Here is a 195,944-nt window from a genome sequence, read left to right on the forward strand (position 1 = left end):
CTTAATATAAAGCCGCCCTAAAACGGCGGGGTTTTAAACCCAATTTTCCGATAATCTTCTGTTAAACCTTTAAGAAATTACAGCATTTTTTCTTTTGTCTGTATTCTGTCTTTTGTCTGGCTAAAACGCATTTTAAATGCGCTTTAGCTCATTTTTAGGATGCCCCTTGCATTTGTGCCGTTGTCACCGTTATGTCTAACAGGCGATCGCCGCGATATAATTTAACTTTTAAACTAGCATTAATCCCCGAATTTTCCACAATATTTTGTAAATCTGACCCATCTTTGACAGGTTTACCATTAACCGCCACAATCACATCACCGCGACGCAATTTCGCTTTATCGGCGGGACTATTGGGAACCACTTGCACCACTAAAATTCCCTCGACTTCCGCAACAATAATAGGAGAATTAGGATTTTGATTATTTTCCCGTGCTATCTCAGGGGTAATATTCACCATTTGCACCCCAATATAGGGATGAACAACCTTTTGTCCGGCTGCTAAGGTTTTTTCGAGGGATTTTGCCTTATTAATGGGAATGGCAAAGCCAATACCCATAGCATCAGTCCGAATAGCTGTATTAATACCAATTACTTCCCCATTAGCATTTAAAAGGGGGCCGCCCGAATTACCAGGATTAATGGCCGCATCCGTTTGGATAAAATCAAGCCGTTTATCGGGAATTCCCGCCTTAGCCGCAGAGCGTCCAATCGTGCTAATAATGCCTAATGTTACCGTATTATCTAAGCCCACAGGATTACCCACTGCGATCGCCCAGTCTCCCACTTGTAAGGCGTTAGAATCTCCTAAAGGTGCAACAGGTAAGGCGGCCCCATTAGGGTTAATGACAACCACGGCCAAATCCGTTACTTCATCGGTGCCTTTGACTTGCCCGTTAAAAGTTCGTCCATCTTTGAGCGTCACCGTTACTTTATTCGCATTATTCACCACATGAGCATTGGTGAGAATAATGCCACTGTCATCAATAATAAAACCAGAGCCTTGACCCGAAATCCGTTGTTGTTGGGGCGAATTAGAGCGAAACTGTTGCCCAAAAAACTCCCGGAAGAAGGGATCATCGAACATGGGATCAATTTGTCTTGTGACCACCGTTTCCGTGTCAATGCGGACTACAGCCGGCCCGGTGCGGGTTACGGCTGCTGAGACAAAGCTTTGTGTCCCCACTTCGAGGGGTGCTTTAGCCAATTCAATTGGCGCAGTTGTTATTACAGACTGTTCTTCTAAAGGGCCAGCTTGAGAGGGGAGAGAATTAAAGCCACCGAAGCAGAGGACAACACTGAGGAAAAGTGTTAGACAATGACTACCCAGTTGGCGCAACAATTTTGCAGAGTTCATAGTTTTCGTAAACGCTTAAAAGGCTGAAATCAAGGGTTTGTCAATCAAATTTCATTCCTATCCTAGCAGAGTAAGCTCTAAAAAAGTAGTCAAGGAGAATTAGGGATTAAATGAAGCTTATCAAGACTTTCGGTATGTGTTCTGTTAAAGATTTTCAAGTATTAGAAGACTTGAAAAATGATTGATCAATGATATGTTATATTTCATCAGTACCTCTATAAAAGCTATAATAGTAGGATGCCCACAGCAGAACAAGCCATTACTTGTTTGGAAATTTGTCACCGACTCTCAAACTTGTTACAACCCGTTTATGTTTTTCGTTATGATGCTACCTTCAAAACTGTGTACATCTTAGCTGGAGAAGCAGAAACAATAGAAATACTTGTTTACTCAAATGGAAATTGGAGATTTGTCTTATGAAAAATTTTGAACAAATGACCCCCAAAGAATTAAGAGAATATATTCGCAAAAACCCTACAAATGAGGAAGCAATTCGGGTTAGAATGAAACAAATAGAAGTAGACCCAAACGCCATTAATGTAGCTTATGGAACATCTGGAAAAGACATAGAAACCATTCTTTCTCAGACAAATTCTCTAAATAAATAACAACAATACCTTTAAATTCCTATGATTAATCTTAGTCAAGACATTGACTCTTTGTCCAACTTTAAACGTAACACAAACGAACTTATTACCCAATAATTTTATGGCTACTCTCTATTAAAATAGTTGAAAAAACTATAAAAAACTGGGTTTTTCCAACAGATAAACATCTAGAAAAACCCAGTTAATACTGTTTTAAGCGAGGTTTATAGCAGGTAAACCAAGATAAAAAGAATAATCCAAACCACATCAACAAAGTGCCAATAAATTTCTGCCGCTTCCACACCAAAAAAGGATTTGCTGCTATAATGACCTTCCTTACGAGAACGCCATAAAACCGAAAGAATTAACAACAGGCCAAAGGTCACATGAAGACCATGAAATCCTGTTAAAGCGTAGAAACAACTGGCAAATAAATTAGTAGTTAATCCCATCTCTAGATGGAAATATTCATACATTTGGCCCATGAGAAAAATGATACCCATGACAGCCGTAATGCCGAACCAAAGTTTTAAGCCAGACACATCATCTTTTTTAATAGCAGCTTGTCCTTTGTGCATGACAAAACTACTAGAAACAAGAATGATAGTATTAATTCCTGGTAACAATAATTCCAGTTCAGGAGTGCCTTCCGGGGGCCAAACTGGCATGACTGTACGATAAATGATAAAGGCCGTAAATAAGCCCAGAAAAATCGCGCTTTCAGCCACTAAAAATAGGGCAATACCAAATAGTCTGTGATCAGGGTGGCCGCCGTGGTGTCCAGACTCTCCACCATGCTCAGTAACGGTTCCGTGGGGTTGTTGAATTGCTGATCCTTGCATAGCAAAATTAAGCTTTGAAATGATTTGATTACGAATGAGAACAAAAGGAAAAAAAGAGTAAGAGCCGTATTAGGGGCATAATTTCTTATGCCCGCAAACGAAAGCAAAATTATTTGGAGTTAGCACCAACTTCCGCCAACATTTCTTCAATAGATTCTTCAGAATCTACCCCTTCAGAATCGGTACCATAATCATAGGGGCCAGCCCATAAAACAGGTTCTTCATCGAAGTTTTCGATAGCAGGGGGGGAAGAAGTTTGCCATTCCAAAGTAAAAGCCCGCCAGGGGTTACGCCCGGCTTTTTCTCCTTTGGTTAAACTGAGGAAAACGTTAATCACAAAGGGAAGACTAGATAGGGCTAATATATAAGCTCCCAGGGTGCAAATTTGATTTAAAGGTTGGAATTGAATGTCATATAAAGCAATACGACGATTCATTCCTAATAGCCCTAATTCGTGCATGGGCAAAAAGGTAATATTTAGCCCAATAAATATGAGAGCAAAGTGAGCTTTACCTAGGGGTTCATTAATCATTCGTCCCGTCATTTTCGGGAACCAATGATAAAATCCCGCAAACAGTCCCATCGCTGATCCCCCAAAGAGGACATAGTGGAAGTGTCCCACCACAAAATAGGTGTCATGGACATGGATATCAAAGGGAAGTGCGGATAACATAACCCCAGTTAATCCCCCCATGACAAAGGTTGCCACAAACCCCACACCAAACAACATAGCCGTGTTGAGGTTTAATTTGCCGCCCCAGATCGTCGCACACCAACTAAAGACTTTAATCCCTGTGGGAACGGCAATCAACATGGTAGCGGCCATGAAGAAGACTCGCAACCAGCCAGGAGTCCCACTGGTAAACATATGGTGGGCCCAGACAATTAAGCCGAGGAAACTAATGGCTAAACTGGAATAGGCGATCGCACGATAACCAAAGATGGGTTTACGAGCATGAACGGGTAGAACTTCCGAAACTACCCCAAAAAAGGGTAGGATCATGATATAAACGGCAGGATGGGAGTAAAACCAGAACATATGCTGGTAAACCACCGGATCACCGCCTCCTGTGGGGTTAAAGAAGCTTGTTCCTGCAATTAAATCAAAAGATAATAGCACTAAAGCGGCCGCGAGGACGGGTGTTGATAAGAGAATCAAAGCAGAAGTCGCCAGCATTGCCCAACAAAATAGGGGCATACTGTGCAAATCCATATCTTTGATCCGCATTTTCAGAATGGTGGTCAGAAAGTTAATCGACCCCAAAATTGAGGAAGTTCCCACCAATAATACGCTTAAAATCCAAATTTCTTCGCCCCATACCCCACTGACTAAACTAAGGGGGGGATAGGAAGTCCAACCGGATTGGGCCGCTCCTTCAGGGACGAAGAAACTGAGTAGTAGGAGGATACCTCCAGGGGGAGTTAACCAAAAAGCCACCGCATTGAGACGGGGGAAGGCCATATCGTCGGCCCCAACCATCAAGGGAATGAGATAGTTAGCAAAAGCAGCCCCTGCTGGTACGATCCAGAGAAAGATCATGATCGTTCCATGGAGTGTCATGAATTGGTTATACATGACAGGGGTAACGAAATCGGGATCGGGGGTTGCTAATTCGGTACGAATAATCTCAGCAAAGGCCCCACCGATGAAATAGAAAAGGAAGGAAGTGACAAGATATTGAATACCAATCACCTTATGATCCGTACAAAAGGTGAAATAATCCGTCCATTTCCTTTGTTGGTGTTCGATTTGGGTTGATTCGACGGTGATTGTCATAGGAGGTTTAATGAATCGATAGAATTCCTTAGAAATGGTGATGATGGCTGACTAATTGGGCCACGGTTGCGGGTTCCATGCCCATTTCTTGGGCGTAGGGGCTTAAAAATTGCCCATCAGAGAGGGTTTGGGGGTTAACAGGGACGGTTTCATCCACACGGGCCTCTTGAACTGGTTTATTGCTTTCTTCCCATTGGGCGTAAGTCTCTGCATTCTCGACGTAGAGAACAGATTTCATGCCACCATGATAGGCTCCGCATAATTCAGCGCAGATGATGGGATAGTTGCCTTCAAGGTTCGCTGTAAAGCCGATAATTGCTTCCCGTCCAGGGATCGCATCTTGTTTTAAACGCAGTTGAGGAACCCAAAAGGCGTGGAGAACATCTCCCGCGTTGAGGTTGAGTCTTACTGGTCTATCTTTAGGAACATGGAGTTCACCGGAGACAATGCCCGTTTCAGGATAAGTAAAAATCCAAGCGTATTGAATGGCTTTAACCTCCACGACTAGAGGGGGGTTGTCGCCATTTTCATCGAAAGATTTGCCAATTCCCAAGGCGATCTGATGATTGTGTCCCTCCATGGCGATTTGTTGAGGGCCTGCATCACCAGAAGTCATGGGATCAAGTCCCCCCATATTGTTATAAGTCTCGAAACTATAGATTGCAAGGATAAAAACAACAATGGTGGGAATGGCTGTCCAGAGGATTTCTAGAGGGACATTGCCTTCAATGGGAGGGCCATCGGTTTGATCCCCTTTACGGCGACGAAATTTAATGACACTGTAGATGAGAACCCCTTCTACTAAGAGAAAGAGGAAGGTGGCAATGGTCATCATAAAGCTGAATATATTGTCCACCTGTTTTGCATCCTCAGACGCAGCCACTGGCATCAGGCCATGGTTTTGACCATACCAAAGACTGATTAAAGTGATGAGGACACCAACGATTAGGGTGATAATGTTACTTGGAATCTTCACAGTTGTTGATGAGGGGTAGACTATTACCTATTTAATAACGGTAAGGCAAACTTCTGGAAATGATGGGCTTTTTTAGGAGAGATTTAAGGATCTTTTGTTTTTCTTTAGGATCTGATGTGGTCAGGGTTTCGGGGAATTGGGAAGATTAGATTAAGAGAAGATGATCGGGACTTTTTATGATAAGTTATCCTTTGCTAATTTTTAGTTTTTTTTAAGGTTTAAATTTTATAATTGTTTTTGTTCTTTTTTCCTGGCTTCAACTATTTGCTAATTTTTTACATATAATTATTATTCTAAACTAATAATAACATATTGGTAAAATGAAGTTAATTGATGCGACAGATCCAGGGTTTAACAGTGTTAAACCTCTACAAAATAATGTTATTAATTTAACGGAATTTAACCCCAATAATTAAGCCAATGTAGGGGCTTAATAATATTAAACCTCATATCTATTATGACCCAGATGGAGGGTTTAACAGTGTTAAAACCCTACAAAATAATGTTATTGATTTAACCCAATTTAACCCCAATAATTAACCAAATGTAGGGGCTTAATAATATTAAGCCTCATATCTATTATGACCCAGATGGAGGGTTTAACAGTGTTAAAACCCTACAAAATAATGTTATTAATTTAACGGAATTTAACCCCAATAATTAACCCAACGTAGGGGCTTAATAGCATTAAACTCCATATCTATTCTGACCCAGATGGAAGGTTTAACAATGTTAAACCCCTACAAAATCATGTTATTGATTTAATGGAATTTAACCCCAATAATTAACCCAATGTACGGGCTTAATACCATTAAGTCCCATATCTATTATGACCCAGATGGAGGGTTTAACAGTGTTAAACCCCTACAAAATAATGTTATTAATTTAACGGAATTTAACCCCAATAATTAACCCAATGTAGGGGCTTAATACTATTAAGCCCCATACCCATTAAACCCTCCCGAACACGCATTCAACTATCCATTATCCATTATCCATTATCCATTGTTGACCATTCCCTTGCCATCACAACAAATAACTTTTTGCTCTACTCAGCTTCTCCCCCAATTACTACATCATTAATTCTTAAACTTGGGCCCCCACAACCAACAGCTAAACCACTTTGTCCCCCTTTACCACAACCCCCAGATTCATCCCAATAAAAATCATCGCCGATCGCCTCAATATTTGCTAAGGTTTTAAACACATTGCCCGACAAAGTAACATCTCTAACAGGTTCAGCAATTTGCCCATTTCTTATCATCCAAGCTTCCCCTGCACTAAAAGTAAACATCTCTCCATTAGTCATTCCTCCTAACCAATTTTTAGCATAAACCCCTTCTTTAATATCTAAAAATAAATCATTAACTGGGGTATTTCCTCGCTCTATCCAAGTATTAGTCATACGAACTAAAGGAGGATAATGATAATTCAAACAACGAGCATTTCCGGTCGGATGTTCTTGTAATTTTCCTGCTGTTTCACGGGAATGTAAACGCCCCACCATGACACCATTTTCAATTAATTGGGTGGTAGTTGCGGGGACACCTTCATCATCATAAAAATAACTCCCCCGATGTCCTTGGGGAGCAGCACCATCAAAAATTTGTAAGCTTTTTGGACCAAATTCTCGCCCTAAACTCATCACCTCCAAAAGATCAGGATTTTCGTACAACATATCCGCTTCGGAGAGGTGGCCAAATGCCTCATGAACGAACAACCCTGTTAAAACGGGGTCGATCACCACTGTATAGCGATCGCCTTTGACTGGGGGCAAAATTAGGGCATTGACGGCACGTTTACCGGCCCCTTGTACCTGTTCATCCAATCTCATTAAATCTTCATAACCGCGCCGTGATCCGGTGGTTTCCCTTCCTGTTTGCACCTTATCCCCATTTCTCGCAGTGGCCGAAAAACGCATTTCGAGATCGGCCCATGATTGCTCAATTAACGTGCCTTCTGAGGTGGCTAAAATAATGTTTTGGGTACTGTCTCCATAACGGACTGAGGTGGTGGTAATTTGGTCGCTAATACGGCGTAAAATGTCGTTATAGTGGTCACATAATGCCTTTTTCTCTGACAAGGGAACATCACGGGGATCACGTCCCGTTAAGGGTAACTGACAGGTTGCTTGAATGGGGTCAATGGGTGCGAGGATGGTTTCTTCATCTCCTACCATTCTTGCTGCGGCGATCGCTTCTTCTATGCGTTGGGGTAAGGTAGATAATTGGTTAAAGGTGGCAAACCCCCATCCTCCCTTATAACAAGCTCTGACTTGTCCTCCCGTAGAAATGCCTTCGCTGAGGGTGTCTATTTTATCTCCCCGTAACATGATGCTAGTGCCTTGGGAGGCTTCGAGACGAATGGCTAAATAATCGACGCGATCGCGGTTTTTTGTAATTAAGTCAGTGAGTATGTTTTTGTAATTAGCAAGATCAGTCATAGTTGGAGAGTAGAATTTTAGTAACGTTTTAATGTTCAACCATTTTATTCTATTACAAATAGTTACTAATAATGTCCACATTTGTCATATTTTTTGGACGCATCCCATTTCTGTAGGTTAACTGTTTTCTTTGGGCTGAGTCCCTTGTCGGTTCTGACTTTGGTTGCTGCTATTACAAAAATGGGATGCTTCCTATTTTTGGGTTTTTTTTACTTCATGATTCGTTACTAATTGCCTTCAATATTTATGGGGAAAGTAAAATAAATAAAGCTACAATAGTAAATAGAAAACTCTCTCCATGTCAGAGGCTACAAGGAAGAGGGTACGATCACAACGGCTTTTGAAATGAGGTTGCAAAATGACCTGGATCGCTTTCATCTAGTGCAAGACGTGGTGGATCGTCTGCTGCATTTGGGTAGCAAGGGAGCCTATCTCAAGCAGATGATGCAGGACAAATTGATCGAGCAGAAGCATTACATCGACAAGCACGGCGAAGACTTGCCGGAAGTCCGCAACTGGAAGTGAGAGACAGGACGGAATGTCGAGGGTTGGAAAGAAAGGCAGCCAGATCCTAGTAATTCCATCTGAATGTTAAGCCAATCACAATTACAACAAGAGAATATTATGCAAATCCAAATCAATACTGGACATAACATCGAAGGTCACGAAGCACTAGCCAATCAGGTTAGTGGTGTAGTGGAAGATAGCCTAAGCCGATTTAGCGATCAGATCACTCACGTTGATGTTCACCTGAGCGATGAGAATAGCGACAAGAAGGGCGGCGGTAATGATATGCGGTGCATGATAGAAGCCCGTCTCGCAGGACACCAACCCCTCGCCGTAACACATCAAGCAGAGACCTTAGACCAAGCTGTTGACGGGGCTGCGGAGAAAGTGAGCAACTTGATTGAACACACCCTTGGGCGACTTGAGCATCAAGCGAGTCATCGGACTGACCCACCTCTGTCTAGCTGAATTAATAGTCAATAAATTTTCCCAGGAGTCAGAGATGAATGTAGAAGACCTGAAAGGAAATAGATCGAAACCTGAGACAAGCTTGAGCAAAAAATTTACGAAAGAGGTACACCATGAACTTATTAACTATTGATGAATTAAGAACTTTAACCACAGCATCAAACCCAACCTGTATCTCGATCTATGCGCCAATTGTGCGTTTAGGAGTTGAAACCCCGCAAAATCAGATTCGACTCAGCAATTTAGTACGGCAAGTGGAAGAAAAATGGGTGGCACTGGGACTGCGGGGACAAGATATCAGAGATTTGCTTCAACCCATTCATGATCTAGATAATGATGACTTCTGGCGACATCAAAGCGATGGACTAGCAATTTTTCTCTCTCCTAATTTTTTCCGTTATTACTGTTTGCCGATCACTTTTCCTGAATTAACAGTTATTGCCGATCGCTTTCACATCAAACCACTACTGGAACTAATGTCGGGAGATGGGACGTTTTATGTTTTAGCCTTGAGTCAAAATCAAGTTCGGTTATTTCAAGGAACCCGTTATCATATTGACGAAATTGAATTAAAGCCTCAGCTTCGGTCGGCTTTAACCCTGAGCGTAGTCGAAGGGTTAACCGATGTACCGACCAACATGGCGGCAGCCTTGCAGTACGATGAACCCCAAAAAACCCTCCAAGTACATACAAGCTCATCAAAAGGCAATAGTGGGATTCTTCATGGACAAGGATCTGGAAACGAAGAACACAAAAATGATTTATTGAGTTACTTTCGCCAAGTTAACAACGGTCTAGAATCTTTCTTGAAAAACCAGCAAGCACCGCTCATTTTAGCAGGGGTTGATTATCTGTTGCCCATTTATCATGAGGTAAACACTTATTCCCATTTGCTACCCGATGGTATCTCTGGTAATACAGAAAACTTGCCCCTAGAAGAACTGCATACCCAGGCCTGGCAAATTGTACAGCCCTATTTTGATCTTGCAAAAGAATCAACAATCTCTCACTATCAGGAACTACAAAGCAGCGAGCAAACCGCCAACACTATCGAAAAAGTTGTCCCGGCCGCCTATTTCGAGCGTGTTGAAACCTTGTTTATTCCTATTGGTGAAAACGTTTGGGGAATATTCGATCCAGAAAAAAATTCCATTCAAATTCATCCTCAAAGGGAAGTTGGGGACGAAGATTTGATTGATCTAGCTGCACTACATACCCTCACCAATGGGGGAACTGTTTACGCAGTAGAGCAGGAAGATGTTCCTGAACATCAAGCGATCGCTGCTGTTTTGCGTTATTAAAACTCAGATCAAGAAGTGTCTGGGTTGCGCCCATCTTAAGGATAATTATGGCCATCTATTTATCTTTAGGGGAAGGCCTCAAAGGTTCACTAATTAATAATGAGTAATGAATAATTATCAATTATTCATTATTCATTGATAACAAACCATGAACAGAAAAGTACAAGTTATTGCTAATAGCTTCTTAGCATTCATTATTGCTCTACTAATTGTTACCTGTGCATCACATCCGCAGTCGGTTGTATCGAGTCAGACAAATACCTTTCGCTCCAACGGTGAACGCATTTATTTTACGTCTATGAGCGATCGCGGCACCAACATTACTTACACTGGGGGGGTAGATTCTAGTGGGATGATGGGGGGTTCATCAGGTGGGATGATGGGAGGTTCATCAGGCGGGATGATGGGCAGTGGCTACCTAACTTGTGCTTCCTGTCATGGGCCCAATGGTCGTGGAGGTATACACACCATGACGGGAATGCAGACAATGAATGCACCGGACATTCGCTGGTCAGCCTTGAAAGGTGAATTTAATGACGAAAAATTCCGATTAGCAGTTACGCAAGGGCAAGACCCCGACGGCACACAGTTAAACAATTATATGCCGCGTTGGGAAATTAAGAATGATGATCTAGCTGATTTAATGGCTTACCTTAAAACATTACCTTGAGAGGAGAAATTGAAAAATCATCTCACATGATAAAAAGCCGATCATTTTAAAACATCTCTATTCTTGAGAATGATTAAAGGAAAGTTAAAAACATGATCGATACACATAGCCACACTGATTCATCTTTGAAGACAAATATATCTCCCTCTCCCGATCAAGAAACGCTTTCCCAGTTATCCTTAGAAGATCTACAAAAACAATTAGGTACATCTAATCAGGGATTAAGCCAAAAAGAAGCAATCCAACGACAATCTCAAGAAGGCTATAACGAGTTACCCGAAGAAACCGTTAGTCCAGTGATGCAGTTTCTCTCCCACTTTTGGGGGCCGATCGCCTGGATGATTGAAGCGGCGGTTATTCTCTCCGCATTAGTGGCCGACTGGGTAGATTTTGGCATTATTTTAGCCCTGCTCATTGGTAATGGTGTGGTGGGTTTTTGGGAAGAATTTCAGGCAGGAAATGCGATCGCTGCTCTCAGGGAAAAACTCGCACTTCAGGCTAAGGTTAAACGGGATAATACTTGGATGACAATTCCCTCCCGTGAACTGGTTTCTGGCGACTTAATTCGATTGCGTTTAGGGGATATTATTCCGGCGGATGTGCGGTTTTTAGCAGGTGATCCTGTAAAGGTTGACCAGTCGGCCTTAACAGGGGAATCTTTGCCCGTAGAATGCAAGGTAGGAGGGGTTTTGTATTCTGGTTCTATCTTAAAACAAGGAGAACTCGATGGCATTGTCTATGCTACTGGAGTTCATACTTATATCGGCAAAACCGCCCATCTGGTACAATCTGCCCATACCGTTAGCCATTTTCAACGTGCAGTCTTAAAAATCGGTGATTACCTGATTTTAATTGCGATGGTGCTGGTAGTCTTAGTGCTGATGGTGACGCTCTTTCGGGGTGATCCCTGGCTAACTACTCTGCGGTTTTTATTGGTGTTGACGGTGGCTTCTATTCCCGTCGCTATGCCCACAGTTTTATCGGTAACAATGGCTGTCGGGGCCCAAAAATTAGCCAAAAAGGATGCCATTGTTAGTCGTTTAGCAGCGATCGAAGAAATGGCAGGTATTGACATTCTTTGTTCCGATAAAACCGGAACTTTAACTCTGAATCAGTTAACATTAGGAGAGCCTTTTTGTCGGGAAAATACGACCCCAGAAGATGTTATTCTCAATGCCTCCCTTGCTTCCCGTAAAGAAGATGAAGACCCCATTGACCTAGCAATTCTTAAGGAACTCAAACCCGATCAACATTTGGATAATTATCGCATTGTCCATTTTCAGCCCTTTGATCCCGTCAGTAAACGCACAGAAGCAACCGTTGAAAATTCTAATCGTGATCGCTTTAAGGTTAGCAAAGGTGCGCCCCAAGTTATTCTCAAACTTTCAAGTAATGTAAAACAGGTACAGCCCCAAGTTGATCAGGCGATCGATGAATTTGCTCGACGTGGGTTTCGCTCTCTGGGGGTTGCTCGTACTGATACTCAGGGAAATTGGCAATTTTTGGGAATTTTGCCATTGTTTGACCCTCCTCGCAGCGATTCTCAATTGATGATTCAGGAGGTACGCAAACTAGGCATTAGCCTGAAAATGTTGACCGGAGATCAACAGGCGATCGCCACCGAAACAGCCCATCAACTCGGACTCAAAGGAGACATCCTCGATGCCAGTTTACTAGAAAAATCGGCTCCCCACCAAGCCGGACAAGTCGCTGATGCGATCGAAGCTGCCGCAGGTTTTGCTCAGGTCTTCCCTGAACATAAATATCATATTGTAGAAGTCTTACAACAACGGGGGCATCTCGTGGCCATGGCTGGAGATGGGGTTAATGATGCTCCTGCCCTCAAAAAAGCTGATGCTGGTATTGCTGTTTCGGGGGCAACAGATGCCGCCCGTGCTGCGGCTGATATTGTTTTACTCACTCCTGGACTCAGTGTCATTGTAGAGGCAATTGAAGAAAGTCGCCGCATCTTTCAGCGCATGAATAATTATGCTATTTACCGAATCACCGAAACGATTCGGATTTTGTTGTTTATGACCCTTTCTATTCTGGTCTATAACTTCTATCCCGTCACTGCCATCATGATTGTGCTGCTGGCTTTATTGAATGATGGTGCGATTATCTCCATTGCTTACGATAACACCTGTCCCGCCAATCGTCCCGAAACCTGGAATATGCCCATTGTTCTTGGACTAGCAACTATTCTAGGGCTAACTGGGTTAGCCAGTTCCTTTGGGATGTTGTATTTGGGGGAACGCTACTTTAACCTTGATCGCAGCATTCTGCAAACCCTGATTTACCTGAAGCTCTCCATCGCTGGACATCTCACCATCTTCGTAACGCGCACCAAAGGGCCTTTCTGGTCGATTAAACCCGCCCGACTTTTGCTGATTGCGGTTCTAGGAACGCAATTTTTAGCAACCCTGATCGCAGTATATGGCATCTTTATGACTCCTCTCGGATGGGGTTTGGCTGGCTTTGTCTGGATTTATGCGTTGATCTGGTTTTTGATTGCAGATTGGGTGAAACAACGTGCCTACGGGGTGTTTAATCATGCCAAACCTGTGTATGTCACCAAGGGTTTTAGAACCTTGACTCAATGGTTTTCTCATTTTCTTTTTAATTGATCTGATCTCAATGGGAATATCAACTAAAATTTAAAACACATTTTTAGCAGTTTTGGCGACGGAACCAAAATAAACTATTAAATATACGATTAATTTTGCGATAAATCAGGTAGTTCAGAAAGTATTTTCTTTTCAATGATGATAATTCATCGTGTATGGGATCTTTGACCTCTCCTATAGAACTCAAACCCCCACCACTGAAACCAGCAACAGTTAAATCTAAATAGTAAACTTTTGTACTTGCAAAAAATCTCATATTCATCTCCCAGTCAGAACAAACTGGATATTTGAGGTTATACTTTCCTAATTTTTTAAAAAGAGAACGCCTGTAAAAAATAGACTGATGGCAAATGTTTTTTTGTAACAATTTATCTAGATTAAATTCACCGTCATAAATTTGACCAGCTTTACCTAAACCAATAATATCATCCAATATCATAACACTGCCATACAACAAACCAATCTCCTCTGGAATAGATTCTGTAAAAATCTTTTGGAAGGTATTATTCTCATAAATTAGATCATTACTTCCTAAAAAAAGTAGCCATTCTCCACTAGACATATCTATACCCTTATTCATAGCATCATAGGGACCATCATCTTTTTCCGTAAGGAATTTTATAAAGTCAAAACGTCTACAATATTCCTGAATGATGTTAATTGTATTATCATTGGAATTTCCATCAACAATGCAAATTTCATAGTCACTATAGTCTTGATTAATTATTGATTCAAGAGAAGTGGCAATGGTTTCTTGAGAATTATATGTTGGAATAATAACAGAAATTTTTTTCACAATTAGATAGATACAAATACGGATAAAAAATACTGCTCAGATTGAACATTCTATGTATCTCAGCACAGAGAAATATATTGTTCTAAACCCAATCTTTTTAACTCTTGTCGAATATAAGTAAAGTCATCACTTTGATTTCTGGGGAAAAAAGTTCTCCGGTATAGAAACTCTACTAAAAATGTCGGATTAATCTGAAATAAATTCCAAAAATATATAACCTTTTCATAAAATTGAGTGGTTTCTTTAATCCCTGCTCTTAACTGCTGCCTTTTATAAATAAAGAGAAGTTTTTCTAGACGCAATCGTTGATAAAATTCAGGATTATATTTCTTAAGAATCGGTAAAGCTGCTTGCACCATTTCTATAAATCGAATCTTCTGATCTGCAGTTTTATGTGCTTCAATATTAGTTGATTGTTGAGAATGAATACGCCATGCTACTAGAGTCTCTGGAATGTGTAAAGTATTACAGACTAAAGCAGCCCGCATTCCCCATTCAAAATCTCCTTCTGGTCCCCAATCTGAACGAAATAATCCTACTTTATCAAAAACTGAACGGCGAATTAATAACTGTAATGGACCAAAATAAACTGTACCAAGAGCGCAGTAAAGAATCCCATCATAAGGAGCTAAACGAATATGACTTTTATTGATTAAGTCACCGTAAAACTGTGAGGATACCAATTTCTCCCAATATCCTTTTAATACTTTCCCTTTAGTATTAATTATTTCACATTTTACATGGCAGATGTCACATTCGGGATGTGCCTCTAAACCTCTTATCATTTTTTCTAAACAATCGGGCTTCATTGTATCATCATTAGTAGCAATGTAAATATACTCCCCGCGAGCTAAACGGATACAATTATTCCAGTTTATATATATTCCTTCTCTGGGAGCTTGAGAAATCTTAAAACGAGAATCTTTTTGAGCAAATTCTTCGATTAATTGCCAAGCACCATCATCTGAGTAGTTATCAATAATGACTAATTCCCAGTCGGTAAAAGTTTGGTTAAGTATTGTCTGAAATCTTTCTTCTAGGTATTCTCGATTGTTCAGACTCGGTAAGACTATTGAAATTTTAGGCGTTTTAAGATGTTCCATTAGGCTTTTAAATCGGCGTTGCTGAATAAACAGTGACGGAAAAAAACTAAAGTGTTTCTGCCATCTAGATCATGAAATACTGTTTTATTTTACCTCACATCAACCAGGCTCATGAAAGAATTGAGTCTATCATATAAGAAATAATTATCTATTTTAAATAATTATCAAATAAATTCCAATCAATCAGGCTCTTTACATTCTGTAATGTATGAGAATTATTCGCAGTAACTAACGAGTTTACGCCGTTTTATGGTATTATAGCAACATTAAAAATCTACAGCCAGTGTGTGCAAAATTGAGAAAACCCGATTTATTCCCGATTTCTCGTTGCTAATAACTCAACTTATCAATAAATTAGGGACTAATTACCCGATCAGGTAAACTTTTTTGAGCATTTGTACTATGTGACATGAAGTTTTGTTAAGCAAAAATCCTGGTGTGAGATAGTTTTGAAGAATCAACGAATTGATCGCTTTTTTTCGATGAAATGAGAGAGAAAATATACAATATCGATATCATGATTAAACATAACGAGGAAAGAAACCATGAATGCTATTACCCTGAATTTAAACTCTATTATTCAGATGACTGATGAGCAGTTCTATCAACTGTGTGAAAATAACCGAGAGCTTAGATTTGAGCGCAATAAACAAGGAGAATTAATCATTATGTCACCTACTGGGGGAGGAACAGGAAAACGAAATTTTGATATTAACTTCCAATTAGGGAAATGGCATGAACAAAAACAATTAGGGGTGTTTTTTGATTCTTCGACAGGGTTTAAGCTTCCTAATGGTGCAGATCGTTCTCCTGATGTCGCTTGGATACCTACAGAAAAGTGGAATTGTTTAACTCAGCAACAACAAGAAAAATTTATCCCTTTGTGTCCTGATTTTATCATTGAATTGCGTTCTCCTTCCGATCAATTAAAAACCTTACAAGAAAAAATGCAAGAATATATTGATAATGGAACTCGTCTAGGTTGGTTAATTAATCGTCAAGATAAACAGGTAGAAATTTATCGTCAGGGACAAGCTAAAGAAGTTTTAGATAATCCTAACAGTTTATCAGGGGAGAATATTTTACCTGACTTTATTTTGATTCTTGATTCTATTTGGTAATAGGTCAATCATAATTCATTTTCAAACAATTCTAAAACTTTTGGCCAAGCATCTTTAGCAGCTTCTGCATTATAACTAGCACGTTGATCACAGAAAAATCCATGCTCTGCCCCTTTATATTGAAACAATTTATGGGGAATATTATTCTGTTTTAAAGCTGTTTCTATCATGTTAACTTGTTCTGGGGGAATACTCCCATCTTCTGTACCAAAGAAAGCATATAAAGTTCCTTTAATTTCTGAAGTACAATCTACTGTTGCTTGGCCTTCTTCTCCTGGTTTCCAATTAGCAATTCCTGCCCCATAAAATGATGCCGTTGCTTTAATTTCTGGAAGGGTAGAAACAAGATAAACCACATGACCCCCAAAACAAAAACCAATTGTCCCTACACCTGTTTTTTTCACTTGGGGTAAGGTATAAAGATAATCAATGGTAGCCTGAATATCTGATAACAATTCTGCTGCTTTGGTCTGATTTTTATAGACTCGACCAATTTTAATTGATTCTGGGGTGTAACCCATTTCAAAACCAGGAGCTTGACGCTGATAAATAGCAGGAGCAATGGCCACATATCCCTGCTTAGCTAACCGTCTCGTTATGTCTCGAATATGCTCGTTAACGCCAAAAATTTCTTGAATAACAATAACCCCAGGAAATATTCCTTCTGGTTGTGGTATTGCTAAGTAGCTATCAATTTCTAAGTTACCGCTTTGAATAGAAACTTGTTGGGTTTTAATCTCTAATTCTGCCATATTTTCTACAATCATAAATAATGTTTACTAGCAACTGAGTTAAGATAAAACAAACAGATACATCTCTGGAAGATTAACTTGTTGAGCAACTAATTTCAGGACTTTAAATACAGATGATATTTTCATAGGTTTACCTAATTTATCGGGAAAGATAAAATCTGAATTTTTTTGATACAGTCCATTGAGATAGACGGTTAAATAGGGTTTTAAGGTGGAAAGAATGGGAACACATTTCGCTTTCCCAAATTCCGATTGATTAATGATAATTTGATCGGCTTTGATGTCACTCACTTTGAGGGACAAAATATCATTAATTCTTGAAGATGTAAAATAGGCTAAGGCAACAATCGTTCGGTATTTAAGGGGTAGGATGTCCAGAAATTCTTCTAAGAGGGAAATTTGCTCTAAGGATTCGGGATGGCTGTAAGTCAGGTTCTGCATGGTTATGGGTATGGGATGAGGAGCAAGAATCTAAAAAAAAGCTTAATATCTTTCTATCCTAACAAATAATTCCTAAAAAATAACAAAATTGTATAGAAGACAACCAAACTTTGACCTAGACAGGAATCTAGGGAATCTGGTATCGTCGAGAGGAGTCTTTTAGGGAAGGAGGGATTTACATTTATTGCTTAATTCTATCCATTGCTCTAGATCAAGTTCTTCTGCACGGACTTGAGAATTGAGATTTAATTGTGTTAGTAAGTCTATCAAGCGATCGCTATCGATAAGACTTTTTAGATTATTGCGTAACATTTTCCGACGACTCGAAAATCCTAATTTAATTAAAGTTTCTAATTGTTTGGGGTTAAGGGCTGAATTTTCAATAATTCTGGGACGCAAAGCAATGACAGCAGAATCAACTTTTGGTGGGGGAGAAAAAGCTTTACTAGGAACATCACAAACATAGTCACATTGAGCTAAATACTGCATTTTTACCGATAATGCACCATAATCTTTCTTTCCTGATGGTGCAATAATTCTTTGGGCAACTTCTTTTTGAACCAATAAAACAATTAATTCATAAGCAGGAGTTTTGGGGTAAACAATGCTTCCTAATAATTTCTCTAAAATGGGACTCGTAATATTGTAAGGTATATTAGCGACTACTTTATTAAGAGGTAAAAATCCAGGAAAATCTTTGGCTTGAGTTTCGATATCTAGTTTGAGAATATCTCCTTGTAACAATAAAAAGTTGTCAATGTTTCCCAAGGTTTTTACTAACTGTTTACATAAATCTCTATCCAGTTCAACCGCAATTAAAGATTGAACAATAGGTAAGAGACGACGGGTCAAAATTCCTGTGCCTGGGCCAATTTCTAAGACGCGATCGCCCTCTTTTAATTGAGCCGCGGTTATAATATGTTCTAAGGCTTGTTCGCTGCGTAACCAATGTTGAGCAAAACGTTTACGAGGTTGAGGCATAATTGATCACTTAAAACTAATTTAAAATAAAGCTCAAAACCATCTATAATGCTTCTGAGGAATCAGAATATTTTATTCCCCGACTAACTAACTTCTAATTTTATGATAACATCTCCTCAATCTGAAAAACTTAACTTTACCACAAAACTCGCCTATGGTGCCGGAGATTTTGGCCCAGCAATTACGGCGAATATTTTAGTATTTTACTTGCTTTTTTTCTTTACCGATGTAGCAGGTTTACCTGCGGGTTTAGCAGGAAGTGTTCTGATGATTGGGAAAATTTCTGATGCGATAAATGACCCCATTATTGGCATTTTAAGTGATCGTACTCGTTCTCGTTGGGGTCGTCGTCTTCCTTGGATTTTAGGAGGAATATTGCCCTTTGCTTTATTGTATTGTTTACAATGGATTATACCTCATTTTAGTGATGATATTAATACTAACCAATGGAGCTTATTTGCTTATTATGTATTAATTGGTATTTTGTTTAATATTACCTATACTACGGTTAATTTACCTTATACAGCGTTAACTCCTGAACTGACTCAAGATTATAATGAGCGAACAAGTTTAAATAGTTTTCGCTTTTCCTTTTCTATTGGGGGAAGTATTTTATCGTTAATTCTCTATATCTTAGCCTCTATTGCTTATCCTAATGATGCTCAAACCAGATTCTTTGTTCTGGGATTAAGTTGCTCTATTTTGGCAATTATAGCGTTGTTGTGGTGCAGCTTACGAATTCAAGAAAGAGGCGCAAATCCTATCTTGAATTTAGCTAAAAAAAAGAAATTAGGCAACATTTTAACCTTGCTTGGTATATTAGGTTTTATTTACGGAATTTTGAGGATGATTCCTGGCATTTCACCCCTAATTGGGGGTAATAGTCAGTTAGATTATGTCAGCTTTTTTGCCTTGTTAGCAAGTTTATTAATCCTGGGTTTTGGACTAACTTTAGTATTTAGTAAAACAGAAGATCATTTAGTTAATAAAGAAGCGCAAGAAGAAAACGAAATAGAACAAATCATACCGTCTTTATCATTTCCTCAACAGCTAAAAATCGTTTTTAATAATCGTCCTTTTCTCTTTGTAATCGGTATTTATTTATGTTCCTGGTTAGCAGTTCAGTTAACAGCTTCAATTCTCATTTATTTTGTGGTTAGTTATATGAGGTTAGGAGAAGATACATCAGGTTTTGTTGCTTTAGCTGTCCAAGGCACTGCTTTAGTAATGTTATTTTTTTGGCAAGCAGTGAGTAAAAAACTTGATAAAAAAATTGTCTATTTTATGGGGATGGTAGTCTGGATAATTGCCCAAATAGGATTATTTAGTTTACAACCTGGACAAGTTAATTTAATGTTTATTTTCGCAATTATGGCAGGGTTTGGGGTATCGGTTGCTTATCTAATTCCTTGGTCAATGGTTCCTGATGTGATTGAATTAGATGAATTAGAAACAGGGCAAAGAAGAGAAGGGGTTTTCTATGCGTTCATGGTACTCTTACAAAAGTTTGGGTTAGCCTTAGGATTATTCTTAGTGGGTGTGGTTTTAGAAGCAGCAGGATTTATCGCAAGAGTCCCTGGTGAAGCTATTCCTATTCAACCTGATAGTGCCTTATTAGCGATTCGGATTGCAGTGGCTCCCCTTCCTGCTATAATTTTAATTATTGGCTTAGTATTAGCCTATTTTTACCCAATTACCCGCGAAGTTCATGCAGAAATTCGCTTAAAATTGAGAGAAAGACAGGAACAGAATAGTTAAAATTGGTTTTAATCAACAGTCTCTTATCTGAACACTTTAAGGCCCTGTCTTCGGACGGGGGTTTTTTTTTCAGGTAGTAGAGAGGTGTGACAATTATAAAAGTGTCCTCTTTCCCTTGCATTAAAATATTGTCGGTGTATACTCGTAGGTAAGTTGATACAAATTAAGTATCGAAATGGTGTGAGTGAGTAAGTAGAAAAGCACTTGGGGTCGAAACACGGCAAGACTCCCAGGTGCTTTTCTCATTGAATAATGTTTGTAGTAAGCACTAAAGATATCAACAAAATACTGATAAAAATTAACCCAAATAAAATAAAGCTGGTTTTCTGCGATCGCTGCCATATTTGAGCATAACTTAATTGATCATTGATATCATAGTTTAACTAGCTAAAAATTGAGCAATTTTTTTGATAATAAATAAACTAGAGATTGAGTTCCCTTCTGCATCTAGAGGAGGACTATAACAAGCGATCGCCCCTTGTTCTGGTACTAAGGATAATATAGCACCACTGACCCCAGATTTGGTAGGAAATCCTACTTTTTTGGCAAAGTTTTCTGATGCTTCATAAAGTCCACAGGTAGTCATAATTTCCCTCACAATTAAACAATTTTCTTGAGAGAGAGAAGGGGAGCAATTTACTAATAATAAACCCAAACGAGCTAAATCAATAATGGTTCCCGAAAGACAACAAATTTGATTATAAGCATCTAAGGTAATTTCAGGCTCATTTATTTGGTTTTGTTTTACTAATTCTTGCAGAATTGCTTGATTACGAATATTGGGTAAAGATTGAACAGACTTTAACATTAATTTATCTAAAAATAGGTGACAATTAGCCTGTTTATTTAACCATTCTTGTAAATTTTTAGAGCGAGTTTTACCATCTTTTCCAGGCAATAAAGAAGCTAAGGTGATGGCCCCACTATTAATCATCGGATTTCGAGGAAAACCTTGATCTATCTGTAATTGTTCAAGAGAATTAAAGGGATAATTAGAAGGATCACGGCCAACCTTATTAAAAATAAATTCTTTTCCCAATTGTGAAAGTAAATAGAATAATAAAAAAGGTTTAATAATACTCATCAAAGGGAAAGTTTTATCAATGTCTCCCTGTGCATTAATTTGATGATTGATAGGGAGAATACAAACTGCTAATAAATTGGGAGCCGTTTGCTGCAATAAGGGGATATAATTAGGGAGTTTACCTTTATTTGCTGCTTGAGATGCTTCAGTTAACCACTGTGATAATTGTTGAGAAGTCAAGTTAGTTAGTAGTTGGCCCATTCTCTTTTTTAAATAGTAATTTTTTTCGTGTTTTTGATAAAATAAAACTAGATCACTTATCTTTATAAACTATTGTGACTCAAGACTTTTCAAACCTCTGGCCCGAGCTACTACAACAACTGCTTAACCAACAGTCCTTATCCCAACCTCAAGCCTCTCAACTGATGCAAGGATGGTTAGAGGAAGACATTCCCCCTGTGCTATCTGGGGCTATTTTAGCAGCAATTCAAGCCAAAGGGGTATCTGCTGACGAATTAGCCGGAATGGCTCAAGTCTTGCAAAAACAGTCCCTACCAGAAACTCCTATTAATCATACTCAACCAGTCATTGACACCTGTGGAACCGGAGGGGACGGAGCATCTACCTTTAATATATCAACTGCCGTCGCCTTTGTCGCTGCTGCTGCCGGGTTAAAAGTCGCCAAACATGGCAACCGTTCCGCATCTAGTAAAGTTGGCTCAGCCGATGTGTTAGAATATTTAGGAGTCAAACTATCAGCAACCCCCGAAAAGGTAGCAGATGCTTTAAAAGAAGTTGGTATTACTTTTTTATTTGCTCCTGGTTGGCATCCGGCCATGAAGCACGTGGCTCCTTTAAGAAAAACGTTAAAAATTCGCACTATTTTTAATTTATTAGGCCCTTTAGTTAACCCATTACGTCCCACTGGTCAAATTATTGGGGTTTATTCTCCTCAGTTTTTAAGTCCTATGGCCCAAGCTTTAAATCAATTAGGAATTACCCAAGCAATGGTATTATATGGACGGGAAAAATTAGATGAAGCAGGGTTAGGGGATATCACAGATTTAGCCTTATTAAAAGATGGCAAAGTGAGATTAGGTGAAATTAACCCTTCAGTATTAGGATTAACTGCCGCACCGCTAACCGCTTTAAAAGGAGGAAATGTCGAAGAAAATGCCACAATTCTTACTAATGTTTTACAGGGAAAAGGCACTCAAGCACAAGAAGATGCAGTGGCTTTAAATGCTTCTTTAGCCCTTCAAGTGGGAAATTATATCTCTTGGGAAGACCATAAAAAAGGTGTTAAAACTGCTAAGGAAATTCTCAAAAGTGGGGCAGCTTGGGAAAAATTAACCAGCTTAGTTACATTTTTGAATAATTAATTTATCAAAAGATTGTAGGGGTATTTTGTGGGGATTTAACACTGTTAAATCCTTTTATTTACATCTCATGCAAGTCTATCATATCAAATATAAGAAGATCAGGACATAACAGTGTTATGTCCCTACGCAATGGGTAGATTCAGAATAATTCTAACAATTAAGGTTTAGTTTGTACCAATAAAGACCGTTTTTCACCCCGATAAACTGGAACAATATTGGCGGTTAACCCTTGTTTTTGTAAAGCTTGAACCCGTTGTTGAGCTTGCTGAGAATTTTGGAACATTCCCGCATGAATAACCCCTTCACTTTGGCGAATAAATGCCATTGGTTCTATCATTTTAACTTGAGACAATAATAAGTCTTGATTACCGACAACTTCAACCCGATAAAAACTAGGATTTTCATTAGATTGAGAAGTTTGGGGAACAGGTTGAATATTAGTTGAAACAGGTTCCACATTTAAAACAGTAGGAATGGTTTCAGTTTCAGTTTCAGAAATATTCTCAGCAGGAAGGGTTTGGGGTGCTTGAAAAGTATATTCTCGTATTGGTTGGGACGCTTTTGGTGCAACTGGACTTACTTCAATAGGCGTAATTACCTCATTTTTCGGCGCAACTGGAGGCCTTTCAACGGGCGCAGGTGTCACACTTTTGGGCAATGGAGGGGGTGGTAACTGACGGCCAGAGCTACTTTGCGCCGAACTAACAGAAGCAGAACCCACGATTAAAACCACACTAGACGCACAACCTAACCAAGTGGAAAATTTTCTTAAGCTTCCTGGGAACAAGGCTTGGCTACCAGGAGTCAAGTTAATTAAGGCACGGATTTGAGTAAGAATCATCAGATTTAGACCTTTGTTAAACATCCTCACACCTTTGACACCAGGAATTTTCCCTGAGTCATCAGGTCGATCACACACTTACGCACTATTGTAATATTGAAAATGTTAGCCTAGGTAGAGTAAACGGTTAATTTTTTGCTTTTTAAGAAACCTTTAACAATGAACAAGGTCGTCGTTGGTTTGTCCGGTGGGGTTGATAGTTCCGTCGCTGCTGCGAGTTTACACCATCAAGGTTGTGAAGTAATTGGGTTAACCCTTTGGTTAATGAAAGGGAAGGGACAATGCTGCTCCGAGGGAATGGTAGATGCGGCGTTTATTTGCGAACAATTGGGCATTCCTCATCATATCGTGGATACTAGAGACTTATTTCAAGCCAATATTATCGATTATTTGGTGTCAGGGTATGAGTCGGGTATTACCCCCCTGCCTTGTTCTCAGTGTAATAGTGCGGTCAAATTTGGCCCCATGTTAGCTTATGCTAAACAAGAGTTAAACTGCGATCGCATTGCTACGGGTCATTATGCCCGTATTCGCTATGATGATCAGACACAACTTTATCAATTATTAAGGGCTGTCGATCGCAATAAAGATCAATCCTATTTTTTATACGATCTTTCTCAAGATATTTTAGCGGGAACGCTCTTTCCTTTGGGGGAACAAACCAAGGAAGAAACCCGACGCATTGCCGCAGAATTTGCTCTTAAAACTGCCAGTAAACCGGAAAGCCAAGATTTATGTCTAATTGAAGCTCACGGCTCTATGGCGGCGTTTCTTGACCAATATATTAACCAAAAAGAGGGGGATATTGTTGACCTCGATGGTAAAGTATTAGGGAAACACCAAGGCATTCATCATTACACTATTGGTCAACGGAAAGGGTTAGGAGTTGCTGCCCCAGAGCCTTTGTATGTGGTAAAACTAGATGCGGTGATGAATCGGGTTATTGTGGGAAACCGTGCTAATGCTGGTCGTTCTGATTGTACTGTAGGGCGAATGAATTGGGTTTCTATGGTTGAACCTGTTTCTCCTATTCAAGTACAGGTACAAGTGCGTTATCGTTCCCCTGCTGTTTCAGTGACAGTAATTCCTATTGAAGATCATCGCCTAAAATTAGTGTTTGATGAGCCTCAATTTGGTATTACTCCAGGCCAAGCAGCCGTTTTATATGATGGGGAAATTGTACTCGGTGGCGGCATTATTGAACAATTTAAAAATTAAAAATTGTCAGGGCAACATTAAGTAGGCACAGGAAATTAATTACCCAAAATTTCGTAGGGGCGGGTTTTTACCAAAGATTGATGATTCTGACCAGAATGTTGGATAAACCCGCCCTGCTGCCTTGTCAGTCAAGCCTATGTGTAATTAATTTTGTTTAAGCACTTAAACATTTTTAGGGCAACATTAAACATTTTGAGGGCGCAAGCATTGCGCCCCTACTGCTTGACAGAAGGGGCAATAATCATCATTTGATCGCCGCTTCCGCTTTCATAAATGACTAAAATAGGGGGACGAAGGTTGCGATCTTGGGCAATTTTTTCTTGTGATAAAGCAGGGAAAATGTACACCGATCCTTTACCATCTAATAATAGTCTCCATACCCTTTGTTTGCTGGAGTCGCTATAATCTTGAGGGAGCAAATTTTTATAGCCTTCGAGATCGCCAATAATGCGAAAATTATTGGGGTTGCTAAAGAGATCATCTAATTTTCTTCCCAAGGGAGCATTATTTTCGGGACTGATAAAGGTAATAGTAGGAAGGGTTGAGGTTTCATTAATTGCATCAATTTTAGCATCATCATCTCCTTGCCATTGAGCTAAAATGAATAAAACGGCTAAAACCCACAAAATGATCACAATTTCATCAACGAGGGAACGAAGAAAGCGAATAGAATTAAATTGTCTCCCATTGAAACTGATCGGTATTCTACGAATAAGTTCTAAAATCAATTTATGAATAACTTGGAGGGTTGACAGAACGAAAATTATGATTAAAATAAAAGCAATAAATGTCCTAAATATTGCCCAAAAGTTGCCAAAAAAGACTTGGAATGCTGCTATATAAAATGATTCAATGGGTAATTCTAGACTGGCAACATCTAGGCGAAAAAAGCTAAAATATGCCCAACGATATGTCCATCCTGTAAAATACAGTAGGGGTTTGGATTCCTGCTAGTGATACAGTTGTTTGTCAAGAAAGTTATCGAAATTGTCGCAAGTTTCGGGGAACAGATCGGACAACAAAAGGACAACAAACCTGGCCAAATATTCCTTTAAATGCCTTTGATTTAGCCCAAGGGGCAAAAACGGCTTTCTTGAAACTTCAAGGCATTTTAAACAATGAAGATTGGCAAGATTTAATCGATCAATCTAATGATATTGTTTATATTCTTGACAAAATTGATATGCAAGAATCAGGCAAAAAAATGACCATAAAAGCCACACCTGTTGATCGGAAAAAGTAAGCTGTAAGGTGGGCATTGCCCACCCTAGGTTTAACAACTGATATTTAAACAAAAATGGTGGAATCAGATAATTTTTGCTGTAATTGTTGAGCCAATTCTACAGAAAGCTGTTGAGTTAAATAAGGATTAGCTAATTCATAAATAATATTTATTAAAAAATCCTCATCATTTTCTTCGTAACCAATGTCTTCCCTCGATTCAATTCCATTGGCCCAATTTTCTATGTCATTTACGGAGAGTTCATCAGCAAGATATCGATTAAGAATCTGAATAATATGCTGTCTTTTTAAAATAATTAATTCTTGCTCAAAATCCCACTTAAATGTGTTTAGAGAGGGAAGAATTTTAGATAAGGGTTGATTAAAATTGATTAAGGCATTGAGTAATTCTAGTCTAGTCATCATGGATATTTTTGCTTGATATGAACGATACTACCATCAGGAGCATAAGTGGTTTTTGTATAAAAAAGAGTTATTCCCTCTGAATCAATTTGTTTTTCATAAGTTGCATAGGAATTAGGAATATTTCGGGCAGGGACATCAGCTTGAAAAGCTTTGCCACCATTAGGAAGATTATAAATCCTTACAGCAGTTGCATTTTTCGGTAGGCGTTTTTGAAAGCGGGAAAGATTAGCAATTTGTTCAGCATTTAAGGAGATTGACATATAATATCTTTAAAATTAACACAAACCTCTCTCCTCATCAATTGTAGGGGCATGGCATCAAGAAATATTGCTACTCATCCAAAATCATTATATTCCCGCCATGCCCAACCTATTATGGCATCAAGAAATATTGCTACTTATCCAAAATAATTATATTCTCGCCATGCCCAACTTTTAAATATCCCATTCTGAAAAATGAAAATTTCCCTATTCTCTGTTAATGCTGAGGCTAAAGCTTGGTATGCTAAAGTTTGGGCAAGGCAATATAAAGATTTCGTTAGTAGGCCTAATATTCTGATGCCTTGCCCCTACAATCATCAAAAAAATGCGACTTCCTACATTCTCTACTCTCCTAACCCTAACTCTCTCCTTAACTCCCCTAACTATTCCTTTGATGGTACAAAGCAGTTGGGGACAGGAAACTGTTGAGACGGATATTGAAACACTGCCACAACAAGCGATACAACAAGCAACACAAGGCAAACCCTTGGAGTCGATAGAAACCTTTAAACAGTTGCTAACCATTGCGCGACAAGAGAAAAACAGGGAGTTAGAAGCGTTTTCGCTGTTGGGGTTAGGGTTTAATTACAATAATATTGGCAAGCCACAGCCAGCTTTAGAACAGTATAATCAGGCATTAGTTATTTTTCGGGATATTAAAGATCGCTCTGGGGAAGCTACTACTCTCAATAATATTGGGGCAGTTTACGACAACATTGGTAAGCCCACAGAAGCCATTAACGCATTAGAAGCAGCAGTTACCATCACACTTGATATCCGACGGGGGTTAAAGGATAATGATCGAGAGGCTTACCTAGCAGCAGAAGGAGGGACAGCAGTTGCCCTCGTTAACTTACTTATTGACCAAAACCAAGCCCAAACAGCCTATCAATGGGCAAACTTAGCCACTACCTTTGAACTTGCTGACTATACCCGTCTCATTAATGCTGCGGATAAAGTCAACAACCCTGACGCAAAAAAAGCAGTCCAAGACTGGAATAAACAAAAGCAAACCGTAGAAACCCTGCGACAACGACTACAACAAAATTTTTCTGAAACTCTAGCGCAACAGTTGCAACAGGAGGTAGCTAAGGTTAACCGACTCGCTGAAACCCTATCGGAAAAATACCCAGAAGTCGCTGAGTTGTTTGAAACCACCCCAGAAGACATCACCCGCTTACAGAAGACTATTCCTGCTGGTACAGTAGTTATTCAACCAGTTTTACTGAACAATAATATTGCTTTATTTGTCCTCACTGCTAACACCTTAACCGTTAAGAAAGTCCCCATTAACCCCCAAGACTTTGAGCAACTGATTGAAGACTATCGCGCCATTTTAAGTAACCGTTTTGCTACTGGTTGGCGCAGTAAAGGAGGAGAATTATATGATTTATTGATTCGTCCCATTGAAGCAGAAATCAAGCAACTTTCTCCTGAAAAAATTGCGATCATCGCCACCGAAAAACTCCGTTATATTCCCTTTGAAACCCTATATGATGTCACTAACCAACAATATTTACTCGAACAATATCCCATTCATTATTACACCCGTTTAAGTGTTAATTCTATCGCCTTACAAGAAAATAAACCCCCAAGCAACCCCAAAGTTTTAGCATTAGGAAACCCCAAACCAAGGGAACCCTATAACTTACCAGAGTCCGAAAATGAAGTTAATGGCATCCTTAATATTTTCCCTAATAGTGAAGTTTATACCCAAAAAGATGCCACCTTAAGCAACTTTAAATTAAACGCCTCTCGCTTCTCCTTTATCCATTTAGCAACTCATGGCTGTTTTGATCAAGAAGTTTGTTGTCTTCCTAACTGCGAGGAACCAAATCATGTTACATTAGAAACCAATACCCTACTATTTGCTGATCAAAACTTCAATCTTGCTGATGCTAATGAACTCGGTTTATCCAATACTGAATTAATCATTATTAGTGCTTGTAAAACTGCCTTAAGACAAAACTCCACCGGACAAGAAATCAGTGGTATGGCCTATATATTAGAAAGAGTTGGTGCAAAAGCAGTCATGGCCAGTTTATGGGTTGTTGACGATAATTATACCAAAGAAATTATGCTAGAATTTTATAGAAATCTGAATCAAGGGATGAATAAAACTGAGGCATTACGACAAGCAAAACTAAGTTACAAAGATAATCATCCCGTTTTTTGGTCGCCTTTTATCTTAATCGGAAGTGGAAAATGAACGTAAATACTAATGAACCATTATTATTGGCACACAGTGAACATTTTCATCAGGAAAACAAGTCAAACCATACAGAGATCCAAGAGTCTCACTATGAAAAAATAGATACAATAACCCCTGGCCAAAATTTAACAAAACAGGCCCCATCTCCTCCCATTGTTATTAAAATGGACGCTCAAAGTCAAGCCCAAACTAATAATGTTTGGGGACTTGGGGAAGGTATTTTTGTCCTATTAGTGATCTTCCCCTTACTGTTATCTTCCCTGAAAAAAATCATTCATCGCTGAACAATTTTAGTCCGTTGCCCACTCTTGGGTCGGAATTAAATCACCAATACAATCTCTAAGTAAGAAATCATGTCTTTCTAACTCCATTTCAATGCAAGACCATTCCCCGGAAGGTAGGTATTGACAAAGGGTATAAATTCGCTGTTTGCGATCAACTTTCCCTTGCTGCACTAGCTGACGAGCTTCTTCTTGAATGTCTTCGATAGAATAGCGTGTCATTTGAAGCATGATTCAGTCTCTCCTTAAGTCTCAACTCAATAACTCTAAATGTTTTGGTTAAAATTTCGATTAAATTCGCTTTTTGGGCTAGGTAAGTCAATAAATACGGAAAGCCAGTCGGTTTCTTTCACCAACTTTACTTAGGATTAAGTCTAGATCCCCCTATTTATATTGTAGTCATTGTAACATTTTTTTATTTCCAGAAAGATTAAGAATTAATAAAGAGAATGTTAAATTTTAGTTTAAGATTGCGTTTGTCAAAAAAATATTAAATCTTGTTTCCTAAATTCCTCAATAATTGAGCTAATTAGTTATAATCGTAGTCTTCTTTGGAGAAAATAACATGGCTTCTCTGCCTGAAGACGCGCTTGAGTATCATCGTTCTGGTCGCCCTGGTAAAATAGAAGTTAACGCGACTAAAGCCTTCATTACCCAGAGGGATCTTTCCTTAGCTTATACTCCTGGAGTAGCGGAACCCTGTCGTCAAATCTATCAAGATCCAGAACGTGCTTATGATTATACCATAAAAGGAAACTTAGTGGCAGTTGCGACGAATGGAACGGCTGTTTTAGGGTTAGGAAATATTGGCCCCTTAGCTGGAAAACCCGTAATGGAGGGGAAAGCTGTCCTTTTTAAACGCTTTGCTGATATTGATGTTTTTGACTTAGAAATTAACGCAACTGATCCCGATCAATTTATTTCTACAATTAAAAGTTTAGAGCCAACTTTTGGTGGTATTAATTTAGAAGATATTAAAGCACCGGATAGCTTTTATATTGAAGAAACGTTAAAAAAACAGATGAAAATTCCGGTATTTCATGACGATCAACATGGAACCGCAATTATTACGGGTGCTGCTTTATTAAATGCCTTAAAAGTTGCTGAAAAACCGATTGAAACTGTTAAAATTGTCTACTGTGGGGCCGGGGCCGCTGCGATCGCCTGTGCCAAACTTCATGTCACATTAGGAATTAACCCCAACAATTTAATTATGTGTGACAGAAAAGGGGTAATTTATGAGGGGAGAAAAGAAGATATGAACCCCTATAAAGCATTATTTGCTTCCCCAACAAAAGCCAGAACTCTTGAAGAAGCCCTAGAGGGAGCAGATGTGTTTATTGGACTCTCAGTAAAAGGTGCTTTATCAGTTTCCATGTTGCAGTCAATGGCTAAAAATCCCATTGTTTTCGCCTTAGCAAATCCCGATCCTGAAATTGAATATAATACAGCAATTAATACTCGTTCTGATGTAATTTTAGCGACAGGAAGATCAGATTATCCTAACCAAGTTAATAACGTTTTAGGATTTCCCTTTATCTTTCGAGGTGCTTTAGATGTACGGGCCACAGATATTAATGAAGCCATGAAAATTGCGGCTGTTAATGCTTTGGTTAAGCTATCTCAAGAAGATGTTCCCCATACTGTTTTACGCGCTTATGGACTAGAAACCCTTTCTTTTGGACGAACTTACTTAATTCCTAAACCATTTGATCATCGGGTATTATTTTGGGTTGCTCCTGCGGTTGCACAAGCAGCAATAGAGACAGGAGTTGCCAGAAAAATGCTTGACTTAGATACTTATAAAGAGTCCCTAGAGCAGCGAATGGGGATGTCGAGGGAAATTATTCGCCATAGCATTCAAAAGGCAAAAACAAACCCCAAACGTATTGTTTTTCCTGAAGGCGATCATCCTAAAATTTTGAGTGCTTGTCAAATTTTAATTGAAGAAGGTATTGCCCATCCTATTTTAATTGGTTCTCAAACAAAAATCCAGCAAAAAATTGCAGAATTAGGCTTAAATTTACCAGATATCCTAATTATTGATCCAGCCACATCTCCCAACCTAGAAGCTTATACTCAAGAGTTATTTAAACTGCGTCAACGCAAAGGAATAACCCTAAATCAAGCGAAACAAAGCATTTTAAATCACAATATTTTTAGTTTATTAATGCTACATTTAGGGGACGCAGATGGGTTTGTTGCGGGGGTGAGTCAAGCTTATCCTGACACAATTCGTTCTGCATTACAAATTATTGGGACAAAACCGGATGTAAATCATGCTTCTGGGGTGTATTTGATGTTATTTAAACATCATGTTTATTTCTTTGCTGATACCACCGTAAATATTGAACCTTCAGCAGAAACTTTAGCAGATATTGCCATTGAAAGTGCAACCTTAGCAAAAAGATTAGATATTATTCCTCGCATTGCGATGCTTTCTTTTTCTAATTTTGGCAGTGTTAAACACCCTATTTGCGATCGCGTGAGACAAGCAGTTAAATTAGTAAAAACGAGACAACCTGATTTAATAATTGATGGAGAAATGCAAGCAGATACAGCAGTTAATCCTATTTTAGTCAAAGAACATTATCCTTTTAGTGAAATTAAAGGAAATGCTAATATTCTCATCTTTCCTGATTTACAATCGGGAAATATTGCCTATAAATTACTTCATGAATTAGGAGGTGCAGAAGCCATTGGCCCTATTTTACTAGGAATGAGGAAATCTGTCCATATTCTGCAAAGAGGGTGTCAAATTAATACTATTGTTAATATGGCAGCAATTGCTGTTTTAGATGCTCAAGAATTAAATACTTATTAACCGATAAATTAACATGAAAATTAACAATCTGTAGGGGTAATTCATGAATTAACCCTAGACAAAAAACGATTCATAAATAGATTGCATAACTCCCAATTAATTGACAATTTTAGCTAATTTAAACAATGTTTCTGGACTATCATTATGAGACACTCCAATACGAGGAATTCTCATTTTATTAGGCATAAAAAGGAAGTTTCTTAGTCTACTATTATAACCATATCCTGATAAATAATATTTTGCTGTTTCGGTTTCCACTTGTTGATCTAACTGATTATAAGGGTAAGCAAAATGAATGGCAATTGTATCATTTTGGAGTAAATCTGCTGTACAGGTTTTAAGGATTTTTTGTGACTCTATTAATTCTGTTGTTAATACTTTCTTCTCTAACCCTTTTAATGTTTGATGGGTTAAACCATGAGATTGAATATCATAAAATCCTTGGTTTATTCCTTCTCTAAGATCATCACAATTCAGATATTTAACTTTACCTCTTGATTCTGATTCTTCCATAAATTTAGGATTAATAAATAAAACCACTTTTAGGGGAATATTATATTTTTTTTCTAGCTTTTTTAATAAAGGAATAAGATAAACATTCAAACTTTTATAACCATCATCAAAAGTCAATAAAATTGGCTTACTATTTTGTTTATCAGAGGGAATAGGTTGAGATTTTATGATAAAATAATCATAGAGTTCTTGAGAAGATAAAAACCAGTAATTATCTTGAATTAACTGGTCTAATAAAATTTCAAGATCTTGTATAGTATAATCTAAATAGTTAGCTCGTGAAGGCCATTTTTTGGGTTCTTCTCTATCAATTATTCCATGAAAAGCAAAAACAGGAACTCGAAACGTTATTTGTTGAATAATAACAAAAACAATGAGAATAATAATTACTACTATTAAGACACTTTGAATCAGATATTTTCGACCTTTAAGTAACTTCATTGTATTTGCAATCAATTTCAGTATGTGGTAGTCATGAAATGTATAAGAAGTTCGTAGTAAAGGCTTTAGCCTTTTATTTAAGCCAACGATTAACAATAGGTTGTAGTTTGATTTCTACTAGATAAGAAAGACCAAAAATCAAGATAAACTTTAAAAGATAATCTAGCCATATATTCGGAATATAGTGAGATAATTTTAACTGAGTTAAGATAGGATAATGGAAGATATACAGTCCATAAGAAATTGGTGCCACCTTAATGAATAATCCGAAAGTAGTATCAAAATAACGGAGTTTATATTGATACCAAATCAACCCAATTACTATTGCAATAAAAGCAATAGAAAAATGTCTAAAATTAAGAAAAGGATAATAACCAAGCTTAATTTGACTCACAAACATCACTGGAATAAAACTAATAAGAGACATCAAAAATAAACAAATTAAAATAGGTTTAACTGTACGAAAAGTAAAGCGTTTAGTTCTCAAATAAACTTCCGCTGCCTCTAAACCACACCACCAAATAATAAAATAAGCTAAATATAAAGAAATGGGATTTGGATATATAATATAGATAAAATAGGAGAGAAAGGAAACACTAAAAACCCAATAAATGCGATGAGGTAGTTTAAACAAAGCCGTTTTAAACAAGATAAAAAATAGCATATAAAACCACCATTCATAGGATAAACTCCAGAGGGGATAGTTAGCTAAAAATGGTTTAACAATAATTCCAGGTTTCCCTGAAAAATCCTGTAACATGAATAAATTTCCTAGGAGTTGATTTCCTGAAAACTCACGCCAAAACTCTTGATTTAAAATGGCCAAGATACAGGAGAGAATAATGGCAATTAAAAACGGAAAATAAATGCGTCGAAACCTTCTAATAAAATAGTAACCAAAACTCATGTCTGGTTTACGATAAACCGAGGTATAAATGACAAAACCACTGAGGAGAAAAAATAAAATAACTGCTTCTTGTCCAAAGGAGAAAAAGAGAGTTTTAATCTTTTCTGGAATAAAGTTACTCGTATGAGAAACATGATATATAATGACATATATAGCAGCAAAACCACGAATATCGTCTAGTTTTTTAAGATGGGTTTTTGGGGTTGATATCGGTTGATTCACTTTTGTCTATGCTAAAAATAAATAATTTATGAAATAATTATAAACGATCTGAGGTAATAATTACTTGACTTAGGGTAAATAATCTTCATTCAGTAAATCTTCTAATTAATTGGTGAAATTCATATCATAATGAATCAGGTGGGCAATGCCCACCCTACGGAGAATTATTGGTTAAGTGTGATCGGTGGTATTTCCGCTTGAGAAATACGAGTATTGATGATTGATGATTGTAAAATCGGGGTACTTGTTACCGAATCATTAGCTAAAGTAAACAGAGGATTCGATAAAATTCCCGCTAAAGATGTAGCAATAACTGATAAAACTAATCCCACTTGTAAAGGACGCATTCCCGGCAAATCCCAGCGAATTTCGGGATAGTTTTTGACAGCATCAGACATCTCATGAGGTTCTTTAACCACCATCATTTTTACCACCCGAATATAGTAGTAAATCGACACCACACTGGTGACTAAAGCTAATAAAACCAGCCCATAAAGTTCTGCTTGCCAACCGGCCCAAAACAGATAAATTTTGCCGAAAAATCCAGCCAGGGGAGGAATACCACCCAAAGAAAGTAAACAGAGACTTAAACCCAAAGTTAACAGAGGATCTTTTTGATAAAGTCCTGCATACTCACTAATTTGATCCGTTCCTGTTCGTAAAGAAAAGAGAATTACGCCACTAAAAGCACCCAAGTTCATGAACAGGTAAATTAACAAATAGAAGATCATGCTAGAGTATCCTGCATCCGTTCCAGCCGTTAACCCAATCATCACAAACCCTGCTTGGCCAATGGAAGAATAGGCCAACATCCGCTTCATACTGGTTTGGGCCAAAGCCACCACATTACCCAGTACCATACTCAGGATAGCCAAAGCAGTGAAGATCAAATGCCATTCATCCACAATAGACGCAAAGGCAGTCACTAACAAACGAATGGCCAGGGCAAACCCTGCGGCTTTTGAACCGACTGAAAGAAAGGCCACTACAGGGGTCGGGGAACCTTCATAAACATCCGGTGTCCATTGGTGGAAAGGAACCGCCGAAATTTTGAAAGCGATACCCGCAATGACAAATACTAAGGAGATCGCCAGTCCTAAAGATTTTACCCCGTCAGCAGTGACCAGGTTAGTAGAAATCTCACTTAAGATAGTTTCTCCTCCAGATAACCCATAAAGCAAAGAGGTTCCATAGAGGAAAATAGCGGAACTAGAAGCCCCAATTAAGAGATATTTTAAAGCCGCTTCATTGGAACGGGGGTCACGCTTCATATATCCCGTCATTAAGTATGAGGAGATACTTAACATTTCCAAGGAGATGAAGATCATCACTAATTCATTGGCCCCACAGAGGAACATGGCCCCCAAGGTGGCCGTTAACAGAATAGCGATGAATTCTGCTAGAGATGTCCCCGTTTGTTCGACGTAACGGACAGACATCAAGATAGTGACAAGGGTAGATAAGGCTACAATGGCCCGAAAAATGATACTGAGGTTATCCCCATTAAAAGACCCTAGGAAACCGATGGTAGAAGGGGTGTCCCAAGCGGTATAAAGGGCGAAAAGTGCAGCGAGTAAACCAGCGATCGCGGCGTAGGGTAGCCAAGTTCTGGTATTTCGTCCCCCAATGAGATCGGCAATGAGAATGAACATTAGGGTGATGATAACAATTCCTTCGGGCAGAATTGTCCCTGCATTCAATTGACTGGCAATGTTACTAGAAAAATCCATAGAGTTTTAGAAACAGAGTTTTCGCAAAAAAGACACCATTACGTTAAGCATAAGAGACGGCATCTAGGTTTGATGCGATCAGCGTCCTCTTGAATGATAATAGACAGATGCAAATTCTCGCTAGTTTTTAAGATGGCGATCGCAGTTTAGCGGAGGCCAACGGTCAAACGGTTATTCGTCATAGAAAGCTTATAAACCCTTTAGAGCTTACTACAAACCTTCGTTTATTTATGACTTCCTACTTAATTATTTTTGACAAGAATAAATCTGAGTTTTTTCAGGGCATTTCTATTCTCTTTCTTCAAAGGTAAATTAAATCTTGAGCATAAGTCAGGAATTTTTGAGAAGTGAAGTTTAATTTATGAAAAGGTTAAGAAAAGAATAAACAAAAATAAACATTAAGAATTCTATGTTTTAGATGTTTTAGCCTTACAAAAGAAAGGTAGAAAATTATCAAATCAAACCTAATATGCGATTGTCTTTAGTTCCCAACCCTGTTAAACAGTTTACCTTAAGTCTTATTCCAGCTACTTTGCTTTTAGGTGCATTTGGAACCTCAGTTAATGCTTTAGATCTTACCCGTTTAGGTAGTTTTGAAACAGGACAACAACAAGGATCTGAAATTGCAGCTTATGATCCAACAAGTCAAAGACTATTTGTTACTAATGGAGCGAATAATCGCTTAGATATTATTAGTATTAGTGATCCAAGAAATCCTACAAAATTCGGTGAAATTAATCTCGCCTCTTTTGGAGGGGGTGTCAATAGTGTTGCTGTAAAAAATGGTGTTGTGGCCGCAGCAGTTCAAGCAAATATAATCACCGATCCTGGTACAGTTGCCTTTTTTAATGTTAATGGAAATCCCCTTAATAGTGTTACAGTAGGCGCATTGCCAGATATGTTAACTTTTACCCTAGATGGGCTGAAAGTTTTGGTTGCTAATGAAGGAGAACCCAATGAAGATTATACCATTGATCCAGAAGGATCAGTTAGTATTATTGATTTATCCAATGGAGTGCTTAATGCAACGGTAAATACTGCAGGTTTTAGTGCTTTCAACAGTGGAAATCTTGATCCTAATGTGCGTATTTTCGGGCCAGGTGCAAGTATAGAACAAGATTTAGAACCAGAGTATATAGCACTTTCTCCTGATGGGAAAAAAGCTTTTATCACTCTCCAAGAAAATAATGCTGTTGCAACTCTTGATATTGCTAGTGGGATTATTACTGATATTGTAGCACTTGGGTTTAAAGATCACAGTTTACCAGGCAATGGTTTAGACGCTAGTGATAGAGATGGCCCTGGTAATAATGGTCGTATTAATATCCAAAATTGGCCGGTTTTTGGGATGTATCAACCGGATAGCATTAGTGCTTTTCAAGTTGGGAATCAAACCTATTATATCACCGCCAATGAAGGAGATGCCCGTGTTCGTCCCACAGGTGATAATATTTTACCTCCTCCGAATGATGGAGAAGGTGACATTTTTAACGAAGAATCAAGAGTTAACAGTATTACCCTTGATCCCACTGCTTTTCCTAATGCTGCCATATTACAAGATAACGATAATTTGGGTCGTCTTACTATTACCAATACTCTCGGAGATACTGATAAAGATGGAGATTTTGATCAGCTTTATGCCTTTGGTGGTCGTTCATTTTCAATTTGGGATGATCAAGGTAATTTAGTCTTTGATAGTGGGGATGATTTTGAACAAATTACCGCATCTTTGTTTCCCTCAATTTTCAATGCTAACCGAGATGCAACCCCCAGTAGTTTTGATAGTCGCAGTGATAATAAAGGGCCTGAACCCGAAGGAGTTGCAATAGGACAAATTGGAAATCGTCTCTATGGTTTTATCGGTTTAGAACGCATTGGAGGCTTTATGGTTTATGATATTACTGACCCGACTAATCCTCTATTTGTTAACTACCAAAATGACACCGCATTAGGGGATCTTAGTCCTGAAGGATTATTATTTATCTCCTCCAAAGATAGTCCCACAGGTCAAGCTTTGTTAGTGTTAACTAATGAAGAAAGTGGTAATACGTCTATTTATTCCGTAACAACACCTGAACCTGCTTCTATTTTAGGGTTAATGATCGTTGGTTTAATAGGGGGTTTAAGTCGTAAATTTTCCCGTAAGTCTTGATAAAAAAAGGACTTAGGCAACGCCTCTAGATATTGAGTGTTTTGGTAGGGTCAATTAATGAATTGACCCTTTTTATATGTATCATAAAACCTCCTCAAAAGTTGCCCCTGATGCAGCCAAAACGAACACCGTTGTCGGTAAATCTTTTGTCCATTCTTGCAACTTTTCATAGGTTTGCATAAAAAGAGGGCCCGGAGCAGGAATTCCCAAAAAAATGAAATCCGCACCCGCAGAAGATTGTTTAAGGATGGTAGCAAAAGTGCGTCCATCGGCCAAGATTACCTCAGATAACGCCCCAATGCGTAACTCTTGGGCTAATTTATCCAAATTATTTTTGGCTTCAATCACCGCACTTTGATCCATTACTACCAATTTTAGATAAATATCCCCCCGTTGCCACTGAGGATTAGAACGCAATAAATAGGCGAGAAGTAACATTAAACTGCCATTGCCTTGCATTCCTCCTCCCCACCAAACATCAATGCGACAACTGCGGTTTTTGGAGTCATCCCAAGGATTAGAAGATAAATCAGGATTTTCTCGCAAAATAATCACATTGCGTTGGGCGTGATGAAGATTAGCGATCATTTGACAATAGCGATCGCGGTGGCTTAGTTGTTGAGAATCCCCCAATAAAATTGTATTAGGAACAATCGACCCTAAACCATAGGTTTCCACCAATCTTTCCGCCCCATCAAAGGGATCAGGTGCAGTAACTAACCTGACTAACGCTTGTACGCCACGACGTTGTAGATAACTGTGAATTCTTCGTTCTAAAACCGCTTGTTTCGCTACATCCCGTGATCCTGTCGGTAAAACACTTGATACCGTGATTAAGCCGCGATTATGGGTTAAAGCTTGGGCTAATTGTATCAGCGGCCAACGTTTAGTTGGGGCCCCAGAAAGTACCAAAATTTGAGGCCGCCAGTTTTTTGTATCTTGAGTATGATCGATCTGCACAATTGCCATGCGTAACAAGGCCATCCAGATGCCACGCCGTACATCGCCCCAGGTGACGAATAATTCCCTCTGACGCACCCAAAAATAGATCCCAAAGACCACGATACCTGCAACCAGAGTCGCAACCGCATCAATGAGAAACATCACCCCTAAACAGCCGATCGCCCCTAATAAGGAAAAGCCCCAATGAACTTTAAAGGAAGGGCGAAAGGAAGGACTTTTTAAGAAACCTTCCACCGCAGCCGAAATATTCAGCACTAAATAAGTGGTGAGGAAAAACATGGTCAAGACTGGGGCAATTAAATTTAAGTCCCCAATACAAACAGCAGCGATCGCCACCACTAAGGTAACTAAAGTGCCAATTCTGGGTTCATCATCGGGGCCACTACCTTGCCCTAAAAACCTCATCCACTGGGGTAAAATGCCATCTCTCGCTAAGGCTTGCAAAATGCGCGGGGCCCCTAACATACTGCCAATGGCACTACTCAGGGTTGCTCCCCAAACCCCTAATAAAATAGAAGGGCCCCAAAGGGCCATCTTTTCCATAATCAAGGGTTCTGCAATTAGGGTACTACTATCGGCCCGCATGGCCAGGAAAACAGGTAAGGTGATATAAATTAGAAAACCCGTTCCCACTGCTGCTAAGGTGCCAATGGGTAGGGAACGAATGGGATCTCGTAAATCTCCTGACATATTGACCCCGGCCATAATTCCGGTTACTGCCGGGAAAAAGACCGCAAATACTGCCCAAAATGGCTCCTTATTCGTCACCCATAGTTCTATCTTGGTGGGTTCAACAGGATGACCAAAATAAAAGGACAATAGGGAGAGGATGATCGCTGCCATGATTACATATTGGGTTTTAATGGCAATACTCGCAGAAGTCAAGGCCAAAATTCCTACGGCCACGGTGACAATTAATCCCACATATAGTTGACTTAGGTAGGGAAAGGCAGTGACCACACTTTCGGCAAAACCGATGGTGTAGAGGGCGACGGACAGGGCTTGGGCAAAATAGAGGGGAATGCCTACTGCGCCTCCTGTTTCGATGCCTAGGGAGCGGCTAATCATATAATACGCCCCCCCTACCCTGATCACGCGATCGGTGGCAATGGCACAAATGGAAAGGGCGGTAAAAAAGGTAATGGAGTTGGCTAAGACAACAATTAACAGTGTCCCAATTAACCCCGCATTGCCTACTACCCAACCAAAACGCAAATACATGATTACGCCAAGGATGGTTAAGATGGAAGGGGTGTAAACTCCACCAAAGGTTCCTAACCCCGATTTATTTTCTTCTGTAGAGGTATTCGGCGGTTGGGAAGGTGGCATAAATGGCAATTTCACAGGTTAAAATCATCTAATCAACTCAGTCACCGTCATTATGCCAGATTTTTTCAGAATTCCCTACTCATAATACTCAGATCTTGCACCAGAACCAAAAATTCGATTTTTTGCCTAAATTTCCACTAAATAATCAGGGTTTTACGGTTTGAAAATCAGATTTTTTTAGCTTTTCGGTGTTGCTGCAAGATCTATCTAAATAACACCAATAAAATGCTAACAATCCTGATAACTTGATAGTGATTTCTATAACCAAAACCAAGCTGCCAGGATCGTTATATTAGTTCAAAAATAAGGCTAATTTGAGTTAACCTGTTACCTTATTCAGCCGTTACCAATTCTGTGCTACCATTAGCGCGACGACGGGTTAAGGTATTAAAGAGCATGATACCAATGGCTTTGACTAAGTTACCTTCTAATTCCATAAACATTTTCATGTTCATGCCAAAGGCAGCATTTGCTTCTTCAACAATTTTATCAGCCGTTTCTTGATCAATTGGTAATTCGTTTAAGGCTTGACGGTATTCGTTTTTAAAGGCTTTTTCATCAGAAATAGTTTCAAATTCATAAAAAGCTGTTCCGCCATTTTCTCCAAGATTCATCGCCCGTTGAGCAATTTTCTTCAGAATTTGTCCCCCTGATAAATCCCCTAAATAACGGGTGTAAGAATGGGCCGCTAATAATTCGGGTTGGGTGTTAGCAATTTCTCGAATGCGGGCAACATAAGCCTGTGCTGCTGAGGAAGGGGCGACTTCATTGCGCCAGTTTGCCCCATAGTAGAAGTATAAATCTTGCTCTAGAGACTGTTTACGATTTAATTGGGGAAAGTAAATTTTAGAAACCATGTCATGGTGGCGCAGTTTTTCCATTTCCTCTTCCATCGCTGTATAAACGAAGTAGAGGTTAGCCACCAATGTGCGATAAGAATTTTTTTCAACAACCCCTTTTAAAAAACACTTGACAAAACCGACATTTTCTGCCATTGTATGGGACTTTTTCGTCCCTTCTCGTAACATGGTTGCTAAATTAACGCTCATGCTATAACTTCCTGTTTCTTGAGTGAACATTCGATCGGTGACTTGTTACAAACGCTTAAAAAACCGCCTAATTGAGTACAATAAACTGATTCGGTACAAATTTTCATTAAGAATTCTTACAAAGACATCTCTAACTATCTAGACTTTATAAATATTTAATCTGTTTACAACCCTTTGATGATCAAGGTTATAGAGTTTTCGCGTCCAAGTTTATCCTCTCTCTGGACTGAAATATTATGTTAAGTTTTGTAACAGGGTTGGTTCGGCAAAGCTCACCAACCAACCAAATTAAACAATAATTAATTATCAATTATTAATTATTCATTGATAATTGATGATTAACGATTTCCTTTTAAAATTTGCTTAAATCGGTTTAATAGTGGAAATTGTGTCTCTTTTTTGGGGGGAGATAATTCTGAGTCGGGGGGAGGGTTTTCCCCTAAATAACGGTAATATTTCCAAATATCCCAATAGGGACATCCTGGTTCAATTTTAATCCCGGCCCAATGTAAATAATGTAAGGGTTGATTCGTTTTCGGATCAATTAATATGTTATCTTCTTGTTGAAAATGACTGCTTCCGGCCCAGTTTCCTGGATAGATTTGAGGTTGATGAGCTAAGTTAAAGCGACGCTCAATATTTTTGAGAATCATATAGTTAATAATGGGTTGATCTGAAGTTTTATAGGTAAAATCAAAATAGTCAATATTGGCAGCACATTCGGCAAAGGTTTCATAGATTTTATCTTCAGAAATTAAGGCTTTTTTCGATGCCCAAAATCCTCCGTTAAACATATCTTTGATTTCATTTTCACTAAATACTTTTTCCTCTATTACCTTGGAAGAAAAAACATTTCTAATCCCTGCTTTATGTTGATAATCATAACAAATAAAATCATAATCTGTAAAATAATCTAAATCATCAACTATCTTTTTGAAAACGACAATATCTGTATCAATATAAAGAAATTCATCGAATTCCCCAAACCAACAAGCTTGTTTACGAAATTGGTTGGGACGAGCAAAAAAATCTTGACCAAAAATATTATGCAGTTTTTGGGATAATCTTTCAATAAATTCTAAATCAGGATACAAAGTTACTGCAAATTCTTGCTTTAATTTTTCAGCGATGATTTGATAATTATCATCATAAGGAATTAACACCACCGGAGTATCTTGATCATACAATCTAATGCTTTTTAAAAGAGCTATCGCCTGTTCAATTACTTTATCATTGGCGGTAATATAAATGCCACGAGTCATGATTTTTTCCTCTATTTATTTAAGCCTAATTTTTTGACAATTCGCTGAGTTAAGTTTGGTTTTGGATTATAAGATTGAGGTTTCGTTGTGAATTTAGGTAACTTTTCAGTTTCATAATAATAACGATAATACAGGAAAATGTCTCGATAGGGAAATGTAATATTTTTTCCTTCGCATAATTCTTTGAAAATTTGCGAAGACATCCCAATATAATGAATGTAAGTTAAACGATTACCCTTATCATACAGCAGATTATCTCGACTTTCAAAATGGGGAGAGGTGACACAACATCCTGTCTTTTGATCTGGGGATAAATTCAGGGCTAAATTATAAATTGAGTATCCTGATCGCATCATCATATAATTAATAAGAGTTTGATCGGGGGCCATAGGATAAAGAATTTCTGCTTCACCCATTTTGAGATACTCAATTAATTCCTGACGTTTCCTTTCATCAAATAAGTCTTTCTTTGAAGCATAAAAACCGGAACAGAAAATTTCTGTTTTTATTCTTTCTTCTGAAAAGACTTGAGTTAACTGCTCTGATGCTTCATTATAAACATGGGTAATATCTTTATGTTGAAAATCATAAACAATACAATCATTGTCATTTAATTTCGTAAAAATATCAGCTACTGGCCCCATTAATAAGGTATCCGCGTCCATATAAATAAAGCGATCAAAAGGGCCATCAAAAGCACAATAACGACGATGGGTTCCAAAACGATGATATCCTGGACTACCTGCTTTTTGCCATTGTTCCCTAGCTGTAGGATGAGTATCCCAAGCAGCTTTAGCAAAGCTATCCCATCGCTCCATTGAGATAGTATCATTATACAATTGTACCTGGGGACGATGAGCAATTTCGGCTGCTATTTTTTCAGTATTATTATCATAGGGATAGATACAAACGGGGGTTTCTTTGCCTAAAATAATTTCAATACTATTGAGTAAGGCAATTACTTGATCGTAAACACGATCATTGGCTAAGGTACAAATTCCATCCATAATTTTAGCAATAAAATGAATTACAAAGATTGTCCCACAAAATCGGAAAGCCATGCCATCAAATTTAATTTATGCAAGATAATTTGTCTTGCTTCTGCGATCGCCTCTTTTGCTTCATGCCACGCATCCAAATTTGCGGTAACTTCTTTAATATAGGCCATTCCTTTCTCATCAAGACTAGGCAACCTTAAAAAACTGCCAGGGGGTAATAAGCGATCGGCTGCACTTCCACCATAATAAATAGGTAAACACCAACATAATAAAGCATCCCATAATTTTTCGCTAACATACCATTCGTTATCGGCATAGTTTTCAATGGATAAATTATAATAATAAGGGGCCATGCCATGCCATTTGTTATCTAAACTTCCTTTACTTTCTGTCCATGATGGTAATCTTTTCCCATAGAGATCAAACTCACATTCATTATCCCGTAATAACTTTAAAAAAGCTAGACGACGACGATGATTTTCTGTACGATCAATACCTGATGTTATCCAACAACACTGTTTAACTTTTTTAGGAATCTTACCCTGATTTAACTCCTCAAATTCATTACTAACATACCATATTGCAGGCATATAATCAGGATGAGGGGCAAATTTATCAGGGCCTGATACATAACCACAATAACGACTAGCATCATTATAATTGGCACAATTTCTTTTAACAACTTCTTCTAAGGGGGGTTCTCTCAATAAATAAATAATTCTTTCTTGGGGAACATTTCGTAATAAAGATGGAATATCAAGGGATGAAGAATTATATTTTTTTCGCCAAGATTTCCACCAAGGTTTAGGGGGAGAAGCCATAGGAAAATCAAACTGATATAATAATAAATAATCTGGGTTAGGATCATTAGCTAACATTTGTATGTTATTCCAAACACCAAAATGATGAGGGGTTTGCTTCCACAACCAATCTTGTCTATCTTGTAATCCTGGATAACTACTTAACATCCCGACAATTTTGGGATTCATATCCATACTCCTTACCCTAAAGTTGATTATGCACTAATTATATAACTAAAATTGAATGTAAGAGACTATTGAGCAAATAGATATAAAAATAATATTGAGTTCGTAGTCAAGGCTTTAGACTTGTATAATAATCCCTAATAGAGAGAAAAATGAAAATACATCTTGCTGCTAAACAAGGTAATATTCGAGGGGTTGCTGAAGCACTAGCAATGGGAATTGACGTAGATATAACCGATCAATTATCTTATTACAAGTATACCCCTTTAATGTACGCCATTATTAGCCCCAAGCTAAACCTTGATCTGGTGAAATTTTTAGTTAATAATGGAGCTAATGTTAATGCAGTTGAAAGCGAAGTAGATAGTACCGTTTTGGGGTTAGCTGTGCAAACAGGAAATCTCGAACTCGTCAAATTTTTAATTGAGAGAGGGGCTAATTTTAACTATCAAAGACCTGAAGGTTATAATATTGTCCTTGATGCTATGTTTTGTGAAAATATTATAACTAATCCTAATTTAATGACCATGTTAAATTTTCTCATTAAAAAAGGAGCATCAGTCAACAATATTACCAGCTATGGAGAGTCAGCATTAAGAGTTGCGTCAAGAGTAGGAAGATTTGATCTTGTGGATTTATTATTAACTAATGGGGCAGATTCTCAACAATTGCAATGGACAAAAATAATGTATTCTATTGTCTTTGGAACAGTCAAAGATGTTAAAAAATTAATTGATGAAGGAGAAAATATCGAAGCACGAGATTATTGGAATCGAACCCCATTTTTACTCAGTTTACAAGCAGGAAAATTAGAAATTGCTAAATTATTATTAGCATCAAGTGCAGATTCGACTGTTCAGGGACGTTGTGGAAAACCGCCTTTATTTTATCCTATTGAAAGTAATCATTTTAACGTTTTTCAATGGTTAATTGAAGAAGGATTTAATCTTGAAAAAACTGATGATTTTGAAACAACTCCATTAATGATAGCAGCGCAATATGGAGTAACTGACTATATTAAAATTCTCCTAAAATCAGGTGCAAATATCCACAAACTTGATCATTGTAATTCTAAAGCAATTAATCACGCTGCTAATCTTGAAACGATTCAATTATTAATACAATCAGGTAATGAACTTAATGAAATTAATCAAGAAATGCGACCTTTATTAACCAAAGTTGAACAGGAAGATTTACAGATAGATAGGGAACATTATTTAATAGGAAAAACTAGACGCTTTGGAATAGCAAACCCAGAAATTATGGATATAGAGTTTTGGAAAGCTATGATCCGTAGTCGAGTTTCTGCATATTGTCCTAAAGCCATGTTTGATGATACAGATAATTGGGATAAACCTGTTTGGTGTTATCAAAGATTTGGTCAAAGTATCACTCAATTAACTGATGGAAGAATCATCGAAATTGCTGGTGAACATGAAGATTATTATGACCCAGATTTTTGTATTTATAATGATGTAGTTGTCTATGATGGAAAAGGTAATTTTACCATTTATGGATATCCTAAAGAGATTTTTCCCCCCACAGATTTTCATTCTGCTACCTTAGTCGGAGACTATATATACATCATTGGGAGTTTAGGTTATATGGGAGAAAGAATAGTAAATGAAACTCCGGTTTATCGTCTAAATTGTGACAGTTTTAAAATCGAAAAAATAGAAACATTAGGTGATAAACCAGGATGGATACATAGACATCAAGCTTATTATCAATATCCTGACCAAATTAAGATTAAAGGTGGTGAAATTTGGACAATGATAAACGATAAAGCAGAATATTTTGATAACACAACCGATTATGTTTTAGACCTAAAAACCCTAAGATGGAATCAGCAAAATTAGACATTACCTTAATCTAAAATTAAGATGATTATCATTAAAAGTAATAATGCGTTTACCGATAATAATTTGAGAATTTAAACCATGACCCATTATTTTTAGATCCGGAATATTTTCTTTTTGAACTGTCATTACAACCCAAAAATAACCCTTTCCTGTCGCTATAATTTTTTGGTCTTCTGGTTGATAAGTTAAGTTTACCTGTTGAGGTGTAATAAATGTTCCTTTCATTGTTGTTCCCTTGTCACTTTTAATCATAAATATATTGTTTTTAATAGTTACATATCCTTCTGTATTCATAACCCAAGTTCTATTATTTTCTTCATCATTAAATTTATCAACAATGACAAATAAACCTGGAACTCCTGACACTTTACTATAATCTACTGCAAACGATCTTAACCAAGTTTCACCTTGTAAACTAACAATTCCTGATCCATCTTTGTCTGATTTAAAATAAACAGGTTGCATTGTTATTTTATTAGAATTTTCTAGAATAATAATATTTTCATTCTCTGGTTTTTCTTCTCCTTTTCCTGGGTTGGCCCAATGTCCTCCTAACCCCCAAATGCGAAAACTTCCCCCATCAGGAAACGACCAAGATTGAGGTAAAAGCTCTCGTTTTGCATAAATACTAGCCACAAAATCATCCTTTCCTTTCCACTGATTTCTAAATACATAAAATCCCTTTTTCTCATCTACAAGAACCCGATCAAAAATCTCAGCAGGATTTTGTAAATTCAGATTTTCTAAATAATTGACAAAGACAAAAATTCCCGCTAAAGTATTATTAATTCCCAAACTTTGATCTCCATCCATACCCCAATATTGATTAAATCCCCACATTATTGCTGGTAAAAACTTAATGGGAACTAATCCTAATCCCATCGCAAATAATGGCCCTCCTGCATAATAACGATGTCTTCCATAAGTCGGAATAGGATAAGTATTATCTGTGGGAATAATTCGCATTAAATATTGAGGTAATAACCAAGCAGCATGAGAATTTTCAGTTATAAAGTTTTTCCCTTCAACTTGACGAGCAGCTTCAAAAAAAGGTAATAATGTTAAAACCCAGGGTTCAGTTGTATAGTGATCTCCTTCACTTCCAAACCCATGATCACCGATCGCAGTTTCTAAATAACGAATAATATTTCGTTCAGCAATTGTTAATAATCTTCTAACATTTATCTCTTGAGAAAAATAGTTTTCCGGTTCATTTAAAATCGCTAAACTTGCTAATCCTGCGGCCCCCCTTACCCTTGCATTCCAGTTACTCCAAGCTGTCGGGTTCCACCCTTTATCGGGGGTTCCTTCAATAAATATGGTTGCTTTTTGTCCCAACCAATTTGTAACAATTTGGCGATTCTGTTCTGGCCAATAAGGATAACAAAAATCGTAAGCGATGGCAATACCAGCAACCAATGGAGACTCTTCAAATAGACGAGGATAAGATTGATTTATAGCAGTTTTTACGAATTGCCAAGCATCCTTAGCTTGTTGAGGATTTTGGTTAATTAAAGAGAGAAAACATTGTCCAGCAGCATGATATCCCGCATTAGGAACATATCCGTCATAGGTAACAGGTTGATCAAGAGTTTTTTTAAGTTTATCAAGAATTATTTTACCTGTTTTAGTTTGAGATTTTTTCCGTAATTCAGGTAATAAATTAGGGCGAAAAATAAGGCGAGGATGTTCTTGAGATTGGATAGGTTTATGATAAGTAAGAGGTTGGGGATAAAGGGGACTAATTTTGGCGATCGCTTGTCCTTTAAGTAATCTATCTTTAAACTTTCCTTGATAGTAACCAATTAACTGATTTTGCTGAGTTTTTTGTAATTCAATTTGATAAGTTGCTTCTCCCGTCAAAGATAACCAAGGATCTCGATTAATGGTTAAATTAACTTGTAAATTCCAAGTATTATTAGACCGATTAATTATTACTTTTCCTGAATGTTCTCCTTGATTAAATTCAGGTGCAAATCCCCAAATTTCAGAGTCACAATCATTATTATGACAGAGGATATCTAGGTTTAGATCTTGATAGGAAATTTCTTGATTTGATGATTTCCATAAACCGTCTTTTAAAGTAATATTTATTTGGCCGGATAGATAACTGTCAGGAATAGATTGTGCAGATAGACTAAAAATTAAGCCAAACAAAACAATCAGTAAAATACTAAGACAACGAGATTTTATCATGAGATAAAATTAAAATTACTATGATGATTTTCAACCGTTAAACCATCAACATTTTCAACAATACCAATGAGTTCATTTCCCTGATCTGTTTTTAAGAAAATAGCTGTTCCCTTGGGTAAACTACCAGAAGAAGAAGATAATAAATAATCACTCTCTTGACCATGTAAATTAATGGTATCCTGAGTAACATTAAACCCTTTAATAAGGGCATAATCATCACTTCCGTTCTGATTATATAATGGAGAGGTACTGGTTCCCAAACTAAAGATATCTGCTTGCTCAGTAGCAGTTAAAGTATCAATTTCTTGGGCATTTAATCCTACCTGATGTGTTCCTGTTCCTAATAAGGACTTTTCTGTTAATTGTGCCGTACCAACAGTTTTTTCATAAAGTTTAATGTTATTAAAACGACTAACAGCATTAGGATTATTAACATCATGATCATTAGCAAAGGTTAGATATTTAAAACTTCCCGTAAAAAACTCTCCCGCGTTAATTGTATAATGTTTGATTCCTCCCGTATAATTATTTGTATTAATCCCCCAAGATTGAGTCCCATAAACCTGAAAAAGATGCTGAGGAGCAACTGTGTCAATATTATTATCATTGTCAAATCCAATACCTTGTATTTCACCTTGTTTTGTACTCTCAAAGTCAAATTCTAAAACAGTATTAACAGTAATATTGTAATTGATGAGATCAATTTTTTTCCAACCATTTCCGACAACTTGTAACTGATTTCCATCATCACTAAGAGTAACCGTGGGGTTTAAATCTTGCTTATCTCCTCCATAGGATTCAATCTGTAATGATTCCGTTGTATTTCCTTTCTTAATATTCAGTTTGGAAGCGGGTAAAGATGGAGAAGTCGGAGGCAATTCATAGAGTTTAATATTATTAAAAATACTCTCAGCATTAGGATTCTTAACATCATGATCATTAGCAAAGGTTAGATATTGATAATTACCTGTCAAATAGTTTCCTAAGTTAATTTGATAATGTTTGATTCCCCCTGTATAATTGTTTGTATTAATCCCCCAAGATTGAGTACCATAAACCTGAAAAAGATGCTGAGTATCAACTGGGTCAATATTATTATTATTGTCAAATCCAATACCCTGTATTTCACCTTGTTTTGTACTCTCAAAGTCAAATTCTAAAACGGTATTTTGGGTTATATTATAATTGCCGATATTAATTTTTTTCCAACTATTACCAACAATTTTAACCCGATTGCCATCTTCAGTAAAGTCAACTTGTGAACTAACATCTTGTGTACTACCACCATAGGATTCAAGATCGAATTGTTGAGTGGTTCCTCCTATTCTTACTTTGAGTTTAGATGGATCTGCAACGGGTTCTAGAGTAGGATCAAATTCATAGAGTTTAAGGTCACTAAAACGACTGAGAACATTAGGTATATTGGCATCATTATCATTGACAAAAGTTAGATAATCATATTGTCCCGTAAAATATTTTCCTACTTCAATTTTATAAGTCTTAAGCCCTCCGGTGTAAGTGTTGAAATTTTCAATATCTCCTTGCCAATTTTCCGTGCCAAAAAGTTTAAAATGAGTATTAGAATTAGTAATATTATCTTTGTCAAAACCAATGGCGTGAATTTCTCCTTGTTTGGTACTTTCAAACTTAAACTCTAAGATAGTATTGGGCGTAATATTATAATCAATTGATACTTTTTTCCAAGTGTTACCCGTAAGGGTTAAAACATTACTATTGTCGCTAATTGTAAAGTTAGAATCTTTATCTTGTGTACTACCACCATAGGAAAGAAGGCGAGAAGGCTGAGGGGAATTATCAACCATTACGGATAGATGAGTGGTAGGATCGTAGGGAGCCATTTCTAAAATTGCCTCCCCTAGTTTTGTGATATTTAATAACTTTCCTTCATAGTCAGGTTGATTGGTAACATCATCCCCTTGTGTCAATAAATATCTAATTTCAGCTAAGGTTAACCTGCGTCCTAATTCTTGTTCTGCTAACTGTTGTGCTACAGCGATCGCCCCGGTAACAACAGGGGCAGCCATACTCGTTCCTGATAAGGTAGTTGTTCCCCCATTCTTATTAGCCGCAGTGATACTCACACCACGGGCAAATACATCGGTTAAAGTGGTAGAATATTGAGAAGTTGAGGCAATGTTACCGTTCTGATCAACAGAAGAAACTGCCAAAGAATTTGGATCAGCCGCAGGATAAGAAACCCCGTTTTGTCCATTATTTCCGGCTGCAGAAACAACAATTACATTTTTATTAGCTAAGGCTTGTAATTCATCACTGATCTTAAAGAATCCTTTATTAATATCATACAAAGATGGGGTGACTGCTGTTGTAAAGTTAGAGCCATCAGCCAAAGACATATTAACACTAGCAATGTTATAGGTTTCTGCATTAGCAACTACCCATTGCAGTGCTTCTTGAATATCGTAATAACCTCCACCACCACTATCAGGAAAAACTTTCAGCGCAATAATATTCGCACCTGAGGCAACCCCTGGATATGTGGCATTGCTTGATGCAGCAATACTCGCTACATGACTCCCATGATTATTCTTATCACTCGCATCACTATCATTGGGACCTCCTAATGTATTTCCGGCAAAATCATATTGATAAACAATGCGATCCGCTATCCCATCTGGTGAACCATTTTTTGTAGTATTATTATATAAATCTGGTCCGAAAAAGGAATGATTTAGATCAATCCCTGTATCTATAATTACAACAGAAAAACCAGCACCATCTATGGGTTTTCCCTGACTATCCAAGAAAACATTGCTTAAAGTCATGACCATTTACCCCGATTACACTTATCCTAAAGAGTTCTTTAAAGATTTATAAAAAATATTATATAGTTTTTATAAATCGTATTTTATGCTCCCACTCCTCTATTATATTGTCAAGCTCAGTTTTTTTAAAAAAAAGTTGAAACAAAACTAATTATTGTGTTTTTTGTAGGGGTAATTCATGAATTACCTCTACAGATAGGATCTGTGGGTAAGCCCTGAGCAGTTTAAATGCACAATAGAACCCTCTATTGTGATATAACAATTGAATCAAGATGGTGGAAAACAAACCATTATGCAAATAAGTGAAATTACTCATCCTAACCAGTTACATGGTTTATCCCTCAGACAACTGGAAGATGTTGCCCGTCAAATTCGAGAAAAGCATTTACAAACCATTGCAGCCAGTGGAGGCCATCTCGGCCCAGGGTTAGGGGTTGTAGAATTAACCATCGCCCTCTATCAAACCCTAGACCTAGATCGTGATAAAGTGATCTGGGATGTGGGTCATCAAGCCTATCCCCACAAAATATTAACCGGACGCTACCACCGTTTTCATACCCTACGGCAAAAAAACGGCATTGCTGGCTATCTCAAACGCTGTGAAAGTAAATTTGACCACTTTGGGGCCGGACACGCTTCTACTAGTATTTCTGCGGGGTTAGGAATGGCTTTGGCCAGAGATGCTAAAGGGGAAGATTTCAAAGTTGTATCCATCATTGGAGATGGGGCCTTAACCGGAGGCATGGCCTTAGAAGCTATTAACCATGCGGGCCATCTCCCCCACACTAATTTAATGGTGGTTCTCAACGATAACGAAATGTCCATTTCTCCCAACGTTGGGGCCATTTCTCGCTATCTCAACAAAGTTCGTCTTAGTGATCCTGTTCAGTTTCTCTCTGATAACCTGGAAGAACAATTTAAACACTTACCTTTCTTTGGGGACTCTTTTACCCCGGAAATGGAACGGGTTAAAGAAGGAATGAAACGGTTAGCCGTCCCTAAAGTGGGGGCAGTCATCGAAGAATTAGGCTTTAAATATTTTGGCCCCATTGATGGTCATAATTTACAAGAACTAATCGCCACTTTCAAACAGGCCCATAAAACCCCCGGCCCTGTTTTTGTTCATGTGGCCACCGTTAAAGGGAAAGGATACGAACTCGCCGAAAAAGATCAAGTCGGCTACCATGCTCAAAGTCCTTTCAATTTAGCTACAGGGAAAGCCATTCCCTCCAACACCCCCAAACCTCCTAGTTATTCCAAAGTCTTTGCCCATACCCTCACCACCTTGGCGGAAAATAACCCGAAAATTATTGGGATCACCGCAGCCATGGCCACAGGGACAGGGTTAGATAAACTACAGGCCAAATTGCCCAAACAGTATATTGATGTGGGTATTGCGGAACAACACGCCGTCACCTTATCCGCAGGGTTAGCCTGTGAAGGAATGCGGCCAGTGGTAGCCATTTATTCTACCTTCCTGCAACGGGCTTATGATCAAGTGTTGCACGATGTTTGTATCCAAAACTTACCCGTGTTCTTCTGTTTAGATCGGGCGGGCATTGTGGGTGCTGACGGGCCAACTCATCAAGGATTATATGACATTGCCTATCTGCGGTGTATTCCCAATCTAACCATTATGGCCCCGAAAGATGAAGCGGAATTACAGCGGATGATCGTCACAGGGATCAATTATACAGATGGCCCCATTGCCATGCGTTATCCTCGCGGTAACGGTGTTGGGGTTCCCTTGATGGAAGAAGGGTGGGAGGCTTTACCCATTGGCAAAGGAGAAATTCTGCGTAACGGGGATGATGTCTTACTCCTTGGTTACGGCACTATGGTATATCAGTCATTACAAGTGGCAGAAATTCTCCGGGAACATGGCATTGAAGCGACAGTGATTAACGCCCGCTTTGTCAAACCCTTGGATACTGACTTAATTGTGCCTCTTGCTCAACGCATTGGCAAAGTTGTTACCCTAGAGGAAGGCTGTTTAATGGGTGGCTTTGGCTCTGCCGTAGCGGAAGCTTTGTTAGATCATAATGTCACTGTTCCCATCAAGCGATTTGGTATTCCCGATAAGTTAGTGGATCACGCCAAACCCGATGAATCTAAGGCTGATTTAAGTTTAACCAGTCCTCAAATTGCCGAACAAATTCGACAACTTTTCTTTAAAACTCCCCAACCTGCTGCAGTGAGTTAAAGGGATATGCGGGAGTGAGAATTTAGGGGCGGGTTGATAACAATTAATTTTAGTTAAAAGCCCGCCCTTACGATAAAATTTTTCTGATTATGCAGGTAATAAAAGGGTAGATTCAATATGTTTCTTAACCTTGACGCTGATATGACAATCTCCTTGAAGACATTCAACTAAGAAAAGATTAGCATCATAATAGCTATTCCATAATTCTTTTTGTTGTTGATTAAGTTGCCAATCATAACCAATTTGACGATATTGAATTAGGATATCTCGAAACATTTCAACCCATTGTTTACCTTGATTTTTCACCCAATTAACTATGGCTTCTTTTCCTTGATCTGGGTTAGGAAGCTTTAATTTTAGCTGTTTAAATTCAGCCAAAAATTTAGATTCAAGTGAAAACTTTTGCTCTAATTCTAAGGTAAAACATAAATTTAAAAAGTTTTTAGCGGTGGGATTATCTAATAAATTTAAACTATCCATAAATGCCCGTGTTAAAGTTGAATCTAGCTTAATTTCTTGACTCAATTGCTCTTTTTTACCAAACCGAGTATCTAAAGACAACGCTAAGTTTAAATCCCGATGACGAAATAGGGTAAAGTAAAAAGCCCGCACCGCTTCTTCATTATAAGGTAATTTCATTGATTTAACTTTGCGATCCAGATTTTCTAGAAACTCTTGTAAATCTAAATCTTTTTTAGCTAAATTATCAATAAAATCTTTCATTTTTTTGATCATTACATCAGCTTTCGGTAACATACTTATCGTGAGTAAAATTACTTCTTGCCAACGATAATCTAAGATTTTATCTGCTAACTGAGTTAATTCAATTTCTAAATTTTGACGATCATTAGCAAGAATTTTCCTTGCTGTAAAATATTCGTGAAAAGTAAGATGAGAAAAAGAATAGACATCTTTAGCTCTTTCTACTAAAATTCCATGCTGTAATTCAATGGATTTTAAAACAGCTTCACTCGTTAACCAAAGGGTTTCTAAATCTTCCTTAAAGCCAAAATTTTCCGTTAAATAATTTTCAATAATTCCCAGGATGTCACGACTCTCAAAAAAATAACGATTTGCCGCAAAAGTTGTCGCTGCAATTTGAGACAATAATGTCATTTTATGCCGTACAGAAAGAGCTTGATAAAAGCTATCTCGCTCAATACCTCTTGCTTGATCCCAACGCTGTAAAAGAATATCTAACCCTGCTTGATAAAGTTTAGTCCTTTGACGAGGAAAACTCCCACTCTCCTTAAAAACAGAACATAATAAATTCAGGAGAATGGGCGTAATAGCCAACTCTCGAATCGGCTGATTTTCTGGTTTTTCTAACTGATCTAAAAATTGTTGGGCTTTATTTTTCCCTTCAATTTTATTATCAATAACTGCCCCAAACCATTTGTTGACAAATAATTTAAGCTGTTGATGGTTAAAATCAGCCATTTCCACATAAGTAAATCCGCGAAAATGGAATTGTTGCGCCGAACTTCTAGAGGTAATAATTACCGGATTTTTATAAAACTCTTTAGTAAAGGATTCAATATTTTTGCAGAGAGATTCTCTCATTGGTTGCGGAACTTCATCTAAACCATCAAATAGACAGAGAAATTTCCCTTCCTGCAATAAGTTTAAAGTTTGTTGGTTAGAGAGTCCATAACTTTTTCCCTGAGCAACAAAATAATTGAGAAAATTAATAGGTTCCTCATTTCCTTGATCCCAGACACTTCTGAGTTGAATAAAACAGGGAATTAAATCCTGTCGATACCTACCCTGATTACATTGCAGTGCCAGATATTGTAAAAACGTGGTTTTCCCTGCCCCTGGTTTACCCAAAATGACCAACTTATCCCGTTTAGCGACCAACTCCAGTCCTCCTACTGTATCAGACTGAATGGCAGATAAGCGAAATCCCTCACTAGGAACCAAAGATTTGTGTAAATCAGAAACTTCTAACCAACGTTGATAACTCGGCTCAAGCAAAAAATTCGTCGTCGTATAGACCTTTTTCAGTGGGGGTTGGGTTAGCTCAAAAGATGATTGCAGCGCATTACATTGAATCTCAACGGACTCTCGTATTTGAGAGCGCATTACCTCCACTAATTCTTCGATCGCTAAATTTCCTTCAACTACTCTCAACGGAGGAGAAATAGGTAACTCATCAGAAAGATTAGCAATTTCTTCCCAGTTGAGATCGAGTTTAAAACAGAGTTCTTTAAAGACTTGACGCTCAACGGGACGACCTGTTAAAAATTTCCAAATGGATTGGCGACTGGATAAACCTACTTCTCCTGCGAGGTATTCCTGAGTCCAGCCTTTATTGGCTAAGGCCTGCTTCGCTTCCATAATGCCTTCTGCGGAAGATTGTAGAGATCGCCTTGTCATTTTAAAGATAGGGAAAATAACAGATATCCTGCATTTTACCTAATTAAAAGCACGGATTAAGTGATCCGTGTCACATCTAACCTGTGATCTCCCCATCCATAACAGGTGATTAGAATTATAGCGGTTTGCATCGTGATCACAGATGCTAGGGTAAAAGCTATTACTTTCGATATCTTCGGAAAATATTCCTGTCAAAAATTGAACAACCGTAACTCTAAATGGTAAAAAACTTGATAAAATAGAAGTAATATGAATTTTTACAGATAATTATCAACAACTTTCCTGAAACTACCATTTTTATCCCCTTAACTAACCCATTGCTATCTCCCAAGAATCCCTAATCTTTATTAATCAAGTCTATGAAACTGAGTAATCTCAAACGCAATAAAATTACCCTTAGATATTTAGGACTGACCAGTATAGGTTTACTGTTAGCTCAGTTGCTCTTTGGTGTGATCCAAGTGCGTTGGCGATATTATCAGAGAGTAGAAAGTATGAGAGAAAGAGTGGAAGACTTGGGCAAAGAATTACGCGTTATTTCTCAAGAATCAGACCTTAAATTAAATGATTCAACCCTTGAGCGACTAATGAGACAATCAAGTATGGGATCTGATTTAGTGTATAGCAAAATTTTAAATGCTCAAGGCCAAATTATAACCAGCTTTTTTAATCAAGAAAATCCCACCATTGCTCAAACTTTAGCTAATCAAACCAATTTTAAAAATCAGCCCGAAACAAGCATTAAATTAGAGAAACTTATTGAAAAGATTGAACAAAATTCTCAGATTCAAGAAATTCGCCAACCGATTATTGTTGGGGGAACTGCCTTGGGAGAAATTAGGATTGCTTATACCTTACAAAACATTCAACAAGATAATCTCAAATCAGCTAGTAAAATTTTAATTGCTTCTTTGATTGTTAGTGGGATGTTAATCTTGATTATGATCGCTATGTTTAGACGGGAAGTCCAACTTCCTCTAGGAAAGTTGGTGAAAAAAAACCAATTATTACTTTCAGAAGATGAACGCGCTTCCTTAAATCAAGGGGATGAATTACATCAATTAGAAGTCTTAATTACTCGTTTAGGATCAAATCTCCAAACCCTTCAAACTTTACAAACCAAAATTGCGGAACAAAAAGCCACAGAACAAGCAATTGAAGATGTTAATCAAGCAAAAAATGAGTTTCTAGCCATGATTGGTCATGAAATTCGTACCCCCTTAAATGCTGTCACAGGGATGACAGGATTATTGTTAGATACTCCGTTAAATGATCAACAAAAAGAATTTGTCAGTATTATCCGCAATAGTGGAGAAAACTTACTGACCATGATTAATAATATTTTAGATTTTTCCAAAATCGAAGCCCAAAAACTGGAATTAGAAAAACAGCCCTTTGAACTAGGGCCTTGTATTGAAGAAGTTTTACGATTATTTATTTCTCAGGCCTCAGAAAAAAACTTAGAATTAGCCTATCTGATCGAACCTAATACCCCTAGTGCGATTATGGGGGATAGCACAAGATTGCGACAAATTTTGGCTAATCTTGTTGGTAATGCCATCAAATTTACCGAAACAGGGGAAGTGGTGATTTATATTAATGCAACACCATTGCTCCAAGAAGATAGTGAGTCTCCAACTGCCTACGAACTAAGATTTGCTGTCAAAGATACGGGAATTGGTATTCCCGCTGAACGTTGTCATCGTCTTTTTCAACCCTTTAGTCAAGTGGATGCCTCCACGACTCGTAAATATGGGGGTACAGGTTTAGGGTTAGTGATCAGTAAACGCTTAGGTGAACTGATGGGAGGTAAAATGTGGGTTCACAGCACGGAAGGCAAAGGTTCGACCTTTTACTTTACGCTAAAAGCTCAAGCGGCCACCAGTTCCTCTCCTGTGACTTCCCACGAGGGGGAACGGGAATTAATGGGCAAACGAATGCTCATTATTGATGATAATCTTACCAATCAGAAAATTTTGACCCTACAAGCACAGTCTTGGGGAATGTTTACCTGTGCGGTTGATTCTGGGGAAAAAGCTCTGGAATGGTTAAAAAAGGGCATTACCTTTGATGTGGCAATTTTGGATATGAATATGCCTCAGATGGATGGACTAGAATTAGCCCGTGAAATTCGCCAACAACCCCACTGCCGAGCATTACCCCTCGTCATGCTTAGTTCAATTACTCGCCAGGAAATGTCTTCCCAGAGCGATAGTGAAGAATTTGCGGCTGTTCTGATTAAACCGATCAAACAATCTCAACTGTATTATAGTTTGATGCAGATTTTTGCCGGAAAACCCATTAAAGTGACTCCATCTTGCAAAAAAGAGTCAAAAGAAAAATTACTAGCAGAAAGCTTACCCTTACGAATTTTGGTCGCTGAAGATGTGGTAGTTAATCAACAAGTCATCCACTTATTGTTAGAAAAACTCGGTTATTGGGCAGATATGGTCAGTAATGGGGTAGAAGTTTTAGAAGCCTTAGCTCGTCGCTCTTATGATGTTATTTTAATGGATGTCCGAATGCCAGAAATGGATGGATTGACGGCCACACAGAAGATTCGGGAAATTATAGCCCCGGAAAAACAACCCCGTATTATCGCCATGACGGCTGAATCGATGCGCGGCGATCGGGAAAAATGTTTAGCCGCGGGGATGGATGATTATATTGCCAAACCTATCCGTATCGAAGAATTGCAACGAGCTTTATGTCAATGTCAACCCGTCTTAGAAAAACCCGCCCTTGAACTTCAAGTTCTCGATGGATTAAGGAAAATGGCAGGAAAACGGGCTAAAGATGTAATTAATGATGTGATCATGAGCTATCTTGAGGATGGCCCTCTACGCCTCTCAGCCATGACAACCGCGATCGCTCAAGAAGATGTGCAAGCACTCCGTCAGGCGGCCCATGGGTTTCGCTCGGCCAGTGCCAATGTAGGAGCGATTTGCCTATCATGTATGTGTCAAGAAATAGAAACAATCGCACGTCAGGGAACCCTCTTAGGTGTGAAGGAAAAAATACCGATGCTCAAAATAGAGTATGATCGAGTGTGCCATGCTCTACAAAAAGAACTAAGCAACCATACTCAATTATCAGTTATCACCCATCATCAGTTGTGAATAGTCTCTTTCTTGCTCCAGAAGCCCCCTTAATTCTCGTTGTTGATGATGATCGCGCCATGCGGAGTTTATTAAGGGTAGCCATGGAAGAAGAGGGCTATCGGGTAATTGAGGCCAAAAATGGTCAGCAATGTTTAGATGAATATGACCGTTGGCAAGCGGATATGGTGTTATTAGATGCCATTATGCCAGAAATGGACGGATTTACTTGTTGTCAGCGTCTTCGTTCCCTTGATAACAATAATTACTTACCTATCCTGATGATTACGGCCCTTGATGATCAAGAGTCTATTGATCAAGCTTTTGCGGTGGGAGCAACGGATTATGTGACAAAACCGATTTACTGGTCAGTCTTATCTCAACGGGTATCTCGTCTCTTACAAACCAGTCAAACTCTTAAGCAGTTAAATTGTCTCAAATCTCGCTTAGAAAGACAAGAAAAATGGCAAGCTCTTGGGAATTACCTGGTTTCTCAATGGGAACAAACTTTTTCGATGAAACCCTTATTGAAAGATGTCATCAGTCAACTTCAAACCTTGGTTAATGCGGAACGGGTGGGAATTTATCAGAATGATGGCCTACTCTTAGCAGAGGCCATACGTCCTGGTTATCCTTCTGTTAAAACTTTATCATGGGAAAAAATGACTCTGTGGGAAACTCATCAGAATACCTATCAACAGGGAAAAATTGTCAGCTTTAATTTGTCTGAAGATAATGAATTATCTCCTGAAGCGATCGCCCCTTTGAAGCAATTAATGATTAAAACCGTGACTATGATGCCTATTTTGGTGAAAGAAAACCTTTGGGGCCTGCTCTGGATACATCATTGTCAATCTTCTTATCTCTGGGAATCTTGGGAAATGGACTGTCTGGCTTATTTCGGCCAATTATTAGCGATCGCTTATCGTCTCCGCACAGCAACTTAAACTGGGAGCTTGCACCATGATTGAAAAATCACAAAACCCCGATTTTTCAAGACAGCAAACCAAGCATGACTTCGTTACTATTTGCTAAAAAATCGGGGTTTTCAATATCAGGTGCAAGATCTGAGTAAAAGCAATTCTGCTCACAATTTTCTATATTAAGAATAGTAAAGAGCGAAATATTGCCTGTGAGCATTTTGACAACGTTTCAACGTCTCAATCCTGAACAACAGCGTAGTCTATTGTTGTTACTAGGGACAGGTTGTTTTTTTTGGATCAGCCTCACGACTCTGTTACCGACTTTACCTACCTATCTCGCTGATCTCGGTGGCACAAAGGCGCAGATAGGCTTAGTCATGGGAAGTTTTGCCATTGGGTTATTATGCTCCCGGACTTGGTTAGGACACTTAGCAGACACCCACAGTCGTAAAATTGTCCTCTACATTGGGATCTTGGTTGCTGGTATTGCTCCCTTGGGTTATTTGCTGATTCCGTCTATTTTTCCCTTAATTGCGGTTCGTGCTGTTCATGGGATTAGCATTGCTGCTTTTACGACGGGTTATAGTGCATTTGTGGTAGATTTATCTCCCGCCAAATATCGGGGGGAACTCATTGGTTATATGAGTTTAGTTGCACCAATTGGGATGGGTATTGGCCCTGCTTTAGGAGGCTTTTTACAGGAATCTTACGGCTATGGCCCCTTATTCCTTACTTCCGCAAGTTTTGGCTTTTTAGGCTTATTATTAGTGGGTTGGATTCCAGAAACCCCTCGTTATCACAAAGCTCATCAAGAGGCATCTCTATCAGTGCGATCGCAGCGCAGTTTCAGGGAACTTTTATCTACTCGTTCGTTGATGATTCCTGCGTTGATTTTATTACTTATTGGCCTCTTATTTGGTATTTTGGTGACTTTTTTACCTCTGTTCCTACGAGAGACAAATTTAGGGTTAAGTGCTGGTTTATTTTACACTGTGGCAGCGATCGCTAGTTTTTCGGCTCGTATTTTATCTGGACAAGCCTCTGATCGCTATGGTAGGGGTTTATTCATTACAGGTAGTTTATTTTGTTATTTTTTGTCCATGATCTTCTTAACTCAAGCGAAGGGGCCAGAAGGTTTACTCTTAGCGGCCATTTTTGAAGGAATAGGAGGGGGAATTTTAATTCCGATGATTATTGCTTTAATCTCAGATCGATCTTTCTCTCAAGAAAGGGGTCGGGTTTACTCGGTTTGTCTGAGCGGTTTTGATGTGGGAATTGCGATCGCTGGCCCTGTAATTGGGTCTTTAGGTAGTTTTCTCAGTTATCCTACTATCTTTACTTTAAGTAGTAGTTTAGCCGTGATTGCTATTATTTTATTTATGAGTCAATCTAATAAAAGTTGGAAAACTTCTTTGAGTTTTGCCTTGGGAAAAGAAAGAGATTTGTATGCAGTGGATGGATAATGTTAATGATCCCCCACCTTGAGCCTCAAGATGGGGGATTTTTTAAGAAGATGCTTAAGCGGCGATCTGACTAAACTCTAAGGAAGCATCAAGAGGAGCAACTCGCTTTTGAGATGAGTGTGTTTTGGGGATGGAATAATCGATTTGAACGTCATGGGAATGAATACCTTCATAGGTTCCGTGAATCACACCACTCATGGTCATTCCATTGGCCCAGGTTGCTGAAGCTTGTGCTGTGTAGGTTAAATCAAACTTAGTTTGTGTAACTAATACTTGAGCCTCAATTTCACTATGAGGTGGTACAGTCGCCGTTGCTGTATATTCAAAAGAATCTGATGTTTCTAAGGTTCCCCCCCAAGTGTAATTATAGGAAGCTTCAAGAGATACATCAACCTTTCCTTCCGCAATAAAGGGAATCCCTGTTTTAATGCTAGTTGATACCCCAACTTTTGCCCCAACATTATGAGACCAATTATTACTAGCATTCACTGAACGAGTATGAGTAATTGAGCTAGTTTGTGAGATATCAGATTGATTATCAATCCGAATAAAATCTAAGGCTTCTACCTTTAAATTGGTTTCACTGGTGGGGACTAAATTATAGTCAATATGCTCAATATTTAATTGAGTTATATCATTTTTTACAATCAACCCTAGTTGATCAATATCCTTCCCTTTACGACCAAATAAACCCACTAAAACAGTGTTTCTGATTCCATATTCTCCCAAGGATAAAGTCGTTGCACGACCATTAAGATCTCCTGCTTGTAAGGTGGAACCGTCATTTAAGCGTAATATAATTCCCCCTAGTCTTCCTCCTCGGAAATCACTATAATAAAGGGTACAAAAATCAATCGGTTTACCGCCAAGACGGAAGCGTGTTTCTTTACCCGCAGGGGTTCCCAAAGTTAGGGGATCATCAACCCGACTATGATCGCCGCCGTCATACCAAATTTTCAGACCACGGATAATTTTTTTCTCAGCATAAACAGAGATCCATTGAATACTATGTTGTTGTGTTTCATTTGCTTGAGTAACGAAAGCACTCCCACCATTTCCCCCGACTGTTTTGGTTCGATCAATCATATCGTTAACATTGAGGTTAGAGAGTAAATTATTGTTGGTAACTAGCATGATTTTCTCCTAAAGTATTGTATTTAGCAAGTTGTTATTTTATGTTTGCTTGCTATTATTCCCTTCAGCGTCTTCCTCATGAGTTACGGAAAAAATGATCGAAAAAATCAAAGAATTTTTCTGACTTTTAATATGAGAATTCCCTGAGAATTACCTGAGAATTATTTATTTATTTTTTCATTTATCTTTAATTAAAGTATTTAAAGTTATGCTATTTTAAATACTTAATTGGTTTTAAACTCTCCAGCTTTTCCTCCTAATGCTTCTACAATACTATTAGTATTAGCCACTAACATTTTAATGTAACTATCACCCTCAGTTCCTGGCGCACCAATGGAGTCAGAATATAAGGGTTTAGGGGCTAATTTTACCCCTGCTTCTTCAGCAACGGTTTTAATTAAGGTAGGATTAATTGTCGTCTCTGCAAAAATAGCAGGAACTTTAGTTTTTTTGATAACTTCGGCTAAATTTTTAACGGTTTGTGCGCTTGGTTGTTCTTCCGTACTAATGCCAATTAATGTACCTGTCATGGTTAAACCATAGGCTTTTGTGTAATATTGAAAGGCATCATGGGTAGTTACTAAGTTTCTTTTATTGTCAGGAATTGTCGTAATTTCTTGTTTGATCCAACTGTCTAAGCGTTGTAAATTGGCATTTAATATAGCAGCATTTTGTTTAAAAGTAGATTCATCTTCAGGAGAAATTTTAATTAGTTCATCTCGAATTTGATTAACCATTATAATTCCATTTTTGGCATCTCCCCAAACATGAGGATCGGGGGCTTTTTGTCCTTTATAATTAAAATCTAATGGCTTAACTGCTTCCCCTACAGCGATTTTTTTCGCCTTAATTCCCGCAGCATTCATCAGTTTAATTAACCCTGGTTCTAAATTGTAACCGTTATAAAAAATTACATCAGCTTCTTCAAATGCTACACTATCACTAGGAACAGGTTCATAAACATGAGGATCGGCCCCTGGTTTCAAAATTCCTTGATGATCAACCTCTTTTTTGGCAATTTGTTCCACTAAATCAGCAATAATGGTACTGGTAGAAACAACTTTTGGTTTGGCGGTTTCTCCTGTTTCTTGGGATTTTTTTACCTCACATCCTGTTATCCCTATAAATACAAAAATACTACCAAGCAAGATAATGGTAGAAAGGTTAAACGTCTTCTGCTGTAATAGTTTCACCGCGATCTGAGGAAAATTCATAATCATCTCATAATTGTTTTCATAATTATCTCATTTTTGGGGTATGCTAGGGATAGCAAGATTTAATTATCTGGGGTCACACAGATGCAAAATCGGGGAATTACCATCAGTAATTTAGGGGTTTATTACCGTAATTTAGAAGCGTTACGGGATATTAATGTCACTGTACAACCAGGACGGTTAACGGGTATTATTGGCCCCAATGGTGCGGGGAAAAGTACCTTAATGAAAGGGATGTTAGGGTTAATTCCGGTGACTCAGGGAAGGGTGACTTATCAGGAGCAGCCCTTTGCGTCACAATTAGAGAAGGTGGCCTATGTTCCCCAGCGATCGCAAATTGACTGGACCTATCCTGCGACGGTTTGGGATGTAGTAATGATGGGAAGGGTGCGTCAAACGGGTTGGTTTCGACGGTTTTCTGTTTATAGTCGTCGTATGGGGTTAGAAGCGTTGCAACGGGTGGATATGGACGCTTTTATTAAACGTCCCATTGGGGAACTTTCGGGGGGACAACAACAACGGGTATTTTTAGCGAGATCTTTGGCCCAAGATGCAGAAATTTTCTTATTTGATGAACCGTTTGTTGGGGTAGATCAAAAGACGGAAAGCATTTTATTTAGTATTTTTCGGGAGTTAGTTGCTAAGGGAAAAATTGTCTTAGTCGTTAATCATGATTTAGGAGAGTCTATTACTCATTTTGATGATTTAATTTTATTGAATAAGGAAATAATTGCAGCAGGAAAACGGCAATTTGTGTTAAAAGAAAACTATTTAACTCAAGCTTATAGTGGTAAGGTGACATTTTTTAAGCCTAAAGCTGCTTAATATAAACTCAAACCCTTAAGGGTTTAGCTATATAAACAAAACCCGCCTACGCGGGTTAAATTTAGTCTCCGAAGGGAGGCTTTGTTTGTATAGTATCAGACTTCAGTCTGTCTTTTTCTAGGGAGAAACTATAATAACCGGATTTAGTATAATTCATGAATTACCCCTAGAAACAATATGATAATAAGTCATAAAAAACCTCTGATGCTGTCAACAAAATTGTCATTAAAACGACTTTTGAAATTAATCATCAGAGGTGTTTCGGGATTTTTAGTGACAAGAGTGTCCCTACGATGAGCAGGAAACCTCCTGAAAAAGAGAAGTAAAATAGTGGTTAAAAGTTCCCTCACTCATGGGATAATTTACTATGAGAGCCATCACAGAAAGGGTAATTTTGACTATGTTTACACAAACATAAAGCGACTTTTTTGGTTTCTTCTAGGGTAAATTTTATTAAGGAAAACAAAACTATGAAAAAATTAATTGTAGCCACCAGTAACCCTGGAAAATTGCAGGAAATACAAGATTATTTAACGGACTTACCTTGGGAATTACATCTTAAACCCAAAGAACTCGAAATTGAAGAAACCGGGACAACCTTTCTCGAAAATGCTGCCTTAAAAGCGTCTCAAGTGGCCACAGCATTGGGAGAATGGGCGATCGCCGATGATTCAGGATTAGCAGTCGATGCGCTGAATGGCGCACCAGGACTTTATTCTGCCCGTTATGCTAACAGCGATCAAGAGAGAATTGAACGGTTATTAAAGGAATTAGGTAATAATAAAAATCGACAGGCCAGGTTTGTTTGTGCCATTGCGATCGCCAGTCCTGATGGCATAATAGCTCTACAAACCGAAGGAATTTGTGCCGGAGAAATTCTCAAAACCCCCCAAGGAATAGGAGGTTTTGGTTATGATCCAATTTTTTATGTTCCCCAATATCAACAAACTTTCGCCCAAATGACCCCCGAAATGAAACAAAAAGTTAGTCATCGGGGTCAAGCATTTGAGACTTTGTTACCACAGTTGCACCAATTATTCTAATCCCAAACTAAAGTGTTCTTGACAAATTGATCGTTTAAACTTTATTTTGTGGACATACAGTCTCTGTGACTAAAAATTGCGTTAAAACAAACTAAAAATGAAAAAATACATCGCTGAATTTTTCGGGACTTTCTGGTTAGTGCTAGGGGGTTGCGGTAGTGCTGTCCTAGCGGCTAACTTTGGAGGAGAAACGAACCCCCTCGGATTAGGATTTTTAGGGGTTGCCCTTGCCTTTGGATTAACCGTATTAACCATGGCCTATGCGGTTGGGCATATTTCTGGGGGTCATTTTAACCCTGCGGTTTCCTTTGGGTTATTGGCCGGAAAACGCTTTAATGGCTCCGATTTGCTCCCCTATATTGTGGCACAAGTCCTAGGGGCAATTCTCGCCGGGGGCGTACTTTTGCTGATTGCCAGTGGTAATGGTGCGTTAGACTTAAGTGGTTCAAATCCTTTAGCCACCAATGGTTATGGTACCCATTCGCCAGGGGGTTACAGTTTATTAGCTGCTCTCATTACCGAAATTATCATGACTTTTATGTTTTTGGTAATTATTATGGGAGCAACTGATCGCCTTGCTTCTGGTGGTTTTGGCCCTGCTGCTATTGGCTTAGGTTTAACCCTAATTCACTTAATTAGTATTCCTGTAACTAATACCTCAGTCAACCCGGCCAGAAGTACAGGGGTTGCGTTATTTTGTGGCAATGGGGAAATTATCGCCCAATTGTGGTTATTTTGGTTAGCTCCTATTATCGGTGCTGTTTTAGGCGGATGGTTTTATCACACTTTCCTCGAAACTGCTGTAGAAACCCGGCCCTTAGAACCCATCGAACCAGCATTAAAAGATTGACACTCCCACCGCTAATTGCTAAGGCAATGTAGCGACGGATGCACTCTCCTTTTGTTTGTTGGTCGGGGTTTCATCCCACCGCTAACATCCGTGTAACGGGGGTCTTCACCCCGACATTAGAGATAATTAACCATAATTGACGGGAATGGGGACTTAGGAAATCCTTTGTCCCCAAAAACTGTTAAATCGCTTCGAGATCGTTTTCTCCGGTACGAATACGGATAATTCGGTCAACGGGAGAGACAAAGATTTTCCCGTCTCCAATTTCCCCTGTACGCGCAGCAGTAATCAGTTTTTCGATCACCATCTCCACTTGATTATCTTGGACCACAATTTCGACTTTCAGCTTTTGCAGAAACTCAACTGTGTATTCTGAACCCCGATAACGTTCCGTTTGTCCTTTTTGTCGTCCAAACCCTCGCACTTCAGAAACCGTCATCCCGACAATTCCCGCATTGACTAAAGCGATTTTAACTTCGTCTAATTTAAAGGGTCGGATAATCGCCTCTACTTTTTTCAAGCTCGTTACTCCTGGTGAGATAAGTCTATTCGTTTCTATTTATAATGCTAACTAGGACTATTCTTGCAACTAAGATCCGAAAGTTTTTCTAAAAAAGCTCTATTCTGTTGTTTGCAACCACTGAATTAGGGAAGATGTTAGAGGGGTGCGTTTGCGGATGAGGGGGTTGATCGAGACGTGCTTTGTCTTTGCTTTGGCCACACAGAGATCGGATTTTGAGGGGTTTAAGATTTCATAGGCGATCTCAAATTCTGTATCATTTAATTGGGTTGGAATCAGGGAAATTTGTAAGCGATCGCCACAAAATAAGGGTTGATAAAAGTCAATCTCAGCATGGACAATGGGAACAGCTACATCTATATTCTGAAAAAAGGTTTTAAGGTCAATTCCTGCCGTTTCTAAGGCGTTTTCATAGGCTTCATGACAAATGGATAAGAGAGAAGCAAAATAAACTACCCCTGCGGCATCAGTGTCAGAAAAACGAATGATCCGATTATAAGTCATCAAATGTTTACTAAATCTTCAGAATTGGCAACCCGATCAATGAATAGGATACCATCAAGATGATCGAGTTCATGCTGGAAAATTCTGGCGACAAAATTGGTGAATTCTTGATGATGTTGCTGGCCCTGTTGGTCTAAATATTCGACTGCGATCGCCTGATAACGAGGAACTAAACCCCTGACTCCTGGAACACTCAAACATCCTTCCCAACCTTTGACCATTTCCTCAGAATGGGAGATTAAACGAGGGTTAATCATGACAATGGGTTCCATCAAAGGTGCATCAGGATAACGGGGGTTAGGATGGGAACAGACGATAAATAGGCGATAGGAATGAGAAACTTGAGGGGCCGCGATCCCTACCCCATTCGCTTCTTTTGCCATGCTTAAGAGTGCGTTAATAAACTGTTGTAGCTGTTTATCGGTGACATTGGTAACGGGTTCGGCCAATTGTCGTAAAATTGGATTTCCTAATGTAGCAATCTCTAAGGAAGGTTTAATCATAGACTTTCTTCAATCTCAACACTCACTTAATTTATTATGACTTTTTTTCCTATTTTGGGACAAATCCCGCTACACTGATATAGCTTCGTGAGCGATTATCCCTTAAGCCTAACCTATCACCCATAGACCCCATCTGTAGGAATAATTCATGAATTACCCCTACAAAAAACACATTCTAGATAATGACTATTTCTCCTCAATCTATTTGGAATCAAGTTATTGATCGTCTTAAGTTACGATTAACTGCTCCTGCTTTTGAAACTTGGATCGCGTCTGCAACGGTAAAAGATTGGCAGGATAATTGTTTAATTATTCAGGTAGAAAATGCTTTTGTTCTTAATCATTTACAAAAAACTTATCAAGGATTAATTGCTGAGGAAGTCGAGAAGGTGATGGGATATCCAGTGGAAATTAAATTAACGACTTCTCAAACTCAAAATATGGCAATTGTTGGGGAAAAAGAATCATCTCAATTACTCAATTCAACCCATCAAACAATGCCTACAGAATCTCCTAAATTGAGTAAATTAAATCCTCGTTATACTTTTTCTCGGTTTGTGGTTGGCCCAACAAATCGCATGGCTCATGCAGCTTCTTTAGCGGTTGCAGAGTCACCAGGGAGAGAGTTTAATCCTTTATTTTTGTGTGGAGGAGTTGGATTAGGGAAAACTCATTTAATGCAAGCTATTGCAGATTATCGTCTTGAATTATACCCGAATGCTAATGTTTTTTATGTTTCGACAGAACAATTTACTAATGATTTAATTGCTTCTATTCGTCAAGATAATATGGAAGGATTTAGAGAACATTATCGCACGGCAGATATTCTTTTAGTGGATGATATTCAATTTATTGAAGGGAAAGAATTCACTCAAGAGGAATTTTTTCACACCTTTAATACTTTACATGAAGCGGGTAAACAGGTTGTGATTGCGTCTGATCGTCCTCCCAAAAGAATTCCCAGTTTACAAGATAGATTAGTGTCTCGATTTTCTATGGGTTTAATTGCGGATATTCAAGTACCAGACTTGGAAACTCGGATGGCAATTCTTCAGAAAAAAGCAGAGTATGAAAATATTCGTCTTCCTCGTCCAGTTATTGAATATATTGCGACTAATTATACTTCAAATATTCGGGAATTAGAAGGGGCATTAATTCGCACAATGACCTATATTTCTATTTCTGGACTATCAATGACGGTGGAAAATATTGCCCCTGTTTTAAATCCTCCGATGGAACAAATTACTGCATCTCCTGAAATAATCATCAAAATTGTTGCAGAAAACTTTCATTTATCAGTGGAAGATTTAAAAGGAAGTTCACGTCGGAGAGAGATTAGTTTAGCGCGACAAATTGGAATGTATTTGATGCGTCAACATACGGATTTAAGTTTACCGAGAGTTGGGGTAGAATTTGGTGGAAAAGATCATACAACTGTGTTATATAGTTGTGACAAAATATCACAATTACAACAAAAAGATTGGGATCTTTCTCAACAATTATCGGAGTTAAGCGATCGCATTAATTTGGCGAGTCGGAATAAAGAGGGGTGAGGTGGGGAATAGAAATCCTATTTAACAAAAAAAACCGCCCTGATATAGTAGGACAGTTTTTTGTATTTGTGAGGAAAATTTCAGAATTGAGCAAAAGGAAAGCGACTGGTAGGGCGTTCAACATCTCCTAATTGACGGTCAAGGGGTTCATAAGTATTATTAAGATTCTCAAGTTTTGTCTCATAGAGATCTAAATTGAGGGTGGTAGAATCTAAGGGTAAGGATTCTTGAGGTTCAGAATATTCGCCCCCAACGGCCCAAGGCCAATCAGCAGCACTTCTGGATTCTATACCTGTTAAATCACCACTGGAAGTGTTAGCTAAAGCGTTGAAATCATCCGAACGAGCAACTTGAGCAACAGCGTTAGGACTGATGAGAATAACGCTGAGGGTGATGAATATTGAGGGAATAACTTTCATGGGGGGTAAGTATGGGGTTAGGGTGATTTTCTCCTCATTCACACTGCGCCTACTTTAAACTTAAGGGGATTTTGCAGACAAAACCTCACTCATCTGGGTCATCCATTGGGGTGAATTAATATTAAACTGAGATCTTGCACCTGATATTAAAAACCCGATTTTTTCCTAAACAACAACCAATTTATAGGGTTTCCTGCCTCTAAAAATCGGGTTTTTTGGACTTTGGGATAATGGTGCAAGATCTCAGTTAAAAACAGACTTGAACCCTAAATATACTATGGTTAATTCTAAATGACTAATTCTGCTAACCCTAAATAACGAATTCCTTCGGGTGATATTTCAAAGCGACAAGGTAATATTTCTACCCCTTTATTAACTGCTTCTTTAAATAGTTCCCCATAAGTTTTATCCCATTCATCTCCAGGGGAAAACTTGTCACAATCTCCCCGATTAATAAAATATAACATCATCGGTTTAGCATTAGGTAATAAGTCCATTAATTCTTGTAAATGTTTCTGTCCGCGAGTCGTAACTGTATCAGGAAAAAAAGCAATTTTGTCTTTTGCTAAGGTAGTATTTTTAACTTCTAAATAAATGGGTAATTCTTCAGATTCACCAGTTAAAACAAAATCAATTCTGCTTTTTTTATTAACTCCATAGGGAACTTCTGAACGAACTTTTGTATATTTCTCTGCCAAGGGGGGTAATTTTTGTTGTTCTAAAACTTGTTTAATAACTCGATTTGGTAAAGCGGTATTAATACCGATCCAAGTTCCATCAAGTTCGATCATTTCCCAAGTATAAGCTAATTTTCTTTGGGGGTTATTACTCTCAGAAACATAAACAGGACTATCTAATTGGCAAACCCCGATCATGGGGCCAGTATTTGCACAATGGGCTGTAATTATTTCCCCAGATTCTAATTCAATATCTGCTAAAAATCGCTTATAGCGTTTCCGAAGAATGCCAGGAATTAATGGGGGATAAGTATAAATAAAATCAGTCATTTAGTTAATACAGCAATCAGGAATGAGATGTGAGAAAATAATAGAGGAGTTAGTCGAGACAAACGGAGATAATGATTACAATGGAGATGTCTATTTAATTATAGAACTAAATAGCAAAAAAAGTAAATAAGATAAAAAAGCTTAAAAATAAAGTTATTAACTATTAGATAAGTTTATTTTTCACTACATATTTACCACTACCGAAAGTTGGAGGCAAAAAGACTAACGAACCCAGATGCTGCTCAATTATCTCAAAAAATAGCTCAGAAATGAGGAGTAACCTTCCATAGCGATCGCCTGAGAAAAGTCCTCAAAAAAAGGAGTAAGGTTTGCTAATATCAATATCAAGTTCCGTTTACCATAAAAATGACCGGAAAGAGGGAAGGTAGAACTTGAATGAGAAGGTAAAAGCAATTCAATCAAATTCTCGCAGTGAGTTACGTCAATTGGTGCGTGACCAATTGCAGCTATTATTAGAACAGGGAAACCTAGAAGGGGCCAAGGCCCTTTTAGTTCCGGTGCAACCCGTAGACATTGCTGAGGCCATCGAAGCACTACCCCAGTCCATGCAAGTCATCGCCTTTCGTCTCTTAGTCAAAGAAGAAGCGATCGCCGTTTATGAATATTTAGAGTCTACGGTTCAACAAGCATTGATTGAACATTTTAAACAACAAGAAGTGCGAGAAATCGTTGATCAGATGTCCCCTGATGATCGGGCCCGTCTGTTTGATGAATTACCCGCTAAGGTAGTGCGTCGCTTACTCGAACAACTAAGTCCCGAAGAACGACAAACTACCGCCTTATTATTAGGCTACGAAGAGGATACGGCGGGGCGTATTATGACCCCAGAGTATATCTCCCTCAAAGAAACCTTTACCGTGGGCCAAACCTTAGAAAGAATTCGCACCTTATCCACCACCTCAGAAATCATTTATTATCTCTATGTCACCGATAGTTCTCGACATCTTAGTGGCATCGTCTCTTTGAAAGATTTGGTGTTATCGTCCCCAGAAACCACCTTGGGAGAGATTATGACCCGCGATCTCGTCTATGTCAATACGGACGACGATCAAGAAGAAGTAGCAAGGATTATTCAACGTTACGATTTATTAGCGGTTCCCGTTGTTGATCGGGAACAACGACTGGTAGGAGTAGTCACAGTGGATGATGTGATTGATATTTTGCAAGAAGAAGCCACCGAAGATATTTATGCCTTGGGAGGGGTACAGTCTGATGGGGATAACTATTTTCAAACTGATTTATTTACCGTAGCCCGTAAACGGGTTGTCTGGTTATTAATTTTACTGCTCACCAATACCGTTACGGGAACTATTATTAAATCTCAAGTGGGTTTATTAGAGCAAATGGCTATTTTAACAGCGTTTATCCCTCTCCTAACAGGAACAGGAGGTAATGTGGGGGCCCAGTCTTCTACCGTCGTCATTCGGGGGCTAAATACGGATGATATGCGAGATCTTGGGCCGGGGCAAGTTGTCCTACGAGAATTAGGGGCCGGAGCCTTATTAGGCTTAATTCTAGGGTCATTAGCAACAGTTTGGGCCTATGGCTTACAAGGCAATTGGTTAGTCTCCATTTCCGTAGGCATTAGTTTAGTGGCGATCGCTATTTTGGCCTCGGTGGCCGGTTCAGCATTACCCTTCCTGTTTCGGGCTTTGGGCCTCGATCCGGCCCTGATGTCAGCCCCCTTTATTACCACCGCCGTCGATGTGATCGGTGTGTTAATTTATTTTTCGATCGCCAGATTTATGTTAGGACTATGAATGCTAAACAATTTCACTGGTTAGAGATTGCGGAATTTGTCGCCCTCGGTGCGGCAGTGATTAGTTTATTTGGTGCGATCGCTGTTGATAATTTCCTTTTTCCCCTAATCTTTGTCACCTTAGCGTTAATTTTGAACAGTCTCAACCGACTGCGATCGCAATATCTCAACCGCAAAGGACTGGCCTCAACAAAAAAACAACTACAACACCTATTCCAACAGATTGAAGAATTAATAACGACAATTCCCCAACCAACCCCCACCCCTCCACCAACCACCGCTAGAGATACGGATAGTAGAGCGATCGCCAGACTTAAAGATAATTTAATTAGCATTGAACAATCCCTTAATGGTGTGGTTCAATATCTCAATAGCCAAGGACTACCAGAACGTATAGAACAACTGGAAAAATACTACGGTAGGTTGACTCAGGAAATGCGAGATCTGATCACTCAATTAGAAATTCCCCCAAAGGAAACCCAACCAACCCCTAACCGTTCCGACTTCGGTGATTTGGCCCAGTCGAATACTGACTCGGTAGTTGAGCCTGTCGAAACGGTAGTTGAGCCTGTCGAAACTGACGGCGAAAGTCCTGAACCCCCTCCACAACCTGCGGCGAGTCTGGATTTTCTCCAATCTTCCACCAAATTACCCATTGTTGCTCCCACCCGTGAAGTTTCTCCTGCTCCCATCATTCCTGAGTGGCACTGTCTTTACACTTTAACGGAGCATAGTGATGCTGTGGCCTCCCTCTCCCTGAGTTCTGATGGAAAATGGTTGGCCAGTGGTAGCTGGGATCAAACCCTTCGCATCTGGGATCTAAATGAGGGAACCCTCAAAAGTCAAGTCACAGCCCATTCTCAAGGGTTACTCGCTGTAGTATTTATCGGTGATGACGGGAACAGATATCATATTGCTACAGGAAGCTTTGATCAAACCATCAAATTGTGGTTATTTGATCAAGAAGCCTTTACCCTGGACTTAGATACGACCTTAACCCAGCATACGGGGTCAGTTCATTCTCTCGCTCTTTCTGCTCAACCTCTGTTGTTAGTCAGTGGCAGTTATGACCAAACCGTTAAACAGTGGGAACTGCCTAGGGGCCAAATGCACTGTAGTTCCTATGATCCGTTGGGGGCCATTTATGCCTTAGCGGTTTATGCTCCCCAAAGCTTAATTGTCAGTGCGGGAGGGGATGGCCGAGTGACTCTCTGGCAGTTAGAGAATGGGGAACAAATTGGCTTTTTGGCTGGAAATGTATCTTCTGTAGAATCTTTGGCTATTAGTAAGGACGGCCAAACCTTAGCTGCTGGTTGTGTCGATGGCAGTATTAAAATTTGGCAACTTGATCCATCCCGTTTTGGCGCGGGTCGTCCTTTACAACCCGTAAGGGTTCTTAATGCTCATACTGGCCAGGTGAAGGCTTTATTATTTAGTGAACAAGAACAGATTTTGTTTAGTGGTGGGGCTGATGGTTATTTAAAAATTTGGCATCCTTCCCGTCGAGAGGCGATCGCCGCTTTAACCATGGGTGATCCGTATCAACCCCGTCACACAGCGATTCTTTCTTTGGCCTTTGACGAACAACGTCAATTATTGGTGGCAGGTAGTGCTGATGGTATGATGAAAATTTGGCAGCAAATTTCTGATTAAATAAAAATAGATTTCTAAATTTTTTTGGGAACATAACCTTAAACCTTAACGACTAGGTGAGAAAGTTATCCAAAAACCGATACACTCCCTTTAACTTTCTGCTGAAAGTCATACAGTTCGAGTGTACCAAAAAAAACCAGGGAAGAAAAAACAGCGAATCTTCTGATATATTTTTTCCCTTCAACCCGTTAAAATAAGAAGCTAAAAATAGCCACAAGGCCTTTAACTTCTTGAATAAAAGAAAACGCTTTGCAAACCAGTGAGATTGTCAAGATGATTTTGAAAAAGCTGAGAGATTGGGTCGGTAGCGAAGACATATTAGAGACAGAAGAAGATTCTGACTATGATTCTCGCTATGAGGAAATTTACGGTAACTTAGACTCCGACACAGAAGGACAAGCCCCGATGCCAGTGGCTGAAGAAGCGGAAAAACGTCCCTGGCGTCAACCAATAGGATCTAATTTAAACACAGAACCAACCATGGGAACCAATAAAAATAATGTGATTAGTATGCACGGCATCGCCAATAGTATTGCAGAAGTCGTCGTGGTTGAACCCCACTCTTTTGACGAAATGCCCCAAGTCATTGAAACTCTACGGGAACGCAAATCAGTAGTTCTCAACCTCAACGCCATGGAACCCGATGAAGCGCAACGGGCCGTTGATTTTGTCGCGGGTGGAACCTACGCGATCGATGGTCATCAAGAACGCATCGGAGAAAGCATTTTCCTCTTTACTCCTAACTGTGTCAAGGTGAGTACCCTTTCTGGTACTGTTCATGATGTTCCTGATGTTTCTTCTACTTATTCCCGTTCCTCAACCCCTAGTCCTGGCTGGGGAGCAGATGTTAACCGTCTTGTTCAATAAATAGAAATAACGTTCATCTGGTTAGAAAACTTGTGTCTATGGATTGGTTAAATTCTCGTAAATCTCCTGTTACAGCGACGATAGGAGCTTAACGGGATGAGTGTCAATAGACTAGGTATCATTGGAGGCGGAGTGATGGCAGAAGCTATTCTCACCCGCCTTTTGGCCGCTAATATTTATCCTGCTAATACCGTGCTTGTGAGTGAACCGAAACTACAGCGACGGGAGTTTTTGAGCAACACTTATTCTGTCCAAGTTACCGCTAATAATCAAGAAACTTTAACAGCTTCAGAGGCTTTATTATTAGCCATTAAACCTCAAATATTGGATAAAGTAACGGCTTCATTAAAATTAGAAAATCAGCCCAATTCTCCCCTAATTCTATCAATTCTAGCAGGGGTTACATTAGCCCGTCTAGAATCGGCTTTTCCTGGTTTTCCTGTGATTCGTGTGATGCCTAATACTCCCGCAACTGTGGGGGCCGGCATGACGGCGATCGCAGCAGGTAAAAACATCGAACCGTCTCACCTCAGTTTAGCTACTTCTATCTTTACTGCCGTTGGAGAAGTGGTGGAAGTGCCAGAGTCTATGATGGATGGAGTAACAGGTTTATCAGGATCGGGGCCCGCTTTTGTCGCCTTGATGATCGAAGCATTAGCTGATGGAGGTGTAGCCGCAGGTTTACCGAGAGCGATCGCAGCTAAATTAGCCTTACAAACGGTGTTAGGCACGGCTAAATTAATTAATGAGACGGGGTTACATCCGGCCCAACTTAAAGATAATGTTACCAGTCCAGGGGGAACCACTATTGCCGGGGTTGGTAAGTTAGAAGAAAAGGGGTTTCGTTCCGCAGTTATCGAAGCAGTCAAAGCAGCTTATCGGCGATCGCAAGAATTGGGAAAATAAAAACTAAAAATGGAATAGTGTTGCTCTTTAGTTGTTCATTCCTTGCAAAACAATTAAATCCTCCGCATCTAATTGTTCCGCCGCCCCACGGCGAATTAATTCGGAAAAATCTTCATTTGGTACCATAAAACATAGGGCATATAAACGACTGTCTCCTATATTTCTAATTTCATGAATGCCTGTGGGACGCACTAATAAACTATCTCCTGCATGGAGGGGAATATCTTTGCCGTCACAAACTGCTAAACCTTCTCCTTTGAGAATAAAAAACATTTCTACGGCAAAATGATGACGATGGGTGGGGGTTCTTCCTCCTGGATCAAAAATCTCTACACAGACAGTTAAGGAATTATCGGCGATGGTTGAATCAAAAACAATGGCTAAACGATTGGTATCCTGGGGACTAATGCGAAAGACTTGATAATCTTTCGGGGATTTCAGCACAGGAATCATACAATGATCGCTCTTAAGTTGAGATTTAGTATTCATAAGTATCTAAACACCATTAATGATACGCCAGAGCCGATTTTGATTAAATGGGAGCCTTTGGGTGACAAGGTAGGACGAGTTTATTCGGTTTAAAGCATCGTGCTATATATAGTTATAACGATAGATGTTCAAGTTGAATTTTAGATTAATGAAACCCTTAAAAATTTCTCAAATTTGTTGTTATTTAAGCTTAATGGCTATTGTGATCAGTTCTAACTTGCCAAGGGGCATTTTTGCTCAAACTCCTCCATTCAAACTCCATTTATCCCAACCTAATGAGGCTAATTTTTGGTTAGCTTTTAGTGGGTTTACGGATGTGGGTGAAATTGAAGGGTCTACCGAGATTCAACAATTGGCCCAATTAGGAGTAATTGAAACTGATAGTAATACATTTCGTCCTCTAGAACCGATTACCCGTGGTCAATTTGTGGCTTGGCTAGTAAAAGCTTATAATCAGTTACATAAAACGCCCATTCGCCTCAGTCGCGGCACAACCTCCGCTTTTCCTGATGTTGCACCTTCTAATTCCTATTTTATCTATATTCAGTCGGCTTATGAGGCAGGGTTTGTCGTGGGGTTTGACGATAGAACCTTTAAACCGAATGAGTTATTAACCAGAGAACAAATGATTGCCCTCAAAAGTCAATTAGATTCTAAAGGGTTTGATCGTCGTGATGCTGATACACTGCTCCAATATATCAGTAAAACAAAAGGGTTTACTGATGTGGAACAAATGAGTGAACAGTATTTAAAATATATCGCTTTTGACTTGGGCAATGCCGCAGGGGGCAGAAATTTTGAACGAGTATATGGTAGTACCCGAATTTATGGGCCAAAACGCCCCGTTACTAGGGCAGAAGCTGCTATTTTGTTATCAAAATTTAGAAAAGGAAAATCCTTAACAGAAGCGTTGGAACGTCCTTAGACAAAAAGTGTCAAAATAGTAACTAACACAAGGAAATCTCGGTAAATTATGACTCAGGCAAAAATTGGGATCATTGGCGGTAGTGGTTTATATCAAATGGATGCTCTCACAGATGTCCAAGAAATTCATCTTGATACTCCCTTTGGCAAGCCTTCTGATGCTTATATTGTAGGTAAATTAGCCGGGGTTCCGGTGGCATTTTTGGCCCGTCATGGCCGTAATCATCATTTAATTCCCTCAGAATTACCTTATCGGGCTAATATTTACGGGATGAAACAGTTAGGGGTTGAATACATCATTTCTGCTTCTGCTGTGGGTTCTCTTAAAGCGGAAGTTAAACCCTTAGATCTACTAATTCCTGATCAATTTATTGATCGCACTCGTCACCGCATTTCTACTTTTTTTGGGGAAGGAATTGTTGCTCATATTGGTTTTGGTCATCCGGTTTGTAATCAATTAAGTGCCATTTTAGCTGAGGCGGTAGAAAGTTTAAATTTACCGGATATTGCTTTACATAAAGAGGGAACTTATGTTTGTATGGAAGGGCCCGCCTTTTCGACTATTGCTGAGTCTAATTTATATCGCAGTTGGGGTGCTTCTGTCATTGGGATGACCAATTTACCAGAGGCAAAATTAGCCAGAGAAGCAGAAATTGCTTATGCAACCTTAGCGTTAGTTACGGATTATGATTGTTGGCATTCTCAGCATGATCATGTTACGGTAGAAATGATTATTGATAATTTACATCGTAATGTTATTAATGCTCAAAAGGTCATCTTAGAAACGGTCAAACGCTTAAGTGAAAATTTGCCTATTTCCGAGGCTCATTCAGCTTTAAAATATGCCATTCTGACTCCTTTAGATAAGATTCCTTCTGAAACTAAGGAAAAGTTAGCTCTGATTTTAGAAAAATATGTGTAACGAGATTAAAAATCATGAAAAGATTCAAAAAAATTCAACAATTTTGTGGCTTTGTCTTTAGTATTTTGCTGATGTGTTGTCTCATGAATGTTTCTGATACATTAGCAGCAACTGATATGACTGAAGTAAAAGTAAGTTTAGGAAATGCAGGGGGAGAGTTAATTTTTGTGCCTAATCATTTAGAATTTACCGCAGGAAAAAAGTATAAAATTTTGTTAGATAATCCCAGTCCAATCAAACATTATTTTACGTCAAAAGATTTTGCTGATGCAAGTTGGACACAAAATGTTAAAGCGGGAAATGTGGAAATAAAAGGAGCAATTCATGAGTTAGAATTAAAGCCAGCAGCCGAAGCACAATGGAATTTAGTTCCTATGAAACCAGGAAAATATGAACTTCATTGTTCAATTCCTGGTCATAAAGAAGCGGGAATGATTGGGGAAATTGTGGTGTTATCTGAGTAAATTTCAAGAAAATTTACTCATCCTAAGTCCCTAAATAAAAGTGACTACTTATTGTATTTTTAAAACCTGGAATTTTTTCAGCGATCGCTCATTTCGGTAACATCTGACTTTTGTTATGAGGGTTTAACACTGTTAAACCCCTACCAAGATGGATCAGTTTTCCCATTAACCGAACCTCCAATGACGGGTTTCACGATAATTTATGGCTGTTATCAATTTTACATTTCGTTACAATGGAATTAATGAACAGCGGAATAGTTTAAGATCCCTGACAAAATAGGAGGTTATTCTAGTGAATAACAATATAAGAGTTGGTAATTTATTTGGCATTCCTTTTTATGTCAATCCATCCTGGTTTTTAGTATTAGGATTAGTCACCATAAGTTATGGGGGACAACTGGCATTATTTCCCCAACTAAATGGAATTGTTCCTTGGATTTTGGGTTTAATTGCAGCATTATTATTATTTGCTTCTGTGTTAGCCCACGAACTAGGCCATAGTTTTGTAGCCCTTTCTCAAGGTATTGATGTCAAATCAATTACCCTATTTTTATTTGGTGGATTAGCCAGTTTAGAAAAGGAATCTGAGACTCCTTTAGAAGCATTTTTGGTAGCGATCGCAGGGCCGGCCGTTAGCTTATTATTATGTGCTATCCTGTTTTTTATTGTCGTCACTTTTTCCTTTCCTGCCCCGATTGAAGCAATTCTTGAGTTACTAGCTTCTATTAACTTATTCCTAGGATTATTTAACTTAATTCCTGGTTTACCTTTAGATGGCGGAAATATTCTTAAATCTCTGGTTTGGAAAATTACAGGCAACCCCAATAAAGGGATTATTTTTGCCAGTCGTGTCGGTCAAGTTTTTGGTTGGTTGGCTGTCGTTATTGGTGGTTTATCTATCTTAGGAATCAGTCAAGTTGGTAACTTCTGGACTTTATTGATTGGCTTTTTCCTGTTACAAAATGCGGGGGTTTCTGCTCAATCTGCCAAAGTTCAAGAAACCTTAAATGGTTATACAGCAGAAGATGCCATTATTCCTGATAGTCCGATTGTTTCTGGTGATTTAAGTATTCGTGAGTTTGTCAATGATTATGTCATTGGTAAAAATCAGTGGAGAAAGTTTCTCGTTGTTAGTCAAGAAAGAATCTTATCTGGTGTGATTGAAGTTGATTCATTGAAAAAGATTTCTACCTCTGACTGGACAGAAATTAAGCTTTTTGATGTCATGCAACCCGTTAAAGATATGATCACTATTGAGTCTAATAAATCCTTATTAGATGTGGCAAAACTCCTGGAAAATGATCCCCTAAAACAACTGACAGTAGTTCGAGAAAATGGCAAAGTAGTGGGCTTGTTAGAAAAAGCTTCAATCATCAAATTCCTGCAACAAAAAAGTAAAACTCAAATAGCATAACTGTAGGGTGGGCAATGCCCACCTTTAACTTATTATCCTTTCACACATAAAACCTGTTTCAAAGTAGCCACAACTTCCACTAAATCTGACTGATTATTCATCACTTCTTCAATCGGTTTATATGCCCCAGGAATTTCATCTAATACCCCTGTATCTTTGCGACATTCTACCCCTTGAGTTTGGTCAATTAAATCATCAAGGGTAAAGACTTTTTTCGCTTTAGTGCGAGACATTAAACGCCCTGCTCCGTGGGAACAAGAACAATAACTATCATGGTTTCCCTTACCTTTTACAATAAAAGATTTTGCTCCCATTGAACCAGGAATAATCCCATAATCTTCTTCTCTTGCTCTCACTGCACCTTTACGAGTTACATAAACTTCTTTGTCAAAGTGTAGCTCTTTCTCAGCATAATTATGATGGCAATTAACTGATAATAAAGGTTTTATTTGTTTACCTCCTGCTAAATGTTTCTCAATAATCTTTTTAAAACGATTCATCATTACATCACGGTTAAAACGAGCATAATTTTGCGCCCATTGTAAGTCTCGCCAATAAGCCGCAAATTCATCAGTACCTGCAACAAAATAAGCTAAATCTGGATCAGGTAAACGAAGATTTACCAGTTTTGCTAACTCTTTAGCTGTTTTAATATGACATTGGGCCAATTGATTACCAATATGACGGGAACCAGAATGTAACATTAACCAAACTTGGTCTTCTGTATCTAAACAAACCTCAATAAAATGATTGCCACCTCCTAATGATCCCATTTGTCTTAGGGCTTTTGTTTCCAGTCGTTGTACCCCTGGATGTAAGTCTTTAAAATCATGCCAATTTGACCAATTAGTAACTGCTTTATCAGCTTCTTTATTCTCATTGAAACCAACGGGAATTGCTGCTTCAATTTCTGAGCGAATTTGCTTAAGTTTTCCGTCTAATTGATCAGCAGTAAAGGGTGTTTTAACTGCTGCCATACCACAGTTATGAACAAAAACCCCTGCTGTTAGGGCAAAATTATTGTATTCTGGAACGCTTAAACAGTAAACATCTTCTGTGAATAATAAAGGAATAACTTCAACAACTTTGTGGTTATAGCCATGTTGATATTTTCGATGGTTATGAAGCCCTATTGGGCTTTTAACATCATTTCCACAGACTTCGCAAGTGTATAGGCGATTAGCAATTTCTTGGCTTTTTTGTTTTCCTTTTTGACTTTTGTTATATTCGATCAGATATTGTCGTCCTCTTTGTCCATTACCTGATACAGATTGCTCAAAATGATCGGGACGCATTTGCATATATTGAAGGATATTTTTTGTCCCTCTTTCAGCAAAATATTTATGCCCTTCCGTTGTTTTAGCTTTTGCCGCTAAAGCTTGCTTTCTCGCTTCTTCAAATTTTGGAGATTGCCAATGACTATTTCTCTCTACTAAGGAACGATGATAGGCAGAATGATCGTTACTTTCTTGATCTTTTTTAGAATAAAAAGGCATTAATGAAGTACCTGACTCAAGATTACAAGCTTCAGTATAAGTGCCATCTCTGAGCATAAATTGATGGTCAGGAGTACATTTAATTTCTTCCCCATTATCAAGAATAACCTTAATTAAAAGGGCATTCTGACGAGTTCTTCGAGCAATTGCTTCACTGACAACAATGCGCCCTGTATTGGTACAAGAATAGATATAGATAGCTTTTTTTTCGCGGGCAAGTTGTTCAATAGGATAGGATTTTCCATCTACTAAAGGAATTAAAGTATCTCCTGTAAAGCAACCAATATCAACCCCCACAGCCGCCGGAATAATTGCATCTTCAGTGGCAATAACTGACCCAACTAAGGCACCTTTTCCTAAGTGAACATCGGGCATTAAAGCAACGTGTTTATAAACAAAAGGTAGAGAGGCAACATTTTTGGCCATCTGGAGTTCTGCGGAGGCCAAATCGTGATTTGCCCAGGATAAAACTGGCTTAGACGTAGAAACGGGTAAGGGTTCGTAAGGCATAGATTTTTATTTGAAACGCAAACACTACAATTATACTACAAAATACAAATTTTTAATTTGTGACATTCTAAAGACTTTTTGATTATTGCGAAGAACTTTCGATAAGTTGAGTTATTTTTTAAGGTAGGAACAACCCCCTGTGGTTGCCCTTTTACCCTCTCTCGCATCTCCTCAACTGTGAACCATCCTACCCCCAACGGCACGCAACCCGGAAACAAGTACCATCACCCCTTTTTTGAACGAACTGATCTCGAACCTTGGCAGCATCACCCCTTTTATGAGCCCCATTTGTTAATAGAACCTTGGCAGCAACGACAGGAATGGGGTAAATCCCTGCGTTTAAAGACCCCCAGAGAAGCTCATAGTCACTGGCAACCTGCCTTAAACCGTCCTGACCCCATAGATCTCATTTTGGCGACGAATGAGGGTCGTCAAGACCATTTAATCCCAATTCGCATGGGTCGGATGTCGGCATCACCCTTTACCTTTATGCGAGGGACAGCGGCGATCATGGCTTGGGATCTCGCTCATACCCCAGTCTCCGGTATTCAAGTTTTGGTAGATGGGGATGCTCATCTTAATAATTTTGGGCTATATGGAACCCCACAACGCACGGTAGTTTTTGATTTGGATGACTTTGATGAAGTGACTTATGGAGCATGGGAATGGGATCTCAAGCGGTTGGCCGCTAGTGTTAATGTGGCAGGGAGAGAACAGGGACTCAATCAAAACACGCGCCGCAAAGCGGTGATGGCCTGTGTTGCTGGTTATCGTGCCAATGCGGTCCGGTTGCAAAGTTTACGGGTGTTAGAAGTGTGGTATTTGCATCATTATCCTGGGCAAACGACTCCGGTGTTTAAACCCGATAGAAAGACTAGAAAAGTCTTAGAAAAAGCGGTTAAAAAAGCCCAATCTAGTACCAATGTTAACTTACTAAATAAATTAGCCCATCGTACCGTTGGAGGAAATTGGCGTTTTTCTAATGATCCACCTATCCTAAAAAGAACGGATGAAGAAACAGCCCAAAAAGTGATCCAGGGGTTAATATCCTATGCAGAAACCCTATCTCCTGAGCGTCGTTTCATGTTTCAGAGGTATCGGGTAGCTGATGTCGCTCATCGCATTGTCGGAGTGGGGAGTGTGGGACTAAAAGCCTATATCGTGATGTTATTGGGTAATGATGACAATGATCCCCTGTTTTTACAGGTTAAAGAGGCAGTTTCTTCTTGTTTTGCTCCCTATACCCCGTCTTTACCCCCCGCAGCATCCCACCAAGGGCGACGGGTTGTTTTAGGACAACGGGTATTACAAGCGGCGACGGATGTATTATTGGGCTGGACTTCTATTGACGGGACTCCTTTTTATGTGCGTCAGATGAAGAATATGAAGGGTTCAATTCCCTTAGAATGGTTGAATGGGTCAGCTTTTGTGATGTATGCTCGTGCTTGTGGGACTTTATTGGCTCGGGCCCATGCCCGATCAGGAGATATTGCGAAAATTGCCGGATATTGTGGTAGTTCCTCGGTTTTGGATGAGGCGATCGCCGATTTTGCGGAAGCTTATGGCGATCAAAATCAAAAAGACTGGGAAGCCTTGGTTACAGCGATTAATGATGGCAGAATTGTGGGAGAGATTGGGATTTGATAGTTAATAGTTAATAGTTAATTCATTACATGGCTTCTAATATTTTCTGAGTTTGCTGAATTTGTTCTAGGCTAAATCCTGCTTCTTTGAGATGATTTAAAAAATTAGTTTGACGGTAACGGCTATCTAAAGAAATGGCTTTATTGTAGGTTTCTTTTGCTAATTTAGTCTCTCCTTTTTGCCAGTAAATTATAGCTAAAGCAACCCAAGGATGAGGGTTATAAGGTTCAAGAGTTGTTGCTTTTTGTGCATGGGTTTGGGCAAGATCATATTGTTTCAGAAGATGATACGCTAAACTTAGATTATAGTGAGCAATTTCATTATCTGGTTTTAAGGTAATGGCTTGATTATGAATTTTAACAGCTTGTTCTAAGTTGTTATTCACTAAATAAACAATACCCAAAGCATTCAAAGCTGGAACATGATTTTGCTCGACAGTTAAAGCTTTTTGTAGGTTTTTTATGGCGGGTTCTGGTTGTTTTGCTAAATGATATGTCCAACCTAATAATACTAACCCAGATAGATTTTGAGGATCAAAAGTAACAGATTCTTCTAAGGTTTTGATCGCCTCAGAAAATTGTCCCTGTTGACGATATTTTAAGCCTAATTGTCGCAACTCGGCCGCTTTTTTTCGTTCTTCAGGAGATACAGGAGACACCAGAGGAGTCGGAGAAGGAACAATGACAGGAGATGACTCAATTTGAGGTGTGACAGAGGTTTTTTGACATCCCATCATGGTAAATAGGATGACACTTATAAGAGAAGGGAGAAAGAGAAAATAATGCACGTTAATACTACCTTAAAAGCCTGATACTCTTAATTATTAGTATAGTTAATTAACAACATAAATTCTAATAAGTTGAATAAAAAGTAAAGCTTCGCTTAAAATTACTTAACATTTTGATAACTTTTAGGGTATCATGGCTTAGAATGAAGATAAGGTAAAAGTTCAGCCTAAAAAACGTATCAAAAACAGAGTAAAACCTTGTCAAGTAAGGTGTCATTAGGAGGTTGCAAAATGACCAAATATTTAGAACATGAACCGAAAACATTTGGCGACTGGGCCTATGTGGCGATCGCTAAACATTATCATAAATTTATTAAGTATGAATTGGCTGTTTTAGAGGATAAAGATCCCGAAGAATTACATCAAATGCGGGTGGGAATGCGGCGTTTAAGAAGTGCTATTAAGGGGTTTAATTCTGCTTTAGATTTACCGAAAAATGCTCAAGAGAAGAAGGTAGGAAAAGTTGCACAAGTTTTAGGTAGTTTACGAGATATTGATGTTTTAGAAGACACTTTAAAAAACAAATATTACCCAAATTTACCCACGGAAGAACAAACCCATCTAGATCAAGCTTTATTAACGTTAGCTAAACAGAGAAAAAAAGCGTTTAAAACAGTCCAAAATTTGTTGAATAGCAAACATTATCTGAAGCTTAAAGAATCCTTTGAGCAGTGGTTAAATCAACCAACTTATAATGATATTGCTCCTATTTCTATTCATACTATATTAGCAGATCTTCTACTTCCTCAAGTTAGTCAATTTATGCTTCATTCAGGGTGGTTTCTTGGCGTTAAATTTGGTGAAGGAGAAACTTTTTTATCTGATGGTTTATCCCAGGAAGAAGTAGAAACCCTATTAACAAAACAAGGTCTAATTTTACATGATTTACGGAAAGAAGCTAAACGTACTCGCTATAATATGGAACTGTTTACACAGTTTTATGGAGATATGTATGAAAACTATCTCACAGATGTCAAAGATATACAAACAGTATTAGGTGATATTCAAGATAGTTTTGTGTTAGCGGAGTTTCTTGATACTGTGTTTAAGGATAATATCATGGAAACTATGCCTATATTTTCTCAAAATTTACGAGAAAGTCGTTATCAAAAATGGCAAGAATGGGAAACCTTACAACGTAAATTCCTGAGAGCTAAAACACGCAAAGATTTTCATATTACGGTGCTACAACCTGAAATAATTAAACCTGAAATTGAAGCCAGTCAGAATAAATTAGAAGAAAAAACAGAAAAAGTTCACCCAATTGATTCATCCTTTACTGCTTAATTTTACAATAGAAAAATAAGGAAGGCATTGATCATAAAAAACAAAATTAACTCTTATTAATTACCAAAAATGTCTAATTGTTCAATTAATTCTCCTTGGTTTTTGCTATCTTTAACAGGACTCATTTTTTTGATTCCTTGGCGTAATCCTAAAGCAATTTTACTATGTTTTTCTATCTGATTCATCACCTGTTTAGCACGACTAATAACGGAAGGAGGTAAACCCGCTAACCTTCCTGCTTCTATACCATAGGATTTATCAGCACCCCCTGGACGAACTTGATGTAAGAAGATAATTTCATTGGGGAATTCTTGCACCGTAACTTGATAATTTGCTACGTTAGAAAGGATAGAAGCAAGTTCATTTAATTCATGATAATGAGTAGCAAAAATTGTTCTTCCTTGAATTTCTGTTGCTAAATATTCCGCCACTGCCCAAGCAATAGAAAGTCCGTCAAAGGTAGCGGTTCCCCGTCCAATTTCATCTAATAAAATCAATGATTTTTGTGTCCCATGGTTGAGAATATTGGCTGTTTCATTCATTTCTACCATAAAAGTTGATTGTCCTGTCGCCAAATCATCCACCGCCCCCACACGGGTAAAAATGCGATCACTGATGCCTAATTTAGCTGAGGTTGCTGGTACAAAACTTCCAGTTTGGGCCATTAATTGAATCAGTCCAACTTGTCTTAAATAACAGCTTTTTCCACTAGCATTCGGCCCCGTTAAAATAATTAAATCTGGAGTTCCTTCTCCTTTATTATCTCCCATAAAGGTTGAATTAGGAACAAATAAACCTATTGGCAAAGATTGTTCAACAACCGGATGTCTACCGTCCCGAATTTCGATGAGTCTATCTTCAACGACTTCGGGGCGACAATATCCTTGAAAAACCGCAATTTCTGCTAATCCCGATAATACATCAATAGCAGCAACCGCTTTCGCAATTTGCCGAATTTCTTGGGCTTTCTGAGCCACTTTTAAGCGCAATTCGACAAACACATCATACTCTAATTTATTGAGGTCATCCTGTGCCGTTAAAATGCGGGTTTCTCGCTCTTTTAATTCAGGGGTAATATAACGTTCTTCATTGGTCAAAGTTTGTTTTCTGACATAATTATCTGGGGCCTGTTCTGCTTTACTACGAGGTAGACTTAAATAATAGCCAAATGTTTTATTATATCCAACTTTAAGATTAGAAACTCCCGTTCTTTGTCGCTCTGTTAATTCTAAATTAGCTAACCATTGACGATCATCTTCAAGACGATGACGCATAGCATCCAAATCAGCATTAATACCATCTCGAATTACACCCCCATCTTTTAAATGTAAGGGAGGAGATTCTACTAAATTATCGATCACATATTGACCTAAATTTTCTAATTCAGGAGGAACATTTTGCAGGGCTTTTAAATAGGGAGAACTTCCTTCTTGAGCTAATTCTGCTAAGTCCTTTAACTTAACTAATGACTCTGCTAAAGATAATAAATCTCTGGCATTTGCGGTTCCTGCACCGACTCTTCCCGTAATACGTTCTAAATCATAAATACTGCGTAATAACTGTCGTAAATCTTGTCTTAGTGAAGGGTTTTCTATTAATTCTTGAATAGTATCTTGTCTCGCTTTAATACCTTTAATAGTGAGTAAAGGTTCTAATAACCAGCGACGTAATGCTCGTCCTCCCATAGCGGTGCAAGTGCGGTCTAATGACCATAATAAAGACCCATGAAAACTGCCATCTCTTACGGTTTGGGTAATTTCTAAGTTGCGACGGGTTTGGTGGTCTAAAATAAGAAAGTCAACCTGATTATAAGTGCGTAAAATTTGCAGGGGAACTTGATGAGCTTTTTGAGTATCTTCTATGTATTCTAATAACCCTCCAGCAGCACGAATTGCTAGGGGTAAATGTTCGCATCCCATCCCTTCTAATGAGCGTACTCCAAAGGTAATTAAAAGTCTTGGTTTGGCTTCATTTATAGTAAAAGGTGTTTGCGATCGCAGGGAATAACAAAAGCAGTCTGGTAAGATTTCAGCTAAATGTTCAGACCTTTCTCCAGGACGTAATAAACTATTAATATCAGGTGCGTTAGTTGGGATTAAAATTTCTGAGGGTTGTAAGCGCAATAATTCTAAGTTTAAATGTGATAATTCTTTTGATTGTGTGGTAAAAAATTCTCCCGTTGAAATATCAGCATAAGCGAGTCCCCAATGTTCTCCAGCAATAACAACAGCAGCCAAAAAATTGTTACGTTTTGCTGATAACATCTCATCATCGGTGAGAGTTCCTGGGGTCAACAATTTAGTAATTTGTCGCTCTACCATTCGCCCCTCAGCAGCAGCTTGAGCAGAGTCTTCTACCTGATCACAAATGACCACAGCATAGCCTTTTTCTACTAATAAGCGACTATAACGATCTAAGGCATGATGGGGAACCCCTGTCATAGCAACTCTCCCAATTTCTTTGCCTCCATCTTTACTGGTTAAACCTAATTCTAATTGTTGAGAAATGGTAACAGCATCCTGAAAAAAGCATTCAAAAAAATCCCCAACACGATACATTAATAACGCATTAGGATATTGTTTTTTTACCGCCACATAATGTTGATTCATGGGGGTAAGTTTATTGAGATCAAGGCAACGATAATCAGTATGAGGATCGTTTTTTGTGGCAATTCTTTGGGTAGGGTTTTCTTCTGGGGAATTAGTCATTGATTATGGTATCTGGAAACTGCTTCTATTAGTATTAGCTACATTATAATCTATTGAGGTCAGTATAACCTAATAAATTTGCTCCATTCTATATCAATTCCTCTAAGAATATCAACCCAAATCTAACTTATACCTAAACTTAACAAAGCCCTTTGATCATAAGGTGGGCATTGCCCACCCTACAAGCTTTTATCGAGGTGCTTTAGTCCATCCAGCTTTTCTAGCTTCTTCTTCGCTACAGAACCATCTTTCACCTTTATCTGGTGATATTACAGTTTTTTCGTAATCTTGTTGTCCGGGAACATGATAAAGTTTTTTACCCGTACTAACTGAAATGTTACCTTTTATATTACATTTTGGATTCGGTGCAACAGTGCTTGAGGATGAAGCAAAAGCGGAGTTATTTTGCGATTGAATAGTAATGGATGAAACAGCAACTAAACTGACAGCGACAAAACCGATAATTTTTTTCATTGTGTATTTTCAACCTTAGTAATTTGGTGGCTAAGTTTAAAATACCCAAATTCTCTAAACCATTGATCAGCATGAACAGGGTTATTTTCTTTTAACCAAAGATATATGGATTCAATATCTATAGATGCACTACGAGTTAATTTAACTTTGTATTCCATGTTTTTTTTGCATTTCTTCTACAAAATCATCTAAGGATTGTACGTTATCCTTTGCTATATCCTCTAATCCTTTTTTGATCCCAATAATGGTTTCTAATTGTTCTATTGTATCAAGGAGTTTTTGATAGGAATCTGCATCTTGTACCACTAATTCTGCTTTGCCATTAATGGTTAAAATAACAGGATTACCTGTTTCTTTCATTTGAGCAACAAGTTCGTTGGTATTACGTTTAAAGGTGGATAGGGATTGAATATCGGTACTTAAATTAATCATGGGATTGATAATAGCACTAAATTTGCATTAAATTTAATGTTAGCATAAAAGATTCAATCTATTGTAGGGGTCATGGTTCGTTATATTATAAGACAAACATTATTATTTAATTAATCTCCAATCTCTTGCATCAATAAACTGTGATAAATGTTTAACATTTGTAGTAGCAATAATTACTTCATTTCCTGCTTCTTCTACTAATACTGCTTGTGCTGCTAAAATAACGTCTCCATCAAGTGCTTGAGGGGATGCTGTCGGTTTTCCTCTATTTCTTGCTTCTGCCCAAAATTCAGCAGCTTTAAGCATAATTTCTGTTGTGATAGGAAGATAACCAATAGTCTCTTTTAATTGATTAAGTTTTCTAATCCCTTTAACTTTTCCTGCTCTTAATAATTCTCGTCTGATTTCATAATCGACAATTTCAGATAATATTAATATGTATTTTTTCTGTTGTAATGATTCTAACCAATAGCGACATTCTAAATTGTTAGGTGTTGCTTTCGGGTTTGTTACCATCCCCACAATAGCAGAATCAAGAAAAATAACTTTACTCATTGAACAAAAAACTAAATATTTATTTTATATTCATTAACTGCTTGTTGCAGAAAGTTCCAAGTTTCTTGTTGTTCTTGCAAATCTTCTGTTTCCCATTCTGTTAACAATTTGCTTAATTTTTCCTGTCTTTGTTTTTCTAGTTCTGGGTTGGGATATTTAATATTTTCCATTAAATTTTTCCAGTCATTAGTCTGGTTGTTAGCTTCAGTAATAGTAGGGTTTATTTTTGCTTGAGACATGGTTAACTAAATTAGTTACTAATAGAGTCTTGCTTATAATTATAAGACATTGCCATGAGATTTTGGGTTTCAATCGTCATAACTCTTTACAAAATAAATTAACCAAATTTCATTAATTTTAGGGTTCATTGATATTATTAATGGGTTGATTAATATATCCGTAGGGGTCAACGGGCGTTGACCCTAATCACCATTTAGAGGGATTATTAGGATGTAATTGATCTAATTCCCTCGATACAATGGTAAAGTTTCTGAATTGCCAATAATCCTCTCCATCACTAATTTTGGTTTCAATCCCAAATACCTTAAAATCTCATAAATACGATCTCTCGTATTACTAACAGTTCCATCACTAATAAGATTATGATGATAAACCTTATTGCGTCGATGACGCAAAATTGTTAATTTTTCATCAACCTCAGATCTACTTAATTTAGATAAAGTTTCATTAGTGTTTTCTGGATTCTTCTTATTGTCAAAAAGAGTTTTAGTTTGATAACTATCCCAAGCAGATGAATCAGATATAAATGCAATAGTTTCAGCGAAAGATAACTCTGTGGGAAACCATTGAGTATACCTTTTATCTTCAATCCACTTAGGGTAACAATTTCTATCTTTATACCAATGGCTATTATTCAAATGTTTAGTATAATGCAAATCAACGGCACACCTTAAACTATCTTCCAAAACATTGAATGCGAGATAAAGAAAGGCATATTCTCGTAACGAACGATTATATTCTCCTTTAACCATTCCCCAAAATCTGTTAGGATCAACTAGAGCCTGTTCACGATCTGATAAAGAACTCTCCTTTTTAGCTGGAATAGAGATCTCCAAAGTCCCAGATTTCTTCCAGTTGCGACGTTTTGGGTATAATTCCTTGAGAAGTTCCTTACGATCTGAAGAAAGTTGACCATAGCTGTCTTTGAGACGCTCATAATGACAATAACTCAGAAACTGCTTAATTTGAGATTCTACGGGATGATTACGAGGAATTTTTAAATCCTTACATATCTTCTTGTAGAATTCCTCATATACAACAACACTCATATAAATTAAACAAAAAATTGGCCCAGGGGTATTTCACCCTGGATACGGCATTACAAATGAAAGTTAGCATAAGTAACCCGTTTATGTTCTCCATTTATGTTAGATCAATTTGATGTGAATGTCAACTTTAGTATTTATTTTGTTGATTGAGTATATTAATGAACCCTAATACTCTCACCGAATAAACATTGACACTGATAACAACAAAATGATAATTATATCCTAGAGATGGTTAATTTATAGATTGTCTTTTATTCCTAATATTCGTAGGAGTCAACGGCTGTTGACCCCTACAAGTATTATTTTGTCAAGTCTTACATAAGAGAAAATATACTGAGTTTTTCAGTGCTTTTCTTGGTTGGTTATATTATCGTAGTCAATGGTTGTTGATTTACTGATAAAGATTGATCTTCATCTGACCATAAAATAACAATAGTGTAAGTTAATTGCATCATTCAGACTCCTGATTTTTATTTTTTTTTATAATTATTTCATTAAGTTTTTCTACTAATTTATAAACAGTTGTTGATGGATTTTGATTATGTCTTTCAATACTTTCTTGAACACTAAGTTCTTTTTCATCATTTTCATTATCGTTACTTTTGTGGCTGTTCCAAAGTTTTTTAGCAAACTTAATAGCATCAAATTGTTTATCTTTAAGTTTTTCATACATATTCTCAGAATTTTTCTCGTATTTCTCTCCTAGTCTTTTGTTTTCACTTAGCATTTCTTTTAGATCACTTCGGTGTGTTTCACTTTGATAGTATTCATAATGCAATAAAAACCATAATTCAAAAGCATCATTAGAAACAGCTAAATTTAACTTATTTTCAAATGCTAATCTAATAGCTTCATTAAAGTTCTGTTTATTGTTATTTTCTTTTTTTGCATCTCTATCAAAAACACACCAGACTTCATCTTCTTCATAATCACCATCTTGCTGTTTTCGTTTTATAGCTTCTGTTACTACTGTTATTCCTACTGCTCCTAATGGTTCAATTATAATAGTTACGGTTTGATTATCTCTCCCTATCTGTTGAAATGATTTAAAATAATTAGGTTCGGTTTCTGCACCTTCACAAAGAATCAGAAACCTTTTTCTTGGAGGTTTCTGATTTGTTATTCTTTGAAAAAGTTTTGAACTGTTTCTAGACATTTTTAGTTAGATAAGATGTTAATAAAATTACCAACAAAAGGAATTGCACCATATTTACCTCGAATATAATCTGACTCAAATTCTGAATTTTCTTCAATATCATACTCTACCAAAGAATATAAATCAGTAGCTCCTTGTGTATTTTTTTCGGTAAACCATATCTGATCCCTTCTTAATAATCTGCTACCAAATAAGTTAGGATTTAGCAAGTTAGTATCATGAGTCATAAAAATAAGTTGTGCAGCTTTAGGATTATACTGATTTGAATTAAATAATTGAATGATTTTATGAGTTATGAGAGGATGTAATCTTGCATCTAATTCATCGATAACAAGGATTTGATTATGTTTTAAAGCATTTAAAATAAGGGTAGAAAAATAGAATATTTTTTTAGTTCCCTCAGATTCATTTTGCTCTAAATCAAATTTTTCTAATCCAATAACTTGACCTTTCTCATTATATTTTTCATGAGATGTTTGAATACTATGTCTTTCCATTGTGGATCTTAAAATGAGTGATTTAAGTTCATCTGGTATATCTTTAGGTAAATTATCAGTAGATATTTTTTCTTCAATGATACTAATATCTTGAATTGATAAATCTAAATCCTTGATTAATTTAATTGCATCTCTTTTTATACCAGAATCTTTGAAAGATTGTACGGTTAAATGTTTATAAATGCTATCATGAGTACCTGACCCAGAAATGACTTGCAAATTAGCAAACCATTTCACTACTTCACTGGATATTTTTCCATTGAATTGTGCTAAAACAGAAATAAATAGAGAATTTTTTTTTGTTTTATCTTCTAATTTTAAGGCTTCAGAAAAAGATTTTTTGTTAATTTTGAATTTTTTTTCATGTCTTCTAAATAATTGATATTCTTTAACTTTAGGAGTATGAAACAACCATTCCTCAATCACTCTATCTTTAGATACTTTAAACCCATATCGGTAAACTCTTTTTTCGAGCATAAAAGTCATTTCAAACAATGATGCTTGAGTTTCTGTTTCTGTACTAAGTCTAAAAGGTTCAACTTCAATAGTATCTGTTATTTGTATCGCTTTTAAAGAATTAATTACAAAGCTTTGCATAAAACCTAATGCTTTTGCTAGATTACTTTTACCACTGGCATTAGCACCATAAATAGCAGCAGTTTTAAGCAAACTTAATTCTTGATTAATTGCAAATACGTTATTAGTATCTAATTCTGAATCTTGACTATCAATATCAGAGGCAACCATGCTGAAAGTTACTGTCTCTTTGAAAGACAGAAAATTACCAACTTTGAACTCAATCAGCATGAATTTGATTTAACCTTGTGCTTTGTGTATTTACTTTAACTAAAATTACAGCATATTCTAGACGACATATCAACCCTCTTTAGATTTTATAGAGGTTTCACCAATATTTTGTGACACTCTTTCCCCTAAACTTAACAAAAGCCTCCACACTGTTACAGAATAAACTTGATACCCTTAAGAGTGATACCCTAAACAGTTTCTATCGCAACAGCAAGAAGTACATAGCAGGAGAATGACTAAATGTTAGAAAACTATCACAAACACGCAGCAGAAAGAGCAAAACTTGGTATTCCTCCCCTCCCCTTAACCGCAGAACAAACATCGCAACTATGCGAAATGTTAAAAAATCCCCCCAAAGAACTCAAAGAAGAACTTTTGATGTTATTACAGGATAGAATTCCCCCTGGTGTGGATGAAGCGGCCTATGTTAAAGCAGGGTTTTTAACAGGTATTGCTAAGGGTGAGATAACTTGTCCCCTCATCTCTCGTCAAGGGGCCATTGACCTCTTAGGAACCATGATGGGAGGCTATAACGTACAATCTTTAGTAGACTTACTCAAATCTTCTGATAGTACCCTCGCATCTACCGCAGCGATCGCATTAAGCAAAACCCTGTTAGTTTTTGATGTGTTCAATGAGGTTTTAGAATTATCTGAAACTAACCCCCATGCAAAACAAGTTGTTGACGCATGGGCCAATGCTGACTGGTTTATCGGTAAACCCAAAGTCCCTGAAAGCATTATCGTTACTGTCTTTAAAGTCCCTGGGGAAACCAACACCGATGACCTATCCCCTGCTCCCCATGCTACCACAAGGCCTGATATTCCCCTCCACGCCTTAGCAATGTTAGAATCATCCATGCCTGATGGACTGAAAACCATTGCCAGACTGAAAGAAAAGGGTTATCCTGTGGCTTATGTTGGGGATGTGGTAGGGACTGGTTCCTCCCGTAAATCTGCCATCAACTCGGTTTTATGGCATATTGGCAATGATATTCCTTTTGTCCCTAATAAACGGTCAGGAGGCTATATTATAGGCGGAAAAATTGCCCCTATTTTCTTCAATACTGCGGAAGACTCTGGTGCATTTCCCATCGAATGCGATGTCTCAGAGATGGAAACGGGTGACGTTATCATCATTTATCCCTACAAAGGGGAAATTACTAATGAAGCAGGAGAACTTATTGCTACTTTCACCACTAAACCTGACACTATTCTAGACGAAGTTCGGGCCGGTGGACGCATTCCTTTACTCATTGGACGGGGTTTAACCGATAAAACCCGTCACGCTTTAGGATTAGAACCTAGCACGATATTTGTCCGTCCGATCCCCCCTTCCCCCCTTACTAAGGGGGGTGTCGAAGACGGGGGGATCCCAGGGTTTACTTTAGCGCAAAAAATGGTCGGTAAAGCTTGCGGTTTACCAGGGGTCAGACCGGGGACTTCTTGCGAACCCATCATGACGACTGTTGGTTCTCAGGATACCACAGGCCCCATGACCCGTGACGAATTAAAAGAACTCGCTTGTTTAGGGTTCAATGCAGACTTCACCCTACAAAGTTTCTGTCATACTGCTGCTTATCCCAAACCCGTAGACATCAAAACTCACCATGAGTTACCTGACTTCTTTTCGACTCGTGGAGGGGTAGCATTGCGTCCTGGGGATGGTATCATTCACTCTTGGTTAAACCGGATGTTATTACCCGATACGGTAGGGACTGGGGGTGACTCTCATACTCGCTTCCCCTTGGGTATTTCCTTCCCCGCAGGTTCCGGTTTAGTCGCATTTGCAGCAGCATTAGGGGTTATGCCCTTAGATATGCCAGAATCAGTATTAGTTAAGTTTACTGGGGAATTACAACCTGGGGTGACATTACGAGATATTGTTAATGCTATTCCTTGGGTTGCCATGCAACAAGGTAAATTAACTGTTGCCAAAGAGAACAAAATTAATGTTTTCAATGGCCGTATTATGGAGATGGAAGGGTTGCCAGATTTAAAAGTAGAACAAGCTTTTGAATTAACCGATGCAACAGCAGAACGGTCTTGTGCGGGGTCAACAATTAAGTTAGGAAAAGAGACTATTGCTGAATATTTGCAGTCCAATATTGCCCTAATCAAAAATATGGTTGCGCGGGGATATAAAGATTCTCAAACTTTGATGCGTCGTGCAGCAAAAATGGAACAATGGTTAAAAAATCCCGTATTAATGGAAGGGGATGAAACCGCAGAATATGCAGACATCATCGAAATCAACTTAAGCGAGATCAAAGAACCCATTGTTGCTGCACCGAATGACCCAGATAATGTTAAATTGATGTCCGAATGTGCAGGGGACAAAGTGGATGAAGTGTTCATCGGTTCCTGTATGACTAATATCGGACATTATCGCGCAGCCGCTAAGATTTTAGAAGGGGCCGGACGCATTAAATCTGTTTTATGGATATGTCCCCCAACCCGAATGGATGAAAAACAGCTACGAGAAGAAGGGGTTTATGGTACTTTTGCCGCATCTGGTGCGCGAACAGAAATGCCTGGATGTTCTCTATGTATGGGCAACCAAGCGCGTGTAGAAGACAATGCGACCGTGTTTTCTACCTCTACCCGTAACTTTAATAATCGTATGGGGAAAGGGGCCAGAGTTTACCTCGGTTCTGCTGAATTAGCTGCCGTTTGTGCTTTATTAGGAAAAATCCCCACTGTTGAGGAATACATGGAGATTGTCACTCAAAAAATTGACCCCTTTGCGGGTGAATTATACCGTTATCTAAACTTCAATGAAATTGAAGGATTTGAAGATGAAGGACGAGTTATTCCCTTAGATGAAATGCCCAAGATTGAGGATATTTTAGGGATTCCTGCGGGAGTTTTAAGTTAATATAGTAGGGTGGGCATTGCCCACCTTTCATAATATTCATGTTAAGCTAATTAACCGAGATATTTAGCCAGTTAATTTGAGGGAAACAAGATGAAATTAGACAAGTTTGAATATACATATAATGAAGGTTTAAAGAATGAATGGACAATTGAAGATTGTCAATTAAGTCAAATTAATTTAATTGTTGGTAAAAATGCTAGTGGTAAATCAAGAATTGTTAGAGCAATATATATATTATCGGAATTGTTATTAAGAGAAAGTGTTGCTCATAGTCTTAATGACAGAAAATACAAGTGGAATTTATATTTTAATAATGATAATCCAAATAAAAAGACTCAATATGTATTAGAAATAGAAAATGGTTTAGTAGTCAAAGAAAAGCTAATTATTAATAATGAAAATGTTTTGGACAGAAGTCAATCTGGTGAAGGTACTATAAAGGCAGAAGAATTACAAACAAAAATGCGTTTTCAATCTCCTCAAACAGAATTAGCAGTTTTAAAGCGTCGAGGAGATAATATTCAGCATCCTTTTTTAGAGGACATATACCAATGGGCAAAGTCTTTAAGATTTTATCAATTTGGTACACAATTAGGTCAAAATAGAGTAGAACCAATTCCTCCCACAATAGATATACTAAAAAGAAAAACCGATTTAAAAGATGATGAATATGTTATTAGTATTTTTTTACTTGGCAAAAATGAATTTCAAGATAATTTTTCCAATAAAATAATTAAAGATATGGGAGAAATTGGATATAAAATTTCAGAAGTAGGAACAAAAATACCATCTTTTTTTGAACTTGGTGATATTTCTCCTCCTGATGAATATAATAGTTTTCCCCAATTTTTATATGTTCAAGAAGATGATCTAAAAGCAATAACTGAACAATCACACATGTCTCAAGGAATGTTTAGAGCATTATCTTTATTTATTCAAATAAATTATTCTTTGTTAGCAGAAAAAGCGAGTTGTATTATTATTGATGATATTGGGGAAGGGTTAGATTATGAAAGAGCTTCTGCTATTATAAGATTATTAATTGAAAAAGCCGAAACAGGTTTAGTTCAACTAATTATGACGACTAATGATCAGTTTATTATGAATGGTGTACCTTTAGAATATTGGTCAGTGATTGAACGAAAATCTGGTAGTGCTAAATTACATAACATACTTAATTCAAAAGAGAAATTTGAAGAATTTGAATTTATTGGACTCAACAATTTTGATTTCTTTACCAGTGAGTTTGCTTTACAAGAACTTGGTGAGGATAAATAATTAAAATGAATCTGAAGAAAATAGCTATTTTTGTTGAAGGACAAACAGAACAAATATTTGTAGTAAAACTTCTTAAAGAAATTGCTAGACAAAAAGATATATCTATCAAAATTTATAAATTTCAAGGAACTAAATCTAGACGCACACCTCATTTATTAGAAGATATGAATATTGAAAATTCTCGTTTTTTTGCTCTTTTATATGATTGTACTTGTGAATCTCAAGTCCTATCTGATATCAAAAGTCAACATCAAAGTCTAACACAAAATAACTATACTAAAATAATAGGTGTGAGAGACTTATACCCAAAATCATTAGACGATAAACAAAAAATTGAGAATGGAATGAAAGGATTTATAAAACCGTTAAATAAAACTGGAATTCCCATTTATATGATTTTAGCTATCATGGAAATAGAGGCATGGTTTTTGGCAGAATGGCAATGTTTTAGTAAGATAGATAAGCTGTTAACTTATGAGTTTATTTTACAAAGTTGTGGACTTGATTTAATAAATATTGATGTTGAGACAATACCACACCCTAGTGATGATATAGATAAAATTTATCAATTGATTGGTCGAAATTATACGAAAACTAAGGAACAAGTTACAGAAATAGTTGAATCTATTGATTACCAACTGGTACTTTCAGATGTAGTCAAAAAAGCAAAACAACTAAAAAAATTAATTGAAGAAATTGATGAGTTTTTAAGTCAATCTATCCCTTGAAGAAGGTATTCTTAGTTTTTCCCAAGATAATAATATAGGAATAATTGCTATATCTTAATTAACTAAGGAGGCGATCGCTTATAATAGAGCTATTAATTTTACAAAAATACAAAGTTTTACTTTTAATTTTCGATATTACTAAAGAGGAAATCATCAAATGGACAAACTAACTCATTATCAAACCCTGATTAAACAAATCTTGACAGAATATGAAAAAATCTCATTGCAAGTTCCTGATCCCGATATAGATGAAGTGTTAATGTTTGATGACTCAAGAAGTCAATATCTTTGGTTTAATATTGGCTGGAAAAATGGGAAACGAGTGAAAGCAATTTCTGTTTATGTTCGTATTAAAAATAATAAAATTTATGTTGAGGAAGATTGGACAGAGGAGGGTATTACTACTGAGTTATTAAGAGAAGGTGTACCCAAAGAAGATATTGTTTTAGCATTTCATGCTCCCGATACTCGTGAGTTAACTGAATTTGCTATTGCTTAAAAACTCTAACAATCAGAAGATTAAAAGAACAACGAGATCAACTACAATGAAAAACCACCCTAGTTGTAGGGTGGAGGAGGTCATCTGGTACATCTGAGGAGGAAATCTAGATGTAGGGAAAACTGAAATTGTTGTTACTCTTAATATCTCATGTTTGTTGCGATTGAGACTTCATCTAGTTGGGTGAACTAACAGGTTAAAAATGAGGCGACAATTAGATAATTATCAAGAATTCATGACAGCAACTAGGCTTTTTTCTCTGTATGAATGGTATTGCTGAGCAGAGGATTAGAGAATTGCGTCCCTAATAAGTAATTGAAAAATAAACCTGTTGTACCGAGAAAGGCAAGAATTACAACAGTATCCAAAATTACTCTTTTGATAGACATGACTTCTCACTCCCGATTTCTATCAATCTAGTCCTTGTTTACATTTACCAATGTACCCTGAAACCTTGGGTAATTTCTTCATCCATCTTGGGTGTTTGAGTATCACCTAAACGGGTGATTTCAATAGCAGTTCTTAGGGAACGGCCGTTAGGCCCTACTAGGATTTTAAGGTCTTAGGGACTTTCAAGCCTAATAAAATAGCCCTAGTTGCCATAAAACTAGACAAGGCCAACCACAGCAAATTACTATCATGACATCGCCAGGCAATCATAGCCATGGGAACAAACCCGAAAAAAGTTGACCCCAAAGCGGTATTGCGTAACATAACCCCTTCCGCTAACCCAATAAAATAGCCGTCTAAAATAAAGGCAATGGAACCAAAACCCAGTACAGGTAATAACCAAACAACATAAGCACTAAGATCTGGTAAAATTTCTTGATGATTGGTTAATAGTCCAAATAAAGTTTCAGGGAATAGTACAAAAACACTGGCAGCCCCTAAGCCAACAAAAAAGCTGATAATTCCTGCTAATTTTAAGAGAGGAATTAATTGATGATGGGTTCCTTGTCCTTTAAAATTTCCTGCTAATGATTCTGTCGCAAAAGCTAAACCATCCACTAAATAAACAGCTAAAGAAAATACTTGTAAAAGCACAGCATTTTCAGCTAAGACTAGGGTTCCCATTGCTGAACTAACACTGGTAAATAATGAAAAAGCAGACAGTAAAACTAAGGTACGAATAAACAAATCTCGATTGAGCATTAAATTATCTTGTGCCTTTTCAAAATTCAGGAGTTTACTTACCTGTTTTAGTTCAGTCCAGTTAACTTCTAAGGCCACTAAAATTAGTCCAAAAATACACATTATAATTTGACTGATTGATGTCGCTAAACCTGCGCCCCCACTTTCCCAGCCCCAGCGAATAATCAATAAATAGTCTAAGATAACATTAGCTCCATTGCCAATTAAAGAAAGTAGCAAAACTTTACTACTTTGTTCTTTCCCTAAAAACCAACCAATGATGACAAAATTAAGGAGAACGGCTGGTGCGCCCAAAATACGCAGATCATAGTAAGCATGAGCCGATGCTTTCACAGCAGGGGCAGCACTTATTAGGGTAAATCCTAACCAACCTAAAGGGTATTGTAAAGCAAGAATTATCAATCCTAAGATTAGGGCTAATAACCCATTTCTTAACAAGACTAATAATACTTCTTCGTCGTTTTTCGCACCGACACCATGAGCAGTTATTCCTGTGGTGCTAGTGCGTAAAAATCCTAAAGAACGATAGAGATAATTAAACAAAATTGTCGCTAAAGTTACCCCTGCTAAATGATGAATTTCTCCTAAATGTCCTAAGAAAGTGACACTCAGTAACCCCGATAAGGGAACCATCAAGTTAGATAGGATATTAATTAGGGATAACCGGAGAAAACGGAAGGAAAAAGACGGTAAATTGAGGAGGTTGAGTCCAAGATTTTTATTCAGCCCAAGAGAGGCTATTTTTAGCGGAGATTCCATCAAGTTTGCCTAAGTTAACAGTGAACTTAAAATGTATTTTTATGATTTCTTTATTAAGTTTAATTTTAGCTTAACGTGGCCGAAAAACGAGGGACTGTTTGCCAAGGTCAAAAAACTATAGTCTGTCAGGTAATGGGGTTTACTTATCGGAAATTTAGGGATATAATCAGAGACTGTGTCTTTCAAGACCTAAGCGAAATAATAGCGTTGTCGGAGGAATAGATTTGTGACTCAGCGTACCCTAGGGGGAACTAAACGTAAACAAAAAAGAACGTCAGGATTTCGGGCGCGGATGCGAGCGACTAATGGACGGAAAGTGATTCAAGCGCGACGGAAAAAAGGACGGCATCGGCTCTCGGTATAATGATCAAATCGGTTCCCGTCGTCAAAGCCCCCCTTAAACCAGCGTGGGATTACCCAAACACAACCGCCTGAAGCAGCCCAAGGCGTTTCAGGCTGTTTATAGTCAAGGAAAACGGTATCAGAGTTATCATCTGGTTTTGCGGGTTTTACCGCAAATAAACCCAGACAACAGGACAATACCGACGCAATTTGGCATTGCCGTCAGTCAAAAAGTAAGTAAGAAAGCTGTCATCCGCAACCGCCTAAAACGTCAAATTAGGGCAGCAATTCGTCTTTTACTCCCTAGTATCTCGCCAGGGTATCGGATAGTCATTGGCATTAAGCGTAATGGAATAGAGTGCAAATATGAACATTTTTTGCGAGAATTAAAGGAGTTGTTAATTAACGCTGAGATTATTTATGGGAATAAAAGAGAACACATTTTATGAAGGGGGCCCCCATATTGGGGATTTAATCATTAATATACTGTTAGGATTTACGGTGATCTGTTTACCCTTGACCGTTGGAGCCATTGTACGAGCTATCTGGTTACGGTATCGCATCACTGACCGTCGGATTTCCATTACTGGGGGTTGGATGGGACGCGATCGCACCGATATTATTTACGGTGAAGTGATTAAAATGGTAAAAATGCCCCGTGGCATTGGTTTATGGGGGGATATTGTTGTCACTCTCAGAGATAAAAGTCGTCTAGAAATGCGGGCAGTTCCCCAGTTTCGTGAGATATATGACTACATGGCTGAACGAGTTGCTGATAAAACAGGCAAATCCGTCGAAGCTATTACGAGTCAATAACTTTCAATAACTTCTAAAATCAACTCAAGGAAGGGGAACAGTTGAAACCTTACCCCTTCAGCCTATTCAATGGATTACAGAAAGATCACCCATTAGCGAAATAACTGGGATTAAGACGAATGGACTTTGGTGTCGGATTTATTTCCACAAATATTATGTTGCCAATCCTGGATTTTTTCTACGGGATTGTGCCAAGCTACGGTTTTGCAATTATTGCCTTAACCCTAGTCATTCGCTTCGGTTTGTACCCACTCAGTGCGGGACAAATTCGTAATATGCGAAAAATGCGAATTACTCAACCTTTAATGAAAGAGCGACAGGCAGCAATTCAAAGTCGCTATAAAGATGATCCGGCCAAACAGCAAGAAGAAATGGGGAAACTGATGCAAGAGTTTGGCAACCCCTTGGCCGGTTGCTTACCCCTCGTGCTGCAAATGCCGATTCTCTTTGCCTTATTTGCCACATTACGGGGGTCGCCCTTTTCTGATATCAACTACACCGTTGATGTCCAAATTCTTCCCCAAGAACAAATTGAACGGGTTATTCCTCAACCCTTTGCCACCAAACCTAGTAACATTTACGTCACGGATGGTCTTCACTATCCGATTTCAGCCCTCTTACCCGCAGGAAATACCTTGGGAGTGGGGGATAAGACAAACGTCGAATTTCAAACCGCTGAAGGTCAATCTCTTTCTCAATTAGTGGCCCAAACTCCTGAAAAGGCGATTAAACCCACCTATCAGGTCACAAAAGGCTCAGAAAGACTGAAAATTAATGAAGATGGCACTGTTGAAGCCTTTGCACCTGGCGATGCCACCATTCAAGCCACCATTCCAGGCCTTGCGGCTAATACCGGATTCCTCTTTATCAAAGCCTTGGGACAGGTTGGAGTTGTGGGTGAAGATGGCAGCATTAACTGGGATATCCTGGGCATGATTTTATTCTTCGGTGTGAGTATTTATATCAACCAAGAATTATCGGGATCATCAGGAGGAGGGGCCCAACAACAACAGGCGGTGAATAAGATTACCCCTGTGATTTTTAGTGGAATGTTTCTCTTTTTCCCCTTACCGGCCGGGGTTTTGATGTATATTGTGGTGGCAAATATGTTTCAGACCCTACAAACCGTTATCTTGATGCGGGAACCTTTGCCAGAAAACTTGCAAAAATTAGTAGAACAGCAAGAAAAAGCGGAAAAAGTCAAAGAAGCCCTGCCCTTTGAGAAGCGTTCCAAGAAAAAAGAGAAAACCTCTTAAATTGCTAGTTAAGTGTAGGTTAAAGTTGTCAATATGGAGCAACAAGAACATCACGGAAAAAAATGGTTGGAAACCCTCTTAAGTTTAATGGGGTTTCCCGCCGAAGTGACCGTTGCATATCGGGAAAGTGAAATCGGGGAATCGGATGAATGTTGGTTAATTATCAATGACGCTCAATTGACCCCTGAACAAATTTCACTATTGATTGGTGAAAGGGGGGAAGGCATTGATGCTATTCAGTATCTAGCCAATACCTTAATTAATTTAAGTGTGGATGATTCTCAACAACAGGGATTTACCATTGAACTCAATGGTTATCGTTTGCAACGTTATGAAGAACTGAAAGCTTGGACACAACAGGTGGCCCAGCAAGTTCGTCAGACGGGTAGGGAAGTCGAAATGCCTTCTCTGTCATCAGCAGAACGCCGTCAAGTTCACACATTTTTACAAGAGGTAGCAGATTTGGAGACGGAAAGTCGGGGACAAGAACCAGATCGCCGTTTAGTGGTTAAACCCCGATAAATCCCTCTGAATTGTGAAAAAGTCCGCAATTGCGGACTTTTTTGTTTAAAGATTGGGACTAGGCTGAGGCTCCGAATTCAAATTAAGGGGATCGGGACTTGGTGCCGGATTAGGATTGAGAGAATCGAAATTTGGGATTAGATTAAGGTTGAGGGGATCGGGACTCGATGCTGGATTGGGATTAGGGGAAGCTTGATTAGGGTTAGGAGAAGAAGCAGAAGCCTGATTTTGCGCCTGTTTCATCTGTTGGAGAACGCTTTGATATTCCCGATTGTCTGGGACTAATTTGACCAATTTTTCCATGGGTGGGATGGCCTTATCTAAATTTCTCGCTTGTATTTGCGTCGCCACTAAAGTTTTTAAGGCTTGTTCTAATCCTTGTTTCGCCGTGGGGTTATCAGGTTCTCTTGTTAAAACGGTTTCATATCCTTGTACCATAGACTGTAATTGTTCATCCATGCCAGGATTATTGTTGGTGGTAGGTTCTTCAGGAGAAGATTGTCGAAAGGAAAATCCAGCCACCGTCATTGTCGCTAGTAACGCTAAGCCCGACACAATGGTCACAACCCGTTGAAAGATTTTTTTAGAAGATGTATCAGACATAATTTAAAATTTAGGGTTAAGTATCTTATTTTATCGCCACTTTGATTGTACAACTGAGATCTTGCACCATGAATAAAAAATAACAAAACCCCGATTTTTCAAGACAGCAAACCAAGCATGACTTCCTTACTATTTTGTGAAAAATCGGGGTTTTCAAGCTAGGTGCAAGATCTTCAGTACAATGCCCGTCACCTGGGAACAGTCAACAGATTGCTACAATAATCAACAAGAAAATTAAGACAAATCGAAAGGTTTGATAGGGTTTAGTGTTCATTTCTCTTTTGAAACGTTGGAATTTCTTGTCTTTCGTCATTTCATTGGCGATCGCTCTCTGGTGTGTCAGTATTGGTTGGAGTTTTACTCAAGCCTTAGAAACATCTCCTATCCTAGCTCAATCCCAGAATCCCCTTCGTCCTCGTACTGAAGTGGGTAAAGAGCTTTATGTTTCTACTTGTTCAGGATGTCATATTCCCATTCCCCCAGAAGTGTTACCCACAGAAACTTGGCAAGAACTTTTAGAAAAGCCTAATAAACACTATGGGACTTCCATTCCCAATTTTATCCGCTTGAGTCAAGTCCTGATCTGGGATTATCTAAAAACTTCTTCCCGTCCTATCCTGATTAAAGAGGCTCCGATACCTTTCTATATCGAACAATCCCAATATTTTAAGATTCTTCATCCTCGTGTTGAGTTTACAGAACCCATCACCCATAAAAGTTGCATAGTCTGCCATCCAGGAGTCAAACAGTTTGATTATCGAACCTTAACCCCCGAATGGAAAGATTCGCCTTAAACTGAGGTCTTGCACCATGATTTAAAAATTACCTCCTTAAGGTTAATCATTCCTTAGAAAAAGTTTAAATCATTAATTCAGGCCGCTACTGTCCCAGAACCAAGTTTTAATCTGGGATTAGTAGCGATCGCTGTTTTAGTGGTTTAGGAATATTCCGTCGTCTCCAAGGGTAAAAAACAAGACGAATAAATTTAATCTTGTCTTCTTGATTTCATATACAGGGCTTAACGTGACTCCTATAAACTTCTTTTAGTTGGTACATTGAACGGTCTTGAATTCATTAATTCATTGTTGAGGAGTATCAATCATGTTACGTTATTCTGGATTATTAGTATTAGGATCAGTTGTTTTATATCTCATGCCAACTGATAAATTATTGGCTTCATCCTATTTCATGAATAAAACGCAAGCATTCTAAACAATAATTTGGTGAAAGAGAGTAGGAGTAATTCATGAATTACTCCGACAGCTTATTGCCTAAACTTGCCCATGGCTGTATTTTTTCTGACCTCTTACTCCCCATTTACTTCTCTTTCCTGTTCACTAACCCAGTAATTAAAAATGAAACCAACTTTAACCCCTTCTTTGATTGCTTGGGGATTAGGATTGTTAGCCTCATTTTCTCCTTTTTCTCAAGCACAAGCGTCTAATTTTCGCATTGCAACTTACAATACGTCTTTGAGTCCAAATAGTCAAAATGCTTTGATTCAAGCCCTTTCAATTGCCCCTGGTGATGCGGCATATAATACCGATCCTTTGGCAATTCAAGCTCGTCAAATTGCAGAAGTAATTCAACGCATTAATCCTGATATTATTCTGCTCAACGAGTTTAATTATGATCCCACTGCTCCTACTCAAGCAGCTACTCTTTTTCAGCAAAATTATCTCTCTGTAGGGCAAAATATTTCAGGAAATCCAGCCGCAAATCCGATTAATTTTAATGAATTTTTTGTTCAACCTGGTTCAACAATAGATCCCTTTAATACAGGTATTGCTTCTGGATTTGATTTGGATAACAATGGAGTGATTGTTACGACCCCAGAAACCCCAGGTTATGCGGGAGATGCTTGGGGATTTGGCAATTACCCTGGACAATATGGCATGGTGGTTTATTCAAAATATAATATTTTGGAAGATCAAGCCCGTACTTTTCAAAATTTCTTATGGCTAGATATGCCTGGAAATTTGTTAACTGATATTACTGGAAATAACCCTGATGATTGGTATAGTCCAGAGGAAGCGGCTCTATTTCCTCTTTCTTCTAAGAGTCACTGGGATCTTCCCATTGATGTTAATGGTGAAATTATTCACGTTTTAGCTAGTCATCCAACTCCCCCAGTTTTTGATGGAGAAGAAGATCGTAATGGACGAAGAAACTTTGATGAAATTCGTCTTTGGAATGACTATATTACCCCTGGTCAAAGTAACTATATTTACGATGATAATGGGATTTTTGGAGGGATTGCTTCTGGGTCAAAATTTATCATTATGGGAGATCAAAATGCTGATCCTAATGATGGGGATAGTGTACCAGGGGCGATTAATCAACTACTCAATAATCCTCTGACTAATACCAGTAAAACTCCTTCTAGTTTAGGGGGCGTAGAATATCCTGATCGTGATTTTTCCCATACGGGTAATCCTGCCTATGATACCGCAGCTTTTACGGGGGGATTAAGGGTTGATTATGTGCTACCTTCCGCCAATTTATCAATTATCGATGCCCAGGTATTTTGGCCAACTCCTAATAGTCCTTTTAATTCATTAAATAGTGCTTCGGATCATCATTCTGCATTTGTAGATCTGAGTACCACTTCTGTGCCTGAGCCTTCAACCATTTTAGGAATTTTAGCTTTAGGTATCGGCGGTTTGTTCTCCTCAAAAAACCGCAAGTCTAACTAAAGCCCAACTTTGTCCATCACCTTAACTTACGGAGCAAAACAAAATGAACCTGTTGTTCAACATTAACCTCAATTCTACCTTCTCAAAAGCGATCGCCTTCAGTCTAGTAGGATTAGTAGGAACTATTTCCCTAACTCCTAACATTGCTCAAGCAGCTACTGTAACCAATACCAAGAATGTCATCATCATGATTGGAGATGGCATGGGTTGGGAAATGGCCCGCGCTGCTGCTATTCAGGAACAAATTAATGCAGGGAATTTGGGCAATAGCCTCATTGATTTTTACACATCAGGTAAAGGGTCAGGATTGGCTTTCCAAGAGCTTTCTAACTATGTCCTATCAACGACCTACGGAACAACCATTGCTCCCGCTAATGGAACTTTTAACACAAGTAATTCTGCGATCGCGGGCAATAACATAACGGGTGAAGGTTCGGTTTTACCTGGTTTTGTCTTCGATCCCACCTTCAACCCAGGTACAACCCCCACTGGAGGTGCATCTAATCCTAACTCCTATGCAGTGGGTAATCTCGTTGGTTATGATCCTGTTCGGGGTGGTGCTACGCCTTGGGATGCAGCTTATTATGGGGGGGCAATTCCTTCAGGATTTGACAAAGAATACATCAAATATAGCTATCCTGACTCCGCAAACACGGCAACTACCCTCTACACAGGGGTTAAAAGTTACAACAGTGCCATTGGTGTTGATATTTACGAGCAACCCTTAGATTCTGCCTTAAAAATTGCCTCAGAAGCAGGAAAATCTACAGGTTTGGTCACTTCCGTTCCTATCGATCATGCTACTCCAGGGGCGGCTGCAGCTAACGTCAACCGTCGTAATAAACTCGATCAGCCCTATCCTTTACTCGATAACATTCTGCAACAGGAACTCCGCATCTTTCAGCCCACTGTGCTATTAGGAGGAGGTAATCCTGCGAGTAATCCCCTTCCCCTTCAACCTGATGTAGAACCGCCCCAAGACTTCACCTATATCACCCAAGACACCTACGACTACCTTGTCGCTAATCCCAATAGTAACCGCTACGGCTACCAATTTTTGGAAAGTGGCCCCAATGCGACGGCAACCCTGTTAGCGGCGGCGGCTTTAATCGATCCCAATAACCTCGGTAATCGTCTTTTAGGACTCTATGGGGCAGAAGGACAAAACGGGAACTTACCCATTAATTCGGCGGATGGAACTTACCAAAATACAGGGTTAGATATGTTCTCTTTGTATAGTTCGGCTCAAGCAGGAAGTCCTAACAATATTACCCCCGGTATTCCTAATCCTGATACAGTGCGCCCTCTCCAACCTGGAGAAACCGACGAGGAATTTATCGCCCGTCAGTTAGATGAAAATCCTCGCCTCAAAGACTTAACCCAAGCAGCTTTAACAGTTCTGGAGAAAGATCCTGATGGTTTCTGGTTGATGGTTGAAGCTGGCGACATTGATTGGGCCGCCCACGATAACAACCTCGACAACCTCATCGGTGCAATGTCTGATTTTAATGATTCTGTTGACTATGTGATCAACTGGATCGCTAATAATGGCGGTTGGGAGCAGAACTTATTAATTGTTACAGCCGACCATGACCATTATTTCACCCTCAATGATAATTTTCCTGAACTGTTGCGGACTGTCGGCGCCCATGATTTAACCTACTCAAATAATACTCCCGCGAGTGCTGGTCATTTCTGGGGTTCTGCTGGCTCTGATCCCGCTAATGCTGACTCTTTGGTCAAGTATGACTGGGGTACTCATAGCAATCGTCCTGTTCCCGTCTATTTTCAAGGGAATGGGTCAGAAGTGCTACTTAATTCCGTCGGTCAAGGTTATGACGCTTATGGTAATGCTATTCCAGGGATTCCTGGATTGGTGGATCAAGTTCATACTGCCAAGACTCAACTTCAGGCACTCCAGACAGTTCCTGAGCCTGGTTCAGTGCTTGGCTTCTTAGCCATTGGATTTTTGGGACTGGGTTCCAAGCTCAAACAAAAAATTAAATAAGGGACAAGCTGAGACAATTTGATCTCAGCAATTAGCTCAAGTTTTTGTTGATTTATTCCAAAAAACTTGAGCTATCCCTTTACTTTAACAATTTACTTACTGATTGATATGTGGCCAAGAATTGAAGATTGAAGTTTGTATTGAGTATGAGGAGTCCAAAAATGTTACGTTTTCCTGTTTTAGCTAATTTAACGGCCTTGATTGGTTTGGGATTTTTTACACCGGCCAGTTATGCAGCTTTAGTCGGACAATATACCTTTGATGGCAATAGTTTAGCCGCGAGTAGCGTTGCTAATAATCTCAGTTTTAGTGATTTTGGTACAGGTTCAGGTTTAATCATTCCTGGCAGTAATTCAAGCGGTTTTGCCGCTGGTAATCCTACGCCAGCAATCATTCGCAACAATTGGGGTAGTAGTTTTACTTCTGATGATTACTTTAATTTTACCGTAACACCTAGTAATAACAATACTCTCAATTTATCCAACTTAACCTTTAATACTCAACGCTCTGGTACAGGGCCAAATCAGATAGAAATCCGCTCAAGCTTAGATAATTATGCGACGGCGATCGCTAGTTCAAATTCCGTTGCCACGAGTATTAATTCTGCTCCTCTAAACTTCAACTTATCCAGCTTGACCAATATTTCCCAACCCCTGGATTTAAGAATTTATGGCTATGGTGCGACGGGTACTGGCGGGACATTAAGACTCGATAACGTTCAACTCAATGGAGATATAAATGGTGGTACTCCCCCCACGCCGCCGCCCCTTGTTCCTATTTATGATATTCAAGGAACGGGTAGCAGCAGTCCCCTTGTCGGTCAAAGCGTTAAAACCCAAGGTGTTGTTGTGGGGAGTTTCTTGGGGACTAACCTACTCAATGGCTTCTTTATTCAGGACAATACTAACGCCAATGACCCTAGCACAACCGGAGCTTCTAACGGAATCTTTGTTTCTGCGCCTTCTGTGAATAGTCTTGATGTGGGTACTTTGATAGAAATTGTCGGACAAGTTTCCGAAAGTTTCAACAGAACCCAAATTACCCTGAGTGATCCCCTTTCTATTCTAGGAACAGGTTTAACAATCGCTCCCACAGCCGTTACTTTACCAGTTGCCAGTTCTGATTATTTAGAACGCTATGAGGGAATGCTAGTCAACTTACCCCAAAGCCTTGCCGTGACAGATAACTTTGGCTTAGGACGTTTTGGGGAAGTGGGTTTATCTTCTGACGGACGCTTGTATCAGCCGACCCAAATTGCCGCGCCAGGGGCTGCTGCTAATGCTATTCAGGCTCAAAATAACCTCAACCGGATCATCCTAGATGACGGTAGTAATATCCAAAATCCTGATCCTATTCCCTATCCTTCTCCTGTTCCTCCTGGGTTAACAGCCAGCAATACATTAAGATTGGGCGAAACCACAACAGGAGTCACGGGGGTTCTCGATTATGGCTTTAGTGCCTACCGTATCCAACCCACGGCCGAACCCAGTTTTGATACCGCCACAAATCCTCGTCCTCTAACCCCTGCTAATGTGGGCGGAAACATCACCGTAGGGGACTTTAATCTAGAGAATTATTTTACGACTCTAGGCTCAAGAGGCGCAGAAACTGCCGAGGAATTCCAACGTCAGCAAGCTAAATTAGTCAGTGCTTTATTAGGACTCAATGCTGATGTTTTGGGCATAGAAGAAATAGAAAATAATGGTTATGGCCCTGATAGTGCGATCGCATCTTTAGTCAATGCCCTTAATGCCGTTGCGGGAGAGGGAACTTATGCCTATATTAATCCTGGTGTACCCCAATTAGGAACCGATGCGATCGCCGTTGGACTGTTGTATAAACCCGCTAAAGTGAGTCCTGTCGGCGATACTGCCATTCTCGATACTGGTATCTTTAATCCTGCCATCAACCGTCCTTCCATCGCCCAAACCTTTATCGGTTTACCCAATACGGAACAGTTTACGGTCAATGTAAACCATTTTAAATCAAAGGGAGGCACTGCATCGGCGGCCGGTTCTTGTAGTGCGGCCGACAACGCAGATCAAGGGGATGGTCAAGGAGGGTTTAATTGTACTCGTACCCTACAGGCGGCCGAATTAACCCAATGGTTAGCCACTAATCCCACTAACAGCAATACCGACTACCAGATAATTCTGGGAGATTTAAACGCTTACGCCAAGGAAGACCCCATTACTAAGATCGAGTTTAATGGTTACATTAACTTAGATACACAATTCGGCGGGCCCGATGTTTATTCCTATCTTTTTGGAGGACAGTCAGGCACATTAGATTATGCCTTTACCAGTCTTAGTCTGAATCCTTTTGTAACGGGTGCAGCACCTTGGCATATCAACGCGGATGAACCAGATGTTTTAGGATATAGCACAGCCTTTAAATCCCCCAATCAAATTGTTAACCTCTATGCACCCGATGCTTACGCTTCTTCTGATCATGATCCACTGCTAGTGGGACTTCAGCTACGAAGTGTTCCTAATCCTGATAGCCCGCAAAGCGTTCCGGAACCTGGTTCAGTCTTAGGTTTCCTGGGACTGGGACTTTTTGGACTTGCTTCAAAGTTAACGCGAAAAATCAAATAATACCAATTTCCTATTTCCTAATCAAGTTGCAAATTTAGCATTTTTGAAGCCTTATGAAATCAACAAAAACTTTCTTTTCCGCGTTCATCAGTACCTTAAGTTTGTCTGTTTTGACCACTCAAGCGACTCTTGCTAATTCTCTAGTAAATACCATAGTTATTCCAGGGGATGCAACGGATTTAAGTGGTCAACCTAATGGCGCAAATGGAAATCGCTTAGGTGGTTTTTTCTCCGATCTTTACTATGATCGCAGTAATAATGTCTATTATGGTTTAAGCGATCGCGGGCCAGGTGGGGGAACCATTGCTTATGATACCAGGGTGCAAAAATTTACCTTGGAGGTTGATCTCAATACTGGGGCAATTAGTAATTTTAACTTGCTTGATACGATTCTATTTACCCAGAATGGTCAAAACTTCGATGGCTTAAATCCTAGAGTTCTCAATGGTGATAGTGCAGTTCTTGGTTTAAGCTTTGACCCTGAAGGCTTTGTAGTGGCTCCTAATGGGAATTTTTACGTCTCTGATGAATATGGCCCCTCTGTCTATGAATTTGATTCTAGCGGGTCATTTTTACGCGCATTCATGACCCCTGATAATCTTATTCCCAAACAAGGTACTACTCCTAATTATGTAGATGGTCGCGGTACAATCACGACAGGTCGTCAGGATAATCGCGGTTTTGAAGGATTAGCTATTAGTCCAGATGGCACAAAATTATTAGCCATGTTACAAGATCCTTTAGTCAATGAAGGAACATCTGGAACCTCTGATGATGGTCGCTACAGTGGTAATTTAAGAATTGTTGAATTTGATATTGCTACTGGTAATAGTACGGCTCAATATATTTATCAATTAGAAAGTCTTGCGGATATTAATGATCGTATTCCTGGAACAGCTAATGATTTTCCTGCAACCAGTCAGGGACGAAATATTGGAATTAGTGCCATTATTGCTATTAATGACCATGAATTTTTAGTTCTAGAACGAGATAATCGAGGTCTTGGAGTTGATGCGCCTACTGTTGCTGATGTTGCTAATAATCCTGTTGCTAGTAAACGAATTTACAAAATTGATCTCACGGGAGCAACAGATGTTAGTAATATTTCTTTGACTGGTACTAATTCTCTCGGCGGGATTATTCCTGTGAATAAATCATTGTTTTTGGATATTCAAAGCCAATTACAAGATGCCGGACAATTAGTTCCCGAAAAAATTGAAGGGTTAGCAATTGGACCTCAATTAATTGATGGTAGTTACGCCCTAATCATTGGCACAGATAATGATTATAGCGTTACTCAAAATGGTAGTAATGTTCAATTTAATGTCTGTACTGATTTTGTTGATCAATCAGTTAATAACGTTCCCATTCAAGATTTCTGTCCTCAAGGACTGGATTTAATTCCCACCTATCTCTATTCTTTCAAAGAAAATGTTCCTAATTTTGTACCCCGTGAAACTGTCCCAGAACCAAGCGCAATTTTCGGATTAATTAGCTTAGGTTTAGGGGGAGTAATCGTCAAAAAAGGTCGTAAATCCCTTTGATTTATTGCTCTTGTAATTAACAAAAATTAGCTCAAGTAATCGTTAACAAATCGAATATCTTGAGCTATTCCCTTTCCTGAATACACAAGTTAATGGAGAAAAGCATCATGCAACAACTAAACACAAATTCACTCTTTACTGCTGGACTATTAAGCAGTGTAATTCTTGGACTGGTTAATCCTCAACCGATTCAAGCTTCTTCTTTACAATTAAACTTTTTAGGTCAATCAATTGTTCAAACTGGAACAACTTTTGGTGGCACTCAAGTTGGTGGTTTATCAGGCATTGATTATAGTCCTGCTTTGGATGTTTATTATGCCAATTCTGATGATCGCAGTACCATTAATCCAGCAAGATTCTACACTCTTACTTTAGATTTAAGTCAATTTAATAATGATGGGAATAATAGCGGTGTAACTTTTACCGATGTTACTACTCTTTTACAAGCCAATGGTCAACCTTTCCCCGCAAATAGTCTTGATCCTGAAGACCTTACCTTAGTCAATGGCAATGTCTATATTCCCTCAGAAGGAGAGGTTTCTACTAATCGCATTGTTGATCCTTTTTTCAATTCTTTTGATGTTACCACAGGGCAACAAAATCAAGCTTTACCTATTCCTTCTCAATTTATTCCTCAACCTAATTCTATTCCAACAACCAGTGGAGTTCGTAATAATTTATCCTTAGAAAGTGCAACCGTTACTCCCGATTTTCGTTACCTGTTTACTGCTTCCGAAAATGCTTTAGTACAAGATGGCCCCGTAGCAACGGTAAGTAATGGCACTCCATCACGAATTTTGCAGTACGATCTAACCACAGGACAGCCTATTGCCCAATTTATCTATAATACTGACCCCGTTGCCCTTCCTCCTAATCCTTCAGGTCAATTTAACACCAATGGGTTAGTGGATTTATTGGCTTTAGATAATAGTGGTCAGCGATTTTTAGCCTTAGAGCGGTCTTTTTCTGTGGGTGCAGTGGGAACCCCAGGAAATACGGGCAATACTGTCAAAATTTTTGAGGTTTCCTTAGCAGGGGCGACGGATATTAGTGGATTATCCTCTATTAATGGACAACCTAACCTAATTGCTGCTCAAAAAACCCTTCTTTTAGATTTAACCACCTTGGGTATCCCCATTGATAACCTTGAAGGGTTGGCTTTTGGGGAAACTCTTACCAATGGTAATCGTTCTTTAATTTTAGTTAGCGATAATAACTTTAGTCCGACCCAATTTACTCAATTTTTGGCGTTTGAAGTTGAATCTCAATCTGTTCCTGAACCCTCATCTATTTTAGGATTTGGCTTATTAGGAATCTTCGGACTGCGGAGACTTCTTGCTAAACCGTTGCAGTGACACTCCTCCCGACGCTGACCGAAGCGGTACAGCGCGGGCTTCCCTACCTCACGACAGGACGTTACTGTTTCATCGGTCTTTTCTAGATACACAAATGTTTCCACTTATATATCCCCGTCCAGATACCTCCACGCCAGTCGCTCATGGGGGAAACCCCCAAGACCGCGCTGGCTCCACAGTCAGCACCACCGACTATCCATCGGCTGTAATGTATCGAGTTTCTATCCAGAAAAACTTTTTTACCCGTTTCCAGCTTCTGAGCATTGTTGATTGTCTGGGGCAATCTAGGGACGCATATCGACCCTGGCTAGAGCGATGGGGTTCGCCCTTTAATTTTTTAGCCTGTTTCCAGGTGTCGATTAGACTGCTCTTATTTTACTCTTCGTGGCCTTGTTTGTCAATTTTCGTGGCATCGAGCCACTCAATTGACCCGCCTATCTGTTACTGAGCTTGTGGAAGTATCCCGACGCTGACTTCGTACAGCGCGGGGCTTCTCGGCGGTAAGCTAACAGGTGAACTTTTTCCTAGTTGGAAATTGAAGGTAATTTTGAGATCCTTTCCGAAAGTAGGGACAATTCATGAATTGTCCCTACAATTAATAATTAAAAGGGCCATTTCCAGTTAGTAATTTCTGGCTTATCAATGCCATTTTCGTAAGCATAAGCCCGATGTTCAATCATCTCATTCTTCATGCGTTGTTGAACATAAGCAGCAGCAGATCCTAATTTTGGCACCCGATCAATCACATCCAAAACCAAGTTAAATCGATCAATTTGGTTGTTCATTGCCAACTCTAAGGGTGTATTAATATTACCCTTTTCTTTATAACCCCGTACATGGAGATTATGATGATTTGTATGACGATAGGTTAACTTATGAATTAACCAAGGATAACCATGAAAGTTGAAAATGATTGGCTTATCTGTGGTAAACAAAGTATCAAAATCTCGTGCAGATAATCCGTGAGGATGTTCTGATTCTGGTTGCAGTTTAAACAAGTCTACCACATTAATAAAACGCACTTTTAATTGAGGGAATTCTTCCCGTAAAATAGCAGTCGCGGCTAAAGATTCTTGAGTAGATACATCCCCAGAACAAGCCATAATTACATCAGGATGATCCGGTTCTTTTCCACAGTCATCATTACTGGCCCATTCCCAAATTCCAATGCCTTTTGTACAGTGTTTAACGGCATCTTCCATGCTTAAATATTGCAGGTGTTTCTGTTTATCAGCCACGATAACATTGACATAATCTTTGCTTTTTAAACAGTGATTGGCCACGGATAATAAACAGTTAACATCAGGGGGAAAATAAACCCGAACAACTTCTGCACTCTTATTAGTAACTAAGTCAACATAACCAGGATCTTGATGAGAAAACCCATTATGATCTTGTCGCCAAACTGTTGAAGAAAGCAGAATATTTAAAGAAGAAATAGACGCACGCCAAGGCACTTCATGTTTACAAATATCTAACCATTTAGCGTGTTGATTAAACATGGAATCAACCACATGAGCAAAGGCTTCATAAGTGTTGAAAAAGCCATGACGACCTGTTAATAAATACCCTTCTAACCAGCCTTGTAAGGTATGTTCACTTAACATTTCCATCACCCGACCATCTCTGGTGATTTCTGTGCCGTCTGCATCCTCTTCTAAGATATCAGCCATCCACACTTTTTTGCTGACTTCATAGATCGCATCTAAACGGTTAGAAGCGGTTTCATCTGGGCCAAATACGCGGAAACTGTTCATATTATTAGCCATGACATCCCGCAAAAAGATCCCTAATGGCTTTGTATTTTCTGCTTCTACCGCACCAGGTTTGTCCACTTCTACGCCGTATTCTCGAAAATCAGGCATTTTTAGGTCTTTTCGCAAAACTCCACCATTAGCGTGAGGGTTGGCACTCATGCGACGGTTTCCCGTGGGAGCCAAGTCTTTTAACTCAGGTAACAGTTTACCCGTTACGTCAAAAAGTTCTTCCGCTTTGTAGCTTTTTAACCAGTCTTCTAATATCTTGATGTGTGCAGGGTTGCCGTGCATTCCTGATAAGGGGACTTGGTGCGATCGCCAAAAATCTTCAGTCTTTTTCCCATCTACGAAGGCGGGGCCAGTCCACCCTTTAGGAGAGCGTAACACAATCATGGGCCACATGGGACGTTCAGCCACCCCACTAAGACGGGCCTCGTTTTGAATCTGTTTAATCTCTAAAACGACTGTTTCGAGGGTTGCAGCCATCTTCTGGTGCATAATTTCGGGATCAGATCCTTCCACAAAATAGGGTTTATAACCATACCCTTTAAAGAGATATTCAAGTTCTTCGTGACTAATACGGGCGAAGATGGTGGGATTCGCAATTTTATAACCATTTAGGTGCAAAATAGGTAAAACTGCCCCATCTCGAATCGGGTTAAGGAACTTGTTAGAATGCCAAGCAGTGGCTAAGGGGCCGGTTTCTGCTTCTCCGTCTCCCACTACCGCAACGGTAATGAGATCAGGGTTATCTAACACAGAACCGTAAGCATGGGATAAACTATAGCCTAATTCTCCTCCTTCATGAATAGAACCGGGGGTTTCTGGGGTGCAATGACTACCGATACCACCGGGGAAGGAAAACTGTTTAAAAAAGGCTTTCATTCCTTCTTCATCTTCGCTTTTTTCGGGGTAAACTTCCGAATAGGTTCCTTCTAGATAAACAGGGCCTAAAATTCCAGGCGCACCATGGCCAGGGCCGGCCATATAAACAGTATCTAAATCGTATTTTTTGATCAGTCGGTTAAGGTGAATATAAATGAAGCTTAGACCAGGACTTGAACCCCAATGACCTAATAAGCGGTTTTTGACTTGTTCTTCTTTTAAGGGTTCTTTAAGTAAAGGATTATCCCGTAAATAAATCATACCAACGGCGAGATAATTACAAGCACGCCAATAAGCATGAATTTTACGCAATTCTTCGGGAGATAGGGGGTTTTCTGTTGACATTGTTGTTTGGGAGGGTGCCTGAACCATAATATTCTCCTTATAATTACCAAGTTTATCAAGCATCTTGGTTAATAACTTTTATTTTGCCTTAGTTTGTGTTCCTTTTTGTGTTAACTTTTGCCCAAGCAAACATAAATAATCAAACCATTAACAGATGATAATTTATTCTTAAACTCTGTGACTTGCAATCTTATTATAGTTGATATTGATATTTATATTGATATTTTCGCACAAAATCAACCTACAGCAAAGTCAGTTAAACTGCGTTTATAAGGGGCATAAAATCCCAAAACAATATCCTGCTTGGGAACACCAGCAGCAATCAGTTGATTAGCAATTCCGATTTCTGTTCCGTCTCTTTGAATCCAAATTTTATCTTGTTTTAAATCAACATGAATAATAACACCATAAACTCTTTTTTGTTCTTTCCAGCCAATATTTAAGACTTGATAGTGATGACGTTCTCTATCAAAAATTATTTGAATTTCTGTGCTGTTTTTATTATCATTTTCTGAATGTTGTATTAAAATATCTTCGATTAGTTTAGCATAATCTATTCTTCCCATAATATAACCTCTTGTTGAATTGAATTAAAAATTAAAAGTTTGAGTTTATATTCTGCAACAGAATCTTGAATGAATTGACGAGTAAAGAAATCTTCATAAGTATCCTGAGGAATTGCTAGATAGAGAACTCTTTCGGGATCTTCCTTTTTTAATGCTAACCGATAATTGAGGATTTGTCCTAATGCAAGATGAAATTCTCTAACTTCTGATGCCCCCAAGAAAGATTTAATTTCTATGGCAATTTTTTGACCTGCTTTTTCGGCGGCAATTAATCTTTCTGCTCCCAAATCTATGTAAAATTCTACGTCATTTACTTTAAGATAAAATTGAATCAAAGGCTAGACTAAAAGTAGCTCATTCCCGTAGACAACTGGTTTTGATAGGAGTATATGCGCGAAGTTATTGACTTGTTCGACGAAGCTATCAAAGAGGCTGACTTTTTGCTGAACTGGTATCTGCAGTATGGAGTCAAAGACTATTAGAAACCTTAAGCCACGTATGAGACTTGAACTCACGACCCCATCATTACGAGTGATGTGCTCTACCAACTGAGCTAACGTGGCCTGAAAAACCCAATCAACACTAAGGCTCTATTGAACTTTTAGGGTAAGATAGGCTTTTCTGAATATTTAGTATACCCTAAAAAATAAACTAAGTACCAGCCAACAGCCGAGAATTTTTTAATGAATAAATCCCCTAACCCCTCTCGTCAGTCTCGTTCCAAGCTAGATCCCGAAAAATATGCTAGGTTAAAAGCAGAGGTCAAAGCCCCCTATAAAGGATTCAGACAGTTTTTTTATGTTGCTTTCGGTGCATCGGGTTTTATTGGTGCTGTAGTATTTTTAGCACAGTTAGCCGCAGGACGAGATGTAACAACGGCATTGCCTAATTTTGCTTTACAGGTGGGAGTTGTCGCGTTAATGGTGTGTTTATTTAAGTTAGAAAAAAAATCTTAGCTTTCTTGTCTAAAATGTATTGGTATGATGGTCAAATCATCGAACAAGATCGGATTTGTTTACCCCTGACTGAACCAGGTTTAATTTATGGGGCTACCGTATTCACAACCTTACGGGTTTATCAACAGTCTCTAGAACATCCTCTAACTCAGTGGGAAGCCCATTGTCATCGTTTACAACACAGTCTCCAAGACTTTGGTTGGACTCTACCCTCTTGGCACCAATTACGTCAAGGGGCAGAACATCTGATTCCCCATTATCCTGTTTTGAGATTGACGATTTTTCCTGATGGGCGAGAATGGATTATGGGGCGTTTTTTACCGGAAGATTTAGCAAGATCTCAACGTCAGGGAATTAAAGGATGGGTAGCCCATCATTCTCTCTTTCAACGGACTTTAAATGCTTATAAAACAGGTAATTATTTAGGGGCATGGTTGGCTTTACAAAAAGCGAAAAGTTTAGGCTTTAGAGAAGCTATTTTAGTCAATTCTCAAGGCAATTGGCTAGAAAGCAGTACCGGAAATTTGTGGGGATACAAAGCTGGTAAATGGTATACACCACCCTTAGAAGATGGTATCTTGCCAGGAATTGGGCGATCGCAGTTAATCTCTTGGTTATCTAACCAGAATATTGAGATAGACGAAAGCCAATGGACTCCAGAATGGGTAAAGGATTTGGAAATTATTGCTTACACCAATAGTGTTGTCGAAATCATTCCCTTCTCTGAGATTGTTTTAGGAGAGAAACAACTTGTTTTTGATGCCTCTCATGATGCTCTCCAACAATTACAGGATTATTATCAACTATAAGTAGTTTATCCTCGTTTACGTTGACCGAATAACCCTAATAGACTAATCCCTAGTAACCCCAATAATGAACTGGGTTCGGGAACTGTTTGAGGATCATCTGATGGATCTGGATCACCTGATGGATCTGGGGGATTCAATAATTCTCCAGTGGTTTCTTTCTTTAATTTTGAGCGGAATGCCTCTTCTAATAACATTTCTCCATCTGCATATTCTGTCATGACAAAGGCAGAGCGACCATCAAAATTTTTATTTTTGAACTGAGGATCAACAGTTGGATAGGGATCAACGATTTTTTGCAAAGTAGAAAGATTATAAGTGGTGGAAGAAGTCAATGGTGAATTATTATCTGACTGCGAGGCAGGTATAGCCAGGGCATTAATGGTGACAAATTCCTGATAAGCTTTACCGGCTGCAATGAACGGATGAATGGTACTACCAAAATTGAATCCATCACTGGATAAATTTATAACTTTATGACCCTCGTAATCATTTGTTAGTAAATCATTAACTATCGTGTCAATTGCATTACCAATTGGCGACAAGCCACCAATTTTAGCTTGACCTCCTGTTACCAGTTTTTGTCCAAAAGATGCGGCTGATGAAGGATTATCCTGGTTAATTAATGTCCAATCAGCAATTTGGGTAACAATTTGATTTTGACCGACAGTGCCAAATTGATAAGCACTAACGGCTAAGCTTTTATTTGGTAAAGCCTTAACAAATTCATTGAAAAAATTCGGATCACTAAAAATATTATTGAGGCTATTAATTTGTTTATCATAATCATCTTGGGAAATACTATTAGAAGCATCTATGGCAAAAACTAACTCAATATCTACTGGAGTTAAATTGGCGGCACTGGCACCGAGTCCATAGCTTAAAACAGAAAAGGCGCAGGCAGTACCAATTAAAGTTTTTGGGAGTAAGGTAAAGGATTTCATGAGGAATTTTTGATTTTATTTAAGTAAGGTTTATTTCTAGATAGCAAGTTGTTTACTGTTTTCATTAAGGTTTGTTTTGACCAACCTTATCTTTATTGAAAAATGAATTTGGTCTTTGTCTATACTTAACTCTGGCATATATCAATAGTTTATAGCAAGCCTTAACCTAAAACTTTATCAATAAATTATTCTATTTTAAACTTTAGATAAAGAGAGGGATTTTGAGAGAAAAATTAACTTAATAAAATTCAGTAAAAACACGGATAATTTCATTGACGACAATAACAAAATATCCGTAAAATTATGGATATTTTACCGATGTTCTAGTTAAATTAATAGAAAATATCCCTCTCAGTAACATTCGCAATTTTTCCGTATATTTACGGAAAAATTCTGCCATTTGTCTCATCAACTGACAGTAATTTTACCTAGCCTCTTCCTTTGATTGATTTCTAGAGGGGTTGATTAAGTAAAAGTCGGTTGACGAAATTGATAAATATCCCTGATCACTTGTACCCAACCCTCAGCGACGGAGGCTAAGAGGCGATCGCCTTTTTCTTGAGTCGCTGCTGTTGCATCTCCCATCACTCCACTTTGGGTTAATTCTTGGGTTAACCAAGCAAAGGGTAATTTTCCTTCCATACTCAGTAAACTATTCTCTGGCAACCCTTGGGGATATTCTCGTACCGCCTTTTCCATCCTCACATGATCGGGTAATAAGGAAAGAAGGATGCTAGTTTCTGCGTCCCCTGCGTGAATACCGTATTCTAATTCTTGCGGTGTCAGTAATTCTTTGGCAATATGGGGAACGCGCCAGGTAAATAAGGGAAATACACAAAAGTCTGAATATTGTTGATGAATGTCTCTAGCAGCAATTTCCATAATTTGGGGTTGTCCCCCATGGGAATTCATTAAAACCAGTTTACGAAAACCCGCACGATAAATACTCGCGGCGACTTCCATGATCACAGTTAATAAGGTTGTCGCGCTGAGGGTAATAGTTCCAGGAAAATGCCAATGTTCATTGGATTTGCCATAATAAAGGCAGGGTAAGGCATAAGCCGGAATTTCCGGTTCTAATTGCCCTAAGGCCTTACCCAAAACCCCCATACTAATGGCAGAATCGACAATAATTGGTAAATGGGGGCCATGTTGTTCAATGGCCCCAATAGGCTGCACAATGACGACATTTTCTTTGTTTTTCATGGCCTGAATTTCAGTCCATGTCAGATAGGGAAAAAAGCGTTGGGGTGGAATAAAACCGTGCATCATGGGTTTGTTTGGGGACGAAGCTCGTTGTGTTAATATTTCTAATATCTCGACAAGGCGAGAAACATAGCGATAACCAAGCTAGATTCATAATCATTTTTTTTGATTAACCTTGTATTTTACCTTCGGGACGAGGGAGTAGCTTATCGCCTTGGCGTAAGACTCGCTATTGCTTGCAATAGAAAGCTGCTGATTGGGTAAGAAGCCCGCGCTGTACGCTTGCGCGACTCGTCGGGACAGTTCACGAGGACAATTCGACGGGAAAAAGTATTCTAAAGATAGTTCCCTTACCAACCTGAGAGGCCACCTCAATTTTACCCCCGGATTGCTCCACTAAGTTACGAACAACGGCTAAACCAAGTCCTATACCTTCTTTCGTCTGGGGAAGGGTATTTCGTCCCCGATAGAAACTGTCAAAAATTCTCGGCAGATCGCTGTTTTCTATGCCAATACCTGTATCACTCACTGACAATTCTACCCCTTCCGGTTTAAGAAAAGCTTGTACAGAAACCCTACCGTTAGCCGGGGTAAATTTTAAGCTATTGTGAATCAAGTTTTGTAAAATGTGTCGCAACCAAACCCCAGGACAAGCGACATGGGGAAATCCTGGGGGGATGGTATAGCCTAAGACGATCCCTTTTTCTTCTGCGATCGCTTGATAGGTACTGACAATCCCTGGAACTACCTCCTCTAATTTAACATTGAGGTCTGTTTCGTCAAGGGGTTGGTTGAGTTGGATTAATTCTTGTAGCCCTGTAATCAGAATGTTTTGGCGATCGCATTCTCCTTTCAATAAGTCCAAATAGCGTTGACGCAGTTCTCGTTTATGTTGTTTTGACTCTAACAACTGCAAGGCCGTTTTCATATTGGTTAAAGGTATGCTTAGTTCTCTGGTGAGGATTTTAAGAAAGTCTTCTCCTAAGTTGAGAAAGCTAAGGGCCGTTGGTTGTTTAGGGGGAGTGTCTTGTCTTAGTTGGGACGACTCTTGGGCCGATTGATTTTCTTGTAAGTGTTGATACAATAATTTGGTTAACAAGGCCGAATCAATGCTTGATGGTAAGGGAAAGGCCAAAACCGAGTCGGTGAGGAGTTCTACTGGTGTAATGTCTGTAATAGTAATCATTCGTTTAATTCCCATTAAGACCCGTTGAATGACTACGGGATCAAAACTATAAACTAGCTTGAGAAAAGACGGTTCTAACAGTCCTGAAGGGGGTTCTTCTCCCGACGGGATTTGTTCTTGGGCTAAAATCAGGCTACAAAATTGAGGGGAGAGAATTAGACAAAAATATTCTCTTTTTAGGTGAGAACTCGCTTCTAGAAGAATCGGGGTTATGCTATCTTTTGAGGAATAATGTTCAGGGTATGTCTGGCGGGAAGGAGTGGTTCCCCCTCCTCGACTAATGGTGCAGCGATAGACTTCTTCAGCGAGGCCTTCCTGCTGATATTCTTCTATTGTCGCCCACCAACGGGGATGAGTTGGCAATTTTACCCAAACCGTTGCCCGAATTTGTTGATCGAGTAAAAATTGAATTAAGCTATCGACCCGTTCTCTCAAGGTACTGGCTTTGATGGTTAAAGCGGGGGGTGAGGTTCCGAGAGTTTGGGTTAATTGGTACAGGGATAGTTCTGGCGTAAGGGGAAGATTCATCCGTTTCTGATCACTCTTTTATTATGTTTTCAGATTACCTCAATCTTCTCCTCTAATTTTACATCGGAGGGATTTTGTTAACAATTTTTAGGATTGATTCGTTTAAATGAGTCGCTATCATTGGGTTATTTTAACCTTGGCTTATATTGGGGGTTTATTATTAACGGGATTTTTTGGCTTTCCTAACCCTCATCCGTCTTGGCTACAATGGGGACTGGTTATCTTAACCATCGGATTTCTTACTTATGGTACTTTTTTCTTCTTAAAACGACGCTGGAGGAGATGTCCCAGGGGCCAATTTTGGGTTATTATTGCTCTCGTTGCTCTTGGGGGTGCGCTCTATTTTCAATTGCGTATTCCTCAACCTCATCCTAATGATATTAGTCAACTAATTAAAGAAGATTTTCGCCCTCAAACTGTGAGGGTTTTAGGTCAAGTTTTATCTGAACCACGACTGACTAATAATCAGCGTCATAGGTTTTGGTTAAAAGCGAAAAAAGTTGAAATGATTCGTCAACAAACTCCCTCTAAATTGGTAGGAGGTAAGCTTTATATAACAATTTCTTTGGCTGAAAATCAGTTGATTTATCCTGGCCAAACAATTATTATTGAGGGCAGTTTATATAAACCGCGATCGCCCAAAAATCCAGGCTCTTTTGATTTTAAAAATTATTTGGCTAAAGAGGGAGCATTTGCTGGTTTAAAAGGAGAAAAAATTGTCTTTAAAGGGCCGGAACCTTTTTGGGGATGGACTAAATTAAGACAGCGAATTATTAAGACTTTTACTAATTCTTTGGGTGACAGAAAAGGACTGATGATTAGTTCAATGCTCTTAGGAAGACGAGCCGTTGATTTGCCCCCAGATATTCGGGATTTATTTATTAAATCAGGCTTAGCTCATATTTTAGCTGCATCAGGCTTTCATGTCGCATTACTCTTAGGAATTGTCTTGAAGTTTACTCAGTCATTATCCCCCAAGAAAAAATTGATAATTGGAATTGTAGTTTTAAGTTTCTATACCGGATTAACTGGCTTACAGCCGTCGATTCTTAGAGCAACTTTTATGGGGATTACAATTTTAATTGGGGAGACTTTAGACAGAAAAAATAATTCTATTGGTTCTTTAGGATTGGCGGGTTTTTTATTATTAATCATGAATCCTTTATGGATTTGGGATTTAAGTTTTCAATTGAGTTTTTTGGCAACATTTGGCTTGATTGTTACCAGTCCTGCCATTCAAAAAAAATTAGATTTCTTACCTCCAAAAATTGGCTCAATGATCGCTGTTCCTGTTGCAGCATCAATCTGGACATCCCCTTTAATTATGTCTGTATTCTACAGTTTTAGTTTTTCTGCTGTTCTCTGTAATCTTGTCACAACTCCTTTGATTACATTAATTATTATTGGGGGAATGATTACTGCTGGTGTTACTTTTATTTCTCCTGATCTTGGAGGATCTCTCGCTCAATTACTTGCGTTACCAAGTGATCTATTATTAGCCCTAGGACAATTCTTTCCTCGACTCAGTTTAAGTTCTTTAGCTGTCGGTAAAATTTCCCTGGAAATACTGTTATTAATTTATGGTTTATTAATATTAATTTGTTTTAATAAAAAATGTCAAAAACGTTGGGGTATTTTGAGCTTATTTATGGTGCTTTTAATAGTTACTCCAATTGTCTATAAAAATATAACTCAATTGCAAATTACAATTTTAAATACTCGATATGAACCAATCATAATTATTCAAGAGCGTGGTCAGGTTACTGTGATTAATCTTGGGGATGAAAACAGCATTAAATATACAGTTTTACCCTTTTTATCTCAACAAGGAATTAATCATATTACAGCTATAATTGTCCCTAATTCTCAAGAGATTAACTCTTTGTTAACCCTTAAACCTGATCTAAAAGTTGACCACTTTTTTTATAGTTTAGGGAAACCTCAAGAAAATGGGCAACGTCTATCTAGTACAGAAACTATCATGCTAGACTCAACTAAAATTTACCTGTTAAACACGAAACCCTTTACGCTAAAATGGGAGATAGCTGGTCAATCTTGGTTATGGCTAAACAGTGGTAACAACTCTTACAATTTAACCGCCCAAGATTTTAATCAACCTCTTGACGTTTTATTATGGTCAGGGAAAAAATTATCAGTAAACTGGTTAGAAAAAATTAACCCGAAAATCGTGATAGCTTCAACCCCTTTTATTTCAGACACCCTCAGACAACAATTGCAAAATAACAAAATTCAACTATATTGGCTACAACAAGATGGGGCAATTCAATGGATACCCAAAACAGGGTTACAACCCGTGTTAGGAAACCAAGAAATAGAAACCTAAGAAATCTATTCTAACAAACTTTTTGATTATTAATAAATCTTAACAAATAGCAAAGTTAGTTAAAACAATTACAATAATTTTGACTCATTAGTGTTACCTTAATAATAAGTCAGGGATCATGATTAAACGGACAATAGTGGGCGTTACCCAGAAGGAGCAAACCCTTACTAATCGCTAGTTTTCAGCTATGCTCACCTAAAGATTATGTTAACTTTCTTGCTAGATGATTAAGATTTCATGAACAATCCACATTTACCCTTTGAATGTACGACTGCTGAATTAGAAAAAGCAGCTATTCAGCGATTTCGCACTCTCGTTAATTTATTACCATCCCAATGTCAAGTATTTAGGGAACCGTGGGACTGTTCTACCGTAGTTTGTCTAGACTTTGCCCAATGTCCTCATCTACTTGATTTTATCCTAGAACAAGAACCGTTGCTCATGGAAGGGGTTAAAGAATTAGGCTTAGGCAATGCCATTGTGTTTCGCCTTGGTAAAAAATTAATGGGGTGGAAAGTAATTCTTCCTTTAGATTGAAAAAAACGCCGCAATTAAGGGCGTTACATTCTTGGTAACTGAAAAAAGCTCAACAATTAGTCTGTTCTAAATTGTCTTTTCTTTTTCTTAGGATCTCGATGAATTTGAGGAAACCCCAAGGGCTTAATTTCCTGATTCTTCCTGAGTTCTTCTCGCTGCTTTAAGTCGGTATAATCGACCCAATGGATACAATCAACGGGACAGGTATCAATGGCCTCTTGGATAGTGTCTTCTTCGTCCCCATCCTGATTGTAAACCCGCGATCGCCCATAAGTTGGCTCAATACAAAAAGTATTGGGGGCGACGTGGGCGCAGTGTTTACAGCCAATACAAGTCACTTCATCTACATATACCCCCTGTTGCCGAAGTTGACCACCTAACTCCGGCTCAAATCCTGTTCTTTCGGGAATATCTCGAAAAATACCCCCTAACTCCGGTTCCAAACCAGAGCGTTCAGGGGTAGGGGAAAAATCAGCCATTAGGCACTCCAACGTTGAACAACCAAGCGAATTGAACCATCTTCATTCTTTTGTTGTTGGGCCAATTGAAACCCTTGCTTAGCTGATTCATTGATTACGGTATGATAAGCATAGCCTTGAGTCACTTGCTTCAGAAAACCTTCTACAGATAAAGGTTGTTGCCAGTATTGTAAATCAGCGACTAATTCATATTCGCTGCCATTCCAACTAAACCCAATATCATAATTGTTCTCTTGTTCGACCACCACTTCGGCGGTTTTAGTTTGGCCTTGATAACCTCTAACGCTATGAGGCCCTTCTTTCCAGTCAATTCCCAGGCCGTCAAGAGCAGCTTTGAGGGAACTAAGGTTACGAATTTGGGTTTTGATGTTGCTAAAGTGTGACATTTGCTTTGTAACTCAACAATTAAAGAGGGTTTGACAAAAGAGAGCAGAAATGTTTACCAATCACTAAAAGTCGCTTGATTTGTGGCTTTTGTTGATTGATTTACGGGTTGAGCGTAATATTGGGAGGTCTTTTCTTGAGAAATAACTCGCCCTAATTGTGCTTCGATCGCTGCTGTTACCTCTTGACAAGAGGCTCCGACTATGCCTGTTACCGTTTCTTTAACACGGCCATCAGGATAAATAATGAATTCTAGGGTTTCCATACTCATGGCTGATTCTAGAATGGGGGTTTGGGGTTTATGTTGCCAGCCTAACTCAAGATACAAATCTTGATCAACTGTAGCAATCTGAATCAAATTTTAACAAAAATTAACATTTAATACAGAAAGGAATCTCATTTTTGTAATTTTCGCGTAACTTTTCCTAAAAAGTCAAGGGAGAATCATTAGCAACAATGAGAGTGTAACAAAAATATACAAACAGGCCTCTATTCTAAGCTACGGGGATCGAGAGCATCTCTTAAGCCATCTCCTAGTAAATTAAAGGATAGAACCGTCAGAATGATCAAAAGAGCAGGGGGCCAAATTAACCAAGGTTGCAGCACCAAAATTGAGGCATTAGTGGAAACTGAGAGTAAATTTCCCCAACTGGGATCAGGTTGTTGAATACCTAACCCAATCAGACTTAAGACTGATTCAGAAACAATAAAACCAGGAATCGCTAGAGTAGCAGAAATAATGATATAGGTTGCCGTTTGGGGAAGAACATGAAGGACAATAATACGCCAAGGTGTGGCCCCCATTGCTTTTGCTGCTTGCACAAATTCCTGTTCCTTGAGAGAAAGAACTTGTCCCCGAATTACCCTAGCAAGTCCTGACCAACCAATAAACGAAGTAATCAAAACAATTAATAAAAATCGCTGTGCGCTGGTTAAACTAGGGGGAAGGACTGCGGCCAAAGCTACTAGGAGATAAATCCCAGGAATGGTCATTAAAACTTCTACCAGACGCATTAAAACCGCATCAATCCAGCCGCCAAAATAGCCTGAAATGCCCCCAACTATCATCCCCAGAGGGAAAGAGATTGCAATGCCTACTAAACCGATAAAGAGGCTAATTCTGCCCCCAAATAAGAGGCGACTAAATTGATCTCGTCCTTGTTCATCCGTTCCCAATAAATTGATTTTAGCAGGGCCAACGGTGCCAAAAAGATGACGATTAACAGGAATTCCTTTAAATAGTTCTACTTCTTGAAAAGAAGGGGGTAAGGGGAGGCGAATTTGAAAAAGTTGATAACTATCCCCTTTTACCCAAAAGCGAAGGGGAGAAGGTTGCTCAAAGTCAACATTTAGGGTGCGTTCACCCGTTTCTACATTGGTAGGACTTTGGGTAGTAGGATAAACATGGGGGCCAATAAACTGACCTGCTTTTGTTGTCCAATGAATCTGTGTAGGAGGAAGTAAGGAACCGTCAGCTTGAGACGAGTAGGGGTCATAGGGAGCGACAAAATCTGCTGCGATTACTGCTATATAAAAAATTATTAGTAAAATTGCCCCAAAACGGGCTAGAGGATTATTTTTAAGTTTTTGCCACCAGTTCATGATTTAGTATTCATCGAAATGTTTTCTACTCATTCTACTCAATCATTACAGTATTTTGGGATTTAATGAAAATTAGGGAATGGTGACAAATCCCCACATTTAGGATCACTTAATACAGTTATTCATACAATTCTAGTTAGAGTTTGATTAATTCAATTTCCTTTCCCATGGCCTCACCCCAATGAAAAACTGGTTTAAAGAGAAAATTCCAAGAGTTCCCCCAGAAACCCGCGAAAAATTGCATCAAGAGCTATTAGAGGAGGCTCAACTCGATACCAATTTTCTTGTTTTAAACCTAAGTTCTTGTCTCATTGCCACTTTGGGACTGTTAATGAACAGTGCGGCGGTAATTATTGGAGCGATGTTAATTGCTCCTTTGATGATGCCCTTACGAGGTTTAGCCCTTGGTGCTTTAGATCATGATCGCCACTTAGTGAAAACCAGTTTAATCACCCTAGTAATAGGCACGATAGTAGCAGTTATCATGTCTGCATTAGTGGGGGTAATCTTTGGCTTGCCAGAGTCTTCCTTTGGTTTAGAAATTCTCGGACGAACTCAACCTAATTTAGCGGATTTAGGGGTAGCGGTGGCAGCAGGGGCGATTAGCGGCTTTGCCAAAATTAGACGTAAACTGAGTGATGCCTTAGCCGGGACAGCTATTTCTGTGGCTTTAATGCCCCCTTTATGCGTGGTAGGAATTGGCCTTTCTCAGCAAGCATGGCAATTAAGTAATGGTGCCTTTTTATTATATTTAACCAACCTTTTAGGCATTACTCTTGCTTGTGTGATCGTTTTTGTCTTAGGGGGATATTACCTTGATTACCATCAAACTAGCCAAGCTTTGGGGGGATTTTTCGTCATGACTGGTATCTTGATCTTCCCCTTGTTTATTAGTTTTGGCAATCTCTTGCGTCAAGAGAGAATTGAAGCAGAAATTAAGAATATTCTGCAACGAAAAACGGTGACAGTGGGTCAGCAAACGGAATTAGTGGGGTTTAAGATTCAATGGCCGACTTTTCCTTGGAGTCAAGAATATCCGATCATTTTATTAACTGTTCGGGAAAATTCAGAAAATCCTGTGACCCCTACCCAAGTTCGCTTCGTCGAAAAATTGATTCAACGGGACTTAGGCAAAAAATTTAAGTTAGTGTTTCGGGCCAGTCAATTACGGGAAGTGAGAGCAGATTACGAAAACCCCTTATCCCCTCCCTTGTTATTTGGCCCGGCCCAATTACCTCCGGTCCCCTTTCTTCCTAAACATCAGGATGATACATCTTCCCAAGTGAATGAACAACCTTAACGGCCAACTTTCTGAGCTTGATTGACAAATCCTGCACTGATATAACGACCATAGTTATTGAGGCGATCTTTTTGTCCCATGCGATCGGGGTTATCAAAAAGATCCCCTAGGCCAGTAATCATCACTGTCACCATGGCCATCAGGATGAAATAATTACGAAGTATTATAATTTTTTTTGAGGTCGCCGAGAGCATGAACATAGCCTCATGGATTTTTAGAAAGGAGAGAAATGACTATTAGTGATAAATTTGAAGGTTTTGAGTTGAAATACTCAATTCCGAATATTTAAAAATTAGTCTCTAGCATAACACTTGTGTCCACTTTTCATCAGGGAATCTTCATAATCTAATTGCTCAAATCTGCTTGCTTTCTCGTCTTATCCCTTCTATCGTTGACAATAATGATTAATATAGGAATTTTTTCCCTAACAGATAACTGAGTAAGACTATGGAACAATTTTGGTGCGAGGTTTTAACCTTCTGTCAAACTACCACGAAAGCGATCGCTGCTCCCCTGATTGAGCAGTCTGGGAACATATCTCCTAAGATGAAAGATGATGGCTCTTTGGTGACTGAAGGCGATCGCTGGGCCGATCAAAGTATTCGGGAGGCGATCTCGCTTCAATTCCCTGAGCATGGGGTTTTAACGGAAGAAACGGCCCATATTTTCCCTGCTCAAGATTGGTGTTGGATCGTTGATCCCATTGATGGCACGACCAATTTTACCAGAGGCATTCCCATCTGGTCTATTTCTTTGGGTTTATTGTATCGAGGAACTCCTGTATTTGGGTTTGTCTATCTTCCTCAATTACAACAATCTTTTTATGGGTATTGGTATGGGCAAACGGGGTTAACAGGGCCAACGGGATCTTATGTTAATGGAAAACCTATTCACACTAGCAAAGATACGCCGAGTAAGGGTCATTTATTTAATCTTTGCGCTCGAAGTATAAAGATCTTACAAAAGCCTTTTCCTTGTAAAATTCGCATGATTGGGGTAGCGAGTTATAACATATTATTAGTGGCTTGTGGGGCAGCATTAGGGGGAGTAGAAGCGACTCCGAAAGTGTGGGATATTGCAGCCGTTTGGGTGATTATTCAAGCTGCTGGCGGCGTTTTGATTTCCTTAAAAGATGAGTCAATTTTTCCCTTGACAATTGGTCGGAATTATGGTAGTTATTCTTTCCCTTGTTTGGCGGTGAGTCAAGCTGAATTTGTGCCTTTATTTAAACCTTTAGTAGAGTGTATTTTATAGATGGTTGAACGTAACAGTATAAAGTTAGGAACAGTTGAATTATCCTATTTAGAATGGGGCCAAGGCCAAGAGCCTTTGTTATTATTACATGGGTTAGCGGATCTGGGATGGGTTTGGTCAAGTTTAGGGGATTATTTAGCCCCAAATTATCATATTATAGCCCCTGATTTGCGGGGTCATGGAGAAAGCAGTAAACCGGAAACAGGTTATAAATTCTCTGATTATATTAATGATTTAGATGCTTTAATGAGTTATTTGGGCTGGAATTCTGCAACAATTATCGCCCATTCTTGGTCAGCAAAATTAGCAGCAATTTGGGCAACTCAACAACCTGAAAAGTTTAAGCGGTTAATTTTAATTGATCCGTTTTTTATTGATAAAATGCCATCAATGTTTAAAGTTACCTTTCCTTTGTTGTATAAAGTTTTGCCATTTTTGAAGGCTATGGGGCCATTTAATAGTTATGAAGATGCGGAAAAATTAGCTCGTAGTTTAAAACAATATCGCGGGTGGAGTCCCTTACAAAAGCAAGTTTTTCAGTTGGGAATAGAAGAAAAACCAGAGGGAAAATGGGGCAGTAAATTTATTCCGCAAGCGAGGGATGAAATTTTTGAGGAAGTGATGAAATATTCAGGATTAACTCAAGTTATTGATATCCCTACTTTATTTATTAAACCCCAACAAGGACTAAATAAAACTGAATGGCAACTTAAACCTTATAAAAGGTATTTAAAACGGTTACAAATTGTTGAAGTACCTGGAAATCATTGGGCATTTTTAGTCAAACCAGATGCTTTTAATAAAGCGGTTGAAGCCTTTTTAAAAGAGCAATTTAGTTGATTTTTTTATTATATGCTCAAACCCTTAAGGGTTAAGCTATACAGACAAAACCCGCCTACGCGGGTTTAATTTAGACTTCAGGCTTCAGTCTGTCTGTAAGTATTGATTTAGCTTATTACTTATTACTTTTTATTTTAATCATCATCAAGATCATGATCAATTTCTGGATTATATTTGCGCTCTATTTTCTCAATAGCAGACTCATCAGTATTAATAATTTTATTTTCATCAAGATAGTAAGCTCCCGTTTCATAACCTTCGGCTAAAGATAACATCATGGTAGTTAAACTACTATAAACCATCCAAGGATCATCTACCTCTCTATCTTCTTGAAAGACTAGATAAACAGGAGAAAAAGCCTGGGAATTTTCAGAACCTTTGACTATATAATAATCTCCTTGAAACCTTGAAAAAGGGAACCAACAATCATTCCAAGAAGCCTCAGAATGTTTAGTTAATTTAGCCTGAATTTGTTTTTCTTCTTCAATAAAAGAAAGTGCTATATCTAAGGGAAGAAACCAATGAAAAGGGAAAAAATTATAGTCTTGACTACTGCTACCATTACGCCATTGATAAAGGGCGTAAATTTCTGCGGGTAACTGAAAGGGAAAAGTTGATAATAATTCTTCTATTTCTGATAGACTTAAACCAGGTTCGAGAGCAGTAGCTGACTCAGGTAGATTTTGTTCTAACCAATACCTGATTCTTTCGAGAGCTTCTATTAAGGGAGATAACATATTTGATGAGATAAAAAGAGATTATGGTTAGTATAATTCAAAAAAATTAAAATGACGTTAAATTGTATACAAAATCCATTACCAACAATATTGTAGGGTGGGTTTTTGTCAAACGCTATGACTTTTACAAATACGTTAAATAAACCTACCCTGTCTTGTCATTAAAATATTATCATTACTATCATTCCATAAAACCTCACTTGTTGATTTTAACCTTTCCATCCTTCAATTGCACCTGCGACAAATGCACCAATAGGATTACTTTTAATCGCTTCTAATAATCCTTGTTGACTCGCTTTGATGGCTTTTTGTTTCCAAGTTAGATCATTTTCAATTCTTTCTACTACTGTAACAGCAATTTTCATCTGCTCGCTGGTGTTATTTATGGGTTGATTTTGGGAGAGTTTATCAATTAATTGTTGAATCTCTTTAATCGTATCATTTAAGGCTGAATTTGAATCATTATTGATCACATTTCCAGTATAATCTCTCCCTGCGAAACCTCCCCCAAAGAGCGCATTTGATTTCCCAGTTTGACCCAACCCCAAAGAATTTGTAAAATACCAGTGAGGACGGTGGTAGCCAGTAAATATTGTAATCCATGATCTCTGACCAAAGTGGTCATTAATAAGGCCATGGCCCCCGTTGCGGCGGAAATCATGCCAGGACGACCCCCGATAATAGCTGTAATAATAGCAATAGAAAAAGAAGCGTATAACCCCACTTGGGGGTCAACTCCTGCAATAATGGAAAAGGCGATCGCTTCGGGGATTAGGGCTAAGGCAACCACGGCCCCCGCTAATAAATCATTTTTGACGTTAGAAAACCAGACTTTTTTTGTGAAAATTTCGCTCATGCTCTCTGGGATAATAGGAATAAAACAAGGTTGTTAGAATCATTATTGAAGAAATGGCAAATATGCGCCGTGACTGATGTTACGGGGGCCAAGCTTTTAATGGTTTAAATAGGCTTCACTGATTAACCCTTTCTAGGATAGGATAGTTAAATTCTGGGATCACCTAATTTTATTGACAACTTTATCATGTTTTTCAAATCCTACTTATCGCGCCTTCTCGCCCTCATTTTAGTGGCAGTCGTTTCTCTGACGGGTTGTGCTAATAGTTCAACGGGACTTACTGGCAATTATAGTCAAGATACCCTAAACGTCATTGAAACTCTAACCACAGCCCTTGATTTACCCAAGGATGCTGACAATATAAAAGAGATTCAGTCTTTAGCTAAAGAGCAAATTAATGATTATATTTCTCGCTATCGACGCAATAATTCATCCGGTGGACTTCGTTCCTTCACCACAATGCAAACGGCGTTAAATTCTTTAGCTGTTTATTATACCTCCTATGGTAGTCGCCCCATTCCTGAAAAATTGAAAACCCGTTTAAAACAAGAGTTGAAACAAGCAGAAGTCGCTGTTAAACGCGGAATCTAATTGATTTCATGACTTATAAAATTATCTGAGGTTTGAGTAATCAAGCCTTTTTTTATAACTATTTATTGTAGGCAATGCCCATTCTACCTTGATTTATAATCACCTAATTTATTTAGAGGAGAAATATCCATGAATCAGCGATCGCTTACTCAAAAACTTCTACAGAGTATCATTGGGGGTTTTCTGATTATAGGAAATGCTATGATTCCCCTCACAGAAATTAAGGCCGTACAAGCAGCAACGGGCAATTATTGTCAATTTTCTCCTGAAGCGATCGCCATGAAAGAAAATTTATTACAAACTGCCTTAAAAGGTGAGCCAGAAGCGACAAAAAACTATCAAATTTTGGTACGAAAACAGGCCGAAGAATTACGCCGTTGTCGCGCCAAAACTTGGCCCCAAGAACAAGCAATTTGGTTACGTTTCTACCCCTGTGATGTGCGTCCAGGTTCCATTGAAGCCGTATTAGATCGTATTGTTAATAAGGGTTATAATACGGTTTATGTAGAGGTTTTTGCTGATAGTCAGGTCTTGTTACCTCCCGCAGATAACCCGACTCCTTGGGACACCGTTGTGCGAACACCAGGGGCTGAAAATGTGGATTTATTAGCCCAAGCTATCCAAAAAGGACGAGAACGGGGCTTAAAGATTTATGCCTGGGTATTTACTCTAAATTTTGGTTATGTCTATGCTCAAAGAGGCGATCGCCAATCTGTCTTAGCGAGGAATGGTAAGGGGCAAGATAGCACTAAATTTGTTCATGACCAATCTCAGGCCTTTGTTGACCCTTATAATCGTCAAGCCCAAACTGACTATTACAGTCTACTGCAAGCTGTCTTAAAACGGCGACCGGATGGGGTATTATTCGATTATGTACGCTACCCTAGAGGCACAGGAACCCAGTCAGCAGTAGGAAAAGTTAAGGATCTCTGGATTTATAGTGCAGCCTCTCAACAAGCGTTCTATGAACGGGGTTTAAATAACAAAGGACGGGATTTAATTCAACGTTACGTCACCAAGGGCTATATTACGGTTAATGATGTCTTAGAAGTGGATAAAATATATCCTGATGAGGGTTCCCCTTTATGGCAAGGTCGTTCTGTTCCCGCAACGGAAGCAAAAGACTCGTTACAGGTGCGTTATCAACGTTTAAAGACTGATCTATGGTATCTTGCGGTTGCCCATGCTGCTCAAGGTGTGATCAATTTTGTCTCTTTTGCAGCTTCAGCAGTTGAACGTTATGGTATACCTGCGGGGGCGGTATTTTTCCCTGATGGTAATCAATTAGTAGGAGACAGGGGGTTTGACTCTCGTTTGCAAGCATGGGATAAGTTTCCCCCTTCTTTAGAGTTTCATCCTATGGCCTATGGACTCTGCAAGGATGCTGCTTGTATTGTTAAACAAGTAGAAAGAGTGGTGAAAATGTCTCCTTCTAAAGTGAAAATTACTCCGGCGATCGCAGGTTTATGGGGCAAAACTCAAGATAACCGCCCTACTTTAGAGACACAAATGGCCGCTATTCGGGCTAAATTTCCTCAACTGCGATCGCTTAGTCATTTTGCTTTTTCTTGGCAAGAACCAGAATTTGATCAAAGTCGGCGATTTTGTCGATAAAAGAGGATAATTTATATTTTCTTTAAAGATTATTCCATTCTTCTATACTTAATTTAGACTGATTAACAACAATATTATATAGTGTACCTTTAGGAATATCACTACTATGAATTGGTAAAACTACCATTCGACCATCAGAATGCTTTAAAACCAAATGACTACCTCGTTGATGGTGTTCTCTAAATCCTGCTTTTTTTAGTTTCCGTAGAGCCTTTTTAGCGGTAATAGATGATAAACGCTCACTCATGCTACTAACTCAATTAATAGCACAGTTCCCGTTGACTTTTTCGGACAACTTGGTATCGGTAAACCATCCATTTTTAAAGCTTCTAAATAAGCTAAAACTGCTTCAATAACATTCTGTTCCGCTTCTGTAAAATCTTTGCCAAAAGATGAAATATAATTTAAGTCTGGTACAGTTGCAATAACTGAATTTGTTTCAACATCAAAACTATATTCTACAGGAAACTCAAGACGATTCATTGTTTGATCTTTTTGTTCTAAGATTTATTAATACTTATGGCATTTTATCACATTTTATAGGCTATACGACTTAACTCGAATTCCTTCTACTTATTTCTATTGTAGGGGTCAACGGCCGTTAACCCCTACGGTTTTAATTATTGATACACTCCAGTTATAAGTAGAATAATAAAACAATATATTGAAAAAAGACATTTAAAAATCAAATAATCATAAAAGCCAATCTATACTTATGGATATGATTAGTTTTTTGTTATGGTTGACGAGTCCAAAAATAAGTTTTTTATAAAAAAGGGTGCTAAACTGATTTAACAAGTTGAGCAAATCAATAAAATTCATTGAGTAACCTCAACTGATCGCACTTATATAAAATATTAATATTAGTGCTAAAACTATTATTGTGTAAAGGTTTCAATCCTTTTTACCAATTATATATTCTTTCATTTTTCTGTGTAAAACTATTAGCAGGAGTATAGTTCTATGCCCGATTTTTCACCTTTGTCTCGTCGTAAGTTTTTGGTAACTGCCTCTTTATCCGCAGCGAGTGCAGTGTTATTAAAAGGCTGTTTAGGAAATCCTCCCGAACCCACGGCCAATAATTCCCCAACTACAACCCCATCCCCCGCAGGTTCGCCGTCAGCTTTAACTGCGGAAATGACTCCCGAAACCCCAAGCGCGAAATTAGGCTTTATTCCTATTTTTGAGGCTGCACCCTTGATTATTGCTCAAGAAAAGGGCTTTTTCGCCAAATATGGCATGACTCAAGTAGATGTCTCCAAACAAGCAAACTGGGGGTCAGCTAGGGATAACGTAGAAATTGGTTCAGCCGCCGGGGGTATTGATGGGGGACAGTGGCAAATGCCTATGCCTTACCTGATTTCTGAAGGGTTGATCACTAAAAATAATGCCAAAATTCCCATGTATGTGTTGGCTATGCTGAACACTCAAGGAAATGGCATTGCGATCGCCAAAAGTCAAGAAGGCAAAGGTATTGGTTTAGATGTCAGCAAAGCTAAAGACTATTTTGCTGGCCTCAAAAAAGAAGGTAAACCCTTCAGGGCAGCCTATACCTTCCCCAAAGTCAACCAAGATTTTTGGATTCGTTATTGGTTAGCGGCGGGAGGTATTGACCCCGATAAGGAAGTTAACCTGATGACTGTCCCTGCGGCCCAAACTGTAGCCAACATGAAGACGGGAAGTATGGAAGGATTTAGTACAGGTGATCCTTGGCCAGCCCGAATTGTCGGGGAGGGTGTTGGGTTTATGGCAGCATTAACGGCACAACTTTGGGCGTTTCATCCTGAAGAATATTTTGCCATGCGTGGTGACTGGGTTGATCAAAATCCCAAAGCAACTAAAGCCTTATTAAAAGGCATTATGGAAGCACAACAATGGTGTGATAAGAAGGAAAACCGTCCCGAAATGGCCAGCATTTTAGGCGGGGCCAAATATTTTAATGTTCCTGTTGATATTCTTGAACCGATGTTGTTAGGAACTTACATCATGGGCGATAACCAGCCAGAAATTGAAGACTTCCAAAAAGCAGCTTTGTATTGGAAATCTCCTCGTGGTAGTGTTTCTTTCCCCTATAAGAGTCTTGACCTTTGGTTCTTAACAGAAAGTGTGCGTTGGGGTTTCTTACCTCCTACAACCTTAGATAATAATGCTAAGGCTTTGATTGATAAAGTTAATCGTTCTGATATTTGGAAAGAAGCGGCCAAAGAAGCTGGTATTCCTGATGCAGATATTCCTACCAGTGACTCTCGTGGAGTTGAGAAGTTCTTTGATGGTAAAGAATTTAATCCAGATGATCCCAATGCTTATCTAAAGAGTCTGGCAATTAAGCGAGTGTAAGCCATCATTATTAACAAATTTTCATCTATAAACAACTAACTAATTGAGGATCAATCAAAATGGCAACTACGGTTAATACTCGACGCAAAAATGGCAATAGCAATAGTTCTTTTGCTAAATTTTGGAAAAAGAACTCTCAAAATATTCTGCCTCCCATTGTAGGAATTTTGGGGTTCTTAGTGGTTTGGCAATTATGTTCAATGATTGGATTAATTAAATTACCTCCTCCCAGTGATCTTTGGTTTAATGAACGTACCCGTATTTATTTAATATATCCCTTTTTTAATCGTGGGGGAACTGATGTAGGCTTATTCTGGCAATCTATGGCTAGTTTACAACGGGTATTAATTGGCTATACTTTAGCGGCGGTTGTGGGTATTGGTGCAGGAGTGTTTGTCGGGTTAAATAGTTTTGCAAATAAGGCGTTAGATCCTTTATTTCAATTCTTAAGAACTGTTCCTCCTTTAGCATGGGTTCCTATTGCCTTAGCTGCTTTACAACAAAACCAACCTGCTGCACTTTTCGTAATTTTCATTACCGCAGTTTGGCCCATCTTAATTAATACGGCTGTCGGGGTTCAACAAATTCCTCAAGATTACATAAATGTTCGTAAAGTTCTCCAACTTTCTCAGAAAACATTCTTCTTTAAGATTCTGATTCCTTCTGCACTTCCTTACATTTTCACCGGATTAAGAATTGCGATTGGTTTAGCTTGGTTAGCGATTATTGCAGCAGAAATTGTTATGTCTGGTATTGTAGGAATTGGCTTCTTTATCTGGGATTCTTACCAAAATAACTACATCAGTGACATCATTTTAGCCCTGATTTATATCGGTGCAATTGGTTTAATTCTTGACCGTTTTATGGCTTGGGTTCAAACCTTAATTTCTCCAGGTGAATAATTTTAATCCTGTAGAGACGTTTCATGAAACGTCTCTACAAAGACAATAATACACAATCAAAAATGAGGTAAAAAAATGGGTGTTTTTGTTGCAGCAGATAGCATTGATAAAGTCTTTCCTTTAACTGGTGGCGGTGAATATATTGCCCTCAAAGGTATTAATTTAGACATCAAAAAAGGCGAATTTATTTCTCTAATTGGTCACTCAGGTTGTGGTAAATCAACCCTTTTAAATATGATCGCCGGATTAGATTTACCAACAGAAGGAGTCGTTACCTTAGAAGGACAAAAAATCAAAAGTCCTGGCCCTGATAAGATGGTAATTTTTCAAAATTATTCCCTCTTACCTTGGTTAACCGTTTATCAAAATATTGCCCTAGCAGTTGATCAAGTCATGGGAGATTTTCCCGCCGCAGAACGAAAAGAAATCATTGAACAACAAATTAAGTTAGTGGGTTTAGGTCATGCGGTTGATAAATATCCAAAACAATTATCAGGAGGAATGAAACAACGGGTAGCTATTGCCCGCGCCCTCTCTATTCGCCCTAAATTATTATTACTTGATGAACCCTTTGGGGCTTTAGATGCTTTAACTAGAGGCAATTTACAAGAACAATTAATGAAGATTTGTGAAGAATACAAAATCACCTCTGTCATGGTGACTCATGATGTAGATGAAGCCGTCTTACTTTCAGATCGCATTGTCATGTTAACCAATGGGCCAAAATCAAAAATAGGCGGCATTTTAGAAGTTGATATACCCCGGCCTCGTAAACGGATGGAAGTAGTAAACCATCCCAGTTATTATAGTCTTCGCAGTGAGATTATTTACTTCCTCAACCAACAGAAACGTATTAAAAAATTACGGGCGAAAAAGACAGAAGCGACAGCCCGTCATGGCTTAGAAAAAGTCAATTTAGAAATTGGCTTTGTACCTCTTACCGCTTGCGCCCCTGTAATTGTTGCCCAAGAACGGGGATTTTTCGCCAAACATGGCTTAGATGAGGTAAATTTAGTCCGTGAAAGCAGTTGGCGGGGCATTGTGGACGGGATCGCCGGAGGTTACTTAGACGGGGCGCAAATGCCCGCAGGAATGCCCACCTGGTTAACCGCCGGAGGACACCAAGAAACCCCCTTACCCATCGTTTCCGCTTTAACCATGACCCGCAATGGCAACGGTATCACATTAGGACAGCCTTTCTATGAACTAGGAGTCCATACCGTCACCGACTTAAGACGAATGTTGCTCGAATCTACGGAAAAACGTCATATTTTCGGCATGGTTCACCCTTCTTCTGTTCATAACATCCTCTTACGCTATTGGTTAGCCGCAGGAGGCATTGATCCTGATAAAGATGTACAATTAGAAACCATTCCCCCGGCCCAAATGGTGGCGGATCTCAAAGCGGGAACCATTGACGGTTACTGTGTGGGTGAACCCTGGAATATGCGGGCCGCAATGGAAGGGGTGGGGTTTACTGTAGCGACAGATTTAGAAATTTGGCGGGGACATCCAGGGAAAGTCTTAGGAGTCCGAGAAGACTGGGCTAATACTTATCCCAATAGTCATATCGCCCTGGTGAAAGCTTTGTTAGAAGGTTGTCAATATTGCGCTGATCCGGCGAATCATGAGGATATTCGCCAATTATTATCTGGTCGTCAATATCTGAGTACGAACCCCGAATATATACAATTGGGCGACCCTAATAACTATAGTTGCAATTTGGAAAAAACCGTCGAATACGCCCATCATATGTTCTTTGGGGAAGGAATGAACCGTCCTAGTCGTACAGAACATTTATGGATGATGACACAAATGGCGCGATGGGGTCATATTCCTTTCCCTCGCAACTGGGTAGAAATTTTAGAACGGGTGTGTCGTGTTGGGGTCTTTAGTACCGCCGCAAGAGAGTTAGGAATGGGAGATATTAAGTATCGTCGTGAACCTATTAAATTGTTTGATGGTGTCACTTTTGATGCAGAAGATCCGGTTAATTATCTCAATGAATTAGCCATTAAACAGAACTTTACTATGGCTGAAGTTCATCTTGATGGGATTAAAACTCCTATTGTTGTTGCTGCTTAACCCCCCTTATATCCCCCCTAATAGGGGGGACTGGCCACCATCCACCCTACTATTAATACGGAGAAAACAATGCAAATGATCAAATCTCAAAACCCTAAAACTTTGAACCTGAAACCTCAACCCACTATGAATAATAATCTCTCTGTTGTTATTGAAAACGTCAGCAAAGTTTATCCTACTCCTAAAGGGCCTTATACAGTATTAAAAGATGTTAATTTAACTGTTAAAGATGGGGAATTTATCTGTGTGATCGGCCATTCTGGTTGTGGAAAATCGACCCTTTTAAATATGGTTTCAGGATTTGCCACTCCTACGGATGGATCAGTTTTAGTTAATGGTAAACCTGTTACTAAACCCGGCCCCGATCGCATGGTAGTATTCCAAAATTATGCTTTACTTCCCTGGTTAACCGTGTTTGAAAATGTCTATTTAGCGGTAGATGCAGTGAGTCCTGACAAGCGAGAAGTAGAAAAACGGGGTATTGTACGGGATCACTTAGCAATGGTGGGTTTAAGCGAAGCAGAAAACAAAAAACCGACGCAAATTTCTGGGGGGATGAAACAACGGGTTTCTATTGCGCGGGCCCTTGCTATTCGGCCAGAAGTGTTAATCTTAGATGAACCGTTTGGGGCGTTGGATGCGATTACAAAAGAGGAATTACAGGAAGAATTACTTAAAATTTGGAATGATCACCGTTGTACCGTGTTAATGATTACTCATGATATTGATGAGGCGTTATTCCTTGCTGATCGTCTCGTTATGATGACCAATGGCCCGGCCGCTGCGATCGGGGAAATTATGACTATTCCTTTCCCTCGTCCAAGAGATCGCGATCGCATTATGGAAGATCCCCAATATTACGATTTACGCAACTATGCTTTAGATTTCCTCTACAATCGTTTTGCCCATGATGATGATGCGGCCTAATCATTAATTAAACGTTATCTGCATGAGTTTGGGTGCGTTTTTAGCGCACCTTTTTTTATATAATAGGCGGAAGTTTAGAATTTAGCTTAGGTTGATAAAATGAAATTGCTGTATTTTCTACTCTATTAAGTAACCATTCAGGAATTTCAACCCATTCAATATAAATATCTGTTCCATATTCACTAACAATTTTAGTGCGATCGCCAATATTGTAGGGTGCGTTAACGAAGTGCGATCGCCAATCTTGTAGGGTGCGTTAACGAAGTGTAACGCACCTTATTTTTAATGGGGTCGTGATATTGTTTGATGCACTCTATTAAAATATGGGATAAGACTGTAACTTTAAGCAAAATAATAGCAATATAATAACTATTGATCCTGATGGAAACTGGAGATTTTTAACATGAAACCAAATTTTAAAACAATGAATAAATCTGAATTAAGAGCCTATTTTTTGCAGAATATAGAAGATAAAGAAGCGTTTTATGCTCTAATGGATCGATTAAAAACTAATGCACCAACAAAAACTTATCCTTGTCCTAATACTCCCGAAAATTTGGAAATAATGAAACAAGCTATTCGAGAAAAATTAGAGAAGTTGGAATAATTTATTGAAATCAATCTCTGGTGAAACTAAAAGAAATTGAGGGTTATGATGACTAATCAACTTGGTATTGGTAAACCATCCATTTTTAAAGCTTCTAAATAGGTTAAAATTGCTTCACTCACATTCTGTTCTGCTTCTGCAAAATCCTTCCCAAAAGATGAAATATAATTTAAGTCTGGTACAGTCGCAACCACTGAATTCGTTTCAACGTCAAAACTATATTCTACAGGAAATTCAAGACGCTTCATCGTTTTATATCCTTATTAATTTTTATTATCCATAATAACGCAATATTGAATTAAGCCTGATGATGGTGCATTACATTTCATTAACGCACCCGACAAAAATTGAATCACGATGACTCTTATATTGACAATTCTCTATTGTATCTATTGATGCGGTTTAAATCTATGTATATTCACTGTGATCAACCCTAATATACTTAACAAAATTAAGACACCTCAATTTAGACATAAATTTAATTTAGTTTTATTAAGTAAACCATCAGAAAAAAATATTAATAAAACTTCATAAAGTCTGATACAATACTTTGAGAAATCTAAAAAATAGTTTTTTGATATAAAAACATGATAACCGCCCAATTTCCTTGGTTAACGGCAATTATCGCATTACCACTTCTTGCTGCTTGTGGTATTCCCCTATTGCCCGATAAAGATGGTAAGTTAGTCCGTTGGTATGCCCTAGGAGTGGGTCTTGCGGATTTTATCTTAATGTGCTATGCCTTTTGGACGAATTACGATATCAGTAACTCCAGTTTTCAACTTGCTGAAAAATACCCTTGGTTGCCCCAAATTGGACTAAGTTGGGCTGTTTCCGTCGATGGAATCTCCATGCCTCTGGTTCTCTTAGCGGGACTGGTAACAACCCTTTCGATTTTTGCCGCCTGGCAAGTAGATCGCAAGCCCAAATTATTCTATTTTTTAATGTTGCTGTTATATTCAGCCCAAATAGGCGTATTTGTCGCTCAAGACTTATTATTACTCTTTATTATGTGGGAATTGGAGTTAGTTCCCGTCTATCTGCTGGTTTCCATCTGGGGAGGTCAAAAACGACGTTATGCAGCCATGAAATTCCTGCTCTACACGGCAGCCGCGTCTATCTTCATTTTAATCGCCGCCTTAGCTATGGGACTCTATGGAGGGGGTCAGATGACCTTCGATATAGTGGAACTAGCGACTAAAAACTATCCTTTAGCCCTAGAATTACCGCTTTATGCTGGACTATTAATCGCCTTTGGCGTTAAATTAGCCATTTTCCCCTTTCATACTTGGTTGCCCGATGCCCACGGGGAAGCTTCCTCGCCCGTTTCGATGATTCTGGCGGGAGTATTACTGAAAATGGGAGCCTATGGCTTAATTCGCCTGAACTTAGAAATGCTCCCGGAAGCTCATGTCTATTTTGCGCCCATCTTAGTCGTTTTGGGAGTAATTAACATTGTTTACGGCGGTTTTGCCTCCTTTGCCCAATCCAACATGAAACGCCGTCTCGCCTACTCCTCCGTGTCTCACATGGGGTTTGTGTTGCTCGGTATTGCCTCCTTTAGCGATATTGGTATCAGTGGTGCGATGTTGCAGTTAATTTCCCACGGATTAATTGCGGCGTTATTATTCTTCCTTGCTGGTGTCACTTATGATCGCACCCATACGATGTTTTTAGACGAAATGGGCGATATTGGACAAATAATGCCCAAAGTCTTCGCCCTCTTTACCATCGGTGCCATGGCTTCTCTAGCACTACCTGGAATGAGTGGTTTTGCTAGTGAAATTTCGGTTTTCGTCGGAGTAACGAGCGGTGATGTTTATAGCTCTATTTTTCGCACTGTTACCGTGTTTTTAGCGGCGGTAGGACTGATTTTGACCCCCATCTATCTGTTGTCGATGTTACGACAATTGTTCTATGGTTCGGATAAGGCCTTAACCTGCGGATTGGTAGATACCCAATCTCTCAAATCTGGGGAAGAAAACGCGGTCTGTTTTGGGAATAGTTGTGTTTTACCAACAGACGCAGATTTTAGCGATGCCAAACCCCGTGAACTCTTAATTGCTTTTAGTTTCATCGTCTTAATTATTGGTATTGGCTTTTATCCCAAGTTCTTTACCCAAATGTATGATGTGAAGACAGTGGCAATTAATGCTCAGGTTCGTCACTCCTATCAACAAATTGCTGAAATTAATCCTGATGTTTATGCCTTTTCCCCCAAAATTCAAGAAGTGTCTGAATTGGCATCAACTTTAGATCTGTCTCATTAATCAGTTAATTAGGGCAGAATGAACATATAACCATTTTGCCCATGACAATGATACTGCTCAGAGCAAGTTGGCTCGTTGAACCAAGAATTCCCGTCCTTCCCATAATTATGGCCAGTGCGGTCGCTGATCTTGTAGGGTGCGGAAACGTGCGTGTAACGCACCTTATTTTAATGGTGTCGTCATGTTGTTTGATGCACTCTATTAAAATATGAGATAACACTGTAATTTTAAGCAAGATAATAGCAATATGCTAAAATAAAGCAGTTAAAACTTTTAAGAAGGAGTAATCTATTTTTCCAACCGTTGAACAGTGTATAAGTTGTGTTCAAGTTTGTCTTGACTTAACAGGATTTTATATTCCTGTTTATTTAGTAAGATTAGATGAACGAGATCACCGATTAGTTATTCTAGCAGGAGAAGAACTAGAAATAACAATTGATCCTGATGGAAACTGGAGATTTTTAACATGAACCCGAATTTTAAAACAATGAATAAAGCTGAATTAAGAGCTTATGTCTTACAGAATAGAGAAGATAAAGAAGCATTTTATGCTTTAATGGATCGATTAAAAACTAATCCAACAACAAAAACTTATCCTTGTCCTAATACTCCCGAAAATTTGGAAGTAATGAAACAAGCTATTCGAGAAAAGTTAGAAAAATTGGAATAATTTAGTTGAAATTAATCTCTGGTGAAACTAAAAGAAACTGGGGGTTATTATGACTAATCAATCTTGTATTCCTGGCCTAGAAACGAGAACTAAAAGCGTGAATAAATGGCGAGAAGCTTGTCGAAAATTGGATTTAGTTACATTAAAATTTGATGAATTAATTGCCATGATAGAAACCGATTTACGTCATCAAAGTTTAGAGAGACTTCAAGATAAACAAGGTAAAAGTGAGTCAAGGGAGTAGCTTTTTGCGATAATTTCAGAATTAGGAGATAGTACCAAGACTAAAGTATTAATAGTGCATTAAACAAATGACAATGAAACGGAATGAGGTACTCGAAATTATAGCTGAAAACCGAGAACAATTAGAAAAACTAGGTGTCAAATCTTTATCTCTATTTGGTTCGGTAGCAAGGGATGAAGCGCGTCTTGATAGTGATGTAGATTTATTAGTAGAATTTAATCATCAAGGTGGCTTATTTCAATTATTGCAAGTGCAATATTATTTAGAGGATATTCTGGGATGTTCTGTTGATTTAGGAACTCAAGATGCCTTAAAAGAACATTTACGAGAACCTGTCTTAAAGGATGTGATTCATGCCTTCTAGAAAGTGGCAACTGCGTATTCAAGATATTTTAGAATCTATCTCTGAAATTGATAGACGTACTAAAGAAATAAGGTTTGAGGACTTTATTAACAATGAAATAATGGTCAAATCAGTTCTTTATGACTTTATTATTATCGGTGAAGCCACCAGAAATATTCCTCCTGAAATTCAATCTCGCTACCCCCTTATTCCTTGGCGTTTAATGGTAGGAATGAGAAATGTAGCAACCCATGAGTATTTTCAAGTAAATTTGAGTAGAGTTTGGGCAACCATTAAAGAAGACTTACCTGCATTAGTGCCACAATTACAGAAAATATTAGAAAATGAATCTGAAAATTAATTTATAAAAAACCCCCTCAACTCACTTAAATTAAGGGGGAATCAGTTATATTAAAAAGCAAATTAGCTAACTTTTGTGGTTTCTTTTTTTTGTTTTTGACGTTTTGATAATAACCCCATTCCCCCCACTAGGAATAACCCAACAATTGCAGTGGGTTCGGGAACGGAAGCAGCCGTCGGGAAAATCACTTGTGCATTCCCTGGTGTGTTAATATCGATGGTGTAGGTTGAGACAAAGCCAGTGGCGGGTGGGTTGCTGAATTGGGTAGCAACGACGATATAGTTGACCCCTGCGGTTAAGGTCAAGCTATTGCCATTATTACTCGGTAACCGACTACAAGAAAAGCTGGGACTACAACCTATACCACCACTTAAGAAATCATCGTCTCCAGAGAGAATATTGCTCAACGGATTCAGGGGATCAAAGCTATCCTGATAGAGAAACAGGTAGCCATCCGCAGTAGGGTTGGCATCTGCGGGTGCTCCAGAACTGGGTTGCCACCGTCCAATGATTTCGTATCCAGAACCCGTCGTATCAACGGTAAAGGCTTGGGTTTGAAAGGGAACAGCAGTAGAAAATTGAGCCAAACCTGTTGGGGGATCACCGGCATCAGGACGGTTAAAGGTGGGTTGTCCCGTGAGATCACCGCTATAGGAAAAGGTTAACGCCATCGCTGCAGAAGGAGCAAGGAGAGCAACCAAAGACGTTACCCCTGCAACGGCTACAGCCGAAAGGGAAGATTTTTTAAGGTTCATCGTAATCAAAAAAAATTTAAAGTTCGCAACGAAGTCTAACACGGGGGGGGAGGGAGTCAAGTTCGATCTCGCGGGAGAAGAACTAGAAATAACAATTGAACCTGATGGAAACTAGAGATTTTTAACATGAAACCGAAATTTAAAACAATGAATGAATTGCAATAATAGAAGCTGATTTACGTCATCAAAGTTTAGAGAGACTTCAAGGTTAAAAATGAGTCAAAAGAATAGTGTGATCGCCGATCTTGTAGGGTGCGAAAACGTGCGTGTAACGCATTTTATTTGTTGTTTTCGGTGCATTCCACATACCAGCTTACTGTTCAACAATTGACAATGAACAATGGACAATTGACAATTACCTCTACCTAAAAGGTAGAGGATTGAAAATAAGGAAAAATTTTTTAATTTCTCCCCTTAAAAGAGGAGGTTTTAAACCAAATTAACCAATTGTCAATTGTCAATTGTCCATTGTCCATTGATAAAAAGTCTTAGCTTTCTTAGTTAAAACAACTTTATACATCAGTTCTAACGTCTCGCCAATCAGTCAATTCCCCTTGTGCAATATCTTGTTTAGCTAACTCGATATCTTCTAACAAATTAGGAATATCTAACAATTCTGCTGTTGCTTCTTCTCTTTCTTGTTCTGCTAGATTAGTGATGAATTGATAGACCAGTTCTAGGTTAGCTTCAGATAACTGATCCACATATTCATTAAGAGACGTTTTGAGACTTTGAACCTTTGACATAAGTCAACATATAAGCTAATCATACTTTAACATTCTAATATGGGAGCAACGCGAAAAAGTTACTCCCTCTCTGCTTGCCTTAGCATCACATAATTAGGCACTTATTTAGATAATCGAGGCAAAAAGCCCGGTAAATCAACCTTAGCTTTGGCCGCTTCATCCTTCTTGCTACGATCAATACTAAAACTAAAGGGAACTGGACTATGAATGATTAATGATTGGGGTATTGAAACAATCATGCTGGAGGAAGGGAGAGGATCAACCGCTTTTTTGACAGTCTCAATAGGCCGTGAGTCCATTTCCTGATCACTTGTATCCCCAGATGAGTTCACCTCAACAGTTTGATTTTCAACGATTTCAGAGGAATCTGCTGTCAGGGAAAATAACTGTTCTAGAGTTTGATCAATGGGATCTACCGGGGTTTCTGGGGTCGAGGACTGAGATTTAGATAATCCTTGCTCCGTAGGGGTTTCCGGTTGACCTGACCAGGGTTGAATTGGGATAATTTTAGGGGTTAAGGGAGCAACAGAAGCCGTCGGTGTCGTAATCGTCTGGGTCTTGGCTTTTCTCGCACAATTGCTTAAACACTCATCCAAGGCAGCTTTATACTGTAGGGTGTAACGTTGCTGTCGTTGGAGACGGGTCTGTAATTCCTTGACCTGCCGTTGAGTCACCATTAGCTGATTAGTCTTATCTTGAGATTCTTCTTTGAGCAAAGCACATTCCCGTTCGAGTTGAGCAAAGGTTTCTTGAATGGTTCTCAATTGTTGTTGTAAGGTTTGTATCTGAAATTTTTGACGTTGGCTCTCTTTTTGAGACAATTGAAGTTGTTCTAGTAGGTTACTATTTTGGGCCTGAGTCGTTTGGAGTTGGGTGGTTTGCTCACTGGTGAGAGACTCAGTCTGATGCGATCGCCTCATCTGCTCTTGAAGTTGTTGCCGAGAGGCGGCTAAGGCCTGCTCTAATGTAACAATGGTATCGAGTAATTCCCGATTTTGTCCCCGTAGTTTCCGAGCCAAGTTAAACCAGTCTCGGTTGAGGGGAGAATCTTGATCCTCTACAATAGATACGGCGATCGCTTCTGTTAATGGTATAGTTGCCCCTACTACATCGTCCGGCAGGATCTCAGGGTTAATCGCTTCTTGGTTAGGGGGATCAAACGTGGGAGCATTCGGCTCAAACTCGCTGGAGAAAGGCTGCTCAGGATGATAGTTACCCATAGGAATATAACTTAAATTTAGCTCTAATGATATAGATGGCATGGAGAGAGATTTAGTTTCTTAATCTGATCAATCTTTTGTTCACAGAAAGTTTCGGGCCAATGTCAAAGTGATTAATTAGCTGAGCTATCCCTTAAAAATGATAAATTCCTTATGACTATTCGGTATTTTAGTAATTAAATAATCTAAATTTTTAACAATCTTCTACTGTAAATATTTGATGTATAATGTGTAGAGGTACTCGACAAGTCCTGATCTCAAAAAACTCTCAATGATGTTAGTGTGGAAAAGTGACTCATTTACCTTTTTCTGTCTAAGTCCCTGGTCAGAAATTATCATTCCTATGTTAAGAACTATTACTAACTTAACAGTAGGGTCTTTTCTATTTAAGAGGTAATTATGCAATTATCATCTGATTTATTTTACCAAGCCGTCCAATATCTCGACAATCATCCAGAGTCAATCAGAATTAAAAAATTAATATTTTGTATTTGTAAACAATCTTGGGAAAATGATATAAATATTCTCAATAGTTTCCCCTTAGAAACTTTGATAAAAGAACTAATTCAAGAGCAAAAAACCGTTGAACAGTTGACCCTTGCCTTATATAAACTGGTTAAAACCCTTAACCGTCCTAAAGTCTATGCCGGGGTAGCAAAAGCCATTATTGAGCAATTGGGGCCCATTTATCGGAACATGGCCAAACCAACAGAGGTCATGACTCTAGAATCTCATCCACAAGAGGCTCAACAGACTCACGTTTCTGATACCACCTTCCTCTTAGAACAAGCGGTGAGAAATTTAAGTAGTCATCCGGAAACAGCGAGAATTCATAAATTAATTTATGCCATTGGTAAAAATAGTTGGGAAAATGACTTAAATCGAATTCAGCATTATGGGTTAAAAAACTTAATTATGGAAATTTTAGAGATTTATCCTTCCCACAAAGATCTAGAATTTGCCTTTTTACAATTAGTTGAAAATATTAATAAAAAGAATTTATATTTAGCCATCTCTAAAATTATTTTGAACCAAATTGGCGGATTATATGACAACTTACAAGGGGAAAATGATCCCATGTTGCCAGAGCAGTCCTCAAGCTATAGTACCCAAATTATTGCCATCAATACGACTCAAAACTATGCTAACCTCCAAACCTCCTCAGCATCAGCCTTTGAAACCTCTGTGATTGATATCACCTCAGAACAAATGGTCACTGAGTTAAAACAGGTACAGGCAGCACCGCCGCCACCACCGCCGCCATCGTCACCGCCACCGTCAAAAACCTATGATATCTTTGAATTGCGCTTAGAAATCATGCAATATACGAACCCATTACGCGCTAAAATATTGCTGTTCTCCCTACTGTTTCACCCTTGGGATCGCAGTGGACAAGATTGGTCAATGCTGAGAAGTTATACCCTGGATGATTTATTAGAACAAATCATCCAAAGTGGTCGACCCATAACAGATATTGAAGCCAAACTCTATCATGCCGCCAAATCTCTCAATGATCCCGACTCCCACCTCCAAGCGGCCAGCACTATTGTGGAAGCCATTAAACCGTTCATTTAATTTATACCAGTCTCTATGAAAGCCAATGAACTGATTGAGCGTTATGCTGCGGGAGAAACCCTCTTTCATGGATTGAAATTACCAGGAATCAACTTAGTCGGGGCAGATTTAATCGGCATTACCCTCAATGAAGCCGATTTACACGGGGCTAATCTGCTTTTTGTTTACTTTAACCGCGCTAACCTGAGTCAAGCGAATTTAGTTGGGGCAAATTTAAGCGGTGCAAATCTCAGTCAAGCGGATCTAAGTGGGGCTGACTTACGCAGTGCGACGTTACATGGGGCCCTCTTACAAGGGGCAAATCTGAGAGATACAGATATTACCCTAGCCAACTTTTTAGACGCAAATCTGATCTCGGCTGATTTACGGGGGGCAGACTTAAGCGGGGCCACCCTTACCGGATCTTGTTTTCGGGGGGCCAATATGCGTCAGGAAAAGAAAGGCTATTACACCAACCTACAAGCGGCTAATTTGGCCAAGGCCGATTTTCAAGGGGCAAATATGAAAGGGGTTGATCTCAGCCGTGCTAACCTGGTTGGGGCTAATCTGAAAGAAGTAAATTTGCGGGATGCGGATTTACGCAAGGCAGATTTAACTAATGCTAATCTTAAAGGGGCTTTACTAACCGATGCCAACTTAACAGGAGCTAAACTCACAGGAGCTAACTTAACCAATGCTAACTTAGTGCGGGCCCAACTTTCCCAAGCTGAATTAGCTGGAATTAACGCTAAGGGGGCTGTCATGACTCATGCGGTGCTGAATCGTGCTAATCTCAATCAGGCTAATTTAAGTTTAACTCGGATGAATCATGCGGATTTGAGTCGGGCTAATTTATCAGGGGCGAATTTAAGTGAGGCTGATCTCGTAGAAGCCTTTTTTGCACGGGCAAATCTGATGGGAGCAAATCTGACTAATGCTAATTTAACCAGGGCAGAATTAATGAGTGCTAATCTGGCCGGAGTCATTTTACGGGGTGCGACTATGCCTGATGGTAAGGTTCATCGTTCATAAGTAATAATTAATAATTAATAAATACCAAGGTAACAAACTTTAATTACTATGAAATTTCAGGAAATTGTTGACAGTTTAAATCAGTTAGTTACTGAACATAGTTTGACCGTTAATGGGGAGAATAACCCAGAAATTACGGGAGTCGCTGCGGTAAACGAAGCAGTAACAGGAAACCTGAGTTATATTGAAGGGCCAAAGTTTGCGGCTATGATCGGCAAAACCGCCGCCAGTGCCTTGATTTTGCCCTGTGACGAGGCGTTACAACAACAGGCAACTACACTAGGTATTGCTTGGTTAGCCACCCCAGAACCCCGTTTAACCTTCGCTCACGCTATTAAATTATTTTATCGTCCCTTTCAACCTGCTCCTGGTATTCATCCCACGGCAGTCATTGATCCGACGGCTCAAATTGGTCAAGATGTGTTTATTGGCCCCCATGTGGTGATTCAAGAGGGGGTAACAATTGGCGATCGCGTTTATCTTCATGGCAATGTGGTCATCTATCCCGACGTAACTATCGGCGATCGCACCATTCTTCATGCTAATTGTACCGTCCATGAACGGGCCCAAATTGGTTCTGGTTGCGTGATTCACAGTGGCGCAGTAATTGGCTCAGAAGGGTTTGGTTTTGTTCCTACTCCTGATGGTTGGTTTAAGATGGAACAATCAGGATATGTCATCTTAGAAGATGGGGTGGAAATTGGCTGTAATAGTGCGGTAGATCGCCCTGCTGTGGGAACGACACGCATTGGACGTAATACCAAGCTGGATAATTTGGTTCATATTGCTCATAACTGCCAAATTGATGAAAATTGCGTCATGGCTGCCCAAGTGGGGTTAGCAGGGGGCGTAACCGTCGGTAAACGGGTTATTTTGGCGGGACAGGTAGGGGTTGCCAATCAAGCTAAAATTGGGGATGGGGCGATCGCTACGGCGCAAACAGGTATTCCCAATGATGTTGCTGCTGGTGAAATTGTCTCTAGTAGTCCAGCAGTTCCTAACAAGTTATATTTAAAAGTGTCTGCTATTTATAAGCGGCTGCCTGAGATGTATCAAACCTTGAAAAGTTTACAAAAAAAACTAGAATAAAATGACTCACTATGGGCTAATTTGTCCGGCATCCACTGGCCACCTTAACACCATGCTTCCCTTGGGAAAAGAATTGCAACGGCGCGGTCATCGTGTTACTTTATTTGGCATACTGGATGCAGAATCAAAAACCCTAGAATCTGGCTTAGAATTTAAAGGAATCGGAGAATCTGACTTTCCCAAGGGAACAATGGCAGAAATATTAGCTCAGTTAGGGAAACTCAGTGGTCTAGAAGCCGTGCGATATACCATTAATGCCCTCAAAGATGGTGCAGGTGTTGTGCTGCGGGATGCACCACAGGCGATGAAAGAAGCAGGTATAGAAGCCTTGCTAGTCGATCAGGCTTCCCCAGAGGGAGGAACGGTGGCTGATTTTCTGGGTATTCCCTTTATTAGTGTTTGTAGTGCTTTGGTATTGAATCGTGATGAGACTATTCCACCACGTTTTACAACTTGGAAATATAATCCTAGTTGGTGGGGACGACTGCGAAATCGCATCGGTTATCAGATTTTGGAGCAACTGGCCAAACCGATGACACAATTGATTAATGAGTATCGCCAGCAATGGAACTTGCCTTCTCATTCTAACCCTAATGAACGTTATTCCCCATTAGCTCAAATTAGTCAAGAACCTGCTGAATTAGAATTTCCCTGGGAGCAACTGCCTCCCTGGTTCCATTTTACGGGGCCTTATCATAGTACAGTGGGCCGAGATCTGCCTGATTTTCCCTATGAAAAGTTGACGGGACAGCCCTTAATTTATGCTTCTATGGGGACTGTCCAAAACCGCCTGATCGGTGTGTTTCAACAGATTGCAGAGGCTTGTGTGGGCTTAGATGTCCAATTAGTCATCTCTTTGGGGGGTTCGGCTAAACCTGAATCTCTACCAGCATTTGCGGGTTCACCCCTAGTAGTAGAATATGCGCCCCAGTTGGAATTGTTGCAAAAAGTCACCCTTACTATTACTCACGGGGGGATGAATACTACTTTAGAATGCCTTAATAATGCAGTGCCAATGGTGGTAATTCCCATTACCAATGATCAGCCAGGAATTGCAGCGCGAGTAGTTTGGGCAGGATGTGGTGAAGCTATACCGATAAAACAGGTTAAGGTTCCCAAATTGCGAACCGCGATTCAAAAGGTGTTAATAGAGGATTCTTATAAACAGAATGCTTTACGTCTGCAAGAAGCTATTAAACAAGCTGGTGGGGTTAGTCGAGCCATTGATATTGTGGAACAGGTAGTATCTACCGGAAAACCTGTTCTTTCTTCATAAGATTCACTAATGAATAATGAGTAATTATTCATTACTCATTACTCATTATTTATTGTAAAGTACCTGGAACAATAAAGTCGGGTGTTTTAATTTCTGAATGATGATTTAATAAACGAGTAATTTTTTGACTTATTTCTAAATCATCAGGTTGTTGTGTATCATTTTTGCGTGTATTTTCTTGTGATAGGCTAGAACCCATCTGAGAATCTTTTTTAAATACTTTACAAGCATTTTCTACGGCAGAAACTGGTAAGCCACATTTTTCAAAAATAGAAGTCACAATTTCTTGAGGTTTGGTCACTAAATCTTCATAGCGAACTGCACAAGTAATAATTTCTTGTTTGTGTAGAAATAAATAACGTTGCATTGTAGACAACCATCCAGTTATATATAAGTCAGTAGCATTCGTATCATCAAAATCTATATAATTTTCATAATCTTTTAGCAAAGGAAATATGCGACTATATAATTCGATATTAGCTTTTATTTCTGGTAGCATTTTCTTCACAATTACAAAAGACCGAATAGAGGATTTAATCACATCTTTGGCATTGCGATATAAGAAAATAACCTTAGCATCAGGAACAATTTGAGCAATTAAATCTGCTAATTGAATACAAAAACTGCGAAATTTAATCACATAACATGAGTTTTTTTCTATTATATTATTTTTGCACTGAATCGCCAAACAAATCTTGAGAAGCCCGATTATCTGCTCATCATTACTACCATTAGGTTCACGCATGGCAACAAGTTGGGAAAAAACATCAGGTTCTGATAGACTAATTACTGTATCCAGTTGATTAAATATGTTTCTCAGTAAAGTAGAGCCACAGCGTCCTACAGAATAAATCAAGACTAAATTTTCAATTTGGTTTATATTTTTTGCTAATTGAGCTAATTCTTGAAAAGAAACGGCAAATAATCTTTGAGCATGGTCATATTGAGCTTGATATAAAAAAGGGGGTTGATAAATATCAATGTCTAAAGGAGTTTCGACAAAAATTGCTCGTTGATTTTGAGGATCAAGACAATATAAACTAATATTGGGATTTTCAATAATAATTTTGGGATCAATAGTCTCTCCTTCTACATAGTCGAAATCTTCTAGTTTAGCCAATGTATTAGCAGAGGTTCGGTTTTTCTTTTGAATGTGAAGAATCTGGATACTCATAGTGATCAAAGATAATAATTTGTTGATTAGTTGTGGGAAGAAAGATGAGAATTAATTATTTCAACTGCCTTTTTTACTCCATTCTATCAAGTTAACTTCTGTTTTCTGACATACTTCCCAAGTATTATTAATTAGGTTTTCAAGTGATGATCCAAAGATTGACCACCAGTTCATTCTGCCCCATATACCATTAAAGGTTATATTATTACCTTTGTTTGTATTTTGAGAACGTTGTTTCAATTTCTCAGGAACACTTCCTAGAGAAGCAAAATCAAGTCCTTTGCTGTTGACAAAATCTTCAAAGATATCAAGACTAGCTATTGTCACCTGATGGCCTGTTGCTTGTAATCCTAAACCCAAAGCAATATAAGGTTGTACATCACCCCTTGTTCCCAATGCTAAAATAGTAATCCGCATATTTTGATTAAGTCATTAATTAATTGATATTCTATATTATCAAGTCAAACTCATCGCTTTAGCGGTAGTTTTTTTCGCCTTCACCACCATCTGAAAATCATTCGGAGGTGCTAACAATAAACCCCGACGCACTGGTAACATTGGTTTACTATCTTTTAGTTCTAACTGCCAACGAGATAGCACTGTGACAAGAATCAATTTCATCTCAAATTGAGCAAATGCCATACCAATACAGCGACGACTACCACCCCCAAAAGGCAAATACTCAGAAGAGGAAAATTGACGTTCTAAAAATCGTTCTGGTTTAAACTTTTTTGGTTCAGGATAGAGGTCTTCTCGATGATGAGTAAGATAAATACAGAGAGAGAGTATAATCCCAGGTTCAAAGTGATAACCCGCGATGTCTAGGGGTGATAACACCATACGCTGAAAGGCCATCATTGCCACAGGATAAATCCGCAGGGTTTCCTTATAAACTGCATCTAAATAAGGTAATCGAAAAATCTGATTCGGATCGGGATTTTCACCAAGGGTATCCAATTCTTGCAGCAGTTTTTCTCGTACTTGAGGCTGATGGTGAATCCAATAAAATGCCCATGATAAAGAGGTTGCAGTGGTTTCGTGACCCGCTACTAACAGGGTGATCAACTCATCCCGTAATTCTACATCGGTCATCGGTTCCCCTGCTTCATCACGAGCCGCCATCATCAAAGAAAGTATATCAGTCCGAGAGGGATCAGGGTTTTCTCGTCTTTCCTGAATCTCCTCGTAGATGAGTTGATCAATTTGATGCTCATTTTCCATTAACCGTCCCCAAGGACTCCAGGGGCCTAAATCTTTTTGTAAGATAGGAAACAGCAGTAATATAGCTCTAAAAAGCGATTTTGTGCCATCTAATCGGGTCATCAAGAGTTGTTGAAGTTTTTGATAACGGGGGCCATCTACCAGACCAAATACTGCCTTTAAAATCACCTGAAACGTGATCTCTTGCATGGCAGAGCGAACGAAAAAGGAGGAACTAATCACCCATTGACTGGTAACTTGCTCCGTTATCTCTTGAATTATCTTGCCATAAGCCAGCATCCTTTCCCCATGAAAGGGTGGGGTTAATAGTTTGCGTTGTCGTTTGTGGCGATCGCCTGAAAGGGCAATTAATGATTGTTGACCAATAAACGGGGGTTTTATCCCTGCAACTTCACCGGAATCTAAATATTTGGGATCAGTGCTAAAAACTTCCTGAATAGCTTGAGGGTTACTAATGATTACGATAGGCTTTTTTCCTAGACCAACATAGGCGGTGAAGATGTCGCCGTAGCGTTGGTAATGGGTTTCCAGCACTTCTAATGGTTTAGTTATCCATTTGAGCTTCTGTAGAAGTGACCCATTTTGAGGGCCATCAGGTAATTTATGTTTAGTCATTTTTATTAAAATCTCAGTCATCGGAAATCATAACACATAATCTTATATTAATCTATAATAAGAACAAATTAACTGTTAAGCTTTGAATGGCTAATAAATAATCCCTAATTAAACCATAATGTTTTGTTTAAGGTTTTAACTAAAATGAAATTAAAGCAACAAATTCAAGAAAAACGGGAGAACATTCTCAAAATTGCTGCTCAACATGGTGCATTTAATATTCATATTTTTGGATCAGTTGCTAGAGGAGAAGAAACCCAAGATAGTGATATTGATTTTTTAGTAGAAATGGAATCGGGAAGAAACTTATTAGATAGAATTGGCTTAATTCAAGACTTAGAAGATTATCTAGGTTGTAAAGTTGATGTAGCAACGGTTAAAAGTTTGCGAGACTATTTTCGAGAAAAAATTCTTAAGGAGGCGATTCCTTTGTGAACGATGATCATATTTATTTGGCTGATATTTTAGAGAGAATTAAACGCATTGAATCTTATACTAAAGAAAGAAAAGAAACTTTTTACCTACCTTGAAACAAGAAATTATTACTATCATTGAGGATGAAAATAATTAAATTCAATCATGAAGTAGGAGTTAAAAAACGTTCATCCTGACCAAGTTTAACAGGATTTCTTTTACCATTTACTATCATTTTAACGCCGTTTGAAGGACTAATTAAAATACCCCGACGAACAGGTTTTACAGGTTGTTGATCTGCTAAAGCTAACTCCCAATTAGATAAAATTGTTGCTAATACCAGTTTCATTTCAAACTTAGCAAAAGCCATCCCCAAACAAATACGGTTTCCTCCCCCAAAGGGCAAATATTCAGAAGAAGAAAATTGACTTTCTAGAAAACGTTCTGGTTTAAACTGCTTGGGTTCAGGATAAATATCTTCCCGATGATGAGTTAAATAAATACAAGGACTAATCATCGTACCAGGTTCAAATTGATACCCCATAATTTCTATAGGTGAGAGAACCCTTCTGGGAAAAGCTAATATTGCTGGTGGATAAATTCGCAGGGTTTCTTTACAAACAGCATCCAAATAAGGTAATTGATAAATAACATTAGGATCTGGATTTTCTCCCAAACTATCTAACTCATTTAACAATTTTTCTCTTACTTCTGGTAAATAATGAATCCAATAGAATGCCCATGCTAAAGAGGTAGCAGTAGTTTCATGACCAGCAAATAACAAGGTCATTAATTCATCTCTTAATTCTATATCCTTCATTGCCTCGCCATTTTCATCACGAGCAGTCATCATTAAGGAAAGAATATCAGTGCGAGATGGATCTAAATTTGCTTTCCGTTCATCAATTTCGGCATAAATAAGCTCATCAATTTTCTTTTGATTCTCTTTCAATCTTCCCCAAGGACTTAAGGGCCCCAAATTTTTTTGTAATATAGGAAAAACAATCAGAAGAATCCTTAAAATAGAGTTTCCTCCCTCTAATCGTTTCGTCAGAAGTTGATTTATTTTGTCATATCGTTCACCATCTTCTAAACCAAATACTGCTTTTAAGATTACCTGAAAAGAGATCCCTTGGGTTGAGGAACGAACAGAAAAAGGCTCATTAATCTTCCATTTACTGGTTACTTGTTGAGTAATATCATTAATAACCTCACCATAAGCTCGCATTCGTTCTCCATGAAAGGGAGGCATTAATAATTTACGACGTTGTTTATGGCGATCGCCATCAAAAGTAACAACCGATTGCCCGCCGATAAAAGCTCGATTGTACCTTTCTCCTGAGTCCCTTTCTAATATTTTTGGATTACCTGAATCTAACTTGTTGATATCAGCAGTAAAAATTTCCTGAATGCCTTGAGGATTACTAATTATGACTTGGGGTCTACCATTAAAACCAATATTAAGGGTAAATATATCACCATAATCTCTGGCAGAGTTTTCCAGAAATTTTAGAGGGTTTAAAGCCCATTGGAGCATCTGTAACCAGGGTTGAGTTTGGGGACTGTCCGGCAGTTTATGTTTAGTCATTTCTGTTAAAATCTCATCCTTTTTCAGTAAGAGAATTTAAGTTAATTTGTTTGACGAACTGAGTTAGGTTTTGCAACCATTGAGGGCGTTTTGAGAGGGGAGACGTTTGCGGTTCAACACTTTCGGATACGGGGGTTGATGTTTCCTCCGTAGTAATTACTGAAGACTCTGAACTTATCGCGTCCGAAACAGCATCAGGGGTAGATTCTGAGGTTATTTCTGTTTTTGGTTCAGAAGGAGAAACCGTCTCAGATGCTTCATTTTCCACTGTTTCTACTGCTTCAGAGATCGTATCTTCGGTTACTGGAGAAGGAGTTTCCTCTAAGATTTCTTGTGTTACAGATAAAGGTGTGGGTTCTTCTTCAGAGGTTAAAGAAGGTTCAGTTGCTTCAAGGGTTGTTTCTTCAACGGGGGAAATAACATCTTCTTGAGGTTTTTCGAGGGTTGATGAGTCTTCAATTAATGTTTCTTGGGTTGTCGGTTCAGGTATGAGAGCATTACGATAGTTGGGATCAACTAAAGCGCGGGCCACCTCAACCGGAAGTTCCCCACGAACCATTTTAGAGAGGGTATCCTGACCATTGGGTTCATAGGTAATCAGTCTTACCGTATTATTAAAGGTGTTATTAATTTCTTGGCCTTGTTCATCCAAAAATTCTAACTGTATCCAGTTTTTTCCGGTTTTAAACCCTTTAAGATAAATCGGTTGCCAGGTATCAACTAAGAAACTTTCCCCATTAACGGTGGCTTTAATTCGCCAGTCTACAATGTCATCATCAGGGTTATTTTGAGCGACAAAATGCAGAGGCGCATTAGTTAAATAAAAATCTAACATAATCGGTTCTGCCCCATAATTCCCTTGAGGACGACTATAGGTAAGTAAGGGAAAATCTGGTTTCGGGGCGTTATTTTCTGTCTCAGTGAAAATATTAAAGGTGGTTTCTGCATAGGCCCCCTCATTTTTAAAACTTTCGTGCCAGGGACGAGAAGCGAACACCCTTATTGTATGGGTTCCTGGGGTTAACTCTTTTAAAACAATTGGCTCATCAACGTTATAAATCGCTTGATAAGGTTCATTATCGACGAAAAGATGAAGATGGGGCCCCATTCCCAGTTCTGCATTTTTAAATAAAGGATAATCTTTGACTTGTAATTGCACAGAAACCGTAGTTTCTGAGAACATTTGATTAGATTTAGGGCTAATAATGCTAACTTGGGGATGATATTGGGCCAGGACTTGACGAAGTTCTTGGATCACTGCTGGAGGTGCAACTTCTGAGAGTTGGCCGGCTTTGACGGGGGTAGGTGCAGTTTCTATCATGGGGTTCGCCGCTTCCAACCTATCGCTACAACTCATTAAACCCCAACTGAGGCAACATAACAGCAAAGAACCGGAAAGAAATTTCATCAATGGCGATCGCAGCTTAAACCCAAACACTGGTTTTTCTCCTTATCTTGTACCCGTCCATATCTGACTATATCAGTTATCCGTGATCAATTAACCTATTTTTAGAATCAGGAAATTTTGCCAGAAACCCGCCCCTAGGTCCCCACTATTTTCTTTTTAATTCTATGTTGTTATGAGAAAAAGATCCCAAGAACCCTAATAATTTCCCTATTTTTGGGACTGACGTTCCCTAATTTTAGATCTATGCTTAAAGTAGAGGGAAACTATACCCTACCCGATTTTTCAGCCAAGGGAGGGGACGATCAATGTCTAAAATTAATCTTACCAAATCAGCAATATCTGCACTCAGTGTCTTATTATTGGGTATTACAGCAACTCCATTATTATCAATCGCTTCAGTAGTGGCTCAAACCTATCCCACAACTAATCCGAATACTGTAGAAAATTATAACACTGTTACTATTCCTAGCGGAATCCTAATTCCTGTTAGCTATGATGGAGAGTCACCCATTCGCGTCAACCTAGGGGAATATGTACCCCTTGAATTACAAGTCGCGGCTAACCTACGCGATCGCAATGGTAACTTATTAATTCCCGCAGGAACTATCATTCGGGGACAACTCGAACCCGCAGGCCCAGGGGCCCAATATGTAGCGAGGGAGATGATTATTAATGGTAATCAATGGATACCCCTTAATGCAACTTCTCACATTGTCGCCAGAGTCGAAACCGTCAATGATGGGGCCACCATTGCTAATATTTTAAGCGGAACCTTTGCCGGGGCCGGAACTGCTACTATTGTTGCAGGAACCACAGGCGATCGCCGTATCGATCCCCTAGAAGTCTTAGGTGGAGCCGCTTTAGGGACTCTATTAGGTTGGGGTTTACCAGAAGGCCAAATTATTGGGGGTGGAACACACGAAGTAGTTGTCATTGATCCTGATCGTGATCTCACTTTAACCCTAAATTCCGATTTAGCCGTTACGCCTTCTGAAAATTCCTCTCAGTCTATGATTTTAGAACCACACTTGTAGGGTGGGCAATGCCCACCTACAGGGTGTATTTTTAGACAAGTTTCTATCAATAAGCTCTCGCAAAGATAACTTGTTGACTTGTTTGTTTACCTGTATAAAAACATTTACCTGGCTTGCTATTTTCCCCTAAAGGTATACAACGGCCAGTTGCTTTTGTTTCTTCTTGAATGGTTTCTTCATCTTCAGGACTGCCATCAAAGTAAGCTAAATAAAACCCTGGTTTTGTTTCAATTCCTGCCTTAAACTCCTCATAAGTTGAGACTGAATAGGTATTCTGACGCTGAAACTCTTGGGCTTTTTGGAAAAGGCTCGTTTGAATGTCTTCTAATAGCTCTGGAATCTTCGATTTTAACTCGCTTTGGGGGACAATAATTTTCTCTCCCGTATCACGACGCACTAAGACAACATTGCCATTTTGTAAGTCTCTTGGGCCCATTTCCATGCGTAAAGGAATACCTTTTAATTCCCAATCATTAAACTTAAATCCTGGGCTTAAATTTTCCCTTACATCAACTTTAAAAGAAAACTTATCAAGGGTCTTAAACTCGTCTTGTAATTCTTGAAATTTGGCCAAGACATTCTCTTTTTCTGCCTCTTTACGAAAAATTGGTACACCAATCACCTGTAAAGGAGCAATTTTCGGCGGGCAAACAAATCCTTGATTATCTGAATGCACCATAATTAAAGTACCAATTAATCGGGTAGTAATGCCCCAACTGGTAGCAAAAGGATACTCTTGGGTTCCTTCTGCTGATAAATAAGTAACATCAAATGCCTTAGCAAAAGTCGTTCCCAAATTATGACTGGTAGCAACTTGTATGGCCCGTTTATCCTGGGTCATCGTTTCAATAGTATAAGTATGTTCAGCCCCTGGAAACTTCTCATTTTCCGTTTTACGACCCGCTAAAACAGGAATGGCTAAATAGTCTTGCACAAAGGTTTTGTAAACCTCAAGCATTTGCTGAGATTCTGCTTCAGCTTCTTCAAAGGTAGCATGAGCAGTATGGCCTTCTTGCCAGAGAAATTCAGTGGTGCGTAAAAAAGGTCTTGTTCTCAGTTCCCAACGACAGACATTGACCCATTGATTTAAAAGGATCGGTAAATCTCGATAACTTTGAATCCATTTGCGGTAAGCTGACCAGATAATTGTCTCACTGGTAGGTCTGACAACCAAAGGTTCCCCTAATTCAGCTTCAGGGTCTACGACAATTTCCCCTGATTCATTGGTAGTTAAGCGATGATGGGTAACAACGGCGCATTCTTTAGCAAAACCCGAAACGTGCTTTGCTTCCTTAGAAAAATAACTGACGGGGATAAACAGGGGAAAATAAGCGTTTGAATGGCCCGTATCCTTAAACATCTTATCTAAGGTTTGCTGCATATTCTCCCAGATCGCAAATCCTTCGGGCCTGATTATCATACACCCGCGAACCCCAGATTCTTCCGCTAATTTGGCTCTGTCTACAATATCCAAGTACCAGCGAGAATAATCTTCCTCTTGCTTGGTTATTTTCAGTAAATCAGATTTTTCCTTAGCCATTAATGTTAGTCCTAATTGACAAGATTTTGAAAAGACTCAGCACTTAGCTAATATACAACATTATTTGTATTTAGCCTATTTACAAGAGAGTTTATCCTGACGTAATGCAAGAACAGGATAATTGAGGAGTAAAAAATAATTAAAATATCATCAAAAAACTAATAGGCAAAAACGTCAATTTCCATAGATTTATTGGGTTGTTCTTGATGAAGTTTTAAGCGAATTTTTTCCGCTGTTTCACTACTAAAGATGATTTCTCCACATTGAGAACATAAATAACAGCATTTTCCCCACTTTCTATAATTTATTGGCGGCTAATATTCCGTTCAACAATCCGTTTCAGAGCATGACGAGTTAGTTCAAACTGTCCTGATGTAATTTGCTGACGAATCTTTTCTAGGGATTTCATGATTTAGATATTAGCATAATTGTAGATTATTGACTGTGAATTATATTTATATGTTAAGATAGAAATTATAAATTAGGAATTTGTAATTATAAATAATATGCTTAATCAGTCCCCTCAGAAAGAATAATTTTATTAGATACGGGAATTGTAGGAATCGTTACTAACCATTTATGGAAAAAATCGGTATATTTCTCGTCTATGCAATATTCTAACACAAGTAACTGTGTCATCATTAACTTTTATTCCAAGACGATACTCTCCTACTCTAATTCGATAAAAATAATCTTCCCCTTTCAGTTTTTTTATATTTTTTATTTCTCCTAAAATTGTAACCGTTTCAATTTCTTCGATCACTTTCTTGATTTTAATGAGTAGTTTTTGATCAAAAATCTTTTTTAAATCCTTTTCAAAGCTTTTTCTAAATTGAGTTTTCATTGTTCTTTATTTAGTAGCTTTAAAATTGTTTCTCTTTCAACTAATTCTGTTTTTTCTCCATCTTCAATCGCTTTTATTAAGGCAATGTCTTCTATGATTTCTGATAACAATTCTGTAAATTCTTCTCGATTTTCTTGGAAGAGTTCATAAATAGCTAGTTTCAGGGTTTCTTTGAGTAGTTTTTGATCTACGGAAATGTTAGACATAATTTTTTTGTTCCTCATTAAAATATTTTCATTATTCTTTAATATCAGTATCTAAAGTCTCATTATTTTGAGTTGCTTCAACATCAGGATAATAGACTTATCCTTCTTCACTGGTTGCTTTACGCGCTGAAATAAATTAAGCAAAAAGCCCGTGACGAGGATTGAACTCGTGACCTCACCCTTACCAAGGGTGTGCTCTACCACTGAGCCACACGGGCAGTGAGATGAATATTGTGGTGGGCCGAGCTGGATTTGAACCAGCGTAGGCATAGCCAGCGGATTTACAGTCCGCCCCCATTAACCACTCGGGCATCGACCCATTTATCTCACGATTAACTATCGTAACACAACTGCCCAGAAGTTTCAACCCCTCGACAAAAATTAATCTTAAATTCGGTTCTATCCTTGATTTCCTGGCAATCAAGCCTAAAGGTAGGCCATAATATGATAGTAAATTGAACGATGTATTATTTTGAATCTGAGTAAACCTTGTTAAGTCTCCTATCCAAAGTCCGAGAGATGATTAGACGCTGGTGGTCGGAATTTACCCTGCAAACGAAGTTAATGGCAGCAGCGACCCTGGCCGTCTCCTTGTTGATGAGTGGTTTAACCTTTTGGGCCGTTAATACCATTCAACAAGATGCCCAATTTAATGACACACGGTTTGGTCGAGATTTAGGGCTATTATTGGCCTCTAACGTTGCGCCTTTAATTGCTGAAGATAATTTAACCGATGTCGCACGGTTTTCGAGTCGCTTTTACCAAAGTACCTCGAATGTGCGCTATATGATTTATGCGGATAAAGATGGGCAAATTTTCTTTGGTATTCCCTATTCGGCGGCAGAAGTTCAAAATTCCTTGACAATTAAACGTCGTATTGAGTTACCGGATGCTGACTTTGAAAATGATAGCTTACCTATGGTACGTCAGCATCAAAGTCCTAATGGGGAGGTTACAGATGTCTTTGTCCCCCTCAAACATGACGGTAAATATTTAGGCATTTTAGCCATTGGCATTAATCCTAATCCTACTGTGGTTAACTCGTCCAATTTAACCCGTGATGTGACTATTGCGGTATTTGTTGCCATTTGGGCCATGGTAATTTTAGGGGCTGTTTTTAATGCCTTAACCATCACTCGTCCCATCAAAGAATTATTAGTGGGAGTGAAAAATATTGCGACAGGAAATTTTAAACAACGGATTAATCTTCCTTTTGGTGGTGAATTAGGGGAATTAATTTTTAGCTTTAATGAAATGGCAGAACGTCTGGAAAGTTATGAGGAACAAAATATTGAGGAATTGACCGCAGAGAAAGCAAAATTAGACACCCTAGTTTCTACCATTGTCGATGGCGCAATTTTATTAGATACTAATTTACACTTATTGTTAGTTAATCCCACAGCACGGCGTATGTTTGGTTGGGAAGGACAAAAATTCATTGGAAGTAATATTCTAGAACTATTGCCCAGTGAATTAACCAATCAATTGACGATTCCTTTGCAACAAATGGTACAAAGTGATCCGGAAATTTCAGAAGAATCTGACACAGAAACCAAGGAAACTAAGCAAGAGAAATCTAAAATAGATGCGGGAATATCTCCAGAAGAATTTCGGATTCCTTTAACTCAACCTAATCAAAGAGTTGTTCGTGTGCTTTTAACGCAAGTATTTGATCAATATCGGGAAACCCTTAAAGGAATTGCGATGACGGTACAAGATATTACCCGTGAAGTTGAATTAAATGAGGCAAAAAGTCAGTTTATTAGTAATGTTTCCCATGAGTTAAGAACACCCTTATTTAATATAAAATCTTTTATTGAAACTCTATCAGAATTTGGGGAAGATTTGACGGAAACTGAACGTAAAGAGTTTCTGGAAACAGCTAACCATGAAACTGATCGCCTGACTCGTTTAGTCAATGATGTGTTAGATTTATCTCGTTTAGAATCCGCTAAAACCTATTATCTTAATGGGGTTGATCTTTCACAATTAATTGAACAAACCTTACGCAGTTATCAACTGAATGCTAAGGACAAAGGATTAGAGTTAAATCCAGAAATTGAGCCTAATTTACCCCTTGTTTTAGGACATTATGATTTATTGTTACAGGTGGTTACTAATTTAGTGGGAAATTCCCTTAAATTTACGAAATCAGGAGGGAAAATTGCCATTCGGGCCTATCATTTAGAAGGTAATTCTAACCCATTTAATCAAAAATCTTTCGTAAGAGTTGAAATTTCTGATACAGGAATTGGCATTGATCCTGAAGATCAAGATGCAATTTTTGATCGCTTTTTCCGAGTTGAAAATCGGGTTCATACCTTAGAAGGAACGGGACTAGGTTTATCTATTGTTAAAAATATTATTGATAAACATCACAGTCGAATTAATCTTATTAGTGAGGTAGGAGTAGGAACAACTTTTTGGTTTGATTTAGCGATTTATAAAGAGAATTGTCCTAATTCAGAAGGACAAAATGATGAAACGGAATTACCAAGAAGTTTCAAAAGTAATCCCAGTCACTCATTATTTTAATTCAATAAAGCAATTACTAAACTAATACCAATTAATCCGATAATTACAAGTAACCCTCGATTTCGATTACACCATCTTTGTATAATTTTAATGGGGTTACTAGGGGTTAATCTGATAGTTTCTTCCATGACTAAAGGTTGATTTTTATCATGATAAAGAGTACAGGTTTTGGCGTAGGGACGTTTAGAATAAGTGCAGCTATCATCCTCATGATAGGTACAGCGATCGCATAAAAATTCATCTTGACTCGCTTGATATAATGGAATTCCTGGATGTCCATAAGCTTTAAGTGTTGTCTTACAATAAGGACATTCAATCGCTTGAGTTTCAACGGGTTGGTGACATTTAGGACAAGTAGACATGACGGTTTTGTGTTATTTTTCTGAGTAAGTTTTGAATATGACCTAAGAAAAAAATTGGGAAAACAAATCCAATCATTAACACCCATGTTAACATTAAATAAACAAAAAAGATAGTAAAACTAACTATCTTTACACCTTCTATTTCTACTGACAAAATTGACTTTAACTCAAGGTTTCAAAATAATCTCGAATTTGGTTGCGGCGGCGAGGTTGACGTAATTTTTGCAAGGCCTTAGATTCAATTTGACGAACCCGTTCCCGTGATAAATCTAAGGCCCGTCCAATATCCGCTAAGGAATAGGCAGTACCATCATCAAACCCATAACGAAGTTTAATAACTTCCTGTTCTCTGACCGTCAAATCATCTAATAAAAGCTGTAAATCTCGACGTAAAGATTCACTAATTAAACTATCTTCAGGAGAAACATCATCTGATTCTAATAAATCCATTAATTCCGTATCTTTTTCCTTACCTACTTTAAGTTCTAAAGAAACAGAACGGGGGATTTTCATCAACACTTCTCTTACTTGTGAAATGCTCATATCCACTTCTTTGCTAATTTCATCAAGAGAAGCAGTGCGTCCCGTAGCTTGAGAAATTTTGCGCTGGGCCTGTTTAATTTTATTGAGTTTTTCGGTAATATGAACCGGAAGACGAATGATGCGACTTTGCGTGGCGATCGCCCTAGTAATTCCCTGACGAATCCACCAATAAGCATAGGTACTGAAACGATACCCTTTCAGGGGATCAAACTTTTCAACGGCCCGTTCTAATCCTAACGTGCCTTCTTGAATTAAATCCAGTAATTCTAAACCCCGACGTTGATATTTTTTGGCCACGGAAACCACTAAGCGTAAATTCGCTTTAATCATCTCATCTTTAGCCCGAATTCCCATCTTTTGAATGAGTTCTAATTCAGAGACTTCCAGGTTGGCCAAGGCTGCCCATTGTTGTTTTCCTTGGGCTAAAATTTGTTTTAATTCAAACACAGTCATTTCGGTAGCTTTCGCCCATTTTTCCCAAGAGGGACGATGGCCCAAATGTGCCATTAACTGGTCGTGAACCTGATAAACTGAAGCAAATTGACTAATAATAGAATCTTCCTTTTGGGCCGCAGTATTCCGTATCTCTATTAACTGAACATAACGTTGTATCTGTTGTGCTTTAGAGACTTCATCTTCTTTTTTGAGGAGGGGAACGCGACCAATATCTTGAAGGTATAACCGAACTAAATCAGTGCTGGCCCGATTGGTTTTGCCATCAGTTTCTGTCAGTTCTATCTGTTGTAATTCTAGCAAATCCTCCTCTAAGACAGAATTGATCTCGTCAATATCTCCCTCTGTTTTGCTTCTGATGAAGTCAGGAACAGAGGGAGGTTCATAATTATCGGTGTCGAGATAAGAAGATGTAGCTAACATAGCAATTTCTCAATGATGATTGCGAGATCGAGAAGAACCTGAGAATTCTTCCGGTTAACCCTAGTGTTCCCAAAAGGAAACCTAAAACGCACATTGTCTTTACATTTGTTTGAATTAAATCAGTCAATGTACCCTGGTCATTCTGTCTTAGGGTGAGATATAGCATTCGTCCTAGGGGCGGGTTTTTGTCACAGTCTCTGATTCTCACAAATATGTTAGATAAACCTGCCCGTACACCCTTGTGAGATAAGTTTTTGAAACTTATGCACCCTGACCTCACTCGTTGCGAGAAACGCTATAAACACCCAAGACAGATCCTTATACAGCCTCATTGAGAAAGATTCCAGAAAAATCCGAAAGGATTTCTACAAAGTTTTGAGATATTCCACTAAAGCTTGTTTATCCTCAGTCGGTAAGGTTGTTCCGTAAAGATGGCCCTGATTACTGTTTGCTTCGGCCGCAGTATCATATTTAAACCCTTCTTTAGCTGCTTCTGGCCCTTCTGAGACAAAACCGACTTTTTCAGGATTATAAACATCATAACTCCGATAAAAGACGGGGGTGCGGTTTTCGGGGACTTCTAAAAGATCGGTTAAATAGGGAACGGAACCATTATGGAGATAGGGGGCCCGTAACCAAATTCCATCCAGAGAAACCGCCACATAACCGTCAGTTTTTTGAACATGGGTAAAATCCCATTCATAACCATCTCCCAATTCCTCATACTTATCAACTGCTGCTTGAGTCCACATATCAATGCGATGGCGATCAGTTCCTACTTCTTCCACGGGAATAACGGTTCCGGTGCGATCGCCGCCAAAAGCGTGACAAGTGGCACAATTATTCTCAAAAATGGGCTTACCTTTGGCGACTAATTCTTGATTCACTTCAAAGGGATAAGCAGGGGGTTGGACTTCACGAATAAAGTCTTCAACCCGTCGTAAATCTTCGAGGGGGACATTATCGGGTTTAGTTCCTGCGGCCAAGGCCCCCATAATTGCCACTTCCGTAATATTTGTTTCTAACCCATCCCAATGATAAGCAAAGCCTTTATGTTGCTTTTCATTCCAGAGGGGAGGATCATCTACATTGTCAATGGTGTCATCAAGGGGTAAACCAAAGTTAAGAAATTTAACAGGATTAAAAGAAGGAATACGGCCTGGCCCCGCATCAGGACGAGAATTCATCCAAGCAAACCCTTGTCCTAAACCCATTAGAGCCTTTTGGGTTTGGGGAATTAATAGACGACTATACAATTGTTTTTCGATCCAAGAAAGATGATGTTTTTCTTCAATGGCGGGCAAAATATAGTCAGCAGTAAACCTGGGATCTTTGCCACAAGCGGATAAAAAGCGAATATTAGCCTGGGTATCAAATTTTTGTGCGGGGGCCCCTAAAACTAAGGTTGGGGTATCTTCAGGACTTTTACGATAGGTTGCACTATGACACATGGCGCAAGTTACCCCTTGTTTTTCAAAGCCAATGGTACTTTTAGAAATGCCGACGGGGTTTTCTTTTCCTGGTTCCCAGATATACCCGACGGAAGTGTATCCTCCTGGGCCTGGTAAATGTTCAGGAAAAAGACTGGGTAAGACAACCCAGATCCAATAAGGAAGGCCACCAGAATTAATTGATCCATATTTAAAATGTTCTTCTGGGGAATCATAAACAACGGGGACTTCCCGCTTCAAATAATACCAAGCGGTGTAACCTACCCCTCCCATTAGGAGTAACACAATAACCGCAAGGGTTATCAGAATTTTTCCTAGTTTACTGCCGAGAATTGCCATAAAAATCACCAAATTTAAGACTCTTAAGTTTACTATAGTTGATAAACTTTCCTTAAGCAGATATAAGTTGTTTTTCGGCAAAACCATATACATCAATAATCTAACACCCTATTTCTTAATAGATGCTTTGCCCAATTAGCCTGAAACAGAATTGCTAAATTTATCAATATATACTCTCTTTTTATAAACCATCTCTGTAAAAATCTCCAACAGTAATCATCGAAATTGTAACAAATCTTAATATTATAGGAATATTAAAAAATACTAATTTTTATAACAATGATTAATTATGTTAGGTATGGCCTCGCATTGTGAACTCAAAGGAAAGTTGTTTTGAGCAGAATGAATCCCCAACTAAATCATAGATTATCCTTGGGGTTTATTCAATTACTTAATCGTTGTTAATTGAGCATTTTGATAATAATGACTGACAATTTGATCGTAGGGAACACCTTGTTCAGCAAGATAATGGGTTCCCCATTGACTTAACCCAATACCATGACCATAACCTCTCCCCTCAATTTGAAAGGTTCCATTATTAGCAGAAACGGTAAATAAGGTACTCTTTAAACTCAAAGCTTTGCGTAACTGATCGTCAGTTACTTGACGGGAACCCCGACTTCCTACTACTTTTAAGCTAATAATTCGTCCATTGGGAGTTGTTCTTTCAGGAATTAGCGATCGCACTGCCCCCACCCCTCCCAATAAATTACCCATATCATTGGCACTAAAGGTCTTACTCCATTGAAACACAGGGGCTAATTGATCGTAATCCACTACCCCTCTCAAATAAGGCAAAGGCGAACTCCAAACATCCTCAACATTCTCTGTATGTCCCCCAGAAGAAGAATGAAAGGCAGCGAGAATGATTTTGCCGTTGTAGGTTAAAACTTGTCCTGTGGTTGCTTTTACCGCGTCTTGGGTACTGACAAACTCTGTTTCTAAACCCTTATATACTTGGGTTTTGGTGGTTGTATCCAGGTCGTAAAAACGGTTACTAGCCTTAGAACTTTGGTACAGGGCATAGGTACGGGCCACCACTGCTTGGGCTTTTAACGCTTCTTGGGGCCAAGTAGGGTAAGCTTCCGATCCCACCACACTATACAAATATTCTTCTAAATTGACTAAATTTAGGGCGGTTACGCCATTTCCTTGACGGATAATTCTCACTTTGCCCCGATACCAGCGATCGCCGATCCAGACTACCCCATCTGCGGTGGGTTCAATCACTAAATAACTGGAATTCCATTGATTCAAGTTTACCCCACTACCACGGGGTCTTACCGTAAATCCATCTAAAGCTGCTAATTCGCCAATTTTACGCCCGCCAGCATCTTTTACTAGGGCCGGGGTTGAACTACCGATTTGCACTCCATTAACGCCTTTTTTAATGGCAATGCGTAGCTCTGTTGCTGCTTGGGCTGAAAGACTCAGAAGTATCCAAACTAACCCTACAAGCCCACTGTATCGTCCAATGGTCAGCCATAACCATTGGGCAACTCTTGGGGCAGAGTTTCTACTCTGTTGTACTGTCATGGGATTATTTTCCTCACACACATCCATAAATATGAAAATCTTATCGCATATCGCAATTTTGGTGTTGGTCAGGTTTTGTTGTTGTCATCAAGCTAAGGTTGGACTACAAAAGTTATTAAAAATAATTCTCATTAGTATTGACAAGTATTCTTAATAAGGTTATAGTTAAGTCATAAGTGTTCTCCTCTCAAGGATGGATCGCAGGTGGAGCCGCTCAGCAGATAAGGGACGGTTCCTCCATTTTTTTTCTCGGAGTTTAACTCAGAATGACTTTTAAGGCTTGTTGATGTAAAATTTGGTTAGAAGCGGCCAAAATTTCCGTAGAGTGGCTGTTAAGGGGATTTCCTGACCAATCAGTGATAATTGCCCCCACACCTTCGATAATGGGAATTAAAGCGCAAAAATCGTAGTATTTGAGATCTGATTCAAGAATAACCATAGGCATTGAACTCCACCCCATGGCTAAGGATACATAATTATAACAATCTCCCCCAAAAGCGGTGCGACGACAGACTTTTTGCAGACGAGTGGCGATCGCTTGTTGACGAGGGGTGACAAACATGAGGGGAGTTGTGGAGGTTAAACAAGCTTCTGTTAATTGATAATTTATATTATTAGTGTAAATATTATCAATAATTGTCTGATTAAAGCAGGGAGGTTGTCCCCTTATTCCTAACCATCGTTCTTGTAAAATGGGTTGATTAACACACCCTAATAATGGCAAATTGTTGTCAAGATCGACTAACCCGATTAAGGTACCAAAAATAGGCAAACCTTTGACAAAAGAGGATGTACCATCAATGGGATCTAGTACCCAATAATAACCATTTTTTGAAGGAATATTTTCCCCTTCCTCGCGGATAATACCATCATTGGGAGCTTCTTTTTTAATGATAGCAACCATCGCATCTTCTGCCAAGCGATCGGCAATGGTAACAATGGACGAAATTTCAGTGGTTTTGGTTTCTGCTTCTAAGTTGGGTTGACGGAAATATTTTTTAATAATATTTCCTGATGCGTCAGCTAAGGTATTAGCTAAGTCTATTTTCGTCCTAATATTTTCATGTTGCATTTTTGAGTTTGTTAATTACTTCTAAAAGACGATCAATTTCTGGATCTGTTCCAATGGAAATACGGACATAGTTATTAATCCGAGGATGTTTAAAGTGTCTTACTAATACTTTTTGCTCTTTTAACTTAGTATAAAGTTCAGAAGCAGCGATCCATTGGGGAGAAGCAAGGACAAAATTAGCATCAGAATCAAATACTAAGAAATCTAGGTTTTTCAGTGAGTTTGTTAGACGGGTACGGGTGTTACGAACTTGCTGCCAAATTTGCTTAAAATAGTCTTGAAATTCAAAACAATTGCTCCCTAAAGTTTGAGCAATACGATCTAAATTATAAGAGTCTCTTACTTTATCCATTTGTTCAATTATCCCTAAAGAACTAATGGCAAATCCTACACGCATTCCTGCCAAACTATAGCTTTTAGACATAGTACGAGAAATAATGACATTATCATATTTCTCAAGAAAGTCCCAATGATTTTCATCAGAAAAGTCGATATAGGCTTCATCAATCAAGACTATTCCTGTTGCTTGTTTACAGGTTTCTTCTAAGTATTCACGGTTTAAATGTTTTCCTAATGGGGGGTTAGGAGAAGCCAGAAAAACAAGTTTTGCTTCTGGACAAATCAACGGGCCATCTAACTCAAAATTCTCATTAGTTGGAATAGTTTTAATGAGCGCACCATGTACCTTGGCAATTGTCTCATATAAAGAGTAGGTTAAATCAAGAAAAGCGACAGTTTCCCCAGGATTAACAAAAGTTCTTACGGCAATATTTAGGATATCATCAGACCCATTTCCTGCCAAAATATTGTTATAGGAAACACCAAAAACTTTTGATGCTGCTTTCCGTAACTGGGTAGAAACTGGGTCAGGATATAATCTAACTTTAGTTAATTCCTGTTGTAGTGTATCGAATATTTTATCTGGTGGAGGATAGGGGTTTTCGTTAGTATTAAGTTTAATATAATCAGTGGTTTGTGGTTGTTCTCCGGGGACATAACCTGGGGTTTGATTGACACATTCTCGAATCGGCAGCATAGGCATAAGTTTAATGGTTATATTCTGTTAGTATAGCTTAAACTGAGTAAAAAAATATTAAGGAAAGATTAGAAAAATCCAAAATAGTCAGTTAGTTAATTGAATAGTTTTCAATACAATGACAAGAAAATTTTTAGTTCATTTTTAAACCATTAATTGTAGGGGCTTAACACTGTTAAGCCCCTACTTTAATTAGGCCATTAAAACACCTTTAGAACTAGGAATAGAATTGGCACGACGAGGATCAATTTCTAAAGCCATTCGCATTGATCTCGCAAATGCTTTAAAGGTTGCTTCAATAATATGATGAGAGTTAATTCCATCTAATTGACGAATATGTAAAGTCATTTGACTATGATTAACAATAGCGACAAAAAATTCTCGCACTAATTGTGTATCATAAGTCCCAACTCTTTGGGTAGGAATTTGTAGACCATAACTTAAATGTGGCCTTCCTGAAAAGTCTAAAGAAACTTGAACTAATGCTTCATCTAAGGGTGCAATAAAATGACCAAACCGGACAATTCCTTTGCGATCGCCTAAAGCTTTTCCTAATGCTTGGCCTAGGGTTATTCCCACATCTTCATTAGTATGATGATCGTCAATTTCAAGATCACCTTTTGCTTTAACATCTAAATCAATTAAACCATGGGAAGAAATTTGGTGTAACATATGATCAAGAAAGGGAATTCCTGTGGCTGCCTCACAATTTCCTTGACCATCTAAATTCAAGGTAACTTGAACATCTGTTTCTTGAGTGGTGCGACTAACAGAAGCAATTCTAGGAGCAAAAGAGGGAATAATAGAGGGAGAATTAGGAAGATGGGTATTTTTAGTCTGCATAGGTTGATCAACAATAGTAGTTAGGACAAACTTTTTGAGTTTCCTGATCTTTAGGATATCAATTTACTGTCGAGATTGTACCTCAAAAGTAACAAAAAAGAGAAAATATACAAAAAAGCAGTTAAATATGTTATTATTAAAACAGGGTTAGATAAACATATTTTTCCTGATGACTGTCCTTATAGTTTAGAGCAATTATTAGATGAAGATTGGCTACCCATACCTTAAGGAAGTCATTCGTCAGAAGTTGTTGAAAGTAACGGGGACAAATTCTCAGAATAGGAATTCAAAGAAGTTTGGGGATACTTTTAGCCGAATAGTTCGTCATTGTTGTTGAGAAGGGGAAAAACTATGATAGAATTGCTGAAATTTGTCTCATCTTACCAAGAGAAAGACAATTGACTATTTTGTTCTAAGCCTCATTGTTCCTCATTTTCACACTGATTGAGTCATTTATTTATGAAACTATTAGATTCTAAAGGCCGTTTATTTGGAAAAGTTAGTATCCTAGATTTAGGAGCAGCATTAGCGATTTTTCTGGTTATTGTAGGTATTTTTGTCGTTCCTGGTAAGTCGGGAACCAGTACCATTGCACAAGTCGCTAACAAACCGATCGAAGTTGATGTTATTGTACGAGGTTTGGGGATACTTGATCCAGACTCTCTAATGCGTCAATTTGAGGAGACTAAAAAAACGAATATTGTAATTCGTAATCAACCTGCGGGAGAGTTCGGAATTAAAGCAGTTCAACCTATTCCGAGAACCACTCTTGTTCCTCAACAGGATGGTACTGTTAAAGCTTTACCAGATCCTAGCCCACAAGCCAAATATTATCAAGATATGATTATTACTCTAACTGGAGACGCGCAAGTTACAGAAACTGGTGCAGTGGTGGGTCAGCAAAAGGTTAAAATCGGTACTTTAATTGAGTTAGAAGGGAAAGATTATAACTTTAATACCAGTACCATTGCTGTGCGAGTTTTGAAGTGATTTAACTGAAAACATTATCATCATTTTTCAATTTGGGTCATGCGCTTTTCTAAGTTCATGACCCTTTCTTTTAATTCTATCACTAAGGTTGATAAACGTTCAAATAAGGGGTCACTGCGTCCAATTAATTCACCATCAATTATTTGGGGAGAAGTATTAATAGAAGGGTTATTAGCAGAATTATTTTGTTGTTGTCTTACATTAAGAATAGCATTTTCTAAGCGACTGACTCGCGCATTTAAACGGTCAATATCTCCACGAAAACGACTATCATCACTGGCCAAAATAGGAGAGATTTGAATTAATAGGGTGATAATTAGTAAGATAAGTAAGAATTTGCGATTAGTTATCATTGATTCTTAACTGAAGTCGGACAATAGACTCAAATAAGGAACAGAGTTTAATCTCTGTTCCCTAATTCTTAACACAGATTATGTGTGATTAACCAATCCTAAAATCTTCCATCCGATTTCTGGGATCAGCACTAACATGAATCCAAGCGGGGTTTTCTAGCGTTCCGTATTCCCGAATCAGTTGATCAAATGAACAATTAGTCCTGATCCAGTCAGCTAACCGTTTCGTGCTGACATCTTGGGGAACTACATCGGCCGCGTAACCAATGCGATGTGCGCTGTTAGGACTACTACGCAATAATTCGTTCAGTTTAGGACAACGATAACCAGAATTAACCGAGATTGGGCCTAAAGCATCTCGGGCCGGTTGCAGGATTTGAAGGCATAGTCTCCGTAAATGCTCAATTTCCGTCGCCGTTGGGGTATTGTCAATATGATGACGTTCTGCCGTTTCGGAGCGGACAAATTCTCCTAACGTAAAGTCAGGACTTAATTTCAGGTTAAGATCCACTGTAGAGTCAGTTCTTACCATGATGTCCATTTCCGCACTAGCAACCAGTTGATTGTTCTGATCTAACCCCCTGGCCACAATTAAGCGTTTGCCTCCGGCCGTGAATTGATAACCCACTGACCACTGGCCATTTTCAACCATACTAGAACCTAAGAGCCATTTATCTTCTGCATACAACTCAACTTTAGTCATTTGAGCATCTGCTGTTCCTTCAAAGATAATGCGATCGCCAAATTCAAAGATTCGACCATCTTCGGGACTGGTAATTTCTAGGGCTAACACAGGCCTCATCTGAATCTGAGTATAAAGCTCTTTGAGCAGTTTCATGATTTGGTTGCCATAATTCAAATCAGCAGCCCATTTTCCCGCTAATTTGTCAACCGTTGGCCCACATCCCCTGGTGACTAAATGGAAGCGAGGGTCAACACAAGACTGTTTGAGGGATTTTGTGGAAGCATAGGCTTTCAAATGTTGAATTTGGGCGCGAATGCCAATTTGTTCGTTAGGAAAAGAAGCACCGGCCGCACCACCACCGACTGCACCAACACCAGCAAAGTTGTATTGAGAGGGTTTAACATCGCCACCAAAGCGTAAGAAACCTGTTTCTAGACACATTTGGCAAAAAGCAATATCGTGGTTGACTCCTTCAATTTTCGCTTCACTGACATAAAGTTCTGCTAAATTGTGGAAGAATCCAACATGATCTCCTGAATTATGTTTTTTCAGAAATGCGCTTAATTGAGTTGCTGAAGCTTTCCCAACTCCCATAATAGAATTGAGTGGTTGAGGGATATTTTTGGTGGTAAGGGTAAGGGTTTTAGGACTGTCTTTCCAACCTACCGTTACACCATCAAGATCAACCGCTTTGAGATAAACCACATGACCATAGTCAATCCGTCTTACATCTGGAGCAATCTCAATGTTTAAACTGTCAACTAACTCCATGGGAACATAGGAATTGTTATTAACCAGAATTCCTTTATCGTCATAAAGTTGTCCATTGATTTCAATGTCAATGGTGGGATAATCTGAAGGAGGAATTACATCACCACTCCAAGTAATTAACCCATTAACGATACCTTGAGCAAACCTTTTTCGGTTATCTCGCAAAAGGTCCATGTCTTGGGCGTTGTCCACAAAACATAACTCTAGAAGTAAAGAAGGAATGCTGACTTGACGACAAAAAGCTAAGCTACCTGGATGAGATTCTGTATCAGGTTTTGCTCCATTATCTCCCCCATGGGTTTTCAATTTAGGAACTTCATCCAGCAATGCTTTTAACAGTAACTTAGCATTTTCTTTCCGTTGAGCGTTACCAAAAATATAAAAACATTCAGTCCCTTTTGCATTTCCATTAGCAGCATTACCATGTATTTCTAAGGCAACATCTCCTGGTTTTGCTCGTTGATTGATCCATTGAATTGTTTGCCCAAGACTATAGGTATCAGGAACGGAGAAAAAATCAACATTTTCTTGATAGTTTTTAGCTTTTAACTCATCAATAATCAATTGACGAGTTTTCATCATTTCTTGAGATTCGGTTGTTCCAATGGCTGTACTTGCGCCTGGATCACCCAGACTATGACCGGCAGAAATAAAGATCCTATTCATACTATTACCCCCTCTAAATCATAGAGTATTAAGAAAGTAATAAAAATCTTTTCCTACTTAATATAATAGCTCTTATTTACAATTATAGAAAGAGTCTATAAGGATAGCTTATTAAAACTTTAGGAAACTTTACTTATTGCATCAATAATAGGCACAGCCAACGCATCTAAATCTTAGACCCCTTATCTAGTAAGGAATTATAGTAGAAGATTAATTTATCAATAAGGGCATAATATATTATGCCCCTACAGACAACTAGAATAGATTTAAGTCCGTTACAGCCCCTAAACTACTAGAAGAAACTAACTTCGCATACTTCCCTAATACTCCTCTTTTATACCGAGGTTCAGGGGCTTTCCAATTAGCACGACGTTGGGCTAATTCTTCCTCAGAAACATTCAATTGCAACAGCTTTTCTTGAGCATCAATAGTAATACTATCTCCCTCTTTAACTAACCCAATAGTACCCCCGACATAAGCTTCTGGGGCTACATGACCAACTACTAAACCATAGGTTCCACCTGAGAAACGGCCATCGGTAATTAAGCCGACAGAATCACCTAAACCTGCCCCAATAATAGCGGAGGTTGGTGCTAACATTTCCCGCATTCCTGGACCACCTTTTGGCCCTTCATAACGCACAATAATCACATCTCCAGGATTAATTTTTTTGGCAAGAATTGCCTCTAAACATTCTTCCTCAGATTCAAAAACACGCGCTGGCCCAGTAACTTTAGGATTCTTAACCCCGCTAATTTTAGCAACAGCACCCTCTGAAGCTAAATTACCTTTTAAAATGGCTAAATGTCCCTCTTTATAGACAGGTTTATCCCAAGAACGAATGACATCTTGATTAGCTGGTGGTTCAGCCGGAATATCTGTTAAAATCTCCTCAATAGTTTCCCCTGAAATAGTTAACGCATCTCCATGTAATAACCCATGAGTTAACAGCATTTTCATGACTTGAGGAATGCCACCAGCTTGATGCAAATTAACAGTTACATAACGTCCCGATGGTTTCAAATCACATAATACGGGAACCCGTTGACGAATGGTTTCAAAATCATCTAAAGTTAACTCAACGCCGATGGTATTTGCTATGGCTAATAAATGCAACACGGCATTAGTAGAACCTCCGACAGCCATAATTACAGAAATGGCATTTTCAAAGGCCTTGCGCGTTAAAATTTGACTCGGTAAAAGCTGATTACGGATAGCATCAACTAACACAAAAGCAGAGTTTTCTGTACTGTCTGCTTTCTCTGCATCTTCTGCTGCCATAGTTGAAGAATAAGGTAAACTCATTCCCATAGCTTCAAACGCGGAAGACATAGTATTTGCAGTAAACATTCCCCCACAGGAACCGGCCCCAGGACAAGCATTTTTTTCAATAGCTAATAATGTGTTATCATCTATCTTACCTGCGCTGTGTTTTCCTACCGCTTCAAAGGCACTAACAACGGTTAAATCTTCCCCATTGTAATGGCCAGGTTTAATAGTTCCCCCATAGACAAAAATAGCAGGAATATTCATTCTTGCCATCGCTATCATAGCCCCTGGCATATTTTTATCACATCCCCCGATCGCAATAACTCCATCCATACTTTGACCATTACAAGCAGTTTCGATGGAGTCTGCAATAACATCCCGTGAAACTAGAGAATATTTCATCCCTTCTGTTCCCATAGAAATGCCATCACTAATGGTAATTGTACCGAACATTTGAGGCATTCCGCCCGCATTTTTGATTCCGGTTTCGGCCCGTTTTGCTAACTCATTAATTCCCATATTACAGGGGGTAATGGTACTAAACCCGTTAGCAACACCGACGATAGGTTTAGTAAAGTCATCATCACCGAAACCGACAGCGCGTAACATCGCACGGTTAGGGGTTCGTTGACTTCCTTGGGTCACAACACGACTTCTTAGATTCTCAGACATTGTAGCGTTCTCCTGGTGACTATAGCACTGTTTCTATTGTCCATTGTTCTGTTACTTTGGGAGATAAAAATATAACAAAAATCCCTCACAGATATTCAACACACCCAAGCATTTCCTCTGGAGAATAAACTTGATAAATCAAAACCAAACCTTCGATAATTTCACCAAAAGAACGAGTTTTCTGCTTACAGTAAACGATCCCAGGATGATCCCTGGTGCGACTAGCAATGATGAGAAAATCTCGATCATGAGTAAAAATTACTCGCTTCTGTTGACGAACAAAATCTAACTGGGATTGATCAGAGGAAGTACGCAATCCTACTGCTATAGTTGTTGTGGCATCAATACCACGACGACTCAGTTGTGAGGCAATTTCAGGATCGACTTGCTCATCAAGGTGAAAGCGAATTTTATCTTTCACTCCTTATTTTTCTCCAATTTTCCTGAAATTTTGATGAAGCACTTCTTAGCTTCATTTCTTCAACAATACCATCAGTTTCAAGACTGTGACGGTCGATTTCTTCCCGATTATCGTAATAATATGACATTGCCGCATAAACGGCAGCTAAGGACAAATCATACTTAACGGCAATTTCTTCTAGAGATTGTCCCATCTCCAAATACATCTCGGCAATAGCAGCAACTGTAATTCTTGTCTCAACAATGCGAGGTTTCCCAAAACAATAATCATGATCTATAGCAATATACTCTGTACTTATTTGTTGGATAGGCATTGGTCTGACTTAGATTAGTGGCAACCTTAACTAATCATATCATTTTATATTCTCTGACTCGGTTGTTCTGTTACTTGGGAATATGAAAATATAACAAAAACTTTACAGTTTATTATTCAGTATATACTTAGGTATAATAGGAACTATGAAAATCACCTATCTTTTGTTATAGGAAAAGTAATCAATTGCAATTTCATCCTAGATCGTGTCGTAATGAAAGGGAAGTGGAGAGCAAGCTAATTGTTCAATATTTACTTCCGCAATTAGGTTATTCTCCTGATAACTGGCATCAAGAGGTTTGTTTTGGGAATATTCGCTTAGATTTTTTGACGGTTGCTGTTAAAAAAATTAAGAATTTTTCCTCATGTGTTGTCATTGAGGCAAAACATCCCCAAGAAAATTTAGATCATCATGTTCGTCGTCTCGGACATTATTTGATAAAAACAAAAAGTTTATATGGGGTTTTAACTAATGGCAAAGAATTCAGGATTTATCAAAGAGAAACAGACAAATTAAAATTAGTCTTTTGTTGTTCTGGAGAAACTATTGAATCAAATATCACCAGGATTAATGCTTTAATTGGAAAGGAGAGTTTACAGTCTAAATCAATTTCTCCTAAATCTCTAACTACTCAAGAGTTTAGTCAAAATTCAGTTAACGTTCCTCAAGTTTCTAAATTACCTACTACGGAGTCAAAAAAAACATCAATGAAAGTTATTACAGTTTATCATAATAAAGGTGGAGTCGGAAAAACAACAACGGTTGTTAATTTAGCTGCCGCTTTAAGTAAGAAAGGAAAACGAGTTTTAGTCATTGATTTAGACAGTCAAGCAAATACAACCTTTGCGACTGGATTAGTTAAATTTGATGATGAAGAATTTGATAATATCAAAGACTGTAATATTCTTCATGTTTTGCGCTCAGAAGACTTTTATAGCATTGAAGAAGTTGCCATTAAATCTCAATTTACTAATCCTGAAATTCATGTTATTCCATCTCATATTGACTTAATGCAGTGTGAAACTGAATTCACTCAAATTGAAAACAGTCGTTTTAGATTACTGAATAAGCTAGAAAAAGCCAAAGATATTTATGATATTGTTATCATAGATACTCCTCCATCATTAAACTTGTATGCTAGAATTGCTCTAATTACTTCTGACTATTTAATTATCCCCTCTGATTTGAAACCTTTTGCTAATCAAGGGTTAATTAATGTCAAAGAATTTATCAAACAAATTGATGGTTTTAGACGACAAATAAGCAGAGAGTCTATTGAAATTTTAGGCATTCTTGCTTGTAAGATTTCTACTAATGCAAAATTTGTAGAATTTAACCTCAGAAAACGTTTAGCAATCATTCCTAAACGTTATGAAATTCCTATGATGGAAACTGTTATTTATGATAGAGATGACTTGGCAAAATGTGCTGAAAAAATGCAATTGATTGGTGATATAGAAATTCCTGATCCTGTATCAATATTGGACTTTAAACCTGATTCTAAAGCAGCACAAGAATTTGAATTACTTGCAATGGAAGTCTTAGAAAAAATAGGAGAAAAACAATGAAATTACTTACCTCACTTGTGTCTGTAAAAAGAATCAATTCATCAGTTCCGCGCTCAAATTTTAATGAGGAGGATATTGAAAAAGCATCTCAGGCAATTTTAGACGCAGAAGGAATTATTAATCCTATTATTCTCGAAAAAACAGACTTAGAATCTTATGAGGTTTTTTCTGGATATTTTGAATATTATGCTGCTGTTAGAGCAAGAGAAATTGATCCCAGAAAAGGTGAGATGATCGGTGCTTTCATCATGGAAAATGACAAAGAAGATGCTATCAAAAAACAGATAGAAATCCTCAGATCACCATCAACACCAGCACCACCAATTATAGATACTGAATCTCAAAGATTGTTCAATTTAGAATCTCGTTTAACTAATATTGAAATGAGATCAGAAATCAGAATCAATGAGTTAAAACAAGATCATCAAAATCAAATAGATGATCTTAAAAATCAAATAAAAGAAATTCAAAAAAATATTCATAAAACTGTTGAAGCATTACAAGCTTTCAATACTTTTAGCCTAGAAAAATTAACTTCTGAACTGATTAGAGTTAATTTTGCTAACAAAAGTAAAATTATTAGCAACATCATTAAAGCACGAGAAACTAAAGGAGAATTCAAATCTTTTGCTGATCTTATCAATAAAGTTGATAAGCTAGGAGATAAAACAGTGATTAAAATAATTGATCACTTTTCTAATTAATTAACATTCAATCAGATTAATTAATTAAAGTAGGGACATAATATATTATGTCCCCATTATTAACATAACCAACTAGGTCAAATCTTGTAACTTATTATACATTTTTATCCTAAATACAGGAGCCGTCTGCCAAAAAGATGTCATTGATCCGAAAAAGGACTGATAGGATAGAAGAACAGTGATTCCTTTGATGCAGCAGAATGACTCATAATGCGCCTTCTGGCCGTTCCCCCACAGCAGTAATCATAAAAACGAAGAAATCATCTCAGACTCGCTTATCTCAACGTCCCTACTCTCGATGGAAACGACAATGGCGTTATCTATACTTGCGGTTTGGACGTTTGCGAGGTACACCAAAATCGATTTCGCGGGGGTTAGCCTTTGGGGTATTTGCGGGCTGCTTTCCTCTGCTTGGACTGCAAACTCTCATTGGAGTCTTACTCGCAGTAATCTTTCGGGGTCATAAATTAGCGGCTGCTGCGGGAACCTGGGTGAGCAACCCTTTAACCTATGTGCCGATCTTCGCCTTTAATTATAAGGTAGGGGAATTATTATTGGGGCTAGGCAGAACAAACCCTCAGCCCAATTTACCGCAAAACTGGCAATCTTGGTCAATGTTACAAGAATCAGGGCTTTATTTTATGGTCACTCTGTTTTTTGGCTGTTTTATTGTCGGGGTAATTGCCTCTATGGGAACCTATTTGATCAGTTTACGGATGTTATCCCGTTGGCGCCGCTTACGCTATGCCAGAAGATACAGAAGCCACCCCTAGTTATTTCATGTTTGCCCTGGTATCTTTAACAGCTACCACGAAAAATAAGACCGTTAAGGGGATGCTCAGGGCTAAAATGATACCTGTAGTCATATTGCCCAATTCGGGGGTTCCTGAGGACAATTCAAAGACAGAACCCACAGCCGCGATCGCCGTAATACAAGACCCTAATAATAATACGCCACTTTTGGGGGTCACAAATGTTACTCCTTATTTGCTCACAAATGTTCTCATTTTACGGGTTTGACTGCCCCTCTGGAAAACCCCTGTTCTCGAAGTTTTTCCGTTAAGGCCAGATCATTATCCACTCGATCTACAAACATAACACCATTGAGGTGATCCATTTCATGTTGAATTACCCGCGCTAATAACTCTGTCGCTTCTATTTTGCGAGGTTTACCCTGTTCATCTTTAAAGGTGACTTCAATGATTTTGGGACGGGTTACATCTAAATAAACCCCAGGAATACTAAGACATCCTTCTTCTACCACACAAAGGTCTTGAGAAGCACGAGTAATCGTCGGGTTGATTAAAATTAAGGGCGGGTTGGCCGGATTATCGGGTTCACAGTCAATGACAATTAATTGTTTATTAATCGCCACTTGGGGGGCAGCTAAACCAATACCACTAGAACTATACATGGTTTGGAGCATTTCTTTGGCTAATTGGCGCACGGAGTCATCTACTTTAGCAATGCGCTTCGCAGGTTGTCGTAAAGCGCGATCGCCAAGATAATGAATTTCTAGGGGAGGATTTTCTAATTTTTGCTTTTCTACTGTGATTACACCCGTCATAGGAAGTTAAGACGATTAACGATTTTCTTCGATTCTATTTTAACCTATACAATAAGATTTTAATCTTGACTTGTCAGACTTACCGAAATAACGCGGGAGCATTTCAGCCATCGTCTTTTAAGCGATGGATGAAAAGGATACGACGGGTTTTAACCCGTCGTATCCTTTTCTTCTTTTAATTTTAGACTATCAATCCAGTCTTCGATAAGTGCTGTTATGGTTTTGTCTTTCTCAGCAGCATATAAATACAACTTATTCCTTCTGCGTTCAGATAAACGAATTGTTAATGATTTAGTCTTCATACATATATTGTTAGTGCATTTATGATAGTATAACACCAGGAGGCTTCCGTGAGCGTCAGCCGAACGGTAAAAATACAATGTATGGATGCCAGCAAAGTTTAATTAGTCCAGACAAACAGCTAAAGGCTATCCTTGAGTTTATTGGTTCTGAGTCTCATAAACTGACTAACTGTGGAATTTATTATGCTCGTCAACTTTATTTTAAAACCTATAAAATTATTGGGAAGTTTGATTTAGATAAAGAGTATAAAAACAACAAGCATTATCAAGTTTTATACTCTCAGGCAGCACAGCAAATACTTAGAAGCGTTGCTGAGTCCTTTAAATCATTCAAAGAGTTGAATAAAAAGTATAGAAAGGGAGAGTTGACCAATAAGCCTCAGCCACCAAAGTCTGTTAATCGTTGGCACAACAAACAGGTGGCTACTCTCAAAGAAGGAAAACCTCAAGGATTTTGGTCAACTAAACTTGCTAAAATCACAGAAAAGCGTAACCGACAAATGAGAGATGCCGTGAACAAAGCAGCGAGACTTGTTATTAGTCACTGTCTTGAGTATCAAATTGGAGTGATTGTTTTTGGATGGAACAAAGAACAAAAGAAGGACAGTAATTTGGGCAAAAAGAACAATCAATCTTTTGTTTCAATTCCGACAGCCAAACTCAAAGAACGCATTAGACAATTGTGTGAACAGTACGGCGTTAAGTTTATTGAAACAGAGGAAAGTTATACCTCGAAAAGTTCTTTTTTAGACAATGATGAGCTACCTAAATATGGTGAGAAACCCGACGGGTGGCAACCATCAGGAAAAAGAACGAAAAGAGGATTGTATCGGACTGCTCAAAATCAGTATATTAATGCTGATGCTAATGGGGCTGCTAACATGATCCGAAAAGTAACCACAACACTTAGTTTTGATTTAAGTCGAGTGTCTAGGGGCGTTTTGACTCGTCCCCAGAAGTTAAAATTCTGGTCAGCTAAAAAGACGCAAAGCAACGTCGATTTATCCCGTTGCGTAGCATCCGCTTAGAATCCCCGTTGCTTTAGCACGGGCAGAAGTCAAAATAATTGGTTAATTGATTTTTTAAGAAAAATATGGCTTATAAGCGTCGTCAATTTTTAATGATCACGGGGGGATTTTTGGGGGTGGGAATGGCCACCATTACCCATCAAGTTTTCAGTCGTAATCAGAATCTTAACCCTCAACCGGAATCTGCGATCGCACCCCAAACGCCCCCAGTTTCTCAACCTGTTGCTGTGGCCCCTGATGGACTTTTTGCCCCCCTGAAAGGCCAGGTAAGAATTGTGGTAATTAGCGATCTTAATAGTCAGTATGGATCAACTACTTATGAACCAGAAGTTGACCAGGCGATCGCCTTAATTCCGGGGTGGCAACCTGATTTAGTCTTATGTGGAGGCGATATGATTGCTGGCCAAAAGCGATCGCTTACCCAGGGCCAAATTCAAGCCATGTGGTCAGCCTTTGATGACCATATTGCCGCACCCTTACGTCAGGCCAAAATTCCCTTGGGGTTTACCATTGGTAATCATGATGGTTCAGGGTCAATTAGTCAAGGAAAATTGACGTTTAAATCAGAACGGGATCTGGCTTCCGTTTATTGGAATGATCCTAATCATAATCCAGGTTTAAACTTTATTGATCGAGGGAATTTTCCTTTTTATTATACCTTTAAGCAACAGGATATTTTTTATTTGGTTTGGGATGCTTCTACTCATATTATTTCGCCTGAACAATTAACTTGGGTTGAACAAAGTTTAAGCAGTTTAGAGGCCAAACAAGCGAAATTACGCTTAGCTATTGGTCATCTTCCTTTGTATCCTGTGGCAGTAGGGAGAAATGATGGGGGAAACTTTATGTATGAGGGAGAAAAATTACAAACCCTATTAGAAAAATATGATGTTCATACCTATGTAAGTGGTCATCATCATGCTTATTATCCAGGGAAAAAAGGTCAATTAGAATTACTTCATACTGGGGCGTTAGGCGGAGGGCCCCGTAAACTTTTAAATAGTAATTTAGCACCGCAAAAAAGTTTAACTGTGGTGGATATTTCTTTAGAAAAAGCAGAGACAACTTACACAACTTATGACATGAAAACTCGAAAAGTTATTGATATTAAAACCTTACCAAAATCTATTGGTAAGGTTTGGCGACGAGATCTTGTCAACCTCAGTTCGATGTCAAGGGTCAAAATAGAATAAACTATTAACTATTGTCCATTGACAATCTTAGAGAAGGCCAGAATTCGATAAGCCTAAAATAATTCCGGCTCCGAGAATATGACCAAAACTAGCCGTTGCCAATAATTCTGGTAATCCAAATTTTTTCCGGGAAGCCAGTTGAGGCAAAGGTAAGTCAGGGCCTGCACCAGTATTTTGAATGGCAAAATAGCCAACAATAAAAGCAAATAAGTTGGCGAAGATCATAATAATCCCCACCGACAAATTCCATTGAGCAGTGACGACAGCATTCGCTTGAGCAAGTATCAGGAAAGTTGTGAGCATTGAGTTTCTGACTCCTTAAATAATCAACTCTAAAACAAGAAGCATTAGCGCGATTTGTTGAGATGGAAAGTTTCTGGGTACCATTTTAACCCAAAACGTTGATCTACCTGAGTTAGACATTAGTCCGACAAACGCAATATATTTGTGTATCTTGGAATACCCAAATATATTGTTTACTGAGTCGTGTTAGGATCGTTGGGTGAAATTTTTTTACTATAATCGAAGGAGTACAAATATGAAGCGAGTCCTTGCCAGTTTCTTTTTTCTGGGTGTTCTTATCTTCCCTATTTCCTCTTTAATCGCCCAAAATCGAGAGTCTTCCTTAACAGGCAGAATTCAGCAAGTTTGGGAGGATGGATTTCGATTAGAAACCACCGATCGCAAAATCACCGTCGATAGTTATGATGTCTGCGGTGACAACACAACCCGTCACCTATCAGTGGGCGATCAAGTAACCGTAAGAGGTGAGATGAGCGGAAGAGAGTTTGATGCTTTCTCTATTACCAAAGCAGATGATACGAGGGTTTGCGTGCAGAAAAGTTGATAAAAGGGCGTTGGTGAGATATAGCATAACCAAATGATTTCAAGATAAATAGAAGGGCTAGAAATTATATTTTCTAACCCCTTATTTCGACTGTTTTTTAATTAGAACTTAGCGGGATTATATTCCTCAATGTTGATAGTTACTGGCTGAACATTCCAAATTTCTCGACAGTATTCAGCAATGGTTCGGTCAGAAGAAAACTTACCCATTCTGGCGGAATTAAGAATGGACATTCTCGTCCATTTATCCTGATCTCGATAGGCTTGACTTACCGCTTCTTGACAGTCAATATAAGCTTGGTAATCTGCCATTAACATATAGAGATCATCATACAAAAGATGATCAACAATGGGCTTAAACAGATTTTGATCTCCATAATTAAAGTAACCGTTAGCAATGCGATCAATGACCCCTTGTAAATCACTATTACGGTTGTAATATTCGCTAGGATTATACCATGAAGGCCTTCATGGTATAAACTTCTTCAGCAGTTAACCCAAAGAGGAAGAAATTCTCAGGGCCTGCTTCTTCCCGAATCTCAATATTTGCCCCATCTAAGGTACCAATAGTTAAGGCCCCATTCATGGCAAACTTCATATTCCCGGTTCCAGATGCTTCTTTTCCGCCAGTGCGATCGCCTATCTCGTAGGTTGGGTTGAAGGATGAAACCCAACCATCATAAATTTGTGTTTAATTAATTTATTTAGTGGCAAGATGAGAATATATGCTCTAATCCAACCTATTTAAACCCCAATGACTTCCCATTCCCACAATAATCTCTAGATCAGCGTTTTAGCCTTTTGGTGGGCAATGCCCACCCTACGCTTATTTATGTCCGACCACTTAAAGATGGAACAGAAACCCCTTTAGTCATGCCAAATCATTCAAACATCAGAAGCGGAACTTTAAGAGCATCCTATTTTAATTTATATAAACGTAGGGGCTTAATAACATTAAGCCCCCGAACATTTAACCTTTACGAAATGCCATAATCTGCTTAGATTTTAGCAGGATTATATTCCTCAATGTTGATAGTTACTGGCTGAACATTCCAAATTTCTCGACAGTATTCAGCAATGGTTCGGTCAGAAGAAAACTTACCCATTCTGGCGGAATTAAGAATGGACATTCTCGTCCATTTATCCTGATCCCGATAGGCTTGACTTACCGCTTCTTGACAGTCAATATAACCTTGGTAGTCTGCCATTAACATATAGGGATCATCATACAAAAGATGATCAACAATGGGCTTAAACAGATTTTGATCCCCATAATTAAAGTAACCGTTAGCAATGCGATCAATGACCCCTTGTAAATCACTATTACGGTTGTAATATTCGCTAGGATTATACCATGAAGGCCTTCATGGTATAAACTTCTTCAGCAGTTAACCCAAAGAGGAAGAAATTCTCAGGGCCTGCTTCTTCCCGAATCTCAATATTTGCCCCATCTAAGGTACCAATAGTTAAGGCCCCATTCATGGCAAACTTCATATTCCCGGTTCCAGATGCTTCTTTTCCGGCAGTAGAAACCTGTTCAGAAAGATCCGCAGCAGGATAAATCTTTTGACCCATAGAAACGTTAAAGTTAGGCAAGAATACCACTTTTAAACGTCCCCGAACATCAGGATCTTTATTAACCACTTCACCAACAGCATTGATTAATTTAATAATCAATTTAGCCATAAAATAACCAGGGGCCGCTTTACCACCAAAAATAAAGGTACGGGGCAAAATATCTAAATCAGGATTGCGCTTAATATGGTTGTAGAGGCTGATGATATGTAAGACAGCCAAATGTTGCCGTTTGTATTCATGGATGCGCTTTACTTGCACATCAAACAGAGAATTAGGATCAACTTGAATGTTGCGGCTTTTGAGGATGTAAGCGGCTAAACTGCGCTTATTTTCTTGTTTAATTTCTCGCCAACGGTGACGGAAATCTGGATCTTCAATGAAAGCTTCAATTTTCCGCATTTCATCGAGATTCTTTAACCAACCATCCCCAATTTTTTCAGTCACTAAAGCTGATAATGCGGGGTTACTTAATAAGATCCAACGACGAGGCGTTACTCCATTGGTTTTATTGTAAAACTTCTCAGGCCAAAGTTTAGCAAAATGTTTGAGGGTGTCTTTTTTCAAGAGTTCCGTATGTAAGGCGGCAACCCCATTAATAGCGTGGGAACCCACACAAGCTAAATTTGCCATCCGAATGCGTTTGTCTTCCCATCCTTCAATTAAAGAAAGATTCGTGACTAAATCTTCATCGTTGGGAAACCAAGTTTTGACATCTTCGAGAAAACTATGGTTAATTTTATAGATAATCTCTAAATGTCGAGGCAGAAGACGACTAAATAGATCTACAGACCAGCGTTCTAGGGCCTCTGGCATTAGGGTATGATTGGTATAGGCGAGGGTCTTTTTCGTAATATCCCAGGCTTTGTCCCAATCATAATTGTGTTTATCGATTAATAAGCGCATTAACTCAGCTACCGCTACTGCTGGGTGGGTATCGTTGAGTTGTACGGCTACCTTCTCATTGAAGTCGTCTAAACTATCATGAGTCCGTAAATGAATGCGTATTAAGTCTTGTAGAGATGCAGAGACAAAGAAGTATTGTTGGGCTAAGCGCAGTTGTCGTCCCGCAGGAGTATTATCATTGGGATAGAGAACCTTGGAAATGGTTTCTGCATCCATTTTTTCGGCTACTGCGTGATCATAATTTCCCGCGTTGAAGGCTTCAAAGTTAAAGGCTTCACTCGCTTCGGCTTTCCATAGTCTTAAGGGGTTCACTGTATTGGTTTTGTAACCAGGAACCGGAGTATCATAAGGAATGGCTAGAATGCTACGATCAGCTATCCAAACGGTTTTGACATTGCCGTGTTCATCATGGATAGTCTCTGTATGACCCCCTAATTTTACCTCAACCGCGTCGTCAGGACGGGCTAATTCCCAAGGGTTATCAAATCTTAACCAGTTGTCGGGAATTTCTACTTGCCAACCATCTTTGATCATTTGATGGAAAATCCCGAATTCGTAGCGAATGCCGTAACCAATAGCAGGAATGGCTAAGGATGCCAGAGAATCCAAGAAACAAGCTGCTAAACGCCCTAAACCCCCGTTTCCTAACCCTGGATCTGGTTCTTGTTCAATAATCTCATCAAAGTCAAGCCCTAACTCTTGGACTACCTCTTTGATTCTGTCATAAAGTCCCAGGTTTACTAAATTATTACCTAGATGACGACCCATGAGAAATTCAGCGGAGAAATAAGAAACAAGTTTGACTTTTTCTTTCTTATAGGTGTCTACTGTTTTTAAGAAGCGATGGAGTAGGCGATCGCGGACAGTATAGGAAAGGGCAATATAATAATCATGAAGGGAGGCTTCTGAACGATCAATGCCTTGAATGTAGAAAAGATGGTCGAGAAATGCCCGCTTTAGGGTTTCTTTACTCATCCCTGTGCGATCGTCTTCGACTTTAATGTTCGGGCTATTGAATTGAGAGGTTAATGTACTGTCCATAAATTAATCCTGAATAGGCTATGCAAACTTATCTGAAGAATATAGATTTAGCTAAGCAATCAAAGGCCAGCATATACGATTATGTGGTGAGATTAGATTGCTTTGGTTATGCTTCTTTGACAAATGTACTTTTCTCAATCTCTATACCGATATCGTTCACGGTCGATTGTAAAATATATATGTTGCATCTTCCTGATTTCTTTAGGTTTATTTAATGCACTAACCAAAGGGCATAAACCACAGGGCATAATGGTATTATGCCCCTACAAATTATCATAAATATTGTAAGGGTTTAACACTGTTAAACCCTTCACTTTTAATGAAGGACATAATGGTATTATGTCCCTACAAGTAATCGGTTGTACGTTATTGATTTATCATTATAATGAAAATTCTTTTAGTAGACGACGAAGCGGAATTAACTGAACCCCTCTATCATATTTTATCCCGTGAAGGCTATGAAGTAGATGTGGCAGATAATGGCAAAAAAGGCTATGAATTAGCTTTGCAAAATGCCTACGATTTGTTAATCTTAGATTGGATGTTACCTGGTAAGTCAGGCCTAGAAATTTGTCAAGCATTGCGATCGCAAGGAAACACAACCCCAGTGCTTTTCCTGACAGCAAAAGATACCCTAGATGATCGAGTAGTTGGACTAGATGCCGGGGCCGATGATTATTTAATTAAACCCTTTGAATTACGGGAATTAATGGCCAGGGTTCGCGCTTTGTTACGTCGTTCACCTGGTTTTGAAACGACTACAACCAGTAAATTAAAGGTAGCAGATTTAGAATTAGATCGGGATAATCAAATAGCCTATCGTCAGGGAAGAATGATGAACCTTTCTGATAAAGAAGTTAAACTATTAACCTATTTTATGCAACATCCTGGCCAACTTTTGACCCATGAACAAATTTATCAGCATTTATGGACAGAACAAGAACAACCTAATAGTAATGTTTTAGCGGCCTTAATTCGTTTATTAAGACGCAAAATTGAAGAAGAAGGCCCCTTAATTCACACTGTTTATGGCAAGGGTTATCGGTTTGGCGAATAACTTTTATGCCTTTACAAGTTGAAGATTCAGGGATGCTGTCAATTTATATCCGTTGAATACTATATAATAAAAGTTGAAATAGTAAAGTAGCCATTAAAAATAATAACTATTACTAAGTAGATGGAAACCATTACCATTCCCAAAGGATTTAAAGTCACTCCAGAACAATTTGATCAGCTTGCCTCTGCTGAACAACTGGCAAGAATGGAGTTAACTAAAGAAGGAGAATTAATTATTATGAGTCCTACTGGTGGTGAAGCAGGGAGAAAAAATCGTCGTTTAACACAACAGATAGGAGTCTGGACAGATCAGGACGGTACAGGAGAAGCTTTTGATTCTTCTACCGTATTTATCTTACCAAATGGTGCTAGAAGAAGTCCTGATGTTAGCTGGATTAAATTAGAACGCTGGAATGCTTTGACTCTTAAACAAAAACAAGGTTTTCCTCCTATTGCGCCTGATTTTGTTATTGAATTAGTAAGTCCCAGTGACATGAAAAATCAAAGATACTCTGACTTACAATTAAAGATGAAAGAATATTTAGATAATGGAGTTAAATTGGGTTGGTTAATCTCCCCATCAATAAAAACAGTAGAAATATATAGATTGGGTTATGAAGTAGAGATTTTAAACCAACCTCAGACCCTATCAGAAGATGATATTTTGCCTGGGTTTATTTTAGATTTAAGGGAGATTTTGTGGTAATATATTAGTGAATTTAATTCAACCATTGAGCAAATTCCGTCGTAAAGCGATCGCCTAAAATTGCTGCTCGAATGCGTTGGGTAAACCGCACTAATTCCGTAATATTGTGTAAAGATAACAGGATATAACCGAGCATTTCCTGCGATCGCACTAAATGATTAAGATAGGCACGACTAAAGGTTTGACAAGTATAACAAGGACAGTCCGGGTCAAGGGGAGTCAAATCCTCTCTAAATTGGGCATTTTTGAGGTTCCAACGCTCTCCGGCCACTAAAGCAGTCCCGTGACGGCCAAAACGAGTAGGAATCACACAATCAAACAAATCGACCCCTGCAGCGATCGCCATCACCATTTCCTTATAAGTTCCCACCCCCATTAAATAGCGAGGTTTAGCAGCAGGAAGCAAAGGGGCCGTTAATGTAACAATTTCCCGTACTTTGGCCGGTTCTTCCCCCACACTAACCCCTCCAATAGCATAACCAGGTAAATCAAATTCGATCAACCCTGATACAGCCTTACAACGTAACTCAGGATAAATCCCCCCTTGAACAATACCAAATAAAGCTTGCTCCTGGGGTCTTTGATGGGCATTAATACAGCGTTCCAACCAACGATAGGTGCGATCAGTAGCCGCGGCCACAGTAGCATAGTCAGCATTACCTGGGGGACATTCATCAAAAGCCATAATCACATCGGCCCCCAGATCATTTTGAATCTGTATCGAACGTTCCGGGGTTAATTCAATAATACGGCCATCCCTCGGCGAACGGAAAGTGACACCCAGTTCTCGAATTTGCCGCAATTCACTCAAGCTAAACACTTGAAAGCCCCCAGAATCAGTTAAAATGGGGCCCTGCCATCCCATAAACCCATGAAGTCCCCCGGCAGCTTTGATAATAGCTTCACCTGGTTGGAGATGAAGGTGATAGGTATTAGCTAAAATCATCTGTGCGCCCGTAGTTTGCAGTTGGGCGGGAGTTAGGCCTTTCACCGTTGCGAGGGTTCCCACAGGCATAAATTTTGGGGTTTCTACCAGGCCATGAGGAGTTGACCAAACACCGGCCCTAGCGTGGGTATGACAACATTGTTTTTGGGAATGAAAAGAAAAGCCCACAATAATTTATCTGGTATTTACAATTGAGATTTGACACTCCACTCCCTGAAGTGAGTGGATTCTTGCTTCGTAGATTCTTAACTAG

The 195,944-nt window shown here is 38.7% G+C and carries 179 protein-coding genes, 3 tRNA genes and 3 pseudogenes; 87 read left to right on the top strand and 98 right to left on the bottom strand.

Annotation, left to right across the window (positions count from 1 at the left end; genetic code table 11):
* Positions 1-154: 154 nt before the first annotated feature.
* Entirely contained in the window at positions 155-1,357 is a 1,203-nt protein-coding gene (locus VB691_RS12265) for an HhoA/HhoB/HtrA family serine endopeptidase (protein WP_323291787.1), read from the bottom strand.
* A gap of 237 nt (positions 1,358-1,594) precedes the next feature.
* On the opposite strand from VB691_RS12265, the gene VB691_RS12270 reads away from it, so the two are divergent.
* Entirely contained in the window at positions 1,595-1,777 is a 183-nt protein-coding gene (locus tag VB691_RS12270) for a DUF6888 family protein (protein ID WP_323291788.1), read from the top strand.
* The gene (locus VB691_RS12275; protein ID WP_323291789.1) at positions 1,774-1,965 is read left to right on the top strand and encodes a DUF6887 family protein; all 192 of its coding nucleotides are present in this window, start codon (positions 1,774-1,776) and stop codon (positions 1,963-1,965) included. Before VB691_RS12270 ends, VB691_RS12275 begins: the two co-directional genes overlap by 4 nt.
* Before the next feature lie 203 nt (positions 1,966-2,168).
* Here the strand turns inward: VB691_RS12275 and VB691_RS12280 are convergent, their stop codons facing one another.
* From VB691_RS12280 to VB691_RS12295, 4 genes are all read right to left on the bottom strand, one after another.
* On the bottom strand, positions 2,169-2,786 hold the full coding sequence (locus VB691_RS12280; RefSeq protein WP_323291790.1) for a heme-copper oxidase subunit III: 618 nt from the start codon (positions 2,784-2,786) through the stop codon (positions 2,169-2,171).
* 109 nt (positions 2,787-2,895) lie between these two features.
* Positions 2,896-4,563, bottom strand: coding sequence for a cytochrome c oxidase subunit I (gene ctaD, locus VB691_RS12285; RefSeq protein WP_323291791.1), 1,668 nt, complete (start codon positions 4,561-4,563; stop codon positions 2,896-2,898).
* Between the two features lie 28 nt (positions 4,564-4,591).
* Positions 4,592-5,539 carry a cytochrome c oxidase subunit II gene (coxB, locus tag VB691_RS12290; protein ID WP_323291792.1) on the bottom strand — a complete coding sequence of 316 codons (948 nt, stop codon included), beginning with the start codon at positions 5,537-5,539 and terminating at the stop codon, positions 4,592-4,594.
* 1,048 nt (positions 5,540-6,587) lie between these two features.
* Positions 6,588-7,982, bottom strand: a complete 1,395-nt coding sequence (locus VB691_RS12295; protein WP_323291793.1) for a TldD/PmbA family protein — start codon at positions 7,980-7,982, stop codon at positions 6,588-6,590.
* Between the two features lie 282 nt (positions 7,983-8,264).
* On the opposite strand from VB691_RS12295, the gene VB691_RS12300 reads away from it, so the two are divergent.
* The 5 genes from VB691_RS12300 (at position 8,265) to VB691_RS12320 (ending at position 13,555) form a co-directional block, all read left to right on the top strand.
* Positions 8,265-8,507, top strand: coding sequence for a hypothetical protein (locus VB691_RS12300; protein ID WP_323291953.1), 243 nt, complete (start codon positions 8,265-8,267; stop codon positions 8,505-8,507).
* Positions 8,508-8,570: 63 nt separating this feature from the next.
* On the top strand, positions 8,571-8,957 hold the full coding sequence (locus VB691_RS12305; RefSeq protein WP_323291794.1) for an HPF/RaiA family ribosome-associated protein: 387 nt from the start codon (positions 8,571-8,573) through the stop codon (positions 8,955-8,957).
* A 113-nt stretch (positions 8,958-9,070) separates the two neighbouring features.
* Positions 9,071-10,258: a hypothetical protein gene (locus VB691_RS12310; RefSeq protein ID WP_323291795.1), complete on the top strand. Its 1,188-nt coding sequence runs from the start codon at positions 9,071-9,073 to the stop codon at positions 10,256-10,258.
* Positions 10,259-10,406: 148 nt separating this feature from the next.
* Complete coding sequence (locus VB691_RS12315; RefSeq protein ID WP_323291796.1) at positions 10,407-10,928, top strand: cytochrome c; 522 nt, start codon at positions 10,407-10,409, stop codon at positions 10,926-10,928.
* Positions 10,929-11,020: 92 nt separating this feature from the next.
* Positions 11,021-13,555 (top strand): plasma-membrane proton-efflux P-type ATPase, encoded by a 2,535-nt coding sequence (locus VB691_RS12320; RefSeq protein ID WP_323291797.1) that lies wholly within the window; start codon positions 11,021-11,023, stop codon positions 13,553-13,555.
* 43 nt (positions 13,556-13,598) lie between these two features.
* Here VB691_RS12320 and VB691_RS12325 read toward each other — a convergent pair whose 3' ends face one another.
* Positions 13,599-14,351, bottom strand: a complete 753-nt coding sequence (locus VB691_RS12325; RefSeq protein WP_323291798.1) for a glycosyltransferase family 2 protein — start codon at positions 14,349-14,351, stop codon at positions 13,599-13,601.
* 59 nt (positions 14,352-14,410) lie between these two features.
* A complete protein-coding gene (locus VB691_RS12330; protein ID WP_323291799.1) occupies positions 14,411-15,454 on the bottom strand; it encodes a glycosyltransferase family 2 protein in 1,044 nt (347 codons plus the stop codon).
* A gap of 545 nt (positions 15,455-15,999) precedes the next feature.
* Here VB691_RS12330 and VB691_RS12335 point away from each other — a divergent pair.
* Positions 16,000-16,575, top strand: a complete 576-nt coding sequence (locus VB691_RS12335; protein WP_323291800.1) for a Uma2 family endonuclease — start codon at positions 16,000-16,002, stop codon at positions 16,573-16,575.
* 8 nt (positions 16,576-16,583) lie between these two features.
* On the opposite strand, the gene VB691_RS12340 is transcribed toward VB691_RS12335, so the two are convergent.
* The 3 genes from VB691_RS12340 to rsmA form a co-directional block, all read right to left on the bottom strand.
* On the bottom strand, positions 16,584-17,327 hold the full coding sequence (locus tag VB691_RS12340) for a dienelactone hydrolase family protein (RefSeq protein WP_323291954.1): 744 nt from the start codon (positions 17,325-17,327) through the stop codon (positions 16,584-16,586).
* A 39-nt stretch (positions 17,328-17,366) separates the two neighbouring features.
* Positions 17,367-17,768 (bottom strand): tyrosine-type recombinase/integrase, encoded by a 402-nt coding sequence (locus tag VB691_RS12345; protein WP_323291801.1) that lies wholly within the window; start codon positions 17,766-17,768, stop codon positions 17,367-17,369.
* 159 nt (positions 17,769-17,927) lie between these two features.
* Positions 17,928-18,749, bottom strand: a complete 822-nt coding sequence (gene rsmA, locus VB691_RS12350) for a 16S rRNA (adenine(1518)-N(6)/adenine(1519)-N(6))-dimethyltransferase RsmA (protein WP_323291802.1) — start codon at positions 18,747-18,749, stop codon at positions 17,928-17,930.
* Between the two features lie 102 nt (positions 18,750-18,851).
* On the opposite strand from rsmA, the gene VB691_RS12355 reads away from it, so the two are divergent.
* Positions 18,852-20,507, top strand: a complete 1,656-nt coding sequence (locus tag VB691_RS12355; protein ID WP_323291803.1) for an MFS transporter — start codon at positions 18,852-18,854, stop codon at positions 20,505-20,507.
* A 379-nt stretch (positions 20,508-20,886) separates the two neighbouring features.
* On the opposite strand, the gene VB691_RS12360 is transcribed toward VB691_RS12355, so the two are convergent.
* Complete coding sequence (locus tag VB691_RS12360; protein ID WP_323291804.1) at positions 20,887-21,792, bottom strand: glutaminase; 906 nt, start codon at positions 21,790-21,792, stop codon at positions 20,887-20,889.
* Positions 21,793-21,866: 74 nt separating this feature from the next.
* On the opposite strand from VB691_RS12360, the gene trpD reads away from it, so the two are divergent.
* Positions 21,867-22,913, top strand: coding sequence for an anthranilate phosphoribosyltransferase (gene trpD / locus VB691_RS12365; RefSeq protein ID WP_323291805.1), 1,047 nt, complete (start codon positions 21,867-21,869; stop codon positions 22,911-22,913).
* A gap of 157 nt (positions 22,914-23,070) precedes the next feature.
* On the opposite strand, the gene VB691_RS12370 is transcribed toward trpD, so the two are convergent.
* The gene (locus VB691_RS12370; protein ID WP_323291806.1) at positions 23,071-23,754 is read right to left on the bottom strand and encodes a hypothetical protein; all 684 of its coding nucleotides are present in this window, start codon (positions 23,752-23,754) and stop codon (positions 23,071-23,073) included.
* Between the two features lie 159 nt (positions 23,755-23,913).
* Between VB691_RS12370 and mnmA the strand changes: the two genes are divergently transcribed.
* Entirely contained in the window at positions 23,914-24,972 is a 1,059-nt protein-coding gene (mnmA, locus tag VB691_RS12375; RefSeq protein ID WP_323291807.1) for a tRNA 2-thiouridine(34) synthase MnmA, read from the top strand.
* A gap of 215 nt (positions 24,973-25,187) precedes the next feature.
* On the opposite strand, the gene VB691_RS12380 is transcribed toward mnmA, so the two are convergent.
* The gene (locus VB691_RS12380; RefSeq protein WP_323291808.1) at positions 25,188-25,700 is read right to left on the bottom strand and encodes a hypothetical protein; all 513 of its coding nucleotides are present in this window, start codon (positions 25,698-25,700) and stop codon (positions 25,188-25,190) included.
* A gap of 365 nt (positions 25,701-26,065) precedes the next feature.
* Here VB691_RS12380 and VB691_RS12385 point away from each other — a divergent pair, with 365 nt between their 5' ends.
* On the top strand, positions 26,066-26,215 hold the full coding sequence (locus tag VB691_RS12385) for a hypothetical protein (RefSeq protein WP_323291809.1): 150 nt from the start codon (positions 26,066-26,068) through the stop codon (positions 26,213-26,215).
* Between the two features lie 44 nt (positions 26,216-26,259).
* Here the strand turns inward: VB691_RS12385 and VB691_RS12390 are convergent, their stop codons facing one another.
* Positions 26,260-26,619: a hypothetical protein gene (locus VB691_RS12390; RefSeq protein WP_323291810.1), complete on the bottom strand. Its 360-nt coding sequence runs from the start codon at positions 26,617-26,619 to the stop codon at positions 26,260-26,262.
* Complete coding sequence (locus tag VB691_RS12395) at positions 26,616-26,879, bottom strand: hypothetical protein (RefSeq protein ID WP_323291811.1); 264 nt, start codon at positions 26,877-26,879, stop codon at positions 26,616-26,618. Before VB691_RS12395 ends, VB691_RS12390 begins: the two co-directional genes overlap by 4 nt.
* A 325-nt stretch (positions 26,880-27,204) precedes the next feature.
* On the opposite strand from VB691_RS12395, the gene VB691_RS12400 reads away from it, so the two are divergent.
* A complete protein-coding gene (locus tag VB691_RS12400; RefSeq protein WP_323291812.1) occupies positions 27,205-29,088 on the top strand; it encodes a CHAT domain-containing tetratricopeptide repeat protein in 1,884 nt (627 codons plus the stop codon).
* Complete coding sequence (locus tag VB691_RS12405; RefSeq protein WP_323291813.1) at positions 29,085-29,375, top strand: hypothetical protein; 291 nt, start codon at positions 29,085-29,087, stop codon at positions 29,373-29,375. Before VB691_RS12400 ends, VB691_RS12405 begins: the two co-directional genes overlap by 4 nt.
* A gap of 6 nt (positions 29,376-29,381) precedes the next feature.
* Here the strand turns inward: VB691_RS12405 and VB691_RS12410 are convergent, their stop codons facing one another.
* Positions 29,382-29,594: a DUF4327 family protein gene (locus VB691_RS12410; protein WP_323291955.1), complete on the bottom strand. Its 213-nt coding sequence runs from the start codon at positions 29,592-29,594 to the stop codon at positions 29,382-29,384.
* A 343-nt stretch (positions 29,595-29,937) separates the two neighbouring features.
* On the opposite strand from VB691_RS12410, the gene VB691_RS12415 reads away from it, so the two are divergent.
* A complete protein-coding gene (locus tag VB691_RS12415; RefSeq protein WP_323291814.1) occupies positions 29,938-32,196 on the top strand; it encodes an NADP-dependent malic enzyme in 2,259 nt (752 codons plus the stop codon).
* Between the two features lie 96 nt (positions 32,197-32,292).
* On the opposite strand, the gene VB691_RS12420 is transcribed toward VB691_RS12415, so the two are convergent.
* From VB691_RS12420 to VB691_RS12430, 3 genes are all read right to left on the bottom strand, one after another.
* Positions 32,293-33,150 carry a polysaccharide deacetylase family protein gene (locus tag VB691_RS12420; RefSeq protein ID WP_323291815.1) on the bottom strand — a complete coding sequence of 286 codons (858 nt, stop codon included), beginning with the start codon at positions 33,148-33,150 and terminating at the stop codon, positions 32,293-32,295.
* Positions 33,151-33,223: 73 nt separating this feature from the next.
* A complete protein-coding gene (locus VB691_RS12425; protein WP_323291816.1) occupies positions 33,224-34,279 on the bottom strand; it encodes an acyltransferase in 1,056 nt (351 codons plus the stop codon).
* A 164-nt stretch (positions 34,280-34,443) separates the two neighbouring features.
* On the bottom strand, positions 34,444-36,009 hold the full coding sequence (locus VB691_RS12430; protein ID WP_323291817.1) for an NAD(P)H-quinone oxidoreductase subunit N: 1,566 nt from the start codon (positions 36,007-36,009) through the stop codon (positions 34,444-34,446).
* A gap of 469 nt (positions 36,010-36,478) precedes the next feature.
* On the opposite strand from VB691_RS12430, the gene VB691_RS12435 reads away from it, so the two are divergent.
* Positions 36,479-38,161, top strand: a complete 1,683-nt coding sequence (locus tag VB691_RS12435) for a choice-of-anchor I family protein (RefSeq protein ID WP_323291818.1) — start codon at positions 36,479-36,481, stop codon at positions 38,159-38,161.
* Positions 38,162-38,242: 81 nt separating this feature from the next.
* On the opposite strand, the gene VB691_RS12440 is transcribed toward VB691_RS12435, so the two are convergent.
* The 5 genes from VB691_RS12440 to VB691_RS12460 form a co-directional block, all read right to left on the bottom strand.
* Positions 38,243-40,453 carry a Na-K-Cl cotransporter gene (locus VB691_RS12440; protein ID WP_323291819.1) on the bottom strand — a complete coding sequence of 737 codons (2,211 nt, stop codon included), beginning with the start codon at positions 40,451-40,453 and terminating at the stop codon, positions 38,243-38,245.
* Positions 40,454-40,785: 332 nt separating this feature from the next.
* A complete protein-coding gene (locus VB691_RS12445) occupies positions 40,786-41,502 on the bottom strand; it encodes a heme oxygenase (biliverdin-producing) (protein ID WP_323291956.1) in 717 nt (238 codons plus the stop codon).
* A gap of 338 nt (positions 41,503-41,840) precedes the next feature.
* A complete protein-coding gene (locus VB691_RS12450) occupies positions 41,841-42,764 on the bottom strand; it encodes an Npun_R2821/Npun_R2822 family protein (RefSeq protein ID WP_323291820.1) in 924 nt (307 codons plus the stop codon).
* A gap of 11 nt (positions 42,765-42,775) precedes the next feature.
* Positions 42,776-43,771, bottom strand: a complete 996-nt coding sequence (locus VB691_RS12455) for an Npun_R2821/Npun_R2822 family protein (RefSeq protein ID WP_323291957.1) — start codon at positions 43,769-43,771, stop codon at positions 42,776-42,778.
* A 20-nt stretch (positions 43,772-43,791) separates the two neighbouring features.
* A complete protein-coding gene (locus VB691_RS12460; protein ID WP_323291821.1) occupies positions 43,792-44,751 on the bottom strand; it encodes a glycosyltransferase family 10 domain-containing protein in 960 nt (319 codons plus the stop codon).
* Between the two features lie 149 nt (positions 44,752-44,900).
* On the opposite strand from VB691_RS12460, the gene VB691_RS12465 reads away from it, so the two are divergent.
* The gene (locus VB691_RS12465) at positions 44,901-46,607 is read left to right on the top strand and encodes an ankyrin repeat domain-containing protein (RefSeq protein ID WP_323291822.1); all 1,707 of its coding nucleotides are present in this window, start codon (positions 44,901-44,903) and stop codon (positions 46,605-46,607) included.
* Between the two features lie 3 nt (positions 46,608-46,610).
* Here VB691_RS12465 and VB691_RS12470 read toward each other — a convergent pair whose 3' ends face one another.
* Complete coding sequence (locus VB691_RS12470; protein ID WP_323291823.1) at positions 46,611-48,806, bottom strand: hypothetical protein; 2,196 nt, start codon at positions 48,804-48,806, stop codon at positions 46,611-46,613.
* Positions 48,803-51,610, bottom strand: a complete 2,808-nt coding sequence (locus VB691_RS12475) for a S8 family peptidase (protein WP_323291824.1) — start codon at positions 51,608-51,610, stop codon at positions 48,803-48,805. The genes VB691_RS12470 and VB691_RS12475 overlap by 4 nt, the downstream gene beginning before the upstream one ends.
* 292 nt (positions 51,611-51,902) lie before the next feature.
* On the opposite strand from VB691_RS12475, the gene dxs reads away from it, so the two are divergent.
* Positions 51,903-53,813, top strand: coding sequence for a 1-deoxy-D-xylulose-5-phosphate synthase (gene dxs / locus VB691_RS12480; RefSeq protein ID WP_323291825.1), 1,911 nt, complete (start codon positions 51,903-51,905; stop codon positions 53,811-53,813).
* A gap of 87 nt (positions 53,814-53,900) precedes the next feature.
* On the opposite strand, the gene VB691_RS12485 is transcribed toward dxs, so the two are convergent.
* Positions 53,901-56,192, bottom strand: coding sequence for an NACHT domain-containing NTPase (locus VB691_RS12485; protein ID WP_323291826.1), 2,292 nt, complete (start codon positions 56,190-56,192; stop codon positions 53,901-53,903).
* Between the two features lie 359 nt (positions 56,193-56,551).
* Between VB691_RS12485 and VB691_RS12490 the strand changes: the two genes are divergently transcribed.
* The 3 genes from VB691_RS12490 to VB691_RS12500 all read left to right on the top strand — a co-directional run bounded on the left by VB691_RS12490 (position 56,552) and on the right by VB691_RS12500 (position 61,676).
* Complete coding sequence (locus tag VB691_RS12490) at positions 56,552-59,311, top strand: response regulator (protein ID WP_323291827.1); 2,760 nt, start codon at positions 56,552-56,554, stop codon at positions 59,309-59,311.
* On the top strand, positions 59,308-60,237 hold the full coding sequence (locus tag VB691_RS12495) for a response regulator (RefSeq protein WP_323291828.1): 930 nt from the start codon (positions 59,308-59,310) through the stop codon (positions 60,235-60,237). The genes VB691_RS12490 and VB691_RS12495 overlap by 4 nt, the downstream gene beginning before the upstream one ends.
* A gap of 185 nt (positions 60,238-60,422) precedes the next feature.
* Positions 60,423-61,676 (top strand): MFS transporter, encoded by a 1,254-nt coding sequence (locus tag VB691_RS12500; protein WP_323291829.1) that lies wholly within the window; start codon positions 60,423-60,425, stop codon positions 61,674-61,676.
* Between the two features lie 54 nt (positions 61,677-61,730).
* Here VB691_RS12500 and VB691_RS12505 read toward each other — a convergent pair whose 3' ends face one another.
* Entirely contained in the window at positions 61,731-62,810 is a 1,080-nt protein-coding gene (locus VB691_RS12505; RefSeq protein ID WP_323291830.1) for an ETX/MTX2 family pore-forming toxin, read from the bottom strand.
* Between the two features lie 224 nt (positions 62,811-63,034).
* The gene (locus tag VB691_RS12510) at positions 63,035-64,024 is read right to left on the bottom strand and encodes a metal ABC transporter solute-binding protein, Zn/Mn family (RefSeq protein ID WP_323291831.1); all 990 of its coding nucleotides are present in this window, start codon (positions 64,022-64,024) and stop codon (positions 63,035-63,037) included.
* Between the two features lie 84 nt (positions 64,025-64,108).
* Here VB691_RS12510 and VB691_RS12515 point away from each other — a divergent pair, with 84 nt between their 5' ends.
* Entirely contained in the window at positions 64,109-64,849 is a 741-nt protein-coding gene (locus tag VB691_RS12515; protein WP_323291832.1) for a metal ABC transporter ATP-binding protein, read from the top strand.
* A gap of 346 nt (positions 64,850-65,195) precedes the next feature.
* Here VB691_RS12515 and VB691_RS12520 read toward each other — a convergent pair whose 3' ends face one another.
* Positions 65,196-65,342, bottom strand: a complete 147-nt coding sequence (locus VB691_RS12520; protein WP_323291833.1) for a CDGSH iron-sulfur domain-containing protein — start codon at positions 65,340-65,342, stop codon at positions 65,196-65,198.
* Here VB691_RS12520 and rdgB point away from each other — a divergent pair.
* Both rdgB and aqpZ read left to right on the top strand, forming a co-directional pair.
* Positions 65,320-65,892, top strand: coding sequence for an RdgB/HAM1 family non-canonical purine NTP pyrophosphatase (gene rdgB, locus VB691_RS12525; RefSeq protein WP_323291834.1), 573 nt, complete (start codon positions 65,320-65,322; stop codon positions 65,890-65,892). The two genes, VB691_RS12520 and rdgB, sit on opposite strands and share 23 nt — an antisense overlap.
* 97 nt (positions 65,893-65,989) lie before the next feature.
* Positions 65,990-66,742 carry an aquaporin Z gene (aqpZ, locus tag VB691_RS12530; RefSeq protein ID WP_323291835.1) on the top strand — a complete coding sequence of 251 codons (753 nt, stop codon included), beginning with the start codon at positions 65,990-65,992 and terminating at the stop codon, positions 66,740-66,742.
* 181 nt (positions 66,743-66,923) lie between these two features.
* On the opposite strand, the gene VB691_RS12535 is transcribed toward aqpZ, so the two are convergent.
* The 3 genes from VB691_RS12535 to def (VB691_RS12545) form a co-directional block, all read right to left on the bottom strand.
* The gene (locus tag VB691_RS12535) at positions 66,924-67,262 is read right to left on the bottom strand and encodes a P-II family nitrogen regulator (protein ID WP_323291836.1); all 339 of its coding nucleotides are present in this window, start codon (positions 67,260-67,262) and stop codon (positions 66,924-66,926) included.
* 99 nt (positions 67,263-67,361) lie between these two features.
* The gene (locus VB691_RS12540; protein WP_323291837.1) at positions 67,362-67,766 is read right to left on the bottom strand and encodes a thioesterase family protein; all 405 of its coding nucleotides are present in this window, start codon (positions 67,764-67,766) and stop codon (positions 67,362-67,364) included.
* Positions 67,766-68,269, bottom strand: coding sequence for a peptide deformylase (gene def, locus VB691_RS12545; protein ID WP_323291838.1), 504 nt, complete (start codon positions 68,267-68,269; stop codon positions 67,766-67,768). Before def (VB691_RS12545) ends, VB691_RS12540 begins: the two co-directional genes overlap by 1 nt.
* A gap of 182 nt (positions 68,270-68,451) precedes the next feature.
* Between def (VB691_RS12545) and dnaA the strand changes: the two genes are divergently transcribed.
* A complete protein-coding gene (gene dnaA / locus VB691_RS12550; RefSeq protein ID WP_323291839.1) occupies positions 68,452-69,822 on the top strand; it encodes a chromosomal replication initiator protein DnaA in 1,371 nt (456 codons plus the stop codon).
* A gap of 80 nt (positions 69,823-69,902) precedes the next feature.
* Here dnaA and VB691_RS12555 read toward each other — a convergent pair whose 3' ends face one another.
* Positions 69,903-70,241, bottom strand: coding sequence for a hypothetical protein (locus VB691_RS12555; RefSeq protein ID WP_323291840.1), 339 nt, complete (start codon positions 70,239-70,241; stop codon positions 69,903-69,905).
* A 287-nt stretch (positions 70,242-70,528) separates the two neighbouring features.
* Complete coding sequence (sfsA, locus tag VB691_RS12560; RefSeq protein WP_323291841.1) at positions 70,529-71,248, bottom strand: DNA/RNA nuclease SfsA; 720 nt, start codon at positions 71,246-71,248, stop codon at positions 70,529-70,531.
* Positions 71,249-71,640: 392 nt separating this feature from the next.
* On the opposite strand from sfsA, the gene mgtE reads away from it, so the two are divergent.
* From mgtE to proC, 4 genes are all read left to right on the top strand, one after another.
* On the top strand, positions 71,641-73,029 hold the full coding sequence (gene mgtE / locus VB691_RS12565; protein WP_323291842.1) for a magnesium transporter: 1,389 nt from the start codon (positions 71,641-71,643) through the stop codon (positions 73,027-73,029).
* Positions 73,026-74,681, top strand: coding sequence for a WD40 repeat domain-containing protein (locus VB691_RS12570; protein ID WP_323291843.1), 1,656 nt, complete (start codon positions 73,026-73,028; stop codon positions 74,679-74,681). The genes mgtE and VB691_RS12570 overlap by 4 nt, the downstream gene beginning before the upstream one ends.
* Before the next feature lie 273 nt (positions 74,682-74,954).
* The gene (locus VB691_RS12575; RefSeq protein WP_323291844.1) at positions 74,955-75,548 is read left to right on the top strand and encodes a cell division protein SepF; all 594 of its coding nucleotides are present in this window, start codon (positions 74,955-74,957) and stop codon (positions 75,546-75,548) included.
* Positions 75,549-75,644: 96 nt separating this feature from the next.
* Entirely contained in the window at positions 75,645-76,454 is an 810-nt protein-coding gene (proC, locus tag VB691_RS12580) for a pyrroline-5-carboxylate reductase (RefSeq protein WP_323291845.1), read from the top strand.
* A gap of 27 nt (positions 76,455-76,481) precedes the next feature.
* Here the strand turns inward: proC and VB691_RS12585 are convergent, their stop codons facing one another.
* A complete protein-coding gene (locus VB691_RS12585) occupies positions 76,482-76,943 on the bottom strand; it encodes a cupin domain-containing protein (protein ID WP_323291846.1) in 462 nt (153 codons plus the stop codon).
* 148 nt (positions 76,944-77,091) lie between these two features.
* On the opposite strand from VB691_RS12585, the gene VB691_RS12590 reads away from it, so the two are divergent.
* From VB691_RS12590 to VB691_RS12605, 4 genes are all read left to right on the top strand, one after another.
* Positions 77,092-77,868, top strand: a complete 777-nt coding sequence (locus VB691_RS12590) for an S-layer homology domain-containing protein (RefSeq protein ID WP_323291847.1) — start codon at positions 77,092-77,094, stop codon at positions 77,866-77,868.
* A 48-nt stretch (positions 77,869-77,916) separates the two neighbouring features.
* Positions 77,917-78,789, top strand: coding sequence for an S-methyl-5'-thioadenosine phosphorylase (locus tag VB691_RS12595; RefSeq protein WP_323291848.1), 873 nt, complete (start codon positions 77,917-77,919; stop codon positions 78,787-78,789).
* A gap of 14 nt (positions 78,790-78,803) precedes the next feature.
* Positions 78,804-79,253, top strand: coding sequence for a cupredoxin domain-containing protein (locus VB691_RS12600; protein WP_416245055.1), 450 nt, complete (start codon positions 78,804-78,806; stop codon positions 79,251-79,253).
* Positions 79,254-79,545: 292 nt separating this feature from the next.
* The gene (locus VB691_RS12605) at positions 79,546-80,667 is read left to right on the top strand and encodes a site-2 protease family protein (RefSeq protein ID WP_323291849.1); all 1,122 of its coding nucleotides are present in this window, start codon (positions 79,546-79,548) and stop codon (positions 80,665-80,667) included.
* Positions 80,668-80,699: 32 nt separating this feature from the next.
* Here the strand turns inward: VB691_RS12605 and VB691_RS12610 are convergent, their stop codons facing one another.
* Positions 80,700-82,673: an RtcB family protein gene (locus VB691_RS12610; protein WP_323291850.1), complete on the bottom strand. Its 1,974-nt coding sequence runs from the start codon at positions 82,671-82,673 to the stop codon at positions 80,700-80,702.
* A gap of 177 nt (positions 82,674-82,850) precedes the next feature.
* Here VB691_RS12610 and VB691_RS12615 point away from each other — a divergent pair, with 177 nt between their 5' ends.
* Positions 82,851-84,317 carry a DUF2252 domain-containing protein gene (locus VB691_RS12615; protein ID WP_323291851.1) on the top strand — a complete coding sequence of 489 codons (1,467 nt, stop codon included), beginning with the start codon at positions 82,851-82,853 and terminating at the stop codon, positions 84,315-84,317.
* 25 nt (positions 84,318-84,342) lie between these two features.
* Here VB691_RS12615 and VB691_RS12620 read toward each other — a convergent pair whose 3' ends face one another.
* A complete protein-coding gene (locus VB691_RS12620; RefSeq protein ID WP_323291852.1) occupies positions 84,343-85,053 on the bottom strand; it encodes a tetratricopeptide repeat protein in 711 nt (236 codons plus the stop codon).
* Positions 85,054-85,335: 282 nt separating this feature from the next.
* Here VB691_RS12620 and VB691_RS12625 point away from each other — a divergent pair, with 282 nt between their 5' ends.
* A complete protein-coding gene (locus VB691_RS12625; RefSeq protein WP_323291853.1) occupies positions 85,336-86,391 on the top strand; it encodes a CHAD domain-containing protein in 1,056 nt (351 codons plus the stop codon).
* Between the two features lie 56 nt (positions 86,392-86,447).
* On the opposite strand, the gene mutS is transcribed toward VB691_RS12625, so the two are convergent.
* The 8 genes from mutS to VB691_RS12665 all read right to left on the bottom strand — a co-directional run bounded on the left by mutS (position 86,448) and on the right by VB691_RS12665 (position 94,309).
* On the bottom strand, positions 86,448-89,099 hold the full coding sequence (mutS, locus tag VB691_RS12630; RefSeq protein WP_323291854.1) for a DNA mismatch repair protein MutS: 2,652 nt from the start codon (positions 89,097-89,099) through the stop codon (positions 86,448-86,450).
* Between the two features lie 189 nt (positions 89,100-89,288).
* A complete protein-coding gene (locus VB691_RS12635) occupies positions 89,289-89,573 on the bottom strand; it encodes a hypothetical protein (protein ID WP_323291855.1) in 285 nt (94 codons plus the stop codon).
* 141 nt (positions 89,574-89,714) lie between these two features.
* Entirely contained in the window at positions 89,715-90,005 is a 291-nt protein-coding gene (locus VB691_RS12640) for a type II toxin-antitoxin system Phd/YefM family antitoxin (protein WP_323291856.1), read from the bottom strand.
* A gap of 102 nt (positions 90,006-90,107) precedes the next feature.
* The gene (locus VB691_RS12645; protein ID WP_323291857.1) at positions 90,108-90,560 is read right to left on the bottom strand and encodes a nucleic acid-binding protein; all 453 of its coding nucleotides are present in this window, start codon (positions 90,558-90,560) and stop codon (positions 90,108-90,110) included.
* Positions 90,561-90,571: 11 nt separating this feature from the next.
* On the bottom strand, positions 90,572-90,799 hold the full coding sequence (locus VB691_RS12650; RefSeq protein ID WP_323291858.1) for a hypothetical protein: 228 nt from the start codon (positions 90,797-90,799) through the stop codon (positions 90,572-90,574).
* A gap of 222 nt (positions 90,800-91,021) precedes the next feature.
* Positions 91,022-91,849, bottom strand: a complete 828-nt coding sequence (locus VB691_RS12655) for a hypothetical protein (RefSeq protein WP_323291859.1) — start codon at positions 91,847-91,849, stop codon at positions 91,022-91,024.
* 451 nt (positions 91,850-92,300) lie between these two features.
* Entirely contained in the window at positions 92,301-93,005 is a 705-nt protein-coding gene (locus VB691_RS12660) for an RloB family protein (RefSeq protein ID WP_323291860.1), read from the bottom strand.
* A gap of 2 nt (positions 93,006-93,007) precedes the next feature.
* On the bottom strand, positions 93,008-94,309 hold the full coding sequence (locus tag VB691_RS12665) for an ATP-binding protein (RefSeq protein WP_323291861.1): 1,302 nt from the start codon (positions 94,307-94,309) through the stop codon (positions 93,008-93,010).
* Between the two features lie 240 nt (positions 94,310-94,549).
* On the opposite strand from VB691_RS12665, the gene acnB reads away from it, so the two are divergent.
* From acnB to VB691_RS12685, 4 genes are all read left to right on the top strand, one after another.
* Positions 94,550-97,186: a bifunctional aconitate hydratase 2/2-methylisocitrate dehydratase gene (acnB, locus tag VB691_RS12670; protein WP_323291862.1), complete on the top strand. Its 2,637-nt coding sequence runs from the start codon at positions 94,550-94,552 to the stop codon at positions 97,184-97,186.
* A 90-nt stretch (positions 97,187-97,276) separates the two neighbouring features.
* Positions 97,277-98,464, top strand: coding sequence for an ATP-binding protein (locus tag VB691_RS12675; protein WP_323291863.1), 1,188 nt, complete (start codon positions 97,277-97,279; stop codon positions 98,462-98,464).
* A gap of 5 nt (positions 98,465-98,469) precedes the next feature.
* Positions 98,470-99,192, top strand: a complete 723-nt coding sequence (locus tag VB691_RS12680; RefSeq protein ID WP_323291864.1) for a DUF4276 family protein — start codon at positions 98,470-98,472, stop codon at positions 99,190-99,192.
* Positions 99,193-99,349: 157 nt separating this feature from the next.
* On the top strand, positions 99,350-99,691 hold the full coding sequence (locus tag VB691_RS12685; protein WP_323291865.1) for a XisI protein: 342 nt from the start codon (positions 99,350-99,352) through the stop codon (positions 99,689-99,691).
* Positions 99,692-99,936: 245 nt separating this feature from the next.
* Here VB691_RS12685 and VB691_RS12690 read toward each other — a convergent pair whose 3' ends face one another.
* Complete coding sequence (locus tag VB691_RS12690) at positions 99,937-100,080, bottom strand: hypothetical protein (RefSeq protein WP_323291866.1); 144 nt, start codon at positions 100,078-100,080, stop codon at positions 99,937-99,939.
* Between the two features lie 157 nt (positions 100,081-100,237).
* The gene (gntT, locus tag VB691_RS12695) at positions 100,238-101,602 is read right to left on the bottom strand and encodes a guanitoxin biosynthesis MATE family efflux transporter GntT (RefSeq protein WP_323291867.1); all 1,365 of its coding nucleotides are present in this window, start codon (positions 101,600-101,602) and stop codon (positions 100,238-100,240) included.
* Positions 101,603-101,828: 226 nt separating this feature from the next.
* Between gntT and rpmH the strand changes: the two genes are divergently transcribed.
* From rpmH to VB691_RS12720, 5 genes are all read left to right on the top strand, one after another.
* Positions 101,829-101,966, top strand: a complete 138-nt coding sequence (gene rpmH / locus VB691_RS12700) for a 50S ribosomal protein L34 (protein WP_323291868.1) — start codon at positions 101,829-101,831, stop codon at positions 101,964-101,966.
* Positions 101,967-102,009: 43 nt separating this feature from the next.
* On the top strand, positions 102,010-102,393 hold the full coding sequence (gene rnpA / locus VB691_RS12705) for a ribonuclease P protein component (protein WP_323291869.1): 384 nt from the start codon (positions 102,010-102,012) through the stop codon (positions 102,391-102,393).
* Positions 102,365-102,760, top strand: a complete 396-nt coding sequence (locus VB691_RS12710) for a PH domain-containing protein (RefSeq protein WP_323291870.1) — start codon at positions 102,365-102,367, stop codon at positions 102,758-102,760. The genes rnpA and VB691_RS12710 overlap by 29 nt, the downstream gene beginning before the upstream one ends.
* A gap of 119 nt (positions 102,761-102,879) precedes the next feature.
* Positions 102,880-104,016 (top strand): membrane protein insertase YidC, encoded by a 1,137-nt coding sequence (gene yidC / locus VB691_RS12715; RefSeq protein WP_323291871.1) that lies wholly within the window; start codon positions 102,880-102,882, stop codon positions 104,014-104,016.
* A gap of 33 nt (positions 104,017-104,049) precedes the next feature.
* The gene (locus VB691_RS12720; protein WP_323291872.1) at positions 104,050-104,538 is read left to right on the top strand and encodes a protein jag; all 489 of its coding nucleotides are present in this window, start codon (positions 104,050-104,052) and stop codon (positions 104,536-104,538) included.
* A gap of 45 nt (positions 104,539-104,583) precedes the next feature.
* Here VB691_RS12720 and VB691_RS12725 read toward each other — a convergent pair whose 3' ends face one another.
* A complete protein-coding gene (locus VB691_RS12725) occupies positions 104,584-105,141 on the bottom strand; it encodes a tetratricopeptide repeat protein (protein WP_323291873.1) in 558 nt (185 codons plus the stop codon).
* Between the two features lie 299 nt (positions 105,142-105,440).
* On the opposite strand from VB691_RS12725, the gene VB691_RS12730 reads away from it, so the two are divergent.
* The 6 genes from VB691_RS12730 (at position 105,441) to VB691_RS12755 (ending at position 115,341) form a co-directional block, all read left to right on the top strand.
* Positions 105,441-105,935, top strand: coding sequence for a cytochrome (locus VB691_RS12730; RefSeq protein WP_323291874.1), 495 nt, complete (start codon positions 105,441-105,443; stop codon positions 105,933-105,935).
* A gap of 561 nt (positions 105,936-106,496) precedes the next feature.
* A complete protein-coding gene (locus tag VB691_RS12735; RefSeq protein WP_323291875.1) occupies positions 106,497-107,837 on the top strand; it encodes a PEP-CTERM sorting domain-containing protein in 1,341 nt (446 codons plus the stop codon).
* 43 nt (positions 107,838-107,880) lie between these two features.
* Positions 107,881-109,845 carry an alkaline phosphatase gene (locus VB691_RS12740; protein WP_323291876.1) on the top strand — a complete coding sequence of 655 codons (1,965 nt, stop codon included), beginning with the start codon at positions 107,881-107,883 and terminating at the stop codon, positions 109,843-109,845.
* 161 nt (positions 109,846-110,006) lie between these two features.
* A complete protein-coding gene (locus tag VB691_RS12745; RefSeq protein ID WP_323291877.1) occupies positions 110,007-112,442 on the top strand; it encodes an ExeM/NucH family extracellular endonuclease in 2,436 nt (811 codons plus the stop codon).
* Positions 112,443-112,495: 53 nt separating this feature from the next.
* Complete coding sequence (locus VB691_RS12750) at positions 112,496-113,986, top strand: esterase-like activity of phytase family protein (RefSeq protein WP_323291878.1); 1,491 nt, start codon at positions 112,496-112,498, stop codon at positions 113,984-113,986.
* Between the two features lie 107 nt (positions 113,987-114,093).
* Complete coding sequence (locus VB691_RS12755) at positions 114,094-115,341, top strand: esterase-like activity of phytase family protein (RefSeq protein WP_323291879.1); 1,248 nt, start codon at positions 114,094-114,096, stop codon at positions 115,339-115,341.
* Between the two features lie 602 nt (positions 115,342-115,943).
* Here the strand turns inward: VB691_RS12755 and VB691_RS12760 are convergent.
* The 4 genes from VB691_RS12760 to VB691_RS12775 all read right to left on the bottom strand — a co-directional run bounded on the left by VB691_RS12760 (position 115,944) and on the right by VB691_RS12775 (position 119,457).
* Entirely contained in the window at positions 115,944-118,355 is a 2,412-nt protein-coding gene (locus tag VB691_RS12760) for a phosphoketolase family protein (RefSeq protein WP_323291880.1), read from the bottom strand.
* A 209-nt stretch (positions 118,356-118,564) separates the two neighbouring features.
* Complete coding sequence (locus VB691_RS12765; protein WP_323291881.1) at positions 118,565-118,894, bottom strand: XisI protein; 330 nt, start codon at positions 118,892-118,894, stop codon at positions 118,565-118,567.
* Entirely contained in the window at positions 118,882-119,229 is a 348-nt protein-coding gene (locus VB691_RS12770) for an element excision factor XisH family protein (protein WP_323291882.1), read from the bottom strand. Before VB691_RS12770 ends, VB691_RS12765 begins: the two co-directional genes overlap by 13 nt.
* 155 nt (positions 119,230-119,384) lie before the next feature.
* Positions 119,385-119,457, bottom strand: a tRNA-Thr gene (locus VB691_RS12775).
* A gap of 120 nt (positions 119,458-119,577) precedes the next feature.
* Here VB691_RS12775 and VB691_RS12780 point away from each other — a divergent pair.
* Together VB691_RS12780 and VB691_RS12785 are read left to right on the top strand one after the other, a co-directional pair.
* A complete protein-coding gene (locus VB691_RS12780) occupies positions 119,578-119,850 on the top strand; it encodes a DUF3493 domain-containing protein (protein ID WP_323291883.1) in 273 nt (90 codons plus the stop codon).
* Between the two features lie 14 nt (positions 119,851-119,864).
* Entirely contained in the window at positions 119,865-120,659 is a 795-nt protein-coding gene (locus tag VB691_RS12785) for an aminotransferase class IV (RefSeq protein ID WP_323291959.1), read from the top strand.
* 5 nt (positions 120,660-120,664) lie between these two features.
* Here the strand turns inward: VB691_RS12785 and VB691_RS12790 are convergent, their stop codons facing one another.
* From VB691_RS12790 to VB691_RS12800, 3 genes are all read right to left on the bottom strand, one after another.
* The gene (locus VB691_RS12790; protein ID WP_323291884.1) at positions 120,665-121,600 is read right to left on the bottom strand and encodes a DUF1194 domain-containing protein; all 936 of its coding nucleotides are present in this window, start codon (positions 121,598-121,600) and stop codon (positions 120,665-120,667) included.
* A 465-nt stretch (positions 121,601-122,065) separates the two neighbouring features.
* Entirely contained in the window at positions 122,066-122,872 is an 807-nt protein-coding gene (locus tag VB691_RS12795; RefSeq protein WP_323291885.1) for a creatininase family protein, read from the bottom strand.
* 238 nt (positions 122,873-123,110) lie between these two features.
* Positions 123,111-124,520 (bottom strand): DICT sensory domain-containing protein, encoded by a 1,410-nt coding sequence (locus VB691_RS12800; protein WP_323291886.1) that lies wholly within the window; start codon positions 124,518-124,520, stop codon positions 123,111-123,113.
* A gap of 106 nt (positions 124,521-124,626) precedes the next feature.
* On the opposite strand from VB691_RS12800, the gene VB691_RS12805 reads away from it, so the two are divergent.
* Complete coding sequence (locus VB691_RS12805) at positions 124,627-126,864, top strand: ComEC/Rec2 family competence protein (protein WP_323291887.1); 2,238 nt, start codon at positions 124,627-124,629, stop codon at positions 126,862-126,864.
* Positions 126,865-127,101: 237 nt separating this feature from the next.
* On the top strand, positions 127,102-127,401 hold the full coding sequence (locus tag VB691_RS12810) for a hypothetical protein (RefSeq protein ID WP_323291888.1): 300 nt from the start codon (positions 127,102-127,104) through the stop codon (positions 127,399-127,401).
* Between the two features lie 56 nt (positions 127,402-127,457).
* Here VB691_RS12810 and VB691_RS12815 read toward each other — a convergent pair whose 3' ends face one another.
* From VB691_RS12815 to VB691_RS12830, 4 genes are all read right to left on the bottom strand, one after another.
* Positions 127,458-127,880 (bottom strand): ferredoxin, encoded by a 423-nt coding sequence (locus VB691_RS12815; RefSeq protein ID WP_323291889.1) that lies wholly within the window; start codon positions 127,878-127,880, stop codon positions 127,458-127,460.
* Positions 127,880-128,266 carry a DUF1257 domain-containing protein gene (locus VB691_RS12820; RefSeq protein ID WP_323291890.1) on the bottom strand — a complete coding sequence of 129 codons (387 nt, stop codon included), beginning with the start codon at positions 128,264-128,266 and terminating at the stop codon, positions 127,880-127,882. Before VB691_RS12820 ends, VB691_RS12815 begins: the two co-directional genes overlap by 1 nt.
* Before the next feature lie 53 nt (positions 128,267-128,319).
* On the bottom strand, positions 128,320-128,535 hold the full coding sequence (locus VB691_RS12825) for a DUF2997 domain-containing protein (RefSeq protein WP_323291960.1): 216 nt from the start codon (positions 128,533-128,535) through the stop codon (positions 128,320-128,322).
* Between the two features lie 218 nt (positions 128,536-128,753).
* Positions 128,754-129,866, bottom strand: coding sequence for an ABC transporter permease (locus VB691_RS12830; protein ID WP_323291891.1), 1,113 nt, complete (start codon positions 129,864-129,866; stop codon positions 128,754-128,756).
* A 181-nt stretch (positions 129,867-130,047) separates the two neighbouring features.
* Here VB691_RS12830 and VB691_RS12835 point away from each other — a divergent pair, with 181 nt between their 5' ends.
* Positions 130,048-131,166 (top strand): TIGR00341 family protein, encoded by a 1,119-nt coding sequence (locus VB691_RS12835; protein WP_323291892.1) that lies wholly within the window; start codon positions 130,048-130,050, stop codon positions 131,164-131,166.
* Here VB691_RS12835 and VB691_RS12840 read toward each other — a convergent pair.
* Entirely contained in the window at positions 131,163-131,360 is a 198-nt protein-coding gene (locus VB691_RS12840; protein ID WP_323291893.1) for a hypothetical protein, read from the bottom strand. The genes VB691_RS12835 and VB691_RS12840 overlap by 4 nt on opposite strands.
* 253 nt (positions 131,361-131,613) lie before the next feature.
* Between VB691_RS12840 and VB691_RS12845 the strand changes: the two genes are divergently transcribed.
* Together VB691_RS12845 and VB691_RS12850 are read left to right on the top strand one after the other, a co-directional pair.
* A complete protein-coding gene (locus VB691_RS12845) occupies positions 131,614-132,420 on the top strand; it encodes an inositol monophosphatase family protein (protein ID WP_323291894.1) in 807 nt (268 codons plus the stop codon).
* Entirely contained in the window at positions 132,421-133,260 is an 840-nt protein-coding gene (locus VB691_RS12850) for an alpha/beta hydrolase (protein ID WP_323291895.1), read from the top strand. It begins immediately after the preceding gene.
* Between the two features lie 134 nt (positions 133,261-133,394).
* Here VB691_RS12850 and VB691_RS12855 read toward each other — a convergent pair whose 3' ends face one another.
* The 3 genes and pseudogenes from VB691_RS12855 to VB691_RS12865 all read right to left on the bottom strand — a co-directional run.
* Complete coding sequence (locus VB691_RS12855) at positions 133,395-133,997, bottom strand: SMI1/KNR4 family protein (protein ID WP_323291896.1); 603 nt, start codon at positions 133,995-133,997, stop codon at positions 133,395-133,397.
* A 209-nt stretch (positions 133,998-134,206) separates the two neighbouring features.
* Positions 134,207-134,470 (bottom strand): hypothetical protein, encoded by a 264-nt coding sequence (locus tag VB691_RS12860; RefSeq protein WP_323291897.1) that lies wholly within the window; start codon positions 134,468-134,470, stop codon positions 134,207-134,209.
* 41 nt (positions 134,471-134,511) lie between these two features.
* Positions 134,512-134,853: pseudogene (locus VB691_RS12865) on the bottom strand (SulP family inorganic anion transporter); the annotation flags it as partial.
* Positions 134,854-135,039: 186 nt separating this feature from the next.
* Here VB691_RS12865 and psb27 point away from each other — a divergent pair.
* Together psb27 and VB691_RS12875 are read left to right on the top strand one after the other, a co-directional pair.
* Positions 135,040-135,444: a photosystem II protein Psb27 gene (gene psb27 / locus VB691_RS12870; RefSeq protein WP_323291898.1), complete on the top strand. Its 405-nt coding sequence runs from the start codon at positions 135,040-135,042 to the stop codon at positions 135,442-135,444.
* 129 nt (positions 135,445-135,573) lie between these two features.
* Positions 135,574-137,058: a family 10 glycosylhydrolase gene (locus VB691_RS12875; RefSeq protein ID WP_323291899.1), complete on the top strand. Its 1,485-nt coding sequence runs from the start codon at positions 135,574-135,576 to the stop codon at positions 137,056-137,058.
* 22 nt (positions 137,059-137,080) lie between these two features.
* Here the strand turns inward: VB691_RS12875 and VB691_RS12880 are convergent, their stop codons facing one another.
* Both VB691_RS12880 and VB691_RS12885 read right to left on the bottom strand, forming a co-directional pair.
* Positions 137,081-137,305, bottom strand: a complete 225-nt coding sequence (locus tag VB691_RS12880) for a type II toxin-antitoxin system HicA family toxin (protein ID WP_323291900.1) — start codon at positions 137,303-137,305, stop codon at positions 137,081-137,083.
* The gene (locus tag VB691_RS12885) at positions 137,302-137,541 is read right to left on the bottom strand and encodes a type II toxin-antitoxin system HicB family antitoxin (protein WP_323291901.1); all 240 of its coding nucleotides are present in this window, start codon (positions 137,539-137,541) and stop codon (positions 137,302-137,304) included. Before VB691_RS12885 ends, VB691_RS12880 begins: the two co-directional genes overlap by 4 nt.
* 480 nt (positions 137,542-138,021) lie before the next feature.
* On the opposite strand from VB691_RS12885, the gene VB691_RS12890 reads away from it, so the two are divergent.
* The 5 genes from VB691_RS12890 (at position 138,022) to VB691_RS12910 (ending at position 143,916) form a co-directional block, all read left to right on the top strand.
* Entirely contained in the window at positions 138,022-139,395 is a 1,374-nt protein-coding gene (locus VB691_RS12890; RefSeq protein ID WP_323291902.1) for a CmpA/NrtA family ABC transporter substrate-binding protein, read from the top strand.
* A gap of 59 nt (positions 139,396-139,454) precedes the next feature.
* Positions 139,455-140,297, top strand: a complete 843-nt coding sequence (ntrB, locus tag VB691_RS12895; protein WP_323291903.1) for a nitrate ABC transporter permease — start codon at positions 139,455-139,457, stop codon at positions 140,295-140,297.
* 75 nt (positions 140,298-140,372) lie between these two features.
* Positions 140,373-142,382 (top strand): nitrate ABC transporter ATP-binding protein, encoded by a 2,010-nt coding sequence (locus VB691_RS12900; RefSeq protein ID WP_323291904.1) that lies wholly within the window; start codon positions 140,373-140,375, stop codon positions 142,380-142,382.
* A 126-nt stretch (positions 142,383-142,508) separates the two neighbouring features.
* Positions 142,509-143,309: a nitrate ABC transporter ATP-binding protein gene (locus VB691_RS12905; protein ID WP_323291961.1), complete on the top strand. Its 801-nt coding sequence runs from the start codon at positions 142,509-142,511 to the stop codon at positions 143,307-143,309.
* Positions 143,310-143,712: 403 nt separating this feature from the next.
* Positions 143,713-143,916, top strand: coding sequence for a DUF6887 family protein (locus VB691_RS12910; RefSeq protein WP_323291905.1), 204 nt, complete (start codon positions 143,713-143,715; stop codon positions 143,914-143,916).
* Positions 143,917-143,972: 56 nt separating this feature from the next.
* Here VB691_RS12910 and VB691_RS12915 read toward each other — a convergent pair whose 3' ends face one another.
* Positions 143,973-144,164, bottom strand: a complete 192-nt coding sequence (locus VB691_RS12915) for a type II toxin-antitoxin system HicB family antitoxin (protein ID WP_323291906.1) — start codon at positions 144,162-144,164, stop codon at positions 143,973-143,975.
* Positions 144,165-144,503: 339 nt separating this feature from the next.
* Between VB691_RS12915 and VB691_RS12920 the strand changes: the two genes are divergently transcribed.
* The 6 genes from VB691_RS12920 to VB691_RS12940 all read left to right on the top strand — a co-directional run bounded on the left by VB691_RS12920 (position 144,504) and on the right by VB691_RS12940 (position 147,804).
* Positions 144,504-146,186 (top strand): NAD(P)H-quinone oxidoreductase subunit 4, encoded by a 1,683-nt coding sequence (locus tag VB691_RS12920; protein ID WP_323291907.1) that lies wholly within the window; start codon positions 144,504-144,506, stop codon positions 146,184-146,186.
* Between the two features lie 290 nt (positions 146,187-146,476).
* A complete protein-coding gene (locus tag VB691_RS25855; RefSeq protein ID WP_416245075.1) occupies positions 146,477-146,656 on the top strand; it encodes a DUF6888 family protein in 180 nt (59 codons plus the stop codon).
* Positions 146,653-146,856 (top strand): DUF6887 family protein, encoded by a 204-nt coding sequence (locus VB691_RS12925; RefSeq protein WP_323291908.1) that lies wholly within the window; start codon positions 146,653-146,655, stop codon positions 146,854-146,856. The genes VB691_RS25855 and VB691_RS12925 overlap by 4 nt, the downstream gene beginning before the upstream one ends.
* Before the next feature lie 49 nt (positions 146,857-146,905).
* Positions 146,906-147,100: a hypothetical protein gene (locus VB691_RS12930; protein ID WP_323291909.1), complete on the top strand. Its 195-nt coding sequence runs from the start codon at positions 146,906-146,908 to the stop codon at positions 147,098-147,100.
* A gap of 73 nt (positions 147,101-147,173) precedes the next feature.
* Complete coding sequence (locus VB691_RS12935; RefSeq protein ID WP_323291962.1) at positions 147,174-147,464, top strand: nucleotidyltransferase family protein; 291 nt, start codon at positions 147,174-147,176, stop codon at positions 147,462-147,464.
* Positions 147,454-147,804 (top strand): DUF86 domain-containing protein, encoded by a 351-nt coding sequence (locus tag VB691_RS12940; protein WP_323291910.1) that lies wholly within the window; start codon positions 147,454-147,456, stop codon positions 147,802-147,804. Before VB691_RS12935 ends, VB691_RS12940 begins: the two co-directional genes overlap by 11 nt.
* Before the next feature lie 62 nt (positions 147,805-147,866).
* Here the strand turns inward: VB691_RS12940 and VB691_RS12945 are convergent, their stop codons facing one another.
* The 3 genes from VB691_RS12945 to VB691_RS12955 form a co-directional block, all read right to left on the bottom strand.
* Positions 147,867-148,559: a PEP-CTERM sorting domain-containing protein gene (locus tag VB691_RS12945; protein ID WP_323291911.1), complete on the bottom strand. Its 693-nt coding sequence runs from the start codon at positions 148,557-148,559 to the stop codon at positions 147,867-147,869.
* Between the two features lie 512 nt (positions 148,560-149,071).
* Positions 149,072-149,305: a hypothetical protein gene (locus VB691_RS12950; protein WP_323291912.1), complete on the bottom strand. Its 234-nt coding sequence runs from the start codon at positions 149,303-149,305 to the stop codon at positions 149,072-149,074.
* Between the two features lie 101 nt (positions 149,306-149,406).
* A complete protein-coding gene (locus VB691_RS12955; protein WP_323291913.1) occupies positions 149,407-150,567 on the bottom strand; it encodes a hypothetical protein in 1,161 nt (386 codons plus the stop codon).
* Positions 150,568-150,924: 357 nt separating this feature from the next.
* Between VB691_RS12955 and VB691_RS12960 the strand changes: the two genes are divergently transcribed.
* Genes VB691_RS12960 through VB691_RS12975 form a run of 4 tightly spaced genes read left to right on the top strand, consistent with a single transcriptional unit; the run spans position 150,925 to position 155,476 of the window.
* Complete coding sequence (locus tag VB691_RS12960; protein WP_323291914.1) at positions 150,925-152,100, top strand: hypothetical protein; 1,176 nt, start codon at positions 150,925-150,927, stop codon at positions 152,098-152,100.
* A gap of 15 nt (positions 152,101-152,115) precedes the next feature.
* Entirely contained in the window at positions 152,116-153,111 is a 996-nt protein-coding gene (locus tag VB691_RS12965; protein WP_323291915.1) for a pentapeptide repeat-containing protein, read from the top strand.
* Positions 153,112-153,159: 48 nt separating this feature from the next.
* Complete coding sequence (gene lpxD, locus VB691_RS12970) at positions 153,160-154,200, top strand: UDP-3-O-(3-hydroxymyristoyl)glucosamine N-acyltransferase (RefSeq protein ID WP_323291916.1); 1,041 nt, start codon at positions 153,160-153,162, stop codon at positions 154,198-154,200.
* A gap of 1 nt (position 154,201) precedes the next feature.
* Entirely contained in the window at positions 154,202-155,476 is a 1,275-nt protein-coding gene (locus tag VB691_RS12975; protein WP_323291917.1) for a glycosyltransferase, read from the top strand.
* Between the two features lie 49 nt (positions 155,477-155,525).
* On the opposite strand, the gene VB691_RS12980 is transcribed toward VB691_RS12975, so the two are convergent.
* From VB691_RS12980 to VB691_RS12990, 3 genes are read right to left on the bottom strand one after another with little or no spacing between them, the layout of a single operon-like run.
* Positions 155,526-156,650, bottom strand: coding sequence for a sulfotransferase (locus tag VB691_RS12980; protein WP_323291918.1), 1,125 nt, complete (start codon positions 156,648-156,650; stop codon positions 155,526-155,528).
* Positions 156,651-156,710: 60 nt separating this feature from the next.
* Positions 156,711-157,067 (bottom strand): glycosyltransferase, encoded by a 357-nt coding sequence (locus VB691_RS12985; RefSeq protein ID WP_323291919.1) that lies wholly within the window; start codon positions 157,065-157,067, stop codon positions 156,711-156,713.
* Positions 157,068-157,106: 39 nt separating this feature from the next.
* Entirely contained in the window at positions 157,107-158,486 is a 1,380-nt protein-coding gene (locus tag VB691_RS12990) for a cytochrome P450 (RefSeq protein ID WP_323291920.1), read from the bottom strand.
* Positions 158,487-158,630: 144 nt separating this feature from the next.
* On the opposite strand from VB691_RS12990, the gene VB691_RS12995 reads away from it, so the two are divergent.
* Positions 158,631-158,921 (top strand): nucleotidyltransferase family protein, encoded by a 291-nt coding sequence (locus VB691_RS12995; RefSeq protein ID WP_323291921.1) that lies wholly within the window; start codon positions 158,631-158,633, stop codon positions 158,919-158,921.
* A 142-nt stretch (positions 158,922-159,063) separates the two neighbouring features.
* On the opposite strand, the gene VB691_RS13000 is transcribed toward VB691_RS12995, so the two are convergent.
* Together VB691_RS13000 and VB691_RS13005 are read right to left on the bottom strand one after the other, a co-directional pair.
* Positions 159,064-160,488, bottom strand: coding sequence for a cytochrome P450 (locus VB691_RS13000; RefSeq protein WP_323291922.1), 1,425 nt, complete (start codon positions 160,486-160,488; stop codon positions 159,064-159,066).
* A gap of 13 nt (positions 160,489-160,501) precedes the next feature.
* Positions 160,502-161,926 carry a hypothetical protein gene (locus VB691_RS13005; RefSeq protein WP_323291923.1) on the bottom strand — a complete coding sequence of 475 codons (1,425 nt, stop codon included), beginning with the start codon at positions 161,924-161,926 and terminating at the stop codon, positions 160,502-160,504.
* A gap of 275 nt (positions 161,927-162,201) precedes the next feature.
* Here VB691_RS13005 and VB691_RS13010 point away from each other — a divergent pair, with 275 nt between their 5' ends.
* On the top strand, positions 162,202-162,930 hold the full coding sequence (locus tag VB691_RS13010) for a hypothetical protein (protein ID WP_323291924.1): 729 nt from the start codon (positions 162,202-162,204) through the stop codon (positions 162,928-162,930).
* Positions 162,931-162,976: 46 nt separating this feature from the next.
* On the opposite strand, the gene proS is transcribed toward VB691_RS13010, so the two are convergent.
* From proS to VB691_RS13035, 5 genes are all read right to left on the bottom strand, one after another.
* The gene (gene proS, locus VB691_RS13015; protein WP_323291925.1) at positions 162,977-164,470 is read right to left on the bottom strand and encodes a proline--tRNA ligase; all 1,494 of its coding nucleotides are present in this window, start codon (positions 164,468-164,470) and stop codon (positions 162,977-162,979) included.
* 577 nt (positions 164,471-165,047) lie between these two features.
* Complete coding sequence (locus VB691_RS13020) at positions 165,048-165,314, bottom strand: type II toxin-antitoxin system RelE family toxin (RefSeq protein WP_323291926.1); 267 nt, start codon at positions 165,312-165,314, stop codon at positions 165,048-165,050.
* Positions 165,311-165,520 (bottom strand): hypothetical protein, encoded by a 210-nt coding sequence (locus tag VB691_RS13025; protein ID WP_323291927.1) that lies wholly within the window; start codon positions 165,518-165,520, stop codon positions 165,311-165,313. Before VB691_RS13025 ends, VB691_RS13020 begins: the two co-directional genes overlap by 4 nt.
* Before the next feature lie 146 nt (positions 165,521-165,666).
* Positions 165,667-165,738, bottom strand: a tRNA-Thr gene (locus tag VB691_RS13030).
* A gap of 16 nt (positions 165,739-165,754) precedes the next feature.
* A tRNA-Tyr gene (locus tag VB691_RS13035) sits at positions 165,755-165,839 on the bottom strand.
* Positions 165,840-166,039: 200 nt separating this feature from the next.
* Here VB691_RS13035 and nblS point away from each other — a divergent pair.
* Complete coding sequence (gene nblS, locus VB691_RS13040) at positions 166,040-168,055, top strand: two-component system sensor histidine kinase NblS (protein WP_323291963.1); 2,016 nt, start codon at positions 166,040-166,042, stop codon at positions 168,053-168,055.
* Here nblS and VB691_RS13045 read toward each other — a convergent pair.
* The 7 genes from VB691_RS13045 to hisB all read right to left on the bottom strand — a co-directional run bounded on the left by VB691_RS13045 (position 168,052) and on the right by hisB (position 176,113).
* On the bottom strand, positions 168,052-168,417 hold the full coding sequence (locus tag VB691_RS13045) for a zinc ribbon domain-containing protein (RefSeq protein WP_323291928.1): 366 nt from the start codon (positions 168,415-168,417) through the stop codon (positions 168,052-168,054). The two genes, nblS and VB691_RS13045, sit on opposite strands and share 4 nt — an antisense overlap.
* A 162-nt stretch (positions 168,418-168,579) precedes the next feature.
* A complete protein-coding gene (gene sigC, locus VB691_RS13050) occupies positions 168,580-169,836 on the bottom strand; it encodes an RNA polymerase sigma factor SigC (protein WP_323291929.1) in 1,257 nt (418 codons plus the stop codon).
* Between the two features lie 365 nt (positions 169,837-170,201).
* Positions 170,202-171,626 (bottom strand): cytochrome c, encoded by a 1,425-nt coding sequence (locus VB691_RS13055; protein WP_323291930.1) that lies wholly within the window; start codon positions 171,624-171,626, stop codon positions 170,202-170,204.
* 387 nt (positions 171,627-172,013) lie between these two features.
* Positions 172,014-173,162, bottom strand: coding sequence for a SpoIID/LytB domain-containing protein (locus tag VB691_RS13060; protein WP_323291931.1), 1,149 nt, complete (start codon positions 173,160-173,162; stop codon positions 172,014-172,016).
* Positions 173,163-173,418: 256 nt separating this feature from the next.
* Positions 173,419-174,234 carry an inositol monophosphatase family protein gene (locus VB691_RS13065; RefSeq protein ID WP_323291932.1) on the bottom strand — a complete coding sequence of 272 codons (816 nt, stop codon included), beginning with the start codon at positions 174,232-174,234 and terminating at the stop codon, positions 173,419-173,421.
* A complete protein-coding gene (gene hisC / locus VB691_RS13070) occupies positions 174,224-175,270 on the bottom strand; it encodes a histidinol-phosphate transaminase (RefSeq protein WP_323291964.1) in 1,047 nt (348 codons plus the stop codon). Before hisC ends, VB691_RS13065 begins: the two co-directional genes overlap by 11 nt.
* A gap of 192 nt (positions 175,271-175,462) precedes the next feature.
* Positions 175,463-176,113, bottom strand: coding sequence for an imidazoleglycerol-phosphate dehydratase HisB (gene hisB, locus VB691_RS13075; RefSeq protein ID WP_323291933.1), 651 nt, complete (start codon positions 176,111-176,113; stop codon positions 175,463-175,465).
* A gap of 75 nt (positions 176,114-176,188) precedes the next feature.
* Here hisB and VB691_RS13080 point away from each other — a divergent pair, with 75 nt between their 5' ends.
* Together VB691_RS13080 and VB691_RS13085 are read left to right on the top strand one after the other, a co-directional pair.
* A complete protein-coding gene (locus VB691_RS13080) occupies positions 176,189-176,341 on the top strand; it encodes a DUF29 family protein (protein ID WP_323291934.1) in 153 nt (50 codons plus the stop codon).
* Positions 176,342-176,572: 231 nt separating this feature from the next.
* Positions 176,573-177,103 carry a DUF4330 domain-containing protein gene (locus tag VB691_RS13085; RefSeq protein WP_323291935.1) on the top strand — a complete coding sequence of 177 codons (531 nt, stop codon included), beginning with the start codon at positions 176,573-176,575 and terminating at the stop codon, positions 177,101-177,103.
* A gap of 20 nt (positions 177,104-177,123) precedes the next feature.
* On the opposite strand, the gene VB691_RS13090 is transcribed toward VB691_RS13085, so the two are convergent.
* From VB691_RS13090 to VB691_RS13110, 5 genes are all read right to left on the bottom strand, one after another.
* Positions 177,124-177,456, bottom strand: a complete 333-nt coding sequence (locus VB691_RS13090; RefSeq protein ID WP_323291936.1) for a hypothetical protein — start codon at positions 177,454-177,456, stop codon at positions 177,124-177,126.
* Between the two features lie 88 nt (positions 177,457-177,544).
* Positions 177,545-179,578, bottom strand: coding sequence for an N-acetylmuramoyl-L-alanine amidase (locus VB691_RS13095; protein ID WP_323291937.1), 2,034 nt, complete (start codon positions 179,576-179,578; stop codon positions 177,545-177,547).
* Between the two features lie 255 nt (positions 179,579-179,833).
* Positions 179,834-181,519: a dihydroxy-acid dehydratase gene (gene ilvD, locus VB691_RS13100; RefSeq protein ID WP_323291938.1), complete on the bottom strand. Its 1,686-nt coding sequence runs from the start codon at positions 181,517-181,519 to the stop codon at positions 179,834-179,836.
* Between the two features lie 85 nt (positions 181,520-181,604).
* Entirely contained in the window at positions 181,605-181,940 is a 336-nt protein-coding gene (locus VB691_RS13105; protein WP_323291939.1) for a DUF5615 family PIN-like protein, read from the bottom strand.
* Positions 181,930-182,253: a DUF433 domain-containing protein gene (locus VB691_RS13110; RefSeq protein WP_323291940.1), complete on the bottom strand. Its 324-nt coding sequence runs from the start codon at positions 182,251-182,253 to the stop codon at positions 181,930-181,932. Before VB691_RS13110 ends, VB691_RS13105 begins: the two co-directional genes overlap by 11 nt.
* A gap of 185 nt (positions 182,254-182,438) precedes the next feature.
* On the opposite strand from VB691_RS13110, the gene VB691_RS13115 reads away from it, so the two are divergent.
* From VB691_RS13115 to VB691_RS13125, 3 genes are all read left to right on the top strand, one after another.
* Entirely contained in the window at positions 182,439-183,821 is a 1,383-nt protein-coding gene (locus VB691_RS13115; protein ID WP_323291941.1) for an AAA family ATPase, read from the top strand.
* Positions 183,818-184,525: a hypothetical protein gene (locus tag VB691_RS13120; RefSeq protein ID WP_323291942.1), complete on the top strand. Its 708-nt coding sequence runs from the start codon at positions 183,818-183,820 to the stop codon at positions 184,523-184,525. The genes VB691_RS13115 and VB691_RS13120 overlap by 4 nt, the downstream gene beginning before the upstream one ends.
* 200 nt (positions 184,526-184,725) lie before the next feature.
* Entirely contained in the window at positions 184,726-185,298 is a 573-nt protein-coding gene (locus VB691_RS13125) for a DUF2062 domain-containing protein (protein WP_323291943.1), read from the top strand.
* On the opposite strand, the gene VB691_RS13130 is transcribed toward VB691_RS13125, so the two are convergent.
* The gene (locus tag VB691_RS13130) at positions 185,299-185,496 is read right to left on the bottom strand and encodes a hypothetical protein (protein WP_323291944.1); all 198 of its coding nucleotides are present in this window, start codon (positions 185,494-185,496) and stop codon (positions 185,299-185,301) included.
* A 32-nt stretch (positions 185,497-185,528) separates the two neighbouring features.
* Positions 185,529-186,092, bottom strand: a complete 564-nt coding sequence (gene def, locus VB691_RS13135; RefSeq protein ID WP_323291945.1) for a peptide deformylase — start codon at positions 186,090-186,092, stop codon at positions 185,529-185,531.
* 379 nt (positions 186,093-186,471) lie between these two features.
* On the opposite strand from def (VB691_RS13135), the gene VB691_RS13140 reads away from it, so the two are divergent.
* The gene (locus VB691_RS13140) at positions 186,472-187,422 is read left to right on the top strand and encodes a transposase (protein WP_323291946.1); all 951 of its coding nucleotides are present in this window, start codon (positions 186,472-186,474) and stop codon (positions 187,420-187,422) included.
* A gap of 65 nt (positions 187,423-187,487) precedes the next feature.
* A complete protein-coding gene (locus VB691_RS13145) occupies positions 187,488-188,615 on the top strand; it encodes a metallophosphoesterase (RefSeq protein WP_323291947.1) in 1,128 nt (375 codons plus the stop codon).
* A gap of 27 nt (positions 188,616-188,642) precedes the next feature.
* Here VB691_RS13145 and psaK read toward each other — a convergent pair whose 3' ends face one another.
* Complete coding sequence (gene psaK / locus VB691_RS13150; RefSeq protein ID WP_323291948.1) at positions 188,643-188,918, bottom strand: photosystem I reaction center subunit PsaK; 276 nt, start codon at positions 188,916-188,918, stop codon at positions 188,643-188,645.
* Positions 188,919-189,153: 235 nt separating this feature from the next.
* Here psaK and VB691_RS13155 point away from each other — a divergent pair, with 235 nt between their 5' ends.
* On the top strand, positions 189,154-189,462 hold the full coding sequence (locus tag VB691_RS13155; RefSeq protein WP_323291949.1) for a hypothetical protein: 309 nt from the start codon (positions 189,154-189,156) through the stop codon (positions 189,460-189,462).
* A gap of 101 nt (positions 189,463-189,563) precedes the next feature.
* Here VB691_RS13155 and VB691_RS13160 read toward each other — a convergent pair.
* Both VB691_RS13160 and VB691_RS13165 read right to left on the bottom strand, forming a co-directional pair.
* A pseudogene (locus VB691_RS13160) lies at positions 189,564-190,092 on the bottom strand (glycogen/starch/alpha-glucan phosphorylase); the annotation flags it as partial.
* Positions 190,093-190,459: 367 nt separating this feature from the next.
* Positions 190,460-192,983 (bottom strand): annotated as a pseudogene (locus VB691_RS13165) (glycogen/starch/alpha-glucan phosphorylase).
* 385 nt (positions 192,984-193,368) lie between these two features.
* On the opposite strand from VB691_RS13165, the gene rppA reads away from it, so the two are divergent.
* Positions 193,369-194,040 (top strand): two-component system response regulator RppA, encoded by a 672-nt coding sequence (gene rppA, locus VB691_RS13170; protein WP_323291950.1) that lies wholly within the window; start codon positions 193,369-193,371, stop codon positions 194,038-194,040.
* Between the two features lie 120 nt (positions 194,041-194,160).
* Positions 194,161-194,745, top strand: a complete 585-nt coding sequence (locus tag VB691_RS13175) for a Uma2 family endonuclease (RefSeq protein WP_323291951.1) — start codon at positions 194,161-194,163, stop codon at positions 194,743-194,745.
* A 13-nt stretch (positions 194,746-194,758) separates the two neighbouring features.
* On the opposite strand, the gene tgt is transcribed toward VB691_RS13175, so the two are convergent.
* Positions 194,759-195,859, bottom strand: a complete 1,101-nt coding sequence (gene tgt / locus VB691_RS13180; protein ID WP_323291952.1) for a tRNA guanosine(34) transglycosylase Tgt — start codon at positions 195,857-195,859, stop codon at positions 194,759-194,761.
* Positions 195,860-195,944 lie beyond the last annotated feature (85 nt).

Origin of the sequence: Crocosphaera sp. XPORK-15E (genome assembly GCF_034931425.1) — a bacterium.
Lineage (GTDB): Bacteria > Cyanobacteriota > Cyanobacteriia > Cyanobacteriales > Microcystaceae > UHCC-0190.

Excerpts from the sequence above, each read along its gene's own strand:
- VB691_RS12265 (WP_323291787.1), bottom strand. The coding sequence starts at position 1,357 with ATGAACTCTGCAAAATTGTTGCGCCAACTGGGTAGTCATTGTCTAACA.
- VB691_RS12270 (WP_323291788.1), top strand. The coding sequence starts at position 1,595 with ATGCCCACAGCAGAACAAGCCATTACTTGTTTGGAAATTTGTCACCGA.
- VB691_RS12275 (WP_323291789.1), top strand. The coding sequence starts at position 1,774 with ATGAAAAATTTTGAACAAATGACCCCCAAAGAATTAAGAGAATATATT.
- VB691_RS12280 (WP_323291790.1), bottom strand. The coding sequence starts at position 2,786 with ATGCAAGGATCAGCAATTCAACAACCCCACGGAACCGTTACTGAGCAT.
- ctaD (WP_323291791.1), bottom strand. The coding sequence starts at position 4,563 with ATGACAATCACCGTCGAATCAACCCAAATCGAACACCAACAAAGGAAA.
- VB691_RS12295 (WP_323291793.1), bottom strand. The coding sequence starts at position 7,982 with ATGACTGATCTTGCTAATTACAAAAACATACTCACTGACTTAATTACA.
- VB691_RS12305 (WP_323291794.1), top strand. The coding sequence starts at position 8,571 with ATGTTAAGCCAATCACAATTACAACAAGAGAATATTATGCAAATCCAA.
- VB691_RS12310 (WP_323291795.1), top strand. The coding sequence starts at position 9,071 with ATGAACTTATTAACTATTGATGAATTAAGAACTTTAACCACAGCATCA.
- VB691_RS12315 (WP_323291796.1), top strand. The coding sequence starts at position 10,407 with ATGAACAGAAAAGTACAAGTTATTGCTAATAGCTTCTTAGCATTCATT.
- VB691_RS12320 (WP_323291797.1), top strand. The coding sequence starts at position 11,021 with ATGATCGATACACATAGCCACACTGATTCATCTTTGAAGACAAATATA.
- VB691_RS12330 (WP_323291799.1), bottom strand. The coding sequence starts at position 15,454 with ATGGAACATCTTAAAACGCCTAAAATTTCAATAGTCTTACCGAGTCTG.
- VB691_RS12335 (WP_323291800.1), top strand. The coding sequence starts at position 16,000 with ATGAATGCTATTACCCTGAATTTAAACTCTATTATTCAGATGACTGAT.
- VB691_RS12340 (WP_323291954.1), bottom strand. The coding sequence starts at position 17,327 with ATGGCAGAATTAGAGATTAAAACCCAACAAGTTTCTATTCAAAGCGGT.
- VB691_RS12345 (WP_323291801.1), bottom strand. The coding sequence starts at position 17,768 with ATGCAGAACCTGACTTACAGCCATCCCGAATCCTTAGAGCAAATTTCC.
- rsmA (WP_323291802.1), bottom strand. The coding sequence starts at position 18,749 with ATGCCTCAACCTCGTAAACGTTTTGCTCAACATTGGTTACGCAGCGAA.
- VB691_RS12355 (WP_323291803.1), top strand. The coding sequence starts at position 18,852 with ATGATAACATCTCCTCAATCTGAAAAACTTAACTTTACCACAAAACTC.
- VB691_RS12360 (WP_323291804.1), bottom strand. The coding sequence starts at position 21,792 with ATGGGCCAACTACTAACTAACTTGACTTCTCAACAATTATCACAGTGG.
- VB691_RS12370 (WP_323291806.1), bottom strand. The coding sequence starts at position 23,754 with ATGATTCTTACTCAAATCCGTGCCTTAATTAACTTGACTCCTGGTAGC.
- mnmA (WP_323291807.1), top strand. The coding sequence starts at position 23,914 with ATGAACAAGGTCGTCGTTGGTTTGTCCGGTGGGGTTGATAGTTCCGTC.
- VB691_RS12390 (WP_323291810.1), bottom strand. The coding sequence starts at position 26,619 with ATGATGACTAGACTAGAATTACTCAATGCCTTAATCAATTTTAATCAA.
- VB691_RS12395 (WP_323291811.1), bottom strand. The coding sequence starts at position 26,879 with ATGTCAATCTCCTTAAATGCTGAACAAATTGCTAATCTTTCCCGCTTT.
- VB691_RS12400 (WP_323291812.1), top strand. The coding sequence starts at position 27,205 with ATGCGACTTCCTACATTCTCTACTCTCCTAACCCTAACTCTCTCCTTA.
- VB691_RS12405 (WP_323291813.1), top strand. The coding sequence starts at position 29,085 with ATGAACGTAAATACTAATGAACCATTATTATTGGCACACAGTGAACAT.
- VB691_RS12410 (WP_323291955.1), bottom strand. The coding sequence starts at position 29,594 with ATGACACGCTATTCTATCGAAGACATTCAAGAAGAAGCTCGTCAGCTA.
- VB691_RS12415 (WP_323291814.1), top strand. The coding sequence starts at position 29,938 with ATGGCTTCTCTGCCTGAAGACGCGCTTGAGTATCATCGTTCTGGTCGC.
- VB691_RS12420 (WP_323291815.1), bottom strand. The coding sequence starts at position 33,150 with ATGAAGTTACTTAAAGGTCGAAAATATCTGATTCAAAGTGTCTTAATA.
- VB691_RS12430 (WP_323291817.1), bottom strand. The coding sequence starts at position 36,009 with ATGGATTTTTCTAGTAACATTGCCAGTCAATTGAATGCAGGGACAATT.
- VB691_RS12435 (WP_323291818.1), top strand. The coding sequence starts at position 36,479 with ATGCGATTGTCTTTAGTTCCCAACCCTGTTAAACAGTTTACCTTAAGT.
- VB691_RS12440 (WP_323291819.1), bottom strand. The coding sequence starts at position 40,453 with ATGCCACCTTCCCAACCGCCGAATACCTCTACAGAAGAAAATAAATCG.
- VB691_RS12445 (WP_323291956.1), bottom strand. The coding sequence starts at position 41,502 with ATGAGCGTTAATTTAGCAACCATGTTACGAGAAGGGACGAAAAAGTCC.
- VB691_RS12450 (WP_323291820.1), bottom strand. The coding sequence starts at position 42,764 with ATGACTCGTGGCATTTATATTACCGCCAATGATAAAGTAATTGAACAG.
- VB691_RS12455 (WP_323291957.1), bottom strand. The coding sequence starts at position 43,771 with ATGGATGGAATTTGTACCTTAGCCAATGATCGTGTTTACGATCAAGTA.
- VB691_RS12460 (WP_323291821.1), bottom strand. The coding sequence starts at position 44,751 with ATGAATCCCAAAATTGTCGGGATGTTAAGTAGTTATCCAGGATTACAA.
- VB691_RS12465 (WP_323291822.1), top strand. The coding sequence starts at position 44,901 with ATGAAAATACATCTTGCTGCTAAACAAGGTAATATTCGAGGGGTTGCT.
- VB691_RS12470 (WP_323291823.1), bottom strand. The coding sequence starts at position 48,806 with ATGATAAAATCTCGTTGTCTTAGTATTTTACTGATTGTTTTGTTTGGC.
- VB691_RS12475 (WP_323291824.1), bottom strand. The coding sequence starts at position 51,610 with ATGACTTTAAGCAATGTTTTCTTGGATAGTCAGGGAAAACCCATAGAT.
- dxs (WP_323291825.1), top strand. The coding sequence starts at position 51,903 with ATGCAAATAAGTGAAATTACTCATCCTAACCAGTTACATGGTTTATCC.
- VB691_RS12485 (WP_323291826.1), bottom strand. The coding sequence starts at position 56,192 with ATGACAAGGCGATCTCTACAATCTTCCGCAGAAGGCATTATGGAAGCG.
- VB691_RS12490 (WP_323291827.1), top strand. The coding sequence starts at position 56,552 with ATGAAACTGAGTAATCTCAAACGCAATAAAATTACCCTTAGATATTTA.
- VB691_RS12505 (WP_323291830.1), bottom strand. The coding sequence starts at position 62,810 with ATGCTAGTTACCAACAATAATTTACTCTCTAACCTCAATGTTAACGAT.
- VB691_RS12510 (WP_323291831.1), bottom strand. The coding sequence starts at position 64,024 with ATGAATTTTCCTCAGATCGCGGTGAAACTATTACAGCAGAAGACGTTT.
- VB691_RS12515 (WP_323291832.1), top strand. The coding sequence starts at position 64,109 with ATGCAAAATCGGGGAATTACCATCAGTAATTTAGGGGTTTATTACCGT.
- rdgB (WP_323291834.1), top strand. The coding sequence starts at position 65,320 with ATGAAAAAATTAATTGTAGCCACCAGTAACCCTGGAAAATTGCAGGAA.
- aqpZ (WP_323291835.1), top strand. The coding sequence starts at position 65,990 with ATGAAAAAATACATCGCTGAATTTTTCGGGACTTTCTGGTTAGTGCTA.
- VB691_RS12540 (WP_323291837.1), bottom strand. The coding sequence starts at position 67,766 with ATGACTTATAATCGGATCATTCGTTTTTCTGACACTGATGCCGCAGGG.
- def (WP_323291838.1), bottom strand. The coding sequence starts at position 68,269 with ATGATTAAACCTTCCTTAGAGATTGCTACATTAGGAAATCCAATTTTA.
- dnaA (WP_323291839.1), top strand. The coding sequence starts at position 68,452 with ATGACTATTTCTCCTCAATCTATTTGGAATCAAGTTATTGATCGTCTT.
- VB691_RS12555 (WP_323291840.1), bottom strand. The coding sequence starts at position 70,241 with ATGAAAGTTATTCCCTCAATATTCATCACCCTCAGCGTTATTCTCATC.
- sfsA (WP_323291841.1), bottom strand. The coding sequence starts at position 71,248 with ATGACTGATTTTATTTATACTTATCCCCCATTAATTCCTGGCATTCTT.
- VB691_RS12570 (WP_323291843.1), top strand. The coding sequence starts at position 73,026 with ATGAATGCTAAACAATTTCACTGGTTAGAGATTGCGGAATTTGTCGCC.
- VB691_RS12575 (WP_323291844.1), top strand. The coding sequence starts at position 74,955 with ATGATTTTGAAAAAGCTGAGAGATTGGGTCGGTAGCGAAGACATATTA.
- proC (WP_323291845.1), top strand. The coding sequence starts at position 75,645 with ATGAGTGTCAATAGACTAGGTATCATTGGAGGCGGAGTGATGGCAGAA.
- VB691_RS12585 (WP_323291846.1), bottom strand. The coding sequence starts at position 76,943 with ATGAATACTAAATCTCAACTTAAGAGCGATCATTGTATGATTCCTGTG.
- VB691_RS12590 (WP_323291847.1), top strand. The coding sequence starts at position 77,092 with ATGAAACCCTTAAAAATTTCTCAAATTTGTTGTTATTTAAGCTTAATG.
- VB691_RS12595 (WP_323291848.1), top strand. The coding sequence starts at position 77,917 with ATGACTCAGGCAAAAATTGGGATCATTGGCGGTAGTGGTTTATATCAA.
- VB691_RS12600 (WP_416245055.1), top strand. The coding sequence starts at position 78,804 with ATGAAAAGATTCAAAAAAATTCAACAATTTTGTGGCTTTGTCTTTAGT.
- VB691_RS12610 (WP_323291850.1), bottom strand. The coding sequence starts at position 82,673 with ATGCCTTACGAACCCTTACCCGTTTCTACGTCTAAGCCAGTTTTATCC.
- VB691_RS12620 (WP_323291852.1), bottom strand. The coding sequence starts at position 85,053 with ATGATGGGATGTCAAAAAACCTCTGTCACACCTCAAATTGAGTCATCT.
- VB691_RS12625 (WP_323291853.1), top strand. The coding sequence starts at position 85,336 with ATGACCAAATATTTAGAACATGAACCGAAAACATTTGGCGACTGGGCC.
- mutS (WP_323291854.1), bottom strand. The coding sequence starts at position 89,099 with ATGACTAATTCCCCAGAAGAAAACCCTACCCAAAGAATTGCCACAAAA.
- VB691_RS12635 (WP_323291855.1), bottom strand. The coding sequence starts at position 89,573 with ATGAAAAAAATTATCGGTTTTGTCGCTGTCAGTTTAGTTGCTGTTTCA.
- VB691_RS12640 (WP_323291856.1), bottom strand. The coding sequence starts at position 90,005 with ATGATTAATTTAAGTACCGATATTCAATCCCTATCCACCTTTAAACGT.
- VB691_RS12645 (WP_323291857.1), bottom strand. The coding sequence starts at position 90,560 with ATGAGTAAAGTTATTTTTCTTGATTCTGCTATTGTGGGGATGGTAACA.
- VB691_RS12650 (WP_323291858.1), bottom strand. The coding sequence starts at position 90,799 with ATGTCTCAAGCAAAAATAAACCCTACTATTACTGAAGCTAACAACCAG.
- VB691_RS12655 (WP_323291859.1), bottom strand. The coding sequence starts at position 91,849 with ATGAGTGTTGTTGTATATGAGGAATTCTACAAGAAGATATGTAAGGAT.
- VB691_RS12660 (WP_323291860.1), bottom strand. The coding sequence starts at position 93,005 with ATGTCTAGAAACAGTTCAAAACTTTTTCAAAGAATAACAAATCAGAAA.
- VB691_RS12665 (WP_323291861.1), bottom strand. The coding sequence starts at position 94,309 with ATGCTGATTGAGTTCAAAGTTGGTAATTTTCTGTCTTTCAAAGAGACA.
- acnB (WP_323291862.1), top strand. The coding sequence starts at position 94,550 with ATGTTAGAAAACTATCACAAACACGCAGCAGAAAGAGCAAAACTTGGT.
- VB691_RS12675 (WP_323291863.1), top strand. The coding sequence starts at position 97,277 with ATGAAATTAGACAAGTTTGAATATACATATAATGAAGGTTTAAAGAAT.
- VB691_RS12680 (WP_323291864.1), top strand. The coding sequence starts at position 98,470 with ATGAATCTGAAGAAAATAGCTATTTTTGTTGAAGGACAAACAGAACAA.
- VB691_RS12685 (WP_323291865.1), top strand. The coding sequence starts at position 99,350 with ATGGACAAACTAACTCATTATCAAACCCTGATTAAACAAATCTTGACA.
- VB691_RS12690 (WP_323291866.1), bottom strand. The coding sequence starts at position 100,080 with ATGTCTATCAAAAGAGTAATTTTGGATACTGTTGTAATTCTTGCCTTT.
- gntT (WP_323291867.1), bottom strand. The coding sequence starts at position 101,602 with ATGGAATCTCCGCTAAAAATAGCCTCTCTTGGGCTGAATAAAAATCTT.
- VB691_RS12710 (WP_323291870.1), top strand. The coding sequence starts at position 102,365 with ATGGGAATAAAAGAGAACACATTTTATGAAGGGGGCCCCCATATTGGG.
- yidC (WP_323291871.1), top strand. The coding sequence starts at position 102,880 with ATGGACTTTGGTGTCGGATTTATTTCCACAAATATTATGTTGCCAATC.
- VB691_RS12720 (WP_323291872.1), top strand. The coding sequence starts at position 104,050 with ATGGAGCAACAAGAACATCACGGAAAAAAATGGTTGGAAACCCTCTTA.
- VB691_RS12725 (WP_323291873.1), bottom strand. The coding sequence starts at position 105,141 with ATGTCTGATACATCTTCTAAAAAAATCTTTCAACGGGTTGTGACCATT.
- VB691_RS12735 (WP_323291875.1), top strand. The coding sequence starts at position 106,497 with ATGAAACCAACTTTAACCCCTTCTTTGATTGCTTGGGGATTAGGATTG.
- VB691_RS12740 (WP_323291876.1), top strand. The coding sequence starts at position 107,881 with ATGAACCTGTTGTTCAACATTAACCTCAATTCTACCTTCTCAAAAGCG.
- VB691_RS12745 (WP_323291877.1), top strand. The coding sequence starts at position 110,007 with ATGTTACGTTTTCCTGTTTTAGCTAATTTAACGGCCTTGATTGGTTTG.
- VB691_RS12750 (WP_323291878.1), top strand. The coding sequence starts at position 112,496 with ATGAAATCAACAAAAACTTTCTTTTCCGCGTTCATCAGTACCTTAAGT.
- VB691_RS12755 (WP_323291879.1), top strand. The coding sequence starts at position 114,094 with ATGCAACAACTAAACACAAATTCACTCTTTACTGCTGGACTATTAAGC.
- VB691_RS12760 (WP_323291880.1), bottom strand. The coding sequence starts at position 118,355 with ATGGTTCAGGCACCCTCCCAAACAACAATGTCAACAGAAAACCCCCTA.
- VB691_RS12765 (WP_323291881.1), bottom strand. The coding sequence starts at position 118,894 with ATGGGAAGAATAGATTATGCTAAACTAATCGAAGATATTTTAATACAA.
- VB691_RS12780 (WP_323291883.1), top strand. The coding sequence starts at position 119,578 with ATGAATAAATCCCCTAACCCCTCTCGTCAGTCTCGTTCCAAGCTAGAT.
- VB691_RS12785 (WP_323291959.1), top strand. The coding sequence starts at position 119,865 with ATGTATTGGTATGATGGTCAAATCATCGAACAAGATCGGATTTGTTTA.
- VB691_RS12790 (WP_323291884.1), bottom strand. The coding sequence starts at position 121,600 with ATGAAATCCTTTACCTTACTCCCAAAAACTTTAATTGGTACTGCCTGC.
- VB691_RS12795 (WP_323291885.1), bottom strand. The coding sequence starts at position 122,872 with ATGATGCACGGTTTTATTCCACCCCAACGCTTTTTTCCCTATCTGACA.
- VB691_RS12800 (WP_323291886.1), bottom strand. The coding sequence starts at position 124,520 with ATGAATCTTCCCCTTACGCCAGAACTATCCCTGTACCAATTAACCCAA.
- VB691_RS12805 (WP_323291887.1), top strand. The coding sequence starts at position 124,627 with ATGAGTCGCTATCATTGGGTTATTTTAACCTTGGCTTATATTGGGGGT.
- VB691_RS12810 (WP_323291888.1), top strand. The coding sequence starts at position 127,102 with ATGAACAATCCACATTTACCCTTTGAATGTACGACTGCTGAATTAGAA.
- VB691_RS12815 (WP_323291889.1), bottom strand. The coding sequence starts at position 127,880 with ATGGCTGATTTTTCCCCTACCCCTGAACGCTCTGGTTTGGAACCGGAG.
- VB691_RS12820 (WP_323291890.1), bottom strand. The coding sequence starts at position 128,266 with ATGTCACACTTTAGCAACATCAAAACCCAAATTCGTAACCTTAGTTCC.
- VB691_RS12825 (WP_323291960.1), bottom strand. The coding sequence starts at position 128,535 with ATGAGTATGGAAACCCTAGAATTCATTATTTATCCTGATGGCCGTGTT.
- VB691_RS12830 (WP_323291891.1), bottom strand. The coding sequence starts at position 129,866 with ATGAACTGGTGGCAAAAACTTAAAAATAATCCTCTAGCCCGTTTTGGG.
- VB691_RS12835 (WP_323291892.1), top strand. The coding sequence starts at position 130,048 with ATGAAAAACTGGTTTAAAGAGAAAATTCCAAGAGTTCCCCCAGAAACC.
- VB691_RS12840 (WP_323291893.1), bottom strand. The coding sequence starts at position 131,360 with ATGCTCTCGGCGACCTCAAAAAAAATTATAATACTTCGTAATTATTTC.
- VB691_RS12845 (WP_323291894.1), top strand. The coding sequence starts at position 131,614 with ATGGAACAATTTTGGTGCGAGGTTTTAACCTTCTGTCAAACTACCACG.
- VB691_RS12850 (WP_323291895.1), top strand. The coding sequence starts at position 132,421 with ATGGTTGAACGTAACAGTATAAAGTTAGGAACAGTTGAATTATCCTAT.
- VB691_RS12855 (WP_323291896.1), bottom strand. The coding sequence starts at position 133,997 with ATGTTATCTCCCTTAATAGAAGCTCTCGAAAGAATCAGGTATTGGTTA.
- psb27 (WP_323291898.1), top strand. The coding sequence starts at position 135,040 with ATGTTTTTCAAATCCTACTTATCGCGCCTTCTCGCCCTCATTTTAGTG.
- VB691_RS12875 (WP_323291899.1), top strand. The coding sequence starts at position 135,574 with ATGAATCAGCGATCGCTTACTCAAAAACTTCTACAGAGTATCATTGGG.
- VB691_RS12880 (WP_323291900.1), bottom strand. The coding sequence starts at position 137,305 with ATGAGTGAGCGTTTATCATCTATTACCGCTAAAAAGGCTCTACGGAAA.
- VB691_RS12885 (WP_323291901.1), bottom strand. The coding sequence starts at position 137,541 with ATGAATCGTCTTGAGTTTCCTGTAGAATATAGTTTTGATGTTGAAACA.
- VB691_RS12890 (WP_323291902.1), top strand. The coding sequence starts at position 138,022 with ATGCCCGATTTTTCACCTTTGTCTCGTCGTAAGTTTTTGGTAACTGCC.
- ntrB (WP_323291903.1), top strand. The coding sequence starts at position 139,455 with ATGGCAACTACGGTTAATACTCGACGCAAAAATGGCAATAGCAATAGT.
- VB691_RS12900 (WP_323291904.1), top strand. The coding sequence starts at position 140,373 with ATGGGTGTTTTTGTTGCAGCAGATAGCATTGATAAAGTCTTTCCTTTA.
- VB691_RS12905 (WP_323291961.1), top strand. The coding sequence starts at position 142,509 with ATGAATAATAATCTCTCTGTTGTTATTGAAAACGTCAGCAAAGTTTAT.
- VB691_RS12910 (WP_323291905.1), top strand. The coding sequence starts at position 143,713 with ATGAAACCAAATTTTAAAACAATGAATAAATCTGAATTAAGAGCCTAT.
- VB691_RS12915 (WP_323291906.1), bottom strand. The coding sequence starts at position 144,164 with ATGAAGCGTCTTGAATTTCCTGTAGAATATAGTTTTGACGTTGAAACG.
- VB691_RS12920 (WP_323291907.1), top strand. The coding sequence starts at position 144,504 with ATGATAACCGCCCAATTTCCTTGGTTAACGGCAATTATCGCATTACCA.
- VB691_RS12925 (WP_323291908.1), top strand. The coding sequence starts at position 146,653 with ATGAACCCGAATTTTAAAACAATGAATAAAGCTGAATTAAGAGCTTAT.
- VB691_RS12930 (WP_323291909.1), top strand. The coding sequence starts at position 146,906 with ATGACTAATCAATCTTGTATTCCTGGCCTAGAAACGAGAACTAAAAGC.
- VB691_RS12935 (WP_323291962.1), top strand. The coding sequence starts at position 147,174 with ATGAAACGGAATGAGGTACTCGAAATTATAGCTGAAAACCGAGAACAA.
- VB691_RS12940 (WP_323291910.1), top strand. The coding sequence starts at position 147,454 with ATGCCTTCTAGAAAGTGGCAACTGCGTATTCAAGATATTTTAGAATCT.
- VB691_RS12945 (WP_323291911.1), bottom strand. The coding sequence starts at position 148,559 with ATGAACCTTAAAAAATCTTCCCTTTCGGCTGTAGCCGTTGCAGGGGTA.
- VB691_RS12950 (WP_323291912.1), bottom strand. The coding sequence starts at position 149,305 with ATGTCAAAGGTTCAAAGTCTCAAAACGTCTCTTAATGAATATGTGGAT.
- VB691_RS12955 (WP_323291913.1), bottom strand. The coding sequence starts at position 150,567 with ATGCCATCTATATCATTAGAGCTAAATTTAAGTTATATTCCTATGGGT.
- VB691_RS12960 (WP_323291914.1), top strand. The coding sequence starts at position 150,925 with ATGCAATTATCATCTGATTTATTTTACCAAGCCGTCCAATATCTCGAC.
- VB691_RS12965 (WP_323291915.1), top strand. The coding sequence starts at position 152,116 with ATGAAAGCCAATGAACTGATTGAGCGTTATGCTGCGGGAGAAACCCTC.
- lpxD (WP_323291916.1), top strand. The coding sequence starts at position 153,160 with ATGAAATTTCAGGAAATTGTTGACAGTTTAAATCAGTTAGTTACTGAA.
- VB691_RS12975 (WP_323291917.1), top strand. The coding sequence starts at position 154,202 with ATGACTCACTATGGGCTAATTTGTCCGGCATCCACTGGCCACCTTAAC.
- VB691_RS12980 (WP_323291918.1), bottom strand. The coding sequence starts at position 156,650 with ATGAGTATCCAGATTCTTCACATTCAAAAGAAAAACCGAACCTCTGCT.
- VB691_RS12985 (WP_323291919.1), bottom strand. The coding sequence starts at position 157,067 with ATGCGGATTACTATTTTAGCATTGGGAACAAGGGGTGATGTACAACCT.
- VB691_RS12990 (WP_323291920.1), bottom strand. The coding sequence starts at position 158,486 with ATGACTAAACATAAATTACCTGATGGCCCTCAAAATGGGTCACTTCTA.
- VB691_RS12995 (WP_323291921.1), top strand. The coding sequence starts at position 158,631 with ATGAAATTAAAGCAACAAATTCAAGAAAAACGGGAGAACATTCTCAAA.
- VB691_RS13000 (WP_323291922.1), bottom strand. The coding sequence starts at position 160,488 with ATGACTAAACATAAACTGCCGGACAGTCCCCAAACTCAACCCTGGTTA.
- VB691_RS13010 (WP_323291924.1), top strand. The coding sequence starts at position 162,202 with ATGTCTAAAATTAATCTTACCAAATCAGCAATATCTGCACTCAGTGTC.
- proS (WP_323291925.1), bottom strand. The coding sequence starts at position 164,470 with ATGGCTAAGGAAAAATCTGATTTACTGAAAATAACCAAGCAAGAGGAA.
- VB691_RS13020 (WP_323291926.1), bottom strand. The coding sequence starts at position 165,314 with ATGAAAACTCAATTTAGAAAAAGCTTTGAAAAGGATTTAAAAAAGATT.
- VB691_RS13025 (WP_323291927.1), bottom strand. The coding sequence starts at position 165,520 with ATGTCTAACATTTCCGTAGATCAAAAACTACTCAAAGAAACCCTGAAA.
- nblS (WP_323291963.1), top strand. The coding sequence starts at position 166,040 with ATGATTAGACGCTGGTGGTCGGAATTTACCCTGCAAACGAAGTTAATG.
- VB691_RS13045 (WP_323291928.1), bottom strand. The coding sequence starts at position 168,417 with ATGTCTACTTGTCCTAAATGTCACCAACCCGTTGAAACTCAAGCGATT.
- sigC (WP_323291929.1), bottom strand. The coding sequence starts at position 169,836 with ATGTTAGCTACATCTTCTTATCTCGACACCGATAATTATGAACCTCCC.
- VB691_RS13055 (WP_323291930.1), bottom strand. The coding sequence starts at position 171,626 with ATGGCAATTCTCGGCAGTAAACTAGGAAAAATTCTGATAACCCTTGCG.
- VB691_RS13060 (WP_323291931.1), bottom strand. The coding sequence starts at position 173,162 with ATGACAGTACAACAGAGTAGAAACTCTGCCCCAAGAGTTGCCCAATGG.
- VB691_RS13065 (WP_323291932.1), bottom strand. The coding sequence starts at position 174,234 with ATGCAACATGAAAATATTAGGACGAAAATAGACTTAGCTAATACCTTA.
- hisC (WP_323291964.1), bottom strand. The coding sequence starts at position 175,270 with ATGCTGCCGATTCGAGAATGTGTCAATCAAACCCCAGGTTATGTCCCC.
- hisB (WP_323291933.1), bottom strand. The coding sequence starts at position 176,113 with ATGCAGACTAAAAATACCCATCTTCCTAATTCTCCCTCTATTATTCCC.
- VB691_RS13085 (WP_323291935.1), top strand. The coding sequence starts at position 176,573 with ATGAAACTATTAGATTCTAAAGGCCGTTTATTTGGAAAAGTTAGTATC.
- VB691_RS13090 (WP_323291936.1), bottom strand. The coding sequence starts at position 177,456 with ATGATAACTAATCGCAAATTCTTACTTATCTTACTAATTATCACCCTA.
- VB691_RS13095 (WP_323291937.1), bottom strand. The coding sequence starts at position 179,578 with ATGAATAGGATCTTTATTTCTGCCGGTCATAGTCTGGGTGATCCAGGC.
- ilvD (WP_323291938.1), bottom strand. The coding sequence starts at position 181,519 with ATGTCTGAGAATCTAAGAAGTCGTGTTGTGACCCAAGGAAGTCAACGA.
- VB691_RS13110 (WP_323291940.1), bottom strand. The coding sequence starts at position 182,253 with ATGCCTATCCAACAAATAAGTACAGAGTATATTGCTATAGATCATGAT.
- VB691_RS13120 (WP_323291942.1), top strand. The coding sequence starts at position 183,818 with ATGAAATTACTTACCTCACTTGTGTCTGTAAAAAGAATCAATTCATCA.
- VB691_RS13125 (WP_323291943.1), top strand. The coding sequence starts at position 184,726 with ATGACTCATAATGCGCCTTCTGGCCGTTCCCCCACAGCAGTAATCATA.
- def (WP_323291945.1), bottom strand. The coding sequence starts at position 186,092 with ATGACGGGTGTAATCACAGTAGAAAAGCAAAAATTAGAAAATCCTCCC.
- VB691_RS13140 (WP_323291946.1), top strand. The coding sequence starts at position 186,472 with ATGTATGGATGCCAGCAAAGTTTAATTAGTCCAGACAAACAGCTAAAG.
- VB691_RS13145 (WP_323291947.1), top strand. The coding sequence starts at position 187,488 with ATGGCTTATAAGCGTCGTCAATTTTTAATGATCACGGGGGGATTTTTG.
- psaK (WP_323291948.1), bottom strand. The coding sequence starts at position 188,918 with ATGCTCACAACTTTCCTGATACTTGCTCAAGCGAATGCTGTCGTCACT.
- VB691_RS13155 (WP_323291949.1), top strand. The coding sequence starts at position 189,154 with ATGAAGCGAGTCCTTGCCAGTTTCTTTTTTCTGGGTGTTCTTATCTTC.
- rppA (WP_323291950.1), top strand. The coding sequence starts at position 193,369 with ATGAAAATTCTTTTAGTAGACGACGAAGCGGAATTAACTGAACCCCTC.
- VB691_RS13175 (WP_323291951.1), top strand. The coding sequence starts at position 194,161 with ATGGAAACCATTACCATTCCCAAAGGATTTAAAGTCACTCCAGAACAA.